Source organism: Mesorhizobium sp. CNPSo 4688, from assembly GCF_057784295.1.
In genome coordinates, this window is sequence record NZ_JBWLUY010000001.1 from 1 (window position 1) to 222,053 (window position 222,053).

Below are 222,053 nucleotides of genomic sequence, written 5' to 3' on the forward strand. Positions count from 1 at the left end.
CCGGAAGGCACCGAGATGGTGATGCCCGGCGACAACATCACGGTCGATGTCGAGCTGATCGTGCCGATCGCCATGGAAGAGAAGCTGCGCTTCGCCATCCGTGAAGGCGGCCGCACCGTCGGTGCCGGCATCGTCGTCACCATCAAAGAGTAATTAGACTTAAACCGATCTGTCGCGGGCGCGGAGTTGCCCGCGCCGCGCCAGAACAAGGAAGTGACGCATGAACGGACAGAATATCCGCATCCGCCTGAAGGCGTTTGATCACCGGGTGCTCGACGCCTCGACGAAAGAAATCGTGTCGACGGCCAAGCGCACCGGAGCAAACGTCCGCGGCCCCATTCCGCTGCCGACGCGGATCGAAAAGTTCACGGTCAACCGGTCGCCTCACGTCGACAAGAAGAGCCGCGAGCAGTTCGAGATGCGCACGCACAAGCGTCTGCTCGACATCGTCGATCCGACCCCGCAGACGGTCGATGCTTTGATGAAGCTCGATCTGGCCGCCGGTGTCGACGTCGAGATCAAGCTCTAAGGGAATGAGAGCGCGGTAAGGGGCGGTGCCCCTGGCCCGGAACTCTAAAGGAATTGAACCGATGCGTTCAGGTGTGATTGCAAAGAAGGTGGGAATGACCCGCATCTATAATGATGCCGGGGAACATGTTCCCGTCACGGTTCTCCAGATGGAGAACTGCCAGGTCGTGGCTCAGCGCACGCAGGAGAAGAACGGCTATACGGCCGTCCAGCTCGGCGTTGGCCTTGCCAAGGTGAAGAACACGTCGAAGGCGATGCGCGGCCATTTCGCGACCGCTTCCGTCGAGCCGAAGGCGAAGGTCGCCGAGTTCCGCGTCTCCGCCGACAACATGATCGATGTCGGCGCCGAGATCACCGTCGAGCATTTCGTCGCCGGCCAGAAGGTCGATGTGACGGGCACGACGATCGGTAAGGGTTTCCAGGGCGTCATCAAGCGCCACCACATGGGTGGTGGCCGCGCGACGCACGGTAACTCGGTTTCGCACCGTACGCACGGCTCGACCGGCCAGCGTCAGGACCCGGGCAAGGTGTTCAAGGGTAAGCATATGGCTGGCCACATGGGCGACACCCGCGTCACCACACAGAATGTCGAGATCGTTTCGACCGACGCCGATCGCGGCCTGATCCTGATCCGCGGTGCGGTTCCCGGATCTAAGGGCGCCTGGATCCTGGTCCGCGATGCGGCCAAGGTGGCACTGCCGGCCAATGCGCCGAAGCCTGCCGCGATCCGCGCTGTCGCGAAGAACGAGGCTCCGGCCGCAGAGGGAGCAGAATAATGGATCTCAAGATCACAACGCTTGGCGGCAAGGACGCCGGCAAGGTGAAACTCTCCGAGGAGATTTTCGGCCTTGATCCGCGCGAGGACATCCTGCAGCGCGTCGTGCGCTGGCAGCTGGCCAAGCGCCAGCAGGGCACGCACAAGGCCAAGGGCCGCGCCGAAATCGCGCGCACCGGCGCCAAGATGTACAAGCAGAAGGGTACGGGCCGCGCCCGCCACCATTCGGCACGCGCTCCGCAGTTCCGCGGCGGCGGCAAGGCCCACGGCCCGGTCGTTCGCAGCCACGAGCACGATCTGCCGAAGAAGGTGCGCGCCCTGGGCTTGCGCCATGCTCTCTCGGCCAAGGCCAAGAGCGCGTCGATCATCATCATCGACGAGCTGAAGCTGACCGAGGCCAAGACGAAGGCGCTGATCGCGAATTTCGCGACGCTGGGCCTGACCAACGCTTTGGTGATCGGCGGTGCCGAGCTTGACCAGAACTTCAAGCTGGCGGCGACCAACATCCCGAACATCGACGTGCTGCCCATCCAGGGCATCAACGTCTACGACATTCTTCGCCGCGGCACGCTGGTCCTTTCGAAGGCCGCCGTCGAGGCTCTCGAGGAGCGCTTTAAATGACCGACCTTCGTCATTACGACGTGATCGTCTCGCCGGCGATCACCGAAAAGTCGACCATGGCTTCCGAGAACAACCAGGTCGTCTTCAACGTCGCCAAGAAGGCGTCGAAGCCGGAAATCAAGGCCGCTGTCGAAGCGCTGTTTGGCGTCAAGGTTACGGCCGTGAACACGCTTGTCCGTAAGGGCAAGATCAAGCGCTTCCGCGGCACGATCGGCCGCCAGAGCGACGTCAAGAAGGCGATCGTGACGCTGGCCGACGGCCAGTCGATCGACGTCGCGACGGGTCTCTGAGCTAGGCCGCGAGGACAAGACAATGGCACTTAAAAAATTCAACCCGGTAACGCCGAGCACCCGCCAGCTGGTCATCGTCGACCGCTCGGGCCTCTACAAGGGCAAGCCCGTCAAGGGCCTGACCGAAGGCCTGACCAAGTCGGGCGGCCGCAACAATCACGGCCGCATCACGGCCCGCTTCATCGGCGGCGGTCACAAGCGTTCGTACCGCATCATCGACTTCAAGCGCCGCAAGTTCGACGTCGTCGGCACGGTCGAGCGCATTGAATACGATCCGAACCGCACCGCCTTCATCGCGCTGATCAAGTATGACGATGGCGAGCTGTCCTACATCATCGCCCCGCAGCGCCTTGCCGCCGGCGACAAGATCGTGGCCGGTGAATCGGTCGACGTGAAGCCGGGCAATGCGATGCCGCTGGCCTCGATGCCGGTCGGCACGATCGTCCACAACATCGAGCTGAAGCCGGGCAAGGGCGCCCAGGTTGCCCGTTCGGCCGGCGGCTACGGCCAGCTGGTCGGTCGCGACCAGGGCATGGCGATCCTGCGCCTCAACTCGGGCGAGCAGCGTGTCGTTCACGGCTCCTGCATGGCCACCGTCGGCGCCGTGTCGAACCCCGACCACGGCAACATCAACGACGGCAAGGCCGGCCGCACGGTCTGGCGCGGCAAGCGCCCGCACAATCGCGGCGTGACCATGAACCCGGTCGACCACCCGCATGGCGGTGGTGAAGGCCGCACCTCCGGTGGCCGTCATCCGGTCAGCCCGTGGGGCAAGCCGACCAAGGGCAAGAAGACGCGGTCCAACAAGGCGACCGACAAGTTCATCCTGCGCTCGCGCCATCAGCGCAAGAGCTAAGAAGAGGTAACGCCAAGTGACTCGTTCTATTTGGAAAGGCCCTTTCATCGACGGCTACCTTCTCAAGAAGGTGGACAAGGTTCGTGAAGGTGGTCGCAATGAGGTGATCAAGATGTGGAGCCGTCGCTCCACCATCCTGCCGCAGTTCGTCGGCTTCACCTTCGGTGTCTACAACGGCCAGAAGCATGTTCCTGTCTCGGTGAACGAGGACATGGTCGGTCACAAGTTCGGTGAATTCGCTCCGACCCGGACCTATTACGGTCACGGCGCGGATAAGAAGGCGAAGAGGAAATAATCATGGGCAAGGCCAAAGCTCCGCGCAGGCTTGCTGACAACGAAGCGCGCGCCGTTCTGCGCACGATCCGTATCAGCCCGCAGAAGCTGAACCTGGTTGCCGCGCTGATCCGCGGCAAGAAGGTCGCGACAGCGCTTTCCGACCTCGAATTCTCGGCCAAGCGGATTTCCGGCACGGTCAAGAAGACGCTGGAATCGGCGATCGCCAACGCGGAAAACAACCACGACCTCGACGTCGATGCGCTGATCGTGGCGGAAGCCTATGTCGGCAAGTCGATCGTCATGAAGCGTTTCCACGCTCGTGGCCGCGGTCGCGCCAGCCGTATCGAGAAGCCGTTCTCGCACCTCACGATCGTCGTTCGTGAAGTCGAAGAAAAAGGGGAGGCCGCATAATGGGCCAGAAAGTCAATCCGATCGGTCTGCGGCTCGGCATCAACCGCACCTGGGATTCGCGCTGGTTCGCGAACACCGGCGAGTACGGGAAGCTGCTGCATGAGGACATCAAGATCCGCAAGTATCTTGAGAAGGAACTCAAGCAGGCTGCGATCTCCAAGGTCGTGATCGAGCGTCCGCACAAGAAGTGCCGCGTCACCATCCATGCGGCGCGTCCGGGTCTGATCATCGGCAAGAAGGGCGCCGACATCGAGAAGCTTCGCAAGAAGCTGATGGAGATGACGAAGTCCGAGACGCACCTCAACATCGTTGAAGTGCGCAAGCCGGAAATCGACGCGACCCTGGTCGCCCAGTCGATCGCCCAGCAGCTCGAGCGCCGTATCGCGTTCCGCCGCGCCATGAAGCGCGCCGTTCAGTCGGCGATGCGCCTTGGTGCCGAAGGCATCCGCATCAACTGCGCCGGCCGTCTCGGCGGCGCCGAGATCGCGCGCATGGAATGGTACCGCGAAGGTCGCGTGCCGCTGCATACGCTGCGCGCAGATGTCGATTACGGCACGGCCGAAGCGAACACGGCTTACGGCATCTGCGGCGTCAAGGTCTGGGTGTTCAAGGGCGAAATCCTCGAGCACGATCCGATGGCTTCGGAGCGTCGCGCGACCGAGGGTGATGCTGCGCATGGCGGTGGTGGTGATCGCGAACGCGGTCGTCGTCGCGAAAACGCCTGATTATTTAGGAATTTGGAGTTAGAACGATGCTGCAGCCAAAGCGCACAAAGTTCCGCAAGCAGTTCAAGGGCCGTATCCATGGTACCGCAAAGGGCGGCACCAACCTGGATTTCGGTGGTTTCGGGCTGAAGGCGCTTGAGCCGAACCGCGTTACCGCGCGTGAGATCGAGGCGGCCCGCCGCGCGATCACTCGTGAGATGAAGCGTGCCGGCCGCGTGTGGATCCGTATTTTCCCAGACGTGCCGGTGACGTCGAAGCCGACCGAAGTGCGCATGGGCAAGGGCAAGGGCGCTGTCGACTACTGGGCGGCGCGCGTCAAGCCGGGCCGCATCATGTTCGAGATCGACGGCGTCAACGAAGAAACCGCCCGTGAGGCGCTGCGTCTCGGCGCGGCCAAGCTCTCGGTCAGGACGCGCTTCGTACAGCGCATCGCAGAATAAGGACGGGCTGATCATGAAAGCCGAAGACATCCGGACCAAGACCCAGGACCAGCTGACCGACGATCTGGCCAGCCTGAAGAAGGAGCAGTTCAACCTGCGCTTCCAGAAGGCCACCGGCCAGCTCGAGAAGACCGCGCGCGTGAGGCAGGTCCGCAAGGACATTGCGCGTATCAAGACCATCGCTGCGGAAAAGTCCGCGGCCAAGAAGGCTTAAGGACGAAAACCATGCCAAAGCGCATTCTGCAGGGCACCGTCGTCAGCGACAAGAACGAGAAGACGGTAGTCGTCAAGGTCGAACGGCGCTTCACGCATCCCGTGATGAAGAAGACCGTGCGCATGACCAAGAAGTACAAGGCGCACGACGAGAACAATGCCCACAAGGTTGGCGATCAGGTGTTCATCCAGGAATCGAAGCCGATTTCCAAGGACAAGCGCTGGATCGTCGTATCTTCGGATCAGGCGTAAACAACGAATTTTGGACAGACCGGGGAGGGGCTTCGAGCCCGTCCCGTTAGAAAAGAAGAAGGCGGCCAGTCATGATTCAGATGCAAACAAACCTCGACGTCGCGGATAATTCCGGCGCGCGTCGTGTCATGTGCATCAAGGTGCTGGGCGGCTCGAAGCGGAAATACGCTTCCGTGGGCGACATCATCGTGGTGTCGATCAAGGAAGCCATTCCGCGCGGCCGCGTTAAGAAGGGCGATGTGATGAAGGCGGTCGTGGTTCGCACGGCTAAGGACATCCGCCGCCCGGACGGCAGCGTGATCCGTTTCGACAAGAACGCGGCCGTTCTCGTCGACAACAAGAAAGAGCCGATCGGCACGCGTATCTTCGGACCGGTTCCGCGCGAACTCCGCGCCAAGAACCACATGAAGATCATCTCGCTCGCGCCTGAAGTGCTGTAAGGAGCCGGACCAATGCAAAAGATTAGAAAAGGCGACAAGGTCGTCGTGCTGGCCGGCAAGGACAAGGGCCGTTCGGGCGAAGTCCTCTCGGTTCAGCCGAAGGAAGACACCGCGCTGGTGCGCGGCGTCAACATGATCCGCCGTCACCAGAAGCAGTCCCAGTCCCAAGAGGGCGGGATCATCACCAAGGAAGCGCCGATCCAGCTGTCGAACATCGCGCTGGCCGACCCCAAGGATGGTAAGCCGACCCGCGTCGGTTTCATCTTCCAGAAGGACGGCAAGAAGGTGCGCGTCGCCAAGCGCTCGGGAGAAGTCATCAATGGCTAAGGCTCAAACCACGAAGCCCAAGGCTGAAAGCAAACAGTCCAAGGCCCAGAACACGCCGCGCCTCAAGCAGGTCTACAACGAGACCATTCGCAAGGCGCTGCAGGAGCAGTTCGGCTACGACAACGAGATGCAGGTTCCACGCATCGACAAGATCGTGCTGAACATGGGCGTCGGCGAAGCGACCGCGGATTCGAAGAAGCCTTCGATCGCGGCCGAAGACCTGGCGATGATCGCCGGCCAGAAGGCCGTCGTTACCCGCGCCCGCAACTCCATCGCCGGCTTCAAGGTCCGCGAGAAGATGCCGATCGGCGCCAAGGTCACGCTGCGCAAGGAACGCATGTACGAGTTCCTCGACCGCCTCGTGAACATCGCACTGCCGCGCGTTCGCGACTTTCGCGGACTGAATCCGAAGAGCTTCGATGGCCGTGGCAACTATGCCATGGGCATCAAGGAACACATCGTGTTCCCGGAGATCAACTACGACAAGGTTGATCAGATCTGGGGCATGGACGTCATCGTTTGTACGACTGCGAAGACGGACGACGAAGCCAGGGCATTGCTCAAGGCCTTCAACTTCCCCTTCCGCCAGTAACGGCAGCGAGAAAAGGAAAAATCTGAAATGGCAAAGACCAGCTCAGTCGAGAAGAACAACAGGCGCCGCAAGCTTGCCGACCAGTACGGTCCCAAGCGCGCTGCGCTGAAGGCGATCATCATGGACCAGTCCAAGCCGATGGAAGAGCGCTTCCGCGCTCAGCTGAAGCTGGCTGCCCTGCCGCGCAACTCGGCCAAGATCCGCATCCGCAACCGCTGCGAAGTGACGGGGCGCCCGCGCGCCTACTATCGCAAGCTCAAAGTATCGCGCATCGCGCTTCGTGATCTCGGCAATAACGGCCAGATCCCGGGCCTGGTCAAGTCGAGCTGGTAAGGAGGACATAACATGTCATTGAGCGATCCTCTCGGCGATATGCTGACCCGCATCCGCAACGCGTACGGCCGCAAGAAGTCGAGCGTTTCGACGCCGGCCTCGCGCCTGCGTACCCGCGTCCTCGACGTGCTGAAGGCTGAAGGCTATATCCGCGACTACAGCCAGACCGACTTCGACAACGGCAAGTCCGAGATCGAAATCGAGCTGAAGTATTTCGACGGTGCTCCGGTCGTGCGCGAAATCGCCCGCGTCTCGAAGCCTGGTCGCCGCGTTTACGTTTCGGCCAAGTCGATTCCGCACGTCGCCAACGGCCTCGGCATCGCCATTCTTTCGACGCCGAAGGGCGTGATGGCCGATCACGAAGCACGCGAACAGAATGTCGGCGGCGAAATCCTCTGCCAGATTTTCTAATTCGGCAGACCTGAAACAAGAGAAGTGACGAGGACAACCAAATGTCTCGTATTGGAAAGAAACCCGTTTCGCTGCCGCAGGGCGTGACCGCGACCGTCAACGGCCAGACCGTGACGGCGAAGGGCCCCAAGGGCGAGCTGAAGTTCGTGGTGAACGACGAAGTGCTGGTCAAGATGGAAGGCAGCGAGATCGCTGTCCAGCCGCGCGACCAGACCAAGACCGCCCGCTCCAAGTGGGGCATGTCGCGCACGCAGATCGTCAACATCCTGCAGGGCGTCAAGGACGGTTTCGAGAAGAAGCTCGAGATCACCGGCGTCGGCTATCGCGCCGCCCTTCAGGGCAAGAACCTGCAGCTGGCTCTTGGCTTCAGCCATGACGTCGTCTACGAGACGCCGGCAGGCATCACCATCACTGTGCCGAAGCCGACGGAAATCACCGTGACCGGCATCGACAAGCAGCAGGTCGGCCAGGTTGCCGCCGAGATCCGCGAGTATCGCGGTCCCGAGCCCTACAAGGGCAAGGGTGTCCGCTATGCCGGCGAGAAGATCGTTCGCAAGGAAGGCAAGAAGAAGTAAGTTTAACGCCGCGGGGAGCGGTCGCGGGAGGCGCTTTCGCCTACCGCACAAGGCGGCCCCCGTTTTTTGAAGGCAAGGAAGACCATCATGGGTACCAAGGAATCCACGCAGCGCCGTGCGCAGCGCGTTCGCCGCCAGATCAAGAAGGTCGCCGGCGAGCGTCCGCGTCTGTCGGTCCACCGCACGTCGAAGAACATCTACGTGCAGGTTATCGACGACGCCAAGGGCCACACCATTGTCGCCGCTTCGACGCTTGAGAAGGACCTCAAGGGTTCGCTCAAGACCGGCGCCGACACCGCGGCTGCGGCCGCGATCGGCAAGCTGATCGCCGAGCGCGCCGCCAAGGCTGGCGTCAAGGAAGTCGTCTTCGACCGCGGCGCCTACATCTATCACGGCCGCGTCAAGGCGCTGGCCGAGGCTGCCCGCGAAGGTGGCCTGAGCTTCTAAACAATTTTCGCCCCCGGTGACCCACAGAGGCACCGGATCTTATCAGCAACCGTGCTTCCGGAAAAAAACAAGGAACAGGATATGGCACAGGAACGTAGGGATGGCGGCCGCGGCCGCGATCGTGAAGAGCGCGATGACGGCATGGTGGACAAGCTCGTCCACATCAACCGCGTCGCCAAGGTCGTCAAGGGCGGCCGTCGCTTCGGTTTTGCAGCACTCGTCGTCGTCGGCGACCAGAAGGGCCGCGTCGGCTTTGGTCACGGCAAGGCGCGCGAAGTGCCGGAAGCCATCCGCAAGGCAACCGAATCGGCAAAGCGCGACATGATTTTCGTGCCGCTGCGCTCGGGCCGCACGCTGCACCACGACGTCGAGGGACGTTGGGGCGCTGGCCGCGTGCTGCTGCGCGCTGCCAAGCAGGGTACCGGCATCATCGCCGGCGGCCCGATGCGCGCTGTCTTCGAGACGCTCGGCATGCATGACGTGGTTGCCAAGTCGATGGGTTCGTCGAACCCCTACAACATGGTTCGCGCCACGTTCGACGCGCTGAAGAGCCAGATGCATCCCAAGGATGTGGCTGCTGCGCGCGGCATCAAGTATTCGACCCTTCAGGCCCGCCGCGGCACCGCCGTTGCGGCTGAAGAATAGTCGATCTGACCAGGGATTTTGACCATGGCCAAGAAAGCAACCAAGACCATCACCGTTGAGCAGATCGGTTCGCCGATCCGCCGCCCGAAGGAACAGCGCGCAACGCTGGTCGGCCTCGGCCTCAACAAGATGCACAAGCAGCGCACGCTGGAGGACACTCCCTCGGTGCGCGGCATGATCGCTGCCGTCCAGCATCTCGTCCGCGTCGTGGACGAGGGCTGAGCAAAAGCGCAGGAGAACCCAGATGAAACTCAACGATCTGCGTGACAAGGACGGCGCGACGCACTCCAAGAAGCGTCTCGGCCGTGGCATCGGCTCCGGCTCGGGCAAGACCGGCGGTCGCGGCGTCAAGGGCCAGAAGGCGCGCTCCGGCGTCGCCATCAACGGCTTCGAGGGTGGCCAGATGCCGCTCTACCGGCGCCTGCCGAAGCGTGGCTTCAACAACATCTTCGCCAAGAGCTTTGTCGTCGTGTCACTGGCCCGTATCCAGACGGCGCTCGATGCCAAGAAGCTCGACGCCAAGGCGACCGTGACGGCTGAGGCACTCGTTGCCGCCGGCGTCATCCGCCGCGTCAAGGACGGCGTGCGCATCCTTTCGGATGGCGAGCTCAAGGCAAAGCTTGCCTTCGACGTCGCCGGCGCCTCAAAGGCTGCGATCGAGAAGATCGAAAAGGCCGGTGGTTCGGTCAAGCTGCCGGAGCAGGCTGCTGCCGAGTAACGGCAATTTGAAGCGCGCTTGGCAGGGACGGCCTCCGTTTTTGCTCACGATTGCGCTTTGATCCGATCAATTAAGCGGCCGCGTCAACGCGGCCGCTTGCATGTTGAGAGCCCGGAGCTTATCTCGTGAGCTTCGGTGAAACGCGCCGCCTGAGCTGCGGGCATCGAGCGTGACCAAGCGGAGAATCAGGCATGGCTTCGGCTGCTGAACAACTAGCCTCGAATCTGAATTTTGCGGCCTTCGCCAAGGCGGAGGACCTGAAGAAGCGAATCTGGTTCACCGTCGGCGCGCTGCTCGTTTATCGCCTCGGCACCTATATCCCGCTGCCCGGCATCAACCCGGACGCCTTCGCCCAGGCCTTCTCTTCGCAGGCCAAGGGCGTGCTCGGCATGTTCAACATGTTTGCCGGCGGCGCCGTGCAGCGCATGGCGATCTTCGCGCTCGGCATCATGCCTTACATCTCGGCCTCCATCATCATGCAGCTGATGACCTCGGTCATTCCGTCGCTGGAAGCGCTGAAGAAGGAAGGCGAGCAGGGCCGCAAGGTCATCAACCAGTACACGCGCTACGGCACGGTGCTTTTGGCGCTGGTGCAGGCCTACGGCATTTCGGTGGGCCTCGAAGGCGGTAACGGCATCGTCAACGATCCCGGCATGTTCTTCCGCATCTCGACCGTGGTCACCCTGGTCGGCGGTACCATGTTCCTGATGTGGCTTGGCGAGCAGATCACCGCGCGCGGCATCGGCAACGGCATTTCGCTGATCATCTTCTCCGGCATCGTCGCCGGCCTGCCGCGCGCCATCTCCGGCACGCTGGAGCTCGGTCGCACCGGTGCGTTATCGACTGGCCTCATTCTCGCGATCATCGTGCTGGCCATCATCGTCATTGCGCTGATCGTCTTCTTCGAGCGCGCCCAGCGCCGCCTGCTGATCCAGTATCCGAAGCGCCAAGTCGGCAACCGCATGTTCCAGGGTGACACGTCGCATCTGCCGCTGAAGCTCAACACGTCGGGCGTCATTCCGCCGATCTTCGCGTCGTCGCTGCTGCTTTTGCCGGCAACGGTCGCCGGCTTCTCGCAGACGACGAACCTGCCGGCCTGGGCAAGCACCGTGCTCGCCTCGCTCGGCCACGGCCAGCCGCTCTACATGCTGTTTTATGCCGGCATGATCGTGTTCTTCGCCTTCTTCTATACGGCCATCGTGTTCAACCCGAAGGACACCGCCGACCAGCTCAAGAAGCATTCCGGCTTCATCCCGGGCTACCGTCCGGGTGAGCGCACCGCCGATTACATCGACTATGTCCTGACGCGCATCACCGTCGTCGGCGCCATCTATCTGGTGGTGGTGTGCCTGCTGCCCGAATTCCTGATTTCGGCGACTGGCGTACCTTTCTACCTCGGTGGCACATCGCTTCTGATCGTGGTCAGTGTAACCCTCGATACGGTGGCGCAGATTCAGGGTCACCTGATCGCGCACCAGTATGAGGGCCTGATCAAGAAGTCGAAGTTGCGCGGGGGGAAGAAGGCCAGATGAGATTGATATTGCTTGGGCCGCCAGGAGCGGGCAAGGGGACGCAAGCACAAAGACTGGTAGAGAAATACGGCATACCCCAGTTGTCGACGGGCGACATGCTGCGGGCCGCCGTGCAGGCCGGCACCGAAGTCGGCAAGCGCGCCAAAGCGGTGATGGACGCCGGCGAGCTGGTTTCCGACGCCATCGTCAACGCCATCGTGGCCGAGCGCATCGATCAGCCCGATTGCGCCAACGGTTTCATCCTCGACGGCTATCCCCGCACGCTGGTGCAGGCCGATGCGGTTGAATCGATGCTTGCCGAGCGCGGCATCGGCCTCGATGCCGTGATCGAGTTCGTCGTCGACGACAAGGCGCTGGTCGGCCGCATCGTCAAGCGCGCCGAAGACGCCAAGGTCGCCGGCCAGCCGGTGCGCAAGGACGACAACCCGGTGGTGTTCGAAGAGCGTCTGCGGGAATATTACAAGAAGACCGCCCCGCTGATTGGCTATTACTACGCCAAACGCACGCTGAAGAGCGTCGATGGCATGGCCGGCATCGACACTGTGACAGCCGAGATCGAAGCGCTGCTCAAGGCAGTGACGCGGGAGACCGTTACGGCAAAGTAAAGATTGCGCTTGACTGGAACGGTTCGCTGGGTTATGGCGGCCCGTCTTCCTATCAGGCATGAGGCTTGCTTGTCCGCAAGGGCAAGGCAGCCGCATTGAAACTAGGAAACTCCCGCATGGGCCGGCCTCCACCGGACGCGGGGTAATTTTGAACAGCGCCGGGCCCTGCCTTTTGAAGGTTGGCCGGCCCACATGGAGAAGAGAAGAATATGGCTCGTATAGCCGGCGTCAACATTCCGACCAACAAGCGCGTCGTCATTGCGCTTCAGTACATTCACGGCATTGGCAAGAAGTTCGCCCAGGAGATCGTCGACAAGGTCGGCATCCCGGCCGAGCGCCGCGTCAACCAGCTGACCGACGCGGAAGTGCTGCAGATCCGCGAGACCATCGACCGCGACTACCAGGTCGAAGGCGACCTGCGCCGCGAAGTGTCGATGAACATCAAGCGTCTGATGGACCTCGGCTGCTACCGCGGCCTGCGTCACCGCCGCTCGCTGCCGGTTCGCGGCCAGCGCACGCACACCAATGCACGCACCCGCAAGGGCCCGGCCAAGTCGATCGCCGGCAAGAAGAAGTAATTTAGGGCAGTAAGGGAGTAGGGCAGTAAGGCAATAGGACCGGCAGACATTCTGCCCTACTGCCATATTCCCCTACTGCCTTTCTCCTAGGTGGAGCCGCTGGCATTACGGCGGTGTAGAGATCAACTGAAAGGACTATCATGGCCAAGGAAGCCGCTCGTGTTCGCCGTCGCGAACGCAAGAACATCTCGTCGGGCGTTGCCCACGTCAATTCGACCTTCAACAACACGATGATCACCATCACCGACGCGCAGGGCAATTCGATTGCCTGGTCGTCGGCCGGTGCCCAGGGCTTCAAGGGTTCGCGCAAGTCGACCCCGTTCGCCGCCCAGATGGCCGCCGAAGACGTCGCCAAGAAGGCCCAGGAACACGGCATGCGCATGCTCGAAGTCGAGGTCTGCGGACCTGGCTCCGGTCGTGAATCGGCGCTTCGCGCCCTGCAGGCGGCCGGCTTCACCATCACCTCGATCCGTGATGTGACGCCGATCCCGCACAATGGCTGCCGCCCGCGCAAGAAGCGCCGCGTCTAAGACATTACCGACCGCCGCGCGAGCGCCTCTGGCGCTCCTCCACGGCACTCCAGGTCGCCCGCCACGATTGGATGGTGGCGGGTCAACGGAAGGAAAGCATCATGATCCAGAAAAATTGGCAGGAACTGATCAAGCCGAACAAGATCGAGTTCTCGTCGAAGAAGAAGACGCTGACCACGCTGGTCGCCGAGCCGCTCGAACGCGGCTTCGGCCTGACGCTCGGCAACGCGCTGCGCCGCGTGCTTCTGTCTTCGCTGCGCGGTGCGGCTGTGACCGCCGTGCAGATCGACGGCGTTCTGCATGAATTCTCGTCGATCGCCGGTGTGCGTGAAGACGTGACCGACATCGTGCTCAACATCAAGGAAATCGCCATCCGCATGGAAGGCGATGGCCCCAAGCGCATGGTCGTTCGCAAGCAGGGCCCGGGTGCGGTTCTGGCCGGCGACATCCAGACGGTTGGCGACGTCGAGATCCTCAACCCCGACCACGTCATCTGCACGCTGGACGAAGGCGCTGAAATCCGCATGGAATTCACCGTCGACACCGGCAAGGGCTACGTGCCTGCAGAGCGCAACCGCGCCGAAGACGCGCCGATCGGCCTGATCCCGGTCGACAGCCTGTATTCGCCGGTCAAGAAGGTCTCCTACAAGGTCGAAAACACCCGCGAGGGCCAGGTTCTCGACTATGACAAGCTGACCATGACCATCGAGACCGACGGTTCGATCTCGGGCGAAGACGCAGTGGCTTTCGCCGCCCGCATCCTGCAGGACCAGCTCGGCCTGTTCGTCAACTTCGACGAGCCGCAGAAGGAAGTCGCCACCGAAGCTGTCACCGAGCTCGCCTTCAACCCGGCGCTGCTCAAGAAGGTCGACGAACTCGAGCTTTCGGTGCGTTCGGCCAACTGCCTGAAGAACGACAACATCGTCTACATCGGCGATCTCATCCAGAAGACCGAAGCCGAGATGCTGCGCACCCCGAACTTCGGCCGCAAGTCGCTGAACGAGATCAAGGAAGTGCTCGCGGCGATGGGCCTGCACCTCGGCATGGAAGTGCCGGACTGGCCGCCGGAAAACATCGAAGACCTCGCCAAGCGTTACGAAGACCAATATTGAGCATGAAGTTCCAAGGATCGGCGGCTTAGGCCGCCCGATCCGACGGTCATGCGGAAAACCATCAGAGGCCGTGGCCTCTTGAACAACTGAAGAAGGAAAAGAGCCATGCGCCACGGTTTCAAAGGCCGTCGCTTCGCCAGAAGCATTAGCCATCGCAAGTCGATGTTCGCCAACCTCGCCGTGTCGCTGCTCGAGCACGAGCAGATCGTCACCACCTTGCCGAAGGCGAAGGACCTGCGTCCGATCGTCGAGAAGCTGGTGACGCTCGGCAAGCGCGGCGACCTGCACGCCCGCCGCCAGGTCATCGCCCAGATCGGCAATGAAGGCGTCGTCAAGCGTCTGTTCGACACGATCGCGCCGCGCTACGCCGACCGCAATGGTGGCTATCTGCGCATCATGAAGGCGGGCTTCCGCCACGGCGACAATGCCGCCATGGCGGTCATCGAGTTCGTCGATCGCGACACCGACGCCAAGGGCGCCGGCGACCGCGCTCGCCTCGAGGCCGAAGGCGCCAATGAGGAAACCGCTGCCGCATAAGGCTCGGTTTTCCAGCAATGACTTCAAGGGGCCTTCGGGCCCCTTTTGTTTTGCCTTTCTGTGACCGGCTATCGAAGCAGATTCAGATAGTCCTGACCGGTCAACGAGCGCCAGCTGAATGCCCCAGGCATCTCTTCCCTGACGGTCTGCGGGTATGAATAAATGCTGTCGACCTTGGTTCGAGAGTCGATTGCCCGAACAAGCTGGGACAGCGTCGATTCGTTCAGATATTCAATCGCTTCTCGATCGCCAATGAACGCAGTGGCGACCTGGAAGTGAATCTGGATGCAGCCAGCGCAGATGTTCAGCAGGATAGCGTCGCTCAGCGCTGCATAGTAGACGGTCGTTTGTTGGGTTCCCCACAGACCTGCCGCAAGGAATTCCGAGGGTTTCGTTGAACCGCTAAACCCATCCAAGGACAACTTCAGCTGTTCTGTCAGAGACTCAGACTTGCCCCTGAGTTGCGTCGCGCCTTCGATCTGAAACCAGTTCATCTGGTATGGAGCGATGCTGTCGAAAGAAATCTCCAGCGGGCCGAAACACCAATAAAGCGGAACAAGGTCGCCATCGTCGATATTCCAGCCGTCAGGTGAACCGAGTGTCTCGGCGACCTCAATCAGTTTCATGCCCGGCCTCACCGGTCCCAAGTTGCCGGTGACCAGAAAATCACGGAAATGAAGCGAGCTGTTTTTTCATGCGATCGACAACGGTACCGGTTGCAGACAGAGCTTTAGCCGATTACTGGGCTGAAAATAATTCGATTTCATCGCCTTAGCCTTTCATTCTGCACAATCGTCGGGACAATGACGCCCGATCTGGAGGATTCGGAATGCACTTCAAACGGCTGTTTCTTGTTGCCCTTTGCGCGCTGGCCGCCTTTGCCGCGGCACCGGCCGTGAGGCAGGCGCTGGCCGAGGATGCCGCCAAGCCAGCCGATCCGGGGCTCTCCGATGTGCTGACCGATCTGTTGCATGGCGTCGAGGGCGAGAACGGCACCTCCGGTCCCGACAAGCGCGTGCCGTTCGGCCGCGAAGAGGTGCAGCTTTCGTTTGCGCCACTGGTCAAGCAGACGGCGCCGGCGGTGGTCAATGTTTATGCCTCGCAGACGGCCAAGGTCACGTCGCCCTTCGACGGTGATCCTTTCTTCGAGGAATTCTTCGGTCGCGCGCAGCCGCGCGCGCAATCTTCGCTCGGCTCGGGCGTGCTGGTTGACCCGAGTGGCGTGGTCGTCACCAATTTCCACGTCATCAAGGACGCCGACGAGGTCAAGGTCGCGACCGCGGACGGGCGCGAATTCACCTCGAAGGTCATGCTCAAGGACGAGACGCTCGACCTTGCCGTGCTCAAGATCACCTCCGACAAGCCGTTTCCGGTGATCGCCATCGGCGATTCCGACGCGCTCGAGGTCGGCGACCTGGTGCTGGCGATCGGCAATCCGTTCGGCGTCGGCCAGACCACCACCAGCGGCATCGTTTCGGCACTTGCCCGCAGCCATATCGGCGTTTCGGATTCGGGCTATTTCATCCAGACCGACGCCGCCATCAATCCCGGCAATTCCGGCGGCGCGCTGATCAACATGGGCGGCCAGCTGGTCGGCATCAACACCGCCATTTACAGCCGCAGCGGCGGCTCGATCGGCATCGGCTTTGCCATCCCAGCCAACATGGTGCGCGCCTTCGCCGACGCGGCCAAGGCCGGGCTCGATTTCTTCGAGCGACCCTATATCGGCGCCGAGTTCGAGGCGGTCACACCGCAGATCGCCGAATCGCTCGGCATGGAGAAGCCGACGGGCGCGCTGGTGTCGTCGGTCGAGGAAGCTGGACCGGCAGCCAAGGCAGGGCTGAAGCCCGGCGATGTCGTACTGCAGCTTAACGGCACGACCGTCGAAGGCATCGAGGCGCTGGATTACCGCATGGCAACGCTGTCGATCGGCACCAAGGCGACCTTCGCCGTCCTGAGCAAGGGCCAGCAGGCGACGATGGAGATTGCGCTGGAGCGCGCGCCGGAGGGCGCCAAGGCCTCGGAAGTGACGCTGCATGGCCGCAGCCCGTTCTCGGGCGCCAAGGTCGCGGAGCTGTCGCCCAGGCTTGCCCAGCGGCTTGGCCTGCGCACCGACCTCAAGGGCGTCACCGTAGTCGACATCAACCGCGATTCGCCGGCTGCCGATTTCGGCTTCCAACCCGGCGACATCGTGCGCGAGGTGAACGGCACGACTGTCGATACGGCTGCCACACTGGCGCAGCTCTCGCAGCAGGACACGCGCTGGTGGCGCTTTACCGTCGAGCGCGGCGGGCAGATACTGCGCCAGGTGTTGCGTTACTGAGGCGATCTTCCCATCTTCAGAGCATGATCCCGAAAAGTGGGAACCGGTTTTCGGATAAGATCATGCTCCAAAAGAGTGGGATCGCTCCAACAAAAAGACTTGCATGGCCGATCTGTTCAGCGTCGATGAACCGGAAAGAGCGCCACCCGGCCGGCCGCTCGCCGACCGGCTGCGCCCGAAGAACCTTGGCGAGGTTGTCGGCCAAGAGCATCTGACCGGGCCCGATGGCGCGCTGACGCGGCTGATCAATTCCGGCTCGCTCGGCTCGATGATTTTTTGGGGGCCGCCGGGGACCGGCAAGACGACCGTTGCGCGGCTGCTGGCCGGCGAGACCAGCCTTGCCTTCGAGCAGATATCGGCGGTGTTTTCCGGCGTTGCCGACCTGAAGAAGGTGTTCGAGGCGGCGAAGCTGCGCCGCGCCAATGGCCGCCAGACGCTGCTGTTCGTCGACGAGATCCATCGCTTCAACCGCGCCCAGCAGGATTCTTTCCTGCCGGTCATGGAGGACGGCACGGTCGTGCTCGTCGGCGCCACGACGGAGAATCCCTCTTTCGAGCTCAATGCCGCGCTTCTGTCGCGCGCGCGGGTGCTGGTGTTCCATTCGCTGGGCGAGGAGAGCATCGCCAAACTGATGACGCGGGCGGAGGAGGCCGAGGGTAGGGCGCTGCCGCTCGACGACGAGGCGCTGGCGATGCTCATCCGCATGAGCGATGGCGACGGTCGTGCCTCGCTGACCTTGGCCGAAGAGGTCTGGCGCGCCGCCAAACCTGGCGAAGTTTTCGATCCCGAAGGGCTGCAGCGCATCGTCCAGCGCCGTGCGCCGATCTACGACAAGGGCCAGGACGGCCACTACAATCTGATCTCGGCGCTGCACAAATCGGTGCGCGGGTCCGATCCAGACGCGGCCCTCTATTATCTCGCCCGCATGTTCGATGCCGGCGAGGATCCGCTCTATCTCGGCCGCCGGCTGGTGCGCATGGCGATGGAGGATATCGGGCTGGCCGACCCGCAGGCGCTGATCGTCGCCAATGCCGCCAAGGACGCCTATGACTATCTGGGCTCGCCCGAAGGCGAACTCGCCTTCGCCGAGGCGACCGTCTATCTCGCCACCGCGCCCAAATCCAACGCCGTCTACACCGCCTTCAAGGCGGCCACGCGGGCGGCGAAGGAGTTCGGCTCGCTGCTGCCGCCCAAGCACATCCTCAACGCGCCGACCAAGCTGATGAAAGAGGAGGATTACGGCGCCGGCTACCGCTACGACCATGACCAGCCCGATGCCTTTTCCGGCCAGGACTATTTTCCGGAAAAGATGGGCCGGCAGACCTTTTACGATCCGCCCGAACGCGGCTTCGAGCGCGATATCCGGAAACGGCTGGACTATTGGGCGAAGCTGCGCAGCGAGCGGGAAAAATAGGCTTGCGCGCGCCTGTGGTTTTGTCGGCGCCGGACGAAATCCCGCCATGGGGCATTCCCACCTCCGTCCTTCTCCTGTGCACTGAACTAAAGTGGAGTACGCAACTCCAGACATTTTGCTTGGCGGCCACCGAGAGCACCCGGGCGCCGCGCGATGGCATTGTGCGTGGGGACAAAAGACCCTATCAAGGCGCACGGCCTCGGGGGTGGCCGTCGCCAAGATGCTTGGCGATTGTCGTCGCAACAGGAATCGCGCCCGACGGCGCGAGAAAAAAATGAAAAAATCCGTTCGTAAATCCCTTCGCCAGGCTGTGATTGCGCTACCGCTTCTCGCACTAGGCTTCTATTTCATCCCGATCCTGACGACGATCTGGATCGTCTGCGGCCTGATCGATGTGCTGCGCAACGCCAACAAGGACCTGTCGCTGTTTCGCGGCTATTTCCTCGGCAACGGCATTTTCACCTGGCTCTTGTCGCCCTTCAACCTTCTGGTCGATCTGCTTAGCTACCGGAACCCGGGCGTGTGGAAGCTGGAGCAGTTTCCCGCTGACTATCAGCGCGAGGTCAATGAGGTTCTCGACGTCTTCAAGGCGCGCAAGGACGAGATCATCGCCGATATCGACGCCAATTTCGGCACCGGCCGTCGCGGCATGTATGTCTATCAATGGTACGGCAAGCACAAGATCGACAACGTCGCCGAATTCAACAAGGATTTCAAATACATCAAGACCATTGCCGTCTCGGTCTTCAGGGGCAAGGAATCGACCTCCTGGCATTTCGGACCGCTGCGGCTCAGCCTGCGCATCCTCTACAATCTCCTGCCGGTGAAGGCAGAGGTTTTCGTCGAGTGCAACGGCGCCAGGAACTACTGGCACGACAACCCGCTCTATATTTTCGACGACACGCTGCTGCACCGCTCGGTCAACGAGTATGACGGGCGCCGCTACTGCGTGTTCATGGACATCATCCGTCCGTCGCCATTCCCCGGCTTCATCGCCGGCCTTCTCGCCATCGTTTCGGTCACCGTCGAGCGCATCAATTCCATGTTCTACAAGAACTGGAAGATGATCGGCTCGAGCAAGGCAAAGAAGGTCGAGACAACCTGACGCGTAGTCTTGACCGGCAAGAGGGAACGCGATGTATCACCTGTTGCTTGTCTGCCTTGGCGGCGCGATCGGCGCGATGGCCCGCTTCTTCCTGTCCGGCTTCATCGCCCGCCGAGTCGGCGAGACCTTTCCCTGGGGTACGATGGTCGTCAACGTCTCGGGGGCGTTTGCGATCGGCGTCGTCGCGCATGCGGTGGCGCGCGACGGAATGCCCGCCTTCTGGGCCTTTGCAGTCACCGGCTGCCTCGGCTGCTATACCACGGTCTCTTCCTTCAGCCTGCAGACGCTGGCGCTGGCGCGCGAGGGTGAATGGTTGCGCGCCGGCGGCAATGTGCTGCTTTCGGTTGTTCTGAGCCTTGGCGGCGTGGCGCTGGGCTTTGCCGCCGGAAATCTCCTGATCGGCAACGGGGCGCCATGAGCAGTCCGCGGAAGCTTCGCTCCGGCGGAACGGACGCTGCCGCGGCAGGGCACGCGGCGCGCCTCGTTGGCTGGCCTAAAACGAGTGAAACGGTTCGGATCTATGCTACCGTGGCAGCCGGCAGCATGATCGGCGGCGTGCTGCGGGCGCTTGTCTCATTGGCGAGCAATGCCTTGTGGGGCAGTGGATTCCCCCTCGGCACGCTCCTCGTGAACATTGTCGGCTCGTTCCTCATCGGCTTCTATGCGACATTGACGGGGCCGGAAGGCCGGGTCTTCGCCAGCCCGTTGCAGCGCCAGTTCTTCATGGCCGGCTTCTGCGGCGGCCTGACGACCTTCTCCGCGTTCAGCCTTGAAACGCTCATCCTCGCGCAAGGCGGGAAGCTTGTGGCGGCGGGGCTCAATATCGCGATCTCCGTGGTGGCGTGGCTTGCCGCCGTCTGGCTTGGCCACATCTTTGCAATGCGCCTCAACCGACTGAGAGGATCCGGGTAATGAAAATACCGACGCAGGCGCAATTGCTGCGCATATTCATCGGCGAGAACGACAGGGCAGAGGGCCGTCCGCTGTATGAGGCGATCGTGCTCAAGGCCCGCGAAATGCAGATTGCCGGCGCGACCGTCCTGCGCGGAGCGATGGGGTTCGGCCATTCCAGCCGGCTTCATACCACGAAGATCCTCCGTTTGTCGGAGGATCTGCCCCTTGTGATCGAGATCGTCGATGGCGAGGAAAAGATAGCCGCTTTCCTGCCAATACTTGAGACAATCATGACAAGCGGTCTGATCACGCTGGAGAAAGTTCAGGTTCTGCAATATGGAACCGACAACGAATGACCGAGTATGAGGTTGCGGGTGCCGGCGAATGCCGTCGCATGCCGCGGAACGGCGATTGGAATTATGGCAGGCGTTGAACAGATCACAGTAGAGGCCGGCGAGGCGGGCATGCGCCTCGATCGCTGGTTCAAGACCCATTTCCCCGGCCTCGGTTTCGGCCATCTGCAGAAGCTGCTGCGCTCCGGCCAGATCCGCGTCGACGGCGGCCGGGTCAAGGCCGACAGCCGTGTCGAGCCGGGTCAGGTAGTGCGCGTGCCGCCGCTCGAGGTCGACAAGAAGGGCGAGAGTGCGCTTACCGGTCACTCGATCCGCAACCAGGGCGACGCCGATGTGCTGGCCAAGATGCTGATCCACGAAGACCCGAAGGTCTTCGTCTTCAACAAGCCGGCTGGCCTGGCCGTGCAAGGCGGCTCGGGTGTCACCCGCAATGTCGACGACATGCTGGAGGCATGGCGCAGCCAGAAGGGCGAGAAGCCGCGCCTGGTGCACCGGCTCGACCGCGACACGTCGGGCGTGCTGGTGGTTGCCCGTACCAGGCTTGCGGCGATGAAGCTCTCCGAGTCATTTCGCGCACGCGAGACCAAGAAGACCTACTGGGCGCTGGTCAAGGGCGTGCCGCCCAAGCGCGAGGACAAGATCTCGACCTGGCTGATCAAGGAGCCGACCGAGGACGGTGACCGCGTGCGTGTGGCCGCGCATGGTGAAAAAGGCGCCGATCATGCCGTGTCCTACTACCGGATCATCGAGCAGGCGGCGCAGACGATGACCTGGCTGGAAATGGAGCCCTACACCGGCCGCACCCACCAGCTTCGCGTTCATGCCGCCTATATCGGCTGCCCGATCATCGGCGACCCCAAATATTTCGAGGCCGACACCAATTGGGATTTCCCGGGCGGCATTCAAAACCGCCTGCATCTGCATGCGCGCCGCATCGTCATTCCGCACCCGGACAAGGGCGTCATCGACGTCACCGCGCCGATGCCGCCGCATATGCGCCAGAGCTGGAACCTGATCGGCTTTGACGACGCCAGCGCGGAGGACTGACATTGGCCGTTGCCTCGGCATCGGATCGCCGTGACGCGGTCGATCTGGCGGCTGCTTCCATCATGGTCGGGCTGACCTTTTCCTGGGGGCTCAACTATGTCGCCGCCAAGATCTCCTATGCTGGCTTCGATCCTGTTTTCGTCTCGATCGTACGCTCGATCATCGGCGGGCTCTGCGTGCTCGGCTGGTGCTGGCTGCGCGGCATCAGGCTGTTCGAGGCCGACGGGTCGCTTGTAGCCGGCATCATTGTCGGCGTGCTGTTCGGCGTCGAGTTCCTGTGCCTCTATATCGGGCTGGAATACACGACCGTTGCCCGCAACACGCTGCTGGTCAACACCATGCCGTTCTGGGTCCTGATCGGCGGCCATTTCCTGCTCGGCGAGCGCATCAATGCAAGGAAGCTTGGCGGGCTTGTTCTCGCCTTTTGCGGCCTGGTGGCGGTGTTTTCCGACGGGATTGTCGGCGGCAACAAAGTGACTCTGATGGGCGATCTGCTCAGCCTCGGCTCCGGCATTCTGTGGGCGGCGACCAGCATCGTCATCAAGCGCTCGAAACTGGTCGAGACCAGCGCCGAAAAACTGCTGCTCTACCAACTGGCGGGCGCCGCCGTCGTTGGCTTCCTGGTGATGCCGTTCGCCGGCCCGCCGATCCGCGCAGTTGCCGCCTTGCCGACATTGGCACTGCTGTTCCAGTCGCTCTATATTGTTGCCTTCACCTATGTGCTGTGGTTCTGGTTGCTCAGGCGCTATCCGGCATCGGGTCTGTCGAGCTTCGCCTTCCTGTCGCCGGTGTTCGGTGTGCTGTGCGGCGCTGTCATTCTGGGTGAGGCGCCGACGCTCAGGATATTCGTGGCGCTTGGGCTGATCGCGGTTGGCCTCATCATCGTCAACCGGCCGGCTCGCAAGCAGGTACCCGTATAGAAAGTTCCGCCATGCGCGATATCCTCAACGACCTCGAAGCAGGCAAGCAGCTCTCCGATCCGGATCCGGTGCGCCGCGCGCAGATCCAGATGAAGACGCATCTGCCGAAGCGTTTCTACAAGGACGTTTCCGTCGTGCCGGTGGACGACGGCTTTGCCGTGCATCTCGACGACAAGCCGGTGCGCACGCCGGGCAAAGCGGTGCTGGCGCTGCCGACCGAGACGGCGGCACAGTTGGTAGCCAGCGAATTCGCAGCGCAAGGCGAGACCATCGATCCCGTCACGATGCCGGTGCTGCGTCTGGTCAACACCGCCATTGACGGCGTCGCCAGCGACCCGCAGGCGGTGCTGGAGGACGTGTTGCGTTTCGCGTCGTCCGATCTCACCTGCTACCGCGCCGACGCGCCGCAGGGACTGGTCGAGCGCCAGAATCAGCATTGGGACCCGGTGATCGACTGGGCGCGCAGCGCGCTTGGCGCCCGCTTCAATCTTGCCGAGGGGGTGATCCATGTCGAGCAACCGCGCGAGAGCATCGCCGTGCTCGGCGCCCATCTTGCCCAGCGCGCCGAGCCGCTGCGGCTCGCTGCCATCCATGTCATGACCTCGCTGACCGGGTCGGCGCTGCTGGCGCTTGCAGTCGACTACGGCACGCTTGACGGCGAGGCGGCTTGGGCCGCCGGCCATGTCGATGAGGACTGGCAGGCCGAGCATTGGGGCCAGGACGCCGAGGCCGTGGCCCGTCGCTCGGCCCGCAAGCGCGACATGATGGGCGCCGTCAGCCTGCTGGAAGCGCTCAAGGCCTGATCTCCGGTCTTTGCCGCACTGCACCTAATACCAAAGTCATAATCCCAAAGGCGCTCTGCCTCCGGACGCCGCTTTCTGTCATTTTTTGTGCCCGATGGCTGAGCTGAGTCCGCATTCAGAGGGAACGTGGACGATGATGCACAGCATCGAGGCAGACGGGATCTCACGGGAGGACATTTCCATGGCAATGGCATCGACCGCCGGCGGAAGCAGCCGCGGCATGACGCGAGAGGAGAAGAAAGTCATCTTCGCTTCCTCGCTCGGCACGATTTTCGAATGGTACGATTTCTATCTCTACGGTGCGTTGGCGGCCGCGATCGGCGCCACGTTCTTCGCTTCATATCCAGAGGCGACCCGCAACATCTTCACGCTGCTGGTTTTTGCCGCCGGTTTCCTGGTGCGTCCGTTCGGCGCGCTGGTATTCGGTCGCATCGGCGATCTCGTCGGCCGCAAATACACATTCCTTGTCACCATCACGATCATGGGCCTGTCGACCTTCCTGGTCGGCCTGCTTCCCGGCTCGGCGAGCTGGGGCATTGCGGCGCCCATCATCCTGGTTGGGCTGCGCATGCTGCAGGGCCTGGCACTCGGTGGTGAATATGGCGGTGCGGCGACCTATGTCGCCGAACATGCTCCCGACGACCGCCGTGGCTTCTACACGTCGTGGATCCAGACAACGGCGACGCTTGGCCTGTTCTTGTCGCTGATCATCATCCTGATCGTGCAGAATTCGCTGAGCAAGGAGGACTTCGCGGCCTGGGGTTGGCGCATTCCATTCCTGGTCTCGGCCATCCTGCTCGCTATATCGGTCTGGATTCGCCTGTCGCTTGCCGAATCCCCGACCTTCCAGCGCATGAAGGACGAGGGCAAGGGCTCCAAGGCGCCGCTCACGGAAGCCTTCGGACAGTGGAAGAACGCCAAGATCGCCCTGTTGGCATTGTTCGGCCTCACCGCCGGCCAGGCCGTGGTCTGGTACAATGGCCAGTTCTACGCGCTGTTCTTCCTGGGCAATGTGCTCAAGGTCGATCCGCAGTCGGTCAACATCATGATCGCGATCGCGCTGGCGCTCGGCTCGATCTTCTTCGTCGTGTTCGGCTGGCTCTCCGACAAGGTCGGCCGCAAGCCGATCATCATGGCCGGTCTCGCGCTGGCGATCGTCACCACCTTCCCGCTGTTCAAGGCGCTGACCTGGGCCGCCAACCCGGCGCTCGCCACCGCGCAGCAGAACACGCGTGCCACGGTGACCGCTGCACCGGGAGACTGCAAGTTCCAGTTCAATCCGACCGGAACACGCAAGCCTCTCACTTCGTGCGATATTGCGACCGACTTCCTTGCCAAGAGCTCCGTACCCTACGACATCATTACGACGGCGGCACCGGGAACCGCGGCCACTGTGAAGATTGGCACCGAAACGGTGGCGTCCTATGATGCCGTGGCAGCCGCGGACAAGGCGGCTTCAAACGATGCTGCCTTCAAGAAGGCGGTCAACCTCGCGCTTCAGGACGGCGGCTATCCGCTGAAACGTGCTGCCGCCAAGGTTGCCGACCAAAAGCTCGACGCCTTTGTCGCGGCCAATCCCGAACTGAAACTCGACGCGGCAGCCATTCGCGCCGGTGAAAAAGCCACTGTCCCGCTCGCCCAGGCGGTCAAGGACAAGCTGCTGACAGCAGATGACGCCGCCGGCGCCACCGACGTGACGGTCTACAGTGTTCCGGCGGCCGGTGCGTTCTCGATGTTTGCCGACCCGGCAGCAGTCAACTGGGCCAAGGTCATCGGCATCCTGTTCATCCTGGTCGTCTACGTGACCATGGTCTACGGGCCGATCGCGGCGATCCTGGTCGAGATGTTCCCGACCCGCATCCGCTACACCGGCATGTCGCTGCCCTATCACATCGGCAATGGCTGGTTCGGCGGCCTGCTGCCGGCGATCGTGTTCGCGCTCAGCGCCTCCAAGGGCGATATCTATTACGGCCTCTGGTACCCGGTGGTGATCGCGGCGATGTCGCTGATCATCGGCATGATCTTCGTCAGGGATACGCTGGGAACCGACCTGCACACCAAGCAATAGGCGCTGTTCCTGCGTTCAACAAAAAACCCGGCGCGAGCGATCGCGCCGGGTTTTTCAATTGCCTGCGAGGGAAGAGCCTAGCTCTTGCGAGGCTGCCCGGCTTCCGCGATAGCGGCCTCATGATACCAAGCCTCGCCATGGTCGCGCGGATGATCGCGCAATGAGGCAAGCTCTGCCGCGAACTTGGCCTTTACGCCTAAATTTGAGGCAGCGGCTCGCGCTGCCGCCGGGAACATCAGGATTTTTGCCGACGGACGGGCTGACGTGATTTCCATGGTCGGTCTCCTTTCTTCTGGAGAGGCTTATCGATTCATCTTTCCATGAAAGTAGGTCTTGCAACACAGTTAGGCAAGATGCCTAAAGAAAGATCAGCATTTGCCTGTTATTTAAGCAGATTCTGCCTTTGATCGATCCCGGCGCATTGCTTAGGCGGCTTCGCCGGATCGCCGGGATGAACGGACATTTTTGACGCACCCCGCGCAGCGGAAATGGCACATGACTTGCATTTTATCGACCGGCAGCCGGTCTGCCGGATGGCTCGGCGCGCGCCGGCGTCATCCAGCTTCGGTGATTTAGCAACGAGAGGCTCTAGAATGACGAAATACAAGCTCGAGTACATCTGGCTCGATGGATACACCCCGGTCCCCAATCTGCGCGGCAAGACCCAGATCAAGGAGTATGCCGAGTTCCCGACGCTCGAGCAGCTGCCGCTGTGGGGCTTCGACGGCTCCTCGACGCAGCAGGCCGAAGGCCACAGCTCCGACTGCGTGCTGAAGCCGGTTGCCGTGTTCCCCGATCCGGCCCGCACCAATGGCGTGCTGGTGATGTGCGAAGTGATGATGCCCGATGGCGTGACGCCGCATGCCTCCAACAAGCGCGCCACCATCCTCGATGACGAGGGCGCCTGGTTCGGTTTCGAGCAGGAATATTTCTTCTACAAGGACGGCCGTCCGCTCGGCTTCCCTGAGAGCGGCTATCCGGCGCCGCAGGGCCCGTACTACACCGGCGTCGGCTACTCCAATGTCGGCCCGGTTGCGCGCCAGATCGTCGAGGAGCATCTCGACCAGTGTCTCGCCGCCGGCATCAACCATGAAGGCATCAACGCCGAAGTGGCCAAGGGCCAGTGGGAATTCCAGATCTTCGGCAAGGGCTCGAAAAAAGCCGCCGACCAGATGTGGATGGCCCGCTATCTCCTGCAGCGCCTGACCGAGAAATACGAGATCGACATCGAGTATCACTGCAAGCCGCTCGGCGACACCGACTGGAACGGCTCGGGCATGCATGCCAACTTCTCGACCGCCTATATGCGCGAAGTCGGCGGCAAGGCCTATTTCGAGGCGCTGATGGCTGCCTTCGACAAGAACCTGATGGACCACATCGCCGTCTACGGCCCGGACAATGACAAGCGCCTGACCGGCAAGCACGAGACCGCGCCGTGGAACCGGTTCAGCTACGGCATCGCCGACCGCGGCGCCTCGATTCGCGTGCCGCATTCCTTCGTCAACAACGACTACAAGGGCTATCTGGAAGACCGCCGCCCGAACTCGCAGGGCGACCCCTACCAGATCGCTTCGCAGATCCTGAAGACGATCGCGGAGGTTTCGACCAGCGCCCAGGTTTCGGCGGCGGCTTGAGCATTCGTTGAGGCGGAGACTTGGTCTCCGCCTCGATCTGCTCTGGCGGCATCCGACGCCAGTCGTCTGAACAAACAAAAACCCCGGCGTCTGAACTGACGCCGGGGTTTTTCTTTGTCGCTGAACCGATCATTCAGACCGAATAGTACATGTCGTATTCGACCGGATGCGGGGTCATTTCGAAGCGCATCACTTCGGCCATCTTCAGCTCGATGTAGCTGTCGATCTGGTCGTCGTCGAACACGCCGCCGGCCTTGAGGAAGCCGCGGTCCTTGTCGAGGCTCTGCAGCGCTTCGCGCAGCGAGCCGCAGACGGTCGGGATCTTCTTCAGCTCCTTCGGCGGCAGGTCGTAGAGGTCCTTGTCCATCGGCTGGCCCGGGTGGATCTTGTTCTTGATGCCGTCGAGACCGGCCATCAGCATGGCGGCGAAGGCGAGGTAGGGGTTCGCGCCCGGGTCGGGGAAGCGGACCTCGACGCGCTTGGCCTTCGGCGACGAGCCGAACGGAATGCGGCAGGAGGCCGAACGGTTGCGCGCGGAGTAGGCGAGCAGCACGGGGGCTTCATAGCCGGGCACCAGGCGCTTGTAAGAGTTGGTCAGCGGGTTGGTGAAGGCGTTGATCGCCTTGGCGTGCTTGATGATGCCGCCGATATAGAACAGGCAGCTTTCCGACAGGCCGGCATATTCATTGCCGGCGAAGGTCGGCTTGCCGTTCTTCCAGATCGACTGGTGGACGTGCATGCCCGAGCCGTTGTCGCCGAAGACCGGCTTCGGCATGAAGGTGGCCGTCTTGCCGTAGGCGTTGGCGACCTGGTGCACGACGTATTTGTAGATCAGCATCTTGTCAGCGTTGCGGACCAGCGTGTCGAACTTGATGCCGAGTTCGTGCTGGGCGGCCGCCACTTCGTGGTGGTGCTTTTCGACGCGTACGCCCATTTCGGCGAGTACGGTCAGCATTTCGGAGCGCATGTCCTGCGCGCTGTCGATCGGCGGCACCGGGAAGTAGCCGCCCTTGATACGCGGGCGGTGACCGAGATTGCCGGTCTCGTAATCGGTGTCGTCGTTGGACGGCAGTTCGGTGGAGTCCAGCTTGAAGCCGGTGTTGTAGGGGTCGGCCTTGTACTTGACGTCGTCGAAGACGAAGAACTCGGCTTCCGGGCCGACAAAGATCTGATCGCCGATGCCTTCGGCCTTCATGTAGGCCTCGGCCTTCTTGGCGGTGCCGCGCGGGTCGCGGTTGTAGGATTCCCCGGAGACCGGATCGAGGATGTCGCACAGGATGACCATGGTCGACTGGGCGAAGAACGGGTCCATGTGGACGGTGTCGGGATCGGGCATCAGCACCATGTCGGACTCGTTGATCGCCTTCCAGCCGGCGATAGAGGAGCCGTCGAACATGACGCCATCGGCGAACATGTCTTCCTCGACCTCGATGACATCCATCGTCACGTGCTGCAGCTTGCCCTTCGGATCGGTGAAGCGCAGGTCGACGAATTTCACGTCGTTATCCTTGATCTGCTTCATGATGTCTTTGGCTGTCGTCATGTCATTTCTTCCCTGTGTGATGACGTTTCGAGGAGACGCTAATCTGAAATCAGAAAGCTCAGACGGCGTCCATCCCTGTTTCACCGGTACGGATACGAACGACTTCCTCGATGTTGGAGACGAAGATCTTGCCGTCGCCGATGCGCCCGGTCTGGGCGGCCTTGCGGATGGCTTCGATCGCGCCTTCAACCGCATCGTCGCCAAGCACGACTTCGATCTTCACCTTGGGCAGGAAGTCGACGACATATTCAGCGCCGCGATAGAGTTCGGTATGGCCTTTCTGGCGGCCGAAGCCCTTGGCTTCGGTGACGGTGATGCCTTGCAGCCCGGCCTCCTGAAGCGCTTCCTTCACTTCGTCTAGCTTGAACGGCTTGATGATCGCTTCGATCTTTTTCATGTAAAAAGTGGCCTCCACTGCCAAAAAAGACGGGTTGTGTGCCCCGCTTGCGCCTCCATCAAGCACGAAATGTGCCAATTTCAGCCCACGAGAAGCGGTTTCGCGCAATTCCAATGCCGCGCCGGGACGGGATGCACATTCGCGTCATCCACTGCTTCGGAAGCGGCGCGGGTGTTCGGAGCCTACACATTGCCGCTCCTGACGTCTGCACGATTATTAGGCAGGTCGCGTATTTTGCGGGCGCGCGCGGATCCGTGGCGCCAGTCTGCGAAAGGATTGGCCGCACGCCAACTCAGCACCTGGCCGTTTGCTTCGAACACGAAACTGGACAATGCTCGACCAGGACAAGGAGGCCTTGGGCGAAATGCGGATCGGCAATTCATGAGCAACGAAGTGCTGTCGCCAGCCGAGATGGGCGAAGCCGACCGGCTGGCAATCGCGGCCGGTCCGCTCGACGGTTATGGCCTGATGCAGCGTGCCGGCGAGGCGGTCGCGGCGGTGGTGCTGGCGCGCTATCCTTCAGCCACAGGGGTGCACGTGCTGTGCGGCCCCGGCAACAATGGCGGCGACGGTTATGTCGTGGCGCGATTGCTTGGGGAAAGTGGTGTCGATATCACGCTGTGGGTGTCCGGTGAACCGAGGGCAGGCAGCGATGCGGCGATTGCCGCGGCCGAATGCTCGCTGGAGCGCCGGCCCCTGGCGACTTTCGTCGCTGAGCCGGGCTCGTTGATTATCGATGCTCTCTATGGCGCGGGGCTGTCCAAGGACCTCTCGGGTGATGCGGCGCGTGCCGTAGACATTGCCGCCGGCCTGTCTATCGTTGCCGTCGATTTGCCTTCAGGTGTTTCCGGTGACAGCGGCCACATTCTCGGCACGGCGTTTCGTGCCGACATCACCGTCACCTTCGCGCGCAAGAAACCGGGGCATCTGCTGTTGCCTGGGCGCGAGCGATGCGGCGAGATCGTCGTCGCCGATATCGGCATTGGCGACGACATCATCGCACAGGTCGCGCCGCGCACATTCGAAAACAAGCCGGCGTTCTGGCTCGAGACGTTGCCGGTGCCGGCGGTCGATGCGCACAAATACAAGCGCGGCCATGTCGGCGTCTTCTCCGGCGGACCGTGGGCGACGGGCGCGGCGCGGTTGGCCGCACTTGCCGCTGCTAGAAGTGGGGCAGGGGCGGTGACCGTGCTGTCGCCTGCAAATGCCATGCAGGTCAATGCCGCGCATCTGACCTCGATCATGCTGCGCAAGACCGATGCTATCGAGGACGTGCACGACTTTCTCGGTGATCGCCGGTCGTCGAGCTTCGTCCTTGGCCCGGGCTTCGGAGTCGGTGACAAGGCGCGCGATTTCGCCCTCGCCGTGCTCGCCAGAAAACGGCAAGAGGGTGGTGTCGAGGGGCTGGTGCTCGATGCCGACGGCATCACGTCCTTCCGCAGCGCGGCCTCAACGCTGTTCGAGGCGGCCAGCAGGCCGGATGCGCCAGCACTGGTCATGACGCCGCATGAGGGCGAGTTCGGCCGACTGTTTCCCCACATCGCTGATGACAAAAGCCTCTCAAAGCTCGCCAAGGCGCGTGCGGCCGCAGCCCGCGCCAATGCCATTGTCATCTACAAAGGCGCCGACACCGTCATCGCAGCCCCCGACGGCCGCGCCGCGATCAACGCCAACGGCGCGCCTTGGCTTGCCACCGCCGGTTCCGGTGATGTGCTGGCAGGCATCATTGCCGCGCTGCTGGCGCAAGGCATGCCGCCTTTCGAGGCCGCGTGCGCCGCGGTCTGGATCCACGCCGAAGCCGGCAGGCGCTTTGGGCCGGGACTGATCGCCGAGGATTTGCCGCTGGCGCTGGTGCCGGTGCTACGTGAATTGGTCGAAAGCCAGCCGGACCTTCTATGAGACGCCTGGCTGTCCTTTTCACCTCGCTCATCATGGCCGCATTGGCATCACACGGCGTGCGCGCCGAGCCAGTGACCATCATCGACGATCCGGCGGTGCTCGCCGCTCTCGATGCCAAGGGTTTTGGTTTCGCCGGCATTTTCGCCGTCGACGGCGAGGACGATCTGAAATCGCTCTACAGCGAGGCGCCGGCCTATCATGCAATTGTAGACATGGTGGCGGCTGACATTGCGGCCCTGCGCGCCGAGATGAAGGCCGGCGGGCGCACGCTCTATGAGGTGACCGACGGCAATGTCGGCCGCATCATGGACATGCGCTGGCTGCAGACCGAAGCCGCACGCTTCCGCTTGGTCGGTGTCGTCAACCGGCTCGACCGGCGCGATTTCGCTGCGCTGCAAGGCGACAAGAGCTGTGGCGAGGTGCGGTTCATCTATCGCCTGGCCTATAGTTTTCGCAAGAACGGCAAGGTCCTGGCCTCGCGGCTGCCGTTCAATTTCAACGCCGTCTACAGCGTGGCGCCCGATGCCGATGGCGGCTGTGTCGGCGTTGCCGGGCGCTGGACGCCGCAGCTCGATGAAAACGTCGATGCCGGCTGGCTGGCCGGCGGGCCGCTGGAACCGGAGGAACTGACTTTCAAGCAGCTTGAACTCAACGCGCAAGTGGTGCGCTTTCCCTCGGGCCAGGAGACCGAGTTCGGCGGGCAGGCTGCCTATCTCATGCGCATCTTCGCCATCGATGGCGCTGCAATCAGTGAGAAGCCGCTGGAAAACACGCCTGACACCGCGCGGCTTTCGCAAGACGCGGCACTGAGGAAAAGGCTCGCCGATTATGTCAGAGCCAATGTCGCGGCGGTCGATCTCGGCGTCTACGAAATCCCAGACGAATTCCTGGCGACGAAGATCATCTCGTGGTCGACCTTCGGCAGCGCCAGGCAGGCCAATCATCCGTTCACGCCGTTGTTTCAGCCAGCGGATTTCGCCGGCCTCGACTATGCGGGGCTGAAACTGGTGCGCACACCGGAGGCGCTGGTCGAACGGCTGGACAATGGCGCCTGCCAGGGCTGCCACCAGGCGGGCTCCACCGCCGGCTTTCATTTCATCGGCCTCGACGACAAGACGACGTCACCGCTCAACCGCATCGAGGTCGGCATCTCGCCGCATCTCCATGCCGAGATCCCGCGGCGTGAGGCCTGGTTGCGCGCAACGCAGGAGGGAAAGGAGCCGAACCGCTACCGGCCACTATCCTTTGCTCCGCCGGCCACCTGGACCGATGCCGGCGAGGTCGATTACGCGCCGGCCGAGATGGCGATGCCGTGCCTGATGCCGGACGACGAAAAACGCTTCGGCGCGACCTGGCAATGCGGCGGCGGGTCCGTCTGCACGCCGCTGGCGACCGCATCAGGCGTGCGCACCGCGCTGGCGCAGTGTCTGCTGCCCAAGGACAGCCCAAAGATGTTTTCCGGCCATCCCTGCCTGACCGGGTCGATCGCCAGCAACCCGTCGCAGCCCTTCAACGATCGCTACAAGATCACCGGCCAGTTCGCCGCCTTCGTACCGAGCTTTTCGCGGACCGCCTACACCTGCCGGCCGCCGAAGATCGGCGTGCCGGCAGGCATCGCCTACCGCGCCTGCGACGACAAGGACCGCAGCTTTGCCGCCTTCAAGGCGGGCAAGCCGATGCCGTCGGAAATCTGCGGGCTGGTTGGTGGCAAAAAGTTCGACACCTGCGTGGCGACCAACAATTTCGACCAGTGTCTTGGCGGCGCGGTCAATCGCGGCAACCGTCCGGCATGCTCGGCCGATCATTTCTGCCGCGAGGATTACATGTGCCAGTCACTGCCGTCGGATACGCCGGGCGCCGCCAAGGTGAAGGGCATCGGCTTCTGCTCGCCGACCTATTTCATCTTCCAGATGCGCATCGACAACCACGCGACACCCTGGGCGAGCGCCACCGCCGCCACCCGGGACGCAGGATTCGGCGCGGCGGAAGAGGAGTAGCTCATCATTCTTCCTCCGGATCAGCCGGATTAGCGAAGTGCACTGCAGCGGCATGGATGCCGCCAAGGTCTTCGTCAGAGCTGATCTTTCACCGCTTGGGTGACCGAACGAGGCAACAAAGTCTCGGGCACTTCGAGCGTCTTGCTTCCCGTCTCGCTTTCGTGGGTAACAGTGAATGTATACCTGTCTGCTCCGGGATCCTTGGGCAATGGCTTCTTGCGGTCGAACAATTCCTTGAGTGCGGCCTTGTCCTTGTCGTCGAGCGTCGCCGCATCGACGGTTCCTCTTCCCTTCAGCCCGGCCAAACCGCCATGTCTTTCGATAATAAACCGTTCGGCCATAACCAACTCCTATGTCTGCCTCGTCTGCCGATACCGAAGCGAAATCAGCGTCGGTATCAGCAGATGTCAAAAGCGACCGGACCAATGGGCCTGCCTTGCCCGACCAGGTCTAGTGCACACCCACACTGGTCCAAGCACCATCCACCGCAGCATATACGGCGGGATTGGCGGCAAACAAGGTCTTGGCTGCGGAACGTGTGAGTTTGGCAAAGGATTTGAAGGTCATGTTTTTTGTCGCCTTATTGCTGGTCAAGGCTGCATACCAGACTTTTCCGACCTCGTTCCATGACTGGCCGCCAAGGCTTTTGGCCGCCAGATAGAAAGCATGGTTCGGAATGCCGCTGTTATGATGCGGATCACCTCCAGGCTGATAGTTCTTATAATTGTCCGGCTGCGGCGAAAGGCAATGCGCTGCGCCCGGATTCGATAAGTCGCGCAGGCAGGTATAGTTCTTCGCCTTTGCGGCCGGTCCCATGATTTCAGCACCGATGAGCCAGTCCGCTTTGGCGAAGGATTGTTGGGCCCGCCATTGGCGGAACATCGAGCCGAACACGTCCGACACGCTTTCGTTGAGCGCGCCGGCCTCGTTGGTATAGACAAGGCCTGCGGTGTATTGCGTGATGCCGTGCGTGAGTTCATGGGCGATGACGTCATTCGACTTCGTGAAATCGACGAATATCTGGCCATCGCCATCGCCATAGGTCATCTGGGTGCCATTCCAGAAGGCGTTGTTGTAATTCATGTCGTAGTGGAGCGACGACATGAGCGTCATTCCGAGGCCGTCGACCGAGTTGCGGCCAAAGCATGTCTGATAGAAATCAGCCACTGCAGTCGTCTCGTCGAAGGCTCGTTTTACAATCTGGCTGGTCGATGTCCCCGGGCCGGCGACAGGGGTTCCAGGCAAAGAGGTCGTATTCTGGCAATCATAGACCGTAACCTTAGGCGCTGCCGCAAGTGTCATGGTTCTTGGCTGGGCAACAAGACCCGCCTGGATTGCCTGGTTTTGCGCGACGCGGAGCTTGCGCCAGATCGGCTCAAGATCGGCAGTGGCTTGAAATGCGTCTCGGGATTTCTGTGGCAGCGACTGGTCTTTGGCAAAACGTTCGAGAACATCTTTTGGGATAATAAAGCAACCACAATGTGCAAGCATGACCGATCCCCCTCGCGCTGATATCATTCGTCAAAATTGACCGTTATATCGTATTCTATTTGCCAAACGTCTTCAATATTAAATATAATCCAGCAAGCGTGAAATTGATCACAGACAAATACAAATATGATGGTCGCATTTACAGTTTTATTGGCAAATAGATTATAGGTAATAATCTCAATACAGAAGTGAGCAAATTACAAGGGCGTACCTTTGATAAAATAGAATAGTTAAGCAACAGGTGACAACCACTGGCCGAAGAACGGCTCACCCGAGAGGCAGACTTCGGGAGCAACTCTCACAGCGGGATGTTGTCGTGCTTCTTCCAGGGGTTCTGCATGTCCTTGTTGCGCAGCATCCTGAGCGCGCGGGCAATGCGGCGGCGAGTCGAGTGCGGCATGATCACCTCGTCGACATAGCCGCGCTCGGCGGCGACGAATGGCGACAGGAAGCGATCCTCGTAAGCCTTTGTATGCGCTGCGATCTTCTCCGCATCGCCGATATCCTTGCGATAGATGATCTCGACCGCGCCTCGGGCGCCCATGACCGCGATCTGCGCCGTCGGCCAGGCATAGTTCATGTCGCCGCGCAGATGTTTTGAGGCCATGACGTCATAGGCGCCGCCATAGGCCTTACGGGTGATGACGGTGATTTTCGGCACGGTCGCTTCGGCATAAGCGAACAGCAGCTTGGCGCCATGCTTGATCAGCCCGCCATATTCCTGCGCGGTGCCGGGCAGGAAGCCGGGGACATCGACAAAGGTGACGATCGGAATGGAAAAACAGTCGCAGAAGCGCACGAAGCGCGCCGCCTTGCGGCTGGCGTCGGAATCGAGCACGCCGGCCAGCACCATCGGCTGGTTGGCGACGAAGCCGACCGTTCGGCCCTCGATGCGGCCGAAGCCGGTGACGATGTTCCTGGCAAAGTTCTGCTGGATCTCGAAGAAATCGCCTTCATCGGCAACTTTGAGGATCAGCTCCTTGATATCATAGGGTTTGTTGGCGTTGTCGGGGATCAGCCGGTCGAGCGACAGATCATGATCGGTGACCGACTGGTAGCATTCGATCTCGGGAAGCTCCGACGTGTTGGAGGCCGGCAGCAGATCGACCAGCCGGCGCATCTGCAAGAGCGCCTCGACGTCATTGTCATAGGCGCCGTCGGCGATCGAGGACTTTGTCGTGTGGACGGAGGCGCCGCCCAGGCTTTCGGCCGTGACCGTCTCGTTGGTGACGGTCTTCACCACATCCGGTCCGGTGACGAACATGTAGGAGGTGTCGCGGACCATGAAGATGAAGTCGGTCATGGCGGGCGAATAGACGTCGCCGCCGGCGCATGGGCCCATGATGACGGAAATCTGCGGAATGACGCCGGAGGCCAGCACATTGCGCTGGAAGATCTCGGCATAGCCGCCAAGGGCTGCCACGCCTTCCTGGATGCGGGCGCCGCCGGCGTCATAAAGGCCGATGATCGGCGCTCGGTTGCGCAGCGCCATCTCCTGCACCTTGATGACCTTCTCGGCATGCGCTTCTGACAGCGAACCGCCGAACACGGTAAAGTCCTTGGCGAAGAGATAGACCGGGCGACCGTTGACGGTGCCCCAGCCGGTGACGACGCCGTCGCCGGCGATCTTGGTCTTCTCCATGCCGAAATCGGTCGAGCGATGCTCGACATACATGTCGAACTCCTCGAACGAGCCTTCGTCGAGAAACACCTCCATGCGTTCGCGGGCGGTGAGCTTGCCCTTCTTGTGCTGGGCATCGATGCGGGCCTGGCCGCCGCCCAAGCGGGCGATGTCGCGGCGGCGCTCGAGTTCCTTCAGCACGTCCTTCATCCCTCGGTCCCCAGAAATGGAAGCTGTCTTTGTGGTAATGGTGCCTGCAGGCGGGCGCAAGCGCCCCTTTCGCCCTCGATTTTGCTGCACTGCAACATGACGCCCCTTGCATTCCTGGACGAACTCAGCCATATGCAGCCCATAGGCGCTTGGGCCGGGAGATTCCGGCCTTCTCGACAAATGAGACTGGTTGCGTCTGTTTTCCCTCTTTCCGGTTGAACGGCAAGGTGGCGGAAAAGCCCCGTGGCATGATGCCTGCGGGCACGACAGCGCAGCCGAGTGGACGTTACCGTCCGCCCGCCTTGTCGTTTCATATCAAATTTTTCGACGGCAGGTTGCGCCCTGCCGCCATCGATGTTTGCGGCTAAGGCCGCGTGAAAGAAGACTATTTTGACCAACGAAAACACATCAGCCGGTAGCAACACTGTGGCCGGTAACACTGCGGAACTCACCGGTTTCGCAGCCCTTGGAATCACCGGTGCGTTGCTCAAGGCGACGCATGGCGCCGGCTTCACCGAGCCGAAGCCGATCCAGACGCAGGCGATCCCGCCGCAGATGGAAGGCCGTGACATCTTCGGCATCGCCCAGACCGGCTCCGGCAAGACCGCGGCCTTCGCGCTGCCGATCCTGTCGAAGATCATCGCGCTCGGCACCAAGCGCCGGGCGAAGACCACCCGGGCGCTCATCCTGGCGCCGACGCGCGAGCTCGCCGTACAGATCGAGGACACCATCAAGATCCTCGCCAAGGGCGCGCATGTCTCGACCGCGCTTGTGCTTGGCGGCGTTTCGCGCTTCAGCCAGGTGAAGAAGGTTGCGCCCGGCGTCGACATCCTGATCGCCACGCCCGGCCGTCTGACCGACCTGGTGCGCGAGGGTGACCTCATTCTCTCCGACACCAAATGGCTGGTGCTGGACGAGGGCGACCGCATGCTCGACATGGGCTTCATCAACGACGTCAAGCGCATCGCCAAGGCGACCGCGCCCGACCGTCAGACCGTCCTGTTCTCGGCCACCATGCCCAATGAAATCGCCGAGCTGGCGAAGGGCCTGTTGAAGAACCCGATCCGCGTCGAAGTCGCGCCGCAGAGCACCGCGGCCGCCGAAATCGTGCAAGGCGTCGTCTTTGCCCGCACCAAGCAAAAGCGCCAGGTTCTGTCGACCATGCTCGCCGACGAAGCGATGAAGTCCGTCATCATCTTCTCGCGCACCAAGCATGGTGCCGACCGGGTGACCAAGGACCTCGAGCGCGACGGCTTCAAGGCCGCCGTCATCCATGGCAACAAGTCGCAGAACGCCCGCCAGAAGGCGCTCAACGATTTCCGCGAGGGCTCGGTGCGCATTCTCGTGGCGACCGACATCGCGGCGCGCGGCATCGACGTTCCCGGTATCAGCCATGTTGTGAATTTCGACCTGCCGGATGAGGCGGAAAGCTATGTCCACCGCATCGGCCGCACCGGCCGCAACGGCATGGACGGCATTGCAATCACGCTTTGCGATCCTTCCGAAAACAGCAAGCTGCGCCAGGTCGAGCGCATCATCCGCAGCAAGCTGCCGATCGTTGCCGACCATCTCGGCAGCCCGGATCCGGTGCGCAATCCGGCTGAAAAGAACGAGCGCTTCGAGCCGGCCAACGATCGCAACGACCGCAATGGCCGTCGCGACGGCAGGCGCCCAGGTGGCCAGAACAACGGCTTCGGCAAGAAGCGTTTTGGTGACAAGCCGGCCTTTGCCGGTGCAGGTGAGCGCAAGCCGGAAGGCGCCAAGCCCTTCAAGGGTAACAACAAGCGTCGCTTCGGCGGCAAGCGGCCCGCGGCGCGGGCTGCCTGATCGACAATCGGCCAGGCGCGTCGCGCCTGTCTTGATTGCTGACTGTTGAAATGAGGACGGCCCGAGCAATGCTCCGGCCGTCCTTTTCGTTTTGCGGCTACTGGGTAATTGCTTTCACCCAGACTACAATCCGCTGCGCCAGGAATGCTGTGGTCGACGGCGACAGCGCGTCGCCGGCAATGACGTGGTTGTCGGGATCGCCATTGTCGTCGACCGGCACCAGTTCGTGCGCGGCGCCCCAGCGGCCGGCGATCTCGCGGGTGCGGTCTTCCCGCACCACGCTGTCTGAATCCGAGAAGATGAACAGGGCCGGTATATCAGCTTTCTCCACCGGTGCTGCGTAGGCAAGCTCGGTCAATGCTGCCATCGGCAGTACGGCCGCCATCGGATAGGTGTGCGTCCAGAGTTTCTCGTGCAGCGCATTGCGGGTCGGAAAGCTGCGCTCCTTGCCGCCGACAAGCTCGGCGATCTGCCTGCCCCAGGGCATGGTCAGCAGTTCGGCGCCTGAAGCCCTGACGCCGAAATTCGGCGAGATGAACGCGATTGCGGCGACGCCGTCAGATGCGCCAGGCTCAGTCGCCGCCCATGCCGCCAGTGAGCCGCCGGTCGAGGTGCCGATGACGATCACCTCGTCGCCGATGGCCCGGCCGATGGCGAGCGCCTCCTCATAGTCGTTGATCCAGGCATTGACGCTGCCTTGCGCCATAGCGGCGCCGTCCTGCCCATGGCCGGTGAGGCGGGTGTAAAAGAGGTTGGCGTCGAGCTGGTCGGCGACCTCGTCGGCCAGCGGGCGAACTTCGCCCTTCGATGCCGAAAACCCGTGGATATAGACGATCGCCAGCGGCGTCCTGGCGTGAACCATCGGGTCGGCCCAGATGATTTCTTTCTCAAGCCCGTCGCGGATGTTGGGCACGGCAGCCTCTTCACGCGCCAGATAGGCCTGCGGATCATCGCCGATCACTTTGGGATCGAAATGGATCGTGGTCTCGACGGGAACGCGCGGACCAAGCAGGACGGCCAGGATGAGGATGACGATGACGCCCAGCACCGCAAGCACGATCCGTCGCCCCATCGCAGACTCCACGCAACAATCTCAACCTATGGCGGCCGCTGCACCCAAGCAACAGCCGGCCTGTGGACAGCTAGAGCGGTTCACCGTTTTACGGAAACGGTGAACCGCTCTAGCTCTTTGTTTTTACGCAATTCCGGACGGAAAACCGCTCACACTTTTCCTGGAATTGCTCTAGTCGTTCGGCGGCTTGCGATCGAAATTCAGTGGCCGCCCCTGCCAGCGGGTCGCGGTGCTGATGAACCAGCGGCAGACCGGCCTCGGCAGCAGCGCCAGCAGCTTCAGCCCCCAACTCAGCCGGCGCGGGAAGGTGACCTCGAAGCCGCCCTTTTCGATGCCGCGCAGCATGCGCCGCGAGGCACGGTTGACCGGCATCAGTCCCGGCATCGGCAGCATGTTCTTTTCGGTCAGCGGTGTGTCGATGAATCCCGGATTCATCACCTGGACGCGGACATTCATCTTGTCGAAATCGTATTTCAGCGACTCGGCCAGGATGTTGATCGCCGCCTTCGAACCGCCATAGGCCGCCGTGGTCGGCCAGCCGAAATAGGCGGTCACCGAGCCGACAAGCACGATATGGCCGCGCGCGCGGATACGCATGCGCTCCATCAGCGGGACGAGACCATTGATGATGCCGAAATAGTTGACCTCGAAGGATTGGCGAAAGTCGCGGACCCTGAGGTCTTCGCCGGGCGTGGCGATGTAGTTGCCGGCGTTGAAGACCGCGAGCACGATCGGACCGAGATCCTTCTCGATCGCCGCCACCGTGCTTGCCATGCGCGGCTCGTCGGTGACGTCGCAGGGATAGGCAACCACGCGTCCCGGCATCTGTGCCGTCTCGACGATGAGCGTGTCGATCGGATGCTCGTCAAGCGCGCTCACCGCGACGACGAAGCCCTTCGCCGCAAGGTCCTTGGCCAGAGCACGGCCGATGCCGCTGCTGCCGCCGGTGATCCAGGCGACGCCGTGCTTCGGGTTGGCCCGATAAAGTGTCATTCTGCGCCCTGCCGATCTGTCATTAGTGCTCTAGCGGTGAAAAAATCGAATGAAAAGAGTGCTTTTCCGCACAAGGTTGAAATGATCGTCATCGCGCGCCATCCGGCGGCAGGAGATTGCAGTACCCGAAATGCGACTGGACCAGGCGAATTCTTGCCTTGAAACGCAAGCTTCGGGTTTCTAGGGTCTCGCCGCAGCTACATGAAGGAATCCCGAATGCCCCGTTCTGTGATCGAAGCGATCGGCAACACGCCCCTGATCCGCCTCAACAAGGCTTCGGAGCTGACCGGCTGCGAGATTCTGGGCAAGGCCGAGTTCATGAACCCGGGCCAATCGGTCAAGGATCGCGCTGGCCTGTTCATCATCCGCGACGCCGAACAGCGCGGGCTGTTGAAGCCTGGCGGCGTCATCGTCGAAGGTACGGCCGGCAATACCGGCATCGGCCTGACGCTCGTCGCAAAGGCGCTGGGCTATCGCACCGTGATCGTCATTCCCGACACGCAGAGCCAGGAGAAGAAAGACACGATCAAGCTGCTTGGCGCGGAATTGATCGAGGTGCCGGCGGTGCCTTACAAGAACCCCAACAACTATGTGAAACTGTCGGGGCGGCTGGCCGAGCAGATGGCGCGTTCCGAGCCGAACGGCGCGATCTGGGCCAACCAGTTCGACAATGTCGCCAATCGCGACGGCCATATCCGCACCACCGCGGAAGAAATCTGGACGCAGACCGGCGGCAAGGTCGACGGCTTCGTCTCGGCTGTGGGTTCGGGCGGCACGCTGGCTGGCGTCGCCTTCGGGCTGAAGGCCAAAAGCAAGAACGTCAAGATCGCGCTCGCCGATCCGCTCGGCGCCGCGCTCTACTCCTACTACACCAGCGGCGAATTGAAGTCCGTCGGCAGTTCGATCACCGAAGGCATAGGGCAGGGGCGCATCACCGCCAATCTCGAAGGGTTCACGCCGGACTTCTCGTTCCAGGTTCCGGATGAGGAAGCGCTGCCGATCGTCTTCGACCTGATCCAGGAAGAGGGCCTTTGCGTTGGCGGCTCGACCGGTATTAATATCGCTGGCGCGATCCGGCTGGCGCGCGAGCTTGGCCCCGGCCACACCATCGTGACCATCCTTGCCGACTATGGCACGCGTTATCAGTCGAAGCTGTTCAACCCGGAATTCCTGCGCGAGAAGAACCTGCCTGTGCCGGGCTGGATGGATGAGCGCAGCACAATTTCGGTGCCCTACGAGAAGGTCGCCTGATGGCGCACAGGACCGAAGCGCTGTTTCGCGACGACGCCCATTTGAAGACGGCCGAAGCCATGGTGGTCGCGATCAACGAGCGTGGCGGCATCATTCTCGACCGGACGATCTTCTACGCCACATCGGGTGGCCAGCCCGGCGATACCGGCACATTAGAGCGCGCCGACGGCAGCCGCATCGCTATTGCCGCCACCATCACCGGCGAGACCAAGGACGAGATCATCCATGTGCCGGCGCCGGAGCAGCCGGTGCCGGAGGTTGGCGAACGGATAAAACTCGCCATCGACTGGGAGCGGCGGCATCTGCTTATGCGCATGCATGCCGCCTGCCACCTGCTCACCGTCGTCTGTCCGTTCCCGATCACCGGTGCTTCGGTTTCCGAGGATGACAGCCGTGTCGACTTCGACGCTCCCGATGCCGGCTTCACCAAAGAGGATGTCACCGCCGGGTTGATGGAGCTGGTGCGGGCCGATCATCCGATCTTCATCAGGCTGATCACCGACGAGGAACTGGCGGCCAATCCGGGCCTGGTGAAGTCGAAGAATGTCCGCCCGCCGGTCGGCACTGGCAAAATCCGCCTGGTCTGCATCGGCGACAACGCTTCGGTCGACAGCCAGCCCTGCGGTGGCACCCACGTCAAAAGCACCGGCGAGATCGGCGAGATCCACATCGGCAAGATCGAAAAGAAGGGCCGCGAGAACCGGCGTTTTCGCATTCGCTTCGGCCCGCTGCCGGCAGCTTGAACCAGAAAATGCCTCGCAAAGGCGCGGCGGGAGAACAACAATGGCCGATGACAGCCCCTTCACCGTCGATGCGGACTGGTTGCAGAGCCGTCTTGGTGAGCCAGGCCTGACGATTGTCGATGCGTCCTGGTATCTGCCGGCGCAAAAGCGCGATGCGCGCGCCGAGTATGAGGCGGCGCATATTCCGGGCGCGCGCTTCTTCGATCACGATGCAGCCTCGGACCCGGATGCCAAGCTGCCGCACACGCTGCCGTCGCCGGAGCATTTCGCGCAGTATGTCGGCACGATGGGCATTTCGGCCGACGACACCATCGTTGTTTATGACGGTCCAGGTTTCTTCTCGGCGCCGCGCGCCTGGTGGATGTTCCGCGTCATGGGCGTGTTCCAGATCTATGTGCTGGACGGCGGCTTCGACCGCTGGAAGGCGGCGGGCCGGCCGGTGACGGCGGAACCGACGAAGATCGCGCCGAATGTGTTTCATGCCGATTTCGATGCCGCCCGGGTCGCCAGCCTCGCCGACATGCGCCGCATCGTCGAAACGAAAGAAAGCCAGATTGCGGACGCCCGTGGCGCCGGCCGCTTCACCGGCACGGAGCCAGAGCCCCGCGCCGGTGTCCGCTCCGGACACATGCCTGGCGCACGCAACCTGCCTTATTCGGCGCTGTCGCAAGACGGTGAGCTGTTGTCGAAGAATAGGCTGCGCAAGGCGGTTGAGGATGCCGGCATCGATCTGTCGAAGCCTGTCGTCACCTCATGCGGCTCCGGCATCACGGCGGCTGTCGTGACACTGGCGCTGGAGACGCTTGGCCACACCGACAACAGGCTCTATGACGGCTCATGGACCGAATGGGGCGGGTTGGCCGATACGCCCGTGGTGACGGGCAAGGAATGATGGTGATGGAAAACGGGGTGCTGGACGACATCGAGGTTACGGTGACGTTTCTGGAAATGCATGTGCCGCCGGCCTATTCGCCGCCTGTGCCCTACAACAAGCAGATCGCGCTGCTGAGGACCAAGGACATTCCGCTGCATTTCTATCGCTATCTGATGGATCGGGTGGGGCGCAAATGGCATTGGGTCAATGTGCTGCGGCTGGATGATGATGAGCTTGCGGCCGGCATTCACCGCGAGGACCGCGACATCAGGGTGCTTTATCTCGACGGCGCGCCGGCGGGGTTCTTCGACCTCAAGCCGCATCTGCCGGAAGAGGTCGAGCTCGCTTATTTCGGCATGATGGAGCATGCGACCGGGCAAGGTATCGGCCGCTGGTTCCTGGGCGCGGCGATCGCCGCCGCCTGGTCCTACGGGCCGAAACGGGTGACGGTGCAGACCTGTACGCTCGACCATCCGGCCGCCTTGCCGCTCTACCAGAAGCTCGGCTTTGCGCCGGTGGCGCAAAAAAAGGAGACCGTGCATCCGCTGCCTTTTGCCGAGCGCTCGGCCAGCGTCATGCGTCCCTAATCTCTCCGAAGCTGAACCAGCCGTTCATCGGCGCTTCAGACTGCCTTTGCCATGGTGGCGTCAACACTGACGCGACCATTGCCGAGGAGAAAGATATGCTGAGCCGACGTACATTTGCCGCGGCGCTGATTGCTGCATTTGCACTGCCGACCCTTGGGCCGACCTTGGCCGCCGCACAGGCAACCACGCCGTCGGCGGCAACGATCGAGCGACAGCTCGACGCGGCGCCCCGGGTGAAACTGCGCCCCAACCAGCGCGTCACCATCCGCGAATTCAAGCGGCGGCCGGATCTAAGGCGCCAAGCGCGCTCGATCGACATCCAGTCGATCAATTTCGCCTTTGGCTCGGCGGCCATTTCCAGTTCGCAATACGGCAAGATCGAGAACATCGCCGACGCGCTGGAGCGCATCCTGCGCCGCGATCCCCGCGCCCGCGTGCTGATCGAAGGCCACACCGATGCGGTTGGCTCCTTCCAGTCGAACCAGGTCCTGTCGGAGCAACGCGCTGCCTCGCTGAAGCGCACGCTGGTGCGCGAATTCGGCGTGCCGGGCTATGCGCTGGAAACCGTCGGCTATGGCGAGGAATTCCTGCTGGTGCAGACCCAGGACGAAAACTGGCGCAACCGCCGCGTGACGCTGCGCCGCTTCGACGATTTCATCCGCTGACCAGGACAGGTTTCTGGAGCAATGTTTTCTGTAGTCCGGCCTGAAATGGCCGGGCTGCTGGCGGCTTCACAGACTTGGCAGGAATCGGGTGGGAGGCACCTGCGTGGCGGCATATTCTCAGGCCAAAGACACCGGAGATTAAGCCATGACCGTTCAGTTCAAAGCCTTGCCGACAGAAGACGTCAGAGCGCTGCAGCGCGGCGGTCCGGACGCCTATGGGCAGACGCCCGAACGCAGGATTTCCGATGGCGACGGCGTGCCTTGCCGGCATTGCCTGAGAAATGTGGCCGAAGGCGATGGCTATCTGATCCTGGCCTACCGGCCGTTTCCTGCGTTGCAGCCCTACGCCGAGACCGGACCGATCTTCCTGCATGCGCAGGAATGCGCACGTGCAGCTGAAACCGAAGCGCTTCCGGACATGCTCGAGAGCAGCGACTATATCGTGCGCAGCTATGGAGCCGATGACCGCATCGTCTATGGCAGTGGCGGCGTCATCCCGACGGGCGCCATAGCGGCGCGGGCCGAGACATTGTTCGAGCGCGACGACATCGCCTATGTCCATGTCCGCTCTGCGCGCAACAATTGCTATCAGTGCCGCATCGAGCGCGCGTGACGGCGACGCAAAAAAATGCCCGCCGGTCGTCTGGCGGGCAGTTGGGAGCCGTGTGACGGATGCTGCCGCCGAAGAGGCCTGCATAGGAGACATCAGGCGTTCGGGAGGCGGCTGGGGCCGTCAAGTTGGCGATATCTGTCTGCGCAGGTTTTTCGATTGCCTGATGTGAAGCACTTCACACAGCGCCCAGCGATCGTCGGAACATGGCGGCACCGGTTGAGAGTTGTCGCACTCCCGTCGTATTCATACGCTAATAGGGAGATGTCGATGGATTTGCCGACCGCGGATGAACCGGCGGGAATCTCGACGACTGAGGAAGCGGGGCTTTGGCTCCGCTTTTTTGTTGTCTGCTTTGTTCGATGCAAAAAAAGCCCACCGAAATTGACCGACGGGCTTTTGACCGTTGCCGATGCTGCTTTTTAGTTGAACTTATACTTCATACCGATGCGAACGGTCTGGAATGAAGGTTCGTCGGTGATGAGGCCGTCCGAACCGAGATCCTCTTTCTCATACTGCAAATAGCGGTATTCGAGACCTAGCGTCATGTTGCTGGAAACGGCCGTTTCGAGGCCGCCACCGATCGAGAAGCCGATCGAACCCCAGTCGACAATGTCTCCAACCGGCGAGGAGGCATGCAGGTCGAAATGCTGCCAGCTGTAACCGCCGATGACATAGGCCAGGGTCGATTCGTTGACCTTGGCGCCGACGCGGGCCAGGGCATCGAAACCATAGTCGGCATCGCCTTTGACCGATCCACCAGGAATGTCCAGCTTGGAACGGATGCCGGAGTAACGGGCGTCCAATTCAACGCCGGCAACCCAGCTGCCGAAATCATGATCGTAGCCGACGCTTGCTTCGCCGAACACGCCTTCGCCGCCAATGCCGTCCACCTCGAGGGTATCAAACAGCGTTATGTCATGCACAACCGTGCCAGCGCCAAGCGCGCCGCCGACATAGAAGCCGGTCCAGTTGTAGGTCGGAGCAGCAAACGAGGCGCCACCGCCATTCTCCATCGGATAGAACTGCTTGAATTGCCAAGAAAAAACCCGCCGGAGCGAACCGGCGGGCGAGGCAGGAGGAACTCTTTTTTGGTGAAATCAGGCGGCCAGAACCGCCTTCGGTTCGACCAGCTCGTAGCCGAGCGCATCGGCGACGGCGCGATTGGTGATCTTGCCCTTGTGGACATTGAGCCCGTTGCGCAAATGATGATCGTCGACCAGCGCCTTCAGGCCCTTGTCGGCGAGCTGCAGGCCGTAATGCAACGTCGCGTTGTTGAGCGCATGCGCTGAGGTGACCGGCACAGCGCCGGGCATGTTGGCGACGCAGTAGTGGATGACACCGTCGACTTCATAGGTCGGCTCGGCATGGGTGGTGGCGTGCGAGGTCTCGAAGCAGCCGCCCTGGTCGATGGCGACGTCGACCAGCACCGAGCCCTTCTTCATACCCGATAGCATTTCGCGGGTCACCAGCTTGGGTGCCGCCGCGCCCGGGATGAGCACGGCGCCGATGACGATGTCGGCGGAGAAGCATTCTTCTTCCAGCGCCTCGACGGTGGAGTAGCGGGTGTGGACGCGGCCGGCAAAGAGGTCGTCGAGTTGGCGCAGGCGCGGGATCGAGCGGTCGATGATGGTGACGTCGGCGCCAAGGCCGGCGGCCATGCGGGCCGCATGCAGGCCGACGACGCCGCCGCCGAGCACAGTGACTTTGCCGGGCAGCACGCCGGGCACGCCGCCGAGCAGCACGCCGCGGCCGCCATTGGCTTTCTGCAGCGCTGTGGCGCCGGCCTGGATCGACAGGCGGCCGGCGACTTCCGACATCGGCGCCAAGAGCGGCAGGCCGCCGCGGTCGTCGGTCACGGTCTCATAGGCGATTGCCGTGACGCCGGAGGCGAGCAGGCCCTTGGTCTGCTCCGGATCCGGAGCCAGGTGCAGATAGGTGTAGAGGATCTGGCCATCGCGCAGCTGCACCCATTCATTGGGCTGCGGCTCCTTGACCTTGACGATCATGTCCGACTTGGCGAACACATCTGCGGCGGTCTTGGCAATGGTGGCGCCGGCGGTGCGATAGGCATTGTCATCGGCGCCGATGCCGGCACCGGCGCCGGTTTCGACCAGCACCTCATGGCCATGCGCGACATATTCGCGGACCGAGCCCGGCGTCAGGCCGACGCGGTATTCGTGGTTCTTGATTTCCTTGGGGCAACCGACGCGCATTGTCTTCTCCTGACCCGGCCCTTTTGGGCTCGTTCCCTGTATGAACACAGTGAACCACGAATCGTTGCGCAGATGTTTGCGAATGCGCTTGCGTCAGATCGCATGCTTCGATAATCGTTGCGCCAAATTGCAGAATTTTCGCAGGAATCACGAAAAATGCCGCTCGACAGGATCGATATCGCCATTCTTGAGACTTTGCAGAAGGATGGGCGCATACCCAATGCGGCACTCGCCGAGAGGGTTGGCCTGTCGCAGTCGGCCTGCTCGCGGCGCCTGGATAATCTGGAGAAATCCGGGACCATCCGCGGCTATCACGCCCGGCTTTCGAATGCAGCGCTCGGGCACCAGATGACGGCGATCGTGCACATCTCGTTGTCGGGGCAATTCGAAAAGACGCTGTCGGATTTCGAGGCGGCGATCAAGCGCTGCCCGAATGTGCTGTCCTGCCACCTGATGTCAGGCGAATACGACTATATCCTGCGCATCGCGGCCAAGGATCTCGTCGACTATGAGCGCATCCACAAGGAATGGCTGTCGGCCATGCCCCATGTGACGAAGATCAATTCGTCGTTTGCCTTGCGCGAGATCGTCGATCGGACCGCCATGGGCATGAAGCCGGAACTAGCTTAACGCCAAAGGCAGATCCGGACGTCCTTCCCGATATAGCACGCGCCTTCGCGGCGAAGTTCTTCCCAGCGTTCATCACCGTGCGTTGCGCGAATGTCGGAGTTCCCATAGCCCTCCCAGACATCACCGTCCTTGTTTACAACTGCCCAGTAATCTTCGGACATTTCACCAGCGCCACTATGCGGATCGGGATAGTCGATACCTGCAAAAACCTGCCGAGGCCCCTGGATATTAAAATCGCCGCCCTTCTCGATTTGATAGGAGCACTTTCCGGATATGCGGGTCTGGCCGTCAACAACAAGCAGGCAGCGGCCCCATTTATAGCCGCTCGGCAAACGATGCCGTGGTTGCGCATGCGCAGGCGAAAAGGAAAACGCAATTGCGAGGGCAGTTGCTATGGTTCGTCCGATCATCTTGTCATCCGTTGTGACGCAGCCAATTCAAGAGCGGCTGGACACTGTTGGATTCGCCCAGTGCGCCTGTCGAAACGGTGCTCCGTTGTCTCCTCGACGATCATGTTATTGGTCGACCAAGTCGGATTTTTGTCACAGCGAAACAGTGGCTCAGCTAGGTCTCGGTCACCAGCCGATCCATCGGGATGTCGTGCGGCTGCGGGTAGATAGTGGGAATCCGCTGCAACTCGTAGCCGACGCCGATGACCAATGGCTTGAACGGCATTGCCGCCAGTGTGCGGTCGAAGAAGCCGCCGCCATAGCCCAGGCGATAATTTTGCGGATCGATGCCGACGATCGGCGAAATGACGATGTCGGGCAGCACCGGATCGCCTTCGGCGGGGATCGGGATGTTCCAGACGCCTTTCTCCAGCCGATCGCCGGGAACGTAGGCGCGGAAGATCAGCGGCTGGCCCTTCTCGACGACGACGGGCAGCGCCGTGCGGCCACCGCGTTCGTTGAGCGACGCCATCCATGGCCGCAGGTCCGGCTCGCCGCGAAACGGCCAGCAGAGGCTGACCATGCGGCCGGCAATGTCGCCGATCACCGCGTCGAGACCGTCGGCGATACGCTGCGACATGGCTGCGCGCGCATCGGCTGAAACAGCAAGACGCGCCGCGATCAACCGCTCGCGCTCGGCCTTGCGCCAACGTCGTACGTCGGTCCAGTCGGTTAGTGGTGCGTGAAATTCCGGATCGAGTTCGTGCATGAAGCAAGGCGGCGAAGAATAGTGCGCCGGGCCGTCGTGATCTTTGGCGTCGTCATGATCGTTGGCCATGCCTCACTCCTGTGGTTCCTTCCCTGCGAGGCTATACCCGTCTGAGCCTGATGACATAGGCATTCGCGACATTGGAAGGCGAGTCCGGGGCAGCCTCGATGCATGGCAGTCTTGCGCTCCGCGGCATTGTTGCGGTGCACAAAAATCACTAGATAAAGACGGTGAAAACGAGGTGAGTGCGATGAATGAAACCAGCCATCATGTCGTTGTCGTCGGTGCGGGATTCGGTGGTCTTGAACTGACCCGAGCACTGGCCGGTGCACCGGTGCGCATCACCATGATCGACAAGCGCAACCACCACCTTTTTCAACCGCTGCTCTACCAGGTGGCAACCACATTGCTGGCCACATCGGAAGTTGCCTGGCCGATCCGTCATTTGTTGCGCAAGCGCAAGGATGTGACCACCTTTTTGGGCAACGTCACCGGGGTCGATCGCCAGGCCAAGCGCGTGCTGCTCGAGGGCGGCAGTTCGGTTGCCTACGACACGCTGGTGCTCGCCACCGGCGCGCGCCACGCCTATTTCGGCCATGACGAATGGGAGCCGTTCGCGCCCGGGCTAAAGACACTCGAGGACGCAACCACCATTCGCCGCCGCATCCTGCTCGCCTTCGAGCAGGCAGAGCGCGAGACCGATCCGGCCACGCGCCAGGCGCTGCTGACGCTGGTTATCGTCGGCGGCGGCCCGACCGGCGTCGAGCTTGCCGGCACCATTGTCGAACTCGCGCATGAGACGCTGCGCGGCGAATTCCGTAACATCGACACAAGGCAGGCGCGCGTGGTGCTGGTCGAGGCCGGCGACCGCATCCTGGCCAATTTCGCAACAGAACTGTCCGACTATGCCCGCGAGGCGCTGGAACGACTGGGCGTCACGGTGGAGCTTGGCCGCGCCGTCTCGCGCCTCGATGCCGAAGGTGTCGTCTTTGGCGATAAACATCTGCCGGCAAGGACCATCCTGTGGGCCGCGGGCGTTGCGGCTTCGCCAGCAGGCGAGTGGCTGGGAGCGCCGGTCGACCGGGCGGGCAGGGTGATGGTCGAGCCAGATCTGACCGTTCCGACTAGCCCGGAGATATTCGTCATCGGCGACACCGCACATGTGCTGCGGCCGGATGGCAAGCCGGTGCCAGGCGTGGCGCCGTCCGCCAAGCAGGAAGGCAAACATGTCGCCGCGACGATCAAGGCGCGGCTGGCAGGCGATAGCGCGCCGCGTCCTTTCCGCTACAAACATGCCGGCGATCTGGCGACGATCGGCAAGTGGGCAGCCGCGATCGATTTCGGCTGGATCAAGCTTACCGGCTGGCTCGCTTGGTGGCTGTGGGGTGTGGCGCACATCTACTTCCTGATCGGCTTCCGCAACCGGCTGTCGGTATCGCTTAGCTGGCTATGGATATATTTCACCGGCCAGCGCAGCGCGCGGCTGATCACCCAGGGCGACGACGACAAGGGCTGACGTCCTCCCGGCAATTCATTCAGCCGTCACCTTTTGCTGATCGATTGACTTCCCGATGGACATGGCCGGCTTTCGGGGCGAAGCTTTCGCTAGGGGCTGGGATGTTCACGTCGCTGGGAAGGAAAACCAATGTCGCCTTTGCTCCACCCCGTCTCCCGTCGCGGTTTTCTTGCCGGCGCCGCTGCCAGCGGGGCGCTGATCATGCTGCATCCGTTTTCCGCCCGCGCTGCGGCCAATCAGGCGCATCTGAGGATCATGGAGACCACCGACATCCATGTGAATGTCCTGCCTTACGATTACTACGCCGACAAAGCGAACGACACGATGGGCCTGTCGCGGACGGCCTCGCTGATCGCTGCGGTGCGCCAGGAAGCCACCAATGCGATGCTGATCGACAATGGCGACCTTTTGCAGGGCAATCCGATGGGCGACTACATCGCCTACGAGAAGGGACTGAAGGACGGCGACCTGCATCCGATCATGAAGGGCATGAACCTGCTCGGCTATGAATGTTCGACGCTCGGCAACCACGAGTTCAATTACGGCCTGTCGTTCCTCGACAAGGTTCTGGCCGGGGCCAATTTTCCGTTCGTCTGCGCCAATCTGATCCGCGGCACCGAGCTCGCCGCCAGCCCGCGCGACGACAAGCTCTATCTCAAGCCGTACGTCATCCTGGACAAGAAGATCAAGGACGGGTCGGGCGCCGAGCAGCCGATCAAGATCGGTATCATCGGTTTCGTGCCGCCGCAGATCATGGTCTGGGACCTGAAGAACCTGGAAGGAAATGTCCGGACGCGCGACATTGTCGAGGCGGCCAAGGCCTGGGTGCCTGAGATCAAGGAGGAGGGCGCCGACATCGTGATTGCGCTCTCGCATTCCGGCATCGACGTCAAGCAGGGCGACGGCATGGAGAACGCCTCGTTCTTCGTTGCCGGCGTCGAGGGCATCGATGCGGTGTTCACCGGCCATCAGCATCTCGTCTTCCCCGGCAAGAAGGATTTTCAGGCGCTTGATGGGGTCGACACGGAGAAAGGCACGCTGCAAGGCAAACCGGCGGTGATGGGCGGCTTCTGGGGTTCGCATATGGGCCTGATCGACCTGCTTCTGGAACGCGATGGATCGAAATGGCGCGTGGTCTCGGCGACCTCGGAGGCACGGCCGATCTACGAACGCGTCGACAAGGCGAACAAGCCGACGGTAGCGGACGACCAGCGCATCGTCGATGCGCTGAAGGCGGACCATGAGGCGACACTTGCCTATGTTCGCCGTCCGGTCGGCAAGACCTCGGCGCCGCTCTATTCCTATTTCGCGCTGGTGGCCGACGATCCGTCGGTGCAGATCGTCAATCAGGCGCAGAGCTGGTATCTCAAGGACATTCTGAAGAGCACGCAGTGGAAGGATGTGCCGCTGCTGTCGGCGGCAGCGCCCTTCAAGGCCGGCGGGCGCAATGGGGCCGACTACTACACCGACGTGCCGGTTGGCGACATCGCCATCAAGAACGTCGCCGATCTCTATCTCTATCCGAATACGGTACGGGCGGTTGAGATCACCGGGGCGCAGGTCAAGGAATGGCTGGAAATGTCGGCCGGCATTTTCAAGAAGATCGAGGCCGGGAAAGCCGACCAGGCGCTGATCGACACCGAATTCCCGTCCTACAATTTCGATGTGATCGACGGCGTCAGCTATAAGATAGACCTGTCGCAGCCGCCGAAATACGATGCCAAGGGTGGCGTCGCCAATGCCGGCTCCAGCCGCATCGTCGACCTCAGCTTCGATGGCAAGCCCATTGATCCAGCAGCGAAATTCGTCGTCGCCACGAACAATTACCGCGCCGGCGGTGGCGGCAATTTCCCTGACATCAACGCCTCGAAGATCATCTACGAAGCGCCGGACACCAACCGCGATGTGATCGTGCGCTATGTCGTCAGCGAGGGCACGATCAATCCCTCGGCCGACGACAACTGGTCGTTCACGCCGCTGCCCGGAACCAGTGTCGTGTTCGAGACCGGTCCCAAAGCGAAGGATTTTATTTCAGGGGTGAAATCGCTCAAGATCGAGCCGGTCGGCGAGGGCGAAGCCGGGTTTGCAAAGTATCGTATCCTGCTTTGAGGAGACGGGCGGGCAAATACCCGCTCGCACTACGCCTTGTAGATCACCTGGCGCACGTCGATGTAGCTGGCGCGGAAGCCGGCTTCGCAATAGTGGAGATAGAACTCCCAGAGCTTCTTGAAGCGGTCGTCGAAGCCAAGTGGGACGATCTTTTCCCACGACTGCCAGAAGCGATTGCGCCATTCGGCCAGCGTGCGGGCATAGTCGTCCGGAAAAACGCGCTCGCGCAGATGGGCGAGACCGTGGTCCCTGCCCAGCGACTTCAGGATCGACGGCGTCGGCAGCATGCCGCCCGGGAAAACATAGCGCTGGATGAAATCCGGCCGCGCGCGATAGGTGTCGTAGGCGGCTTCGTTGATGGTGATGATCTGCAGGCCGGCGGTGCCGCCGGGTCTCAGGCAGGCCTTCATCTTGCCGAAGAACACCGGCCAGTATTTCTCACCGACCGCCTCGAACATCTCGATTGAGGCGATGCGGTCGTAAGTGCCTGTTTCGTCGCGGTAATCCTGGAGCTTGATGTCGACCTTATCAGACAGTCCGGCCTTCTGGATGCGCTCCTTGGCAAAGTCGTGCTGTTCGCGGCTGATGGTCAGTCCGGTGACGCGGCAGCCGATCTCGCGCGCGGCAAATTCGGCAAAACCGCCCCAGCCGCAGCCGATCTCCAGCACATGGTCCTTCTTACCGATGCCGGTGTCCTTGGCCAAGGCGCGATATTTGGCGGCCTGCGCGCTTTCCAGATCGTTGGCGCCGGTGGCATAGAGCGCCGACGAATAGGTCATGCTGGGATCGAGCCATTGTTTGTAGAAGACATTGCCGAGATCGTAATGCGCCGAAATGTTGCGCTTCGAGCCGGTGCGGGTGTTTTCGTTGAACCAGTGGCGGATGCGCTGGACGGTATTAATGAGCCAGTTGGCGCCGCCGGCGACGCGTTCGCCGATGGCCGAGTTGACGACGAACAGTTCGAGAAAGCTGGTCACGTCAGGGCTTTCCCAGTCGCCGTCCATGTAGGATTCGGCAACGCCGATGGTGCCGCCGGAAAAGGCGCGGCCGGGCAGGCGCCAGTTCTTCAGCACCAGTTCGGCGTCGGGACCGGGCGCATTGCCACCTACAAGAACGGCGCGGCCGTCCGGCATCCTTACCTTGAGCGAGCCGCGCGGCAGTTTCATCGCCGCCGACAGCACCATGCGCGCCTTGGCCGGCAAGCCTTTGACGATCTCGGCGAAGTTGAGCTCGTCCAGCCTGATGGCGTCGCCGACGCCCTTGTGTTCCCTAGCAGCCATCCCACATCCCCCTGGACTTCCGCGGGGACGGCGCAAGATCTGCCGGCCTCCACATCCTCCACATTTCATTCGCAGGCGCGAACGCCGCTGCCTGCGTGAATTTTCGTCACAATCTTCCATGGCATTGGCCGAAACTTCAAGAGGCAAGCTTTGCGCGGCAATGACCCAGCCTGAGGCCAGAATCCGCGGGAGAGCGTGGCCCTCGGCGAAATCACTATGGTTCCGAACAGCCACATACGTTAGCTTCAGTCATGCGTTACGTCGTCGTCATCATGGCCATCGCCTTTTTCCTGATCTGGGACGGCCTCTATAATCAGGGCCGCTATCTCGACACGACGGTCAGGGAGATGTCGCGCATCGTGCGCTACGTCACTGGCGGGGGCTAGCTTTTTGCGCCTCTGCAAAGTCGCCTCCCGGGGTCGCCGGGCGCGACATCGTGGCGGTTGACGCGACGGTTCCGCTCACACAAAACATGCCGGCAAATCGATCGAGGAGGCAGGCGTGATCCGGCATATCGTTTTCTTCAGCGCGCGGCGCAAGGACGATGTCGAGGCTGTGCGCACGGGCTTGCTCAACCTGAGCAATATCCCGCATTCAAACCTGTTCGAGGTGACGCTCAACACCAAGGTCGACCCGCTGTCGGACGCGATCGACGTGGTCGTCTATGCCGAGTTCGAGGACGAGGCGGCCTTGGCCGCCTACAAGGCGCACCCGCTCTATGCCGAGACGACCAGGCGGGTCAAACCATTACGCGAATTGCGCTATTCGGCCGATGTCGTGGCGGTGGCCTGATCAGCCAGGCAAGAGGCCTTGAACCAATTTCCGGAATGATGCACACCGCGCCGGCATGACCAGCACAACCCATCCGCTTGACCATCTGGTGCTGCCGACGGCGAGCCTCGCCGTGGCGCGGGCGCGGCTGACGTCGCTTGGCTTCATCGTCGCGCCAACCGGCATACACCCCTTCGGCACCGAAAATTGCTGCGTCTTCTTCGCCGACGGCACCTATCTCGAACCGCTGGCGATCGGCGACGGACAGACGGCAGCGCGCGCGATTGCCGACGGCAATGTCTTTGTCGCGCGCGACCGGCTCTATCGCGCCAGCCTGGGCAATGAGGGCTTTTCCGCCGTAGTGCTGGGCACCGGGGACGCCGATGCCGACCATGCACGCTATGTCTCGGCCGGCCTGTCGGCCGGAAACGTGTTGAGTTTTTCCCGCGCCTTCACGGATGCGGCTGGAAAGAGCGATATGGCGTCGTTCAAGCTGGCTTTCGCCTCCGGCTCTGGGGCAACAGACGCGTTCCTGTTCGCCTGCGAGCGGATCAACGCGCCGAAAATCGACCGAACGGCGCTGCAGGCCCATGCCAATGGCGTGACCGGCATCGTCGAAATCGTTGCGGTCAGCGATGCGCCTTCCGCACAGGCCCACCTGATCGAAACAGCGACGGGTTTAGAGCAAGGGAGCGGCACGGCGTTCGGCCTGCCGAATGCTGTTATATCTGTGCTCGATCCCGGAGCCTTTACCGCGCGCTTCAGCCTTGCGGCCGGTGAGCCGAGCGATCTTCGCTTTGCTGCGGTCATCTTTTCGGTCCGCAGTGTCGATGTCACCGCCAGGCTGCTTGCAGCCAGCGCGATCCAGCACGATATAGCGGGCAACGAAATTGTCGTGCAGCCGGCATCCGGGCAGGGCGCGGCTTTCATCTTCCGGGAGATCCCATGAGCAAGCCCCTGGCGCCCAATTCGGCGGTAACCGTCGGCAACGTCGTCTTCGACAACAATGCGGCTCTGGCGCTGATTGCCGGCCCATGCCAATTCGAATCGCGCCAGCACGCCTTCGACATGGCCGGCGCGCTGAAGGAACTGACCGGCAAGCTCGGCATCGGCCTCGTCTACAAGACCAGTTACGACAAGGCCAACCGTACTTCGCTGTCGGCAACGCGCGGCGCCGGGATGGATGCCGCACTTCCGGTCTTCGACGAGTTGCGCAAGGAATTTTCGCTTCCCGTCCTGACCGACGTCCATACCGAGGAGCAGTGCGCGATCGTCGCGCCGCATGTCGATGTGCTGCAGATCCCGGCCTTCCTGTCGCGCCAGACCGACATGCTGGTCGCTGCCGCCAAGACCGGCAAGGTGATCAACGTCAAGAAGGGCCAGTTCCTGGCGCCCTGGGACATGAAGAACGTCGTCGCCAAGATCACCGGCTCCGGCAACGCCAATGTGCTCACCACCGAGCGTGGCGCTTCCTTCGGCTACAACACGCTGGTGTCGGACATGCGGGCTTTGCCTGTGATGGCCGAGATCGGCGCGCCGGTGATTTTCGACGCCACGCATTCGGTGCAGCAACCGGGCGGGCAGGGCGGTTCTTCCGGCGGTGAGCGCCGCTTCGTCGAAACACTTGCCCGCGCTGCCGTTGCCGTCGGCGTCGCCGGCGTGTTCATCGAAACCCACCAGGATCCGGACAATTCGACCTCCTCAGACGGTCCGAACATGCTGCCGCTGAAGGACATGCCGGCCTTGCTCGAAAGACTGATGGCCTTCGACCGCATCGCCAAGAACGCTGCCTGACTGGCCACCGTGATGGTCAGCTTGTAGTCGCCAAAGGCCGGCTGTAGGCTCCTCCTTGCAAATGAGCGCCTTGGCAGGAGGAAGCCATGTCTGTTGCCCGCGTCACCGAAATCACATCGTCTTCGAAAAAGAGCTTTCAGGATGCCATCGAGAAGGGAATTGCGCGCGCCGCAAAGACCCTGAAGAACGTCGAAGGCGCCTGGATTCAGGACCAGAAGATCGTCGTCGAGGACGGCAAGATCACGGCCTATCGCGTCAACATGAAGGTCACGTTCATCCTCGCGGAGTGACCGTCCAACGTTTCAAAAAAGTCGGGAACTTTCGCCCGCGCCCCTCATTGTCAAAGTACGACCAACGACAAAGAGGAGCATCAGACATGACCACTCAGACAGGCCACACCGAAGCCATCGCCGCTTCGCGCGTCATCGGCACGTCGGTCTACAACACCGAAGGCAAGAGCATTGGCAGCATCGAGGACGTCATGCTCGACAAGACGTCGAACGGCATCATGTTCGCGGTGATCGGATTCGGCGGTTTTCTTGGTATTGGCGAGAAATATCACGCCATTCCGTGGGCAAGCCTCGACTATGACGAGGATAAGGGCGGCTATGTCGTGCCGTTTTCCAAGGACCAGCTGAAAGCGGCTCCGTCCTATTCGATCAATGAACTGGCCGGCGCCGATGGCGAGGCCGCACGTGACGCTTCCTATGACTACTACAAGGTCACGCCCTATTGGCATTGATCCGGCGCGCCGACGCCTGACGTGAAAAGGCCCCCGAAGCCGGGGGCCTTTTCAATGGGACGGGATGGTCCCTATTCGGCGGCGTAAAGCGTCGACAACTGCGTTGCGGCCTTCGGCGGCTGCTGGTTGTCGCATGACGTCAGGAACGCCGCCGCGATCAAGAACAAACTCACGATACCGCTCAACTCAGACATGGCGAAACTCCTCCTGTTTCGCCCCGCGCGGGTGTAACCATAAACCAGAAACCGCCACGCCACGCATGAATTATGATGACAGAAATTTGCGCTTCGTGAATCGCTGACGCGGCACTATTTGCAAGCGCCCCGATTGCCTTTTGCGGCGCTTTGGCTAAGAGGGGCGCGACGCTTTATCGATCAATCGGGGACATCGCAATGACCGCCATCATCGACATTATCGGGCGTGAAATCCTGGATAGCCGTGGAAATCCGACCGTCGAGGTCGACGTCGTTCTCGAAGACGGCTCGATGGGCCGCGCCGCAGTGCCGTCCGGCGCCTCGACTGGCGCGCATGAAGCCGTCGAACTGCGCGACGGCGGCGCCCGCTATCTCGGCAAGGGCGTGCTCAAGGCAGTCGAGGCCGTCAATGGCGAGCTGTTCGAGGCGATCGGCGGCATGGAAGCCGAAAACCAGATCCATATCGACCAGACCATGATCGAGCTCGACGGCACGCCCAACAAGAGCCGGCTCGGCGCCAACGCCATCCTCGGCGTGTCGCTGGCGGTGGCCAAGGCGGCCGCGGAAGCCGCCGGCCTGCCGCTCTACCGTTATGTCGGCGGCACCAAGGCGCATGTGCTGCCAGTGCCGATGATGAACATCATCAATGGCGGCGCGCACGCCGACAATCCGATCGACTTCCAGGAATTCATGATCCTGCCGGTCGGTGCGCCGACGCTGCGCGAAGGCGTGCGCTGGGGTTCGGAAATCTTCCACACGCTGCGCAAGAAGCTCAAGGACGCCGGCCACAACACCAATGTTGGCGACGAGGGCGGTTTTGCCCCGAACCTGAAAAGCGCGCCGGTGGCGCTTGATTTCATCATGGAATCGATCGAGAAGGCCGGCTTCAAACCGGGCGAGGAGATCGCGCTCGGCCTCGATTGCGCGGCGACCGAATTCTTCAAGGACGGCAATTACGTCTATGAAGGCGAAAAGAAGACCCGCGATCCCAAGGCGCAGGCCAAGTACCTGGCCAAGCTTGCCGCCGACTATCCGATCATCTCGATCGAGGACGGCCTGGCCGAAGACGACTGGGAAGGCTGGAAGTATCTGACCGATCTGATCGGCAAGAAGACGCAGCTGGTCGGCGACGATCTGTTCGTCACCAACACGGCGCGGCTGCGCGACGGTATTCGAATGGGCGTGGCCAATTCGATCCTGGTCAAGGTCAACCAGATCGGCTCGCTGACCGAGACGCTCGACGCCGTCGAGACCGCGCACAAGGCCGGCTATACCGCTGTGATGTCGCACCGCTCGGGTGAGACAGAGGATTCGACCATCGCCGATCTCGCCGTCGCTACCAATTGCGGGCAGATCAAGACCGGTTCGCTGTCGCGCTCAGACCGCATGGCCAAGTACAACCAGCTGATCCGTATCGAGGAAGAGCTCGGCAAGCAGGCGCGTTACGCCGGCAAGTCGGTGGTGAAAAGCTGATCTGCGCGTCCTCGGTCAGGCCCTTGGGCAAGATTTGGGCGACATGCACCAGCGAGCTTGAATCGGAACGCTTTCTGCTGCGGCGGAAAGCGCTCAAGCGTTTCCCGTGCGATGTACGCCTAGCGCCACCGAGAGATTTGCAGTGATTTTCTGCATTACATCCGGCAAGTTTCGGTCGACACCGTAGACGAAGCCTGGGAAATCGAGCGGTTTCTGGTGAGACCAGATGGTCTCATGCTGGTCCGGAGGCAGGAGCTGAGCCGGATCGCCCACGGCAATCCAGCCGATCGGTACGACCGTGCCAGGTTCGAGGCGGGTGCGCAGGTGAACGATGCCATTGATGCGGACTTCCGATCCGCGCCCTATGTGCGCACCATGGAAAACCGCCGCACCTGTAGCGATAAAAACTTCATCGCCGACCTCTGCGCCAACCATGTGGCTGTTGGGGCCTACGAGGCAATAATTCCCGATAGTACAAGGATGACTTGCTGTGGCCCGGATCACCGCATTTTCCAACACGATACAGTTGCGGCCAATGCGGATCGATCCGCCAGACTCCGCCACAAGGCGGGCGCCATGCATGACCCGGCTGCCGGCGCCAATGACGACATCGCCGGATATTGTGGCATCCGGAGCGGCCCAAGCATCGGGATCGATGGCAGGCGAATGCCCCGCATAGGAAATGATCATCGGTCGCTTTCCTTTCTCTCGATCTCAGCCGCTCGGCAGCCGATCGGGCAAATTTCGGGTCCGCAAAGATCATGCTCGCAGAGGCGACAGGTTGTTCTCGCGAAAGGACGGGAAGTAGTCGCACCCGCAAGAATCTCGTCCAGCATGGAAACAAAGCGCCGCCGCTCATCCGGTTGCAGCACGGACAGCAATCCGTCGAGCGCGGCGAGCCGGAGAGCTTGCATTTCCCTTACCTGCGCGTGGCCAGTCTCCGTCAGCATCAGCGGAGTGACACGACCCTCCGGTTTGCCGCGCCCTATCAGCGCCTGCCGTTCCAGCCCGTCGATCAAACGCACGGTAGTCGGTTGACTGACGCCGACGATCTCGGCGAGCTCCGTCGTCGTCAACCCCGGTTTGAAGTGCAGCATCGACAGCACCGCCGCCGCGCTCGGTGAAAGCTGTCTCAAGGACGCTTCCGTCCTGTCGCGAATCATGGCGCCGAGCGCGCCGAGTTTGTTGGCGTCTAACAATTGCATAGCGTATGCATATATTACTTCAGGAGAACGTCAATTGCTTTTCGCGCATGCAAGCTGCGACCGCAAAGGGTGGAGAAGAAGAATCGACGAGGTGGACGCAACATGCCGGGTGGGTGATTTCCCGCTCGCAAAATCCCAGGGTCCGTAACCGTCCATTAAGCACAATCGGGCGAGAAAGGGAGTGCAGAGGATTGCGACCATGTGGACACGCCAGCACAAGCAGAGAAACACCGGCCGGTTGATCATCCCGTCGCTTTGCGTGGCGTTCCTGGCGTATTTCGGCTTCCATGCCTATCATGGCGAGTTCGGCATCTATTCCAAATACCAGCTCGAAGCGCAGACCGTCGAATTGCAGGCCAAATACGATGCCATCAAAGCGCGCCGGGTCGATCTCGAGCGGCGCGTCCAGCTGATGCATGAGGGCACGCTTGAGAAGGATATGCTCGACGAGCAGGCGCGCCGGGCGCTCAATCTGTCCCAGGCGGATGAAATTACCATCATGCTGCCGGCTAACTCGAAATAACCTGAATTCAGTTAATCACTGTTATTTCCAATGATTTTAATCCCTTAGACGCATGACAGCCATGCATTTTTCAGCATGGCGAAACGCATTCTCGCGTGTTAGCCTCTTTCAAATCGGTGGGGAGAGCTGATCTCCCTCGGAGCAGATTTTCGTGCTGCTCTTGTGTCCGCAAAGAGACGCCAACAGGGAGTGATGCATGGCCACCGCCGCCAAAAAAGCGCCTGCCAAATCCGTCAAATCGACATCCGCCAAATCCACGGGGCTTTCCGCCCCCAAACCAGCCGAATTCACGAAGGACGAGGAGCTTGCCGCCTACCGGCACATGCTGCTCATCCGCCGCTTCGAGGAAAAGGCTGGCCAACTCTACGGCATGGGCTTCATCGGCGGCTTCTGTCACCTCTATATCGGGCAGGAAGCGGTCGTCACCGGCATGAAGATGGCGCTGATCGACGGCGACCAGATGATCACCGCCTATCGCGACCACGGCCACATGCTGGCGATGGAGCTTTCGCCGCGCGGCGTCATGGCCGAACTGACCGGTCGCCGCGGCGGCCTGTCGAGGGGCAAGGGCGGCTCCATGCACATGTTCTCCAAGGAGAAGCATTTTTACGGCGGCCACGGCATTGTCGGCGCGCAGGTGTCGCTCGGCACGGGCCTCGCCTTCGCCAACCGCTACCGCGACAACAACAATGTCTCGCTGACCTATTTCGGCGACGGCGCGGCCAATCAGGGCCAGGTCTATGAAAGCTTCAACATGGCCTCGCTGTGGAAGCTGCCGGTGATCTACATCATCGAGAACAACCGCTACGCCATGGGCACTTCGGTGTCGCGCTCGTCGGCCGAAACCAATTTTTCGCATCGCGGCGCCTCGTTTAAGATCCCTGGCATCCAGGTCGACGGCATGGATGTGCGTGCGGTCAAATCCGCTGGCGATCAGGCGACCGAATGGTGCCGTGCCGGCAACGGGCCGATTATTTTGGAAATGCAGACCTATCGCTATCGCGGCCACTCGATGTCGGATCCGGCGAAATACCGCTCCAAGGAAGAAGTGCAGAAGATGCGCTCGGATCATGATCCGATCGAGCAGGTCAAGGCGCGGCTGACGGCCAAGAAGTGGGCCAGCGAGGACGAGCTCAAAAATATCGACAAGGAAGTCCGCGACATTGTCGCCGACGCCGCCGAATTCGCCCAGCACGACGCCGAGCCGGATCCGTCCGAGCTCTGGACCGACATCGTATTGTAACGGGAGGGCAAGGACATGCCGATCGAAATTCTCATGCCCGCTCTCTCGCCGACCATGGAAGAGGGCAATCTTTCCAAGTGGTTGAAGAACGAGGGTGACAAGGTTGTCGCCGGCGACGTGATCGCCGAGATCGAAACCGACAAGGCGACGATGGAAGTCGAGGCCGTCGATGAAGGCACGCTGGCCAAGATCGTGGTTCCCGCCGGCACCGAAGGCGTCAAGGTCAACGCGGTGATCGCCGTCCTGGCGGTCGACGGCGAAGACGTCGACAAGGCCGGCGAAGGCATCGGCGAGGAGCCCCCCAAGGCTGAAGCACCCGCACCCGCGCCGGCGCCTGCGGCGGCCAAGAGCGAGGCCGCGGCACCTGTGGCGGCCGCGCCGAAAACGGAAGTCGCCGCCGATCCGGATATTCCCGCGGGCACCGAGATGGTTTCAACCACGGTGCGCGAAGCCTTGCGCGATGCCATGGCCGAAGAAATGCGCCGCGACGGTGATGTCTTCGTCATGGGCGAGGAGGTCGCCGAATACCAGGGTGCCTATAAGATCACGCAAGGCCTGCTGCAGGAATTCGGGCCGCGCCGCGTCGTCGACACGCCGATCACCGAGCACGGTTTCGCCGGCGTCGGCGTCGGTGCGGCAATGGCCGGCCTGAAGCCGATCGTAGAGTTCATGACCTTCAACTTCGCCATGCAGGCGATCGACCAGATCATCAACTCGGCCGCCAAGACGCTCTATATGTCGGGCGGCCAGATGGGCGCGCCGATTGTCTTCCGTGGACCAAACGGGGCCGCCGCCCGGGTCGGCGCCCAGCATTCGCAGTGCTACGCCGCCTGGTACAGCCATATCCCCGGCCTGAAAGTGGTGATGCCGTATACGGCGGCGGACGCAAAGGGCCTGCTCAAGGCGGCGGTCCGCGACCCGAACCCGGTCATCTTCCTTGAAAACGAAATCCTCTACGGCCAGTCCTTCGACGTGCCGAAGCTGGATGATTTCGTGCTGCCGATCGGCAAGGCGCGCATCCACAAGCAGGGCAAGGACGTCACCATCGTGTCTTTCGGCATCGGCATGACCTACGCGATCAAGGCGGAGGCCGAGCTGCGCGGCATGGGCATCGACGCCGAGATCATCGATCTCAGGTCCATCCGTCCGCTCGACCTCGACACCGTCATTGCCTCGGTGAAGAAGACCAACCGCCTGATCGTGGTGGAGGAAGGTTTCCCGCAGAGCTCGGTCGGCGACCACATCGCCAACCAGGTGTCGCAGCGCGCCTTCGATTTCCTCGACGCGCCGGTTATCACCATTGCCGGCAAGGACGTGCCGATGCCCTATGCGGCGAACCTCGAAAAGCTGGCCCTGCCCAATGTCGGCGAGGTCATCGAGGCAGTGAAGGCTGTGACGTACCGGGGTTAACGAAATGGCTCGCGAACTCGAAGTTCCCGCAGCGGTCGTCGAGGATAGCGAATTCGATGAAATACTCCGCGTCTGGATTGGTTCGGACGCGGTGGTCGCGATGCAAGACCTCTTTGGACCAGACGCTCACAACTGGGGCATGGTGCTCGCTGATGTCGGCATGCACATAGCCAGGATGAGACTGGAACGAGACGACATCCCTGTAATCGAGACGCTTCAGGCATTGGAAGAAGGCTATCGCGGCAGAATGTCGGAGCAGTTCAATATCCAGCACCGTTCGCTAACCGGGCGGAACTGAGGAGGAAAAATGCCAATCAACATCACCATGCCGGCGCTCTCGCCCACGATGGAAGAGGGCAATCTTTCCAAGTGGTTGGTCAAGGAAGGCGACAAGGTTTCGCCGGGTGACGTGATCGCCGAGATCGAGACCGACAAGGCGACGATGGAAGTCGAAGCGGTCGATGAGGGCACGGTCGCCAAGCTGGTCGTTCCGGCCGGCACCGAAGGCGTCAAGGTCAATGCGCTGATCGCCATTCTGGCCGGCGAAGGCGAGGATGCCGGGGCTGCGGCGAAGGGTGGCGGCGATGCCGCGCCCAAGGCTGAGGCTCCGAAAGCCGAAGCACCAAAGGCCGAAGTGCCGAAGCCGGCAACCGCTGCCGCGGCGCCTGCGCCGACGCAAGCAGAAGCCGCGCCAGTTGCTAACGGTCACGCCGCAGGCGAGCGTACTTTCGCCTCGCCGCTGGCTCGGCGCATCGCCAAGGATGCCGGTGTCGATGTGTCCGCCGTGACCGGCACGGGCCCGCATGGCCGCGTCGTCAAGGCCGATGTCGAGGCAGCGATTGCCGGTGGCGGCGCCAAGGCGGTACCGGCCGCGAAAGCAGCACCTGCCGGCGCTCCGGCGCCTGCCGCTCCTGCTGCCGCACCCAAGGCGATGTCGGACGAGCAGGTGCTGAAGCTGTTCGCGGAAGGCTCATACGAGCTCGTCCCGCACGACAATATGCGCAAGACCATCGCGCGCCGGCTGGTCGAGGCGAAGTCCACTATCCCACATTTCTACCTGACGCTGGACTGCGAGCTCGATGCGCTGCTGGCGCTGCGCACGCAATTGAATGCTGCCGCCCCGACGAAGAAGACCGACAAGGGCGAGGCTCCCGTCTACAAGCTCTCGGTCAACGACATGGTCATCAAGGCGATGGCGATGGCGCTGATGGCGGTGCCGGATGCCAATGCGTCGTGGACCGACAGCGCCATGGTCAAGCACAAGCATGCCGATGTCGGCGTTGCCGTGTCGATCCCCGGCGGCCTGATCACGCCGATCATCCGCCACGCCGATGAAAAGACGCTGTCCACCATCTCCAACGAGATGAAGGATCTGGCGAGCCGCGCCCGCAGCCGCAAGCTGAAGCCCGAGGAATATCAGGGCGGCACCACGGCGGTGTCCAATCTCGGCATGTTCGGCATCAAGGACTTTGCTGCCGTCATCAACCCGCCGCATGCGACGATCCTGGCGGTGGGCGCCGGCGAGCAGCGCGCGGTGGTCAAGAATGGCGAGATCAAAGTCGCCAACGTCATGTCGGTAACGCTGTCGACCGATCATCGCGCCGTCGACGGTGCGCTCGGCGCCGAACTTCTGGTCGCCTTCAAGCGCATGATCGAAAACCCGATGGGCATGCTGGTCTAGGGAAGGAAAAGGGCGGTGCGGACATTCTTCACCTCCTTCATGGCCTTCTTCCTGTCCTTGCTTGTTGGCGCCATCGTTGCGGTGGGACTGGCGATAAACACAGACGCGCACGAGGAATACATTCTCGTTTTCTTCGCGTGCGGGTTGGTCACCACTGTCGTGACGATATTTTTTTTCATTGCACAGTTTTTTCCCAATCCGCTCAAGGCCATCAATTGGGTGGGGATCGGCACATTCGCCTTGTTCGTGCTGATCGGTTTCGGCTTGATCGGCCGGACTTTTTCCCAACCGCCCGAGGGACGCGATTGGGGAGGGAACCTGCCAATCATCGCGGGTTTGGTTCTGCCGAGCCTGGTTACGATTGTGGTGCATTGGCTGTTCGTACGCTCGCGGGTCATGCGCGGGCAGCCGGGTTTTGGCAGAGGCGAGGCAAGGGCGTGAAGACAATTCTCTGCTACGGCGATTCCCTGACCTGGGGCTATGACGCGGCGAGCCTCGGCCGCCACGCCCTGGAAAACCGCTGGCCGAGCGTGCTCAAGGCGGCGCTGAACGACGATGGCATCGAAGTCATCGCCGAGGGCCTCAACGGCCGCACCACGGCCTTCGACGACCACCTGGCCGGTGCCGACCGTAACGGCGCCAGGCTTTTGCCGACGGTTCTGACGACGCATGCGCCGCTCGACCTGATTGTCATCATGCTCGGCGCCAACGACATGAAACCGTGGATCCACGGCAATCCGGTGGCGGCCAAGCAAGGCATGCAGCGCTTGATCGATATCGTGCGCGGCCATGACTACCCGTTCGACTGGGCCGCACCGCAGATCCTGCTCGTGGCGCCGCCCGCGGTCAGCCGCACCGACAATGCCGAATTCAAGGAAATGTTTGCCGGCGGCGACGAGGCCTCGAAGCGGCTGGCGCCGCAATATTCCGCGCTTGCCGACGAGGCCGGCTGCGGCTTTTTCGATGCCGGAACCGTGGCCACGACCACACCGCTGGATGGTGTCCATCTCGATGCGGAAAACACGCGCAATATAGGTGAGGCATTGGCGCCATTGGTGCGCGTGATGCTGGAACTCTAGACAAAGACAATCAGGGAGAAACCCCGTGGCAGAATCCTACGACGTCATCATCATCGGCTCCGGCCCCGGCGGCTATGTCACGGCGGTGCGCTCCGCCCAGCTCGGCTTCAAGACGGCGATTGTCGAGCGCGAGCATCTCGGCGGCATCTGCCTCAACTGGGGCTGCATCCCGACCAAGGCACTGCTGCGCTCGGCCGAGATCATGCACTATTCGGACCATCTCAAGGACTACGGCCTGAAACTCGAAGGCGGCAAGGTCAGCGCCGATACGGCAGCTGTCGTCGACCGCTCGCGCAAAGTGTCGCTGAGGCTGAATGGCGGCGTCGCCTTCCTGATGAAGAAGAACAAGGTCGACGTCATCTGGGGCGAGGCCAAGTTGTCCAAGCCAGGCGAGATCGTCGTCTCCAAGACGGCCAAGAAGCCGATGGAGCCGCAGCCGCCGGTGCCGAAGGGCGTCAAAGGCGAGGGCACCTACACCGCCAAGCACATCATCCTCGCCACTGGTGCTAGGCCGCGCGCGCTGCCCGGCATAGAGCCAGACGGCAAACTGATCTGGACCTATTTCGAAGCGATGGTGCCGAAGGAAATGCCGAAGTCGCTGCTGGTGATGGGCTCCGGCGCCATCGGCATCGAGTTCGCCTCCTTCTATCGCACCATGGGCGCCGAGGTGACGGTGGTCGAGCTGTTGCCGGCGGTGATGCCGGTCGAAGATGCCGAGGTCTCGAAATTCGCCCAGAAGCAGTTCGAGAAGCAAGGCATGAAGATCATCCTCGAAGCCAAGGTGACCAAGGTCGAGAAAGGTGCCAACTCCGTCACCGCACATGTCGAGATGAAGGACGGCAAGGTCGAGAAGATCACCGCCGACCGCATGATCTCGGCCGTCGGCGTGCAGGGCAATATCGAGAATCTCGGGCTCGAGACGCTCGGCGTGAAGACTGATCGCGGCTGTGTCATCGTCGACGGTTACGGCAAGACCAATGTGCCTGGGATTTACGCCATCGGCGATGTCGCCGGACCGCCGATGCTTGCCCACAAGGCCGAGCATGAAGGCGTGGTCTGCGTCGAAAAGATCGCCAACTTCCCTGGCGTGCATGCGACAGACAAGCTGAAGATCCCGGGCTGCACCTACTGCAACCCGCAGGTCGCCTCGGTCGGTCTGACCGAAGCCAAGGCCAAGGCCGAAGGCAAGGACATCCGTGTCGGCCGCTTCCAGTTCGGCGCCAACGGCAAGGCGATCGCGCTTGGCGAGGACCAGGGTTTCATCAAGACCATCTTCGACAAGAAGACTGGCCAGTTGCTCGGTGCGCATATGGTGGGCGCCGAAGTGACCGAACTGATCCAGGGTTTTGTCGTGGCGATGAACCTGGAAACGACGGAAGAAGAGCTGATGCACACCATCTTCCCGCATCCGACGCTGTCGGAGATGATGAAGGAAAGCGTGCTCGACGCCTATGGGCGTGCGCTCAACGCATGATAAATTGCTGCCGCGAGACTCAGACGCATGCGCCGGAGGAACCTTGCGGCAAGGCAGTTCGTTTCCGGATGCATTTTCACCTGACACTGGAGGAGTTGGCATATGGACGTGAATGGCGTGGGCTGGGTTGCAGCCATCATCATCGGCGGCCTGGCCGGGTGGCTGGCCGAGATGGTCATGAAGAGCAACACCGGCATCTTGATGAACATCATTATGGGCATTGTCGGCGCGGTGGTGCTCAACGCCATTCTCAGGGCTCTCAACATCGAGCCCTTCGGCGTCGGCTGGCTCGCCTATCTGATCACCGGCTTCATCGGCGCATGCCTGCTGATCTTTGCCGGGCGGCTCATTCGCCGATAAAACGGCTCGAAGTTTTATCTCCTTCTTCAGACACAATTCCGGACGGAAAACCGTGTCACACTTTTCCTGGAATTGCTCTGGATCCCCGCTATGCGAAAAAGGCTGTGGCGGCATGCGCCGCCGCGGCCTTTTTCTTTGCCCCGAAAAGTCTTAAGTGACGTTCTAACGGCGAACACCGACGGGCGGACGCCAACAAGTCAGGTTTGAGATGGTCACTGTTCTCGACACGATCGCCAACGCGCCGCGCTTGCGGCACCCCGAAAAGGCGCACAAGCCCGATCAGGACGTGCTGCGCAAGCCCGACTGGATCCGCGTCAAGGCGCCGGTGTCCAAGGGCTATGCCGAGACGCGCGAGATCGTGAAGTCGCACAAGCTGGTGACGGTGTGCGAAGAGGCCGGCTGCCCCAATATCGGCGAGTGCTGGGAAAAGAAGCACGCCACCTTCATGATCATGGGCGAGATCTGCACGCGCGCCTGCGCCTTCTGCAATGTCGCCACTGGTATCCCGACCGCGCTCGATGCCGATGAGCCGGCGCGCGTCGCGCATGCCGTCAAGCAGATGGGGCTGACCCATGTCGTCATCACTTCGGTCGACCGCGACGATCTCGCCGATGGCGGCGCGCAGCACTTCGCCGAGGTCATCCGCGCCATCCGGGCGGCAACGCCTTTGACCACGATCGAAATACTGACGCCCGATTTCCTGCGCAAGGACGGCGCGCTGGAGATCGTCGTGGCGGCCAAGCCCGACGTCTTCAACCACAATCTCGAAACGGTGCCGTCGAACTATCTGACGGTGCGGCCGGGTGCGCGCTATTTCCACTCGATCCGGCTGTTGCAGCGGGTCAAGGAGCTCGATCCCTCGATCTTCACCAAGTCCGGAATCATGGTTGGCCTCGGCGAAGAACGGAACGAGATCCTGCAGCTGATGGACGATCTTCGCTCGGCAAATGTCGACTTCATGACCATCGGCCAGTATCTGCAGCCGTCGAAGAAGCACCATCCGGTGATCCGCTTCGTGACGCCGGAGGAATTCAGCTCCTTCGCGACGATCGGCAAGACCAAGGGTTTCCTGCTGGTGGCGTCGAGCCCGCTGACGCGTTCCTCGCATCACGCCGGCGACGATTTCGCCAGGTTGCGGGCGGCGCGCGAGGCGCAGCTCAAAAAAGCCAGCTAATCCTGCTCTAAGTGATGCATGTCGTTTTCTCAAAACCGGGGCCACTTTTGAGCGACATGCATTAATGCCCAAATTCGAAGCCACTCGCCGCGTTGCCCACACGCCGGAGCAGATGTTTGCGCTGGTCGCCAATATCGAGACCTATCCTGAATTTCTGCCGCTGTGCGAGGCGCTGACGGTGCGCTCGCGCAAGGAGCGTGACGGCCGCACCATTCTCGTTGCCGATATGAGCATCGGCTACAAGGCGATCCGCGAGACCTTTACGACGCAGGTGCTGTTGAAGCCGGACGAGAACACCATCGACGTCAAATACATCGATGGGCCGTTCAAATATCTCAGCAATATCTGGCGCTTCGATCCGGCTGACGGCGGCTGCGAAGTTCATTTCTTCATCGACTACGAGTTCAAGAGCCGCATTCTTGGCGCACTGATGGGCACCATGTTCGATCGCGCCTTCCGCATGTTTTCCGAAGCTTTCGAGAAACGCGCCGACGTCATCTACGGAACGACGCCCATCTCGTGAGTGTCGCCGAGCGCACGCAGGCCGATCTCCAGCGCATGCCTGACCGTCTCGCGGCGGATGAAGTCACGGCCATTGTCGGCAAACATATTGAGCTCTGCTGCCACCGGCCCACCCCTGAGCGCCACACCGAACCAGACCAGGCCGACCGGTTTTTCCGGCGAACCGCCGCCCGGGCCGGCAATGCCGGTGACGGCAAGCGCCAGCCCGGCGCGCGAGTTGGCCAGCGCGCCGGCCGCCATCTCCAGAACCGTTTCGCGCGAGACGGCGCCGTGCGCTTGAAGCGTGGCCGCCGAGACGCCGAGCATCTCCATCTTGGCTTCGTTGGAATAGGTGATGAGGCCGCGATCGACCACGGCTGACGAGCCGGCAATGTCGGTGAGGGCGGCAATGATCATGCCGCCGGTGCAGCTTTCGGCGGTCGCCAGCATGATGCCGCGCTGCTGGCAGGCCTGGAGCAGGGCGTTGGCGAGATCGCTATTGCTCATGCCGGGACGTCTCCGGGAAAGACGACGCTCGCGGTGGCGATGGCGGCAATGCCTTCCTCGCGGCCGACAAAGCCGAGTTTTTCGTTGGTGGTCGCCTTGATCGAGATGCGATCGCCGGAAATGCCCAGCATTGCCGACAGCGCTTTCGTCATGGCCTCGCGATGCGGACCGACGCGCGGCGCTTCGCAGATCAGCGTGATGTCGGCATTGGCGATGCGTCCGCCGCGCGCCCGCACCATCTTTGCCGCATGTTCGACGAAAATCTTTGAAGCCGCTCCCTTCCATTGCGGATCGGAGGGCGGGAAATGCGTGCCGATGTCGCCGGCGCCGCAGGTGGCAAGCAGCGCATCAGTCAGCGCGTGCAGGCCGACATCGGCGTCCGAATGTCCCGACAGCTTTTTGCCGTGCGGAATGGCGACGCCGCACAAGGTGACATGGTCGCCGGGTTCGAAGGCATGCACGTCATAGCCATTGCCGGTGCGGATGTCGGGAAAACGTTCGCCGGTAAGCCGCTGATCGGCCATCGCAATATCCCTTGCCCAGGTGAGTTTGACATTGTCCGGCGACCCCTGGACGATTTTGACCGGAATATGCGCCCATTCGGCGATCGCGGCATCGTCGGTGAAATCCGTCTTGCCGAGATGATGGGCCTTTTCGTGCGCCGCGAGCAGCGGCCAGAACGGAAAGCCTTGCGGTGTCTGCGCAGCATGAAGACCGGCCCTCGGGACCGTCTCCTCGATCATGCCGGTGGCCGATTCGCGCTTCAGTGTGTCTGCGACGGGCAGCGCCGGCAGCGCACCCTGGCGCTCGCCAATGGCCGCGATGGTGCGGTCGATAAGGGCCGCATCGACAAACGGCCGCACCGCATCGTGCACCAGGACACGGCTGGGCGCCTGGCCCCTCAGTTCGAGCAGTCCCAGCCGAACCGAACTTTGGCGCGACTCGCCGCCGACTACGGCGATGACCCGCTCGCCATGCACGCCGGCTGCCTTGTCGAAAAGCGCGCGGTCATCGGCATGGATGGCGACGACGATTGGGCCAATCTCAGGGTGCGCCAGGAATGTCTCCAGCGTGCGCGCAATAACGGCGCGGCCGCCGATGCGCTGATATTGTTTCGGCCCGTCGGCCTGTCCGGCGCGCGCGCCGCGGCCGGCGGCGACGATGACCACGCCGACCTTGTCGGTCGCCGGCCCGGCCAGTTTTTCGCTTGCTTCTGTCATGCCGAGAGGCTTAGTCGCGGCTCATGGCTAAGGCCAGCATTTTCCCAAATGCGCCGCAATGTGACGTCATTGCGCGTTGCACAATGCCTTTCTTATGGCTAGAGAATGTGCAGCAATCCGATATGCTTGGTTTTTGTGCATGCCTGAAGTGACAAAATTGGCTTTGCCGCTCGATGTCGGCGGCGTGACGATCCGCAACCGCGTGTTCCTTGCGCCGATGTCTGGAATAACGGACGAGCCGTTCCGACAGCGCGCCTACGCGCATGGCGCGGGCATGGTCGTGTCGGAAATGGTGGCGAGCGGCGAGCTTGCCAAGGGCAGGGCCGGCTGCGACCTCCGCATTCGTCATTCCGGGCTGCCCGTCCACATGGTCCAGCTTGCCGGCCGTGAGGCCTCGCATATGGCCGAGGGCGCGCGCATCGCTGCCGGCGAGGGCGCCGACATCATCGACATCAATATGGGCTGCCCGGCCAAGAAGGTGACCGGCGGCTATGCCGGCTCGGCGCTTATGCGCGATCTCGACCACGCGCTGTCGCTGATCGAAGCGGTGGTCGGCGCGGTGCAGGTGCCGGTCACGGTCAAGATGCGGCTCGGCTGGGACGAGAATGCCCTCAACGCGCCGGCTCTGGCGCGCCGTGCTGAAGAGGCCGGCGTCAAAATGGTGACGGTGCATGGCCGCACGCGCTGCCAGTTCTATCAAGGCAAGGCCGATTGGGGCGCGATCGCCCGAATCAAGGACGCCGTCTCAATTCCTGTCGTCGCCAATGGCGATGTCGGATCGCCGGCGGAGGCTGCCGAAATCCTGGAGCAGTCGGGCGCCGACGCGGTGATGATCGGCCGGGCGCATTACGGCGCGCCGTGGACGGCGGGTCGCATCGCGGCGACGGCTGCGGGCGAGGCGACCTCCGGCGTGCCGGACAGCCCGAAAGCCATGGCCGACTACATTGCCGCCCATTACGAGGACATGCTGACGCTCTACGGCGTTGAAAGCGGCCTGCGCCAGGCGCGCAAGCATCTCGGCTGGTATCTTGAACGCCACGCCGCCAGCGTCACTGACGACCGGCGCAAAGCCATCCTCACCTCGTTCGAGCCCGCCCGCGTCATTGCCCTGTTGCGCGAGGTGTTTTCCGGCGAAGGCGACGCCGCACCGTTGCGGAGTGCCGCATGAACGCGCCTGCTGCACCGGGCACCGAGATGGCGGATGCCGCCCATATCGTGCTCAACACCATCCGCCGACCGGTGATCATGGTCGATCCCGACGGGTTCATCACCTACGCCAATGCCGATGCGGAAGATTTCTTCCGCTCAAGCGCCAATATGCTTGCCCGCAACACGCTGTCCAAGCTGATCCCGTTCGGCAGCCCGCTGTTACAGCTGGTCGACCAGGTGCGCGAGCGCCGCGCGCCGGTCAATGAATACCGTGTCGACGTGTCGTCGCCGCGTCTCGGCATAGAGAAGGTCGTCGACCTCTACGTTGCCCCGGTGCCGGAATTCCCGGGCTCGATCGTGGTGATGTTCCAGGAACGCTCGATGGCCGACAAGATCGACCGGCAGATGACGCATCGGGGTGCTGCACGTTCGGTCACCGGCCTTGCCGCCATGCTGGCGCATGAGATCAAGAACCCGCTGTCGGGTATACGCGGTGCGGCGCAACTGCTCGAACTCTCGGCGTCCGACGAGGATCGTGCGCTGACCCGGCTTATCACCGACGAGACCGACCGCATCGTGTCGCTGGTCGACCGCATGGAGGTGTTTTCCGACGAGCGGCCGATCGACCGTTACCCCGTCAACATCCATGTTGTGTTGGATCACGTCAAGGCGATCGCCAAGAACGGTTTTGCCAAGAGAATCAGGATATTGGAGGACTATGATCCATCATTGCCTCCGGTTTTCGCCAACCGCGACCAGCTGATCCAGGTGTTTCTCAACTTGGTCAAGAACGCCGCCGAGGCCATCGGCGGCGACCCGCAAGGCGAGATCGTGCTGTCGACCGCGTTCAGGCCGGGCATCCGCGTTTCCGTCCCGGGAACGCAGGACCGTGTGTCACTACCGCTGGAATTCTGCGTGCGCGACAATGGGTCGGGTGTTTCGGAAGACATCCTGCCGATCCTGTTCGACCCGTTCATCACCACCAAGCCGAACGGCTCGGGGCTCGGGCTGGCGCTGGTGGCGAAAATCGTCGGCGAGCATGGCGGCATCATCGAATGCGATTCGACGCCGCGCGGCACCACCTTCCGCATCCTGATGCCGGCCTGGAAAGAAGCACCGAACGACACTGCAGATGAAGGCGAAGGAGACCGCAAATGACGGTTCGCGGCAATATTCTCGTCGCCGATGACGATGCGGCCATCCGCACCGTGCTCAACCAGGCGCTGTCGCGTGTCGGCCATGAGGTGCGGGTGACCTCCAACGCCTCGACGTTGTGGCGCTGGGTGGCTGCCGGCGAGGGCGATCTCGTCATCACGGACGTGGTCATGCCGGATGAAAACGCCTTCGACATGCTCCCCCGCATCAAGAAGGCGCGGCCCGAGCTGCCGGTCATCGTGATGAGCGCGCAGAACACCTTCATGACCGCGATTCGTGCTTCTGAAACAGGTGCTTACGAGTATTTGCCGAAGCCGTTCGACCTGACCGAACTGCTCAGCATCGTCAACCGCGCGCTGTCCGAGCCGCGGCGGCCGAAAATCGATACGCGGCCCGACGAACAGCCTGATGCCATGCCGTTGGTCGGCCGCTCGGCCGCCATGCAGGACATCTACCGCATGCTGGCGCGCATGATGCAGACCGATTTGACGGTGATGATCTCGGGCGAGTCCGGCACCGGCAAGGAACTGGTGGCGCGCGCGCTGCACGAATATGGCCGCCGCCGCGGCGGCCCGTTCGTCGCCATCAACATGGCGGCGATCCCGCGTGATTTGATCGAATCGGAACTGTTCGGCCACGAGAAGGGCGCCTTCACCGGCGCGCAGAACCGCTCGACCGGCCGCTTCGAGCAGGCCGAGGGCGGCACACTGTTCCTCGACGAGATCGGCGACATGCCGATGGAGGCGCAGACGCGGCTGTTGCGCGTGCTGCAGCAGGGCGAATACACCACGGTCGGCGGGCGTACGCCGATCAAGACGGACGTGCGCATCGTCGCCGCCACCAACAAGGACCTGCGCACGCTGATCAACCAGGGGCTTTTCCGCGAGGATCTGTTCTATCGCCTGAACGTCGTGCCGTTGCGGCTGCCTGGCTTGCGTGAGAGGTCGGAAGACATTCCCGATCTGGTGCGGCATTTCTTCAAGATCGGCGCCAGCGAAGGCTTGCAGACCAAGCGCATTTCGACCGGCGGCATCGAACTGATGAAGCGCTATCCCTGGCCGGGAAACGTGCGCGAACTGGAAAACCTGGTGCGCCGGCTTGCTGCGCTCTACTCGCAGGACGAAATATCCGCCGAGATCATCGAAGCCGAGCTGAAGACAGGCGAAAGGCCGGTCGTTCCCGGCGGCGGCAACCTGATCCCGGACGATCTGTCCATCGGCCAGGCGGTGGAGCACTTCCTGCAGCGCTATTTTGCCTCTTTCGCCGGCGAATTGCCGCCGGCCGGCCTCTATCAACGCATCCTGTCCGAGGTCGAATATCCGTTGGTGCTGGCTTCGATGACGGCAACGCGCGGCAACCAGATCAAGGCGGCCGAATTGCTGGGTTTGAACCGCAACACGCTGCGCAAGAAGATTCGCGAACTCGGGGTCAACGTCTACAAATCGTCGAGATCGTGAGCGCGTACCGCCTGAACTGACGCCGGGTTATCCCCTTTTCAGGGGATCGGCGGCCGAAAGTTTCCCTCGCGGCCACAGTTGTTGCATAATCGCCACAATGCGTTGCATACATCCGACGCAATCACTGGCTCTTAGACGGCGACATGGCTTCGCAGGCTCTTACATCAAACGAACCGCTTTTCAGCAGACCCGGCGGAAGGGATGGACGCCGGTTGCTTGCGCTGCCCGGTGTCGTCGCAATCGCTGGTGCGCTGGTTACGGCGGCAATCTCATTTGCGATCCTCGTCGGCGCGACGCCGATCACGCCCGACGCCGCCACGACGCTGACGCTGATCGCGGTCAACGCGGCGTTCGTGCTTGCGCTGATCGCCCTGGTCGGCCGCGAGGTGCATCGCATCGTCATGGCGCGCCGGCACGGCAAGGCGGCATCGCGGCTGCATGTGCGCATCGTGGCGATGTTTGCGCTGGTTGCCGCCATTCCGGCCATCATGGTGGCCATCATTGCCTCAATCACGCTCGATATCGGCCTCGACCGCTGGTTCGAGATCCGCACCAAGACAATCGTCAATTCGTCGCTGTCGATCGCCGATGCCTATGTGCAGGAAAATGCTCGCAATCTTCAGGGCACGACGCTGTCGATGGCCTATGATCTCGACGCTTCACGCACGCTTTACGGCCTCGATCGAACCGGCTTTCTCGACCTGATGAACAAGGAAGCCGTGGGCAGGACCCTGGCGCATGCGGCGCTGATCAAGCCGGATGGCTCCTTCGTCATGAGCGCCAAGACCGATACGAATTTCGCCATGCCGGAGCCGCCGGAAGGGGCCGTGGCAAGTGCAGCCGACGGCAAACCGGTGCTGATCGAGCCGAAGACGCGCAACATCATGGGCGCCATCGTCAAATTGCGGGAGATCGAAGGCCTCTACCTCTACACCATTCGCCTCGTCGATCCCGAGGTGATCAAGGCGCGGCAGATCGTCCAGTCCAACACTGCGGAATATCGGGGCCTGGAAGCGAACAGGCGGACCTCGCAGGTGGCGTTCGCGCTGCCCTATCTGTCGCTGACGCTGATCATCATCCTGTCGGCCATCTGGACCGGCATAGCGGTGGCTGACCGCCTGGTGCGGCCCATCCGCCAGCTCATCGGCGCCGCGGACGAGGTTGCCACCGGCAATCTCGACGTCGCCGTGCCAGTGCGGCCTTCCGACGGTGATGTCGCCTCGCTTGGCGATACGTTCAACAAGATGCTGCTGGAGCTAAAATCGCAGCGCAACGAGATTCTGTCGGCCAAGGATTTGATCGACGAGCGACGGCGCTTCTCGGAAGCGGTGCTGGCCGGCGTCACCGCCGGCGTCATCGGCGTCGATCCCTACGGTATCGTCACCATCGTCAACAAGTCGGCCGAAACGATGTTGGCCATATCGGCGACGGCAGCGCTCGGCCAGAACCTGTCGGCCGTGCTGCCGCATGTCGGCCGCGTCTTCGAGATCGGCCGCAAATCCGGCAAGCCGGTCTATCGCGAGCAGGTCACCTTCTACCGTGCTGGCGCCGAGCGCACCTTCAACGTGCAGATCACCATCGAGGCCGGCGATGACGGCTCGGAGGAGAAATCCTATGTCGTGACGGTCGACGACATCACCGATCTGGTCCAGGCGCAGCGCTCCTCGGCCTGGGCGGACGTGGCACGGCGCATTGCGCATGAAATCAAGAACCCGTTGACGCCAATCCAGCTCTCGGCCGAGCGCATCAAACGCCGTTTCGGCAAGGTCATCACCGAGGATCGCGAGATTTTCGATCAGTGCACCGACACCATCATCCGCCAGGTCGAGGACATCGGCCGCATGGTCGACGAATTCTCCGCTTTCGCCCGCATGCCGAAGCCCGAGATGAAGGCCATCGATCTGCGCGAATCATTGCGCGAGGCGTCGTTCCTGGTCGAGGTCAGCCGTGCAGACATCGCTTTCGAACGCGTCTTCGGCAACGAGCCGCTGAAGGGCACTTTCGACAGCCGGCTGATGGCGCAAGCTTTCGGCAACGTCATCAAGAACGCCGCCGAAGCGATTGACGGACTGGAACAAAAGGACGGTTCGCACGGCATAATCCGGATTCAAGCTGCCCGGCAGAATGGCGCGATCAGAATCGACGTCATCGACAATGGCAAAGGCTTGCCGCGCGAGAATCGCCAAAGGCTGCTCGAGCCCTATATGACGACGCGCGAGAAGGGCACCGGGCTCGGCCTCGCAATCGTCAAGAAGATCGTGGAGGACCATGGCGGGCGGCTCGAACTGCACGATGCGCCTGCGGACTTCCACGGTGGACGCGGCGCGATGATCTCGATCATCCTGCCACCCGCTGCCGCTACCGCGCCGCCACGCGGTCAAGGCGAAACTGAACTCGAAAGAGAAACTGAAAAGGTCGGTAATGGCGTCTGATATTCTCATCGTCGATGACGAGGAAGACATCCGTGAACTCGTCGCGGGCATATTGAGTGACGAAGGGCATGAAACCCGCACGGCATTCGATGCCGACAGTGCGCTGGCGGCAATCGCCGATCGGGCGCCGCGGTTGATTTTCCTCGACATCTGGCTGCAGGGCTCGCGCCTGGACGGGCTGGCGCTGCTCGACGAGATCAAGACGATGCATCCGAGCCTGCCGGTGGTGATGATCTCCGGTCACGGCAATATCGAGACGGCGGTGTCGGCCATCCGCCGCGGCGCCTATGATTTCATCGAGAAGCCATTCAAGGCCGACCGGCTGATCCTGATTGCCGAGCGGGCGCTCGAAACCTCGAAATTGCGGCGCGAGGTCTCAGACCTCAAGCAGCGCAGCGGCGAAACCTTCGACCTGATCGGCATGTCGTCGGCGATGAGCCAGCTGCGCCAGACCATCGAGCGCGTCGCGCCGACCAACAGCCGCGTTATGATTATCGGTCCGTCCGGCTCGGGCAAGGAACTCGCCGCGCGAGCCATCCATACGCTGTCGGCGCGCAAGGGCGCGCCGTTCGTGACACTGAGCGCCGCCAACATCACGCCCGAGCGCATGGAGATCGAGCTGTTCGGCACCGAATCCAACGGCACCGAGCGCAAGGTCGGCGCGCTGGAGGAGGCGCACCGCGGCATCCTCTACATCGACGAAGTCGCCGACATGCCGCGCGAGACGCAAAACAAGATCCTGCGCGTGCTGGTCGAGCAGCAGTTCGAGCGGGTCGGCGGCACCAAGCGGGTCAAGGTCGATGTGCGCATCATTTCCTCGACCTCGCAGAACCTGGAGGCAATGATCGCCGACGGTCGTTTTCGCGAGGACCTCTATCACCGCCTGGCAGTGGTTCCGGTCATGGTGCCGGGCCTGGCCGAGCGGCGCGAGGACATTCCGTACCTCGTCGACAATTTCATGAAGCAGATTGCCCGCCAGGCCGGCATCAAGCCGCGCCGCATCGGCGACGACGCGCTTGCCGTGCTGCAGGCGCACAACTGGCCGGGCAATGTCCGCCAGCTGCGCAACAATGTCGAACGGCTGATGATCCTGGCGCGCGGCGACGATGTCGATTCACCAATCACCGCCGATCTGTTGCCATCCGAGATCGGCGATGTCATGCCGCGTACGCCGAACCAGTCCGACCAGCACATCATGGCGCTGCCGCTGCGCGAAGCCCGCGAACAGTTCGAGAAGGATTATCTGATCGCCCAGATCAACCGGTTCGGCGGCAACATCTCGAAGACGGCGGAATTCATCGGCATGGAGCGCTCCGCGCTGCATCGCAAGCTGAAGTCGCTGGGGGTCTGATCCCCATTCTGGGGGTCTGATCCCCATTGTTGTTGGGCCAGCGAGCTGTGGCCCAGCAATTGCCGGTTACGGCAGCGGCGGAATCGCCTAAAAATACCGGGACTTTTCTGAGGGATCACTGAATGCCGCGCATTGCCTATGTGAACGGGCGCTATGTCGCTCATGCCGACGCTGCCGTGCATATCGAGGATCGCGGCTATCAGTTCGCCGATGGCGTCTACGAGGTCTGCGAGGTGGCGCAAGGCTTTATCGTCGACATGCCGCGCCATCTTGCCCGGCTGAACCGCTCGCTCAGCGAACTGTCGATCGACTGGCCGGTCACCAAGGGCGTGCTGCCGCTTCTCCTGCGCGAAGTCGTGCGGCGCAATCAGGTCGTTAACGGTCTGGTCTATGTCCAGGTGACGCGCGGCGTCGCCAGCCGAGACTTCGTTTTCCCGGCCGATACACTGTCGTCGCTGGTCATTACGGCCAGAAAGGCCGACCCGGCGGCGGCCGCAAAGCGGGCCGAGACCGGCATCAAGGTCATCACTGTGCCGGAAAACCGCTGGGACCGGGTCGATATCAAGAGCACGGGCCTGCTGCCCAATGTGCTGGCCAAGCAGAAGGCCAAGGAGGCCGGCGCGCAGGAAGCCTGGTTCGTCGATACCGACGGCAACGTCAAGGAAGGCGGCTCGTCGAATGCCTGGATCGTGACCCGGGACGGCGTTCTGGTGACACGGCCGGCCGAGCACGGCATCCTGCGCGGCATCACCCGCACCACCATGTTCGAGGTGGCGGCCAAGCTCGGTTTGAAGATCGAGGAGCGCGGGTTTTCGGTCGCCGAGGCCAAGGCAGCGCGCGAAGCTTTCATCAGTTCGGCAACGACAATCGCCATGCCGGTGGTGGCAATCGACGGCGCCGCGGTCGCCAATGGCCATCCCGGCTCAATAACACTTTCCTTGCGGCAAGCCTTTTTTGACGTTGCGGAAAAAAGTCCAGCCTGATAACCGCACAGATGGACTGCACATCAATATATCTCGTTCTGGTTGTCGTTACTGACGGCAAGGGGGTGTTTGCAAGCTTGACATGTGCCCGCTAATTTGGCGCATTGGCCTGCAAACCGAAGGGGATCGGCGAAAGACAAGAACAATGGCGGAACGATCGCAAAACCTTCAGGACCTGTTCCTGAATTCTGTTCGCAAGAGCAAAAATCCACTCACCATCTTTCTCATCAACGGCGTCAAACTGACCGGCGTGGTCACTTCCTTCGATAATTTCTGTGTTCTGCTGCGCCGCGACGGCCACTCCCAGCTCGTCTACAAGCATGCCATTTCCACGATCATGCCGAGCCAGCCGGTTCAGATGTTCGATGGCGAGGAAAGCCAGGGCGCCTGATTGGCACGTGAGAAAGACGCGGACCGCAGCGTCCGCGGGAAACCAGCGCATCACCCCGGGACGGAAGCCAAAGGTCCGACCCGGGCGGTTGTCATTGTGCCGGTGCTTACCCGGCATCAGCGCAACGATGACGAAACAAATCGTCCACGGCTGACGCGTTCTGCCGACGCCCGCCACGACGAGGCGGTCGGCCTTGCCCGCGCCATCAACCTCGATCTGATCCACACGGCGGTGGTGACCGTCAACGATCCACGCCCGGCAACCTTGCTCGGCAGCGGCAAGGTCGCGGAGTTCGCCGAGATCGTCAATCAAGGTCACGCCGAGGTGGTCATCGTCGACCATCCGCTGACGCCTGTGCAGCAGCGCAATCTTGAGAAGGAATTCAACGCCAAGGTGCTCGACCGCACCGGGCTGATTCTGGAAATCTTCGGCGAGCGTGCGCGGACCAAGGAAGGCACGCTGCAGGTCGAGCTTGCCCATCTCAACTACCAGAAGGGCCGCCTGGTGCGCAGCTGGACCCACCTTGAACGCCAGCGCGGCGGTGCCGGCTTCCTCGGCGGCCCCGGCGAAACCCAGATCGAGTCGGACCGGCGGCAGTTGCAGGAAAAGATCATCAAGCTCAAGCATGAGCTGGAAACGGTGCGCCGCACCCGCGACCTGCATCGCGCCAAGCGCAAGAAGGTGCCGTTCCCGGTGGTGGCGATCGTCGGCTACACCAATGCTGGCAAGTCGACGCTGTTCAACCGGCTGACCGGAGCCGACGTGCTGGCCGAAGACATGCTGTTTGCCACCCTCGATCCGACGTTGCGCCGCGTACGCCTGCCGCACGGCACGCCGATCATCCTGTCGGATACGGTCGGCTTCATTTCGGACCTGCCGACGCATCTGGTCGCCGCCTTCCGTGCCACGCTGGAAGAGGTGGTCGAGGCCGACTTGGTCATCCATCTGCGCGATATTTCGGATCCGGACACCGCCGCGCAGGCCGAGGACGTTGAACGCATCCTGGCCGATCTCGGCGTCGATGCCGGCGATGCCAAGCGCGTCATCGAGGTGTGGAACAAGGTCGACCTGCTCGACGACGGCAACCGGGAGCGCCTGCTTGCCGATGGCGCCGATGCCAACAAGGCGCCGCCGATCGCCATCTCAGCCATCACCGGCGAAGGCATCGATGCGCTGAAGGCGCTGATCGAGACCAGGATGTCGGGCGAACTGGAGGAACTGACGGTGACGGTCGAGCCGGCCCAGTTCGGCCTTGTCGACTGGCTCTACCGCAATGGCGACATCGTTTCGCGCACCGACAATGAGGATGGCAGCGCGACCATAGCGCTCAAGGCCACGCACACCGCCCGGCAAGAGATCGAAAGCCGATTGCACCGTAAAAGCAGGGCGTAGGCCTGCTACGTCTTGCTCTTGGCCTGCTGCCAGAGCGCTTCCATCTCATCCAGTGTGGCTTTTTCCAGCGTGATTCCCGACGCTTCCAGCGCGCGCTCGACATAGTGGAAGCGCGAGCGGAATTTTTCATTGGTGCCGCTGAGTGCGGCTTCGGAATCGAGCTTGAGGTGGCGTCCCAGATTGACGACGGCAAACAGCATGTCGCCGAATTCGTCCTTGATCTCGGCCGTTTCGCCCTTGGCCAGCGCCTCGCGCAACTCGCCGATCTCTTCCTCGATCTTGTCGAGGATCGGGGCCGCCTCGCTCCAGTCGAAGCCGACCCGGGCTGCCTTCTCCTGCAGTTTCAGGGCCCGGGTCAGGGCGGGCAGGGCGACCGGCACGCTGTCCAGAAACCCCTTGCCATTGTCTTCCGGGTCGAGGCCGCGGGCGAGCCGGGCGCTTCGCTTTTCAGCCTTCTCCTCAGCCTTGATCTTTTCCCACATGCCCTTGGCCATGCCGGCGCTGCGCGCCTCCTCGTCGCCGAAGACATGCGGATGGCGGCGGATCATCTTGGTGGTGATGGCCTCAACCACATCGCCGAAGGCGAAGTCACCCGTCTCCTGCGCCATCTGCGCGTGGTAGACGACCTGCAGCAGGAGATCGCCGAGTTCATCGCGCAGATCGTCGAGGTCGCCGCGCGCAATGGCGTCGGCGACTTCGTAGGCCTCCTCGATCGTATAGGGCGCGATGGTCGAGAAATCCTGCTCGATGTCCCAGGGACAGCCGGTCTTCGGCGCCCGGAGCGCGGCCATGATTTCGATCAGCCGGGAGATGTCTTTGGATGGCGTCATGCGGCGAATGCTATCCCGCTCCCCGTCGCTCGGCCAACGCTGTCATCCGGTAGCCTAGCCTTGTCCACAGCCGAGCCGTATCAGTCGAGCACCGAGACAACCGCCTTGGCGAGATCGTCCATGCCGTCCTCGGGCAGGCCGGCGACGTTGATGCGGCTGTCGCCGACCATGTAGACGCCATACTCGGCCCGCAGCCGTTCGACCTGCGCCTCGGTGAGGCCGAGCCTTGAAAACATGCCGCGGTGGCTGGCGATGAAATCGAAGCGGTCGGAATTGGATTGCCGGCGCAATGCGTCGGCGAACTGGACCCGCAGTCTCAGCATGCGCAGCCGCATTTCCTCGAGTTCCGCCTCCCAGTCGGCGCGAAGGCCATCGTCTTCCAGCACTATGCGCACTGCCGCCGCGCCATGGTCCGGCGGCATCGAATACATGGCGCGTGCCGCCGCCAGCATCTGGCTCATCGCCACATCGGCTTGCGCGCTATCCTTGGCCAGGATCATCGCCGCACCGACGCGATCACGGTAGACGGCAAAGTTCTTCGAGCAGCTCGAGGCAACAACCATTTCCGGCACCTTCGAGGCCAGCAGGCGCAGACCGGCGGCATCGGCATCGAGGCCCTCGCCAAAGCCCTGATAGGCAATGTCGACAAAGGGCAACAGCCCGCGCTCGACGACAAGGTCGGTGACCTTGGCCCATTGCGCGGCGTCGAGATTGGCGCCGGTCGGGTTGTGACAGCAGCCATGCAGCAGCACGATGTCGCCGGCCTCGGCTGTACCCAGCGCCCCCAGCATGTCGTCGAAACGCACCGCGCCGGACGCCGCATCGAAATAGGGATAGTCGCGTACCTTGAGGCCGGCGCCGCGCATCACCGGCGGATGGTTTGGCCAGGTCGGGTCCGACAGCCAGACGGTCGCGTCGGAGCGGGTCCGCTTCAAAAGCTCGGCCACCAGCCGTAGCGCGCCGGAGCCGCCCGGCGCCTGCGCCGCGCGAATGCGCGTCATGTCGGCTGCGGGGCCGAAGGCCAGCTTGACCATCGCCGTGTTGAAGCCGGTGTCGCCGGGAAGACCGAGATAGGTCTTGGTGTCCTGGCCCTGCAACAGCCGCTTCTCGGCCTCGCGCAAAGCGCGCATGACCGGCGTCTTGCCGTCGCGGTCCTTGTAGACGCCGACGCCGAGGTCGATCTTGCCGGGGCGCGGATCAGCGCGATAGAGGCCGATCAGGGCGATGATCTTGTCGGCGGGAGCGGGCTGCAGTGTTTCGAACATGGAGAGCGTTTCCGGTGGCGGCGGATTGATACGCAAATCGGCCGGGCTTCGCCAGCGCTTTCATGTGCACCAGACGGAAAGCCTCGCCAGGCCCATCGTTGCCGCCGAAATCGCGCCTACACGTTCCTGTCACATGGTCGTAGTTTGAATAGCTTAGCCGGGACGGACAAAGCATTGCGGCGAAAGGACAATGATGAGCCAGCAAGACAAATTCGATCTCGCCATTGTCGGAGCCGGCATTGTCGGTCTTGCGCATGCGCTCGCTGCCGTCCGTCGCGGCCTTTCTGTCGTCGTTATCGACCGTGATGCGCAGGCCAACGGCGCCTCGGTGCGCAATTTCGGCTTCATCACGGTGAGCGGCCAGGAACGCGGCCAGGTGTGGCGACGCGCCATGCGCTCGCGCGACATTTGGCAGGAAGTGGCCGGGCCGGCCGGCATCGACATCCTCCAGCGCGGCACGGTCGTCGTCGCGCGTCGTCCCGAGGCGCGCAGCGTCGTCGAAGCGTTCCTGCAAACCGAAATGGGGGAGGGGTGTTCGCTGCTCGAACCGGATGATTTGCGCCGCCAATACCCACAGCTTGCCGGGCAGGATTTTGCCGGCGCCCTGTGGAGCCCGCACGAGGTGCGTGTCGAGTCGCGCAAGGCGATCCCCCAGCTTGCCGCCTTCCTTGCCGAACGGCACGGCGTCCATTTTCGCCGCGAAACGGCAGTGCGCGCCATCGAGCCGCCAGCCGTCGAGACCAGCCGCGGCACAGTTCGCGCCGACAAGGTGATTGTCTGCCCCGGCGACGATCTGGCGACGCTCTATCCCGAGCGTATTGCGTTCTACGGCGTCCGGCGCTGCAAATTGCAGATGATGCGCCTTGCCGATCCCGGCTTCCGGCTTCCATCTCCGGTGATGTCGGATCTCGGGCTTGCGCGCTATTCCGGCTTCGGCGGCCTGCCTGAAGCCACAGCCTTGCGGCGCCGGCTCGAGAGCGATCAGCGCCACGCGCTGGACAATGGCGTGCATCTGATCGTCGTGCAGAGCGCCGACGGCACTTTGGTGGTTGGCGATTCGCATCACTACGCAGCGACGCCCGACCCGTTCGCCTCGGAGCGGGTCGACGAAATCATCCTGGAGGAGTTCAGCGCTGTCTTTGGCGGCACGCCGCCGCGGGTGCTGGAGCGCTGGACCGGCATCTATGCCTCGGCTGCCGACCACACGATGTTTGCCGACGCTCCACAAGAGAATGTGCGCATGGTGATGATCACCAGCGGCACCGGCGCCTCGACGTCGTTCGCCATCGCCGAAGAGGTAATCGACGAACTCTTCGGTTCAACCACTGCAGACGCCAGAAAGATCGCCTGATGACCCCCCAGCACCTGCTTCGCGCCGTCGTTTTCGACTGGGCCGGAACCGTTGTCGATCATGGCTCGCTGGCGCCGATGGGCGTCTTCGTCGAAGCGTTCCAGGAATTCGGCGTTGCCATCAGCATCGAGGAGGCGCGCGGACCGATGGGAATGGCCAAGCGCCCGCACATTGCCACGCTTATGGCGCTGCCGAGGATCTCGGCCGCCTGGGCCAAACAGCATGGACATGCGCCGACCGAGGCCGACATCGACGCCGTCTACGACGTCTTCGTGCCGAAAAACCGGGCGGTCGCGGCTCGCTTTTCCGATGTCATTCCCGGCGTCGCCGACGTGGTCGCCACGCTGCGCGCGCACGGCCTCAAGATCGGCTCGACCACCGGCTACACGCGCGACATCATGGCCGAGATCCTGCCGGGAGCGGCAGCGCATGGTTTTGCACCGGATTGCCTGGTCTGCACCGGCGACACGCCGGACGGCAGGCCGACGCCGTTCATGCTGTGGAAGGCGCTGACCGAACTCGGCGTCTATCCCCCGCGGCTCAGCGTCAAGGTCGACGACACCGAGGTCGGTATTTCGGAAGGCATCAACGCCGGCGCCTGGACGGTCGGGGTGTCGGTGACCGGCAATGTCTTCGGCCACACACTGGCGGAAACGCAGGCAATGGCGCCCGAAGTTTTCCGCACCAAGCGCGCCGAAGCCTCGGCCAGGCTCAGTGCCGCAGGCGCACACTATGTCGTAAACGGGGTTGCCGATCTGCTTCCGGTGATTGCGGTGATCGAGGGCAGGCTTCGGCGCGGCGAGCGGCCCTAGGACGCCGCCGATCGATCAATGCGTTGCCAGCAGTTTGATGCGGATCCCATTTCCCGCGGCTCCGCCTCGCAAGGGCGGGCGCGCACCTGCTGTGCGGGGATGTGGTGCGCCGACTGGCAGCGAAAAGCTATGGCCTTGAATTGGTGGTGACCCGCCGCATAAGGCTCCGCCCAAGCACGGTGAGCACGATGCCAATTAGCAGGAAGAAGCCGCCGAGCAGGCCGGCCAACCCGGCAAGGAACCAGCGTCCGGCGAAGCTGTCGACGGAGGCATTTTGCGGATCGGTTGGATCGTAGGCGACATGGACGCTGTCGCCATCGCCCCAGGACGAGCTGTGGACGGCATTGTTGAAGCGGATCACGGTGCCGTCGGCGGTCGAGAACTCGATGAGGGGATTGTATTCGGCGGCGACGATCCTGCCGGTCACCGAGGCGGTGCGAGGGCCTTGCATTTCGACGATGGCGAGCACGCCGGAAGCGATCAGTCCGACAATGCCAAGGACTATGAACACCCTGCCGACGATCGGAAGCGCCGCGGCACCCGTCACCCGATCCCCACCGACCATCTTTTGCTCCTTGGAAAGACGGGAAGGCTAAGCCATCAGCATAGAGCAAACATCTGCCGTACGGGAGATGGGCGTTGCGAGCCCGGATTTTGGCGCCTATGCGACCACCAAAAGTTTTTGCGGCAATGGATTAAAGTTCGCGACTGTTCCGTAAACAGGGCATGAAACGATCGATGCCACGCTTCGATATAGTTGGACAGCTGGGTTCGCTGCGGCGCTACGCACGTTCGCTGACGCGCGACAGCACTGACGCCGAGGATTTGGTGCATGACGCGCTGGTGCGCGCCTACGAGCGGCGCGGCACGTTCCGTTCCGGCGGCAATCTGCGGGCATGGCTGCTGTCGATCGTCCACAACGCCTTCATCGACAAGATACGCTCGCGCCGTTCGGAAGCGGCGCGCGTCGAGCAGGCCGGCTATCTCACCGATGCCAGCACGCCGGCGCCGCAGGAACATTCCGTGCGCCTGGCGCAGGTGCGCGAGGCCTTTTTCAGCCTGCCGGAAGAGCAACGTTCGGCGCTGCACCTGGTCGCCATCGAGGGCCTATCCTACCAGGAGGCCGCCGACGCCAGCGGGGTGCCGCTGGGCACGCTGATGTCGCGCATTGGCAGGGCGCGCGCCGCACTGCGCTCGATGGAAAGCGCTGTCGCTTCGCCGGCCAAGAACCATCTGAGGATCGTGGGAGACCCGTCATGACCGAACTGTTGCGGGACCCGGTGACCGATACCGACCTCGACGCCTATGTCGACGACCAGCTGGATGTCGCGCGCCGCATCGAGGTCGAAGCGTTTCTGTCGGCTCGTCCGGAGGCAGCGGCGCGGGTGATGTCCGATTTGAGGACGCGCGACGAGTTGCGCCTGGCGCTGGCTGCTTCCACCGGGATGGCGCGGCCGGCGACGACTGAAGTCGCGCGCCGGCTGGGCAGGGGGCTGGCCAGTCGCCGCGTCTTCGCCGTGCTGCAGCGGGCGGCCGCGGTCGCTATCTTCGTCGCCGCCGGTTGGTTGGCGAACGGGCTGTTCGGGCCGCTGCTGGTGACCAAGGTGGTGGCTTCGCCGACGCCGCCCGCCTATGTCGAAGAAGCGATCCGGGCGCACAGGACGACACTCATGCGCGAGGCGATGCCCTCGCAGCTCGAGGCGCCCAACTACAATGCCGATGAAATTCGCGCTGTGACCGCGATCGTCATGCCGTCGCTGCCGAAAGACTGGAAGATCCGCGACGTGCAGATCTATCCCTCGCGCTTCGGGCCGAGCGTCGAGGTGGCGCTGGAGACGAAGGATATGGGGCTGGTCTCGTTGTTTGCGATCCGTCCCGGAACCTTCGACGTGGTCAACCCTGCCATCGCGCCCTCGGGTGACATTTCCTCGGCCTATTTCCAGATCGGCGAGGTCGCCTATGCGGTCGTCGCGCGCAGCGATGTCCACGACCTCGACCGTGCCGCCGAGACGCTCGCCAAAACGCTTTATTGATTAGACTTCACAAGGAGAACCCGCATGAACACCCCTGACCTCGGATACCGCATGGGCACTGACGCCCGCGCCGGCGCCGTCTATGACGAGGGCCTGCGCAGCCACATGCTGCGCGTCTACAATTATATGGGGATCGGCCTGGTCGTCACCGGCCTCGTCGCCTTCATGGTCGCCTCGACGCCAGCTCTCTACGTGCCTATCTTTTCCAGTCCATTGAAATGGGTGGTGATGCTGGCGCCGCTCGGCTTCGTGCTGTTGTTCTCGTTCAAGATGCAGACGATGTCGGCGGCCAGCGCCCAGGCGATGTTCTGGGCCTTCTGCGCGGTGATGGGCCTGTCGCTGGCTTCGGTGTTCCTGGTCTTCACCGGCACCAGCATCGCGCGCACCTTCTTCATCACCGCCACCATGTTCGGCGCCACCAGCCTTTACGGCTACACCACCAAGCGCGACCTGACCCAGTTCTCGTCCTTCCTGATCATGGGCCTGATCGGCGTGGTGATCGCCAGCGTCGTCAATATCTTCCTCGGCTCGACCGCGCTGCAGTTCGCCATCTCGCTGATCGGCATCGCCGTGTTCGTCGGCCTGACCGCCTGGGACACGCAGACGATCAAGGAACAGTATGCCGAGAATTTCGACGCGGAATCGCAGCAGAAGCTCGCCGTGTTCGGCGCGCTGTCGCTCTATTTGAACTTCGTCAACATCTTCCAGCTGCTGCTGAATTTCACCGGCGAACGCGAGTAGGCCGGACCGTAGCAGGCAACATTTTCAAACTGTGGCCGGAGGAAACCTCCGGCCATTTTTGTCTCTGGCGGTGTATGGCTTAGCCATCGCGGCACAAGAGCTACCTGCCTGCTCTTGAGTTCACATGCGGCCCTTTGCTAGCCTGCTGCCAGATCAGCCAGCCGCGAGAAATTTATGGAACAGGTGACCCTTCACGGCGACGGCATCTCGGCGACCATTGTCGGGCAGGGGGCCGAACTGGTTTCCTTGCGGAACGCCGAGGGTCTGGAGTTTTTGTGGCAGGCCGGGCCGGAATGGCGGCGGCATTCGCCGGTGCTGTTTCCGATCGTCGGCCGGCTGAAGGGCGACCAATTGCGCCATCGCGGCCAGGTCTATCCGCTGACCCAGCACGGCTTTGCTCGCGACAAACCGTTTGTGTGGGCTGAGACGAGCCCCCGATCCTGCACCCTGGTGCTGACCGACGATGCCGACACTCGTGCGCGCTATCCCTTCGCGTTTCGCCTGGTGGTCACCTACACGCTGGAACGCCGGCGGCTCGATATTTCCTTCGCCGTCACCAACACCGGCGACGAGATACTACCGGCATCGGTCGGGGCACACCCGGCCTTCAACTGGCCGCTGCTGCCGGGGCTCGCCAAGACCGACTACCGCCTGACCTTTGCAGCGGACGAGCCCGCGCCGATCCGCCGGCTGAAGGACGGGCTGGTGCTGGCGGCACCGCAGGCGACGCCCATTGAGGGCAGAACGCTGGCGCTCTCCGAACGGCTGTTCGACGCAGACGCCGTGATCCTCGACCGGCCGGCCAGCACCAGCGTGCGCTATGCCGCCGCGCACGGTCCGGCGATCGAGGTGGCGTGGCAAGGCTTTAAGGAACTGGGGATCTGGTCCAAGCCCGGCGGCGCGCCGTTCCTGTGCATCGAACCCTGGCACGGCCTTGCCAGCCCCGTCGATCTTGACGGCGAGTTCGCGGACAAACCAGGCGTGATGCTGATCGCGCCCGGTGAGCAGCGCGTGCTGAGCTACCAGGTAAAGCTGACATCCCCTTAACTGACGCTAGCCTCCAGGCGCCTTGAAATTCCCTGAATGATCGGGAGTATGGCTCCGACGGATGTTCCGGACCGTCTGGGAGGGGTCGGCGGATGCCTGGATGCTTGAAGTTGGTGACAGCGACGCTGGCCGTGCTGATTGTCTTTCCTGTCGCCGCCGCCGATATCGACCGGGCCAGCCTCTATCGCGCGCAATCGGTGACCAACGGCACTGGCGAGGAGAACCGGGCCTGGGGCCTGGCGCCGTGCCTTGAAGAAGTGCTGGTCAAGGTTTCCGGCGACCCGCGGCTGACTAGCGATCCGCGCGTTAAGGAGATGAGCCGGCACGCAGCCGACTACGCCACCGATATCGGCTACCGCGACCTGCTCAACAACCGCCCGCCGCATGACGAGCAGGGCACGCACGACCGGCCGCAATACATCACCGCCGATTTCGCTCCGGACAAGATCGATGCCTTGCTGGCGTCACTCGGGCGCAAACCGTGGCCGCTGCCGCGGCCCGCAATTGTCGCATTGCTCGACGTAAAGCCGATGAAAGGCGACGGCTTCACCTTGGTGCGCGATGGCGGTGGCGAGCTGGCCCAGGATATGCGCGGCGCGCTGGTTGCCGCCGCGCAGCGGGCCGGCTTGCCACTGGAACTTCCCAAACCGCAGGACGTCGTGCTTGCCGACGTGACGCAAACACGGGGCGGCGATGCTGTGCTTGCCGGCACTTTGGCATGGCGCCAGGAAGCGCTGGGCTGGGTCGGCGACTGGCGGCTTGGCTTTAAAGGCAAGGAGTATCGCTGGCAGGTGCGTGGCGTCAGCTTCGACGATGCGTTCCGGAACGCTGCGCGCGGGACGCTGCAGATCCTGTCGGGCAACGGGCAGCCGGAAGCCGTCACGCCGCACTGACGAGAGCCGCGCCACGAGATGGCATTTGCTGCTCGGAGCGGGCGGCACAGACGCTTGTGTCACTGATCGCCATCCCACCCGAAAGTCGCATAAGATAGATTATGGAACTTATGCGTTAGGCTTCTGCCGGGAATTGCTGCTGATTTTCATAGGCTTGGCACGATCGAAGCGTGTTGCCTTGAGCAGACGGCCAACGCTACGCTGTGTCGATGACGACAGCAAAGCGAGAGATCGAAGCGGCGATCGAAGTGTTCGTGCACGGCTTCAGCACCGACAAGAGCGGCACATTTCCCTATGAGGCCAGCCGTGTCGGACCGTTGTGGCTGATGCGCGATGCCGAGCGCAAGAATCCTCGCGACTATCGCGGCGAAGAATGGGTCGTCCATGATGTCGCTGCCGAGGAAGCCGATGGGATCGTGCGGCAGCACGCGCGGTCAAGCTTTGCTGTTTCGGTCGTGATCGCCAGCGACGAACCGGATCAGCCGGTGCGAACCGCCTACAAGGCTCTCGGCTACCGGCTGCTGCGCACGGAAGGTTTCTTCGTCCAGCCATTGCGCCAGATCCCGGATGCGCCAGCCACAGTCTCGATCGAGCACGTGCAGACAGTCGAACGGGCGGCGCAGCTGGCAAAGATCGTGCGCAGGCGGCCGATCGCGGCCGATCTGCTCGGCGACAGCGCGCCGTTCCGCCAGTATGTGGCGCTCGACGGCGACGCCATCGTCGGGCGTGTGCGCAGCATAGACGCCGTCGGCGCTACCTGGTGCTCGGCCATGTATGTCGAGCCTTCGCACCGGCGTCGCGGCATCGGCCAGGCGCTGATGTCCAGAATGCTGACGGATGACCGGGCGCGTGGGTCGCGGTGCTCGATGTTGTTGGCGACGCATGCCGGAGCGCTGCTTTATCCCCGCATGGGCTATGAGCGGATTGGAACGCTGCTGATCTTCGCGCCGAAGAGCTGAACGGCGTTATGAAAGGCCGTTCGCATCACGCTGATTCATAAGGAATTTCGATCACCATGCCATCATAGGCCGGCACCACAGTGTCAGGCGTCTCGGCCATCACCGTGGCATAGTCGAGCGGCACATGCATATGCGTCAGCACGGCCTGTTTCGGGGTCAGTTTTTCAATCCAGCCGATCGCCTGACCGAGCGACAAATGGCTGGGATGGGTGTTGTGCTGCAAGGCGTCGATGACCAGCATTTCCAGGCCGCGCAGCTGCACGGCGGTGGCGTCGGGGAAGTCGCTGATATCGGGACAATAGGCCAGCCCGCCGATGCGGAAACCGAGCGAAATAATGTCGCCATGGATCTGCGGCAGCGGCTCAAGGGTGAGGGCACCGCCCTCGCCTTCAATGGTCACCGGCCTTGCATGATCAATGATGTGCGGCCTGACTATCGGCGGATAGGAACTGCCCAGTGGCGTCTCGAAGCAATAGCCGAACGCCTCGCGCAGCCTAAGCATCGTCTGCTGGTCGGCGTGGATGTCGATCAAACGGCGCTGTTCGAGCACGTAGCCGCGCAGATCGTCGATGCCGTGAATGTGGTCGGCGTGCGGATGCGTGTAGACAACGGCGTCGATGCGCTTGACCGCCGCCATCAGCATCTGCTCGCGAAAATCAGGCCCGGTATCGATGACGACGGTGGTTTTGGATCCATTTGCTGCAATTCGCTCGACGAGTGCCGCCGAGCGCGTGCGCCGGTTCTTCGGATTGGCCGGGTCGCAATTGCCCCAGTCGCCGGTGATGCGCGGCGTGCCGGGCGACGAGCCACAGCCGAGAATGGTGAGGCGCAGCCGGTCGCTCATGCGTCAGAGGCCGGCAGGCCGCGGCATCTTGCCGAACAGCCGGAAGAAATTCGCCGTCGTCAGCGTCGCGATCTCGGCCTCGTCAACGCCGATCGTCTCGGCCAGCACTTTGGCTGTGTGCGCGACATAGGCCGGCTCGTTGCGCCTGCCGCGAAACGGCACCGGCGCGAGATAGGGCGCGTCGGTTTCGACCAGCAGCCGGTCGTGCGGCACATCGGCCGCGATGGCGCGCAATTCGGCCGAGTTCTTGAAGGTCAGGATGCCCGAGAAGGAGACATAACCGCCAAGCGCCACGCCCACTTCGGCCAGCCGGCGTCCGGAGGAAAAACAGTGCAGGATGAAGGGGAAGGCGCCCTTCCCTGTTTCGTCTTCGAGTATGGCTGCCATGTCTTCATCGGCATCGCGCGAATGGATGACCAGCGGCAGGCCGGTTTCGCGCGCGGCTGATATGTGGGTGCGAAAGCCCTGCGCCTGCGCATCGCGCGGCGCCTTGTCGTAGAAATAGTCGAGCCCGGCCTCACCGATCGCCACCACTTTGGGATGCGCGGACAGGCGCACAAGCTCCTCGGCCGTCACATCCAGCTCTTCGCCGGCATTGTGCGGATGGGTGCCGACCGAGCAGTAGACTTCTTCGAAACTCTCCGCGATCTCAAGCACTTGCTGAAACCGCTTCACACGTGTCGAGATCGTCACCATGCGACCGATCCCGGCGGCCTTGGCGCGGGCGACGATGGCCGCCCGCTCCTCGGCGAAATCCGGAAAGTCGAGATGGCAATGGCTATCGACGAGCATCAGGCGCCCGCCTCCGGCTTTTCGACGTAACGTGGAAACACCCCTTCCGGCACAGGCAATGCCGTGCCGGGCACCAGCGCATAATCAGCATGGACATGCGCAAACTGGCGCACGTCGGCCGGCACCGCCAGCAGATCGAGCAGCTTGCCGGCCGACCCCGGAATGTAGGGCTGGCACAGCAACGCCACGCGCCGCACCAACTCGGCGGTCGTCCACAGCACCGTTTCCATGCGCGCAGGATCGGTCTTCTTCAACGCCCATGGCGCCTGCGAGGCGAAATAACGATCGGCCTCCGCCACCACGTTGAAGATCGCCGCCAGCGCCAGATGGATGCCTTGCTCCGCCATCGCCTTGCGGGCCGTGCCCAGCGCTTCCACCGCCTGGTCGAGGATGGCGCTGTCGGCTTCCGTGAGTTCGCCGCGTTGCGGCACCACGCCGCCGCAGTTCTTGGCGATCATCGACAGCGAGCGCTGCGCCAGATTGCCGAGGCCGTTGGCAAGATCGGCATTGGTGCGGTTGACGATCGCGTCATGGCTGTAGCTGCCGTCCTGGCCGAACGGCACCTCGCGCAGGAAGAAATAGCGCACCTGGTCGAGGCCGTAATGCTCGACCATGGTGAAGGGGTCGACGACATTACCGACCGACTTCGACATTTTCTCGCCACGGTTGAACAAGAAGCCGTGCGCGAAGACGCGCTTTGGCAGTTCGATGCCCGCCGACATCAGGAAAGCCGGCCAGTAGACGGCATGGAAGCGGACGATGTCCTTGCCGATGATGTGCGTGGCCGGCCAGTATCGCCATTGCTCGGCCTTGGTGTCGGGATAGCCGGCGGCGGTGATGTAGTTGGTCAAGGCGTCGACCCAGACATACATCACATGCTTGTCGTCGCCCGGCACCGGCACGCCCCAATTGAAGGTCGTGCGCGAGACCGAGATATCGTTGAGGCCGGACCTGACGAAGCTCGCCACCTCATTTCGGCGCTCGGCCGGGCCGATGAAATCGGGCTGGTTTTCGTACAACGCAAGCAATTTGTCCTGATAGGCGGAAAGCCGGAAGAAATAACTCTCCTCCTCGTTCCACTCGACGGGAGAGCCAAGCGGCTCGCGCCGCACACCGTCGTCGCCGAGCGTGGTTTCGCTCTCTTCGAAATAGGCTTCCTGGCGGACCGAATACCAGCCGCTGTAGCGGTCGAGATAGATGTCGCCATTGGCGGCCATCGCCTTCCAGATCGCCTGGCAGGACGCGTAGTGGCGTGGTTCCGTCGTGCGGATGTAGTCATCATTCGAGCCGCCCATCGCTTCGGTCATCGAACGGAAGATCGCTGAATTGCGGTCGGCCAGCGCCATCGGCGTGATGCCTTCCGTCTCAGCTGTCTGCTGCATCTTGAGGCCGTGTTCGTCGGTGCCGGTCAGGAAGAACACGTCCTTGCCGTCGAGCCGCTGGAAGCGGGCCAGCGAGTCGGTTGCAATGACCGTGTAGGCATGGCCGATATGCGGCTTGCCGTTCGGATAGAAAATCGGCGTCGTGATGTAGAATGTGTCGCGTGACATGAATGAACCGTCATGAATGTCCGAATTGAATGTGAGGCGGTGGATATCGCATCGAGACGGCGATTGCCATCCCGACCCGAAGCCGGATCCGGTCACATTCGCATTGCGGAATTCAGGCGGTCGATCATGGTCAAGGCGTGCTGCTTCTTGTCGAGATTGTAGGTGTCGGTCTCAGATATAGCGTTCAACGCCTCGTGCCAAGTGTCCGACAAGGTTTTCGCCCGCTTGAGGTCGCCGGCGAGCGCTGCTTCGCTGGCGCCCGCCGAGAGCAGATCCAGCGCGCGGCGGTTGAAGATGTCGAACTGGATTGCCTGGTCGCGGCCTGCGACCGCCTCGGCAAGGCGATAGGCGCCGGCGACGTCGGTCTTGCCTGCGGTCACCAGGGCGTCGAGCGTGCTTGCAATCTCAAGCCCGCCATATTGCGTCAGGAGGATCGCGTCGCGGGCGCTGCCCCCTGCCCGTTCGGCCAGTGCCGCGCGCGCCGCCGGATCGGCTGGCGGCGGCGGCTCGACAGTTTCCAGAACGCTCATCAGGCTGCCGGCATCGAGCGGAGCCAACCGCACCATCTGGCAGCGCGAGCGGATCGTCGGCAACAGGCTGCCCGGCGCATGGACGATGAGGATGAACAGCGTACGGGTCGGCGGCTCCTCGAGGTTCTTCAGCAAGGCATTGGCGGCGTTGGTGTTCATGTCGTCGGCCGGATCGACGATCACCACCCGGTAGCTGCCGTCATGCGAGGTCAGCGACAGGAAGCGGTTGACCTTGCGGATTTCATCGACGGTGACGACCGTCTTGAAGCTCTTGGTCTTGTCGTTCAGCGGTCGCGTCAGATGCAGCACGCCGGGATGCGCCCCGGTGGCGATCTGGCGAAACAACGATGAGGCCGGGTCGGGAACGGCAAATATTTCCGGCGCCGTTTCGAAGGCCGGATGCTTCAACAGATGATGCGCAAGGTGAAAGGCAAGCGTTGCCTTGCCGATGCCGACCGGTCCGGCAAGGATCAGCGCATGTGGCAGTTTTCCCGAGCGATAGGCAGCGGCGAGCATCGCGGCCGCCTGCTCATGGCCGACCAGGCGCAACGTCTCGGATGGCTCCGGCACGCCGTCCAGCGTGTCGTGCTGTTCGGGAGCAATGCGTTCGAAGATCATGCGGGCGCTGCCTGTCTGTTGCGCGTGGGCGCCCTCGCCTCAAGTGCGGCGAACACGGCCGCGGTGATGACATCCTCCACCGTATCGGGAGGCGCCGACGCGTCGATGACGATGCAGCGGTCCGGCTCGGCGGCGGCAATCGCCAGGAAGGCATCGCGGCGGCGCTGGTGGATGTCCAGCGTCTCCTTTTCGAAGCGGTCCGGACCGTCGCCGGCGCCACGCCGCGCGGTGGCGCGCCGCAGGCCCTCAGTGGGATCGATGTCGAGGATCAGCGTCATATCAGGCATCATGCCGTTGATGGCGACCTCTTCCAGCGCTTCCATGAAGGCCGGATCGAGGCCCCCGGTGACGCCCTGGTAGACGCGCGACGAATCCAGGAAACGGTCGCACAGCACGATAGAGCCGCGCTCCACCGCCGGCCGGATGACCTGCTCGACATGGTCGGAACGCGCGGCGGCGAACAGCAGCGCCTCCATCTTCGGCCCGAATGGCTCGGCGGCGCCGGACAACAGGACATGCCTGACTGCCTCGGCGCCAGGTGACCCCCCGGGTTCGCGGGTGACGAGAACATCATATTTCTTGGCGCGCATCTTCCTGGCCAGCCGCTCGATCTGCGTCGACTTGCCTGCGCCCTCGCCGCCTTCGAAGGTGATGAAAAATCCGCGCGCCAACCGAAAGGCCTTTGTCCTGTTTTGCGCTGACGTCATAGTCCGGACCTTATCAAAGGTCCACGATTCTAACGCTGCTTTAACGCAACCAGCCGACGGCCAGTTCCTTGGCGGCATCGAACGCGCGTTGCGGCAGCGTGCCGACGCCGACCGATTCGGCGGCGAACAGTGGCGTCTCCTGGCTCAGCGTGTCGCCGATCCAGACGCGCAGCGTACCGACGGGCTGGCCCTCCTCCACCGGCGCCGACACCGGCCCCTGATAGACAATCTTTGCAGTCAGTTTGTCGCGGTTGGCGATCGGCAGCAGCACGTTGATCGGCGCCTTTGCCTTCAGCGCCACGCCGGATTTGGCGCCGCCGAACACCTGGGCCTCGCCGACCACTTCATCGCTGGCGAAAATCTCGGTCTTCTCGAAGGAACGGACACCCCATTCGAGCAGCTTTCGCGCTTCCTCGGCGCGCTCGCGATCGTTCGCCAATCCGCTCATCGCAGCGATCACCCGCGTTCCATCATGGCTGACCGAGCCGACGATGCCGAAACCGCCCGCCTCGCTTGACCCGACCGCCAGCCCGTCGGCGCCGATGCCCATGGCCAGCAACGGGTTGCGGTTCCTTTGCGAGATCTTGTTCCAGGTGAAATCGGCCCGGCCAAAGTAGAGGTAGAGCTCGGGGTATTCGCGCCACAGATGCAGGCCGAGCTGCGCCAGCTCGTGCACCGTCGTCTGCTGTCCGTCGGCCGGCAGGCCGGTCGAATTGACGAATGTCGATTTCGCCAGCCCGATCTGGCGGGCGCGATCGTTCATCTGCGCGGCGAAATTCTCTTCGGAGCCCGCCATGCCCTCGGCCAGCACCATGCAGCCGTCGTTGGCGGCCTGTATGGTGACGCCCTGGATCAGGTCCTCGACCCGGACCGCCGATTTGAGCTTGGCGAACATGGTCGACGTTCCCGACGGGGCGCCGCCCTTGCGCCAGGCATTCTCCGAGACCACGAAGGTGTCGTCGAGGGTCATGCGCTTCGACTTGATGGCGTTGAAGACCATCTCCATGGTCATCAGCTTGGCCATCGAGGCCGGCGGGATGGGTTGGTCGGCATCCTTGGAAAACAGCACCGTGCCGGTTTCGGCATCGATCATGAAAGCCTGCGTGGCCTTGGTCTCAAAAAGCTGCGCGTTGGCCGGAACCAGCGCGGCGAACAAAAGGCCAAGACCCAAAAGCCCGGCAAAAGGGTGGACAAGGCGAAATCGCATGAGAGGCTCGACCCATTGGCCTGCAGGAAACGTGCCGCAAAGCTATCAGGCTTCTTCCCGGCGGATCAACCGCGCAATGGCAAAGCTTGTTGATCAGTCGCGCACAGCCAGCGCATCCGGCGCGCCATGCGACCATGCCGCGCGCAGGAGGTCGTCGACATTGCCGTGGCCATCCGGATAGACATTGACCGCGTACCAGTCATTGCCGTCGAGTTCGGTGCTCTGGATTTCGGTCCTGCCGAAGGGTTTGAGAGCTTCAGCCACCCGCTTGGCCTCGGCGGCATCGTCGAAGGAGCCGGCAGCGACATAATCGGACGTTGCCGGGGCGGCCTGTGGATTGGATTTTTTCCACGATTGCAGGATGTCGGCCGGCGACATGCCCTGATAGTCCAGCGCTGCAAAGATGTCGGCGCGCTGCACCCGTTCATCCGCGTAGGACAGCGAGGCCACGGCAAACGGTGACTCGGGCCGCTGAGGCACGATCGGCCCGAATTCGGGCAGCGTGATGTCGCCAAAAGCCGGCGCCTGCACCGACATTACGGGCTGCGCCTCGGTGCCGGAATTGGTCAGCTGGCCGGGGAACGGCACGGCGGCGGCGCCGACCGGCAGGCTTGGCGAAGGTCCGTTCATGGCAACCATGACGCCGGTCGGCAAACCATCCGACGGGTCCGGTATGCGGTTGCCAGGATGGTAGGAAGCCATCAGATACTGGTCATCGTCGCCGTCGAGCGGCGCGCGGCCGACATATTCGACCTTGACCTTGGCGGTGCCGACCTTGGCGTAGTCGAGCATCTGCGCGGCACGCTCCGAGACGTCGATGATGCGGCCCTCATGGTACGGGCCGCGGTCGTTCACGCGCACGATAACCGAGCTGCCGGTTTCGAGGTTGGTGACGCGGGCATAGCTCGGCAGCGGCATGGTCGGATGCGCCGCCGTCAGATGCGTCATGTCATAGACTTCGCCATTGGCGGTGAGACGACCGTGGAAGGCGTCGCCGTACCAGGAGGCCAGCCCGACCTTGGCGTAGCGCTTGTCTTCCTTGGGGTAATACCACTTGCCGCGCACCTGATAGGGCTTGCCCAGCTGGTCGCGACCGCCGCCGCGCCGCATATATTGGACGCGCGGGCTGGCCTTCACGCCATACTCGGTCTCGGCAAAATATTCCTTCGAGCGAGGCTTCTTGTAGACCATCGCTTTCGACTCGGACTGCGGCGACGCGCAGGCGGCCAGCAACGCAGCCGAAAGAGCGCACAAGACCAAAGCAGGAGCGCGACGAAGACGCCGATGCGTCGTGGTCTGCATGTTTTCAGATGTCCCCTACCGTATCGACACAGGCACCGTTTTTAGAATCTCGGCGGAGCCAGAGCAGCAATGCCTGCGACGCGCCAATCCCCATCCCCTTGTGCGCAGGAATTGTTTATCAGCGTATTAACCGATTGTGTCCGGAACCGGGCGAGATTGTGGCGGCGGCTGCACCGCTGCCGACGTCAGCCGTATCCGTCATTGCGGCTCGACGGAGGGGATTTCCTGCGCTGTCACATGCGACAGCCTCTGGCGCTTTACCAGGATCGGCTTCTCGTAGGTCTTTTTCATGATTTCCCCACTTGCTCCTGCATTTAGCAAGCACAGATTGGCCGGTGTTTCGGCGCATTGTCAATGTTCGGGACAGAACAAGCGGCTCACTGTCATGTTTCGGCAGATATTTGATGCCGACGATCTTGCTCTGTTGACAGGCCTTTGCAGCGCGCACTAGAGCAATGAAACGCGCATGATCTTCTTTCACTGCTGCTTCTGGCAGCTAGAACGGCGATCAGGACGAGCGCGCAAGTGATTGAAAAATCACGACGGAGGGATGGCCGAGCGGTTTAAGGCACCGGTCTTGAAAACCGGCGTGGGTGCAAGCCCACCGTGGGTTCGAATCCCACTCCCTCCGCCAACCACCTTGCCGGCGAGAGCTTCGAGCCGCGCTTGCCGAGAAAGTTCCCGCTGGCAACTTCCAAGGAGGCAAACCATGTGGATGCCACTCCGGATTAAAGAGGCTGTCGAAATTGCCAGAAACCGGCGAGCTATCAGGCGCATCGATCGCGCTTACGATGTCGAATTGGCAAAGGCCAAAACTGCAAACGACCGCGAGAATGCTGAAAACGGTCGTCACTGGGAAACTTCGCTACACGTTGACGCGATCGAGGCGATCAAAACGCGGAGGCTCCTGCGCAAAGCGAATAGCCTTGACGTTCCTTATGAATACCCGAGCGAGGCCAGCTCCATTTGGGAACGGTCGCACCAGCTGCATACCTGGCACCTGACGACGATCGGTTATTCCGAAGTTCGAAAAGCGATCCGGCTGGAGCGCAGAGACCGGCGTGAATCCGCCATTACGTGGGCTGGCGTGATCATCGGGATCATCGGCTCGCTCACCGGACTGCTGTCTGTCTGGCTGTCTGCGCGAGGGCCGTAACGCGATGCCGTTTTGTCTTGGTTCTCGCAACTCCAGCCGGAAGATTACGCCTTCAACGTCGCACTGTTGCGCGCCGTTTCTGGTTTCAATTGCCAGTCCGGGTGGACGCAGCCGGGTCGGCACTCCGGTTGATTTTTGAACCGAAATATGCTGGTTCTCCCGCCCATGAAAAAACTATTCCTTGCGGCCCTGGCGTCCCTGACGCTGGCCTGGCCCGCCTACGCGATGGACGCCGCCTTGCGCGCCGGCCTGCTGAAACTCGATCCGCAGACCCGGCTGGAACAGCGATGCGACGCAGAGGTTCTCGACCGCATCAGCCATGACGATCACAAGTACAAGGCCGACCGCGTCGTCGCCTACGCCTTCGCGACGCCGGAAATGAAAGCCGATGCCATCCGCAGCCCGGGCGCTGCCTTCCGCAGCAAGGGGCAATGGTACCGGTTGAAGTTCAAATGCGAGACGGCGCCGGACCATATGGAGGTCCTGCAATTCCGTTACCGCATCGGTGACGAGATCCCGGAAGCCGACTGGGCGAAGTACAATCTCTACGACTGAATTTTCCAAAACCAGAATTCTCTCTGGCAGAACGAGCTTTCGCTATCCCTGTGGTTTTTTGGCCTTGCCCGTAGCGTTCTCTTGACGCGCGGGAAGCATACACGTTAGGGCGTCGGCATATCCGACGACGAACACGCGGCGAACAAAAAGGGGCCTCCGGTCGATGGACATTTTTAGCGCCGCAAGCATGACAGCCCTCCTCCAGGTCATCGCCATCGATCTGGTGCTTGCCGGCGACAACGCCATCGTCATTGGCCTTGCCGCAGCCGGCCTGCCGGTCGAGCAGCGCAAGAAGGCCATCCTCATCGGCGTCTTGGCTGCAACAGTGCTACGCATCCTGTTTGCCGCCGTCACCGTCAAGCTGTTGGCAATCGTCGGCCTGCTGCTGGCCGGCGGCATCCTTTTGTTGTGGGTGTGCTGGAAGATGTGGCGCGAGCTGCGGACGTCCTATGCCGACGAGCAGGAGGCGACCGAGGCGCTGGCCGATGCCGATCTCGACGGCGACAAGACGATTGCGACCGGCAAGGCGCGCAAGACGCTCGGCCAGGCAGCGCTCCAAATCGTCGTCGCCGATGTCTCGATGTCGCTCGACAATGTGCTGGCGGTCGCCGGTGCGGCGCGCGATCATTTCCCGGTGCTGGTCATCGGCCTCGTGCTGTCGATCGCCCTGATGGGCCTCGCCGCGAGCTTCATTGCCAGGCTGCTGCACCGCTACCGCTGGATCGCCTATATCGGCCTCTTGATCATCCTCTATGTCGCGCTCGACATGGTCTATCGCGGCGTGGTCGAGGTCTGGCCGCATGTAAGTCCCGTGGTGAGCTGACGCTGCCGGTCCCATAGCGCTTTTGTAACAGTACGGCGCCTGCTTGAAGCTGCGGTCGCGTTCGCCGCAGCCGCTGCCCATACCAATGCCGCAATAAGTGTGGTACTGGGCCGCCTATCCCGAAAAACCCGGAAGTTGCTTTATGTCTGCCCCTCGCGTCAGTTTCGTCAGCCTTGGATGCCCGAAGGCCCTTGTGGATTCCGAGCGCATCATCACGCGCCTGCGCGCCGAGGGCTATGAGATCGCGCGCAAGCATGACGGCGCCGACCTCGTCGTCGTCAACACCTGCGGTTTCCTCGATTCGGCGCGCGACGAGTCGCTCAATGCCATCGGTTCGGCGCTTTCAGAGAATGGCAGGGTCATCGTCACCGGCTGCCTTGGCGCCGAGCCCGACGTGATCCGCGAAAAGCACCCCAACGTGCTCGCCATCACCGGCCCGCAGGCCTATGAGAGCGTGATGGCGGCCGTGCATGAAGCGGCACCGCCGAGCCATGACCCCTATATCGACTTGCTGCCGCCGCAGGGCGTGAAGCTGACGCCGCGCCACTACGCCTATCTCAAGATTTCGGAAGGCTGCAACAACCGCTGCACCTTCTGCATCATTCCCGCACTGCGCGGCGACCTCGTCTCACGGCCGGCGGCCGATGTGCTGCGCGAGGCCGAGAAACTGGCGAAGGCCGGCGTCAAGGAGTTGCTGGTCATCTCGCAGGATACAAGCGCCTACGGCATCGACATCAAGTACCAGACCTCGATGTTCGGCGACCGCGAAGTGCGGGCGAAATTCCTCGACCTGTCGGAGGAACTGGGCAAGCTCGGCATCTGGGTGCGCATGCACTATGTCTACCCCTACCCGCATGTCGCCGACGTCATCCCGCTGATGGCGGATGGAAAGATCCTTCCCTATCTCGACATCCCGTTCCAGCACGCCTCGCCGCAGGTCTTGAAGAACATGCGCCGGCCCGCGCATGGCGAAAAGACGCTGGAGCGCATTCGCGGCTGGCGGGAAGTGTGCCCGGACCTCGCGATACGCTCTACCTTCATCGTCGGTTTTCCCGGCGAGACCGACGAGGATTTCGAGATGCTGCTCGACTGGCTGGATGAGGCCAAGATCGACCGCGCCGGCTGTTTCAAATACGAGCCGGTCCGGGGCGCCCGCTCCAACGATCTCGGCCTCGAACAGGTGCCGCAGGAGACCAAGGAAGCGCGCTGGCATCGCTTCATGCAGCGCCAGCAGAAAATCTCGGCAACGCAGCTGGCCAAGAAGGTCGGCAAGCGCTTGCCGGTGTTGATCGACGAGGCGCATGGCACCTCGGCCAAGGGCCGCACAAAATACGACGCGCCCGAGATCGACGGTTCGGTGCACATCCAGTCGCGCCGTCCGCTGCGCCAAGGCGACATCGTCACCGTCAAGATCGACCGCGCCGATGCCTACGATCTTTACGGTTCAGCGGTTTAGAAAACCGCCAAAAGGGCGCCTCTCGGCGCCCTCGGCTTTTGGCACACCCCTGGTAAGGCGGTGTTGCGTTTTCTTCAGAGCTTGACCGATTCCATTGCAGCCAAGGACCGATCGATCGCCTGATTGAGGGTTTTGTCCAGCCGCGTGCCCGCCGAGCCAGCCGCGACCACGGACAGCCGTGCAGCAAATCCCAGATGATAGTCTACGAACCATTCGGGATGCGGCTCGGGTTCCGGAATCGGCGGCCACCACGGAGGAAGCTTCGGAATCTTCGGTCGCGTGGGGCACCAATCGTCGAGGTCGCTCATCAACGCCTTGCTATCTAGCCCGCCTCGCTCGGCGGACCAGGCGGAGCGGACGAATTCGTCCGCGATCGCGGCGCCCAGTTCGTGAGGCGGGAGCGGCTGAGGATTGAGTGCGATTTGCGCAAGTCGCCACTGTGGTCCGTGCGGGATGACGTCGTAAATGGCTGGAATGCGTTTACCGATAATGGCTAAGAGTTTTTTGCTCAATTGCATAAGACATTCTCCTGCTCAAATTAGTAACGTCGGCCGATTTCGTCAGGCCGCAAGATGAGCATGCAAGTAAAAAGCAGCTTCGTCTGTGAAGGGGGTCACGGAACCGTGTCACAGACAATTGTGTCCGGTCGGATGCTTCCGCCGCCATTTACCAAATTTCGCGATATTTGCCGCTGTTTACCCTGTTTCGTCGAGATCTGCGTTATGGTTTCCGGGCCGTAAACGCCGAGACTTCGCATGGATGCCAGACCTGCCCGACAGGATCATATCGCGACGCTAGACCTGTTGAGGCTGGCGGCGGCGTTGGCTGTGGTGTTCTTCCATTACTTCTTTCGCGGCGCGGCTGCCGAGGGCGCGCTGGCCGAGGGCTATCCGAGCGTGGCGCCGTTCGCGCTCTACGGCTATCTCGGCGTCAACCTGTTCTTCCTGATCAGCGGTTTCGTCATTGCCTGGTCGGCGGAAGGCCGCTTCTGGCAAGAGTTTGCGATCGCGCGTTTCGTGCGCCTCTACCCCGGGTACCTCCTGTGCATGACCATCACCTTCGTCATCGTCATGGCTTTTGGTGCACCGCTGTTTTCAACCTCGCTCGGTCAATATGCAGCCAATCTGTCGATGTTTGCGCCGGCGCTCGGCCAGCCATTCATGGACGGCGTCTACTGGTCGATCCTGCTTGAGCTGGTCTTCTACGGATGGGTGACGCTGGCGCTCCTCGGCGGCGTCTTCCAGAAATGGAAGCTTGGGCTGATCTTCGTCTGGTTGGCGATCTCGGCGTCGAACGAGTTCTTCATCGAAAGCCGTGCGGCAAGGCTGCTGTTCATCACCGAATTCGGTCCGTTCTTCGCCGCCGGCGTACTCCTCCACCACATCCATGCGCATGGCCGCTCCCTGGCAGCCTTGCTGCTGCTTGGTGCGGCCTTCCTTCTGTCCTGCAGCACGTTGTCCGTGACGCAGCAGTGGATGCTGAACGAATACGGCATTGCCGTTTCGCAGCCGCATCTGGTGGTTGCCAACATCGTCTTGCATTCCCTGCTGATCGGCGCGATCCTGCTGCGCAGCCATGTCGTGCCGTCCGCACTGACGCTGGCGCTGGGCGGGCTGACCTACCCGCTTTATCTCCTGCACCAGAAAATCGGCTATATCGCCATCAACGCCGTCACACCTTTTGCCGGCAAATGGGGGGCGGCCCTGGGCTGCGTCGCGCTCATGGTTCTGATGTCCTGGGCGATCTGGCAGTATTTCGAAAGGCCGGCCCAGCGCAGGGTGAAGGCCTGGATCGGCGGCGCGCTCGATACCGTGCTGGCTCGGTTTCGCGGCAGGAGCGCACAGCCCGCGAAATGAAAAAGGGCGCCAGAGGGCGCCCTTTTTGCTTTGCGTTTCCTGGGCTTACTGCGGCAGTTTGTCGTCGACGCCCTTCACATAGAAATTCATGCCGAGCAGCGTGCCGTCATCGGCGACTTCGCCGTCCTTCAGCCACGGCGTGCCATCCTGCTTGGCGACCGGTCCGGTGAAGGGGTTCCATCCCTCGGCGATCTTCTTGGTGGTTGCCTCGGCCATCGCCTTCACATCATCCGGCATGTTGGTGAAGGGTGCCAGCTTGACGGCGCCGTCCTTGATGCCCAGCCAGACATTGTCCGGCTTCCAGGTGCCGTCGAGTGCTGCCTGCACCCGGCTGATGTAGTACGGGCCCCATTCGTCCGTGAGTGAGGTCAGCTGCGCGTTCGGCGCGAACTTGATCATGTCGGAGGACTGGCCGAAGCCGTGCAGTTTACGCTCCTCGGCCACCTGCAAGGCAGCGGTGGAATCGGTGTGCTGGACGATGATGTCGGCGCCCTGGTCAAACAGCGCCTTGGCGGCGTCAGCTTCCTTGCCCGGATCGAACCAGGAGTTCACCCAGACGATCTTGGCCTTGAAGTTCGGGTTGATCGACTGAGCGCCGAGCATGAAGGAGTTGATGCCCATCACCACTTCGGGGATCGGAAAGGAAACAATGTAGCCGGCGACACCAGCCTTCGATTCCTTGGCAGCGATCTGGCCGAGCACATAGCGGCCTTCGTAGAAGCGGGCATTGTAGATGCCGAGATTGTCACCGGTCTTGTAGCCGGTGGCGTGCTCGAACATCACCTTCGGGAATTTCTTGGCGACCTTCACTTCCGGGTCCATGAAGCCGAAGGAGGTGCCGAAGATGATCTTGCAGCCCTCGCGCGCCAGACGCTCGAAAGCGCGGTCGGCGTCGGGGCCTTCCGAGACATTTTCGAGGTAAGCGGTTTCGACCTTGTCGCCGAGAGCCTTCTCCACCTCGAGGCGGCCCTGGTCGTGCTGGTAGGAATAGCCGAAATCGCCGATCGGGCCGGTGTAGACCCAGCACGCCTTGAGCTTGTCGGCGGCCTGCGCCGATACTGCCAGCGACATGGCGGCGGTCGTGGTCATAAGAGCAATAAGCAGTTTTTTCATTGTGTTACCTCTCTGAGTTTAGCCTTGGAGCTTCCCGTTTGTTTTTGTTGTCAACGATCCGGAACGAATGGCTGCCCCAAGGAAGCCGGCGTGTTCATCATCGTCAGACGCTTGTTGCGCGAGATTAGAACGAGAACCACGACGGTTGCCAGATAGGGCAGAGAAGAAAGCAGCTGCGAAGGCACCGGAATGCCAAAAGCCTGTGCATGAAGCTGACCGATCCAGACCGCGCCGAAAATGTAGGCGCCGGCCAGCACCCGCCACGGCCGCCAGGAGGCGAAGACGACCAGCGCCAGCGCGATCCAGCCGCGGCCGGCGGTCATGTTTTCCACCCATTGCGGGGTATAGACCAGCGACAGATGTCCGCCGGCAAGGCCGGCGCAGGCGCCGCCGAAGATGACGGCGAGATAACGGTAGCGGATAACCTTGATGCCAAGCGCGTGCGCCGATGTGTGGCTGTCGCCGATCGAGCGCAGCGTCAGCCCGGTGCGGGTCTTGAACAGGAACCACATGACCGCTGCCGTCAGCGCGATCGAAATGTAGAAGACAGGGTCTTGGCCGAACAGCAACCTGCCTACCACAGGAATGTCGGTCAGGACGGGAATATACAGATTGGGCAGTCTTTCGCCGGGCTGGCCGACAAAACTGGTGCCCATCATGCCGGACAGGCCGAGGCCAAGCAGCGTCAGCGACAGGCCGGTCGCCACCTGGTTGGTGGCGAGCGACAGCGTCATGACCGCAAACAGCAGCGAGAACACCGCACCCATGGCGATTGCCGCCAACAGGCCGAGCCAGGGCGATCCCGTGACATAGCCGGCGCCGAAGCCGCCGACGGCGCCCATGATCATCATGCCTTCGACGCCGAGGTTGAGCACGCCGGAGCGCTCGACCACCAGCTCGCCGATGGCCGCGATCAACAACGGCGTCGCCGCCGTGGCGATGGTCAAAAGGATGTTGACGGTGATGTCCATCAGCGGGCTTCCTTCAACTTCGGCGCAGCATCGAGTTTTGCAGCGCCCTTCGCCAGCGCCATGCCGACGAGGCGAATGCGGTAGTGGATGAGGGTGTCGCAACCGAGCACGAAGAACAAAAGCATGCCCTGGAACACCCGAGCCACCTTGTCGGAGATGCCGAGCGCACTTTGCACCGCCTCGCCGCCGAGATAGGTCAGCGCCAGCACCAGGCCGGCGGCAACGATGCCGAGCGGGTTGAGCCGGCCAAGGAAGGCGACGATGATGGCGGTGAAGCCGTAGCCGGGCGAAATCACCGGTTGCAGCTGGCCGATGGCGCCGGAGACTTCCGAGATGCCGGCAAGCCCGGCCAGCGCCCCCGACAGCAGGAAGGCGAAGAAGACCATGCGGTTGAGCCCGAAGCCGGCGAAGCGCCCTGCCCGCGGGCTGGAGCCGAGCACGCGGACCTCAAAACCCTTGAGCAGGCGGCTCATCAGCACCCAGATCAGCACGGCGGCGACAAGCGCGAAGACAAAACCCCAATTTGCGCGGCCGGCATCCGGCATCAGCTCCGGCAAAACGGCCGAGTCGTTGAACTGGATCGTCTGCGGGAAACCGTGGCCCTGCGGATCGCGCCAGGGACCGCGCACCAACCAGTCGAGGAACAGCTGGGCGACATAGACCAGCATCAGGCTGGTCAGGATCTCGTTGGTGCCGAAGCGCGTCTTCAGCAGAGCCGGGATAGCTGCATAGGCGGCGCCACCGACCATGCCGAACAACAGCATCAGCGGCAGCACGAGCGGGCCTTCGAAACCAGGAAACAACACCGGGATGGCCGAGCCCAAAATGCCGCCGAGGATGAACTGGCCTTCGGCGCCGATGTTCCAGATGTTGGCCTTGTAGCAGACCGACAGGCCGACCGCGATCAGGATCAAAGGGGCGGCCTTGATCGCCAGCTCATGCAGCTGCCAGACCTGGCTGATCGGCTCGATGAAGTAGATTTCGAATGCATTCAACGGGTTGACGCCGAGCAACGCGAACAGAATCGCGCCGGCAATCATCGTCAGGCCGAAGGCGATGAAGGGCGACAGCGCCGAAAACAGCATCGAGCGCTGCGGGCGTTTGACGAGTTCGAGGCGCATCATGCCGTCTCCAGCGTGTGTTCGGCGTGGCCGGGCTCGGCGCCGCCCATCAAAAGACCGATCTTTTCGAACGTGGCCTCGGCAATCGGCAGCGGTTTCGACAGCTCGCCATTGTGCATGACGGCGATCGCATCCGAAATCTCGAACAGCTCGTCGAGGTCCTGGCTGATGACCAGCACCGCCGAGCCGCTGCGCGCCAGTTCGATCAGCGCCTGGCGGATATGGGCGGCAGCACCGGCGTCGACGCCCCATGTCGGCTGGTTGACCACCATGACAGCCGGGCTGCGGTCGAGCTCGCGGCCGACGATGAATTTCTGCAGATTGCCGCCGGAAAGGGCCGCGGCTTCCGGATCGGGCGCGCTCTTGCGCACATCCATCGCCACGATGATGCGCTGGGCGGCAGCGTAGACCGCACCACTTTTGACTGCGCCGCCGGTGCCGACAAAAACCTTGCCGTCGGTGGCATGGCGCGACAAAAGCAGGTTTTCCGAAAGCTTCATGCGCGGCGCCGCTCCATGGCCGAGCCGTTCTTCCGGCACGAAGGCGGCACCCATCAGGCGCCGGCCGGTGATCGAGAGCGCGCCGGCGTCCTTGCCGCGAATGCGCACGGACGCGGCATCCTGCTGCAGCACCTCGCCGGAGACGGATTCGAAGAACTCGCCCTGGCCGTTGCCGGCGACGCCGGCAATGCCGATGACCTCGCCGGCACGCACGTTGAGGTTGATGTTCTTCAGCGGGATCGAGAACGGCGTCGCCGGCTTGCGGCTGAGCGCGCGGATCTCGAGTAGTGGCGCGGCGGTCTCGATGCCTTCGGCCGGCGCGCGCACCACGGCTTTCACCTCGTTGCCGACCATCATGCGGGCCAGCGACGACGCGGTTTCCTCGCGCGGGTTGCAGTGGCCGACGACCTTGCCGTGACGCAGTACGGTCGCGCGGTCGCAGATGCGTTTGACCTCTTCCAGCCGGTGCGAAATGTAGAGAATGGATTTGCCCTCCGAGCGCAGGCGCTCCAGCGTCTCGAACAATTTGTCGGCTTCCTGCGGCGTCAGCACCGAGGTCGGTTCGTCGAGAATGATGAGCTGCGGCGTCTGCAAGAGGCAGCGGATGATCTCGATGCGCTGGCGTTCGCCGACCGAGAGATCGCCGACCAGCGAGTCCGGATCGAGCGGCAGGCCGTAGCTGAAGGAAAGCGCCCTCGCCTTGGCGGCGATCGAGCTGATCGGCGAGCCGTCATCCAGCGACAGCGCGATGTTCTCGGCCGCGGTCAGCGCCTCGAACAGCGAGAAATGCTGGAACACCATGCCGATGCCGAGTTTCTTCGCCATGCCCGGGCTGGTGATGCGAACCGCCTCGCCGTTCCAGAAGATCTCGCCGGAATTGGGCTCCAGCGAACCGAACAGCATCTTGACCAGCGTCGACTTGCCGGCGCCGTTTTCGCCGAGCAGCGCGTGGATCTCGCCTTTGGCGATGTTGAGGTCGATATGATCGCACGCAGTCAACGTGCCGAATATCTTGGTCAGGCCACGAACCTCAAGCAGGTTCGCTCCATCATGATCTGCACTCACAGTGCCTCCCATCCGGTTTCCGGATATGTTCTGTGTTCCCGAAAGCATGGTATGCGCTGGCTGCTCTCGTGCGAAAGCAGCACCCACCTTGAAAGAGCTTCAAGAATTTCAGCGGAAACTCAAGGGGTAAAAATAAGCCTGCTTCGCACAACAACTGACCGACCGGTTTTCGTGCAAACAGCGCCCCGCACCTCGGCAAAGCGCTGAAAAGCTGGGCAAATTCCCGTTAGGGAACCAGAATGGTGGTTCCCGTCGTCTTGCGAGCCTCGAGATCGGCCTGCGCCCTGCCGGCATCCTTCAGGGCATAGCGCTGGTTGATCTGGATCTTGACCGCGCCGCTCAGCACCACGTCGAAGAGTGCTGCAGCCGAAACTTCGAGGTCCTCGCGCTTTGCATTGTAGACGAACAGCGTCGGCCTGGTGACGAACAGCGATCCCTTCTGCGCCAGGAGCGACATTGAAAATGGCGGGATCGGCCCCGAGGACTGGCCGAACGCGACGAACATGCCGAGCGGCCGCAAACAATCGAGCGAAGCGGGGAATGTGTCGTTGCCGACCGAATCGTAGACGACGTCGCATTTTTTCCCGCCGGTGATGGCGGCGACGCCGGCGACGAAATCCTGCTCCTTGTAGTTGATGACGTGGTCGAAGCCATGCGCCTTGGCGATCTCGATCTTGTCAGTCGAGCTTGCCGTGCCGATGACGGTCGCGCCGAGATGTTTCGCCCATTGTCCCAGGATCAGGCCGACGCCGCCGGCGGCGGCGTGGAACAGGATGGTGTCTCCCGCTTTCACCTTGAAGGTGCGACGCAGGAGATACTCCGCCGTCATACCTTTCAGCATCATGCCGGCGGCCTGCTCGTCGCTGATGCCGTCCGGCACCTTGACCACGCGGTCGGCAGCGACAACGCGCTGCTCGGCATAGGCGCCGACATTGACGGCATAGGCGATGCGATCGCCCGGCTTCAGCCAGTCGACGCCAGTGCCAACCGCCAGCACGACGCCGGCCGCTTCGCCGCCCGGGATCAGGGGGAAGCCGCCTGGCGGCGGATAAAGGCCGGTGCGATGATAGACATCGATGAAATTGAGGCCAATCGCCGTGTGCCTGACCAGGATCTGCCCTGCGCCGGGCTGCCCCGGATCGGCATCCTCATAGGTCAGGACTTCCGGACCGCCATGGGCGTGGATACGGATCGCTTTGGACATTTTCGGGCTTTCCTGCGGGTCAGGTTTTCTTGCTGTCAGTCGCTTTTGTTGGCGGCTTGGCGCCGAGCTTTGGGAAGAACTGCATGATACCGCCGATGCAGGCGAGGTAAAGTCCGGTGACGGTAATGCCGACCTTGGTGAAGATACTGACCTGTTCGCCCAGAACACCGATCTGGTCGTAGAAGGCGGCAAGGGCTGCCTGCGCCAGCGCCAGCGCGCCGAAAGCGCACCACAGTAGCGTCATGCCGAGATTGATGGGCCGCAGCCGCACCACCCGCACCGGATGGATGAAATTGATCGGCACGAAGGTCAGGATGCCGGCCGCCACGACGACGCCAAAGGACACCCATTGCCCTGGCTCGATGACGAACAGCGTGAACACCACCATGTTCCAGACTACCGGAAACCCTTTGAAGAAGTTCTCCTTCGTCTTCATGCCGGTGTCGGCATAATAGATGGCGCTGGACACGACGATGATGGCCGCCGACAGGAACGACAGTTTTTCACCCATGAAGCCGCGTTGGTAGAGCGCGAAGGCGGGGATCAGCACGTAGGTGACATAGTCGATGATGTTGTCGAGGAGTTCGCCCGACCAGGTCGGCAGGATCTCCTTGACCTCGAGCTTTCGCGCGATCGGCCCGTCAATGCCGTCGACGAACAGCGCCAGGCCCAGCCACCAGAACATTGCCGTCCAGCGTTCCTCGCTCGCCGCCACCAGCGACAGGAAGGCCAGGAACGAGCCCGATGCGGTCAACAGATGCACCGAGAATGCCCGCGCCTGCGGCCAGGTTACCTTCTTCTTCGGCCTCGGAATCCGATCGGCGATCTTTTTGGCGGCGTTCCTGGCGGTTGTGTTCTTGCTCACGGGCCCCGCCAATCCAGTCTGCAGATTTCGGCCGAACGGCCGGCAAAGTTCCAGTTGCGGCCGAAGGCCCGCATCTTGCTCTTGTCGGACCTGGCCACGATGATCTCCGGCGCGATCCAGTATTCCGAGTTGCTGATCACGGTATCCTTCTCGCGATCCTTGCCGGGAATCGGTGTCACCGCCCCGTCGATGATCTTCGGTATCTGGAAAATACGCGTCTTGTCACGCGTCTCGTAGGTGATCGGCACCTGCTCGACGCCGAGGAACTTGCCGACGAGGATGGACAGCAACGACGTGGTTCCACCCGCCTTGCCGGTGAAGATCTTGGTCAAAGCCTTCACCGCGTAGACCGAGGCGCGCTTGTCGATGAACAGGCCCGCGGTCCAGTTGCCGCGGCTCATATAGCCCGGGATTTCCATGACCAGTCCGAGATTGAGGCCGGACAGGTCGACTTCGCCGAAATGACCGGCATCGATGCGGAACCCTGCCCATGTCTGGCAATAGCCCTCGGTCGGCGGATGGCTGCCAAGCGACAGCACGCAAGGGCAAAAAACCGTGCAATTGCAGGAGAGTACGAGCTCTCCTTTCATTGCCCAGCCTTGCTCTGCCATTGAATTTTCCCCCGTCATGCCGAGACTACTAGCAGGGCGACTGACCAGACAAGCAGTATCGCACCGGCCACCCGGGTAGGAACCCTGCCGGCGGTCTGTTTTTCGATCAAAGTGAACAGGCCGATCAGCGCCATCCAGAACACGTTCATGGTGCCGACGGCAAACATCACCAGCATCAGCGCCCAGCAACAGCCGAGGCACCACAGGCCCTGCTCCAGCCCGAGCCGGAAAATGCGACTGGGCTCAGCGCTCCAGTTGGAAAACAGGATCGAGAACGGGTTCCGGCATTTTGTCAGGCAGGCCTGCTTGAGGCTGCTGAACTGGTAGAGGCCGGCCACCAGCAAAGCGGCAGCAGCGGCAATGCCGCTCACCGGATCGAGCAATCGTCCGGACGAGGCGAATGTATGGACGATCAACGTCAGCACCGCAAAGCCGGCCGAGGCGACCAGCCATGTGCAGAGGTATCCTGTCGCCAGGATGAGCGGATGCGCCACCGGTTCGCCTTTGATGCGGGCGGTATCGGCGATTTCGCAATAGGTACGGATCATCGGCGCTGCCGACGGCAGCATCGCCGCCACGGCCATCAGGAACCACATGGCGATCAGTGCCAGAAATTGTGCGCCGCTGCCGGCATCGAGCGGTGCGGGCGTCAGGCACAGGCCGAAGAAGCGGTCGAGAAAATCCGGCAGCGGCAGCTGCGGCAGATAGCGCAACACCACATCACCCGGTGCGCCGGCGCCGGGAAGCCGGCCTTCGGCGCCGCGGATCGCCATGGCGCCGAGAATGAACCATGCGAGCAGAATGCCGCCGCCGATGGCGATGTTGACCGTCAGCCGGGGATGGCGGGCAAGGCCTGCCGTGGCGCGGCCGGCGCGGTCGAGATGGCTGAAATCGTCCTGCTGGCCGGTCATGGCAATCGAATGAGCCTAATCGCCGCGTTGATCAAGCCGCATGGTCTGACCTATATCCATGGACAGACAGGATGGACCTGCATCGCAAACTGGAAGTCCAATTTGGATCATCGCGAGACAGCACGGATACTGGTTGCCGGCAGCGGCCCTGCAGGGCTGATCGCGGCGCTCGGTTTTGCCGAGGCGGGATTTCCCGTGACTCTCATCGGACCCGAGGCGGGCGGCCCCGATGGCCGGACGACGGCGCTGATGAACCCTGCCCTCAAGACCCTCGATCGTCTGGGCGTGCTTGCCGAATTGACGCCGAAGGCAGCACCTCTGAAGGTGATGCGCATCGTCGATGCTACAAGCCGGCTGATCCGCAGCCCGGTGGTCACCTTTCGCGCCACGGAGATCGGCGAGGAGCAGTTCGGGCTCAACCTGCCCAACGCCGTGCTCAACCCGGCATTGGCCAGGGCCGTCGCCGCGCATCCCGGTATCGAATGGCTGAAGTCGATGGTCGAGAGCTGGCGTCTCGATGCCGATGAGGCGCATGCCGTCCTGGCGGATGGAAGCGAAGTGTCCGCTTCGCTGGCGGTTGCCGCCGATGGGCGCTTGTCACCGGCGCGCGAGGCGGCGGGCATAGCGGCCTCGGTGCGGTCCTATCCGCAGGCGGCGCTGGTGCTGAATTTCGGCCATCGCAGCGAACACGGCTTCACCTCGACAGAATTCCACACCGAGACCGGGCCGTTCACCCAGGTGCCATTGCCCGGCAACCGCTCCAGCCTTGTCTGGGTGGTGAAACCGGAAACGGCAAAGGACCTTGCCGCGCTCGATGACGTGACACTTTCCGAACGTGTCGAACAGCAGATGCAGTCGATGCTGGGCCGAGTGTCGGTCGAGCCCGGCCGGCAGATCTACCCGCTGTCGGCGGCGTCGCCCGGGCGTTTCGCCCAGAACCGTGTGGCGCTGGTCGGCGAAGCCGCGCATGTGTTTCCGCCGATTGGCGCCCAAGGCCTCAACCTCGGTATCAGGGACATCGACGATCTGATTGGAATCGCTGGTGAAAATCGCAGCGATCCTGGCGCTGCAAGGGCCCTCGCAGCCTATGATTCCAGGCGCCGTCCCGACATTCTGGCGCGCAGCGGGGCAGTCAACCTGCTCAACATGTCGCTGCTGTCGGACATGCTGCCGGCGCAGATGGCGCGCAGCGCCGGGCTCAATGTGCTCGGCAGTTTCGCGCCGCTGCGCGCCTTCTTCATGCGCGAGGGCTTGAGGCCGGGCAGCGGTTTTGCAGCACTTACTGGCCTAGGGAAACAGGTCCGGCGGTAATATGCCGTGCCGGATCATGTAGAGCAGCCCGGTCAGACATTTTTGCCCTGGCCCGAAAATCCTGGACCGGGCTAGCCCGCAGCTTCACAAGGCGTCAAGCGCTTCGGCATTGAACTGACACACCGTCTGCGCCAGATAGGGTCGGATACCAGCCCTAAAGTCGGGCTCGATTTTTGCTGACGGCGTGTGTAAATTCAAAGCCTTAGAGCGCGTGCCGTGCATTCCAAGGGACGCCGGGCGCTTCAGGGCTTAGTGGTGAGTATGATGAAAACAGCCAAATTCTCGATCGGACAGGTAGTTCGCCACCGGCTGTTTCCATTTCGCGGCATCATTTTCGATGTCGATCCGCAATTTGCTAACACCGACGAATGGTACGAGGCGATCCCGGCCGATGTGCGGCCGCGCAAGGACCAGCCGTTCTATCATCTGCTCGCCGAGAATTCGGAAACCGAATACATCGCCTATGTGTCCGAACAGAACCTGCTTGAGGACCAGTCGGGCGAGCCGGTTCGCCATCCGCAGATCGGCGAGATGTTCGACAAGCGGCCAGACGGACGCTACGAGCCGAAACGCCAGTCCCGGCATTGACCTCAAGACGCTGCGACCATGGCGGCGTCTCCGATTGATTTGCGAGCATAGTCCAGATCCATAGTGCCAGGCTTTCGTTGCCGAAGGTTTGCAACAAATCCGACAGAGCAGCCACGTATCGACCTATATTCGCATGATGCCCAATTTGTAGAGGCGATGATAGAGAACCTGCTTCTTCATATAGCTGGCCATCGCTGCATTGATATCTCCCCATCGGGACACGGAGCCGTGACTGCGTAGGAGTAGGCGGTCCTGCTCTTCTCGCCCGACGTCGTGCATGGCAAACGTCTTTTGACTGGGATGAACGCGAAAGCAGCCGAGGAAGCGTGGAAGCCGCTTGAAACGGAATCCTGCCGCCTGCGCCCGCAGGATGAAATCCCAATCCATCGCATACTGAAACGTTGTGTCGAATGCACCGAGTCTTTCCCAAACGCTGCGGCGCCAGAACATGGTCTCCTGGGGGATGTAGTCGACCCATTTGATGACCTCGCTGTCGTGCGGCGGCAGGACCACGCGTGCGGTATCCCTACCCGCTTCGTCGATCACGATTCGATTGCCATAGACGAAATCGACCTTGGGATACTTCTCGAACGCGTGTGCCACATAATGCAGTGTTCCGGGCAACAGGACGTCGTCGCTGTTGAGATAGGCCATGATGTCGCCGGATACGACCGCAAAGCCCTTGTTGATGGCGTCTGTCTGCCCGCCGTCCGCGGCGCTGTTCCAGGCAATCCGTTGTCCGTAGGACTCGAGTACCTCGCGTGTCCCGTCTTGCGAGCCGCCATCTTGAACGATGTATTCGAGATTGGGATAGTTCTGGGAGAGGACGCTATCGATCGTAGCTCGCAGAAAATGCGCATGCCGGTAGGACGGCGTGACAATGGCAATCCGAAGCACGCCGGTGTTAGGCGTTGGAACGCTGTAGTTGGGTGGGGGCTGCAAATTCCGTGGCTGGTACTGATGAAAATCGAAAACCTTCGGCTGAAATTTATATCGCCAGCTGTTGCGCCGACGCAGGTAATAGTCACCCTCCAGCGTCTGGATTCGCCGCGTGAGTGACGAAATCTCTTTCACCAGATCAGCGATTGTGACTTCCTGCCCGCCGTCCATCACTTGGTTCCTCAACAATTGCGCTGCCACACGTCACACAACATGTGGTCCGTTTCAATAGCGCCCAGTGCTACAATTGGTCTGCTACAAGTTTCCTGCGGCATGGACGACGGCTATGTTGCAAACTCTGGATTTGGCCGTGAAGGTGCGGAGACCCCCGATGCGTTCAGACTGCGGTGGCGCCCTTTGAACACGTAGACGCTCCAGAAAACGAAGGCATCTCATGCGCCGCTCTTTGTCACGGAAAAGTTCGCAACAGAATCCGTCCGATTCGAATGTGCTGATTTCCGTTCTGATGCCTCTTGAGTTCCATCGCGACCAGGCAACCATCGCGATCCGTAAATGGCGGCAGGACCAGACCCTGAGGGGTTCGGCCTTCGAACTCATACTCGTTGCCTCCCACGATGCCAATGCTGCGGATATGGACGAGATTCGCCAGCTGCTTGCACCGCAGGACCGCCTTGTTCAGACGTCAGCCAAGCATGACATCGCACAAGTTGCGGAAGCAGCGCGGCATGCCCGGGCGGACTTGCTGTTCTTCACCGAAAGTCATGTCTGGCCGACGCCCACCGTCCTTGAACAATGCCTCGATGTCTTCTCAAGGCGCCCCGAATGGGCGGGATTCTCGTGTCTAACCCATGCCAGCGCACCCAACAAACTGGCACGTTCGGAAGCGCGGATGTACGAGGCTGATATCCAGCACGGCATGACGGAGAGTTCGTGGTGCAAGATCCTCGACCAGTGCTTCGCAACACGCCGCAAGGCCTACGAAGAAGCCGCGGGGTTTGACTTTGTCTTCGGGCATTTTTCGGAATGGCTGTTGGCTGCCCGCTACCACAAGTTGGGGCTGTCCATCGGCTACGTTCCAGAAATCGAACTTGTGCATCACTACATTGGGCAATGGCCGGAACTGCGTCACTTCACGGAGGATTTCGTCGCAGGCGAGGCACTCTGGCTGGCGCGCGGCGGGCCGCGTCAGGAACCGGTGATCGAAATTCCATTCGAATGGAGCAGTCGAGGCGAACGCCGCAAAGATCTGGCGCAGCATATTCTGCAAATCGCCTGGCACCAGAAGAGACGGAAATTGCGTCCGCGGTTGCACGGTGGAGGCATGATGCAGGTACTCCGGCGCCATTGGGTCGCGGCCTTGCTGGGAGACCGTCTGGACACCTGCAGCGCGCGCGCAACGCTTCTCTGGCGGCATGTCGCGCTTATGCTGGCACGGGCATTCGGTTCGGATGCGCAACTCGACAGAGTGTTTCGGCAAACGATCGCCGCACTGGTGCACGAGAAACGGCTGCGTACCTCACCTGAAGTGCAAAAGGTTGTTGGCGATGGCTCGCTGTGGACGCCAGATGAAGTCGATGCCGGGCGCGCCGCCGGGATCTATGCGGCAGAACTCTACAATGGCGTACCCTTTCGATGGTCGAGCGATGTTGCGTCGGTCGAACTGGTATTACCTGCGGGTGAACATCTGGTGCAGGTCCAGACGCTGGCGCACATATTGACGACGCGCGTTGACCCGCTTTTTTATCTGAACGGGCAAATGTTGCCCATTGAAGCCGCCAATGTCAGAGACGGGACTTTCGTCCTGAAAGTGGCGCGGGACAGCCACAATCCCGCGATCCTCGGGTGGGTCGGCACACGTCAGCAAGCACCGGACGATAGCCGCATACTGAGCCTGCCGATCACACGGATTTCCAGGCTAGGGAGCAACGATACCTGACAGGCCGAACAGAGGGCAGACCTATCTATCCGTGTGGCCGACGCGAACGCCATCCGTCGATCAGTTGGCGGCCTTGGCCTTGTCCTGCTCGTCCTTGAGCTTCTTGGCAAAATCCTGGTTGTTCTTGGCAACGAAGTCCTGAAGCTTTTTCTGCCGGTCTTCGATATCGGACTGCTGCAGCGGCGGGCCGTCATAGGCGCCGCTGAAGCCGGTCAAGGCAACCTTGATCGGGTTCGGCTGGTTCTGGAAGTTGACCGAGGTGAGCGTGATCGCCTGGCCCTTCTTGAAGGAAGCGACGAGCGTGTCGGTCAGCGGCACTTCGGCCACGCAACGGTCGGGGAAGCAGATGACATAATCGAGCTTCTGCGCCTTGCCGGTGTCGATCTGCAGGCCGATGCCGGGAGGCACCAGGCGTCCGGTCGGGACCGTTACCTGGAACACCTTGCGGTTCACCTTGCCCTTCAGCTCGATCAGGCTGACGCCGGTGACCAGCTGGCCGTTGCCGGCGGTGACGATGTTCTGGACATTGCAGATGTCGACGTCTTCCTGCTTGGTGCAGGCCTTGAACCAGCCCTGCGGAATCTGCTGCTGCTGTGCGGAAGCAGCGGGAAGCCCGGCGACCAGAAAGCCGACCACGCCTGCGGCCATGACCGAAAGGCGGTATGCGTTGCTGTTCAGGCTCGTCATGTCGTGCATTTCCTCTCAAATGATCCCGGAACCGGCTTCTTCGCGCCGCGTGGTCCAGCTACCTGTTGCCGAATTGAGGCAACAGGATGACTTCGGAGCGCGTGTTACACTGCATGGGCAGCCGAATCCAGCCCGGCGCCTGCGATTCTTGGCCGTGCCATTGGTCGTGCGATTTGGGCTGACGTATCTGGCCGGAGCGCAGCGGCGCCATGCTAGGGTGCACTCCGAATCATCAAGCCGCCCAGTAAGGAGACGGTCATGGGCCGCGTTCTTGTTTGGCTGATCGCAGCGATCTCGTTTCTCGCCTTTTCGCTTCAGCCCGCGATGTCGGAGCCGAAACATGCCATCGCCATGCAGGGCGAGCCGGCGCTGCCGGCCGACTACGCCCATTTCGACTACGTCAATCCCGATGCGCCGAAGGGCGGCAACATCACCTATTGCGTCGTCGGCAGTTTCGACAATCTGAACCCGTTCATTCTGAAGAGCCTGCGCACCACGGCGCGCGGCATGATGGATCTCAACTACGGCAACCTGGTTTTCGAGCCGTTGATGACGCGCAATTACGATGAGGCGTTCAGCCTCTATGGCCTGCTCGCCGACACGGCCGATATGGATCCCGAGCGCAAGTCGATCGAATTCCACCTTAATCCAAATGCGAAGTGGTCCGACGGTGAGCCGGTGACGCCGGAGGACGTGCTGTTCACCTACGATGTCTTCACCGACAAGGGCCGCCCGCCCTACAGGGATCGCATGAGCCTGATCGCCAAGCTCGAAAAGACCGGCGATCACAGCGTGCGCTTTACCTTCAACGACAAGGCCAATCGCGAGACCCCCTTGATCATCGCGCTAACGCCGATCATCCCGAAGCACGCTTTCAACAAGGACACCTTCGACAAGACGACGCTGAAGCCGGTGATCGGCAGCGGTCCCTACAGAGTCGACAAGGTGCAGCCGGGACAGCGTATCGTCTTCAAGCGCAACCCGAATTACTGGGGCAAGGACATCCCTTCCAAGCGCGGCTTCGACAATTACGACCAGATCACCATAGAGTATTTCCTCAACGCCAATGCCAAGACGGAAGCGTTCAAGAAAGGCATCTGCGCCATCTACGATGAGGGCGATCCGGTCAAACGCGAGCGCGACATGGATTTTCCCGCGTTCCACCGAGGCGAGGTGATTGCCGAGACCTTCGACACCGGCATACCGCCAGTGGTGACCGGATTCCTGTTCAACACCAGGCTGGAGAAGTTTTCCAATCCGGTGGTGCGGCGCGCGCTCGGCATGCTCTACGACTTCGAATGGGCCAACAAGAACCTGTTCGGCGGCAAATACACACGCACGATGAGCTATTGGCAGAATTCCGAACTGTCCGCGCTCGGCCATCCCGCCTCCGACAGGGAGAAGGCGCTGCTGGCGCCCTACCCCGGACGCGTGCCGGCCGATGTCATGGACGGCACCTGGCGACCGCCGGTGAATGACGGCACGGGCCAGGACCGGAAGGTGCTGAAGGTGGCTTTCGACCTTCTGAAGAGCCAGGGCTATGCCGTCAAGGACGGCGTCCTGCTGGATCCCAAAGGAAGCCCCTTCGGTTTCGAAATCCTGACCGCCTCGCAGGACGAGGAACGCTTTGCCGCCATCTATCAGCGCACGCTGGAGAAGATCGGCATAACCGTGAGCATCCGCAGCCTCGAAGCCGACCAGATCCAGTCGCGCAAGCAGCGTTTCGATTTCGAGGTGCTGATAGGGTCGAGCGGTTTCAGCAACTCGCTGTCGCCCGGCATCGAGCAGAGTTTTCGCTGGGGTTCTTCAGAAGCCAAGAGGGAAGGTTCGTTCAACCTGGCCGGCGTCGCCGATCCGGCGGTGGATGCTGCGATCGATGCGATGCTGAGAGCGCGAACCAAGGAGGATTACGTCGCCGCGGTGCGCGTCCTCGACCGCTTGCTCATCTCCGGCAACTACATGGTGCCGATGCAGTACAATGCGCAGCAATGGCTCGCCTACTGGAATTATCTGGATCATCCGAAAAAGACGCCCATATTCGGTTATCAATGGCCTACCTGGTGGCGCAAAGCGAACTAAGCATGATCCCGAAAAGTGGTTACCGGGTTTTCGGACGAGATCATGCTCAAAGATGTGTTCGCGGCAGGAGATCGAGATGAGCGAAGACAATTCCATCACCGTCGACGTGGTTTCCGACGCTGTTTGCCCCTGGTGCTTCATCGGCCAGAAGCGGCTCGACAAGGCGATCGCCGCTGCTGGCGACATTGAGGTGCATGTGCGCTGGCGGCCGTTCCAGCTCGACCCGACCATTCCGCCCGGAGGCAAAGACCGGCGCGCATACATGCTGGCCAAGTTCGGCAGCGAGGAGCGTATCCGCCAGATGCATGCCCGCATCGAGCCGCTCGGCGAAGCCGAGGGGATCAACTTCGCCTTCGACGCCATCAAGGTCGCCGCCAACACGCTGGACGCGCATCGCGTCATCCGCTGGGCCGGGGCAGCCGGCGAAGCCGTGCAGAACCGCTTGGTGCGCCGGCTGTTCCAATTGTATTTCGAGGAAGGCGCCAATATCGGCGATCACGCGGTGCTGATCGAAGCCGCCCGCGAGGCCGGCATGGACGCTGCCGTGGTCGAAACGCTGTTGCCGACCGACGCTGACGTCGAGGCGGTGCGCACGGAAATCGCCACGGCATCGCGGATGGGCATCACCGGCGTGCCGTGCTTCCTGCTTGAAGGCAAGTACGCGGTCATGGGCGCGCAGGACGCCGACACGCTGGCCGACGCCATCCGCCAGGTCGCCGCTGCCAAGGCCAAGGGCGAGCTGGAAAAGGTGGGCTGAGCCTACTTCACGTTTGCCTTGGCCTTGCTGACGAAGAACCCATGGCCGTTGCTGCCCGTGCAGGTCAGCCCCTTGGTTGACGACTGGCAGGTAAACGGCCCTTTGCTCCAGCTGTTGCCATAGGCCAGCTTGGCGACATCGCTGCAGCAGCCCTGCTCACCCGGATTCTTGATCAATGTCGCCGGCCCGTTCGGCCCGAGGATCACCGTGACGTAGCTGGGCTCGACGCGCGAACAGCTCAGTTCCGGACCGCCATCCTGCGGCTGGTAGGTGCTGGTGCCGCCCTTGGGCGTGTAAATGCAGCCGATGTTGCCGGAGGGCGTGTTGAACTCGATTTGGCCCTCGGCGCTCGCGGGAATGGTCTGGTTGCCGGCATGAGCCACAGACAGAAAGGCAAAGAGCGACAGGATTGCTGGGGCGGCTGCGCGTGCAAGCATTGGGAGATTCCTTGTTGGAGAACCGGGTATGCGTGGGTGCCGACAGTGCCGCGCAAGGTTCAACCGGCGGCGTATGAATTGTCAAATCTTGTTGACCGGCAGCTAAAAAGCGCGCCTGGCCGAGCATGTCCGCTTCACCAGCGGCGAAACGGTGATCGACAGCTGTGACGCCGCCGCCAAGACCATTTCCGGGCACTTCTCGGCTTCGGGAAAGGATGATTCGGGCAAGCCCGAAGTGATCACAGACGGCAAATTTCCGGTGTTCCCGTCAGCCCGCGGTAGGAAAACCGGCCAATCTGCAAGGTCGATTGGTTCACGAAACCGTGAATCCTGCTTCCCCAGGGGAAGCTTTTCGCACATCTCAGCGTTCTCACAAAACATTGAAACAAAACGGGATATTTGGCCTGGAGACGGCTGCCTCCACGCACCACCTGTTGCCTCAAGGCAACGCCACGTGGGCTGCCTCACATTCGCCGCGATAAAATTAATAGAAAATGATCAATTGGTGTTACTATCCGTAACAAAACTAAAAAAGGTTTGGGCGGGATTGTGATTCAGGTCGACAGACCGCGACGTTCAATATCGGCACTTTGGAACCGCGACGCCGCCGCTGGCCCGTCGCCCCTGACGCCGGTATCGTCGATGCGGACCTTCTGGGGACTTATGCGGGCCTACTGGTTCTCGGACCGGTGGAAGGAAGCCTGGACCCTCACCATCGTCATCGCAGCCCTCACAACACTCCTCAGCAAAGCCGGGGTCTGGTTGGCCCTGATGATCGGGGAATTGACCTACTCGATCAATTACTATCATGACGCCGCCAACACCGCGCCACTCAGGACGCTGCTGACTGATGCGGGGCTCGTCGTGGTCCTGTTTGTGCTCAAGGATGCCGGCCTCGTTGGTGCGAGAAGCCTGGTGTCAAAGACTTTGCACCGCAAATGGCGCGGTTGGTTGAACAGCCAGTTCAATCAAGCGCTGCTCGACGGCAATCATAGCCATTTCCACGCCCAGCATGGTTCGGCCGGCAGCGGGGGCCCCGCGCCGGACAATATCGACCAACGTATCCAGGAATCGATCAAAGGCATGACAGGCGGCGCGATCGGCCTCGCCATGGGCGTGCTTGGCGTTGCCACGTCACTCTATTTTATCGGCGAGAATCTCATCGAGACCTCCGTGGAGGTGGCGGGGCTGGAGTTCCTCGGAAGCTATGGCAGCGCTGTCCTCGCGCTGCTCGCCATCGCCACCTACGTGCCGTTCAACACCTGGATCGCGGTAAGGCTTGGAAGAGTACTGGAGCGGCTGAATGTGCGGCTACAGCAGGCCGAGGGCAGCTATCGCGGCGAATTGACGACCTTTCTTCGCCGCAGTTTCCACGTCGCCGCGTCAGGCGCAGAAGACGTGCAGAAGACGGTGAACAACCGGCTCTATGGCGACATCGATCGGACCTGGGCACGGTTGAATATCGTCAACGTCTCTTACGACGCATTCGAGGCGGTCCACAATTTCATGGGCTTTCGCATCGTCGCATATGCGCCCGGTCTGGTTTCCTTTATTCACAACAAACTTGACCTCAAAGGCTACGTGACCGGCGCCGAGATGATCAATCAGCTGATCGGCCAGTGTTCCTGGCTCATCCGCGTGATGCCCGACATCGCGACCTTGCGCGCCAACAGCCAGCGCGTCACCGAATTGGCGAACGCCATCGAGAACGTCCAGCAGCCACAGGAGTTCTACAGCCAGACCGGCCGCTCCGACTTCCACTATGCCAGCCAGAACCCGGTCTTCGGCCTGACCATCCAGAAGCTCGAACTGGCGCATCAGGGCGAAGATGCCACGCCGTTCCTGAGCGCTGCCAATCTGCGCTTCCGGCGTGGCGAGTGGACGTTCCTCAAGGGCGAGTCCGGCTGCGGCAAGACTTCGCTGGTCAAGGCGATCAACGGCCTGTGGCCCTATGGCCGTGGCACCATCGTCTTCCCCGACGGCGTGAAGAGTTTCTATGCCGCCCAGGAGGTCAAGCTGCAGCAGGTGTCACTGAAGCAGCTGGTGTGTCTGCCCGGCTCCGAGCAGGACTATGGCGATGCGCAGGTGGCGTCTGCCCTACACAAGGCCGGCCTTGGCGATTTCATCGAACACATGGCCGACGAAAGCCGCGAGGGAAAGATCTGGGATCAGATGCTTTCCGGCGGCCAGAAGCAGAAGCTGGTGGTGGCCCGCATCGTGCTGCAGCAGCCTGGGCTTCTGTTCCTCGACGAAGCCACCGGCGCGCTCGATCCGGATGGCAAGATCGCCTTCCACCAGGCGATCAAGGACAACTGTCCCGATGTCACGGTGATCAGCATCATGCACGAGGCGATTGCGCCACGATCAGCCACCGGCGAGGAATTCTACCACAGCGTGGTTGCGATCGCCGACGGTGTCGCCACCAAGAAGCCGCTTGCTCCGAACCTGCCGCGCGAACTCACCACCATCCTTACGCAGCCGCGACCGGTCGAAGACAAATGGCTGCGCTTCTCGCGCCGGCTGAAGCAAAAATAGCAACCACACCAAGCTCTTGCCGAGCCGCAACAGGGCGGCAACGACGGCGGTCGATCACAGTCTCGCGATTGGGACTGTTCCCGGCAGCTTTCGGCCGTTCCTGCGATTGACTCGCCGAAATGCGCTCCTATGTTGCGCCCGGCTTGCAGCATTCCAACCTACAGCGCCGCGCGTCACTTCGGACGCGCAAAGGACGCTGTAGCACTTTGAGTTTGCGCATGATCCTTTTCCGAAAATCGAAAACCGATTTTCGGGATCATGCGCTAGCCCGCAAGCAGAAAGGTCACCGCGCCATGCCTGGCGACAGTCACAGTCGAACGCAACCGCCGTCCGCCTAGACGTGACCTGATGGCTCACGTCCTGCCGGACGGCAAGGAGTGAGCCATGAACGAATTTTCCCCCGTCGTAGCGGGCGACGATGCCGTCGCGATCGCCCGTATCCTTGCCAATGATCACGTCGCCGATGTCGTCGAGGCCCTGAACCGGGAACCTCGCGAGACCGCGATCGAACTGCTTTGCGAAGTGCCGTTCGAGCGGCTGGTCGAGATCTTCGACCAACCGGAACTCGACGGCGCGTCGGAACTGGCCGAGGCGCTGCCGCGCGCCAAGGCGTGCAAGCTCCTCACCGCCATGTCGGTCGACCGCACCGCCGATATCCTGCGCGAGCTGGACGAGCCGGCGCGTTCCGAGCTGCTCGGCGGGCTGGTGCCGCCGCTGCGGGCAACGCTGCTTTCCATTCTCGGCTACCCCGAAGGCAGCGCCGCCTCGATCATGACGACCGAGTTCGTCAGCGTGCCTTCGGATTGGACCGTCGGCCGCACGCTGGACTACATCCGCAAGGTCGAGCGGACGCGCGAGACCGTCTACGCCATCTACATCGTCGATCCGCAGACGCATGTGCTGGTCCGGTCGACCGGCCTACGCCGGCTGATCACCGGCGAGCCGGACGATCCGATCCTGTCGGTGGCGCCGGACCGCGTGCCGGTGACGGTGAAGCCACTGACCGATCGCGAGACCCTGGCGCAGACGATCTCCAAATACGATCTGCTCGCGGTTCCCGTCGTCGACCATGGCAAGATCCTCGGCATTGTCACCATCGACGACATCATCGACACCATGATCGAGGAGACGACCGAGGACGTGCACCGTTTCGGCGGCATGGAGGCGCTGGACGAGCCCTACATGAAGATGAGTTTTCTTGCCATGATCAAGAAGCGCGGCGGCTGGCTGTGCGCGCTGTTCATCTCAGAGATGCTGACCGCCAATGCCATGCAAAGCTATGAGGGCGAGCTGGAGAAGGCGATCGTGCTCACTTTGTTCATCCCGCTGATCATGAGCTCGGGTGGCAATTCCGGCTCGCAGGCAACGTCGCTCGTCATCCGGGCGCTGGCGCTGCGCGAAATCGGTCTTCGCGACTGGTGGCGTGTTGCCTTGCGCGAATTGCCTACCGGCCTCGTGCTCGGCGCAATGCTTGGCGTGGTCGGCATCTGCCGCATCGCGCTCTGGCAATATATGGGCTTCTACGACTATGGGCCGCATTGGCCGCTGATCGCCACGACGGTCGGAGCAGCACTCGTCGGCATCGTCACCTTCGGCTCGCTGTCGGGATCGATGCTTCCCTTCGCGCTGAAAAGGATCGGCTTCGATCCGGCGAGCGCCTCGGCGCCGTTCGTCGCCACGCTGGTCGATGTCACCGGCCTGGTGATCTATTTCTCGGTGGCGCTGGTGATCCTGCGCGGCACGCTACTGTAGGGTGTGTGCTGATATTCAGGTGATGCCGGCGTTTTAGATCAATCGACCCGCACGCCGTCCTTCACGCGGTAAGTCGGCTTGTACATGGTGACCAGTTCTTCCGCCGCCGTCGGGTGGACTGCCATGGTGCGGTCGAAATCGTCCTTGGTGACGCCGGCCTTCAGCGGAATGCCGAGCAGCTGCGCCATCTCGCCGGCGTCCGGTCCGAGAATGTGGGCGCCGAGCACTTTTCGCGTGGCCCCGTCGACCACCAGCTTTGTCAGCATCTTTTCGTCGCGACCCGACAGCGTGTGCCGCATCGGCCGGAACGTGGCGCGGTAGATTTCGACGTCGGAGTAGCGCTTGACAGCATCGTCCTCGGACAGGCCGACAGTGCCGATCTCCGGTTGTGAAAACACGGCGGTCGGGATCGTGTCGTGGTCGGGCGCGGTCGGGTTTCCCTTGAAGGCGGTCTCGATGAAGCACATCGCCTCGTGGATCGCCACCGGCGTCAACTGCACACGGTTCGTGACGTCGCCGATCGCCCAGATGTTGTCGATGTTGGTGCGGGAATACTGGTCGACAACGATGGCGCCGGTCTTGCCGAGCTCGATGCCGACGCCTTCCAGGCCCATATTCTCGGTGTTGGGGATGCGGCCGATGGCGAGCATGACCTGGTCGACCGTCAACACCTTGCCGCCGGTGACCAGCGCGTCCAGCCGCCCATCCGGCCGCTTGCGCACCCATTCCGACACGGCGTGGCAGAGGATCTTTATCCCCTTCTTTTCCATGGTTTCGTGCAGCATGCGCCGCAGGTCCATGTCGAAGCGCGACAGGATCTCCTTGCCGCGGTAGACCAGCGTGGTGTCGACGCCCAAGCCATGGAAGATGTTGGCGAATTCGACGGCGATGTAGCCGCCGCCCTCGATCATGATCGCCTTCGGCAGCCGCTTGAGGTCGAAGACTTCGTTGGAGAAGATGCAATGCTCATGGCCGGGAAGTGCTGGATGCGGCGCCGGCCGACCGCCGGTGGCGATCAGGATCTGGTCGGCGGTGACGGTGCGGTCGTCGCCCAGGAGATGCACGACATGCGGGTCGACCAGCATGGCACGCGAGTGGAACGTCTCGCCGCCGGCGCCTTTCACGTTCTTCTCGTAAATAGCCTCCAGCCGGGCGATCTCGCGATCCTTGTTGGCGACCAGCGTCGGCCAGTCGAAGCTCGCTTCGGGCACCGTCCAGCCATAGCCGGCGGCATCGGCGAAATGTTCGGGAAATTGCGAGGCGTAGACGTAGAGTTTTTTCGGCACGCAGCCACGGATAACGCACGTGCCGCCATAGCGGTATTCCTCGGCGATGCCGACGCGCTTGCCGAGTGCGGCCGCCACACGCGCCGCCCTCACCCCGCCGGAGCCGCCGCCGATGACGAAGAGGTCGTAGTCGTAACCGGCCATGCTGACGCTCCTTGCCTCAAGAAATGTTTGAGACAGGTAGGCTGCATGAGGCCAAAAGAAAAGCCCGGTTTGCACCGGGCTTTCTTGGTCCAGCGGCGAGGACGCCGGTGGCGAAATCGATGACTTAGTTCTTCGGCGCTTCCGGCTGGTCACCGTCAGCGGGTGCCGCGCCATCAGCCGGGGCGGCACCATCGGCCGGGGCAGCGCCATCGGCGGGTGCCGCGGGAGCCTTGGCCTTCGCGGCCGCTGCCAGCGTCTCGCCGACCTGCTGGGCGAGATCGCGCGCCAGGCCGTTCTGCCAGATGTCGGCTGCCTTGACCAAATCGCGCGTCACCGTCGGGCCACTGTCGAGCAGCTTCTTGCCGGCCTCGGAATTGTAGAAGGCAGCGATGTCGGTGAGGTCCTTTTCGGAGAACACCTTGGCATAGGCCAGTGCTGCCTCCTTCTCCAGGTCGGCACGGCGTGAGGCCAGCGCCAGCGCCTTCTCGCTGATGGTCTTGCCGATCAGCTCCTGCATGTCGGGGTTCTTCTGGATAAGCTGCTGCTCTAGCGCGGCGGCGGCCTGCGGCAGGATGTTGTCGAACGGGTCGGTCGCATGGATGGCGGCGACCGCGGCGCGCGCCGCCTTCAGATGCGATTCGGTGACATCCTGCGCAAACGCCGGCGCGGAAAACGCCAAGACAGCCGAAGCCGCCACGATGGCGGAGAATTGGCGAACCCGTTTATGCAACATCATGATCGGTAGAACTCCCTGGTTTTCGGGCGGCATGGACGGTTTGGATGCCGTCGCCACCGGCGATGATGGCCGCTGACGCCAGCCCGATGAAAAGACCATGCTCGACCACGCCGGGGATGGCATGGAGAGCATTCGAAAGCGCTCTTGTATCCGGAATGCGGCCAAAAGATGCATCGAGGATAAAATGGCCGCCGTCTGTAACAAAAGGCTGGCCCCCCGTCATCCTCAATGTAATAGGGCCGGAAAGGCCGAGACTTTTGGCCGCTGCCGCAACCGCGATTTCAGTGGCGCGCAGGCCGAACTGGTTGACTTCGATGGGCAGCGGGAAGCGGCCGAGCGTCTCGACCATTTTCGACTTGTCGGCAATGACGATCATGCGCCCGGAGGCCGCCGCGACGATCTTCTCGCGCAGCAGCGCGCCGCCGCCGCCTTTGATCAGGGTCAGCGCCGGGTCGACCTCGTCGGCGCCGTCGACAGTGAGGTCGAGCTCGGGCGTTTCCTCCAGCGTCGACAGCGGCACGCCGAGCTCGCGGCAGAGGGCCGCGGTGCGCTCCGAGGTCGGTACGCCGATGATGGTCATGCCCGTGGCGACCTTCTCGGCCAAAAGCCGCACGAACTCTTCCGCCGTGGTGCCGGTGCCGATGCCGAGCCGCATGCCGTCGCTGACATGGGCAAGTGCTGCCCGCGCGGCCTCGACCTTCAACTGCCTCGCATCCATGTGTGCCCCGGAGGTTTTGGCTTGATTGTGATTTTTCTGATTGCGCGCTCGTAGCACTTTTGCCCGCTGGGTCAAAGACTTTGGCTGTCCGACTGCTTGCCTGAATGAGGCACAGACGCTATCGCCTGCCTGCAATGCATCAGCCACAGGACAGGCCATGACCAGACCAATCATCGTGTTCGACCTCGACGGGACGCTGGTCGACACGGCGCCGGACCTGCTCGACAGCCTCAATCACAGTCTCGCCGCCAGCGAGCTCGCCGCTGTCGACGAGGCCGGCTTCCGGCGCTTTGTCGGCCACGGCGGACGGGTGATGATCGAGCGCGCGCATACCGCGCAGCAGAAGTCGCTGGCGGTCGAAGAGCATGACCGGCTGCTAAAACTGTTTCTCGATCACTACACGCTCAACATCCCCGGCAAGTCGCGCCCCTACCCCGGTGTGGTCGAAGCGATCGCCCGCTTCGAGAAGGCCGGCTACCTGCTCGCCATCTGCACCAACAAATATGAGGGCAATTCGAAAGCGCTGATCGAGGCACTCGGCCTGTCAAAGCATTTCGCCGCGATTGCCGGCCAGGACACGTTCGCCTTCCGCAAACCCGATCCGCGCCATCTCACCGAAACCATCAAGCTCGCCGGTGGCGACCCGGACTGCGCGCTGATGATCGGCGATTCGCAGACCGACATCGACACGGCCAAGGCCGCCGGCATTCCCGTGGTCGCCGTCGATTTCGGCTATACAGACCGCCATGTCAGAGAATTCGAGCCATCGGCCGTCATTTCGCATTTCGACGCGCTGACGCTCGACCTGGCGGAACGGCTGATTGCGGCAGCGGCCGGCTGAGCGAAACGGGCGATTGCGCGGCAGCGCCTGCCCTGGCCTATTTCGGGCGTCGAAGGCCAGCGCATCGCCTTGACTTCAACGGCCTGCCTCCCTTATATCGCGGCTCGCTTGGCCTTCGGGCAACGAGCGGGCGATTAGCTCAGCGGGAGAGCACACCCTTCACACGGGTGGGGTCGCAGGTTCAATCCCTGCATCGCCCACCATTTTTCGTGGAATTCCCATCATATTTTCATTCGGCGAGGTTGTCGGCTTCGGCCACTCGGACGGATACTCAATACCGGGGCCTTTTGTCGGAGACCACGACCAGCCTCCCTCCAACATTCTGGCAGCGTCTGCAGACAAGCTTCGATGCTAACCGCTTTTCGGTAATGAAATCATAGTGAGTTCCGTAGGTCTCGATTAGACCGTCGAGATCGAGCGGGCGGAGATGGCCGCATCGGGGATTGCCGCAATATGCGCTAAGACCCATGCCCTGATCGCGAAGCTCGCCAAGTTTTGCGGACTGGGCGATCGGCAGGACAATAGCTGCCGGATCCGCCGGATTTGCCACCGCCACGAGGATAGGTCTTCGAACCGCTGCCCGATCAATGGCGCCTATTGCCTTGACCACCTTATCTTGGGCGACGCCGATGAGGGAATCGATCTCTTCCATTGCCGCGGTATGCCCGCGGACAAACAAAGCCCTTCGCAGCACGTGCAGCGCATCTCTCGTTTCGCAAAGTGTCGTCCGCAGTGTGAGAGGCATTTCGCGCTCAATTCTTCATGTAGCTGTCGGGAAGACATTCGGCTTCAATGGCCGCCGCGATGAAGGCCCGGTGAACTTCCCTTGTGCTGCAACATCCCACCCGTTCCCCCACCAAGGCAGCAAGCGCGGCTAGAAACATTGGGCCATCGGACGGCCAGTCGTTCGCCAAGGCGTCGGCCATTTGAGGCAGCGTAGAAAGGACTGAGACCGTTCCGTCCCTGCTCGCGATCGGGATCCCCGAAAACATGTTTGGCTGGCTGATTGTCACCGCATAGCTCCCGCTGGGGCGGGAGAATGTTATGCTCTCTCAAGCACCAGCGCCCGTACAATGGCTGATGACAGAACTGTTTGAGCACTTAAATAAGCTCGCGTCCATTAACTATGACGTACAAGACGAGCGATATTCGAAAATTAATATCACGTCGTCATTTACTTGATATGGCGCTGCTGTGTTTCGTAACGGCCAGCAATCAGAACTTCTCGCGGGCCCAGCGGCTTCGGTTCAACGTATCAAGCTGACAATCGACCCTTGTCCATCCGCAGAGTGATGATGGCGCCTTCGTCCGACCAGTTGTGATGGACCGAGCCCTTGAGTTGAGAGGTTATGCTGAGCCTCAGGAGCTTGCTGCCGAAACCGCCAAGCTCCGCGGGCACCACGACGGCTGGGCCACCTCTTTCGGTCCACACGACTATGACTTCATCTTCCTCGACGATGCTGGAAACGTCGAGTGTTCCGGTCGCGGACGACAAGGGGCCGTATTTCATGGAATTGGTGGCAAGCTCATGGACGATCATTGCCAAGGTGGTCGCACCAGTTTCTCCGACCGACATTCGCGGCACCGACACCCGAACGCGGCCGCTGAAGGCTCCAATGTCGTCGTACGGGGCCAGAAGGATCGTCAGTAAATCCCCAAGCAGTGCACCGTTTTCCTTGCGGCCTGGCACCGGGCGCACCAGATCGTGAGCCCTGCCCAACGCCGCGAGCCTGCTGGATAGCTCGTGCGCCATCTCTTCCGTGGAAGATGCAGAACGCGACGTTAGCGCGGTCGCGATACTCAACAGGTTCTTGACCCTGTGGCTCATCTCTCCGGCAAGCAGTTCGTTGGCTTCTTCAGCTTGCTTGCGACCGGTAACGTCGAGGAAAACGCCGAACATTGTCCGGCCCTCGATGTCGGCGTCATCTCCTTGGCCTCGGGCAGAAATCCACCTCACGGTGTCTCCGACCATGATCCGGAAATCGATCTCGTATGGACCAACTATCGCCCGAGTGGCCGCAAAGGCAGCACGGACCCTGTCGCGATCTGCGGGATGAATTTTGGCAGACAGATCCTCGAAAATCACGAAGGCGCTGAACGGCAAATCCCAGAGGCCATAGCCGTGCTGGTCCATCGTGAAATGATCCGTGTCGACGTTCCACGACCACAGCGCCACCCCCGCCGCGTCAATAGCGAGCCGGAGGTGTCTAGCATTCCACCTTATGGATGGATGAGCGTCGGAAGCCAATTAGCAGCGGTCCCTTCGCGCCCTTACTAGCACGTTCACCGGCCTAGAGTCGGTAAATGCGTGGAGTGGCATAGCAGGGCGCTCCAGCTTCTGAGAAACCCGCGCAAGCCTCAGGCTCGAGTCAGGATCGCTCTAGCAACTGCAGTCCGCCCCTTCCCCACCAAAATTCTTCTGCGCAAAATTCAGGGCGCCTGAGTAGCTCGTATAGCTCTGGAACTGGCAGACATTGGAGCCGCGGCGCACCTTCATCTGCTCGAGATCCCAGAACGAGACCTCGATGCGGTCGTCGGCGCAGTAGACCGTGTATTTTTCAGGCTCCACCGCGCGCGCCCTCTCAAGCGGGATGGAGACGGCAGGAATGGAAAGCGCGGAAAGTGCAAGCATAACGGCGTGACGCGTGCGCATGGACCCCCCTAGAGTGAAACAGCCCGTAGTGTCGCCGCTGTTTTGAAGCGGTGCATCACGGCTTTTTGACGAACGGCCTTTTTCCAGCGACCCGACCGGCCGCCGCCTAGATGCTGATCCAGATCTCTAAAGTATTGGCGCCGATAACCGGGACCGCCCTTGCGGTCACCGGCTGGCCGGCGGCGGTGAGGTCGGCAGCCAGCAGTTCGGCGGCGCTGCGGTCGGCGTCGTTGCCGGGATTGTAGCGAACCTCGTTCTTGCCGGCGGCAGCAGCGACCCGTTCTTCGCCAGGCTTTGGAATGCCCCAGCCCAAAGCGCGCATTTTGGCGGAAAGCGCCTGGGCGTCCTCGCGCGCCATCCCTGTGAACCGGACAAAGACCGTTTGCGTGCTTTGCTGGATATGCAGCCGGTCCTTCAAAATGTTGAGCACGTCGCGATCCTTGTCGCCAATGATCGTCTGACCGTCGGCTGCCGACATGACGAGATCGCCGATCGCCCGGCGCGCGCCGGCGAACAACGGCAGCCAGTCCGGGCGGCTCCACAAGTCAGCCGGAACCCCGAGCAAGGTCTCAAGCACGTTGAGGCGCCCGGCAGGCGTCAGTTTGCCGATGCTTTGGAGACCCGCCATCTGGACCAGAGCAGCCGCGATCTTGCGCCGTTCGGGCACCGGCAGGTCCGGATTGCCGAGGGCGGAGGTCAATTCGCTGTGCACCAACAGTGCATCATTTGCGCTGTCGAGCAACTTGACGCGCCGCGCCAAATCGTCGGCCGCCGTTCCATTCGGACCGGGATTCCTCAGCGAATCCGTCCATTCTATCAGCGTGCCAAAGTTGAGGCTGGTGCGTTTTTCGAGCTCGGCAACCGGAAGCCGGTACTGCTCGGGATCGAACTGGCCCGTCGCGTCGCGCGGAATGAAAAACGCATCGACGACAAATTCCGGCTCCCCAACCCTCACGGCGGCCGGCACGGACGACACTGCGAGCTTCCAATAGGCGTAGGGCACCGGCACGCCGTCGACCGGCCGGTCGGCGGGCCGGAAGACGGGGCCGCTGAAGATCGTCACCCGATTAGCCAGTGGATTGTGCAAGGTGCGCACCCAAGCTTCGAGTGGCGCCCACATGTTGTCATAGAAACCACGCGGCTGCGGCATCGTATTGGGCAGCACATAGGTATACTGCGCCAGTTTGAGCGCAGCCGTCGCCGGATCGCCTGTGAATTCGGGGCCCCAGGAGATGTCGCTCGCGTTCGCCAGTCGCGCCGGCAACAAGCTTTGGTAATACCAACTGCGATCCGGTTGTGCGTCGCGCGGCAGGCGGACATCGTACCTCAGTCCGCCACTGGTGACCTGCAGTGTCAGCCTTTGCGACCGATCCAGATTGACCGCCGAATAGATGGCCATGCGGTGACTCCGGCCCACGATCAGCGAATAGTTGATGTAGTCCAGCGGCGTGGCCGTGAGATCGCCTACCAAATCGCCGGTTAAGCTGGGCAAGCTAACTCTGGCCTGTAAAAAATCGACCTTGTATCCGGTAAGATTACTGGGCTGCTTGTCGGTATCCTTGCCGAGCAGCGGCTGAAGTGCGCTCTGCAGCGGCGCCGGCAAGGCGCCGAGCCCGATTTCCCCGTTCTTGACCTGACCGGCCAATTCGACGAGTACCGCCTGCCGTAAATCGGGCGTCAATTCGTCCAGCGACATGCGGCCGAGTTTGAGTTGGTCGACCACAAGCACGATGGCAGACCGCAAGGTGGCCTGCGTGACTTGCTGCTCTGCGAGCATTTTGGCGGCGTCGTCTGCTTTCTTCAGGGCAACATCAAGCGCAGCTTCGGCCTGCCTGCGTGCATTCCCTGTTTCTTCAAGGGCTGTGCCAAGATCCTTGTTAAGCGCCGCCAACTTGTTCGCCGTCTCCTCGGCATTGAGCGCCGCCTGCTCGGCCTGCGCCCGCGCAATGAGAGCTTCGTTTTTCTGGATAAAAGCGAAATAGGTCACTGCCGCGAGGATTGCCCCCATCACGGCGAACACCAGGATCAGCCTGTTCCTAAGGCGATCGCGCGATTTTCTCTCCGTCTCAGCCTTGATTCCGGCCTTGATGAACTCGGCAATGTCGGGACCCTGCGGAAGCTCCGACGCCTCCTTCAGCGCTTCGCCACGCAAGAGATAGCCGGCGTAGCCGGTGTTCTTCCATTGCCGGGCCTGGGCTGCCACGCGGATGCGAAAGCGCTCGGTCAGCTCGTCCGAACTCAGCTCCTCGTCCGATGCGAGGCCGTCGCCGGATACGACACCGTCTTTGGTCGCGACCGGTTCAGGAGCGACGATTGCAATCGCTCCAGCATCGGTGATGTCACGCGATGCGGCCTCTTCCCCGACCGCAACGGCGATTGGCTCGGCGGTTTCGAGGCTGCCGCCGCCTGCGAAGGGCGCGAGACGCGCCGGACTGACATCGGCGGAGGTGATGCCGGCTCGCGTGACCAGCTCGGCGGACCAGTAGTCAAGGATGCGCTGCGCCGCGCGACGGTCTGATACCCCCGCAATGGTGCTGCCTGCGCGCCTCGCTTTGGCAAGAAATTCACGGATCGTTTGCGCATCGGGAACCGTGTTGTCGGCATTGGCGTCCGTCGTCCCGGCGCCGGCCTGATCGCTGCGGCTCATCTGGGGATCGACGGCTTGGTTGCTGCTGGCGATCCGCATCAGTTCGAGATGTGCGATCCGGATGTCGCTCAGCGTGACAAAATCGGCCGAGGCTGCGATCTCAGCGCCTGTCGCCGGTTCATCGCTCATGGCCCTAAATCCTCAATGATCTTGTGCAATGGCGTGCTGACGCGGACGATCGAGGCGCATTCCGTTTTCAGCGCCAGATCGACCTGGACGAAGCGTTGCTGGGCCTCGTCCCGGTAGGCCTCGAAGGCAAGGATGAAGTTGGTGTCGACCGTCTCGCGCGACAACTGGTCGTTGACGTCGGTGGAGTAGTCGACGAGCGTCGTCCGCCACGCTGCAGTGGGGTCGAGATCGGCAAGAACCTGGACCTTCGTCTCCAGATTTCGCCACAGCGGCGAAAACTGGAATGGCAACGACTTGTCCGCCGCCGCACCGCCTTCTATCGGTTCGATCATATCGGTGAGACTGGCCAGCTTGTTGTCGATATCCTGCCAGAGCTTGTGCTCGACGACGCGCGCATAGATGGTCGACGACAGCACCATGATCGCATCATGCGCCGCCTTTATCAGAGGAACGGACGGCTCTTCGGCAGGAAGTTTGCCGGCTATCGTATCGAGACCGCTGGCCAGAAGCCCAAAGGGCAGGTTCTTGGCGGTGACGAAAATCTGCTGGTTGAGCCGTGAGGGTACGACGCGCAGCACGGTGCGCACATCGAACAACGCGTCGTAGGCGTCAGGGGACTTGTCGTCGATTGCAGCCTGCAATTTGATCGCAGCCGCTTTCAGATCGTCGAGCCACGCCTGCTCGATATCGTGAAGCGCCGGCCCCGCGGGCAGTTCCATGACCGACTCGCCGATCGAGACGCAGAAGAGTTTCAATATTTTGAGGAAATTGCGCAGCACGCGGACCTGCTCCAGGTCGGCGCCCATGTCGCGGGCGGCGACCAGCAGGGTCTGGAAGCTGCCGATGCCATATTGAAAACTCTGCAAATGGTCGTGCAGGTCCTTGTAGGTCTTCAGAACATCGATCTGGCTGGTGACATTGGTGAGGCCGTTATCGGCGGCGAGTGTGGCCTGGATGTCCCTGGACTGCTGGTTGACGGCGTTGAAGCCCGCCAGCGCGGTGTTGACGCGATCGTCGGTCGTCAGGCCAGGCAGTTCCAGTGTTGGTTTCTCGCCCGTGGCGAGTTCATCCAGATAGGCTTTGCATAGGGCCGCGCATTGCGGATTTTGCTGGACGACCGTGTTCATCAGCGGCTGCGTCAGCTTCTTGGTCAAGGCATAGTCGAGGATGTTGAACCAGACGGTGAGTGCCGCCCCCTGCAGGTTGATCGCGCCTGCCACGATCCCAGCCTGCTTGGTTACCTGCAACCAATCGGGAGGCAATGGGTAGAGATCAGCCAGTTGAAGCCTGAGGTCGAAATAAGCGCGGATCGTTCAAACTCCCCTGGCTTTCGGTGTTGCCCTGAAATCCGCTACATCCGAAAGAATTCACGCGATTGCATTTCTCAAACCAATGCGCATTGCGATGCAAGCCCGCGACGCGCCGCCAGCCCGAGGCACCCCTAAACAGGCTTGGCCGCGAGGTCCTGGATGATGGTGTCGATCGCGATGCCCTCGTTGCGATAGTATGTGCTCTTGGTAACCGCGTTGGGCTCGGTGAGCCAGCCTCCGCTGTGATGCAGCGCAATCAGGTTCCAGTCGGTGTCGAAAACTGGCGAGCCCGACGAGCCCGGCAGCGTGTCGGTGAGATATTGAACGCGGCCGCCGCCGACGAAGGCCACGACATTGGCGACGAATGAAATCTGTTTTTGCGCGCCGCCGGGGTGCTGGATGATGTTGACACGGTCGCCGACCTTGACGGTCATGGGTTTCATGTCCAGCTCGCCCCATTTGGAGGCGTCGCCCTTGATGCGGACGGCCGACCAGTCATTATCCTTGGAGGTGCGAAGAGGCACGGCGGTGTCGATGCTGAATTCCTCGAATGGCGCGTCGAGCCCGGCGACAGTCCGCTGATAATTGAACTGGACCACGGCGCCCACCATGGAAGCATCGTCGGGCAACACGTGGTTGTTGGTGATCAGGATCCCGCCGGCGGTCATGAAGCCGGTGCCGGAACTGCCATCGGCACGCTTGATGCGCACCACCGATTTCGCCCTGATAACGCCGAGTTCAAGATAGCTGATCGGCACCAGCGTGCTTTTGTCACCGAGGATCTTTTCGAGCTGGCCCGGCGCGCCGCTCCACTTGGTGGTGGCAGGCCCTTCGACCGGTGGTGGCGGGGCATGCTGCTTTGCCTGCAGCAATGCCTCGTCGCCGGGATTCTCATCCAGCGCGAAGGCGATGAGAGTGTCGACTTTGGTCTCCTGCTTTGCGCGCTGGACAATCGCGAACCAGTTGTTGATCGCCTTGTTGTCAAAGGCGATCTGGGCCGTCGCCAGCCCGACACCTTTGGCGACACGCACGCCGTCGCCGATCATCGGATAGAGATTGGCGAGGATCCGGTTGAGGCTGGTCAGCTCGGTCTGCGTCCATTCGGTCATTGAACGCCCTAGTCCTTCTTCTTCCGCTTCCGTGACCCGGCCCGCAGGGCGATCTCCCTGCCGCGCACGGTGTCGTACTGGTCGGCGTCGATCAGCGACTGGTCGAAGCTGACGCCGGTCATTTCGGAGATTTCGGTCAGCGGGTACATGGCGCCGATGAATTCTTCGGCGACCGTGAACTCCAGTTCCGTGTCGGTGAGGTCCTGTTCGAGGACGAAACCATAGCTGGCAAGGCCGTCATTGACCCGGGCCACGACCACTTTCCAAAAGCGGCGCGGCACGAGCGCGCGAAGATTGGTGCCCTTGGGACCCTTGCCGGCGAATGTCCGGTCGTCATCGGCCAGGACCGGCCCGGCGAAGACGCAAAGCCGCTCGCTCGCCGCCTCGGACAGGACATGGTTCTCGAGATCGCCCCAGTTCTTCTCGCCGCTGTCGGAGCGGTTGTAGCCTTCGACCTGAGGCGAGCAGTTGGTGACATGGAACGAGCAGACATTGCCCCTCAGCAGACGTTCGAAGGTGCTGCCCCAGGCCACGTCATCGCGCCTGACGATGTGGCCCTTGTCGAAAGCGCCTTGATCCTTGACGTAGAAGACATCGGGGATCTGGAACTTGTCGTCGAGCCGCAGATCCGGGAACCAGCGCTCGCTGAACAGGCCGCCACGCGAATAGTCGCGGCCCTTTTCCGGCTCGCGCAGATCGCCTTCCTCGGTGACGTTGGAGGCGGTGAACAGGGCCAGCCGCCGCTTGGCGTGCATCTTGAGCGAGAAGTTCTGGTAGTCGAGCCGCGTGCCGCCGGCCTTGAGCGGCGCCAGAACGGAAGGGTCGGTGGCCTCCGGCATCGGTACCACGACCGGCGCGAGCTTGGTGCCGCCGGACAGGAATTTTTCGTCGTAGCCCTCATAGGCGGCATAGTCGGCGACCGATTTGGGAACGAACGCGCCGCCGGGGGGCGTCGGTTTGGCCGCTTCGAGTTCGACCGATTCCGTAACCGCCTCATGGGCAGGCGTTGCGCCGAGCGACACGGTGATGCGCAATGGCACTTCGAAGGTGACGCTGCCGCCGGGCGAAACGACGACACCTCCGGATGAAGGCGTCTGGGTGGCAACGCCCGGGATCCGCTTTACCCCGCCGACCTCGACCAGGTTTACGCCCTCGGCCGGCGAGGCGCCGTCGGCCTTGTTCCACCAGGCGCCCCAATCGTTGGGGCCGCCGCTGGCGGCGCTGGCGAAGTTGAGGCCGAGGTCGACGACACGCTGGTCTTTGGCCAGCGCGCCGGTGGGCACGGCGTAGTTGCGCTCGAGATAGCGGCCGGCAAAATGCAGCGCCACGACCTCGCCGGTGGCGAGGTTGATCATGGCGGTACCGGAGTTGCCGCCAGTCGTCGAACAATCATGTGTGGCCGCGTTGACGATCTTGCCGAAACTCTCGGTGCCGAAGCCGCCCTGCAGCATGCCCGGCTGCAGGCGCTTGACCTGAAAGCGGTTGCGCATGAGGTCGTTCTGGACATCGACCGCGTTGCGGTTGTCGAACGCCGGATAGCCGATGGCGACAACTTCCTGACGCAGCATGTCGCGCGCGTCGGCGACGGCGAGCGACAGCGGCTTGATGGTGTCGGGCAGGCCCTCGACTTCTAGGATCGCCATGTCCCAATAGGGATGGATCATCCGGACATTGTGGATCTTGAAGACGTTTCCTGCGGCCGAATCGCGCTTGAAGTCGATGCCGGCGGCGCGGCCATTGATGAACTGCAGATTGCGGTCACCGAGGCCTGCGGCGAAGATCTGCGCAACATGACGGTTGGTCATCAAGAGGTTGCGCCCGACGACAAAGCCGGTGCCGCCATAGGGGATGTTGGTGTTCCACAACAGTTCGATGCGCCCGATCGCCGGCAGGGTGGCTTCGATGCGCTGCTTCAATGCGGCCTCGCTGGTCAGCTTCGTCCACAGCGAGTGACCCGGTGTCGGAGCGCCGTCGAAAGTCAGCGTCGTGAAGGTCCCATCCTTGATGTCGTAGACCGGCCGTAGCTCCGGGATGATTATGGCTTCCAGATCGGCAAGCTGGTCGGGCGCGACTTCGGCCCCTCGCGCCAGATTCTCCGCACCCGCGCGCGCCGATTCAAACGCCGCTTCCGTCTTGCCGCCGTCCGTGGGCGCAAGGGATTCCAAGGCGCCACCGGCCATCGTCTCCATGTTGGCGAGGACCGATTCAGTCCCCTCGCCCCCGGTGACGAGATCGAGATATTGGCGGATACGCTGCTCTCTGCTGACCGGCATGGTCGCCCCTCCCCCAAAGGTTCTGCCAAGTAAAGAACTGTATTGCCCCATTTTAGACTGGCGCAATTCTGGCTGGCGCGCAAGGAAACAAATCAACGCGCGTCTATATGACTGAGGCGTGACGTTGGCATGTCTCTTCGCCCGCAGTCGCTCGCGCGATGTATGACGCTCGCATTATTTTAGCCCCGCCGTATGTGATCTCGATCACAGACGCTCACGCTGCTTGCGCCCACCAATTGCAACGGCGGAAACAGGCATTGCGGCTCATGCCGCCTTTTCGCGATTTCGACAGTTCTGCAAGGATTAGCAGGCACCAGAAATTTTCATCACCTAACTCTTTTCATCAGTTGCCGTCTGCACGCCTCCGGCTCCTCCCGCCGGGCGTGCAGACGGCTTTCCGCCTGGCGCAAGCCGCCACTGGGCGCAACCGCCGCTCCACGCCTTTAGAAGGCGTAATGGCAAAGGGATGAACACCGGGCTTTGATGCGGTGCACTCTTGCCGTAAACTTTGCTGATTGCGGCAATTGGGAAGTTCAACATGGCTTTTGGCGGCGCGAACGACAGAAACGATCTGCCGCGCCTGGCGCGCATCGATCCAAAGCTGTTCGATATTCTTTTCAGCGGTTGCAAGGTCGAGCGCTACGCTGCGGGCCAGCATCTGTTCGTCCAGGAAGATGCCGCCGACCGCATCTACGGGGTGATGAGCGGCACGGTGGAAATCTCGATTTATTCGCCCGGCGGCCAGAAGCTGGTGGCCAATATCGAGCTGTCGCGAAGCCTGGTCGGAGAGATCGGCGCCCTTGACGGACGGCCACGCACCGCCACTGCCATCTGTCTTACCGCGTGCGAGCTGGTGTCGCTCAGCAGGACACAACTCTTTGATCGAATTGAAAGAAATCCGCCACTGGCGCGCGCGATGATCGAACTTCTGTGCGCCAGGCTGCGCTGGGTCAGCGGCGAACTCGGCGATCAGGCCTTTTTCGGCATCGAGGCAAGGCTGGCCAAGCGCCTGGTCTTCCTGGCCGAGGTGATGGCCGATAGCGCCGGCTGGATACCGATCTCGCAATCGGAGCTCGGAGAGTTCCTCGGCGCCACGCGCGAGTCCGTCAACAAGACCCTCAATGACTGGCGCGCCCGTTCGTTCATCGCCATCAAGCGCGGCGGTCTGCGTATAACCGATGCTGGCGCATTGCGTCACATCGCCGAGTCGCAGGACGACGACTGAGGTTCCTTGCCCACGGAAGACCAGCCGAATCAGAGCCGCGAAATCAGGTAGCGCAACGCCGAGCGGCTGGGCATGAAGAAATAACCGCCACCTCGTGTGGTGACGAACTGCGGCATGTCGCGGAGCGTCGTGACCTTTTCCCATGACGGAATGGTGAACCTGCCATCACCGTCGCGCGCACCAATCGTCGGGTCCTTTTCAGCGACGAGGCCCTGGAATGTGGCCGACGAAACCCACGTTTGCTGGATGAATTCATACTGGCGCTCGATGTCGGCGTTAAGGCACATGAAGAGCAGCCCCTTTTCGACCTTGCCATTCTTGCCGTCCGGCTTCTCATAGGTGCGGCCGACCCGCAGGATACGATGGCGCTTGCCGATATTGATCTGCGTATCGCGGTCCTCACCCAGCGAATCGCGTGGGTTGGAACGGCGTATGTGCGCACCAAGTGGGCAACGATGTCCTTGCGGGTCCTCGGCGCCAGTGGCGAAGTTGTTGTCGACAACGCGTCCCGGATGATCGGGGTTGCGCACCAGTGAGCTGCCGTTCTGCCAGCGGCCGAGCATCTTGGCAGCAATCCAATCTTGCGTGACGGCTTGGTTGCCGAGTTGGCTCGCGACCAAGGCTGCAGCCTTTTTGCAGTAGTCGTTGAAGACGTCGACATGCTGCTCGAACTGGCGAACAACGAGGAATGAGCCGTTGCGGCCGAAATCGCGCGGCGGTGTCGGCAGGCCCGGAATAAGCCGGCTACGGCGCACCTGCGAAAGGATTCCGGCTCGATCGCGTGATGCGCTTACCGAGGGCGAGGCTGGATAGAACCCATGCTCGTCACGATAACCGAACAGGAACTCGCCGGGCGCGACCAGATGCATAGGCGCGGCGCCCCTGCTGGCGCGGGTTGTGCCTCGGACAATCGGCTGCGAAATCCCGTCCGCGAAACCGAAATGCTCGTAGGCTGGCCCGCGTTCCGACCTACCGTCACGCTTTGCCCCATCGGACGATTTCGCATTCGTGTCGGTCGGACCACGATTTACGACGAGCGGCAGTTCGGCGACGACCTTCATGCCGGCACCGGTCGTCTTTCGTTTCACGGTGGCAATCTCGGTCTTCAACCTTCCCGGGTCTTCAGCATAGCAGACGATGACCACGTCCACGGGGTTCGCCAGTGACCCCCACTCCCATTCGTCCGGGCCGTCGCGGCCTCGGTCGTCCAGAATGCGGCCACGCTCGGGATTGCCCATGCCATGGCGAAAGGCGATCGGAAATGTTTCCAGTGGATCGCCTTCCACCCCCTCGTCGAGCCCAAACTGCCGCAGGCCACCGGGACCAAAGGCTACTATCATAGCGCGCCCGGCGGGCCTGCCTTCGCCGAAACTCGTCTGCTCAACAACGAAATCGAGCCAGGCTCTGCGCTTGGGCGCCGGCAACTTGTCCGGCACGCGGATCGCAAGCATATGCGAATAACCGAGCGGGCCGAGCGGGCCGAAAAAGATGGACTGGATCTCGCCGGTTTCCAGCTGCTGCTCGAGAGGTGCCGGAAAAGCAGAACTGATATTGGCCAGCAGCGAGGTGGTCTTTTGAACGGTGGTCGTTTCGCTCGCCGGGCGCCGTAGCGAACCAAACAAGCTCAGCCAGTCGCGCGCCTCGTTGCCGACGGCGGAAGCAATGCCGCGCCTGATCCGGGAATTGATCCGGATGCGCGTTGTGTTGATTTGGGGATAGGCGGAGTACCAGAACAGTGTCGGCACCTGCTGGCGCCGCGCCCAGCGCTTGAAGCGATCGCCGTCACGCGCGCCGTCAAGGAACAGCCATCGTGTACGTGGATAGCCCACAGTGTTGCTCCACACGCCGGTCAGGCCAGCGGATGCCTTGGCGATGAAGTCCTCAAGATAACTTTCCCAGCTGCCACCGTAGTTGGAGAAGAACATCAATCTGTTGGAGCCCGGCAGGAGTATCCAGCGGGCAAAATGGATGGTGTTGATGGTGTTGAGGAAGCCTGGCTTGAACACCTTCTGGGCAGCTATCGAGATCAGGTAGAAGGAAAACCTGAGCGCCAGCCGCCGCAAGATGCCAGCCTTCATCGTCGAAATCGCGGTCAGATGGTTCTGCGCCGCGTGGTCCTCCTTGACGAGTATCGCGTTCAATTCAGATATGCCGATCGATGTGCTTTCCGGCTGATCTCTGTCCTCGCGGCGTCGCAGCGCCAGCAAGCACGCAAACACCAGCAGCGCCGCTGCCACCAACACTCCAAGTCCCGACAACAGAAGTGAAGTGATTGCTACGGCTATGGCGGTGAGGGAGATTTCGTGGGAACTGATGTCGATGGATCTGCCGAACACCACACTATAGGTCATGTACCAGCAAGCAGCCCAGATGATCGCCACCGTGACGAAGACCGGCGGTACCAGCAAGGTCGTCATCAGGGCACGGCCCCAATGGCCCGGCGGCTTTTCCAGCAGGCTTTCGGCCGGCTCGAACGCCCAGGCAAACGTCCCCAATGACCGAAGATGCTGGCGAGCTTCCGCGAGCACGGCGGGAGCGTTGCCGGTGCCTTGGCGTGGCCGCTCCACGATGCCGCGCACAGCTTCGAAAAGCTCTGCCTCGGCCATGATGCGCTGGACCGAATGACCGGGCGTGCCTGAAAACACCAGTCCGGCATTGCTGCCGAAGGACGGCGAGATGTCGACATTGTGCTTGCGCAGGAAATCGTTCAAGGCGCCGCTGTCACGCAGGTCGCAGACGTCCTTGAAGATCGGCCGCAGCCGGTGCCCGATGGCGTGCGTCACCGCATTGATGACATCGTCGATGCTGCCGTCGCCGGAAATCTCGAGAACCAGAGCTCCCTTTTGCTGACCGGAATCAGCGTCGATCTCGCCCGTGCCGACAACCGCCAGGCTGGTGAAATGGATAGTGCCGACAATGTCGAGCGCGGTGCGGATCTCTTTGCCGGCCGGATTGCCGAGGCTGGCAACCTTGTCGCGCACAGTGTCCAGCGATCCGGACCGGGTGACCGGGCAGACCACCGTCACCATCGACTGGGTGACCGTGCGGCAGAGTGCTGCCGGTTCGAAATCGACCTTGAGGGTTTCGGGATAAGCGCCGATGCGCGTCATCCGCCCAGCCTTGCCCGACATGCGGCGCAGGTTCTGCTTCTGGAACAGAGCGCGCAGGCTTTCGCCGATCTGGATCCTGGCGATCTCGGCGCCGATGCACTGATGGATGCCGTGGCCGAAGACCATGTAGTCGCGATGCGGGCGCGATGTATCGAACTGGTCCGGGTTCTGCACGGCGTCCGCATCGAACATCGCCGACAGCGTGGCCGGCATCACCACGGTGCCCGCCTTGACGAGGCGCTCGCGTCGCGTGCCCTTGCCGATGATCGCGTCGCGTGCGGTGTAGCGCCAAGGGCCGATCCAGATCGGCTTGAAGCGCATGGCTTCAAGGACGGCCTTGTCCAGCTTGCCGGTGTCGTTTGCAGCAAGTGCCGCGTCGATCGCCTGCCGTGCATCTGGCCGCGACAGGATCACGTCGAGGCAATTGCCGCTGGCCAGAACATTGGTCGGGACGAAGCCGGCGATCATGCCCAGCATGATCGCGTTGAGGTCGTCCCGCGACAAGCGGCCCTGGTCCATCTGGACAACCAGCCTCGCCAGCGGCTGCTCGGTCTTCAAGCCCTGGTCCCTGACCGACTGGATGGAGCGGTCGATGACTTTGAGAAGACGATCGCCCGCCACCACTGCGAGCTCGCGCATGACGGGGCTCGCCCCTGGGTCCGAAAAGAACAGCGCGCTGAGCGCGATCGACCAATCGGCGAATTCCGATTCGTCGTCGATCTCGATCCCGAAATAATCGCGGCAGATGTGCACTGGAACGAGCTTCAGCAATCCGGAGATCGCATCGAAACCGGGGCTGGCGCGCATCATGATCTCTTGCGAATGACGCGCTGCGATCGGCCTGACGACGGCTTCGACTTCGGCTGGCGGAAAGGCGCTCAGCACCGACGATTTCATGCGGCGATAGTCGGCGCCGTCCTGCATACCGAGGATGAAATTGGAGCCTCGCGCGAACTCGGTCATTTCCGGGCCGTACGGGGTTTGGAATTCGTCGCCGCGCTCCAATATGTCGCGGACATCGGCGTTCTTGGTGACGAGCAGAACCCCGAATAGTTTGCCAGTCGGGCGGAAGCGCCGCAAGAACGCCAACCACACGCGCGGATGATCTTCGACGACAAATTCGGCGATGCGCGCCAAAAGGCCCGTTTTGCGGATCCGGCCGAGATCGAAAGGTGGCATTTCCGATAGCGGTCGCTGGTTTTTCTGGGCCTCACGAATGCCGTCGAAATACTTCAGTTTGGTCATGCGCGTTCAAGCCCCCCGGCTGTCCACGTTATTGCGATGCCGGCCCTTCAACGCCTAGGTTTGCATCGGTTGTACGTATGTGAATTTTTTCACAGTTAATCGGTGTTCGGCCAGCATTGAACGCCATGCTCATTTGGCCAGTTGGAAATTGGCCACGAGGAACTCGTTCGCGGCCTTGTCGGTGAACGGTATCCAGCGCACACGCTGTTCGGAAAAATCGGGATGCCGGGTGGCGAAAATGGCCATCTCGCGCCGCGCCTGTTCCGGCCGGCCGCTGCGCATCAGGGCGCCTATTTTGAGGAACCTGGCATAGAAATAGCCCGGAGACAGGTTGAGCGAGCGGTCGGCGGCGGCGATCGCCGCTGGCCAGTTCTCGACGAAACTGTAGGCCGCAGCCAGTTCCCCCAGATTGTGGAAGCGGTAGAGGTCGAACGGGCTCAGTCGCTCGGTGTCGAGAAAGAACGGTATCGCTGACGCGGCATTGCCGAGCAGCAGCTGGGCGCTGCCCATGGCGGAACGCGCGAAGGCAAAGCTCGGATTGATGTGGATCGCTTCCTCGAGATGGTCGACCGCCGATCGCGGTTCGCCTCGCATGATGTCGACGGCGCCAAGATGGGCGTGCGGACGCGCATCCAGGCTGTCCATCAGCAAGGCCTTGCGGGCGAACTGCTCGACCTTGTTCAAATCGTCGCTGTCGCCGAACCGCAGCCATGCCCGCCAGAAATACCACCACGCCAGTTCGTTGAGCACAGCGCTCGAATTGGGGTCCTCGCGGTAGGCCTTCTGGAAGAACTCCAGCGCCGTTTCGGTGTCGCCGCGGGTGCGCCGGTTCATGTGCCAGCGTCCGCGCCGCACCAGCTGCCAGGTCTCCAGGCTTTCCCAGGGCACCTGGAAAGTGCGCGCCTGCTCCGCCCGGTCGACCTCCTTGTCGAGGATCGAAACGATCTCGGCGCCGATCTGGTCGCGCAGGTTGAAGATGTCGCCCAGGTCGCGATCGAAGCGCTGCGACCAGACCAGCCGCCCGTTGGACGCGTCCGCCAGTGAGGTGTTGAGGCGGATCTGGCCACCATTGCGCATCAGCGTGCCGCTGACGATGTAGCGCGCGCCGAGCGCGTTGCCGATCACCCGCGTGCCCAGCGTATCGTCGCGAAACTGGAAGCTGGAGCCCTTGGCGATGACCGAGAGCCACTTGGTGTTGGAAAGACCGTAGATAATGTCCTCGGCAATGCCATCGGCCATATAGCCGATGTCATGCTCGCCGCCATTGCCCTGAAAGGGCAGCACGGCGATCGCCGGCGGCCCTTTGGACGACAGCTTCTGCGGGGCGTTGACCTGAGGGATGGCCGCGAACGACGCCGCCGGCGAGGCCCCGTTGCCGCCGCGCCCGGCGATGAGGACGCGCACCGGCAGGGCAATGTTCTTCAGCATGAATTCGCCGAGATCGGTGAATTCGGCCGCCGTCGTGTCCTTCACATGGTGCCAGGTCGTCTCCGAAACGGCGAGACCGCCGCCCGGTGCGAACTCCTGGATGCGAGCGGCGATGTTGACGTCGTCGCCGTACAGTTGGCCGCCCCGCACGATGACGTCGCCGGTGTTGATGCCGGCACGAAACGGCATGCGCATGTCGTCGGCGACCGAAGCGTTGAGCGCGACGATGCGGCCCTGGAAATCGAAGGCCGCGCGCAAAGCCTCGATCGGGTTGCCGAATTCGGCCATGATGCTGTCACCGGCGTCGCCGAACGTGCGGCCGCCAAACGTGGCACAGCTGTCGGCGATGATGTCTCGCCGCTCCTCAAATGCCGCGACAGCAGACTCATCGTCGATGCCCATCAGCCGTGAAAACCCGACGGCATCGATAGAAATGATTGTCGCCAGCTGACGGGTGTAGTTCCGTACAGCCATGTTCGAGCCCCGGTCCCTTCTGGTTCTGGTCCAGCACAGGCGACGACCCGTTCCTGAAACATTCCGCCGCGCACTGAGAGAAGAAATCCCGGCGGGTTTGGCGCGCCATGCCACCCCGCCAAGACCAGAACTCTAGCAGGGTCTTGGGCAAAGCTCTACCACCATCGGGTTGTCCAGCGCAGGTCACGGCAGCGGCCATGGTTAGCCGCCGGTTACCGCAAATGCGTGGGGGGTATTCGCCCCCTCTGGGTTGCGGTTCCGGAGCGTTGCGGAAGCCACGCCTCGTTTGCCGTGGGCGGGAACAAATTGGGCTGCGAACGAGTTTCCGGTGCGATCCATGCCAACATGAAATGAGGGCAATCATGCGAAATCTTGTTTTGGCGACCGGCCTTGCACTGCTTCTCGCCGGCGCAACGGCCTTTGCCGCGGATGATGACAGGCCATTGCCGCCGCAGAATGCCCAGAAACTGTCGGCAATCATCGCCAAGGTCGAACAGCGCGACGGCTTCCGCTATGTCAAGGAAGTCGACTGGGACAAGGACGGCTACACCGTCACCTATTACACGGCCGACAAGGCGAAAGTCGAAATCACCTTCGATCCGGTGACCGCCGAACCGAAATAGCGCTGCCGCCCCTTCGGCAATTCCTTACAGCGGACTTTTTGCCTAGAGTGATGGGCAAACTGGTGCGTGAAAGTGGGGGCGGTCATGCTTTCTTCCAGCCGGGGTTCCAACTGGCTCGTGCCCGGCATTGCCTTGGCCTGCGCGATAATCTGCGGGACTGCGGCACGTGCCGAGGGACCGTCCTTCAATTGCCGCAAAGCCAGCCTGCCGGTGGAAAAGGCGATCTGTGCCGACCCGCAACTGTCGGCAATCGATGTGCTGGTCGCCAAGGCTTTTGTCGGCTTCGAACCGGCCTTTGGCGGCGACAAGCGCAAGATCGCCCGCGCGCTGATCGCCGACAGGAATGCCTGCGGGCAGGATGCCGCCTGCATCGTCAGCGCCCAGAACAACGCCCTGCAGACCTACGGCAATGCGCCGTCCTGGGTGCAGGACTACAACGTCGCCCTGATCGGCAAGAAGGCGCTCGACACCGCCGCACGCCATCCCAAAAGTCCCGACCAGCTCCTGCCCTCGTCGATCGGGCAATGCGCCTTCACCCACATCACGGCGCTAACGACGCGGCTCGGCGACGACCCGCTGGAAACCGCCAGTCCTGAAGCCGGCAGTCTGGCGCGATTCAGCAATGGCGGCGCCGGGGTTTCCTATGACCGGGAGCCCGGCCTCGCCAGTTCGAAAGTCGGCGACCCCGTCGTGATGTGCCTGATCTCGGTCCCGCGGGACTGCCCGGAGGGCGATGAACGCGGCCGTGTCTACTACGGCGTCGACCTCACGATAAAGGGCACGTGGGTGCTGCCCGATTCGCAACATATGTGCGGCGGCGCCTGAAGAGCGCCGCAAAGCACCGCTGGGTGCACTCTTGCGCCATTACGCCTTTGATGGCTCAGTGCGCGCGACAATTGCAGGGCACGGGGGTGCATTGGCGATGGTAAAGCACGTTTTGAAGCGCATCCTGATGATGTTAGCCGGCTATCTAGTGGCCGTGCTGGTCGGCCTGATCGCCGTAGTGACAATCTATGCCGCGTTGAGTGCCCTGCCCAACGCGCCTCAGTATTTCGGTTTTGCCATCGTCACCCCGCTCGCGGCGCTAGTGGTGCCACCGCTGGGCATGTTCGTCTATTTCCTGACGATCATACTGACCGGTCTGCAGACGCTGATCTTCGCGCTGATCGCCGAATTCTTCGCGCTGCGCAATTTCCTTGTGCACATGCTGTTTGGCGCTGCCGCTGCCGCGGCCGGCTTCTTCTTGATCTGGCCGGGCGCAGAAGAAGACACCCAACGCTGGGCCGATATCGGCATCATCGCCGGCGCCGGCCTGGTCGCGGGTCTCGTCTATTGGCTGATCGCCGGCCGTGACGCCGGCTTCCGGCGTCCGCTCATCCAGCGCTGATCGCACGAATCGTGCGAACGCCTATCGACTAAAATCTAAAAGAAAACAAAGAGATAGGAATGGTTCCTCGTTTCGATGAACGAGGAACCATGTGGGATCAGCTCGTCGGCGAACGCACCGCCTCGGTCGCGTCCAGCGCCTGCATCAGCCGCGTGTCGCGGTCGTACACGTCGTTGAAATACTCGACGTTGCCGGACAGGTCCGGCCAGGCGGTGAAGTATGCGACGTAGACGGGAATCTTGCGCGTCACGTCTTCGGTCGCATGGCCGTGCTTCAGCTTCTCGGCGATGTCGTCGACCGAGGTGCCGAGCACCGCCGCCGCCATGCCGCGCGGGTCTTGCAGGCGAATACAGCCGTGGCTCAGCGCGCGCATGTCGCGCTGGAAGAAGGACTTCTGCGGCGTGTCGTGCATGTAGATGGCGTGCTTGTTGGGAAAGAGGATCTTCAACTCACCGAGCGCATTGGCTTCGCTCGGCTGCTGGCGCACGCTGTAGGGAATGTTGGCGCCGTAGGCGCCCCAATTGACGGATGACGAGGGAACCCGCCTGCCGCGCGAATCGGTTACCTCGTAGCCGGCACGGTCGAGATAGCCCGGATCGCCGCGCAGCCTGGGCAGCATCTCATTGACGATGATCGACTGCGGCACGCCCCAATAGGGATGGAAATCGACCTGCTTGATCTCCTTGAAGAAGAAGGCGGTCTGGTTGGTGGTCCGGCCGATGACGACACGCGTCTTCAGCTTCTCCTCGCCATTGTCGATATAGCTGGCGGTGAAGGCGGGCTGGTTGATGAACACGCGCGGGCTGCCGAGATCGGACGGCATCCAGCGCAGTTCTTCAAGTGCTACCTGCACTTTCTGGAGCCGGTCGGCCTTGGAGGCGCCGGCGAGCGAGGCGACGGTGCGCGGGCCGATGACGCCATCGCCCTTCATGCCGGCCTTCACCTGCACGGCCTTGATGACCGGTACCAGTTCGGGAACATAGACATCGCTGGTACCGAGCCGGGCCAGGATCTCGCCATAGGCGCCGCCCATCTCGTCGTCGAGATTGCGCGCGATCAGCGTCAGCAGCTTCGGCAGTTCGGCGCTGGTCTCGCCGGGCTTCAGCAACAGCTTGGGATCGACGACGATTTCGTTTTCGGCGCTGGCCTGCAATGATTCGAGTTCGACGCGCAGCGCCTGGTATTCGGCGTTCTGCGGATGGCGCGATTCGAGATAGGTGCGCACCTGCTGGGTGCGGGCGAGCGTCTTCAGCACGCCTTCCATGTCGACCGGCTTCGGCGGAAATTCATAGTAGCCGGTGATGCGGTTGGGATCGACGCGGCCGCTCTGGGCATCATGGGCATAGCGCAGGACACGCGCCGACAGCGCCATCTCGAAGCGCACGAGCTCCTTCAGATGCGCGTCGGCATCGACCGCCGATGCATTGGCTGCCGGCACCTCGACCGTGTAGTCGGCCGGCGAGAGGCCATAGCTTGCCGCTTCGCCGAGTACCCGCACCGCATCCAGGGCGCGGGCATTGGGGTTGCCGTCGTTCACCCAGATGAAGTCGGGATTGGCCGAGTAATAGGCAATCAGCGCCTTGGCGATATCGGGCTCGGCATAGAGTTCGTAATCGCTGAGGCCTGCAACGGCTTCACGAAAGGCGGTGCTCGTCACCGACGGCACAAAGGCGGCATCCTCGGCTGTTGCCACCTGAGGGGGTGCTGCCACCAATGCCGTGAAGTCGACGCGCACCAGCCGGTCGGCCTTGTAGGTGTAGTAGCTCGGGCTGCTGATTTTGGTACCACCGCCGCCCGATACGGCGGGCGGCTTGCGCTTTGGCGGCGGTGGGAATTCGCCTTGCGGATTGTGTCTGACGCCGCCGCCGAACAGCATGTCGAACAGCCCTTGCGCGCTTGCCTGCGGCATGCCGAAGGCCAGCGTTGCCGCAACCGCAAGCGGCATCACAGTGGCTTTATTTCCCAGAAATTTCATGGATCACCCGCTCCGGCTGCAAGCCGGCTCCCGTTCCGCGCCGCTAGACGATCTTGCCAACCGCATGGCGGATGTAAGGCGCTACTATACTGATTCATACTGATTTCGTTAAGCTTCCATAAATTTCGGCGGGTCTGTTGCAGAACGGTTTCACGACATCGTGACGCCAGGAGCGGCGTCGCCGCCGCCCCGGTCGTCAAAGCCGGCTGTTGCTTCAGGCGTTGGCGCCGCCGTCGATGGTCAGCGCCGCGCCGGTGACGAATCGCCCTTCCGGACCGGCGAGCCAGGCAACCATGCCGGCGATCTCGTCGGCCTTGCCGAAGCGGGGCGTCGCCATCTTCTGCCGCTGGTGTTCGGCATGCGGGCCTTCGGCCGGGTTCATGTCGGTGTCGGTCGAACCGGGGTGAACGACATTGGCGGTGATGCCGCGCGAACCGAGGTCGCGCGCCAGCGCCTTGGTCAGGCCGACCAGAGCCGCCTTGCTGGTGGAATAGGCGCTGAGGCTGGTATCGGTAACGCGCTCCGCCAGATTGCTGCCGATCGAAATGATGCGGCCGCCCTCGCCCATGTGAGCCGCAGCCGCTTTCGAGGCGACGAACGGGGCTCTGAGATTAACCTCCATGGTTTCATCGAAGTCGGCCAACGACATTTGCTCGATGGGCGCAGCGCGCCAGATGCCGGCGCTGTTGACCAGGATGTCGAGCCGGCCGAAGGCATTCACCGCCTCGGAGACCGAACCTTCGATTGCCGCGGCGTCGCGATTGTCGGCCTGGATGGCGATGGCGCGGCCGCCTGCCGCGACGATCTCGGCAACGACCGCGTGCGCTGGCGCCTCGCTGTTGACATAGGTGATGGCGACATCGGCGCCATCGGCCGCAAGCCGCTTGGCAATCGCAGCACCTATGCCGCGGCTGCCGCCGGTGACGAGTGCTGCCTTGCCGTTCAATCCGTTCGCTGACATGCTATTCTCCTTTATGTAACGATCGATACATAAATGTCTGGCAGCCTTGCTCGCGCAGGTCAACTGAATTATGTATCGATCAACACAGAAATGAGAGCCATGCCGGAAAGAGGCCGTCCCCGCACCTTCGATCGAACCGCCGCCTTGCGGCAGGCGATGGAGCTGTTCTGGGCCAAAGGCTATGAAGGCACCTCGATGGCTGACCTGACCGCGGCGATGGGGATCAGCTCACCCAGCCTCTATGCCGCCTTCGGCAGCAAGGAGGCGCTGTTTCTCGAAGCGACCGACTATTACACCCGCACCGAAGGCACCGAGATCTGGACCGCGCTGGACGAAGCACCGACGGCATGCCAGGCGATCGAGAACTTCCTGCGCCAGACAGCCAGGGCCTATTCGCAGAACGACCGACCGCAGGGCTGTCTGATCGCGCTTGGCGCGTTGCACAAGGACTCAAGCAGCGGCGCGATCTGCGATGATCTGCGCCGCCGGCGCGCCGAAAACCATACCCTCTTGCTGAGACGACTGGAACGCGGCGTGGCGGAAGGCGAATTGCCGAAGGGCTTCGACAGCGACGCGGCTGCGACCTTCTATGCGACGGTGCAGCATGGCATGTCGATCCAGGCGCGCGACGGCGCCTCGTGCGACGCGCTGATGGCTACCGTGGCCGGAGCAATGGCGGCGTGGCAGGGGCTTGCCGGAACGGCGTGACAAAAAGCTGGCATTGTGCTGGAAATCCGGTCAGCGGCGACAACACGCGGCCGGGAGGGATTGTCCATGAAAAAAGGCTATCGCGAGCTGCTCGACGAGGCCAATGCCGAGATCGAGGTGGTGTCGCCTGAGGAAGCTGCCGGGCTACTCGACGACGAGGACACTATCTTCGTCGACCTGCGCGACCCCAGGGAGGTGGAACGGGACGGCCAGATCCCCGGCGCCAAGCATGTCACTCGCGGCATGCTGGAATTCTGGATCGATCCCGAAAGCCCCTACCACAAGCCGTTCTTCGCCTCGGGCAAGAGCTTTGTCTTCTTTTGCGCCGGCGGCTGGCGCTCGGCGCTGGCCACCAAGACGGCGCAGGACATGGGGCTGTCGCCGGTCAAGCACATACTCGGCGGCTACACCGCCTGGAAGGCGGCCGGGCTGCCGGTCGAACCGGGCGGCAAGAAGAAATAACCAGTCAGGTCAGTGCAACGATACTGCGTCCTGGTGACCGGTCACAAAGCCGACTGCGCGCGCGACAACGCCCTTGTCGGCAAGAATGCGGCGGTGGCCGAGCCCGTCGGCCCAGTGCAGCCGCACATGACTGCCGGCGCCGGCGTAGCGCCTGGCATGGTCGGCAGGAACCTCGCGGTCATCCGGCGCGTGGATGACCAGCGTTGGCACCGGCGCTTCGGCCAGTTGGCGGTCGCCGGTGAATTCGTTGAGCGGCCGGCCCGACAGTCGTTTCACCTGATCGGCCATGGAAACCTGCGAACGCGGGCCGACATTGAGCATGCGGCTGAAGTCGGCAAAGATCGCCGGCAGGGAACTCGGTGCTGCGATCAGCACCAGCTGTTCGGCCGCCACCGGCTGGATCCCTTTGATGGAACCGGCAATGGCGTTGGCGGCAACGGCGCCGCCGAACGAATGGCCGATGATCGCCTTGAACGGTCCGAACCAGTCAGCCGCCACCCTGGTTGCCTCGACCGCATTGACCATGTTGAGACGACGGCCCAGCGACTGGCCGTGGCCCGGCAGGTCGAGCGACGCGACCCGGTAGCCGGCATTGCGAAACCCTTCGATCAGCGCACGCATATATTCGGTGCGCGAGCGCCAGCCATGGATGACCAGCACAGTGCCGGCGGACGCCCTGCCCGGCTCCGGCCGGAATTCGTGCACCATGACGCAGCCGTTCTTGGTCTTCAGCCGGTGATGACGCGCCTCGGCCATGAAGCCGGCGGCGCGGTCGACCGCGCGCCGTTCGCCGTCGCTCAGCGCCTTCACGCTCGGCGTGCGGCAGAACAGTTCAAAGGCGGCGCGGCCGCTCAGGCGCGGCGCCACATGCTCGGCGGCGCCGAACACGCCCCGGATGACCTTCAGTCCAAATGATGCCATAGTGGCGATCCATCCATTCCGTTCAAGCATGAACATAATAGTTCAAACATGAACATTAAACAAGAGCTGCCCTGGGACAACCCGCGCTTTCGCAACTGGGTCGCGGTGGCGCGCGCCTGCCATGTGCTTGAGCGTACGCTGGCGGTGAAGCTGGCGCCGCTGGACCTGAAGCCGGCGCAACTCGACGTGCTGATGAACCTCTATCGCCATCCCGGCATGTCGCAGCACGATCTCGCCCGCAAACTGCTGGTCGGCCGCTCCAACATCACCATGCTGTTGCCGCAACTCGAGGCGCGCGGCCTGCTCGTCCGTGAAGGCGACGAGAAGGACAAGCGCGTGCTGCGGCTGACGCTTACCGAGGCCGGCACGGAGCTGCTTATGAAAGCGCTTAAGGTGCATATGGCGCTGATCGAGAAGGCGATGAGCCAGTCGACACCGGAACAATGCGACATGATCGGCGAACAGATGCGCAAGATCTACGATGTGCTGAAGGATATCTGAGCAGTCAGGGCATGATCTCCGGGAAAGATCATGCTCTTGCGTGTCGTCTGAGGGGCCGACCTACCCTGCGCAATTTTTCCGCGGCTTTGCTTGGCATCGTTGTGCCTCTGTGCGGGCCGCCGCCGCACAGGATTACGCTTGATATTGCGCAGGCAAGCAAAGGATGGGTAGGAGACGTTGCGACATTGGACCCAGATTCTTCACGGCCATAGGGTTTCCCTCCTGCAGGAAGGGCGCCGTCGACCAGACCTATCCCCGATTGTCGCGGCCATGAGAACAAGGACCGCTACCTTTTCGGGGTGGCGGTCCCGTTCATGCTCGCTGATTTGCCCTTGATCGAGGTCGGTTCAATTGGCATCGCGCAACTGGCGACGGTACGGTTCGTCAAGTTGGGGATAGCGGCGCAGCTCGGCCTCCGCCTCTAGAAGCGACCAACTCACCACATCGTCTTCTTCGCCCGCTCCGGCCATTCCTTGTCGTAGGTTTCCGCGTCGATATTTTTGCGGCTGGTGACTTCCAGTATTTTTCCCGGCGTCGGCAGTGATTTCGGATCGACGTGTTTCGCCGGGTTCCACAGCTCGGAGCGGACGATGGCGCGGGCGCACTGGAAATAGACCGAATCGACGTCGACCACGGTGACTGAGCGCGCCGACTTGCCTTCGACGGTGAAGGAGGCGCAAAGCGCGGCGTCAGTGGTGATGCGGGCGCGGCCATTGACACGCAAAGTCGTGCCCGAGCCCGGCACCAGGAACAGCAGCCCGACGCGCGGATCCCGGATGATGTTCTTCAGCGAATCGGCGCGGTTATTGCCGCGCCGGTCCGGCATCATCAGGGTCTTCGGATCATGGATGCGCACGAAGCCGGCGAGATCGCCACGCGGCGAGCAGTCCAGCCCTTCCGGCCCGCTGGTTGCCAAAGCGACGAAGGGCGAGGCCTCGATGAAGGCGGCATATTCGGGGATGACATGATCGAGTTCCTTGACCGTCGACGCTTCGCCGGGCAGGCCATAGAGCGCTTCGAGCTGTTCGACCGTGGTGATGTCAGACATTTTCCCGTCTCCGAAACGTTGTCGGCGTTACCCCAATTCTATGACGTCCTTGCGACGTGCCACAGCGTGACAATCCGGAAACGGGTGTCGACGCAATGATTTCAGGCGCAAACCGTGTTGACCGTACAAAACGGACACGGAGATCGAAATGGACAAAGCACTCAAACTCCGAAGCACCGCCATGGAACTTCTCGAAAACATGTTCGACGTCGAAATGCGATTCCTGCAATCGGGGTCGGGCAACATCGAGATGCTGACCAGCGCCTTCCACAGGGATGTCGTCGTGCATGAACCGAACTCACTCCCCTATGCTGGCGACTGGAACGGCCTTGAAGGCATCGCAGCCCTTTTCCACAAGATGCAGGAAAGCTGGAGCAATGTGGCGGTGGAGAACCTTCAGGCAGCGCAAAACGATGACATTGTCTTCATGAGCTGCACGCTTTCGCTGACGGCGCGAGCCAATGGCGTGACGATCAGGCAGCCGTTTGCCGAAGTCCTGCGCTTCAGGGATGGTCGGCTGATTGAAGGCACACCCTTCTACTACGACACCAGCGAGATCCTGGCGGCCCTGGCCAAGCCGAAAGATGCGGACAGGACGACCTAGCGGTCGCGGCTCAGCCCCTTCTCCTGGAGCTCCGCGAGATATGCGTTCCAGCGCGCCTCCTTCTCATGGCCGAGCGTGTGCAGGTAGTTCCAGGTGAAGATCCCGGTGTCGTGGAAATCGTCGAAGGTGATGCGCACGGCATAATTGCCGACCGGCTCGATCTTGAGGATGGCGACGTTGCGCTTGCCGGGCACCGTCACCCGCTGGTCCGGCGAATGGCCCTGCACTTCGGCCGAGGGCGAGGCGACGCGCAGCAACTCGGCCGGCAGTTCGAACGGTTGGTGATCGGGAAAGGTGACGGACAGCAGTTTTCTGTCCTTCGAGACCCTGAGTTCCTTCGGCGCCGTCATTGTCGTCCACCCTGCATCATCCACCCTTCCCTACGCTGCTTCGCTCAGCCGGAAAAGGTCATTTAGACCCTGCCGACATCGGATGTCGGCCAGGGAATGTTACCAAAGATCAAGAACGGCTATCTTGAATGGCGGGTTGGATCGTATCACATAGCTGTATATAACGGCGCCACTAGCAGCCATTGGAAACGCTTGACGCATGGACATGATCGATCCTTTCGGTCGCACGATCAGCTACTTGCGCGTGTCGGTCACCGACCGCTGCGATTTCCGCTGCACCTATTGCATGGCCGAGGACATGGCTTTCCTCCCCAAGAAGGACCTGCTGTCGCTCGAGGAACTTGACCGGCTCTGCACCGTCTTCATCGAAAAGGGTGTGCGCAAACTGCGCCTCACCGGCGGCGAACCGTTGGTGCGCAAGAACATCATGCATCTGGTGCGCCAGCAGTCGCGGCATTTGAAGAGCGGCGCGCTGGAAGAACTGACGCTGACCACCAATGGTTCGCAGCTGTCGCGCTTTGCCGCCGAGCTCGCCGATTGCGGCGTCGAGCGCATCAATGTCTCGCTGGACACACTCGACGCCGACAAGTTCCAGGCCATCACCCGCTGGGGCCATCTCGACAAGGTCATGCAAGGCATCGACGCCGCGCAGGCGGCGGGTCTGAAGGTCAAGCTCAACGCGGTGGCGCTGAAGGATTTCAACGACGCCGAGATTCCTGAGATGCTGCGGTGGGCGCATGGCCGCGGCATGGACCTCACCGTCATCGAAACCATGCCGATGGGCGAGATCGACGCCGACCGCACCGACCAGTATCTGCCGCTGTCGCTGCTGCGCGCCTCGCTGGAGCGGCAGTTCACGCTGAGCGACATCCCCTACAAGACCGGCGGCCCGGCCCGCTATGTCCATGTCGCCGAGACCGGCGGCCGGCTCGGCTTCATCACGCCGATGACGCATAATTTCTGCGAAAGCTGCAACCGGGTGCGGCTGACCTGCACCGGCACGCTCTATATGTGCCTGGGCCAGGAGGATGCAGCCGACCTGCGCGCGCCGTTGCGTGCGTCCGAAGGCAACGAACTGGTCGCCACCGCAATCGACGAAGCGATCGGCCGCAAGCCCAAGGGTCATGATTTCATCATCGACCGCCGCACCAGCCGCCCCTCGGTATCGAGGCATATGAGCGTCACCGGCGGCTGATTTTTCCGCGTTCTCGTGCAATGGATGACTCCACTTTTTGATCGGAGGCATGGCATGAAGCGTTTTTTCTCAGGTTTGGTGTCGGCAGCATTGATCGCGGCAAGCAGCGCCGCTGCCGCGCCGTTCACCTACACCAATGCGCGCTTCGGCACCGTCTGCACCTTTCCCGACGAAATCTTCACAGACCGCCAGCCCGAGCCGGACAATGGTGACGGACAGCAATGGCTCAGCGCCGACGGCGCCAGCCTGATCTGTTCTGGCATCCTCAACGTCAGTAATGACACGCCCAAAAGCTTTGTCACTGATGAGAAAGCAAGCAAGGAGGCGGGCTACGAGATTACCTACAGCAAGACCGGCAAGAACTGGGCGGTGCTGTCGGGGCTCAAGGATGGAAAGATCTTTTACGAGCGGCGCCTGTTCGGCAAGGACGGCGTCATTCACACCATATGGATCGACTATCCGCCGGCGGTGAAAGCGAAATACGACCCGCTGGTCGGCGCCATCGCCGGCAGCCTCAAAGCCCGTTGAGCATTTTCGGACACATCCCAGAAAAGTCTTCTGCGCAAAACGGCCGGCGGATTTACCGCAAGCGCGATCAGGCCTAGCTTCCGCCCTGTAGCGGTTCTTTGGTCACTGGGGGAATACGACATGCGCAAACTCTTACTTTCACTTGCAGTGGTTGGGCTTGCAGCCGCGCCGGCAGCAGCACAATCGATCGGCGGCAAGTACACCGTCGCCGGCACCAATTTCGACGGCTCGAAATATGGCGGCGAAGCAACCATCACGCTGACCAGCGAGACCACCTGCACCATCCACTGGGAAACCGGCGGCTCGTCCTCGGACGGCATCTGCATGCGCAACGACAATGCCTTCTCCGCGGGCTATGTCATGGGCGAAGAGATCGGCCTCGTCGTCTACAAGGTGGAGGATGATGGCTCGCTGCACGGCCTGTGGACGATCGCCGGCAAGAACGGCAGCGGCACCGAGGTGCTGACGCCGAAATGAGGCTCCCGATCATCTGATCGGCCCTCGCTGGGATTTTACAGGCCACGGGTGAAAGTCCTTGGACTATTTCTTTGACGTTGCTGTCTTGCCGCCGACTGCTACAGGCTTGATTTAGTGCAAAACCGGTAACGCCCTTGCCTCTTTCCCCAAATCTTCGCGGTGCGCTGTTCATGATGGTGGCCATGATCGGCTTCACCCTCAATGACGCCATCACCAAGTTCTCGTCGGAATCGATGAACATGGCGCAGGTCATGCTGGTGCGAGGCGCCTTTGCGTCGGTGCTCGTCGGCCTGCTCGCCTGGCAGCAAGGCGCGCTCGCACGTCCGGGCTCGATGCTACAGCCGCTGGTGGCGTTGCGCGTCGTCGGCGAGGCCGGCGCTACCGTCGCCTTCCTCGTTGCGCTTGCGCATTTGCCGATCGCCAATGTGTCGGCGGTGCTGCAGGCACTGCCGCTGGCGGTGACGATGGGCGCGGCCCTTGTGTTTGGCGAAGGCGTCGGCTGGCGGCGTTGGCTGGCGATCGCCGTCGGTTTCGGCGGCGTGCTGATCATCGTGCGGCCAGGTTTTGAAGGATTCAGCGTCTATTCGCTATACGCACTCGTCTGCGTCGCCTGTTGCGCGGTGCGTGATCTCGCCACCAAACGTATCCCGCAGGCTATTCCGACATTGCTGGTGTCGACAGCAACCGCGATCGCCATGACCATTGTCGGCGCCGTCCTGCTGTCGCCGATGGGCGGCTGGACGCCGATGTCGGGCAAGGGAACCGGGCTGCTGGCGCTGGCGGCTGTGCTGGTGCTGATCGGCTACCAGTTCATCATCATGGCGATGCGGGCCGGCGACATCTCCTTCATCGCGCCGTTCCGATACACCGCGCTGTTATGGTCGATGCTGCTTGGCCTCAGCATCTTCGGCGATGTCCCAGACCTGCCGATGATCGCCGGCTCCGCCATCATCATCGGCTCCGGCCTCTACGCGCTCTATCGCGAGCGGGTCGTCGGCCGGCAGAAGCCCGCGGCCGAAAGCGCTGGACCCGACATGGCGCCGGACGGCATATAGAGCCATGAGCCGAGACATTGCAGGGATCATCCTGGCCGGAGGCCTGTCGCGGCGCATGGGCGGCGGCGACAAGACCTTGCTCGCCCTTGGCGGGCGGCCGCTGCTCGACCATGTCGTTACCCGTTTGGCGCCACAGGTCGGATCGCTGGTGCTGAGCGCCAATGGCGATCCGGCACGTTTTGCGGCGTCCGGACTTTCGGTTCTCGCCGATACGGTCGAAGGCCATGCCGGACCCCTGGCCGGGATCCTCACCGGCCTCGAATGGGCGGCGGCAAACACCGCCTGCAAATCCTTGGTGACCGCCGCCGGCGACACGCCGTTCCTGCCGGCCGATCTGGTCGCAACGCTGGCCTCCGCCGCAGCCGGTCGGCCAGGCTCGATCGCTGTCGCCAGTTCCAGCGGCAGGCGGCATCCGACCTTCGCGCTATGGCCGCTCGGGCTGCGTCAGGCCTTGCGCTATTTCCTGGTCGACGAGGACAACAGGCGCGTCTCGGCCTTCGTCGAGCACCATGATTTTGTCGAGGTGGAGTTCCCCTTGTTCGCTCTTGGCGGCAGTGAGATCGACCCGTTCTTCAACATCAACACGCCAGACGACCTTGCGGTGGCCGAGCGTCTGTTGCAGAGCATCGCGCCATGAACATCTTCGGCGTCACTGGCTGGAAGAATTCCGGCAAGACCACACTGACCGAGAAGCTGGTCACCGAGCTCGTCCTGCGCGGCTGGACGGTGTCGACGGTCAAACACGCCCATCATGAGTTCGACATCGACAAGCCGGGAGCCGACTCCTTCCGTCACCGCCAGGCGGGCGCCACCGAGGTCGCGGTGGTGTCGGGCACACGCTGGGCGCTGATGCACGAATTGCGCGGCGAGGACGAGCCGACGCTGGAGACGATCCTGTCGCGGCTGGCACCGTGCGACATCGTGCTGGTCGAAGGCTACAAGCGCGAGGCGCACAAAAAGATCGAGACCAGGCGACTGGAGGCCAAGGATCGCTCGCCGCTCTCGGCAAATGACGCGCATATCGTGGCGATCGCCGCCGACTTCGCGGTCACCGGCGAAAGCCTGCCGGTGTTCGACCTCGACGACACCGGATCGATAGCCGACTTCATCGAGCGCGCCACTGGTCTCAAACCCTGAGGCCCCTGCCCGAGCCCGGTTCAGCCGCTCTCTTCAGCTGTTTCATTGTCTGACCCGGCGTCAGCATTGGCTGGACGCGCAAATCCCGCAAGCAACGGTTTTACAGTTGCTTTTCTCCCGAAAACAGTGGGAGTATCCCGCCAGCGGGCGGTCAAAAGCACCGCCCCACAGAGCCGTTCCGGAACGACGGCCGGGAGCAATAAAGAGAGGACTATCATGCGTATTGCACTGCGTATCGCGCTCGCCGCATCGGCTGCGCTGCTGACGCTCGGCGTCGCCCAGGCTCAGGAAACCCTGAGGATCGGCACCGAAGGCGCCTACCCACCCTTCAACAATTTGACCTCCGATGGCCAGCTCGTCGGCTTCGACATCGACATCGCCAAGGCGCTCTGCGACGAGATGAAGGTCAAGTGCACCTTCGTCGCCCAGGATTGGGACGGCATCATCCCGGCGCTGCAGGCCGGCAAGTTCGACGCCATCGTGGCCTCGATGTCGATCACGCCGGAGCGTCTGGAAAAGGTCGACTTCACCCACAAATACTACAACACCCCCTCGGCGATCGCCGTGCCGAAGGACTCGACCCTCAAGGGCGTGACCAAGGAAGATTTGGCCGGCAAGACCATCGGCGTGGCAACGACGACGACGCATTTCAACTATGCCTCGAAGACTTATACGGACAGCACCATCAAGGGTTATCCGAGCAGCCCCGAAGAGCAGGCCGATCTCGCCAATGGCCGTCTCGACGCGATCGAGGATGACATCGTCGTATTGCAGCAATTCCTGGATTCGCCTGATGGCGCCTGCTGCAAGATTCTCGGCCAGCCCTCGCCGCAGCCAGTCGAGATCTTTGGGCCGGGCGCCGGCATCGCCGTGCGCAAGGGCGAGACGGATCTGGTCAACAAGTTGAACAGCGCCATCGACGCCATCCGCGCCAACGGAAAGTACAAGGAAATCAACGACAAGTACTTCAAGTTCGACGTCTTCGGCGCCGAGTCCTGATTATCTGAAACAAGGCGGCAGGGGAAATTTCTCCTGCCGCCTTGGCCTGACAGAAGTGGAGACAAGATCCGTCAATGCCAAGCCAGAACATATGGATACTTCTCACTTGGGGACCCGATGGCTGGATTGACGATATTGCCTATGGCGCACTGGTCACCATCGCGCTTGCGCTGGCGACACTGCCCATCGGCCTGACGATCGGCTTTTTCGTCGCCTGGGCCAAACAATCCGAAGAACCGTCGCTGCGGCTGGCAGCCAACATCTACACCACCGTCTTCCGCGGCTTGCCGGAACTGGTGACGCTGTTTCTGTTTTTCTTCGGCGTACCAATCCTGTTGCAGCACCTCGTGCGATATTTCCGACCAGACGCGACCATCGACGTCAACAGCTTCGTCGCCGGCATGATCGTGCTGTCGCTGATCTTTTCATCCTATGCCAGCGAGGTGTTTCTTTCAGCCTTTCGAGCCATACCGAAAGGTCAGTATGAGGGCGGCTATGCCATCGGCCTGTCGAACTGGCTGACCATGCGCAAGGTGATCTTGCCGCAACTCCTTCGCATCGCGTTTCCCGGACTTGAGAACTGCTGGCTTAGCCTGCTCAAGGATACGTCGCTCGTATCGGTCGTCGGCCTCGCCGAGACGCTGCGCAATGCCTACACGGCTGCCCGCGTTACCAAGCACGCTTTCCTGTTTTATGGCGTTGCGGCCATGGTGTTCCTTGGTCTGGCCGTCGTTTCATCTTTTGCCACCAGCGCGATCCTGCGCTCGCTCGGCCGGCGGGAGGCGCAACGATGAGCGTCACAGCCGCCTTGGTCGAACGACCGCCACCCCGGGCGCGCGGCTGGCCGCGCAGCCGTGTCATCGGCTATGCGATGGTCGGTTTCTGGATCCTGTTCGGCCTTGGCATCGTCAGTTATCTGATCTTTGCCTGGAACGCCGATTTCTTCGCCAAATATGCCCCGGCCTATCTGAAGGGCCTGCAAACCACGCTGTTACTGGTCTGCATATCGATGGTGCTCGGAGCGATCCTGTCGGTGCCGGTCGCTTATGGGCGCATGTCCGCCAACCGGCTCCTGTCCGGCCTCGCCTATTGCTATGTCTATTTCTTCCGCGGCACGCCGCTGCTGGTCCAGACCTATCTGGTCTACTACGGACTGGGATCGTTCAGGGCTGAGCTTCAAACGGTCGGCCTCTGGGATTTTTTCAAGGACGCTTTCAATTGCGGTGTGTTTGCCTTCGCACTCAACACCGCCGCCTATCAGGCCGAGATCCTGCGCGGCGCCATCGAAAGCGTGCCAAGAGGCCAGTGGGAGGGTGCTGCTTCGCTTGGGCTGCACAAGCTGCAGACGCTCCGCAAGATCATCCTGCCGCAAGCGCTGATCGTCGCCTTGCGTCCCTATGGCAATGAGTTGATCCTGATGGTCAAGGCCTCGGCCATCGTCGCCATCATCACCGTCTACGATTTGATGGGTCAGGCCAAGCTTGCCTTTGCCAATTCGTTCGACATCCAGGCCTATATCTGGGTCGCCCTCGTCTATCTGGTGATGGTCGAGATCTTGCGCCATGGCGTTGAATGGATCGAACGCCGGATCACCATACATCTGAAGCGTTGACTGGTTCCATGTGCCTGTGCCAGTCGATCGGCCCACGCGCGTCTTGACGAATTGAGTGCAGGGCCTAGAGAGCTTTCCCAACAATTCCGTTTCCATCTGAAGGGCAAACCTATGGCATCTGTGGCATTTCTCGGTCTTGGCGTGATGGGGTATCCCATGGCCGGGCACCTCAGGAACAAAGGCGGCCACGAGGTCACCGTCTACAACCGCACCGCGGCGAAGGCCGAGCAATGGGTGGCCCAGCATGGCGGCAAGCTTGCCCTGACGCCGGCCGAGGCAGCCGAGGGCCAGGATTTCGTCTTCTCCTGCGTCGGCAATGACGACGATCTGCGCTCGGTGACGACCGGAGCCAACGGCGCCTTCGCCGCGATGAAGAAAGGTTCGGTGTTCATCGACAACACCACCGCATCTGCAGAGGTGGCGCGAGAACTGGCCGACGCCGCGAAAAAGGCCGGCTTTTCCTTCCTCGACGCGCCGGTTTCCGGCGGCCAGGCGGGCGCGGAAAACGGCGTGCTGACCGTCATGGTCGGCGGTGAGCAGGACGCCTACGACAAGGCCAAACCGGTCATCGACGCTTTTGCCCGCATGGTCGGGCTGATGGGGTCGTCGGGCGCCGGCCAGCTCACCAAGATGATCAACCAGATCTGCATCGCCGGGCTGGTTCAGGGCCTGTCCGAAGGCATTCATTTCGGCAAGAAGGCCGGGCTCGACATCGAGAAGGTGATCGAGGTGCTCTCCAAGGGTGCTGCCGGTTCCTGGCAGATGGAGAACCGCCACAAGACGATGAATGCCGGCAAATATGATTTCGGCTTTGCCGTCGACTGGATGCGCAAGGACCTCGGCATCTGCCTCGACGAAGCCGACCGCAATGGCGCCAAACTGCCGGTGACGGCGCTTGTCGACCAGTTCTACAAGGATGTGCAGGCGATGGGCGGCAAGCGCTGGGATACGTCTTCGCTGCTGGCACGCCTGGAAAAATAGGCGGGATGGTCGACCTTTCGCCCCAATCCAGCGCCGACGAGATCGTCGCGCATTTGCGGTCGATCGGCTCGGAGGACAATCGCCGCGGCATGCTGCGCTATGGCATCAAGATCGAACGGGCGCTCGGCATTTCGCATGGCATGCAGCGGCAGATTGCCAAAAAGATCAAGCGCAACCACGAACGCGCCTTCGAGCTTTGGCAGACCGGCATCATGGAGGCGCAGTTCATCGCCTCCGTCACGGCCGACCCGAAGCGGTTTTCCGCTGCGGATGCAAGGCAATGGGCGGCGTCCTTCGATTCCTGGGATATCGTTGACGGCGTCTCCGATCTCTTCGTCGACACGGACGCTTGGAAGGAACTGATCGAGGAGTTCGCGGCGGACGAGCGGGAATTCGTTCGACGCACGGCTTTTGCCATGATGGCCTGGTCTGTCGTGCACCGGAAGCAAGAGCCAGCAGCGACGTTCCTCGGCTTCCTGCCGATCATTGAAGCGCATGCCACCGACAGCCGCAATTTCGTGAAGAAGGCTGTAAACTGGGCGCTTCGTTCGATCGGCAAGCGATCGGTGGAGATGCACGGCGCTGCCCTTGCCGTGGCCGAACGCCTGGCGCAGTCGACGGACAAGACGGCACGCTGGAATGGCAAGGACGCAGTCAGGGAGCTGACCAATGCCAAGACGCTCGAGCGGATCGCCGCCAGAAAAGCCTGACCTGGGCAAACTCCGGTTCACTGAGGTGACGCGGAAAACCCGCGCCGATTTCGAAAACCTGTTCGAGGCGCTGGGCGGACCCAAATATTGCTGGTGCATGGCCTGGCGCCATTCCAGCCGCGAGCATGTCGAGAACGATGAGAAGAAACGCATGATGATGGCATCTATCGAGGCCGGCACGCCGGTCGGTATTCTGGCCGAGCTCGATGGCAAGACCGTCGGCTGGTGCTCGGTCGCGCCGCGCCAGACCTACGGCAAGCTGTCGCCGCAACAGGACGATGCCGAGACGGATATCTGGTCGATCGTCTGCTTCTATGTGCCGAGAGCGCTGCGCGGCGGCGGGCTGGCGGCTGCCCTGCTCGACGCTGCCGTCGACCATGCCTTTGCCAAGGGTGCGCGCACCGTCGAGGGCTATCCGGTCGACCAGGCATCGCCGAGCTATACCTTCATGGGTTTTTGCGACATGTTCGCCGCTCGCGGGTTCCACGAGATCGGCATGGCCGGCTCTCGCAGACATGTGATGCGGCTCGAGCGTTGACGCAATCGGCCACGGCGTCTTTACTCCCAACACAAAGGAAGCGGCCGATGAGCAGACATCTCAAACCGACCATGGCGCTTGCAGCCGCGTTGCTGGCATCCCCTACCCTTGATGCCTCGGCACAGACCGCGCACATCTTCTGGAAGGATCTGCGCCCGGCGACACAAGCAGTGGCTGAAGATGCCGGCCTGCCGATGATCGCGGCAAAACTGCCCGATCATGGCGAGACGCTGTCGCTCAACCTCCAGGACAAGACCGTTCAATTAGCCGGCTATGCATTGCCTGTCGACCGCGATGGCGACCTCGTCTATCAGTTCCTGCTGGTGCCGTGGACAGGCGCCTGCAGCCACATGCCAACGCCGCCGCCGAACCAGATCGTGCTGGTCACGCCGGCCCATCCCTACAAGATGTCGAAGGCCTATGAGTCGGTTGCCGTCACCGGCGCTTTGCAGCCCGGCATGGAGAAGAGCCAGCTGTTCATTCTCGACGGCGTCAGCATCATCCAGTCGGGTTACACCGTGCGCAAAGCCGATGTGGTGGCTGTCGACAACGTGCCGGATACGATCACGCTGCCGGTCAACTCGCCCTGGACTTTTCTCAACAAAAAGAAGAACTAGCGGGTTTAGCCTTAAGCCGCGTTGGCCCCGGATTCCTTGTCCAGCACCATGTAGTCGAGGGGCATTTCGGTCGTGTACTTGATCTGCTCCATGGCGAAGGACGACGACACGTCACGGATCTCGATCTTGGCGATCAGCCGCTTGTAGAAGGCATCATAGGCGGCGATGTCGGGCACAACCACGCGCAGGAGATAATCGACGTCGCCGCTCATGCGGTAGAATTCGACCACTTCGGGAAATTCCTGGATGACTTCGGAGAAGCGTCGCAGCCATTCATGGCTGTGCGAATTGGTGCGGATCGACACGAAGACGGTGACGCGCACATTGACCTTTTCGTGGTCGAGAATGGCGACGCGCCGCTTGATGACGCCCTCTTCCTCGAGCTTCTGGATGCGGCGCCAGCACGGCGTCGTCGACAGGCCGACCTTCTTGGCGACATCGGCAACCGCGAGCGTCGCGTCCTCCTGCAGGAGGCGGAGAATTTTTCTGTCGAGGCGATCCATTGAGATGCTCCCTGGTGCAGGCCGCGTTCCCTGGGGCGCGACGCGCTTTGGGAATAGATTGGCTATACTCCCTCTTATTTCGGCCTTTCACAAGAAAGAAATTCTGCCGAATGGCATAAAAGCGAGTGATATCTTGCTTAAAGCTTAAGCAATGCGATAGCGGATTTCCGATCTCAGGAAGGGCAGCAAATCCATTTCAAACCATGGATTCTGCTTCAGCCAGCCGGAGTTGCGCCAGGATGGATGCGGCAGCGGCAGCACTTTCGGGCTGGCCGGCGTATTCCAGATGGCGCGCCAGTCCCTCACGGTTTCGGTCAGCGAAGGCCGCCTTGCTTCACCCATATGCCAGGATTGCGCGTAGGAGCCGATGGTCAGAACCAGATCGATCTGCGGCATCAACGCCATCAGCGGCGCGCGCCAGGCCGGCGCGCATTCGCGGCGCGGCGGCAGGTCGCTGCCCTTGGCGTCCTGGCCGGGAAAACAGAAGCCCATCGGCACGATGGCGAATTTCTCCGTATCGTAGAATTCCTCCGCGCTGACACCCAACCAACTTCGCAAGCGGTCGCCGGACGCGTCGGTGAACGGCATGCCGGACAAATGCACCTTGGTGCCCGGCGCCTGGCCGGCGAGCAGGATGCGGGCGCGGGATGACGGCAGCAGCACCGGGCGCGGCTCATGCGGCAGCGGCCGGCCAAGCGGATTGTCGACGCAGATGCGGCAGGCGCGGACCTTTGCCGTCAGGCGTTCGAGGTCTGCCTCCATCTCAGGCGGAGGCGCTCGGCCGGCTCGAGACGGCGCTGTACCAGCGCAGCACGTTGGCGCACTCGTCCGGTACCTTGATGCGCGCCGGTTTCATGAAATCGATGGCGATCATCCCGGTGATGTCGGCGATCGAATAGACATCGCCGGCGGCGAATTCCCGCTTCGCCAGTTCGGCGTCGAGCAGGTGCAGGAATTCGAGCGCTTTCGCCTTGTTGGCCTCGCCCCATTCGGGGATCTGCGGAATTTCCCATTCCTTCATCGCCGGATGGATGTGGCGAAAGGCCTGTGCGACGCAGCTGAGCAGATTGAACTCCATGCGCCTTTGCCACATCTCGACCTTTGCCTTGCCGAGCGCGCCTTGCCCGAACAGCGCCGGCTCTGGCTGCAATTCCTCGAAATATCGGCAGATGGCGACGGATTCGGTGAGGATGGTGCCGTCGTCGAGCTCAAGCACCGGCAGCCGCTGCAGCGGGTTGCGCGACCTGACCGGCTCCTGCTTGTGACCCATTGCGCCCATGTCGACCGGCACCAGCGGCACCTCGATGCCTTTCTCGGCGAGGAAGACCCGGACACGCCGCGGATTGGGGGCACGGCCACCGTCGAACAGTTTCATGTCAATCCTCCCGATCTTGCTGACAGACTATAGGACACGGCGCGCTTCTCATCGGAAGCGAAAGATTTCGCGCAAGGCGTCACCGAGCGAAGCCAGCGTGCCGTGCCGTCTTTCGACCGGGCCTTCGTGGTGGCTTTCGCGCCAGTCCTGCGGCTGGTCGAACGTGCCGGCCCAGATGCCGGCCCTGCCGGCGCGGGCAACGGCCTGCTCGGTTTCGTAGTCGTCATAGGCGATGGCCCAGCCGGCCTCGACCTGGGCGCGGTTCAAATGCTTGCCGCCGGCCTTGCAGTCGCCGAGCAGGCGGCCGTAACGGTCGCGCTGCCAGCCGCTGCAGGTCACCGGATTGCCTGATATCAGCCGCACCAGCGCCTCCCGCGCCAGCCTGCCGCAGGCATAGTCGGCGCCGTCCTTGCGGCAGATCTGCTGGTATTCCGGAGCATCGATGCCGCGCATGCGGATGCGTTCAGTGCCAAGGGTCAGCGAATCGCCGTCATTGACGATCGCGGCGCCCTGCGCCTTGCGCGTCTCGAAGCGGTCGAGGCGCGCGGCGAGCAGGATCAGCAGGCCGAGCACGAGAACGGTCAGCGCGTAATCCAGCAATCTGCGCCACAGGCTTCGCGGCTGCGGCGGATAGTATCGCCGGCGCGGCCTTGGCGACCACGAACGGCTCATATGGCAAACAGTCTCTTAATCATTCGAACGTAGCTTAACGAATTGAGATCGCTGCGCGCATAAATTGAAGTTTCCATGCCTCTGCTACGCTCGAACACAGCGGATAAATTCATTGTGGACCGCAGGAAACCGCACCGCAACAGCGATGTCGCGCGCGCGGTGCGCAGAACGCGCGACCGTCTTTCGCAACAGGTCGGCAATCTCGACTTCGATCGCGAGCTCCTGAAGCTACATGCCCGCGCCATGGTGGGGGGGGCGACCGTTATTCCGCTGTTGGTGCTGGCGATCGCGGCGACCGGGCTTCTGGCGGGCATGGACAAGCAGATCAGCATCTGGGCGCTGTTCACGCTGATCTGCTATTCGATCGTCGCCTTCATGGCACGGCGCGTCGAGCGCACCGAAGCCGCCGAACTCGACCCTTTTCGGGCACGCCGGGATTTCCTGATCGGCCATTCGCTATGCGGCCTCGGCTGGGCCTGGTTCGCCTGGCTCGGCTGCGCCTCCTGCCAGATCGATTATTTCCCGGTGATCAAGGCGATGGTGCTGCTGCTGGCGATGGCAGCGACCGCCATTACCGCGTCGTCCTTGCGCAGCGCGCTGCTCGCCACCTTCGTCATTCCGGTGGCGGTCTATGCCTATGCCGAATCAAAACTGTGGATGTCGGTCGAGACGATGATGGCCGCACTGCTGGTCGCGGCTCTGCCGTTCTTCGCCTACTTCGCACGTCATCTCAACCAATCGTCGCTGATGCTTCTATCGTTCCGCTCCGAAAAGGATGCGTTGCTCGCCGAAGTAGAGACGGCAAAATCGATGTCGGACGAAGCCCGTCGGCGGGCCGAAGACGCCAACCTGGCGAAGTCGCGCTTTCTCGCCTCGATGAGCCATGAGCTGAGAACACCGCTCAACGCCATTCTCGGTTTTTCCGAAGTGATGGCCAATGAGGTGCTGGGGCCGATGAGCAACCCCACCTATCGCGACTACGCCCGCGACGTGCACGATTCCGGCCAGCACCTGCTCGACCTGATCAACGAAATCCTCGACCTGTCGCGCATCGAGGCCGGCCGCTACCAGCTCAACGAGGAGCCGGTGATGCTGCTCAACATCGCTGAGGATTGCTGCCACATGATGGAGTTGAAGGCGCGCAACAAGGACATTCGCATCGTCCAGGATTTCGAAAGCGCGCTTCCGCGCCTGTTCGCCGACGAGCGCGCGGTGCGGCAGATCATCCTCAACCTTTTGTCCAACGCCATAAAATTCACCGCCACCGGCGGCGAAGTTCGTGTGCGCGTCGGCTGGACGGCGGGCGGCGGCCAATACATCTCGGTCAAGGACAACGGGCCGGGCATTCCGGAGGACGAAATCCCGATCGTGCTGTCCGCCTTCGGTCAGGGCTCGATCGCCATCAAGAGCGCCGAACAGGGCACGGGGCTCGGGCTGCCGATCGTGCAGGGTCTGCTCGCCATGCATGGCGGCGAATTCGAACTTCTTTCCAAATTGCGCGAAGGCACCGAGGCGATCGCCATCTTCCCGCTGAGCCGGGTGATGGAAGAATTGCCGGCGCTGCCGACCAAGGCGGTCGCGGCGCGGCGGCGCTAGCGGCCTGTTTCTAGGCTTTGACCGCGGCGGCCATGCCCGAACTGGTGAGCGCGGCGGCCTTGACCAGGCCGGCGGCAAGGGCTGCCCCTACCCCCTCGCCGTGACTGACACTGAGGTCAAGCAGCGGCCTGAGGCCGAGCCGCTCGGCGGCAAGCCTTTGGCCGGGCTCCGGCGACAGGCTGGCCAGCAAGCAATGGTCGAGTGCCGCGGGATTGGCGGCGTGCAGGATAGCAGCGCTGGCGGTCGCGGCAAAGCCGTCGATCAGCACCGGGATCTTCTGCATCCGCGCAGCGATGATGGCGCCGGCAATGGCAGCGAATTCGCGGCCACCGACCCGGCGCAGTGCCTCCAGCGGATCCCTGAGAGCAGCACCATGGAAGGCAAGGGCGGCGTCGACCACGTCAGCCTTGCGCGCCTGCATGGCCGCGTCTGCACCCGATCCCGGACCGACCCAGTCGGCGCCGCTGCCGCCGAACAAGGCCGCGCACAAGGCGGCCGCAACGGTGGAATTGCCGACGCCGAGATCGCCGAGGCAAATCAGATCGGCGCCGCCGGCAATCGCCTCCATTCCGAAGGCCATGGTGGCGGCGCAGCCGCGCTCGTCGAGGGCTGCGTCCTCGGTGATATCGTCGGTCGCAATGTGCAGCGCCAGGTCGAACACCTTGAGGCCGAGATCGTTGGCGATGCAGACCTGGTTGATCGCAGCACCGCCGGCAGCGCAAAGCTCGACGGCGTTGGCGGTCGCCACCACGGCGCGCGGCGAAATGCCGTGACGGGTGACGCCATGGTTGCCGGCGAAAATCGCCACCAGGGGCCGGTTCACCGCCGGCGGCGCGCGGCCGCTCCAGGCGGCAAGCCAGGCCGCGATGTCCTCGATGCGGCCGAGCGAACCTGCCGGCTTGTCGGCCCTGGCAAACAGCGTGCGCACGCGCGCCTCGGCCGCCTCGTCGGCCGGCGGCAGGTTCGCCAGCAGATCGCGGAAATCGTCGAAAGGCAGTGCGCTGGTCATGACGTCGGTGCTCATCTCCAAGATTCCCAAGCGGCATAGCCGCCTTGTCCGGCCGGCACAACCGTCAAGCCGCAACACTGGGCCGTGCCGCAAAAGCGGCTGCCGGCGGCGAAATCCGGAGGGCTTGCATTGGCTTTGCCGTTGCACCATGTGGAAGCGGGACAAGGGATTCCGCGAACGGGATCCTCAAGAGAACATCATGACGGCCATCGAATCTCCGTGCATCCTGGTCTGTTCGATCGACATGAAAACCGGCTTCTGCTTCGGTTGCGGCCGCACGCGCGATGAAATTGGCGCATGGATGGGCATGACGCCGGAAAACCGCCGCAGCGTCATGGCCGAATTGCCGGCCCGGCTGGAGACGGTCGAGCGTCGGCCGCGCCGGGAAACACGCCGCAGCCGCATGGCGCGCGAGCGCGACGTCCTCTCGTGAAACGGCAAAGCCCATGAACCGACTGTTCTGGATCGTGATGGCGGCAATCGGCGTCGGGCTGGTGCTGCTGATGATCAACAACGATGCCGGCAGCACGTTCGGCATCGAGAATTACGATTTCAGCCGGCTGGTCTGGCTGGGCGCGATCGGCTTGCTGGTCAGCGCCGGCCTGATTCGATCCGGCAGGCCGCTCGGCGCCATGGCCCGCAATCTCGGCACCTGGGCCCTGATCGTGCTGGCGCTCGTCGCCGGCTACCAGTATCGCTACGAGTTGCAGGATTTCGCCAGCCGGGTGACGGCGGGCCTCGTTCCCGGCAGCCCGCTGGCGCTGGGCGTCGAAGACGGCCATGCCACGGTGACCCTGGACAAGGCCGACAGCGGCCATTTCGAAGCCCGCATCACGATCAACGGCGCGCCCATCCGCACCGTGGTCGATACCGGCGCGACCAGCACGGTGCTCACCGCCGAAGACGCGCAGGCGGCAGGCTTCAATCCGGCGGCACTGAGCTTCACCATCGCGGTCTCGACTGCCAACGGCATGGCGCGCGCTGCTTCGGTGCGAACCGACGAACTGGCGATCGGCGGCATCGTGCGCAAGAACATGCAGGTGATGGTTGCCGCACCGGGCGCGCTCAGCCAGAGCCTGCTCGGCATGAATTTTATTGGCTCGCTGTCGGGGTTCGACGTGCGCGGCGACAGGATGATTTTGCGCGACTAAACCGCTTAAGCGGCCTTTTCAACACGGTCGAAATCGACGGCAGCGAACGCTGTCTTCAGCACATCCGGTCCCGCACCGGATTTCGTCGCGTCGGTCGACAGAATCTGCCGGAAGCGGCGCGCGCCAGGCAGGCCGTGGAACAGCCCGACCATGTGGCGGGTGACGTGACCGAGCCGGCCACCCTGCTCGATATGGCGCGCGGCGTATTCCGCCATCGTGTCGATCAGCGAGGCAAAATCGAAAGCGCCGGGTTCATCCCCATAAAACGCAGCATCGACGCCGGCCAGAATGCCCGGCGTGTGGTAGGCGGCGCGGCCAAGCATCGCGCCATCGACATGGTCGAGGTGCCGAGCAGCCTCGTCGAGCGATTGAATGCCGCCGTTGATGCCAATGAATTTGTTGGATTTTCCGACCTTCAGGCGATTGACCCTGTCATAGTCGAGCGGCGGGATGTCGCGATTTTCCTTCGGGCTCAACCCCTCCAGCCAGGCTTTGCGCGCATGCACCCAAAGCGCATCGGCGCCGGCCGTGAAGACGCCGTCGGCCAGCGCGTTGAGCGCAGGCTCGGGGTCCTGCTCGTCGACACCGATGCGGCATTTTACAGTAACCGGGATTTTAACCGCGCCCTTCATTGCCGCCACGCAATCGGCGACAAGGTCAGGCACCTTCATCAGGCAAGCGCCGAATGTGCCCGACTGGACGCGGTCCGACGGGCAGCCGACATTGAGATTGATCTCGTCATAGCCGAATGCCTCGCCGATGCGCGCCGCCTCAGCCAGCTTCTGCGGATCGGAGCCGCCGAGCTGCAGCGCCACCGGATGTTCGGCGTCCTCGAAGCCAAGCAGCCTTTCGCGCGCACCATGGATGACGGCATCCGCTACCACCATTTCGGTATAGAGCAGTGCACGGCGCGTCAGCTGGCGATGGAAGAACCGGCAATGCCGGTCGGTCCAGTCCATCATCGGGGCGACCGAAATCCGGACGCCGTTGTAGTTGTTATCTTGCATTCCTGGTGGCTTTGCCGCTGCAAACGGTTTTAGACGTGCCGCTCACATAGGCGATTTCGTGGTGTTTTCCTACCCTCAACGCCGCGTCCGCCTCAGGCAGGTTAAGGCCCGGACTAGCTCGAGCTTTGTCGAGGTAGCTGTAGACGCCGACGGCGACCGCGCACCACGCAACGGTTAGATAGGCGACCGCGGTAGGTCCGCAGGGGTCAAGCTTGTGTAGAAACACCGTGCCTCGCTCCAATCAGACCCGTGGATGGTGTACTGTGACGAGACGTCGGGACCGAGGATCAGCAGATATGGACAAGGAGGGCTTGGCCGAGATCTCAGCTCGATATGTTCACTTCGCCGATACGGAAGCTCGCGGCCGCTCGCCGCTCTACGAAGCGTTGGCTCGTGCGGTCGCTGAGGACTGGGAGACGCTCGACTTCCTGTCGACCCTCCCGGACCTAAAGCGGCAACCGAACCTTCTGCTTGCCGCGGTGCGTCACCTGTTCGGCACTCCGACAGGGTGGGCCGAATTTCGCCAGGCGCTCCTGGCGCATCTCCACGCTGTCCGCTCTCTCATGCTGGAGCGCTCGACCCAGACCAATGAGCCGGGAAGGTGCGCCACGCTGCTCCCCGTCCTGTCGCGTTTGCCGCAGCCGCTGGCTCTCATCGAGGTCGGGACCTCCGCAGGGCTCTGCCTCATGCCCGACCTCTATGGCTATGACTACGGACGCAAGGCGATCCGCGCACCCACGATGGCCTCGGAGCCACCTGTCTTCCGATGCTTGGCCAGCGAGACGACGCCATTGCCGGCGGCCTTGCCGCAAGTCGTTTGGCGAGCGGGATTGGACCTGAACCCGATTGATGCTTCGGACGATATGCAAGTCGCATGGCTTGAGACACTGGTCTGGCCGGAACAGACGGCACGGCTCGCCAATCTGCGGGCGGCGCTAAAGATTGCCGCCACAGTCAAACCTCGAGTGGTGAAGGGCGACCTGCGCGGGAGCGACCTCGTGCAACTCTGCAGCGAAGCGCCAAAGGACGCTACGCTCGTCATCTTTCACACAGCCGTCCTCGACTATGTCTCCGACCCTGGTGACAGAGAAGCTTTCGCCGAGCAGGCGATGCGTCTCGCTCCTTATTGGGTATCGAACGAGTTCCCACGCGTATTCCCGTCCATCGCCACACGCGCCGGTACAAGCCGGCCACCAGGCCGCTTTCTCCTATCTGCGAACGGCTCCCCTGTAGCTTGGACCGATCCGCATGGCGCCTCGCTCGAGTGGATCACGGACGAGGCGTAGGCGGCTGATCGGGACCGGCTGCTACAAGCGGCCGGCAGCTGATGGTCACGTTCTTGCCGACAACGCCTTCGACAGCATAGCAATCAAAAGACCGAATGTTTCGCGCTCATCGGGCGCGTGATCGGGATTGACTTCGGTCACCGTCAGCGCGCGCCAGTTCGGAGCCGCGACCAACGGTGCAAGCGCCGTTGAAAGCGCGTCGAAGCTCAAGCCGTCGCAGCGCCGAACATTCTCCGCGATCGGCAAATCGGTGAAGCTCAACACATCGACGTCGAGATGAATGAGAAGCCGGTCGTAGCGCGCGCCCCAAGCCACTGCGTCTCGGGCTGCTCCGATCGGATCTTCCTTGACCTTCGCGAGAGAGATCCTCGCCAGATCGAGCGAGCGCATAGTCTCCGCCTCGGCGGCTGTGATGTTGTCGACGGCAAAGTATAGGATATCGGCCGGAGCGAGCATCGGCCGGCGTGGGCCGAGGCCGCTCAGCTCCGCCTCCGTGCCTGGCAGGTCGAGCAGATGCGCGACGCCGGTCCAATCGAGCGCGCCGTCGCTCGTCTCCGGGGTGTTCAGATCGACGTCGTGATCAAATGTAGATGAGCCCGACCGAGCCTTCATCTCGCAGCGCCCCAGCCACAGTTCCAAGCTCGACTGTGCAGTCTCCGCCGAGCACGAGCGACGCGTCGCCGCCAGCCAATGCTTCTTCCACCACGTCGGCCACGGCGGCTGCCACCCGACGGACAGCGTCGACATTCATGGCCTTGGGCCGTTGCGGGTCCAGTCCCCAGCGGAAGCCTGGTATGTCTCCACGGTCATCCACGCGCCGGCCTGACTGCGTCAATGCCGGGACCAGCCCATGCCGCCGGAAGGTAGCCGGGGCCTTCTCCTGCCCCAGGCGCGTAGGCGCCGGCGCTTGAAGGTGCGCCAATGAGGCAGAGGTTGCGGACCATCATCACAACTCCTGTGTTCAATGACGGTGTGCCTTATTCTACGAGATATGGCGCAACCAGTTCTCGGGACAAGCTTGCTCATCAGCCCGGCTCCGAGCCTGCGTGCAAGAGCAAATGGGCGCCTGCTATTCGAGAACGCCTCGACGGCAGCCCCACGGATTCGCTGCGTCGCAGCGAAATTCATGAACGTCCGGTTACGCCGTGGGACAGACTTGATCGTGGAGGCGTCCGCTCACGATCGGGGGTTCGAGTCGGAAGAGGGATACCGCCAATCCGACAGACGGGAACGGATCAATTCGAGCGTCTGTCGACGTAGGTGTAGACGCCGGCCCCTATGGCGACCGCACCGACCGTGATCACGATCGATGGTGCGCCCATCAAACTGGCGAGGACCGCCCAGACAAGGGCGATGACGATAGCGCCGAGTGTTCCCAGGATCAGTCTCGGCAACGTCTGCCCTCCACGTGCGGACCCTCCGTGGATTGGACATCAACCACCGTCACGCGCAGCATGAAAGCACAGTATAACCCGTGAAGTGAAGGGCCGGGGCGGGAATAGGCTGGTGCGAGAAACGGCGGCCCGAGCCACTACGGCGCAGGCGTTCAATCACAAAATGACCGGACCCTAACGTCTCAGCGCGTGGACTTCGGCCATGCTTTCGCCGCCCATTGGCAGCGCCATGTCGTCGTCGAGCAGGCGGGTGATACGGGCAAAACCGGTGAAGGCCTTCCTTGCCTCCTCAGGTGACATCTGGCCCGACAGGGCAGCGGAGCAGCAATTCAGGGCACATTGATACACAGGCCCACGCCGACCCGCCGGCCATTTCTGCAGAAAGACCATCGCTTCGGCAACGCTATCGACTTCCTCGACGGGGTGTCCCTGCCCGCGCGCAATGCGCACCGGCGTAAAGAAATGCAAGCGGTCCATTTTTTGTTCTCTCCCTGGTCGGCCGCAGTGCGAACCAACCCTATTAAATTCGCGAACAGCGAGTTGGTTCCCGCTTCTTGCAAAAAAATTTGCGCGGAATGACTTGGGATTGTCGGCGGCCGGATTTTATCCGGAACGTTACGCCCGCTGGCGCATTTCGCTCTCGTGTTCGCCTTTGAGGGACAGTCCAAATCATGCGCATAGCCCACGTCGCCCCCCTGCACGAATCCGTGCCGCCCAGGCTCTATGGCGGCACCGAGCGGATCGTTTCCTATCTCACCGAAGGGCTGGTCGAACTCGGCCATGAGGTGACCTTGTTCGCCAGCGGCGACAGCCACACATCCGCCAGGCTGGTCCCGGGCCGCGAACGCGCGCTGCGCCTCGATCCGCGCCCGCTCAAGTCGGACACCGCGGCGCATCTCGCGATGCTGGCAGATGTGAGGAACCGAGCTCAGGACTTTGATATCATTCATTTTCACCTTAGCCACTTCCTGCATTTTTCGTTCTTCGAGCATATGCCGGACAAAACGGTGACGACGCCACATGGCCGGCTCGACTATGTCGATCTGGCGCCGGCCTATGAGCGCTTTCCACGCTTTCCCCTGATTTCGATCTCGCGCAGCCAGAGAAGCGGGCTTGCCAACGCCAATTGGCTGGCGACCATCCATCACGGGCTGCCGATCGGCCTCTACCAGCCGACCTTCGAGCCGGCGGCCGACGAACCATATCTTGCCTTTCTCGGCCGGCTGTCACGCGACAAGCGGCCGGACCGTGCCGTCGAAATCGCCTTGCGCTCGGGCATGAAGCTCAAGCTGGCGGCCAAGATCGGCGATGACGACCGCGCCTATTTCCACGAGACGATCGAACCGCTGATCGACGGCGACCGCATCGATTATGTCGGTGAGATCGCCGAGGACGAAAAGGCTGAATTCCTCGGCAATGCCGCCGGGCTCCTGTTTCCGATCGACTGGCCCGAGCCGTTCGGCCTTGCCGCGATCGAGGCGATGGCCTGCGGTACGCCAACCATCGGTTGGAACTGCGGTGCATTGCCGGAAGTCATCGACCATGGCGTTACCGGCTTTATCGTTGATTCACTCGACGGCGCGGTCGCCGCGGTGCCGGCCTTGCTGCAGCTCGATCGGCGAAAGGTGCGCGCCGTTTTCGAAAAGCGGTTCTCCGCCAACAGGATGGCCCGTGACTATCTCTCTGCCTATGCGCGCCTGATCGGCAATTCAGCGGAAAAGAAAGCGTCTTGAACGACGGCGGACGCTCCGAGCCCGAAAACAGAGATCTGTGACTGATGACTGAACTTGACGAGCGCAAGCTCGACCCTGCCGTGGCCCTCGCCTCCCTCGACGAAACCGCGCCGCGCGAGCCGCACCGGCTGTTCGCCCTCAAACAAGGCGACTGTTTTGTGGTGGCCGATGCCTATGGCGACATCCGGGGCGCCGGCGACGGCTTCTTTCGCGACGACACGCGTGTGCTGTCGGAGTTTCGGCTGACCGTCGGCGGCCGGCAGACATCGCTCCTCGGCGCCTCGCTCAGTCAGGACAATGTGCTGTTCTCCAGCAATTTGACCAACCTGCCGATGCAAAGCGTCGGCGGCCGCGACATCCCGCAAGGCGCGATCCACATCGAACGCGTCAGATTGCTTTGGCAGGACCGGCTGTTCGAACGCATCACCCTGTCCAACTACAGCCAGGAGCATTCGGCAATCCGCATCTCGCTGCACTTTGCTGCCGATTTCCGCGACATGTTCGAGGTGCGCGGGTCGACCAGGCCAAAGCGCGGCACGGCGCATGCGGCCGAAATCGACGCGACGTCCGTGCTCTTGCGTTACGACGGACTGGACGGTCTGGCGCGGCAGTCAGCGATCTCGTTTTCGCAGGCGCCGGACCATCTCAGCGCCGAGCGTGCGGATTTCCTGATCGCGGTGACCAAGCGCAGCAGCAAGGTGTTCTATGTCGAGGTCGGTCCGGAACTGGCCGAGCCACCCGACCGCGACCGGTTTCGCGCCGCGGCCGCTCGTGCCCGCTTCGGCATGCGGGCCAAGCGCCGCCATGGCGCGACGGTGCACAGTTCAGGCCGCGTCTTCAACGACTGGGTCGAACGCGCCCGCGCCGATGTGGCCTTGCTGACCACCGAGCTTTCGACCGGCCCCTACCCTTATGCAGGCATTCCCTGGTTCTCGACTGCATTCGGCCGCGACGGGGTGATCTCTGCGCTGCAGATGCTGTGGCTCAACCCCGGCCTAGCGCGCGGCGTGCTTTCCTTCCTCGCTCAGCATCAGGCGACCGAGACCTCGCCGTTCAGCGACTCGCAGCCCGGCAAGATCATGCACGAGACCCGCAAGGGCGAGATGGTGGCGTTGCAGGAGCTTCCCTTCGGCCGCTACTATGGCGGCGTCGACACGACGCCGCTCTACATCCACCTCGCCTGCGCTTATGCCGAGCGCACCGGCGACATGGACTTCATCGCCAGCCTGTGGCCGTCGCTTACCGCTGCCGCCGAATGGGTTGAGGAAGCGAGCCGTGCGACAGGCTTCGTCACCTATCAGCGCGCCGCCGAATCCGGCCTGGCCAACCAGGGCTGGAAGGACAGTTTCGACTCTGTGTTCCACGCCGACGGGCGCATCCCCAAGGGACCGATCGCGCTGGTCGAGGTGCAGGGCTATGTTTTTGCCGCCTTCAGGGGGCTGGCGGCCCTCGCACGTCGACGCGGCGAGTTCGCGCAAGCCGAGCACTGGGAAAACCGCGCCGAAGAGATGCGGATCGCCGTCGAGCGCGATTTCTGGCTCGACGATCTGGGTTTCTATGCGCTCGCCATCGACGGCGCCGGCGAACCCTGCAAGGTGCGCACGTCGAATGCCGGTCACCTGCTGTATGTCGGGCTGCCCGAGCCGGCGCGGGCGCAGATGGTCGCCGACCAGCTGCTATCGGCGTCCTTCCAGTCGGGTTGGGGGGTGAGGACGCTTGCCGACGATGCGGTGTTGTTCAATCCGATGTCATACCACAACGGTTCGATCTGGCCACACGACACGGCGATTTGCGGCGCCGGCCTGGCGCGGTTTGGCGAGCGCGACAATGTGGTGCGGCTGATGAGCGGCACGTTCGAATCCGCCGTGCATTTCAACATGCGGCTGCCGGAATTGTTCTGCGGTTTTACTCGCTCGGTCGGCGAAGCGCCGATCGCCTATCCCGTCGCCTGCCTGCCGCAGGCATGGTCGGCGGGTTCGGCCTTCATGCTGATGCAGGCTTGCCTCGGCCTGGAAATCGATGGCTGGAATGGCGAAATCCACGTCACACGGCCGAGGTTGCCGATCGGCATCGACACGCTGACGCTCAGGCATCTCGGCGTCGGCGAAAAGAAAGTCGATCTCACCTTCCAGCGCGTCGGCGACCGTGTCGTCGCCTTTCTTGCCGACCGCCATGAAGGATTGGTTCCGCTGATCGTGCGAAGTTGATCTGGGTCATTTTTGCGGGAACCGATCGCAGTTTTGTGCGTTGCAAAATGACAGCTGCCGGCGACCAGGCTGCCAGCGATGGGTTCAAATTCGAAACAAGAAGAATGACCGCCGAAGGCGGAGATTGGCACTTCAATGACAAATTATGGCGTCGAGATGCTCTGGATCGTGATCCTGGCAAGCCTCGGCCTATCCGCCCTCGCCGTCCTGTTTTCGATATCCCGGCGCCGCGACAGCCACGCACCGGCCGTTGCCCGCGTGGCTGGCGAGGATGTGGCGGCGGAAGCGGCGCGCAAGGTCATGCGGGAGTTTGAAAAGAACGGCCAGTCCGCCGATGCCGCACTGGTGACATGGTCACCAGAAACCTTGCGCAAGATCCTCGCCGACGACCTCCCGGACGCCCAGGTCATCGTCGTCTCCAACCGCGAACCTTACATCCACAACGTCAAGGACAATGGCGTCGAGCTTGTCGTGCCTGCCAGCGGGCTGGTGTCGGCGCTGGAGCCGATCACGCGCGCCTGCGGCGGCACCTGGATCGCCTATGGCGGCGGTAGCGCGGACCGCCTCACTGTGGACAACAACGATCGGGTGCCGGTGCCGCCGGACAAGCCGTCCTACACGCTGCGCCGCGTATGGCTGAGCGAGGAGGAATATCAAGGTTATTATCTCGGCTTTGCGAATGAAGGCCTGTGGCCGCTCTGCCATATCGCCTTTACCCGGCCGATCTTCCGCGCCTCGGACTGGGAAGCCTACGAAGCCGTCAACCGCAAATTCGCGGATACGGTTGTGGCAGAGGCGCGCAACGAGCGGCCGATCGTGCTGGTCCAGGACTACCATTTCGCGCTGCTGCCACGCATGATCCGCGAACGCCTGCCGGAGGCGATCGTCATCGCCTTCTGGCATATCCCCTGGCCGAATTCGGAAGTCTTCAGCATCTGCCCGTGGCGGGAGCGCATCCTGGAGGGACTGCTCGGCAGCTCGATCATCGGCTTCCACACCCAGTTCCATGCCAACAATTTTACCGAAAGCGTCGACCGCTTCCTGGAAAGTCGTATCGAGCGCGCCGATGCGGCTATCTCCTATGGTGGCCAGACGACGCTGGTGCACGCCTATCCCATCTCCATCGAATGGCCGGCCGAGTTGCTGGAAAAGCTGCCCACTGTCGAGGAATGCCGGACCCGCCTGCGCGACAGGTTCGGCCTCAAGGCCGACGTCAAGCTCTGCATCGGCGTCGAGCGACTGGACTACACCAAGGGCATTCTCGACCGCTTTCAGGCTTTGGACGAGCTGTTCACGCGCCACCCCGAATGGATCGGCAGACTGGTCTTCCTGCAGATCGCGGCGCCCAGCCGCGGCACGCTGCCGGCATATCAGCAACTGCATGACGAATGCATGCGCTATGCTGACGAGCTCAATCAGCGCTATGGCAGCAGCGACGGCTACAAGCCGGTCGTCATGGTGGCCGAACATCACTCGCAGGAACAGGTCTACGAGATCTATCGCGCTGCCGATATCTGCATGGTCACCAGCCTGCATGACGGCATGAACCTCGTCGCCAAGGAATTCGTCGCCGCGCGCGACGACGAACAGGGCGTGCTGTTGCTCAGCACATTTGCCGGTGCGTCGCGCGAACTGCTCGAGGCGCTGATAGTCAATCCCTACGATGCTGCGATGATGAGCGATGCGCTGCTGCAGGCGCTGACCATGTCGCCGGACGAACAGCGCGAGCGCATGCGTCCGATGCGCGAAATGGTGCGAGACAACAATGTCTATCGCTGGGCCGGCAGCATGCTGCTGGACGCGGCGCGGCTGCGCAAACGCAGCGACCTCGACCGGGCGACGGGTGTCACCGAGCGGCCTGCAAACACCGACAGCAACATCGTCTCGCTTTTCGATCGCATGCGGAGGGTGGCGTCATGAATAGTCTGCCGAAGGGATTGGGCCTGCCAGCCGCACCCGACCTGCCGGAAGGGCAATGGGCGCTCTTTCTCGACATTGACGGCACCTTGCTCGAACACGCCGCACACCCTGACGCGGTGTCCGTCAGTGACGAGTTGCGCAGTCTGCTCGGCGCCATCGAACAACGGCTGGGCGGCGCAGTCGCCTTCATCACCGGCCGCTCGGTGGAGGTCGCCGACCGCCTGTTTCATCCGCTGAAGCTGCGCGTTGCTGGTCTCTATGGGCTTGAACACCGGCTGACGCCGGACGGCCCGGTCGTTGCCGCGGACGCTCCCGCCGATATGGCTGCCCTCGCCGACGCCATCGAAGCCGAACTGGATGACGGTAATGTTCATATCGAGCGCAAGGGTCCGATCCTCGCCATCCATACGCGTGCGGCGCCGCATCTGCTGGCCAGAGCAACGCAGCTTGTCGAGCAGGCATTGGCCCAGCTCCCCAAGGGCTACCGCGTCATTCCGGGAAATGCCGGCGTTGAACTCATGCCGCTCGAGGCGGCCAAGGGCGCTGCCGTGCGGCGCTTCATGGCGATCTCGCCCTTTGCCGGAAGGCGGCCGGTTTTCCTCGGCGACGACACCGCTGATGAAAACGGTTTCGAGGCGATCAACGAAGCCGGCGGCATCTCGATCCGGGTCAGGCCGCGCGGGCCTACCGTGGCTCAATACGGGCTTGATGACGTCACCCGTGCGATAGCCTGGCTTGCCGCCAATTTCGAAGCGTCGGCGGCCCTCGCCCGCAAAGCATCCTGATCGCTGGCGCCAGCGGATCGAATCAAGACCGCCGGAATTGCGGCCCGTCTCCGACAAACGCCGATCGATAAGCGCGATTCTCGTTGAATATCTTTAAGGCCAAAGCCGGCAAATGGATTGCTTGCCGGTTCCCCTGCGTCAGGCCTAACCTGCGCAGCCAACGCATGGAGGTGCGTTCGGTAAAAGGGGAGGATTACACCGTGACAATACAAGGCGCATCGCCTGGCCTTTACAATGAGGACCTCGCTCCTGCAACGGTGCGGAACTGGGGGCCATTCTCGATCTTCAACGTCTGGACGTCGGACGTTCACAGCCTTTGGGGCTACTATCTCGCTGCCAGCCTGTTCCTGTTTTGCGGCGGCTTCGTCAATTTCATCATCGCCATCGGCATCGGTTCGCTGATCATCTACGCACTGATGAACATGGTCGGCTATGCCGGCGTGAAGACCGGCGTGCCCTACCCCGTGCTGGCGCGCGCCTCCTTCGGCATCTGGGGCGCCAACATCCCGGCGCTGGTGCGCGCCATCGTCGCCTGCTTCTGGTACGGCGCGCAGACGGCCGCCGCTTCCGGCGCCATCGTGGCGCTTCTGATCCGCTCGCAATGGTTCGCCGATTTCAACGCCAACACGCATTTCCTCGGTCATAGCGGCCTGGAGGTGATCTGCTTCGTCGTCATCTGGGCGCTGCAGCTCTTGATCATCCAGCGCGGCATGGACACGGTGCGCCGCTTCCAGGATTGGGCTGGCCCGGCCGTGTGGGTGATGATGTTGATCCTGGCGATCTATCTCTGCGTCAAAGCCGGGACCTTCGCCTTCACCAGCGACATCCCGATGGACGTGCTGCTCGAAAAGACCAAGGACGCCGGCGTGCCGGGCACGCCCGGCTCGTGGACGGCGCTGTTTGCTGTGGCGGCGATCTGGGTCACCTACTTCTCGGCGCTCTATCTCAACTTCTGCGATTTCGCCCGTTACGCGCCGGACCAGGCGTCGCTGCGCAAGGGCAACATCTGGGGCCTGCCGGTCAATTTGATCCTGTTCTCTCTGGTTGCCGGCGTCACCACCATTGCCGCCTATGACGTCTATCACGAAGTCCTGCTGCACCCCGACCAGATCTCGGCCAAGTTCGACAGCTGGTTCCTGGCCGCACTTGCCGCACTGACCTTCGCGGTGGCGACGCTCGGCATCAATGTGGTGGCGAACTTCGTCTCTCCAGCCTTCGACTTCTCCAACGTCTTTCCGCGGCACATCGACTTCAAGAAGGGCGGCTACATCGCAGCCTTGATCGCGCTGGTGCTCTACCCCTTCGCGCCGTGGGAAGGCAGTGCCGCCTCCTTCGTCAACATCATCGGCGCGACGATGGGACCGATCTTCGGGGTGATGATGGTCGACTATTACCTGATCCGCAAAGGCGAGGTCGACGTCGAAGCGCTCTACCGCGAGGACGGCGAGTTCCGCTTCCAGGGCGGCTGGCATGTCAATGCCTTCATCGCTGCCGGCATCGGCGCCATCTTCTCGTCGATCCTGCCCAATTTCACCAACTGGCTACCGGCCTGGTGGGGCGTCTATGGCTGGTTCTTCGGCGTGGCGATTGCCGGCGCCATCTACTACGTGCTGCGCTCAGCGGCACTGGGTGCTGGAGCGAAGACGGCAAAGGCATGAAATGGAGGGAATAAGGCAGTAGGGCAGCAAGGGAGCAGGGAAATAGGAGCCTACTGCCCTACTGCCCTACTGCCCTACTGCCCTACTGCCCTACTGCCCTACTGCCCTACTGCCCTAACATTTCTGCGAGCCGACGCACCGTGTTCCAGTTGCGCGACGTGCCGATGCCCATGCGCTTGTGGTTCATCGCCGCAAGCAGGCGCGAGCTTGGCCGCTCGCGCGAAAAGACGACCCAGATGTCGCCGTCGACCGAAGCCACCTTCTCATCCTCGGCGGCATAGGCCTGGAGCGCTGCGACGCCATCGGCGGGCGCAGGCTTGCGCATCACCCGCACCGCTACCTGATCGCCAGTTTCGGCCGACTCGGCCGGAAACGGATTGCCGGCGGCGAGCTTCAGCCAGTTCTCGGCAGTGCGCACGATGATGACGACATGACGGCCGAAGGTTTTTTCAAAGGCCGTTTCCAGCCGCTTTTCCAGCCTGGCGATATCCGCCGCCCGCGCCTCGAAGACCAGGTTGCCGGTAGCGACCAGCGTGCGGGGATTCTTCAGCCCGAGGCCTTCGGCCATTGCCTTGAGGTCGGACATGACGACCCGGCGACCTTCGCCGAGGATGATGCTGTAGAGCAGCGCGACATAGGTTTGCATCAGCCGCCAAATCCGCAGGCAACTAGACCAGCCGCGACTGGTCCACCGCGGCCGAGATGAAGCTGGCGAACAGCGGATGCGGCTCGAGCGGCCGGCTCTTCAGTTCCGGGTGATATTGCACGCCGATGAACCAGGGATGGTCGGGGTATTCGACCGTTTCCGGCAGCACGCCGTCGGGCGACATGCCGGCAAACACCAGGCCGCAATCTTCCAGCCGCTCCTTGTAGTCGACATTGACCTCGTAGCGGTGGCGGTGGCGCTCGGAAATCTGGGTATCACCGTAGATCTCGGCGATCTTCGAACCCTTGGTGAGCTCGGCCTGATAGGCGCCGAGCCGCATGGTGCCGCCGAGATCGCCGGTCTCCCGGCGCTTCTCCAACATGTTGCCTTTCAGCCATTCGGTCATCAGGCCGACCACCGGTTCGTCGGTCGGGCCGAATTCGGTCGACGAGGCATGTTCGACGCCGGCCAGCGACCGCGCCGCCTCGATGCAGGCCATCTGCATGCCAAAGCAGATGCCGAAATACGGCACCTTGCGCTCGCGGGCGAATTTCGCCGCCAGGATCTTGCCTTCGGAACCGCGCTCGCCGAAGCCGCCGGGGACCAGGATGCCATGCACCTTTTCCAGCCACGGCGTCGGGTCTTCCTTCTCGAAGATCTCGCTTTCGATCCAGTCGAGCTTGACCTTGACGCGGTTGGCCATGCCGCCATGCGACAGCGCCTCGATCAGCGATTTGTAGGCGTCCTTGAGGCCGGTATATTTGCCGACGACGGCAATGGTGACCTCGCCTTCCGGATTGTGGATGCGGTTGGACACCGCCTGCCAGGGCTCCATGCGCGGCTTGGGCGCCGGGTCGATGCCGAAGGCGGCCAGCACTTCCGAATCGAGCCCTTCCTTGTGATAGGCCATCGGCACGTCGTAAATGTGCGGCACGTCGAGCGCCTGGATGACGGCGCTTTCCCTGACGTTGCAGAACAGCGACAGCTTTCTGCGCTCTTCCTTGGGGATGGCGCGGTCGGCTCGGACCAGCAGGATGTCGGGCGCAATGCCGATGCCGCGCAGTTCCTTGACCGAATGCTGGGTCGGCTTGGTTTTCAGTTCGCCGGCCGTCGGGATGTAGGGCATCAAGGTCAGATGGACATAGACGGCGTTGTTGCGCGGCAGGTCGTTGCCGAGCTGGCGGATCGCCTCCAGGAAAGGCATTGCCTCGATATCGCCGACCGTGCCGCCGATCTCGCACAGCACGAAATCATAGTCGTCATTGCCGTCGAGGACGAAATGCTTGATCTCGTCGGTGACGTGCGGAATGACCTGCACAGTCGCGCCGAGATAGTCGCCGCGCCGCTCGCGCTCGATGATGTTCTTGTAGATGCGGCCGGTGGTGATGTTGTCCTGCTGGTTGGCCGAGCGGCCGGTGAAGCGCTCGTAATGGCCAAGATCGAGGTCGGTCTCGGCGCCGTCATCGGTGACGAAGACCTCGCCATGCTGGTAAGGCGACATCGTGCCGGGATCGACATTGAGATAGGGATCGAGCTTTTTGATGCGTGCGCGATAGCCTCGCGCCTGCAAGAGAGCCCCAAGGGCCGCTGCGGCAATGCCTTTTCCAAGTGAGGAAACCACGCCGCCTGTGATGAATACATATCGCGCCATGGGAGTCATCGCTTAACGCGGCCGAATTGATTCCGCCAGAGAAAAAACCGCCGCTGAGGCTTTTTCCAGAGAAGGCGCGATAGTCCCGAGGTTCGAGACTGTAGTTCTTGGTCAAAACAAAAGGGCCGGCAGAAGCCGGCCCTTTCGGCAGAACTGGAAGAACGTTAGATGATGACGACCTTGGTGCCGACCCGGACGCGGCTGTAGAGGTCCATGACGTGCTCGTTGATCATGCGGAAGCAGCCATTGGAGGCGCTGGTTCCGATCGACTGCGGCGCGATGGTGCCGTGGATGCGCAGATGCGTGTCCTTCTTGCCGTCATAGAGATAGATGGCGCGGGCGCCGAGCGGGTTCTGACCGCCGCCGGGCATGCCGTCCTTGTACTGGCCATAGTGCTTGGGCTCGCGCTTCTGCATGTCCAGTGTCGGGATCCAGCGCGGCCATTCCTGCTTGTCGCCAACCGCAACCGTACCCTTGAACTGCAGGCCCTCGCGGCCGACCGCAATGGCATAGCGGCGGGCGGTGAAAGCCGATTCGACGAGGTAGAGGCGGCGGGCGCTGGTATCGATGACGATGGTGCCCGGCTCATAACCGGCGAATTCGACGTCCTGCGGCACGAATTCCGGCTTCACCTTGAACTGCTTCTTGGCCTCGCGCTTGGCGAGAGCCTGGTCGAGAGCGCGCGTCTCGGGAAGATAGGCAATCGAGGAGGCAGACGATGTGCCGCCGAACAGGCCGGCGAAGAGCCCACCGCTCCTCGGCTTCTGGCCCGGGGCCTCGCTACGCAATTCGCCATTGTTGCCGGTCAGCGCGACGTTCATCGCCTCGGCCGGAAGCGGCTCGGCCGACTGGATTGGCTCGATCGGCGCAATCGGGTCAACTGGCGTAATGATCTTGGTGATCTTCTTGCCCGGCTTGGCGTCGGCGACCACGACCGGCTTGCCCTTGCTGGCCAGGAAGGCCTGGCGCTGGGCGTCGGCCTTGGCTTTCGCCGCCTCGCGCATGGCCAGCTTGCGGGCCTCGAGCGCCTTGGCTCCGGCTGCCGCCTTGTCGGCCGCGATCTTGTCTTCGAGCTTGCTGATCTGAGCCAGATCATCCGAGCTCGGGTTTTTCTTCTTCTTGAGAAGCTTCAGCTGCGCCGCATCGCTTTTGGCGGCGACGTTGATGACAGCGGTGTTGCCAACCGCCTGCGGTGAGGTCATTGCCGGAGTGCCGGCGAAGGCCGCGGAGCTCATGCCGAATACGGCACAAAACCCCATGAAAATGAAGCTGCGAAGCTGCATAGCGAAGATCCGATCGTTCAGTGCTTGTTGCCCACGGCGTCGCCCGGCGCCCCCCAAGGGCGCAGAAAGTGCCGCGCGCAATCTATAATCGAAGTGCCGGAGCGGCCTCAAGCGGAACGCATGGTCGAATCTTCGTGATCAAGTGCATTTGCCGCGACTGTGTTGAAACAACAACAGATCGCGGCACTTGACCCCATCCAACTACTGGTTTGGAACCTGCGGCGTGACCGGCAAGGTGACGCCGTTGGCAGCCGGCGGCGTGGCCGAATCGGTCACAGGCGATGTCGCCGGAGCTGGGGCCGGAGCCGTCGCCGGGGCTGTGCCAGGAGCCGTCGCCGGAGGCGTCGTGGCGGCGCCATTGCCCGAAGGCGCAGCCGGTGCGGTGGTCCCGGCAGGTGGCGTCGGCGCCGTCGTGCCGGGCAACTGGTTGAGCACGCCGTTGCCGCTGTCGGCCGGCACGCGGTCGAGAATGTCGATCGGCTTTTCGCCGTAGCGGGCAACGATCGAGAGTGTCAGCGACGTCACGAAGAAAGCCGCGGCCAGGATCGCCGTCGCCCGCGTCAGTGCATTGGCCGCACCGCGCGCGGTCATGAAACCGGAACCGCCGCCAATGCCGAGACCACCGCCTTCGGAGCGCTGCAGCAGCACCACGCCGACAAGGGCGAGCACGACCATGAGGTGGATGACGATCAGTACGGTTTCCATATTTTATCCTGGCAAGCCCTGCCGCTCCCTGGCGATCAGGGCCGGTGATTTGGAGGCGGCTCCATACAATGCTTTAACGGCATTTCCAAGCCCGTGGCCGGAATATGGGAAGCAATGCGCCCTTTGCAACGATTTCGGCCGCGGCGCGGCGTTTCATAAGTCGGCGACGGAACTGGTCTGCAACGAAATTTCGGGGCCTACGCGATATTCTGGTAGGCTTCGGCGATGGCGAGAAAATCCGCCGCCTTCAGGCTTGCGCCGCCGACGAGCGCGCCGTCGACGTTTTTGACGCCGAGCAGCTCGACCGCATTGGACGGCTTGACCGAGCCGCCATAGAGGATGCGGATCTTGCCGGCCGCTGAGGCGCCGAGTCCCTCCGACAGTTTTTCGCGGATATGCGCATGCGCCTCGGCCACGTCGTCGGCGGTCGGCGTCAGGCCGGTGCCGATCGCCCATACCGGTTCGTAGGCGATGACGGTGTTGGCCGGCGTTGCGCTAGGCGGCACCGAGCCGGCGACCTGGCGCGACAAGACGTCGAGCGCGGCCCCCGCTTCGCGCTCGGCCTTGGTCTCGCCGATGCAGATGATGGCCACAAGCCCGGCGCGCCATGCGGCAGACGCCTTCGCCTGCACAGTCGCATCGTCCTCGCCGCGCTGTTGGCGGCATTCGGAATGGCCGACAATGACGTGGCTGGCGCCGGCATCCTTCAGCATCTCGGCCGAGACACAGCCGGTGAAAGCGCCGCTCTCCTTGATGTGGCAATCCTCGCCTCCGGCCCGCATCGGCGTGCGCGACAGGATTTCGGCCGCGCGCGACAGCAAGGTCGCCGGCACGCAGACCAATGCTTCGGTCTCGGCATCGAGCCCGCTCATGAAGCCGTTGCCGATCATCCTGAGCTCGTTCAGCGAGGCGCTGGTGCCGTTCATTTTCCAGTTGCCGGCAACAAGCGGTCGAATTCCTGGCGTCATGGGATCTGGTTCTCCGGGCGACATTGGGGTCTCGCCCTCCCTACCAAAATCAGGCCACAAAGCAATCGACAGTGAGCCGGAAGGGCGCTATTGCGCTTGTTTCAGACTCGGGCGCACGCAAAACTGCGCAAAAATCGGAAGTAACAATGCTTGGTATATTGAGAAGCGCGGCAGGGACCTGGGTCGCGAAAGCGCTGCTGTCACTGCTGGTGCTGAGTTTCCTTGCCTGGGGTGTCACCACCCGCATGGCGGGCGGCTTCCTGGCCGGACATCACGCTGTCATTACCGCCGGCAGCACCACCGTGTCGATCACCGAATACCGCCTCGCCTACGATCGCCAGATCAACATGCTGCAACAGCAGATCGGCCAGCGCATCAGCCGCGAGCAGGCCAGGGCCTATGGCATCGACAACCAGGTGCTGGCGCAGCTGGTGTCGGGCGCCGTCCTCGACGAACAGGCGCGCAAGCTCGGACTTGGCTTCTCCAAGGACAGGCTGGCCGAACTGACGCGCCAGGAACCTGCCTTCCAGGGCCCGAATGGCCAGTTCGACCGCCGGCTGTTCGAATCCCGGCTGCGCGAACTCGGCATGCGGCCGGAGGACTATCTGAAGAACCGGGCTCAGGTGGCGGTGCGCCAGCAGATCGTCGAGGCGGTTTCGGACGGCCTCAAGGCGCCGGACACCTTCTTCAAGGCGGTCGCGCTCTATCGCGGCGAAGACCGCACCATCGACTATTTGACCTTGCCGAAGGCGCTGGTCGAGCCGATCCAGGCTCCATCCGACAGCGTGCTTCAGGCCTATTTCGAGACCAACAAGAAAACCTACGCGGCGCCGGAATACCGCAAATTCTCCTACGTCCGGCTCGAGCCTGAAGACATCATGGATATCAGCGCCGTGACCGACCAGCAGGTCAGCGACGACTACAACAAGAACAAGGGGCGCTACACCACGCCGGAAATGCGCACCATCGAACAGCTGGTGTTTCCGACGCTGGACGCCGCCAAGGCCGCGTCCGATTCGCTGAAGACGGGCGCCACCTTCGACAAGATCGTCACCGCGCAAGGAAAGACCCAGGCCGATACGCTGCTTGGCACGCTCTCCAAGGACAAGATCAGCGACAAGGCGGTCGCCGATGCCGCATTCGCGCTTGCCGTCAACGAAGTCAGCCCGGTCGTCCAGGGCACGTTCGGTCCGGTGCTTTTGCGCGTCACCGAGATCAAGCCGGAAGTGGTGAAGCCGCTGGCCGAAGTGTCTGACCAGATCCGCAAGGATCTGGCGCTGGGCGAAGCAAGCCGCATCCTGCTCGACGTGCACGACAATTACGAAGACACCCGCGCCGCCGGCAGCACGCTCGCCGAAGCCGCCGCCAAACTGAAGCTCAAGGACGTCACCGTCGAGGCCATCGACCGCACCGGCCTCAAGCCGGACGGGACCATCATCAAGGACCTGCCGGCATCGCCTGACCTGATCAAGGCGGTGTTCGAGGCTGAGCCCAACACCGAGAATGAAGCCCTGACCACGACCAACAATGGCTTCGTGTTCTACGAGCTGACATCGATTACGCCGGCTCGCGACCGCACGCTCGACGAGGTTCGCCAGAGGGTGGTGGCCGACTGGACGACCGAGGAAACGACCAAGCGGCTGACCGCGAAGGCAGACGAACTCGACAAACGCCTCAAGGCCGGCACCACGCTCGACGTCATCGCCGGCGAACTGAAGCTCGAAAAGCAGACCAAGCGCGGCGTGAAGCGCGAGGCCGACGACGTCGATTTCGGCAAGGACGGCGCTGCAGCGATGTTCGGCGTCGGCGAAGGCGGCACCGGGCTGATCCCCTCGCCCACCGGCGAAGGCCAGATTCTGTTCAAGGTGGCCGAAGTGTTCGAGCCGGCCGGAGCCGACGCCAGTTCGGTGCCCGACGACGCCCAGAAATCCTTCACGCAAGGCATGTCCGACGATCTGCTCGACCAGTTGGTGGCGCAATTGCAGACGCAATACGCCGTCAGCATCGACCAGGCCGCCGTTGCCCAAGCCGTAGCCCAATGAACGTTTTGGCCCGATGAGCGCCCTCAAGATCCATATCGCCAAGGTCGCTAGCGGGACCGCGCTTACCTTCGACGAAGCGCGCGAAGCCTTCGACATCATCATGTCGGGCGACGCGACGCCGGGCCAGATCGGCGGCTTCCTGATGGCGCTGCGCGTGCGTGGCGAGACGGTGAGCGAGATCTCCGGCGCCGTTGCCACCATGCGCGCCAAGATGCTGCGCGTCGAAGCGCCTGAAGGCGCCATCGACATCGTCGGTACCGGCGGCGACAACTCCCATTCGGTCAACATCTCGACGGCTTCGGCCTTCGTCGTCGCCGGTTGCGGCGTGCCGGTGGCCAAGCATGGCAATCGCGGCCTGTCGTCGCTGACGGGCGCCGCCGACGTGCTGGTCGCCCTCGGCGTCAAGATCGATATCCCGCCGGAGACGATCGGCCGCTGCATCCATGAGGCGGGCGTCGGCTTCATGTTCGCGCCAGCGCATCATCCGGCAATGAAGCATGTCGGCCCGACGCGCGTCGAGCTCGGCACCCGCACAATCTTCAACCTGCTCGGACCGCTGTCCAATCCGGCCGGCGTAAGCCGCCAGATGGTCGGCGTGTTCCTGCCGGAATGGATCGTGCCGGTGGCCGAGACATTGAAGGCGCTGGGTACAGAGCATGCCTGGGTCGTCCACGGCGACGGCTATGACGAGATCACCACCACCGGCGAAACGCAGGTTGCCGAACTGGCCGGCGGCGAGATCCGCCACTTTACGCTCACCCCGGAAGCAGTCGGCTTGCAGCGCCACACCAAGGACGAGTTGCGCGGCGGAGACGCCGCCTACAACGCCCAGGCATTGCGCGACATGCTGGGCGGCGCTGCCGGCGCCTATCGCGACACGGTGCTGATGAATGCCGGCGCCGGCATGGTGGTGGCGGGCAAGGCAACAACGCTTGCCGACGGCATGGCGGCGGCGGCACAAGCCATCGACAGCGGCCGGGCGCTAGGCGTGCTCGACAGGCTGGTCGAGATTTCGAACGGATAGGCCCGTGGCTGACATTCTGCGCAAGATCGAGGCCTACAAGCGCGACGAGATCGCGGCGGCAAAGGCGCTGATACCGCTGGCCGAGATCAAGGCACGGGCCAAGGACGCCGACGCGCCGCGCGGCTTTCTCGCGGCGCTCGAGGCGAAGCGCCGATCCGGCAACTTTGCCCTGATCGCCGAAATCAAGAAGGCGAGCCCTTCCAAAGGGTTGATCCGTGCCGATTTCGACCCGCCAGCGCTGGCGCAGGCCTATGAGAAAGGCGGCGCTGCCTGTCTTTCGGTGCTGACCGATGCGCCGTCTTTCCAGGGCGCGCCGGAATTTCTAACCAACGCCCGCAAGGCGGTGTCGCTGCCCGCGCTGCGCAAGGATTTCCTGTTTGACCCCTACCAGGTCTACGAGGCCCGCGCCTGGGGCGCCGACGCCATCCTGATCATCATAGCCAGCGTCGACGATGCCTTGGCGAGCGAATTGGAAGCGACCGCATTCGAACTCGGCATGGATGCGCTGATCGAGGTGCATGACGAAGCCGAGACCGAGCGCGCGGTAAAACTCTCGTCGCGGCTGATCGGCATCAATAACCGCAATCTTAGAACGTTCGAAACCAGCCTGGAAACCTCCGAGCGGCTGGCGTCGATGGTGCCGGGCGACCGCTTGCTGGTCAGCGAGAGCGGTATTTTCACCCATGACGACTGCCTCAGGATGCAAAAGGCCGGCATCGAAACCTTCCTTGTCGGCGAAAGCCTGATGCGGCAAGAGGATGTGGCGGCGGCAACGCGCCTGCTTCTGACGGGCAAGACGCCGGCAGAGGCCGTCTGAGGATGCCAGCCGCCCTCACCCATCTCGGCGCCAAGGGCGAGGCCAACATGGTCGATGTCGGCGACAAGGCGGAGACGACGCGCACGGCGATTGCCGAGGGTTTTGTCTCGATGCAGCCGGAAACCCTGAAAATGATCCTCGACGGCGACGCCAAGAAGGGCGATGTGCTGGGCACAGCGCGCATCGCCGGCATCATGGCAGCCAAGAAGACGCATGAGCTGATCCCGCTCTGCCATCCGCTGCTGTTGACCAAGGTGTCGGTCGACATCGAGCCGGACGCGGCGCTGCCCGGCCTCAGGGTCACCGCGCTCGCCCGCGTCACCGGCAAGACCGGGGTCGAAATGGAAGCGCTGACCGCAGCCTCGGTGGCATGCCTGACTATTTACGACATGGCTAAGGCGGCCGATCGCGCCATGGTGATTTCCGGCATAAGGCTTGTGGAAAAGACCGGCGGTAAGTCCGGCGACTACAAGGCGGGCGCCTGATGGCGCTTGTCCCGGTCGCCGAGGCGCTGGAGCGCCTGCTGGACGGCGCTGCGGCGCTGCCGGCCGAGAGCGTCGCGCTGGCGGATGCGGCCGACCGGGTGCTGGCGGAGCCTGTCGTGGCGCTACGCACCCAGCCGCCTTTCAACGCGTCCGCCATGGACGGCTATGCCGCGCGGGCGCAGGATGTGGCATCCGCCCCGGCGCGGCTTTCGGTGATCGGCATGGCCCCGGCCGGACGCGGCTTTGACGGCTCTGTCGGCAGGGCGGAGGCTGTCCGCATTTTCACCGGCGCGCCGGTGCCCGAAGGTGCCGACACGATCGTCATCCAGGAGAATGTCCGCGACCTTGGCAATGGCCATATCGAGGTCACCGAGCCGACCGCGAAAGACCGTAACATCCGCCGCCGTGGACTGGATTTCTCGCAAGGCGACCTGCTCCTGCAAAAAGGTCGCGTGCTCGATCCGGCCGCATTGTCGCTTGCGGCGTCGGCCAATCATCCGAGGCTCAACGTCGTGCGCCGGCCTCTGGTCGCGATCATCGCCACCGGCGACGAATTGCTGCCGCCGGGGCGTGACCCCGGTCCGGATCAGATTATCTCCTCCAACGCTTACGGTGTTGTGGCCGCCGCGCAGTCTGTCGGCGCCAAAGCGCTTGATCTCGGCATCGCGGCAGATCGCAAGGCCGACATAGCGGCGCTGGTGCGCAAGGCTGTCGCGGCAAAGGCCGACGTTATCGTGACGCTCGGCGGCGCCTCGGTCGGCGACCACGACCTCGTGCACGACGTGTTGACCGGCGAAGGCATGAAGCTCGATTTCTGGAAGCTCGCCATGCGCCCGGGCAAGCCGCTGATGTTCGGGCGTCTCGGCGATATCAGGTGCATCGGCCTGCCCGGCAATCCGGTGGCGAGCCTGGTCTGTTCGCAGCTGTTCCTGAAGCCGCTGTTGGCGCAGCTCGGCGGCCGCGTCCATCGGCAGGACATTCGCCCGGCGCAACTTGGCGCCGCGATGCCGGCCAACGATCTCAGGCAAGACTATGTGCGCGCCGTGGTCCGGGATGAAGCCGGCGCACTGGTGGCAACGCCATTCGGCATCCAGGATTCCTCGATGCTGAGAATGCTGGCCGACGCCAACGGCTTGATCGTGCGCGAGCCCTTCGCTCCGGCCTCAGCCGCGGGTGCGGCCTGCAGCGTGCTGATGTTACGCTGAACAAAACGTCAACACATTCATTAAACTTTAAAAGGTTGCGGAACACAACTGGAACAGATAGTGTTTGTTCTGGGTTTGTTTTTTCCGATTCTGGTTTCAGAACCCGTGGGGGCCGCGATGCTGACGCGCAAACAACATGAACTCCTGATGTTCATCCATGAACGCCTGAAGGAGAGCGGAATCCCGCCGTCTTTCGACGAGATGAAGGAGGCGCTCGACCTTGCCTCGAAGTCCGGTATCCATCGCCTGATCACGGCGCTGGAGGAGCGCGGCTTCATTCGCCGGCTGCCGAACCGGGCTCGAGCACTGGAAGTGCTGCGGCTGCCCGACTCGATCGCGCCCGGCCTCAACGCGGCGAAGAAGTTTTCGCCGAGCGTCATCCAGGGCAGTCTCGGTCAAGGCGGTCAGGGGCAAGGCGGTCTCGGCCGCCAGATCAAGCCGGCCTCCTCTTCTCGTTCGATGTCGGCCGGCAATGACGACGCGGTTTCCGCGGTGTCGATCCCGGTGATGGGCCGCATCGCCGCCGGTGTGCCGATCGACGCCATCCAGCACCAGACCCATTCGATCTCGGTGCCGCCGGACATGATTATGGGCGGCGAACACTACGCGCTCGAGGTCAAGGGTGACTCGATGATCGAGGCCGGCATTTTCGACGGCGACACGGTGATCATCCGCAATGCCGATACGGCGAGCCCCGGCGAGATCGTGGTGGCGCTGGTCGATGAAGAGGAAGCGACGCTGAAGCGCTTCCGCCGCAAGGGCGCCTCGATCGCGCTGGAAGCCGCCAACCCGGCCTACGAAACCCGCATCTTCGGGCCGGACAGGGTCAAGGTGCAGGGCAAGCTGGTTGGGCTGATCAGGCGCTACTGAGCCGGTTTAGGTTTGTACTTCTCGGGCTGCTTATAAGGCGGCATTCCACGCGCTTCGCGTGAGAAGCGGCGTTGCTCGTGCCAGGGACGATAGGGCTTGTCGACGGCGAAGCGGATGGTTGGCGCTGTCGCGGCCGATTGTGGGTCGAAGAAGACGGCGGCACTACCATCGCGGGCAAGTTGCTTCTTGGTCACGACCAGCACCAGCGGGTCGCGGCACGGATTGTAGGCGGTGGCGTCGTCGATGACGATCAGGCTCGCGAAAGCGCAGGCTGGCCGCGCTGTGTTGCGGTCTTTTGCCAGCGCGATGATGGCTCCGGCGGGGTGCCGGGCAATGCAGAGATTGCCTGTGCAATAGAAGGGCGAGCCTGGCGGCAAGTCGAGTGGCTCTAGATCGAACCGCGTGTCCGTTGCCTCGAAAATCTCAGGCGGGATAATGGTTTCGGCTCTCAATGCCCGTTTCCAATTATCGGTGGTGAATTCGTTCGAGCGTTCCCGGTTGAGCGCGAGTTCGCCGCCGCCGATTGGCAATGCCACCAGATGCGCATCCTCCGAGATAAGCACATCGGGCGTGCGCACCTGCGGCACAGTCAACAGGCCGGCCAGCGCGAAAGGCACGGCCGCCAGCCTCAGCCAGGTGGTGGCCATGGTGGCGATGACGAGGGCGACCGCTACCAGCAGCACCGAGCGGATTGAGATCAGCCCGACGGCATCGACCGGCGAACGCTGAGAAATCCAGGCGGAGATGGCGATCATCGCCGTCAGCCCCTTGCCCATGACATAGAGGAACGGCCCATCGGCGCCGAACGGCATGGCCAGCGCGCTGAGCACCGCAAACGGCATGACGACCAGCGAGACGATCGGCATCACCGCCAGATTGGCGAGCAGGCTGAGTGGCGACACGCGCTGAAAATGCCAGATGGCAAACAGCAAAGTGGCGCTGCCTGCGATGATCGATGTCATGGCGAGACCGCCCATGGCCAGCACGAATTTTCGCGACAGGAAGCCGACGAACGAGCGCCTTGCGGGCGGCGTTCTCACCTTGTCGGCGCGGTAGTCAGCCCAGCCGGCATAGGCGCCGACAAGGGCGGCAGTAGCCGCAAACGACATCTGGAAGCTCGGGCCGACGACCTCGTGCGGCGACATCAGGATGACGGCGATGGCCGAGATCGCCAGATTGCGCATGGTCAGCGCTGCGCGATCAAACAGCACCGCGACAAGCATGACCGCCAGCATGATGAAGCTGCGCTCGGCGGCAACCACGATGCCTGAAATGACGAGATAGGCGGCGATGGAAACAAGCGCCGCGGCGGCGGCATATTTCTTGACCGGCTGGCGCGAGGAGAAATCCGGAAATAGCGCAAAGGCGCCACGCAGCAATGCCATGATGGTGCCGGCGACCAGCGCCATGTGCAGGCCGGAAATGGAGATGATGTGGTAGATGCCGGTGCGCCGCATCGCCTCGTTGACCTCGTCCGGAATGCCGGCGCGCACACCGACAATGAGCGCCGCGGCAATCTCGCCTTCGGCGCCGCCGATCTTGCCCCTGATATGGTCGGCAATGTTTTCGCGCGCATTCTCGATTGCCGAAGAGAGCCGTGCGGTCAGCGGCGGCGGGCCCTGCGAAGCAATGGTTTTCGGATTACCGAGAAAGAAGCCGCTGCCGCCGATGCCGGTGAAATAGCTGTCGAAGGAGAAATCGTAGCTCTCCGGCCGCACCGGACCGGTCGGCGGCAACAGCCTGGCATAGCCGGTGATCAGGGAGCCGGCGGTCATATCGGCGGGAACGGCGCGCGCCGAGAGCCTGACCCGCTCCGGCGCGTAGCGCAGCCTGGGGCGAGCGGTCGAAATCACGTCGAGCGTCAGCCTTACGCGGCCGTTCTCCATCTGCTCGAGACTGACGACGCGTCCGGTCAGTCGTGTCTGGATCTCGGAGCCAAGCATTTGCGTTCCGGCGTGCCAGGTCTCGACCTTGGCGGCGACGACGCCAAGCGCGCACAGCATGGCAGCCATGCAGAGCAGATGCGTCTTCGGCCAGGACCGCGCGACGGCTGCGCAACAGGCCGTGAGCAGCACAATCGCGATTGGCTGGGCAAAGCCTGGCTCGCTGGCCAGCGAGAAATAAATGATGACGCCGGCCGCCAGGAAAACCGGCACCAGCAGAAAGGCAACGCCACGGTCGAGTTCGGTGACGGCGGCCATGGCAACGCTGCGGCGGATTGCTGGCCATGTCGATCGGCGCAGCAGCCTGCGCAGACGAATGGCGGATCCGGGCACGGCGTCGACCGACGCCGACGCAGTGTCATCCGGAGACAAAGGCCGGAGACCAGGTCGCGTCTCGGGCAGCGCGACGGGCATCGGCTCGGCATAGGGACTGTCGGCAAACAGGGAGCGTTCGTTGACGCTTGTCGCAGCGCCCTCGCCTTGATCCTCGCCCCGGCCACGTCCAGCCATCGGGTCTGCCCCTTGCGCCCCAGACCCCCTATGCTACATGAACGCGCAAAGTGCGAAAGTCCGCGCGATCACGCACCCCGTTTTCTAGCCTTGCCCCGAGAATTGCCATGTCCAACAAAATTGCCATGTCCAACAGGGTGGTCACCCGTTTTGCCCCCTCGCCCACCGGCTACCTGCATATCGGTGGCGCGCGCACCGCGCTGTTCAACTGGCTCTACGCCAAGCACACTGACGGCACGATGCTGCTGCGCATCGAGGACACCGACCGCGAACGCTCCACCGCTGCGGCAACCCAGGCCATTCTCGATGGGCTGACCTGGCTCGGCCTGTCCTGGGACGGTGAGGCCGTCTCGCAGTTCGAGCGTGCGCCGCGCCACCGCGAGGTGGCCGAGGAGCTGGTGCGCCTGGGCAAGGCCTACTACGCCTACGAGACTCCCGCCGAGCTCGAGGCGATGCGCGAGGCGGCACGCGCCAAGAGCCTGCCGCCGCGCTACAATGGTGCTTGGCGCGACCGCGACCCCTCCGAGGCGCCAGCCGGCGTCAAGGGCGCCATTCGCATCAAAGCACCGACCGAGGGCGAGACCGTGGTGCATGACCGCGTGCAGGGCGAGGTGCGCTTCCCCAACAAGGATCTCGACGATTTCATCATCCTGCGTTCGGATGGTGTCCCGACCTACATGCATGCCGTCGTCGTCGACGACCACGACATGGGCGTCACCCACATCATTCGTGGCGACGACCATCTGACCAATGCCGCGCGCCAGACAGTGATTTACAACGCCATGGGCTGGGAGGTGCCGTCCATGTCGCACATCCCGCTGATCCACGGCGCCGACGGCGCCAAGCTGTCAAAGCGGCATGGCGCGCTCGGCGTCGAGGCCTACCGCGCCATGGGTTATCTGCCCGAGGCGCTGCTCAATTATCTCGCCCGCCTCGGCTGGAGCCATGGCGACGACGAGGTGATGTCGATCAAGGACATGATCTCATGGTTCGACATCGGCGACGTCAACAAGGGTGCGGCGCGCTTCGACTTCGCCAAGCTCGACGCGCTGAACGGCGTGCATATGCGCAAGATGGATGATCAGGCACTTATCGACATCTTCGTCGCCACTCTTCCCTATCTCGAAGGCGGCCCGGCGCTGGCCGCCCGCCTCGATGACACCAGGAAGGCGCAACTGCTGGCCGCCCTGCCCGGCCTGAAGGAGCGCGCCAAGACACTGGTCGAGCTGGCCGATGGCGCCGGCTTCCTGTTCGTCGAGCGGCCGCTGCCGATCGACGAGAAGGCGGCCGCACTGCTCAATGCCGACGCGCGGGCGATCCTGCGTGGCGCACACGCGGCTTTGCAGACGGTTTCGGGCGAATGGACGGCCGCTGCTGCGGAATCCGCGGTGCGCGAGTTCGCGACGGCTGGCGGCCACAAGCTTGGCGCCGTGGCCCAGCCACTGAGAGCAGCCCTTACCGGCCGCAGCACCTCGCCCGGCGTTTTCGACGTGCTTGCCGTGCTCGGCCGCGGGGAAAGCCTGGCGCGGATTGGCGATCAAATCGATTAGGAGCGAACTGGCCCAAGAAGATTGGCATTGAAAGGCGCGTTTCGCAGTGCAACATTAGGCCCTGGCCCAATCTGGCACGCACCTCCCAAAATGCGGTGGCGAGTTCGCGCATTCCGGTGATTTCGACGTGTCGTTAGCAGGAATTGCCTTGCCGGCATGAGGAACATGAAGGAGTTTGAGAATGAGCGAAGCTGCGACAAAACTGGAAACCGGCAGCAAGACGACGCACCCGTCGACTGCCACGCTCGAACTGGCCGGCAAGACGTACGAACTCAAGGTGCGAAGCGGCTCGGTCGGGCCTGACGTCATCGACATCGGTGCGCTCTACAACACCACCGGCGCCTTTACCTACGACCCCGGCTTCACCTCGACGGCGAGCTGCGAGTCGGCGATAACCTTCATCGACGGCGATGCCGGCATCCTGCTGCACCGCGGCTATCCGATCGACCAGCTGGCCGAGCATGGCGACTTCCTCGAAGTCTGCTACCTGCTGCTCTACGGTGAACTGCCGACCAAGGCGCAGAAGGACGACTTCGACTACCGGGTGACGCGCCACACCATGGTGCATGAGCAGATGTCGCGCTTCTTCACCGGCTTCCGCCGCGACGCGCACCCAATGGCTGTGATGTGCGGCGTGGTCGGCGCGCTGTCGGCCTTCTATCACGACTCCACCGACATTTCGGACCCGTATCAGCGCATGGTCGCCTCGATGCGGCTGATCGCCAAGATGCCGACGATCGCGGCCATGGCCTACAAATACCATATCGGCCAGCCCTTCATTTACCCGAAGAACGAGCTGAACTTCGCCGCCAACTTCCTGCACATGTGCTTTGCCGTGCCGTGCGAGGAATACAAGATCAACCCGGTGCTGGCGCGCGCCATGGAGCGTATCTTCATCCTGCATGCCGACCACGAGCAGAACGCCTCGACCTCGACGGTGCGTCTTGCCGGCTCGTCGGGCGCCAACCCGTTCGCCTGCATCGCCGCCGGCATCGCCTGCCTGTGGGGCCCTGCGCATGGCGGCGCCAACGAGGCCGCGCTCAACATGCTGGGCGAGATCGGCCATGTCGACCACATCCCGGAATTCATCGCCCGCGCCAAGGACAAGAACGATCCGTTCCGGCTGATGGGCTTTGGCCACCGCGTCTACAAGAACTACGATCCTCGCGCGAAAATCATGCAGAAGACCGCGCATGAGGTGCTGGGCGAACTTGGCATCAAGGACGATCCGCTGCTCGACATCGCCATGGAGCTGGAAAAGATCGCGCTGACCGATTCCTACTTCATCGAGAAGAAGCTCTATCCGAACGTCGACTTCTATTCCGGCATCACGCTGAAGGCGCTGGGCTTCCCCACCACCATGTTCACCGTGCTGTTCGCGGTCGCCCGCACCGTCGGCTGGATCGCGCAGTGGAAGGAAATGATCGAGGATCCGCACCAGAAGATCGGCCGCCCGCGCCAGCTCTATACCGGCGCGCCGGAACGCGACTACGTGCCGATCGCAAAGCGGTAATCGAAGCCGCATGCGGCTTCGCCGTGACACTGCAAAAAGCGCCCGCAAGGGCGCTTTTTAGTTGGAGTGACGAAGCTTGACGTGGCGAAGAACGACTTCCGCCGCGATATCGCCGGAGGGCTTGTCAGTGGCCATGCGCCTGGCAACCTCGGCAAAACCGTCCTTTTGCCAAGTGCGATAGGCTGTGTCTGAAAACAGAGCCTCGAGCTGCCGCGCCAGATAGCGCGGTCGCACATATTGGTTGTAGTGCTCCGGCACGATCGCCTGGTCGGCGATCAGATTGGGCAAGGTGGCGCTCCACACCGTGACCAGCCCCTGGACCATGCGCATCACCGGATCGAGCCGGTAGCATGAGATCATCGGCACACCAGACAGCGCCAGTTCGAGCGATACCGTTCCCGAAGCAATCAGCGCCGCATCGGCCTTGCCGAAGGCCTGCCATTTGCGCTCGGCATCGAGGATGATCTCAGGCTTTTCATCCCAGCGCGCGACCGATGTTTTGACCAGGTCGGCGACATGCGGCACCGTGGGCAACAGCAGGCGCAGGCGGTGTCCACGCGCGCGCAGCGCCGAGATCGTCTGGCCGAAGGGATCGATAAGCCGGCTTACCTCGCCGCGCCGCGAGCCGGGCAGCACAAGCAATGTCTTGACGCGGTCCGCTGAGAGATCGCGCGGCTGGCCTTGCGCCCTTGCCGCGCTGAGCACACCCGGATCATGCGTGAGGCGGTGTCCGACATAGGTTCCGGGCGGGCCGCCGAGCCGGCTGAGCTCCTTCACCTCGAAAGGCAGGATGCACAGTATGTGGTCGACATAGGGCTTCATCGCTACCGCCCTGCCCGGCCGCCATGCCCAGACACTCGGGCAGACATAATGGACGATCGGGATGGAAGGATCGGCAGCGCGGACCTTTTTGGCCACGCGCAAAGAAAAGTCAGGGCTGTCGATGGTGATCAGACAGTCGGGTTTCTCAGCAGCGACCGCACCAGCCGTCTGGCCGATGCGCCGCATCAGGCGCGGCAGATCGCGTAGAATGGCGCTGAGCCCCATCAGCGCGATCTCGGCCCCGTCGAACAGCGGCATCAGCCCGAGCGCCTGCAGATGCCGCCCGCCAATGCCGACCAGCCTGACATCGCGCCCGGTCATGCGTTTCAGTGACTGGACGATGTCGGCGCCCAACAAGTCACCGGACTCTTCGCCGGCAACGATGGCGATTTTCAGCGGCTTCTCACCTGCCATGGCCAGGCTCCACGGCCGGCAGGCCATACACAAACAGCCCAAGCGCATTGGCGCGCGCGAGAGCGACGGGACCTTCGAGGATCAGCGAACGGCCGGCCTCGACGGCAATGCCGGCAAGCCCAGCGGCGTGTGCTGCCTCGACCGTCTGCGGGCCAATGGACGGGAGATCGGCGCGCAGTTCCTGGCCGGGCTTTGCACATTTGACCAGGACACCGCGCGTCTTGCCGGCGAGCCTGCCATGGCCTCGCAGCTGCTGCGTCCGCTCGAGCAGTCCGTGAGTGCCTTCGACGCCTTCCAGGGCAATAGTGCGGCCACCGATGGCGATGGCCGCCTGACCAATGTCGAGCGCACCGATAGCCTTTGCCGCCGCATGTGCCGCCTCGATATCTCGCCAGTCAGATTTTCGCGGCACGGCCTTGGTCAGCGGCCCTTCGGTCGCGACAAGCCGGGGCACGACCTCATGCGCGCCGACAACTTTGATGCCGCGCGCCTCCAGGCCGCGGGTCAATATCTTCAACAGGCCGTCATCGCCACGCGCAAGCGCCATGGCGACGGAGGGTATGAGCGCCAGCAGCCCAAGGCTCGGCCACATGTCGACCAGCCGCGGCCTGCGCCTGATCTCGCCGGCAAGCACAAGATGGGTGATCCGTCGCCGCCTCAGCAACGTAACCAGCGAGCCGATATCTTCCAGGGCGAGGCTTTCATGCTCATAGACGGTGAGCTCGGACTGACGGTCGGCCTGACCCTCGACCAGGATGATGACGGGCGGATGTCCGGCCTCTGCCAGGCCGGCGGCAACTTCGACCGGCAGGCTGCCGCCGCCGGCAATGATGCCGACCCTGGCGTCCGGCGCGAGATCGAGGCCCGTTGAGCTGGCCTCAGTCTTCGTCATCGGCATCGTCGCCGGCGCCACCTTTAAGCGACGGGACGGCATAGTGCCGCTTGCCGCGACTGGTGATGAAATCGATGATTTTCATGGCGGTCGGCGACGAGGCGAACTCGGCCTTGGCGAATTCGATGTTTTCACCGACGGTGCGGGAGCGGTCGAAGATCGTCTTGTAAGTCTTGCGCAGCACCTGGATTTCGGTGCGCGACAGGCCTGAGCGCTTCAGGCCGATGATGTTGAGGCCGCGCAGGCTGGCGCGGTTGCCGACGGCAATGGCGTAGGGGATGACATCGCCGACGATTGCCGAGCAGCCGCCGAGAAAGGCGTTGTCGCCGATACGGACAAACTGGTGAACGGCCGTCAGGCCGCCGATATAGACATTGTTGCCGACCTCGCAATGGCCGCCCAGCGTAGCGCCATTGGCGAAGGTAGCGTTGTTGCCGACGACGCAGTCATGAGCGATGTGGGCATAGGCAAGGAAATTGCCGTTGTCCCCCACGGTCGTCTCGCCGCGGCTGGAATCGGTGCCGAGATGCATGGTCGCGCCTTCGCGGATCGTGCAGTTCTGGCCGATAACCAATGTGGTGCGGCCGCCCTTGTGCTTGGTGTTTTGTGGCGGCCCGCCCAGTGTCGCCATCGGATAAACCTTGGTCCCGGCGCCGATGGTGGTCGCACCCAGCACCGAGACATGGCTGACCAGTTCGACGCGGTCACCGATCACGGCGTCGGTGCCGACATAGCAGAAAGGCCCGATGGAGGCGCCTTCGCCGATTTGGGCACCGGCCTCGATAACGGCCGAGGGATGGATTGAAGTCTGTATTTTCATAAGCATGTCGAACCGTCAGCCGGTAACCATCATTGCCGAGATCTCGGCTTCGGCGGCCTTTGCGCCTTCCACCATGGCCTCGCAGGCGAATTTGAGCAGGTTGCCGCGCATTTTGATTTTCTTGACGTGGATCTTCAGCTGGTCGCCCGGAACGACCGGTTTGCGGAATTTCGCGTTGTCGATGGTCAGGAAATAGACCAGTGACGGCTTTTCCGTGTTGAGGCTGCGAATGCAGATCGCGCCGGCCGTCTGTGCCATGGCCTCGATGATCAGCACGCCTGGCATCACCGGCTGGTCCGGGAAATGGCCCTGGAAATGCGGCTCATTGATGGTCACGTTTTTGATGCCGATAGCCGAATCATTGCCATCGATCTCGACGATTCGATCGATCATCAGGAAGGGATAGCGATGCGGCAAAAGCTTCATCAACCCCAATATATCGACCGCTTCGAGCATCGCCGGCACCATCTCAGCTACTTCCCCCCTCGCCCTGCTTGCGCGTCCTGGCGAGCTTGCGCAGCATGGCGATCTCGCGCATGGCTTCCGCCATCGGCTGCGCCGGATAGCCTCCCCAGATCTCGCCCGCCGGCACGTTGCTCATGAACCCGCTTCTCGCCGCAAGCTTGGCCCCCGATCCTATGGTCAAATGGTCGGCAAGGCCAACGCCGCCGCCCATGGTGACACCATCGCCGACGACGACGGAGCCGGAGATACCCGAAAGCCCGGCTATAATGCAATTGCGACCGATGCGAACGTTATGGGCGATCTGCACCAGATTGTCGATCTTGGTGCCCTGGCCGATGATTGTATCCGACATGGCGCCGCGATCGACTGTCGTGTTCGAGCCGATCTCGACATCGTCCTGGATGATGACGCGGCCGATCTGCGGCACACGCTCGGGCCCTTTGGCACCGCCGACGAAGCCAAACCCGTCCTGGCCAATGCGGGCGCCACCGTGGATGATGACGCGGTTGCCGATCAGGGCATACTGGACGCTCACGCCTGGACCAATATAGCCATCGCGGCCGATCTGGCAGGAGGGGCCGATAACGGCGTGGGGCGCAACGACCGTTCCGCTGCCGATGGAAGCGCGCGGGCCGATGACCGCTCCGGCTTCGATGATCGCGCCGGCCTCGATATGCGCCGAGGCATCGACATGAGCCTGCGGCGAAACCCCGGTTTCGCTGGTCATCGGTCCCGGAGTGGCCGCCGTCGGGAACAGCAGCCGGCCGATCATGGCGAAAGCCTGTTGCGGTCGAGGATGGACCAGAACCGCAATGCCGGCCGGCGCCTTGGCGGCGAATTCGGTGGGACAAAGCACCGCCGCCGCCTTCAGCGACTGCATCAGCGCGAAATTTCGCTTGCCGTCGACGAAGACGAGCGCACCCTCGCCGCCTTCACTGGCTGGCGCCAAGGCGTCGATCGATATGTGGGCAAGGTCGGAATCGACTAGCGCCGCGCCGGTCAGATTCGCGACTTCGCCGGCCGTATACCGGCGTGATGGCGCGAAGAACACCGGATCGGTCATTCCAGAAGCAATATCCAGCTAGGTCGGATCAGTTTCTTCCGGACCCCAACGGCCCGGAAGCATCGTTACCCGAACGTCAGAAGCGGCTCGACATGCCGAAGTTGAATTCCTGCACGTCGTCGGTCGACTCTTTCTTGACCGGGATCGCATAGTCGATGCGGATCGGGCCGAAAGGCGACGACCACAACAAGCCGACACCAACCGAGGCACGCAGCTTCATGTCAGTTGAGACTTGGGTGACACCAGCGGTTTCAATGCTGCTGCCATATAGCGTTGCGGCATCAGCAAACACAGCGCCGCGCAAGCCGAAGCTTTCCGGAATGACCGGCACTGGGAATTGGGCTTCCGCCGACGCATTGAAATAGGTGGTGCCGCCCAGGTGGTCATGCGTAACGGCGTCGGCAGGGCCAATACCGCCGTACTGGAAGCCGCGGATCATGCGGTCGTTGCTCTGGAATTGATCGAAGATACGCAGGCCGTTGTCGCCATAGCCCGCGATATGGCCGGCGCCGCCTGAGATCAGGGCGACCAGATCCAGCTGTTCGGACAGGGTCTGGTAGACAGTGCCACGACCGGTAACCTTGACGAACTTGGCATCACCACCAAGGCCCGCCACTTCCACCGCGCTGGTGGCGTAGATGCCTTCATGCGGGCTCTTCATGTCGTCGATGGTGTTGTAGACCAAGCCGAGGCTGACAGACGATTTGATCCACGGGCTTTCTGCGATCCCTTCCTGAATAGCAGCAGAAACGTCGCATTTCGTGTCGTCATAGACGCCGTTGGTCAAGCAGCCATCATCGTATTTATACTTTTCCTGCGCGATGTTGTACGCCAGCTGCGTCGAGATATTGTCGGTGATCGGCAGACCGAACCGAACAGTCGCGCCGAGCGTCTCGCTGTCGTAGTGCGAGTAGTTGCGGGTCTGCTGGTAGATATCGAAGCCCGCTGCGATGCGTCGTCCGAGGAAATAGGGCTCGGTGAAGGAGAGCGCATAGTCGCGCGAATTCTTGCCGCCGCCGGCCGAGACCTTGATGTACTGGCCGCGACCGAGGAAGTTGCGCTCAGCGATCGATGCTTCGACGGACGGACCTGCGGTCTCGCCACCGGTCGAGTAGCCGGCGCCGATCGAGAACTCGCCGGTCGACTTCTCAACCACGTCAACCACCAGCACGACCTGATCAGGCTCGGAGCCCGGAACAGTCGAAATATCGACTTTATCAAAGTAATCCAATGCTTCCAGGCGCTTCTTCGCGCGCTGGATCAAAACCTGATTGAAGGCGTCGCCTTCGCTGACGTCGAATTCGCGGCGAATGACATAGTCGCGCGTGCGATCATTGCCGCGGATTTCGATGCGCTCGATATAGGCCTTGGTGCCCTGGTCGATCGTATAGACGACCGAAATGGTGTGGTTCTCGAAGTTGCGATCGCCGCGCGGCGTGACCTGGGCGAAGGCATAACCCGAACCCGCGACCTTCTCGGTCAGCGCGATGATCGTGTCCTCGACATCCTTGGCGTTGTAGACGTCGCCCTTGTGGGTCTGAACCACCGATTCCAGCGACTTCGAATCGACTTCCGGAATGGTGCTCTCGACGCTGACATCGCCGAATGTGTAGCGATCGCCTTCCTGCACGGTGATGGTAACAGTGTACTGGTTGGTGGTGTCGTCGAGCTCACCGACAGCGGAAACCACCTGGAAGTCAGCGTAGCCGTGATTGTAGTAGAAGCGACGCAGCGTCTCCTGGTCGGCGCGCAGCTTATCCTCGTCATAGACATCGTCGCGTAGGACAAAAGACAGGAAGCTTGAGCGCTTGGTGGCAATGACGTCGGACAGACGACGGCTCGAATAGGCGCTGTTGCCGACGAAATTGACTGCGGCGATCTTAGTGCGGCCGCCTTCGTTGATGTTGAAGACCACATTCACGCGGTTGTCGCCGAGATCCATGATCTGCGTCGTCACGGCGGCATCGTCACGACCGATGCGCCTGTAGGCGGCCTTCACCGCCTCGACGTCGGAATCCAACGTTGCCTGCGAGAACGTGCCGCGCGGCTTCAACTGCACCGCAATTGCCAGCGCATTGTCCTTGAGCTTCTTGTTGCCCTGAAACAGGACCTGGTTGACCACCTGATATTCAGAAACCTTGACCACCAAGGTCGAGCCGACCTGGTTGATCTGGACGTCCGAGAACAAACCGGTGCCGAACAGCGCCTTGACCGCATCGTCGATATCGGCGCTGGAAAACGCCTTGCCCGGCTTGATGGCGATGTAATTGCGGATGGTGTCGGCCTCGACACGCTGGTTGCCGCTGACCTCGACTCTCGAGACAACGGCCGCCTGCGCAGCAGATGTGGCAACGAACTGCACGGCGAGAGCGCCTGGCACAACCAGAGCGGCGGACATAGCCACCGCGGACGCGGCGCTCAAAAACTTGGATGCTGCCTTCATCGGGCTTTTGTACCTTTTCTCGAAGTCCCCACGGCGAGAAAACCGGACGTGCGGTAATTTCCCCTACCGTATTAACCGGATTTTCCCTACACGCAAGGCTTCTGGTTAATTTGTAATTACTTAACCCTGATGCGTGGCTTTCGCGTCACGCATACCCCCGTGCATGGTAAACGGCGTCTCAACATTGCCGGTGCCGAAGCCGAATTTCTTCATGATTTCAGCACCCAAACAGATCGTTCCAGAAAACGAAGCCCATAAATCCCAGCACCAGAAAGAGGCCGGCCCGGTACCCCATTTCCATCATCCGCTCCGATACCGGACGTCGGAAAACGGCTTCGATGGCGTAGAACAGGAGATGGCCGCCGTCGAGGGGGGGAATCGGCAAAAGGTTCAGAATTCCGATCCCGACTGACAGCAATGCAACAAGTTGCACCAGCCATTCGAAGCCGAGTTTGGCCGCCTGGCCCGACATCTTGGCGATCTTGATCGGACCGCCCAGCTGGCATTTGTCCTCGCGGCCGACAACGAAACGTTGCAGGAAGTGGCCAGTGCCCTGAATGGCCTGCCCCGTCTGCTCAACCGCCGCTCCGAGCGCGCCAATCGGACTGTAGGTGATCACTCTCGGCTGGCCGAGCTCCTTGTTGTTGACGACTCCGATGACGGCCACCTTGGTTTTGTTGCCCAGCGCGTCCTGCTGTTCCATCAACTCCGGCGTCGCGGTGACGGTGATCTCCTTGCCATCGCGCAGCATGGTGAAGGTAAGCGAGTCGCCGGCGCGGCCCTGCACAAGGCGCTGGACGTCGGCGAAGGTCTCAACCTTGCTGCCGTTGACGGCGACGAACCGATCGCCGGGCAAAATGCCGGCCCTTTCCGCCGGGCTACCGGCGGTGACTTGAGCCACCATCGGCTCCAGCACCGGGCGGCCATAGAGAGAAAACATCACGGTGAAGACGGCAATGGTCAAAAGGAAGTTGAACAGCGGCCCGGCAACCACCGTGGCCGCGCGCTTCCAGATCGGCCGTGTGTGGAAGGCAACTTCGCGTTCGGCATCGGTCAGCTTCTCCAGCTCTTCCGTGCCGGGCTGGCTCGACGTGGCGCTCATGTCACCGACGAATTTGACATAGCCGCCAAGCGGTATGGCGCAAAGCTTCCAGCGCGTGCCGTGGCTGTCGTTGAAGCCGAAAAGCTCGGGGCCGAAGCCGATCGAGAAGGCTTTTACGCCGATGCCGCACCAGCGGCCGACGAGGTAGTGGCCCATTTCGTGAACGAAGACGACGACGGTCAGCACGAACAGAAACGGCACCAGCGTGCCGAGGACAAAGCCTTGCGTGCTGAAAAACGCGTGAAGTATCTCGTTCAAGTCGTGCCCTCAAATTCACCCACGGCGAAAAGGTGACGCCGCGACTGTGACATCAATCCAGGCGAATCCGTGGCACGCGCCATTTCTTCGCCGTCAAATGCCGCTCAAGCCGGAAAAAGCCCCTGCGCCGGATGATCGGCGCCCGCCGAAATCCAACCGATGACGTATAGGGCAAAAGCCGCCGCGACAAGCCCATCCACCCTGTCCATGACGCCGCCGTGCCCTGGTATCAACGCGCTGGAATCCTTGCGGCCGTGCCGGCGCTTGACCCAGGATTCGAAGAGGTCGCCAGCCTGGGCGACAATAGACAACACCAACGCGACCAAAGCGAGGACGCCAAGATTGCCGGCCCCGGCGGCGGCAGCCAGAAGCACGCCGGCGACCACGCCGCCGACAGCACCGCCAAGCGCACCGCTCTGCGTCTTGCCGGGTGAAATCGATGGCGCAAGCTTAGGCCCGCCGACGGCGCGGCCAACGAAATACGCAAAGATGTCGGTCGCCCAGACCACGGCGAACAAAAACAGGATCGCGACCAGGCCGGAACGGTCGCCGTCGCGCAATAGCGCCAGCGACAGGCCGGACAGCGCTGCGTAGGCAAGGCCGGCGGCATCCCATTGCGCGGTTCCGCGCATGCGTGCGCCGACCGCCGCAACGACAACCATGGCCAGGACAAGAGACAGCAGCCACGACGCCGGCACGCCGGCGATCAGGGCGCCGACGAAAACCAGAAGCAACGCCTCTGGAACGAATCCGAGGGCCGCACCGGCCGCAGGGCGCGACATGCGCGCCCATTCATAGAAGATGACCGCCGCCATGCCGGCGCAAAGCAAGCGGAACCACAGCCCGCCCAACCAGGTCAGGCCAAGTGCTATTGCAGCCAGCACCAGCGCCGAGACGATGCGAAGCTGAAGATTGTTCATCCCGCCGCCGGTCACGAGGCGGCGACATCTTGGGCGGCGAGCCCGCCGAAGCGGCGCTCGCGACCGGCGAAGTCGCGCAGTGCGTCGGCCAGGTGTTCGCGGCTGAAATCGGGCCAGTAGCAAGGCAGGAAGACCAGTTCGCTGTAGGCTGCCTGCCACAAAAGGAAGTTCGACAGCCGAAGCTCGCCGCTGGTGCGGATGACCAGCTCTGGGTCGGGAATGCCCGCGGTATCGAGGGCGCCGGCAAAAGATTCCGCCGTGATCGCCTCTGCGTCGATCTCGCCGCGCGCTACAGCGGCTGCGAGCTTGCGCGCCGTGCGCACGATCTCGTCGCGCCCGCCATAGTTGAAGGCGATGATAAGCGTCAGCGCTTCATTGCGGGCGGTCAGCGATTCGGCCTCTTCGAGCAGGCCTCTGATGTCCGGCTGCAGCCCTGCCCTGTCGCCGATGATTCTGACGCGCACGCCGCTCTGGTGCAGTTCGGCCAGATCGCGGCGGATGAACAGCTTCAACAGCCCCATCAGGTCGCTGACTTCGGATTTGGGCCGCGACCAGTTTTCCGACGAAAAGGCATAGACGGTCAGGAAGGAAATGCCGAGACCGGGCGCAGCGCGCACTGTCTTGCGCAGCGCCTCGACGCCGGCGCGATGGCCAGCAAGCCGCGGCAAGCCGCGCGCCTTGGCCCAGCGTCCGTTTCCATCCATGATGATCGCGACATGCGCGGGCGTTGCCATGGTCTCGCTTTCGGGCCGGTGTGGGCCGACCCTAAACCTGCATAATTTCAGCTTCCTTATCGGAAAGCAGGTGATCGATCGTGCTGATCGTTTCGTCGGTCAGCTTCTGGACCTGATCGGAGCGCTTGCGCTGATCGTCCTCGCTGATGTCGCCGTCCTTTTCCGCCTTCTTCAAGAAGTCCATGCCGTCGCGGCGGACATGGCGCGCCGCAACGCGGGCGTTCTCGGCGTAGCCGTGCGAAATCTTGACCAGTTCCTTGCGGCGCTGCTCGTTGAGCTCGGGCAGCGGAATCCTGAGATTGGTGCCATCGACGATCGGATTGAAGCCGAGATTGGATTCTCTGATAGCGCGGTCGACGGCGCCGACCATCGACTTATCCCAGACTGAGACCGAAATCATGCGCGGCTCCGGCACCGACACGTTCGCCACCTGGTTGATCGGCATGGTGGTGCCATAGGCCTGGACCTGGATGGCGTCGAGCAGATTGCTGGAGGCGCGGCCGGTGCGCAGCGAAGCCAGGTCGTGCTTGAAGGCTGCGATCGCGCCATCCATGCGCCGCTTGAGGTCGTCGAACTCACCACTCATCTTAGTCTCCTCGACCCGTTTGACCCGGGTTCACTGCTTAGGGCCCGAACAGCCCGCTTTCGAAAAACTGATCCCTTTTCCGGAGAGTATACTCCGGATCACTCGTCGGCGACGATCGTGCAACGGCCGCCGCCCCTCAGAATATCGCCGAAACCACCTTTTTCGTGGATCGAATAGACGATTATCGGGATGTTGTTTTCGCGCGCAAGTGCAATTGCGGCGGTATCCATGATCGAAAGGCCCTTGTTGATGACTTCGGCGTGGCTGATGCGCTCGAAGCGGGTCGCATTAGGATCCTTCTTGGGATCGGCGGAATAAACACCGTCGACCTGGGTGCCCTTGAACAGAGCGTCGGCGCCGATCTCGGCGGCGCGCAAGGCTGCGGCCGAATCGGTGGTGAAAAACGGATTGCCGGTACCGCCGGCGAAAATAACGACCTTGCCCTGGTTCATATAGGCGGTGGCCTGGCGCTGGGAAAAACTCTCGCACAGTTCGGGCATGGCGATCGCCGACAGCACGACGGCATCGACGCCGATCTTGTTCAGCGAGGTGCGCAGCGCCAGCGAGTTGATGACCGTGGCAAGCATGCCCATATGGTCGCCGGTAACGCGGTCGCCACCCTTGGACGCCACCGCCACGCCGCGAAAGATGTTGCCGCCGCCGATGACGACACCAACCTCGATGCCGAGCGCGCGGGCTTCGGCGATATCGGCGGCGATGCGGTCGACGACCGAGACGTCGATGCCGAAATGCTGCTCGCCCATCAACGCTTCGCCCGACGCTTTCAGCAAGACACGTCGATAGAGGGGCTTTGCCGTCATCTGGACCTCGTCATTATTGCGTGTGGCGCGCCTGGACAGGCCACCCTCGCGCGGGCGCCGCCGCTGGCGCGATGCCGAGTTCCGATACACGAAGGGCGCCGCGATGTCACGCGGTGCCCCTCGCCCAATTCGCGTCCTCCGTCGCAGCCTGTCAGTTGCTGGTGATGCTGACGGCGTCGCCTTCGACCAGCAACGGCGGCGCATAGGAAGGCGGCTTGTCGCCGGTCACGGCGCCGCCGGTAACCCGGGCCTGTATTTCGGAGCCGAAATAGGAATACGGGAACGGTGGCGGCGTCTTGCTGACCGTGTCCAGCCGGACGCGAAACTCGGCGGGGATCGTGAAATCCAGCGCCGCCAGATTGTCCTGCAGCTGCGCCAGTTTGGTGGCGCCAAGGATCACCGTAGCGATGCCCGGCTGCGTTGCCACCCAGTTGAGCGCGACCTGGGGCATGCTGCGCCCGAGCTCGGCGGCGACCTTTTCGAGTTCCGCCACGATCGCCCAGTTGCGGTCGGTGAATTTCTGGAACCCCGGATGGGTGGTGTTGCGAAAGCCGTCGAGCCGGCCGGCATTGCCATCGTGCGTCGGTCGATATTTGCCGCTGAGCAGGCCGCTGGCCAGCGGGCTCCACACCATGATGCCGGCGCCATGGCGAGTGCCGAAGGGCACAAACTCATGCTCGATCGAACGCTCGGCCAGCGAATATTCGAGCTGCAGGGCCGACACCTGCTCGTAGCCGCGCCATTCGGCGATCGTTTGCGCGCGGGCAGCATACCAGGCAGGCACGTCGGACAGGCCGACATGGCGAATTTTGCCGGCGCGCACGAGATCATCCATCGTGCGCATGACCTCTTCGGCTGGCGTCAGGCCGTCCCAAACGTGCATGAGATAAAGGTCGATATAGTCGGTGCCTAACCGCTTCAGCGAAGCATCGACGGCGCGCAAGATGTTCTTGCGCCCATTGCCGCCGGCGTTGGGATTGCCAGGGTCCGCGTTGAAGGTGAATTTGGTGGCGATCACCGCCTTGTCGCGCAAGCCGCGCTCGGCGATGAATTCGCCGAGCCAGGTCTCGCTCGTGCCGCCGGTGTAGAGATCGGCAGTGTCGAAGAAATTGCCGCCAGCCTCGACATAGGCGTCGACCATTGTGCGCGCCGTTTCCCTGTCCGCCCCCCAGCCCCATTCGGTGCCGAAGGTCATGGTGCCCAGCGCCAGCCGGCTGACGCGGAGGCCGCTGTTGCCGAGCGTGTAATAGGTCATGGTCATGATGTTTCTTCCGATGCTGATCTGAATGACACCGACTTACTGGCCGGGGGTCGCCTTGACCCAGGGATTGCCGCGCTCATGCGTGGCGCGGAAAATGAAGCCGTCGACTTTCCAGCCGGCGCCGGAGCGGACCAGATGATGCTCATAGGTGCCCCAGACTTCCCACAGCGGTTCGCCATTGCCTTCCATCCGGTTCCAGGCATAGCCGTTGGAAGAGACAGTGGCCGCATCCGCCTCGAGAACCACCTGGTGGTTGGTGCGCAGATGCAGGCTGGTCTTGCTGCCGCGGAGGTTGCCGGCCCAGGTACCGATCAGATCGTCGGAGGGGATGTTGGCCGCGGGCTGTCCCGACAGGCTGCTGAAGTCGACAGTGACACGGTCGGCGAAATAGGAACGGGCAAGCTTCCAGTCCTGCGCATCGACGGCACGGTCAATGGCGTCGGCAATGCGGATGACGGCACGTTCGTCGGCGAGCGCGCGCCAGCCGGACGGCTCGGCGCCGCCCGCATCAGCCGGCGCTAGGGCAAGGCCTGCTGCGAAGGTAACGTGTTTCAAGGCGTTCATGTTTCTTCTCCTCGGTGCATCCGCCCGCCGCCGATGTGTTGGCGACAATATGGCCCACCACGCTGGCCCCGATAAGGTTGCATGATCTGCATGTACTATGCGATATCGTGCATGAATGGATCGGGATCTGCTCAGCCATCTGCCTGTGATCATTGCCGTTGCCCGGCGAGGCGGCTTCGCGCTTGCCGCGGCTGAACTCGGCATGAGTCCATCCGCGGTCAGCCATGCCGTGCGCCTCGTGGAGGAGCGCATCGGTCAGCCGTTGTTTGCACGCACGACGCGCAGCGTTTCATTGACGGAGGCCGGCAAGGCGCTGGTGGAGACGGCGGCCCCTGCCCTTCAGGACATTGCCGAACGGATGGACCGCATCCGCGCCATCAAGGGCCGACCCTCGGGTCTGCTCAGGCTCAACGTCCCCAACATCGCTATTCCGCTTGCCGTCACGCCTGTGGTCGCTGCGATGGCGGAGCGCTATCCGGATGTGACTGTTGAATTGCTCACCGACCAGGGACTCATCGACATTGTCGGCGAAGGTTTCGATGCCGGCATCCGGCTGGGCGAGATGATCGCGCAGGACATGGTCACGGTCCGGCTGACACCACCGTTCAAGGTCGTCATCGTCGCCTCTCCCGCCTATGTCGGCCGGCATGGCCGCCCGCGCAGCGTGGCCGATCTCGCCAATCACAACTGCATCGGCTACCGGCTCGTCCGCTCCGGCGCGCTCTACCGCTGGGACCTGATTGAAGACGGCAAGGATGTCGTGGTTGAGACGAAGGGCAATGTCATCGTTACGGATTCGCTCGCCGCGATCGACCTTGCGCTTGCCGGCGTCGGGCTGACCTATGTGTTCGAGCCGCTGGTGCGCGCGGATCTTGCCGCCGGCCGCCTGGTGCAGATTCTGCCACAGACGGCAATCGAAGAGCCAGGCCTCTTCCTTTACTTCCCGCGCCGGGCGTCGATGGCGCCGAAGCTCAGGGCCTTCATCGATACCGCACAAGAAATCGGCCGGGCATCCTTGCGGACACCCGACCGAGTTGCCTGAGCTGAGAAGCCCCTTTGCAGGGGCTATTTCCAAGGATTATTTCTTCACCGCAGCCGCGACTTCCGCCGCGAAATCGGTCTCTTCCTTTTCGATGCCTTCGCCCAGCGCAAAGCGCAGATAGGCGGAGATCTTGGCCGGAGCGCCGATTTCCTTCTCGGCCTCCTTCAGCGCCTTCTCGACAGTGATGTCGGGATTGAGCACAAAGGCCTGCTTCAGCAGCACGACTTCCTCGTAGAACTTGCGCAGGCGGCCCTCGACCATCTTTTCGATGATCGCTTCCGGCTTGCCGGACTGGCGTGCCTGGTCCGAGAAGATCGCCTTTTCGCGTTCCACCGCAGCCGGATCGATCTGCTCGGCCGTCAGCGCCATTGGGTTGGTGGCGGCGACATGCATGGCGACCTGGCGGCCAAAGGCGTTGGCGGCATGCTCATTGCCCGTGGTTTCGATCGCAACCAGCACGCCGAGCTTGCCAAGGCCGTCGGCGACCGCGTTGTGGACATAGGTCGCGACAGCGCCGTGCGGAACGGTCAGCTTGGCCGAGCGGCGGAAGCCCATGTTCTCGCCGATCGTGCCGACAGCGTCCTTAATGGTGTCAGCAACGGACTTGTCCGAACCCGGGTACTTTGCGGCAGCCACGGCTTCGGTCGTGCCATAGGCGAGTGCAACCTTGGCAACGTTGGCGACGATTTCCTGGAAAGCAGCGTTGCGGGCGACGAAGTCGGTTTCGGAATTGACTTCGACGACAGCAGCCTCGCGCACGCCATTGTCGACACCGATCAGGCCCTCTGCCGCAGTGCGGCCGGCCTTCTTGTCGGCCTTGGAGATGCCCTTCTTGCGCAGCCAGTCGACGGCCTCTTCCATGTTGCCGTTGGTCTCGGTCAACGCCGCCTTGCAGTCCATCATGCCCGCGCCCGTCAAGTCGCGGAGTTCTTTGACCTGTGCAGCCGAAATGCTCATTGTCGCCTCTTTGTTTTAAATGCACCGACGCACCACCGGTACTCGGTGATGCGTCCGTTTAGCGTGCCAAAATATTAGAAAGATGAAGGCCGGACCGGCCTCCGCTATCAGGCTTCCGGGGTCTCGGCCGCCGGGGTCGGATCCAGCGCCGGTTCGACCGGAGCTTCGACCGAGGCACCGATGTCGACGCCGAGCGCGCCCTGCTGGCGAGCGATCCCGTCGATGGCAGCCTTGGCGATCAGGTCGCAATAGAGCTGGATGGCGCGCGCCGCGTCGTCATTGCCGGGGATCGGGAAGTCGATCTTGTCCGGATCGCAGTTCGAATCGATGATGGCGACGACCGGGATGCCTAGGCGCTTGGCCTCGAGGATGGCAATCGCTTCCTTGTTGGTGTCAATGACGAACATCAGGTCGGGCGTCGAGCCCATGTCCTTGATGCCGCCGAGCGCCTTGTCGAGCTTCTCGCGCTCGCGGTCGAGGTTCAGGCGTTCCTTCTTGGTCAGGCCCTGGGCCTCACCAGCCAGCATCTCGTCGAGCTTGCGCAGGCGCTGGATCGAATTCGAGATCGTCTTCCAGTTGGTCAGCATGCCGCCGAGCCAACGCGAGTTGACGTAGTACTGAGCCGAACGCTGCGCCGCGTCAGCGACGATGTCCGACGCCTGGCGCTTGGTGCCGACGAACAGCACGCGGCCGCCCTTGGCGACGGTGTCCGAAACCTGCTTCAGCGCCTGGTGCAGCAAAGGCACCGTCTGCGAGAGGTCGATGATGTGGATGTTGTTGCGGGCGCCGTAGATGTAGGGCGCCATCTTCGGGTTCCAGCGGTGGGTCTGGTGGCCGAAGTGAATGCCAGCTTCCAAAAGCTGGCGCATGCTGAAATCAGGCAGTGCCATTCTTAGTTCCTTTCCGGTTAGCCTCCACGGACACAGGCATTTTTGGACTTTGTCCTCGAACGCCACCGGAGGTTTCAGCCGGATTTCTCCCGGGCAGACACCAAAGTCCGTGTGTGGAATGAGCGCGCATATAGAGGGGAAGTGCTACAAACGCAAGCGGTGAGGCGCTTTACCGCTCAGCGTGCGGCAATCAGTGCTCCGGTGCCGATCATGGCGCTACCGGCGAACCGGTTCATCAGCCGCATGCGTTTGGGCGTCCTGAACCAGCCGGATGCCCTGCCCGCCAGCGCGGCGTAGGTGCCCATGGTGAGGATGTTGACGCTGACGACGACGGCCACCACCAGCAGGCCATCGGCAAATGTCATGGTGTCGAGGTTGAGGATCAGCGGCATGATCGAAGCATGGAACAAAATCGCCTTCGGGTTGCCGAGCGCAACGGAGGCGCCAAGCAGGAACGACCGCGACAATCTGGTTTGAGGCAGGCCCTGCGCGGTCGATTGCGCGGCCGCGGCCCGCCACATCTTGAGGCCGAGAAAGATCAGGTAGGCCGCACCGGCATATTTCAAGGCTAGAAACACCCATTCGAAAGTCTGGGCCAGCGCCATCAGTCCGAGCAGGGCCAGGGTGACCAACACCGCGTCCCCGGCAGCGATGCCAACGCCGGCGACGACGGCTCGCAGGAAGCCACGCGACACGCCATTGGTGATAACCGTGAACATCGCCGGACCCGGCGTCGCAGCGGCAAGCGTGATGGCAAGGCAGTAGGCCAGGAATGCCGTTAAAGTCACGATCGGCCCTTTCCGTTGGGTACCCGCACGCGCCGGAAGATCGCGACGATCTCCTCGCGGCTGCATTCGATGGCGCCGAGCCGCACCGCGCGGTCGCGCTCGAAGCCGGTTATGTCATAGTGCGGCGCCGATGTCTTGGGCGGACCCTGGTAGGACGAACGCTTGACGCCAAGCACGGCGGCGAAACGATGCAGCTCGTCGGTATCGTCGGCCATCAGGTGGCACCAGCGATGACCGGCCCACTTCCAGATCGCCGCATCGACATAGACTGCCATTGGCACCGCCATCAAGCCTGCCGTTGCCAACTCCGCATTGTTGTTATTTCGAGACCGGGCAAGGCTTTGTCTGGGAGAACAGCGACAGGTTGACCAGCTTGCCGGTCATCGAGAACTCGCCATAGTCCATGGTGAGGTCGCGGGTGATGCCGTTCTCATGCAGCTTGAAGCTGATGCGGTATTCCGGCACCTCTTCGCCGGATTTGTCGGTCTCGTCGAAATAGGCGATGTCGACCGGCCAGTATTTGTCGCCGGCAAGCTTGGCCAGCGCCGGCGCTTCGGGATCGGCCTTGTCGCCCTCGGTCTTCTTGCCGACGATGACGGTGGTGGTCATCACCTTGTTGGCGTCCTCCGAACCGTCGAACAGGCTGGTTTCGTAGAAATTCTCGCCCTTCTCGGCCTTGCCGATCAGTTCGACAAGATGCTGGGTCGGGAACTGGGTGGCGGCGAGTTCGAGGCTGTCCTTCTCGGGCTTGTCGATGTCAACCTTGAGGCCCTTGGTCTCTTTCGTGGCGGTGCCCTTGACCTCCTTGTCGAGATTCTGGTCGACGAAGGATTTGGTCACGAACGAGAAGGTCTTGCCTTCCGCATCCTCGAACGTGGTCGTCTGCTGGTCGGTCAGCCTGGTGTTATCGCCGGTGACGATCTGGGTGACGAAACGGAATTTTACCGTATAGCCCTCGCAGGGCGAGCCATTGAACTCATAGACCATGCGGCCGGAGATGCCGGTGATCCCCGAACGGTCCGACGCCTTGCTGAGCGTAAGATCGTAGACGGCGCGATGCGCCTGCAATGCCGGCACGGCAAAGGCGGGAGCCATCGAGAACAGCGCCGGGACAAGAACGGCGTGGAAGGCAAGGCGCGTTGCGCGCATAGGGGGCTCCGATCGTCGCGGCTGGTGGCAGGCCGCAGGGAAAGATGGTCCAGCTTAAAAAAAGTCGTGGCGGAAGCGAGGCAAAAATAGCAATTTCGGCCCGGCCAACGCGGCGTCTCCAAGCAATAGGGAAATACGATGAGTGAAACAATCGAAAAGCGGCTAAGTGATCTCGGCGTGACGTTACCGGCCGCCGCAGCACCCGCCGCGAACTATGTGCCCTATTGCAGGTCTGGCAATCTCTTGTTCACCGCCGGGCAGTTGCCACTCAAGGACGGCAAGCTGCAGGCAAGCGGCCTGCTCGGCCGCGACGTCGACACGGCAGCCGGCAAGGAAGGCGCAAAGTACTGCGCAATCAATATTTTGGCGCAGGCCAAAGCGGCGCTTGGCGATCTCGAAAAGATCCAGCGTCTGGTCAAGATCACCGTCTTCGTCGCATCAATGCCGGATTTCGTCGAGCAGCATCTGGTCGCCAACGGCGCGTCCGATTTCCTGGTCGCCGTCCTTGGCGAACGCGGCAAGCATGCCCGCTCTGCCGTCGGCACCGCCTCGCTGCCGCTTAATGCCGCAGTGGAAATCGAAGCCGTCTTCGAAGTCGCATGAGCAGAGCCACGACCATGACCGACCTTTCCTGGCTGACCGCCCGCCCCGTGGCGCATCGCGGCTTTCACGACATGAACAAGACGCGCTGGGAGAACACGCTGTCGGCCTTCGCTGCGGCCGCCGAGCGCGGTTATGCGATCGAATGCGACGTGCATTTGTCGTCCGACCGTGTTCCGGTCATCATGCATGACGGCGACCTCAAGCGGCTGACCGGCCAGGACGGCTTCGTCTGGCAACGCTCGGCGGCGGAACTGGCGGCGCTCAGGATCGGCGGCACCAAGGACCATGTGCCGACGTTGCAGGAAGTGCTCGACCTTATCGACGGCCGCGTGCCGCTGGTCGTCGAACTGAAGGGCGTTCCCGGCTATGACGAGGGGCTGGTGGCCAGCGTCGGCAAGATGCTCAAACGCTACAAGGGCAAGGCGGCAATCATGTCGTTCGATCATTGGCTGGTCCGCGACTTCCCCAAAGATGCGCCTGGCATTCCGGGTGGGCTTACGGCCTATGGAAGGGACAACCAGCTGATCGAGGCGCATTTCGCCATGCTAGCGCACGACCTCGCCTTCACCTCCTATGCCGCGGGCGATTTGCCGAACCCGTTCGTCAGCTTCGTGCGTGAAAAGCTGAAAATGCCTGTCATCACCTGGACGGTGCATGACCAGCCGGCAGTCGATCTCACCTTCAAATACGCCGACCAGATGACGTTCGAAGGGTTCGAACCCGATCTGGTCAAAGTCGCTTGAGCCAAGTGCCTCAAACGTGACTTGTAGCGGCCCGCACAGAGCTTAAATAAGTCTCATGGATCAGGGTGACGAAGGCGATGGACAAACGGCGAATGCGGAGTTTTCCATCCGCATCGCCGCCGGAATTAATGCCTTCACCTG

At 62.5% G+C, this 222,053-nt stretch carries 236 protein-coding genes and 2 tRNA genes (1 of these 238 running past the window's edge); 144 read left to right on the top strand and 94 right to left on the bottom strand.

The genetic code is table 11. The features are described from left to right. The 28 genes from AC04SH_RS00005 to rplQ form a co-directional block, all read left to right on the top strand. Positions 1-153 (top strand): EF-Tu C-terminal domain-related protein (locus AC04SH_RS00005; protein WP_477278374.1); only part of this gene is annotated, 153 nt, incomplete at its 5' end. Between the two features lie 67 nt (positions 154-220). Continuing rightward, a complete protein-coding gene (rpsJ, locus tag AC04SH_RS00010) occupies positions 221-529 on the top strand; it encodes a 30S ribosomal protein S10 (RefSeq protein ID WP_010909272.1) in 309 nt (102 codons plus the stop codon). A gap of 61 nt (positions 530-590) precedes the next feature. Continuing rightward, positions 591-1,304 (top strand): 50S ribosomal protein L3, encoded by a 714-nt coding sequence (gene rplC, locus AC04SH_RS00015; protein WP_112395064.1) that lies wholly within the window; start codon positions 591-593, stop codon positions 1,302-1,304. After that, the gene (rplD, locus tag AC04SH_RS00020) at positions 1,304-1,924 is read left to right on the top strand and encodes a 50S ribosomal protein L4 (protein ID WP_023672750.1); all 621 of its coding nucleotides are present in this window, start codon (positions 1,304-1,306) and stop codon (positions 1,922-1,924) included. The genes rplC and rplD overlap by 1 nt, the downstream gene beginning before the upstream one ends. Beyond that, positions 1,921-2,214, top strand: coding sequence for a 50S ribosomal protein L23 (locus tag AC04SH_RS00025; protein ID WP_023672751.1), 294 nt, complete (start codon positions 1,921-1,923; stop codon positions 2,212-2,214). Before rplD ends, AC04SH_RS00025 begins: the two co-directional genes overlap by 4 nt. Positions 2,215-2,236: 22 nt before the next feature. Beyond that, positions 2,237-3,070: a 50S ribosomal protein L2 gene (rplB, locus tag AC04SH_RS00030; protein WP_023706515.1), complete on the top strand. Its 834-nt coding sequence runs from the start codon at positions 2,237-2,239 to the stop codon at positions 3,068-3,070. Between the two features lie 16 nt (positions 3,071-3,086). Continuing rightward, entirely contained in the window at positions 3,087-3,365 is a 279-nt protein-coding gene (rpsS, locus tag AC04SH_RS00035) for a 30S ribosomal protein S19 (protein ID WP_006205463.1), read from the top strand. Between the two features lie 2 nt (positions 3,366-3,367). Further along, positions 3,368-3,757: a 50S ribosomal protein L22 gene (gene rplV, locus AC04SH_RS00040; RefSeq protein ID WP_006205462.1), complete on the top strand. Its 390-nt coding sequence runs from the start codon at positions 3,368-3,370 to the stop codon at positions 3,755-3,757. After that, positions 3,757-4,482: a 30S ribosomal protein S3 gene (gene rpsC, locus AC04SH_RS00045; RefSeq protein ID WP_013895697.1), complete on the top strand. Its 726-nt coding sequence runs from the start codon at positions 3,757-3,759 to the stop codon at positions 4,480-4,482. The genes rplV and rpsC overlap by 1 nt, the downstream gene beginning before the upstream one ends. A 26-nt stretch (positions 4,483-4,508) precedes the next feature. Next, complete coding sequence (rplP, locus tag AC04SH_RS00050) at positions 4,509-4,922, top strand: 50S ribosomal protein L16 (RefSeq protein ID WP_006205460.1); 414 nt, start codon at positions 4,509-4,511, stop codon at positions 4,920-4,922. Positions 4,923-4,935: 13 nt separating this feature from the next. Beyond that, positions 4,936-5,136: a 50S ribosomal protein L29 gene (gene rpmC / locus AC04SH_RS00055; RefSeq protein ID WP_006205459.1), complete on the top strand. Its 201-nt coding sequence runs from the start codon at positions 4,936-4,938 to the stop codon at positions 5,134-5,136. Between the two features lie 11 nt (positions 5,137-5,147). Beyond that, the gene (gene rpsQ / locus AC04SH_RS00060) at positions 5,148-5,387 is read left to right on the top strand and encodes a 30S ribosomal protein S17 (RefSeq protein WP_010909280.1); all 240 of its coding nucleotides are present in this window, start codon (positions 5,148-5,150) and stop codon (positions 5,385-5,387) included. A 71-nt stretch (positions 5,388-5,458) separates the two neighbouring features. Next, positions 5,459-5,827: a 50S ribosomal protein L14 gene (rplN, locus tag AC04SH_RS00065; RefSeq protein WP_006205457.1), complete on the top strand. Its 369-nt coding sequence runs from the start codon at positions 5,459-5,461 to the stop codon at positions 5,825-5,827. A gap of 12 nt (positions 5,828-5,839) precedes the next feature. Next, a complete protein-coding gene (gene rplX / locus AC04SH_RS00070) occupies positions 5,840-6,154 on the top strand; it encodes a 50S ribosomal protein L24 (RefSeq protein ID WP_013531428.1) in 315 nt (104 codons plus the stop codon). Next, positions 6,147-6,746, top strand: coding sequence for a 50S ribosomal protein L5 (rplE, locus tag AC04SH_RS00075; RefSeq protein WP_013531429.1), 600 nt, complete (start codon positions 6,147-6,149; stop codon positions 6,744-6,746). Before rplX ends, rplE begins: the two co-directional genes overlap by 8 nt. A gap of 27 nt (positions 6,747-6,773) precedes the next feature. Further along, entirely contained in the window at positions 6,774-7,079 is a 306-nt protein-coding gene (rpsN, locus tag AC04SH_RS00080) for a 30S ribosomal protein S14 (protein WP_010909282.1), read from the top strand. A gap of 12 nt (positions 7,080-7,091) precedes the next feature. After that, positions 7,092-7,490, top strand: coding sequence for a 30S ribosomal protein S8 (gene rpsH / locus AC04SH_RS00085; protein ID WP_006205453.1), 399 nt, complete (start codon positions 7,092-7,094; stop codon positions 7,488-7,490). 41 nt (positions 7,491-7,531) lie between these two features. Continuing rightward, positions 7,532-8,065 (top strand): 50S ribosomal protein L6, encoded by a 534-nt coding sequence (gene rplF, locus AC04SH_RS00090; protein ID WP_023682603.1) that lies wholly within the window; start codon positions 7,532-7,534, stop codon positions 8,063-8,065. 87 nt (positions 8,066-8,152) lie between these two features. Further along, positions 8,153-8,512 (top strand): 50S ribosomal protein L18, encoded by a 360-nt coding sequence (gene rplR / locus AC04SH_RS00095; protein WP_112562358.1) that lies wholly within the window; start codon positions 8,153-8,155, stop codon positions 8,510-8,512. Positions 8,513-8,593: 81 nt separating this feature from the next. Beyond that, complete coding sequence (rpsE, locus tag AC04SH_RS00100) at positions 8,594-9,157, top strand: 30S ribosomal protein S5 (protein ID WP_006333394.1); 564 nt, start codon at positions 8,594-8,596, stop codon at positions 9,155-9,157. A gap of 24 nt (positions 9,158-9,181) precedes the next feature. Continuing rightward, entirely contained in the window at positions 9,182-9,379 is a 198-nt protein-coding gene (gene rpmD / locus AC04SH_RS00105; protein ID WP_006205449.1) for a 50S ribosomal protein L30, read from the top strand. A 22-nt stretch (positions 9,380-9,401) separates the two neighbouring features. Next, a complete protein-coding gene (gene rplO, locus AC04SH_RS00110) occupies positions 9,402-9,875 on the top strand; it encodes a 50S ribosomal protein L15 (RefSeq protein WP_112395071.1) in 474 nt (157 codons plus the stop codon). Positions 9,876-10,066: 191 nt separating this feature from the next. Continuing rightward, complete coding sequence (gene secY, locus AC04SH_RS00115; RefSeq protein ID WP_488573474.1) at positions 10,067-11,407, top strand: preprotein translocase subunit SecY; 1,341 nt, start codon at positions 10,067-10,069, stop codon at positions 11,405-11,407. Further along, positions 11,404-12,012, top strand: a complete 609-nt coding sequence (locus tag AC04SH_RS00120; RefSeq protein ID WP_477238192.1) for an adenylate kinase — start codon at positions 11,404-11,406, stop codon at positions 12,010-12,012. The genes secY and AC04SH_RS00120 overlap by 4 nt, the downstream gene beginning before the upstream one ends. Before the next feature lie 209 nt (positions 12,013-12,221). Next, positions 12,222-12,590, top strand: coding sequence for a 30S ribosomal protein S13 (rpsM, locus tag AC04SH_RS00125; protein ID WP_006205445.1), 369 nt, complete (start codon positions 12,222-12,224; stop codon positions 12,588-12,590). 140 nt (positions 12,591-12,730) lie between these two features. After that, a complete protein-coding gene (gene rpsK, locus AC04SH_RS00130) occupies positions 12,731-13,120 on the top strand; it encodes a 30S ribosomal protein S11 (protein WP_006205444.1) in 390 nt (129 codons plus the stop codon). A gap of 101 nt (positions 13,121-13,221) precedes the next feature. Beyond that, positions 13,222-14,232 (top strand): DNA-directed RNA polymerase subunit alpha, encoded by a 1,011-nt coding sequence (locus tag AC04SH_RS00135; protein ID WP_032933403.1) that lies wholly within the window; start codon positions 13,222-13,224, stop codon positions 14,230-14,232. Between the two features lie 105 nt (positions 14,233-14,337). Beyond that, positions 14,338-14,769: a 50S ribosomal protein L17 gene (gene rplQ / locus AC04SH_RS00140; protein WP_477267127.1), complete on the top strand. Its 432-nt coding sequence runs from the start codon at positions 14,338-14,340 to the stop codon at positions 14,767-14,769. A gap of 68 nt (positions 14,770-14,837) precedes the next feature. Here the strand turns inward: rplQ and AC04SH_RS00145 are convergent, their stop codons facing one another. Further along, on the bottom strand, positions 14,838-15,395 hold the full coding sequence (locus AC04SH_RS00145; RefSeq protein ID WP_488573475.1) for a hypothetical protein: 558 nt from the start codon (positions 15,393-15,395) through the stop codon (positions 14,838-14,840). A 203-nt stretch (positions 15,396-15,598) separates the two neighbouring features. Between AC04SH_RS00145 and AC04SH_RS00150 the strand changes: the two genes are divergently transcribed. The 10 genes from AC04SH_RS00150 to AC04SH_RS00195 all read left to right on the top strand — a co-directional run bounded on the left by AC04SH_RS00150 (position 15,599) and on the right by AC04SH_RS00195 (position 25,696). After that, positions 15,599-17,092, top strand: a complete 1,494-nt coding sequence (locus AC04SH_RS00150; protein ID WP_488573476.1) for a DegQ family serine endoprotease — start codon at positions 15,599-15,601, stop codon at positions 17,090-17,092. 103 nt (positions 17,093-17,195) lie between these two features. After that, positions 17,196-18,506 (top strand): replication-associated recombination protein A, encoded by a 1,311-nt coding sequence (locus AC04SH_RS00155; protein ID WP_488573477.1) that lies wholly within the window; start codon positions 17,196-17,198, stop codon positions 18,504-18,506. 274 nt (positions 18,507-18,780) lie between these two features. Further along, positions 18,781-19,611 (top strand): aspartyl/asparaginyl beta-hydroxylase domain-containing protein, encoded by an 831-nt coding sequence (locus AC04SH_RS00160; RefSeq protein WP_488573478.1) that lies wholly within the window; start codon positions 18,781-18,783, stop codon positions 19,609-19,611. A 31-nt stretch (positions 19,612-19,642) separates the two neighbouring features. Next, entirely contained in the window at positions 19,643-20,029 is a 387-nt protein-coding gene (gene crcB, locus AC04SH_RS00165) for a fluoride efflux transporter CrcB (RefSeq protein ID WP_488573479.1), read from the top strand. A 110-nt stretch (positions 20,030-20,139) separates the two neighbouring features. Then, positions 20,140-20,523, top strand: coding sequence for a fluoride efflux transporter CrcB (gene crcB, locus AC04SH_RS00170; protein ID WP_488573480.1), 384 nt, complete (start codon positions 20,140-20,142; stop codon positions 20,521-20,523). After that, a complete protein-coding gene (locus AC04SH_RS00175) occupies positions 20,523-20,861 on the top strand; it encodes a DUF190 domain-containing protein (RefSeq protein WP_488573481.1) in 339 nt (112 codons plus the stop codon). Before crcB (AC04SH_RS00170) ends, AC04SH_RS00175 begins: the two co-directional genes overlap by 1 nt. A 63-nt stretch (positions 20,862-20,924) precedes the next feature. Further along, the gene (locus AC04SH_RS00180) at positions 20,925-21,905 is read left to right on the top strand and encodes an RluA family pseudouridine synthase (RefSeq protein WP_142865539.1); all 981 of its coding nucleotides are present in this window, start codon (positions 20,925-20,927) and stop codon (positions 21,903-21,905) included. Between the two features lie 62 nt (positions 21,906-21,967). Next, positions 21,968-22,825 carry a DMT family transporter gene (locus AC04SH_RS00185; RefSeq protein ID WP_488573882.1) on the top strand — a complete coding sequence of 286 codons (858 nt, stop codon included), beginning with the start codon at positions 21,968-21,970 and terminating at the stop codon, positions 22,823-22,825. An 11-nt stretch (positions 22,826-22,836) separates the two neighbouring features. After that, complete coding sequence (locus AC04SH_RS00190) at positions 22,837-23,628, top strand: ATP12 family chaperone protein (protein ID WP_488573482.1); 792 nt, start codon at positions 22,837-22,839, stop codon at positions 23,626-23,628. Between the two features lie 181 nt (positions 23,629-23,809). After that, positions 23,810-25,696, top strand: a complete 1,887-nt coding sequence (locus AC04SH_RS00195) for an MFS transporter (protein WP_488573483.1) — start codon at positions 23,810-23,812, stop codon at positions 25,694-25,696. A 77-nt stretch (positions 25,697-25,773) separates the two neighbouring features. Here the strand turns inward: AC04SH_RS00195 and AC04SH_RS00200 are convergent, their stop codons facing one another. After that, positions 25,774-25,971 carry a DUF2735 domain-containing protein gene (locus tag AC04SH_RS00200; RefSeq protein WP_488573484.1) on the bottom strand — a complete coding sequence of 66 codons (198 nt, stop codon included), beginning with the start codon at positions 25,969-25,971 and terminating at the stop codon, positions 25,774-25,776. Positions 25,972-26,289: 318 nt separating this feature from the next. On the opposite strand from AC04SH_RS00200, the gene AC04SH_RS00205 reads away from it, so the two are divergent. Continuing rightward, positions 26,290-27,330 (top strand): glutamine synthetase beta-grasp domain-containing protein, encoded by a 1,041-nt coding sequence (locus tag AC04SH_RS00205; protein ID WP_192254256.1) that lies wholly within the window; start codon positions 26,290-26,292, stop codon positions 27,328-27,330. A 133-nt stretch (positions 27,331-27,463) separates the two neighbouring features. Here AC04SH_RS00205 and glnA read toward each other — a convergent pair whose 3' ends face one another. Both glnA and AC04SH_RS00215 read right to left on the bottom strand, forming a co-directional pair. Next, entirely contained in the window at positions 27,464-28,873 is a 1,410-nt protein-coding gene (gene glnA, locus AC04SH_RS00210) for a type I glutamate--ammonia ligase (RefSeq protein ID WP_488573485.1), read from the bottom strand. Positions 28,874-28,931: 58 nt separating this feature from the next. Continuing rightward, positions 28,932-29,270: a P-II family nitrogen regulator gene (locus AC04SH_RS00215; RefSeq protein ID WP_006205430.1), complete on the bottom strand. Its 339-nt coding sequence runs from the start codon at positions 29,268-29,270 to the stop codon at positions 28,932-28,934. Between the two features lie 381 nt (positions 29,271-29,651). Here AC04SH_RS00215 and AC04SH_RS00220 point away from each other — a divergent pair, with 381 nt between their 5' ends. Together AC04SH_RS00220 and AC04SH_RS00225 are read left to right on the top strand one after the other, a co-directional pair. Beyond that, positions 29,652-31,169: an NAD(P)H-hydrate dehydratase gene (locus tag AC04SH_RS00220; protein WP_488573486.1), complete on the top strand. Its 1,518-nt coding sequence runs from the start codon at positions 29,652-29,654 to the stop codon at positions 31,167-31,169. Beyond that, entirely contained in the window at positions 31,166-33,166 is a 2,001-nt protein-coding gene (locus AC04SH_RS00225; RefSeq protein WP_488573487.1) for a hypothetical protein, read from the top strand. Before AC04SH_RS00220 ends, AC04SH_RS00225 begins: the two co-directional genes overlap by 4 nt. A gap of 74 nt (positions 33,167-33,240) precedes the next feature. Here AC04SH_RS00225 and AC04SH_RS00230 read toward each other — a convergent pair whose 3' ends face one another. The 3 genes from AC04SH_RS00230 to AC04SH_RS00240 all read right to left on the bottom strand — a co-directional run bounded on the left by AC04SH_RS00230 (position 33,241) and on the right by AC04SH_RS00240 (position 36,488). Further along, positions 33,241-33,507, bottom strand: coding sequence for a protealysin inhibitor emfourin (locus AC04SH_RS00230; RefSeq protein ID WP_488573488.1), 267 nt, complete (start codon positions 33,505-33,507; stop codon positions 33,241-33,243). Positions 33,508-33,616: 109 nt separating this feature from the next. Beyond that, on the bottom strand, positions 33,617-34,657 hold the full coding sequence (locus AC04SH_RS00235; RefSeq protein ID WP_488573489.1) for a M4 family metallopeptidase: 1,041 nt from the start codon (positions 34,655-34,657) through the stop codon (positions 33,617-33,619). A gap of 298 nt (positions 34,658-34,955) precedes the next feature. After that, positions 34,956-36,488 carry an acyl-CoA carboxylase subunit beta gene (locus tag AC04SH_RS00240; protein WP_488573490.1) on the bottom strand — a complete coding sequence of 511 codons (1,533 nt, stop codon included), beginning with the start codon at positions 36,486-36,488 and terminating at the stop codon, positions 34,956-34,958. A 390-nt stretch (positions 36,489-36,878) separates the two neighbouring features. On the opposite strand from AC04SH_RS00240, the gene AC04SH_RS00245 reads away from it, so the two are divergent. Then, positions 36,879-38,315, top strand: a complete 1,437-nt coding sequence (locus AC04SH_RS00245; protein ID WP_488573491.1) for a DEAD/DEAH box helicase — start codon at positions 36,879-36,881, stop codon at positions 38,313-38,315. Positions 38,316-38,412: 97 nt separating this feature from the next. On the opposite strand, the gene AC04SH_RS00250 is transcribed toward AC04SH_RS00245, so the two are convergent. Next, a complete protein-coding gene (locus AC04SH_RS00250) occupies positions 38,413-39,387 on the bottom strand; it encodes an alpha/beta hydrolase (RefSeq protein WP_488573492.1) in 975 nt (324 codons plus the stop codon). Between the two features lie 171 nt (positions 39,388-39,558). Further along, entirely contained in the window at positions 39,559-40,380 is an 822-nt protein-coding gene (locus AC04SH_RS00255; RefSeq protein WP_488573493.1) for an SDR family oxidoreductase, read from the bottom strand. A gap of 216 nt (positions 40,381-40,596) precedes the next feature. Here AC04SH_RS00255 and AC04SH_RS00260 point away from each other — a divergent pair, with 216 nt between their 5' ends. From AC04SH_RS00260 to AC04SH_RS00290, 7 genes are all read left to right on the top strand, one after another. Beyond that, positions 40,597-41,631, top strand: coding sequence for a cysteine synthase A (locus AC04SH_RS00260; protein ID WP_488573494.1), 1,035 nt, complete (start codon positions 40,597-40,599; stop codon positions 41,629-41,631). After that, on the top strand, positions 41,631-42,374 hold the full coding sequence (locus AC04SH_RS00265) for an alanyl-tRNA editing protein (protein ID WP_488573495.1): 744 nt from the start codon (positions 41,631-41,633) through the stop codon (positions 42,372-42,374). Before AC04SH_RS00260 ends, AC04SH_RS00265 begins: the two co-directional genes overlap by 1 nt. Positions 42,375-42,414: 40 nt before the next feature. After that, complete coding sequence (gene sseA / locus AC04SH_RS00270; RefSeq protein ID WP_488573496.1) at positions 42,415-43,266, top strand: 3-mercaptopyruvate sulfurtransferase; 852 nt, start codon at positions 42,415-42,417, stop codon at positions 43,264-43,266. 5 nt (positions 43,267-43,271) lie between these two features. Then, positions 43,272-43,835 (top strand): GNAT family N-acetyltransferase, encoded by a 564-nt coding sequence (locus AC04SH_RS00275; protein WP_488573497.1) that lies wholly within the window; start codon positions 43,272-43,274, stop codon positions 43,833-43,835. A 95-nt stretch (positions 43,836-43,930) separates the two neighbouring features. Beyond that, on the top strand, positions 43,931-44,500 hold the full coding sequence (locus tag AC04SH_RS00280; protein WP_477238145.1) for an OmpA family protein: 570 nt from the start codon (positions 43,931-43,933) through the stop codon (positions 44,498-44,500). Positions 44,501-44,645: 145 nt separating this feature from the next. Then, positions 44,646-45,113 (top strand): DUF1203 domain-containing protein, encoded by a 468-nt coding sequence (locus AC04SH_RS00285; protein ID WP_488573498.1) that lies wholly within the window; start codon positions 44,646-44,648, stop codon positions 45,111-45,113. A 267-nt stretch (positions 45,114-45,380) separates the two neighbouring features. Then, positions 45,381-45,536: a hypothetical protein gene (locus AC04SH_RS00290; protein ID WP_488573499.1), complete on the top strand. Its 156-nt coding sequence runs from the start codon at positions 45,381-45,383 to the stop codon at positions 45,534-45,536. Here AC04SH_RS00290 and AC04SH_RS00295 read toward each other — a convergent pair. Both AC04SH_RS00295 and ald read right to left on the bottom strand, forming a co-directional pair. Then, the gene (locus AC04SH_RS00295) at positions 45,533-46,126 is read right to left on the bottom strand and encodes an outer membrane protein (protein WP_488573500.1); all 594 of its coding nucleotides are present in this window, start codon (positions 46,124-46,126) and stop codon (positions 45,533-45,535) included. The two genes, AC04SH_RS00290 and AC04SH_RS00295, sit on opposite strands and share 4 nt — an antisense overlap. An 84-nt stretch (positions 46,127-46,210) precedes the next feature. Further along, positions 46,211-47,326 carry an alanine dehydrogenase gene (ald, locus tag AC04SH_RS00300; protein ID WP_488573501.1) on the bottom strand — a complete coding sequence of 372 codons (1,116 nt, stop codon included), beginning with the start codon at positions 47,324-47,326 and terminating at the stop codon, positions 46,211-46,213. Between the two features lie 156 nt (positions 47,327-47,482). On the opposite strand from ald, the gene AC04SH_RS00305 reads away from it, so the two are divergent. Next, the gene (locus tag AC04SH_RS00305) at positions 47,483-47,956 is read left to right on the top strand and encodes an Lrp/AsnC family transcriptional regulator (protein WP_112395099.1); all 474 of its coding nucleotides are present in this window, start codon (positions 47,483-47,485) and stop codon (positions 47,954-47,956) included. On the opposite strand, the gene AC04SH_RS00310 is transcribed toward AC04SH_RS00305, so the two are convergent. Beyond that, entirely contained in the window at positions 47,953-48,366 is a 414-nt protein-coding gene (locus AC04SH_RS00310) for a hypothetical protein (protein WP_477238137.1), read from the bottom strand. The two genes, AC04SH_RS00305 and AC04SH_RS00310, sit on opposite strands and share 4 nt — an antisense overlap. Positions 48,367-48,520: 154 nt before the next feature. After that, positions 48,521-49,183 (bottom strand): 5-formyltetrahydrofolate cyclo-ligase, encoded by a 663-nt coding sequence (locus AC04SH_RS00315; RefSeq protein WP_477238135.1) that lies wholly within the window; start codon positions 49,181-49,183, stop codon positions 48,521-48,523. A 181-nt stretch (positions 49,184-49,364) separates the two neighbouring features. On the opposite strand from AC04SH_RS00315, the gene AC04SH_RS00320 reads away from it, so the two are divergent. Then, the gene (locus AC04SH_RS00320; protein WP_488573502.1) at positions 49,365-50,630 is read left to right on the top strand and encodes an NAD(P)/FAD-dependent oxidoreductase; all 1,266 of its coding nucleotides are present in this window, start codon (positions 49,365-49,367) and stop codon (positions 50,628-50,630) included. Between the two features lie 129 nt (positions 50,631-50,759). Then, positions 50,760-52,739 (top strand): bifunctional 2',3'-cyclic-nucleotide 2'-phosphodiesterase/3'-nucleotidase, encoded by a 1,980-nt coding sequence (locus AC04SH_RS00325; RefSeq protein ID WP_488573503.1) that lies wholly within the window; start codon positions 50,760-50,762, stop codon positions 52,737-52,739. Between the two features lie 29 nt (positions 52,740-52,768). On the opposite strand, the gene AC04SH_RS00330 is transcribed toward AC04SH_RS00325, so the two are convergent. Beyond that, positions 52,769-54,019 carry a class I SAM-dependent methyltransferase gene (locus AC04SH_RS00330; RefSeq protein ID WP_488573504.1) on the bottom strand — a complete coding sequence of 417 codons (1,251 nt, stop codon included), beginning with the start codon at positions 54,017-54,019 and terminating at the stop codon, positions 52,769-52,771. Positions 54,020-54,270: 251 nt separating this feature from the next. On the opposite strand from AC04SH_RS00330, the gene AC04SH_RS00335 reads away from it, so the two are divergent. The 6 genes from AC04SH_RS00335 to AC04SH_RS00360 all read left to right on the top strand — a co-directional run bounded on the left by AC04SH_RS00335 (position 54,271) and on the right by AC04SH_RS00360 (position 57,326). Then, the gene (locus AC04SH_RS00335) at positions 54,271-54,405 is read left to right on the top strand and encodes a hypothetical protein (RefSeq protein WP_281401903.1); all 135 of its coding nucleotides are present in this window, start codon (positions 54,271-54,273) and stop codon (positions 54,403-54,405) included. 115 nt (positions 54,406-54,520) lie between these two features. After that, the gene (locus AC04SH_RS00340) at positions 54,521-54,811 is read left to right on the top strand and encodes a Dabb family protein (protein WP_488573505.1); all 291 of its coding nucleotides are present in this window, start codon (positions 54,521-54,523) and stop codon (positions 54,809-54,811) included. A gap of 55 nt (positions 54,812-54,866) precedes the next feature. Next, positions 54,867-55,739 carry a VOC family protein gene (locus AC04SH_RS00345; RefSeq protein ID WP_477238125.1) on the top strand — a complete coding sequence of 291 codons (873 nt, stop codon included), beginning with the start codon at positions 54,867-54,869 and terminating at the stop codon, positions 55,737-55,739. Next, complete coding sequence (kdsA, locus tag AC04SH_RS00350; protein ID WP_488573506.1) at positions 55,736-56,584, top strand: 3-deoxy-8-phosphooctulonate synthase; 849 nt, start codon at positions 55,736-55,738, stop codon at positions 56,582-56,584. Before AC04SH_RS00345 ends, kdsA begins: the two co-directional genes overlap by 4 nt. An 86-nt stretch (positions 56,585-56,670) precedes the next feature. Beyond that, complete coding sequence (locus AC04SH_RS00355; protein WP_477238121.1) at positions 56,671-56,874, top strand: dodecin family protein; 204 nt, start codon at positions 56,671-56,673, stop codon at positions 56,872-56,874. Positions 56,875-56,960: 86 nt separating this feature from the next. Next, a complete protein-coding gene (locus tag AC04SH_RS00360; RefSeq protein ID WP_477238119.1) occupies positions 56,961-57,326 on the top strand; it encodes a PRC-barrel domain-containing protein in 366 nt (121 codons plus the stop codon). A 71-nt stretch (positions 57,327-57,397) separates the two neighbouring features. Here the strand turns inward: AC04SH_RS00360 and AC04SH_RS00365 are convergent, their stop codons facing one another. Beyond that, positions 57,398-57,520, bottom strand: coding sequence for a hypothetical protein (locus tag AC04SH_RS00365; RefSeq protein ID WP_112561787.1), 123 nt, complete (start codon positions 57,518-57,520; stop codon positions 57,398-57,400). 198 nt (positions 57,521-57,718) lie between these two features. Here AC04SH_RS00365 and eno point away from each other — a divergent pair, with 198 nt between their 5' ends. Next, on the top strand, positions 57,719-58,993 hold the full coding sequence (gene eno / locus AC04SH_RS00370; protein ID WP_488573507.1) for a phosphopyruvate hydratase: 1,275 nt from the start codon (positions 57,719-57,721) through the stop codon (positions 58,991-58,993). A gap of 93 nt (positions 58,994-59,086) precedes the next feature. On the opposite strand, the gene AC04SH_RS00375 is transcribed toward eno, so the two are convergent. Together AC04SH_RS00375 and AC04SH_RS00380 are read right to left on the bottom strand one after the other, a co-directional pair. Next, positions 59,087-59,683, bottom strand: coding sequence for a gamma carbonic anhydrase family protein (locus AC04SH_RS00375; protein ID WP_488573508.1), 597 nt, complete (start codon positions 59,681-59,683; stop codon positions 59,087-59,089). Next, entirely contained in the window at positions 59,680-60,198 is a 519-nt protein-coding gene (locus AC04SH_RS00380; protein ID WP_488573509.1) for a MarR family winged helix-turn-helix transcriptional regulator, read from the bottom strand. Before AC04SH_RS00380 ends, AC04SH_RS00375 begins: the two co-directional genes overlap by 4 nt. Positions 60,199-60,397: 199 nt before the next feature. Between AC04SH_RS00380 and AC04SH_RS00385 the strand changes: the two genes are divergently transcribed. The 11 genes from AC04SH_RS00385 (at position 60,398) to AC04SH_RS00435 (ending at position 69,665) form a co-directional block, all read left to right on the top strand. Beyond that, a complete protein-coding gene (locus AC04SH_RS00385; RefSeq protein ID WP_352558862.1) occupies positions 60,398-60,721 on the top strand; it encodes an FtsB family cell division protein in 324 nt (107 codons plus the stop codon). A gap of 196 nt (positions 60,722-60,917) precedes the next feature. Next, on the top strand, positions 60,918-61,964 hold the full coding sequence (pdhA, locus tag AC04SH_RS00390; protein WP_112561782.1) for a pyruvate dehydrogenase (acetyl-transferring) E1 component subunit alpha: 1,047 nt from the start codon (positions 60,918-60,920) through the stop codon (positions 61,962-61,964). Between the two features lie 15 nt (positions 61,965-61,979). After that, entirely contained in the window at positions 61,980-63,374 is a 1,395-nt protein-coding gene (locus AC04SH_RS00395; protein WP_488573510.1) for a pyruvate dehydrogenase complex E1 component subunit beta, read from the top strand. Between the two features lie 4 nt (positions 63,375-63,378). Next, positions 63,379-63,672, top strand: a complete 294-nt coding sequence (locus tag AC04SH_RS00400) for a DUF5076 domain-containing protein (RefSeq protein ID WP_488573511.1) — start codon at positions 63,379-63,381, stop codon at positions 63,670-63,672. Between the two features lie 9 nt (positions 63,673-63,681). Continuing rightward, positions 63,682-65,055 carry a pyruvate dehydrogenase complex dihydrolipoamide acetyltransferase gene (locus AC04SH_RS00405; protein ID WP_488573512.1) on the top strand — a complete coding sequence of 458 codons (1,374 nt, stop codon included), beginning with the start codon at positions 63,682-63,684 and terminating at the stop codon, positions 65,053-65,055. A gap of 15 nt (positions 65,056-65,070) precedes the next feature. Continuing rightward, complete coding sequence (locus tag AC04SH_RS00410; RefSeq protein ID WP_488573513.1) at positions 65,071-65,496, top strand: hypothetical protein; 426 nt, start codon at positions 65,071-65,073, stop codon at positions 65,494-65,496. Then, a complete protein-coding gene (locus AC04SH_RS00415) occupies positions 65,493-66,134 on the top strand; it encodes an SGNH/GDSL hydrolase family protein (RefSeq protein ID WP_488573514.1) in 642 nt (213 codons plus the stop codon). Before AC04SH_RS00410 ends, AC04SH_RS00415 begins: the two co-directional genes overlap by 4 nt. Positions 66,135-66,159: 25 nt before the next feature. Further along, entirely contained in the window at positions 66,160-67,608 is a 1,449-nt protein-coding gene (lpdA, locus tag AC04SH_RS00420) for a dihydrolipoyl dehydrogenase (RefSeq protein WP_488573515.1), read from the top strand. 102 nt (positions 67,609-67,710) lie between these two features. Beyond that, positions 67,711-67,968 carry a GlsB/YeaQ/YmgE family stress response membrane protein gene (locus AC04SH_RS00425; protein ID WP_192254179.1) on the top strand — a complete coding sequence of 86 codons (258 nt, stop codon included), beginning with the start codon at positions 67,711-67,713 and terminating at the stop codon, positions 67,966-67,968. Positions 67,969-68,176: 208 nt separating this feature from the next. Beyond that, entirely contained in the window at positions 68,177-69,142 is a 966-nt protein-coding gene (lipA, locus tag AC04SH_RS00430; RefSeq protein WP_477238098.1) for a lipoyl synthase, read from the top strand. A 64-nt stretch (positions 69,143-69,206) separates the two neighbouring features. Beyond that, positions 69,207-69,665, top strand: a complete 459-nt coding sequence (locus AC04SH_RS00435) for a type II toxin-antitoxin system RatA family toxin (protein WP_488573516.1) — start codon at positions 69,207-69,209, stop codon at positions 69,663-69,665. On the opposite strand, the gene AC04SH_RS00440 is transcribed toward AC04SH_RS00435, so the two are convergent. Beyond that, on the bottom strand, positions 69,641-70,150 hold the full coding sequence (locus tag AC04SH_RS00440) for a CinA family protein (RefSeq protein WP_488573517.1): 510 nt from the start codon (positions 70,148-70,150) through the stop codon (positions 69,641-69,643). The genes AC04SH_RS00435 and AC04SH_RS00440 overlap by 25 nt on opposite strands. Next, positions 70,147-71,370: a bifunctional 2-C-methyl-D-erythritol 4-phosphate cytidylyltransferase/2-C-methyl-D-erythritol 2,4-cyclodiphosphate synthase gene (locus tag AC04SH_RS00445; RefSeq protein ID WP_488573518.1), complete on the bottom strand. Its 1,224-nt coding sequence runs from the start codon at positions 71,368-71,370 to the stop codon at positions 70,147-70,149. The genes AC04SH_RS00440 and AC04SH_RS00445 overlap by 4 nt, the downstream gene beginning before the upstream one ends. Before the next feature lie 139 nt (positions 71,371-71,509). Between AC04SH_RS00445 and dusB the strand changes: the two genes are divergently transcribed. From dusB to hflX, 8 genes are all read left to right on the top strand, one after another. Continuing rightward, the gene (gene dusB / locus AC04SH_RS00450; RefSeq protein WP_488573519.1) at positions 71,510-72,538 is read left to right on the top strand and encodes a tRNA dihydrouridine synthase DusB; all 1,029 of its coding nucleotides are present in this window, start codon (positions 71,510-71,512) and stop codon (positions 72,536-72,538) included. Continuing rightward, complete coding sequence (locus tag AC04SH_RS00455; RefSeq protein ID WP_477238088.1) at positions 72,535-73,677, top strand: two-component system sensor histidine kinase NtrB; 1,143 nt, start codon at positions 72,535-72,537, stop codon at positions 73,675-73,677. Before dusB ends, AC04SH_RS00455 begins: the two co-directional genes overlap by 4 nt. Continuing rightward, positions 73,674-75,131: a nitrogen regulation protein NR(I) gene (ntrC, locus tag AC04SH_RS00460; RefSeq protein ID WP_112561769.1), complete on the top strand. Its 1,458-nt coding sequence runs from the start codon at positions 73,674-73,676 to the stop codon at positions 75,129-75,131. Before AC04SH_RS00455 ends, ntrC begins: the two co-directional genes overlap by 4 nt. 143 nt (positions 75,132-75,274) lie before the next feature. Next, a complete protein-coding gene (locus AC04SH_RS00465) occupies positions 75,275-77,563 on the top strand; it encodes a sensor histidine kinase NtrY-like (RefSeq protein WP_488573520.1) in 2,289 nt (762 codons plus the stop codon). Then, entirely contained in the window at positions 77,553-78,914 is a 1,362-nt protein-coding gene (ntrX, locus tag AC04SH_RS00470; RefSeq protein WP_112561767.1) for a nitrogen assimilation response regulator NtrX, read from the top strand. The genes AC04SH_RS00465 and ntrX overlap by 11 nt, the downstream gene beginning before the upstream one ends. 122 nt (positions 78,915-79,036) lie before the next feature. Beyond that, positions 79,037-79,897 carry a D-amino-acid transaminase gene (locus AC04SH_RS00475; RefSeq protein WP_488573521.1) on the top strand — a complete coding sequence of 287 codons (861 nt, stop codon included), beginning with the start codon at positions 79,037-79,039 and terminating at the stop codon, positions 79,895-79,897. 145 nt (positions 79,898-80,042) lie between these two features. Further along, on the top strand, positions 80,043-80,288 hold the full coding sequence (hfq, locus tag AC04SH_RS00480) for an RNA chaperone Hfq (RefSeq protein ID WP_006202172.1): 246 nt from the start codon (positions 80,043-80,045) through the stop codon (positions 80,286-80,288). Beyond that, positions 80,289-81,680 carry a GTPase HflX gene (gene hflX, locus AC04SH_RS00485; RefSeq protein ID WP_488573522.1) on the top strand — a complete coding sequence of 464 codons (1,392 nt, stop codon included), beginning with the start codon at positions 80,289-80,291 and terminating at the stop codon, positions 81,678-81,680. Positions 81,681-81,685: 5 nt separating this feature from the next. Here the strand turns inward: hflX and mazG are convergent, their stop codons facing one another. Together mazG and AC04SH_RS00495 are read right to left on the bottom strand one after the other, a co-directional pair. Further along, positions 81,686-82,510: a nucleoside triphosphate pyrophosphohydrolase gene (mazG, locus tag AC04SH_RS00490; protein WP_488573523.1), complete on the bottom strand. Its 825-nt coding sequence runs from the start codon at positions 82,508-82,510 to the stop codon at positions 81,686-81,688. Between the two features lie 80 nt (positions 82,511-82,590). Continuing rightward, positions 82,591-83,775: an amino acid aminotransferase gene (locus AC04SH_RS00495; protein ID WP_488573524.1), complete on the bottom strand. Its 1,185-nt coding sequence runs from the start codon at positions 83,773-83,775 to the stop codon at positions 82,591-82,593. 190 nt (positions 83,776-83,965) lie between these two features. Here AC04SH_RS00495 and AC04SH_RS00500 point away from each other — a divergent pair, with 190 nt between their 5' ends. Then, entirely contained in the window at positions 83,966-85,126 is a 1,161-nt protein-coding gene (locus AC04SH_RS00500; RefSeq protein WP_488573525.1) for a TIGR03364 family FAD-dependent oxidoreductase, read from the top strand. Beyond that, positions 85,126-85,938 (top strand): phosphonoacetaldehyde hydrolase, encoded by an 813-nt coding sequence (gene phnX, locus AC04SH_RS00505; RefSeq protein ID WP_488573526.1) that lies wholly within the window; start codon positions 85,126-85,128, stop codon positions 85,936-85,938. Before AC04SH_RS00500 ends, phnX begins: the two co-directional genes overlap by 1 nt. Before the next feature lie 127 nt (positions 85,939-86,065). Here the strand turns inward: phnX and AC04SH_RS00510 are convergent, their stop codons facing one another. Next, positions 86,066-86,503 carry a DUF3592 domain-containing protein gene (locus tag AC04SH_RS00510; protein ID WP_488573527.1) on the bottom strand — a complete coding sequence of 146 codons (438 nt, stop codon included), beginning with the start codon at positions 86,501-86,503 and terminating at the stop codon, positions 86,066-86,068. Positions 86,504-86,664: 161 nt separating this feature from the next. Between AC04SH_RS00510 and AC04SH_RS00515 the strand changes: the two genes are divergently transcribed. The 6 genes from AC04SH_RS00515 to AC04SH_RS00540 all read left to right on the top strand — a co-directional run bounded on the left by AC04SH_RS00515 (position 86,665) and on the right by AC04SH_RS00540 (position 91,611). Further along, positions 86,665-87,198 (top strand): sigma-70 family RNA polymerase sigma factor, encoded by a 534-nt coding sequence (locus AC04SH_RS00515; protein WP_488573528.1) that lies wholly within the window; start codon positions 86,665-86,667, stop codon positions 87,196-87,198. Continuing rightward, complete coding sequence (locus AC04SH_RS00520) at positions 87,195-87,971, top strand: anti-sigma factor family protein (RefSeq protein ID WP_488573529.1); 777 nt, start codon at positions 87,195-87,197, stop codon at positions 87,969-87,971. Before AC04SH_RS00515 ends, AC04SH_RS00520 begins: the two co-directional genes overlap by 4 nt. Before the next feature lie 24 nt (positions 87,972-87,995). Further along, the gene (locus AC04SH_RS00525; protein WP_488573530.1) at positions 87,996-88,712 is read left to right on the top strand and encodes a Bax inhibitor-1/YccA family protein; all 717 of its coding nucleotides are present in this window, start codon (positions 87,996-87,998) and stop codon (positions 88,710-88,712) included. A gap of 174 nt (positions 88,713-88,886) precedes the next feature. Beyond that, positions 88,887-89,759 (top strand): aldose 1-epimerase family protein, encoded by an 873-nt coding sequence (locus AC04SH_RS00530; RefSeq protein ID WP_488573531.1) that lies wholly within the window; start codon positions 88,887-88,889, stop codon positions 89,757-89,759. Between the two features lie 113 nt (positions 89,760-89,872). Beyond that, positions 89,873-90,652: a DUF2066 domain-containing protein gene (locus AC04SH_RS00535; protein WP_488573883.1), complete on the top strand. Its 780-nt coding sequence runs from the start codon at positions 89,873-89,875 to the stop codon at positions 90,650-90,652. Positions 90,653-90,861: 209 nt separating this feature from the next. Then, entirely contained in the window at positions 90,862-91,611 is a 750-nt protein-coding gene (locus AC04SH_RS00540; protein ID WP_488573532.1) for a GNAT family N-acetyltransferase, read from the top strand. A gap of 25 nt (positions 91,612-91,636) precedes the next feature. Here AC04SH_RS00540 and AC04SH_RS00545 read toward each other — a convergent pair whose 3' ends face one another. The 8 genes from AC04SH_RS00545 to AC04SH_RS00580 all read right to left on the bottom strand — a co-directional run bounded on the left by AC04SH_RS00545 (position 91,637) and on the right by AC04SH_RS00580 (position 99,452). Then, positions 91,637-92,455 carry an MBL fold metallo-hydrolase gene (locus tag AC04SH_RS00545; protein WP_488573533.1) on the bottom strand — a complete coding sequence of 273 codons (819 nt, stop codon included), beginning with the start codon at positions 92,453-92,455 and terminating at the stop codon, positions 91,637-91,639. Between the two features lie 3 nt (positions 92,456-92,458). Continuing rightward, the gene (locus AC04SH_RS00550) at positions 92,459-93,247 is read right to left on the bottom strand and encodes a TatD family hydrolase (protein WP_488573534.1); all 789 of its coding nucleotides are present in this window, start codon (positions 93,245-93,247) and stop codon (positions 92,459-92,461) included. Then, complete coding sequence (gene metG / locus AC04SH_RS00555; RefSeq protein ID WP_488573535.1) at positions 93,247-94,797, bottom strand: methionine--tRNA ligase; 1,551 nt, start codon at positions 94,795-94,797, stop codon at positions 93,247-93,249. Before metG ends, AC04SH_RS00550 begins: the two co-directional genes overlap by 1 nt. Positions 94,798-94,889: 92 nt before the next feature. Further along, a complete protein-coding gene (locus tag AC04SH_RS00560; protein WP_488573536.1) occupies positions 94,890-95,945 on the bottom strand; it encodes a DNA polymerase III subunit delta' in 1,056 nt (351 codons plus the stop codon). Further along, positions 95,942-96,616, bottom strand: coding sequence for a dTMP kinase (gene tmk / locus AC04SH_RS00565; protein WP_192254122.1), 675 nt, complete (start codon positions 96,614-96,616; stop codon positions 95,942-95,944). The genes AC04SH_RS00560 and tmk overlap by 4 nt, the downstream gene beginning before the upstream one ends. A 76-nt stretch (positions 96,617-96,692) precedes the next feature. Beyond that, the gene (locus tag AC04SH_RS00570) at positions 96,693-97,859 is read right to left on the bottom strand and encodes a D-alanyl-D-alanine carboxypeptidase family protein (protein WP_488573537.1); all 1,167 of its coding nucleotides are present in this window, start codon (positions 97,857-97,859) and stop codon (positions 96,693-96,695) included. Positions 97,860-97,952: 93 nt separating this feature from the next. Then, entirely contained in the window at positions 97,953-99,161 is a 1,209-nt protein-coding gene (locus AC04SH_RS00575) for a septal ring lytic transglycosylase RlpA family protein (protein ID WP_488573538.1), read from the bottom strand. Between the two features lie 198 nt (positions 99,162-99,359). After that, entirely contained in the window at positions 99,360-99,452 is a 93-nt protein-coding gene (locus tag AC04SH_RS00580) for a putative RiPP precursor (RefSeq protein ID WP_477238047.1), read from the bottom strand. A gap of 253 nt (positions 99,453-99,705) precedes the next feature. Here AC04SH_RS00580 and AC04SH_RS00585 point away from each other — a divergent pair. The 5 genes from AC04SH_RS00585 to rimO all read left to right on the top strand — a co-directional run bounded on the left by AC04SH_RS00585 (position 99,706) and on the right by rimO (position 103,151). After that, positions 99,706-99,795, top strand: a tRNA-Ser gene (locus AC04SH_RS00585). Positions 99,796-99,870: 75 nt separating this feature from the next. Further along, complete coding sequence (locus AC04SH_RS00590) at positions 99,871-100,317, top strand: hypothetical protein (RefSeq protein WP_488573539.1); 447 nt, start codon at positions 99,871-99,873, stop codon at positions 100,315-100,317. Positions 100,318-100,464: 147 nt separating this feature from the next. After that, complete coding sequence (locus AC04SH_RS00595) at positions 100,465-100,872, top strand: DUF930 domain-containing protein (protein WP_488573540.1); 408 nt, start codon at positions 100,465-100,467, stop codon at positions 100,870-100,872. Positions 100,873-101,035: 163 nt separating this feature from the next. Next, on the top strand, positions 101,036-101,695 hold the full coding sequence (locus AC04SH_RS00600; RefSeq protein ID WP_488573541.1) for a TerC family protein: 660 nt from the start codon (positions 101,036-101,038) through the stop codon (positions 101,693-101,695). A gap of 142 nt (positions 101,696-101,837) precedes the next feature. Then, on the top strand, positions 101,838-103,151 hold the full coding sequence (gene rimO, locus AC04SH_RS00605; protein ID WP_488573542.1) for a 30S ribosomal protein S12 methylthiotransferase RimO: 1,314 nt from the start codon (positions 101,838-101,840) through the stop codon (positions 103,149-103,151). A 74-nt stretch (positions 103,152-103,225) separates the two neighbouring features. On the opposite strand, the gene AC04SH_RS00610 is transcribed toward rimO, so the two are convergent. After that, positions 103,226-103,669 carry a hypothetical protein gene (locus AC04SH_RS00610; protein WP_477232521.1) on the bottom strand — a complete coding sequence of 148 codons (444 nt, stop codon included), beginning with the start codon at positions 103,667-103,669 and terminating at the stop codon, positions 103,226-103,228. A gap of 237 nt (positions 103,670-103,906) precedes the next feature. Between AC04SH_RS00610 and AC04SH_RS00615 the strand changes: the two genes are divergently transcribed. Then, positions 103,907-105,007 carry an acyltransferase family protein gene (locus AC04SH_RS00615; RefSeq protein ID WP_488573543.1) on the top strand — a complete coding sequence of 367 codons (1,101 nt, stop codon included), beginning with the start codon at positions 103,907-103,909 and terminating at the stop codon, positions 105,005-105,007. 45 nt (positions 105,008-105,052) lie between these two features. Here AC04SH_RS00615 and AC04SH_RS00620 read toward each other — a convergent pair whose 3' ends face one another. The 8 genes from AC04SH_RS00620 to AC04SH_RS00655 all read right to left on the bottom strand — a co-directional run bounded on the left by AC04SH_RS00620 (position 105,053) and on the right by AC04SH_RS00655 (position 113,368). Beyond that, complete coding sequence (locus AC04SH_RS00620; protein ID WP_488573544.1) at positions 105,053-106,120, bottom strand: BMP family ABC transporter substrate-binding protein; 1,068 nt, start codon at positions 106,118-106,120, stop codon at positions 105,053-105,055. A gap of 50 nt (positions 106,121-106,170) precedes the next feature. Beyond that, on the bottom strand, positions 106,171-107,091 hold the full coding sequence (locus AC04SH_RS00625; RefSeq protein WP_488573545.1) for an ABC transporter permease: 921 nt from the start codon (positions 107,089-107,091) through the stop codon (positions 106,171-106,173). Then, on the bottom strand, positions 107,091-108,215 hold the full coding sequence (locus AC04SH_RS00630; protein WP_488573546.1) for an ABC transporter permease: 1,125 nt from the start codon (positions 108,213-108,215) through the stop codon (positions 107,091-107,093). Before AC04SH_RS00630 ends, AC04SH_RS00625 begins: the two co-directional genes overlap by 1 nt. Beyond that, positions 108,212-109,789: an ABC transporter ATP-binding protein gene (locus AC04SH_RS00635; RefSeq protein ID WP_488573547.1), complete on the bottom strand. Its 1,578-nt coding sequence runs from the start codon at positions 109,787-109,789 to the stop codon at positions 108,212-108,214. The genes AC04SH_RS00630 and AC04SH_RS00635 overlap by 4 nt, the downstream gene beginning before the upstream one ends. A 214-nt stretch (positions 109,790-110,003) precedes the next feature. Continuing rightward, the gene (locus AC04SH_RS00640; protein WP_488573548.1) at positions 110,004-110,981 is read right to left on the bottom strand and encodes a quinone oxidoreductase family protein; all 978 of its coding nucleotides are present in this window, start codon (positions 110,979-110,981) and stop codon (positions 110,004-110,006) included. 19 nt (positions 110,982-111,000) lie between these two features. Beyond that, a complete protein-coding gene (gene pcsA / locus AC04SH_RS00645) occupies positions 111,001-111,846 on the bottom strand; it encodes a phosphatidylcholine synthase (RefSeq protein ID WP_477232528.1) in 846 nt (281 codons plus the stop codon). Next, the gene (locus AC04SH_RS00650; RefSeq protein WP_477232529.1) at positions 111,843-112,457 is read right to left on the bottom strand and encodes a DUF1326 domain-containing protein; all 615 of its coding nucleotides are present in this window, start codon (positions 112,455-112,457) and stop codon (positions 111,843-111,845) included. The genes pcsA and AC04SH_RS00650 overlap by 4 nt, the downstream gene beginning before the upstream one ends. Before the next feature lie 14 nt (positions 112,458-112,471). Then, complete coding sequence (locus tag AC04SH_RS00655; protein ID WP_477232530.1) at positions 112,472-113,368, bottom strand: DUF2182 domain-containing protein; 897 nt, start codon at positions 113,366-113,368, stop codon at positions 112,472-112,474. Positions 113,369-113,470: 102 nt separating this feature from the next. Between AC04SH_RS00655 and AC04SH_RS00660 the strand changes: the two genes are divergently transcribed. Together AC04SH_RS00660 and hspQ are read left to right on the top strand one after the other, a co-directional pair. Continuing rightward, positions 113,471-114,679, top strand: coding sequence for a UbiH/UbiF family hydroxylase (locus AC04SH_RS00660; protein WP_488573884.1), 1,209 nt, complete (start codon positions 113,471-113,473; stop codon positions 114,677-114,679). A gap of 264 nt (positions 114,680-114,943) precedes the next feature. Beyond that, complete coding sequence (gene hspQ, locus AC04SH_RS00665; protein ID WP_023668971.1) at positions 114,944-115,267, top strand: heat shock protein HspQ; 324 nt, start codon at positions 114,944-114,946, stop codon at positions 115,265-115,267. Between the two features lie 123 nt (positions 115,268-115,390). On the opposite strand, the gene AC04SH_RS00670 is transcribed toward hspQ, so the two are convergent. Next, positions 115,391-116,377, bottom strand: coding sequence for a glycosyltransferase family 2 protein (locus AC04SH_RS00670; RefSeq protein WP_488573549.1), 987 nt, complete (start codon positions 116,375-116,377; stop codon positions 115,391-115,393). A gap of 223 nt (positions 116,378-116,600) precedes the next feature. Between AC04SH_RS00670 and AC04SH_RS00675 the strand changes: the two genes are divergently transcribed. Then, positions 116,601-118,103 (top strand): glycosyltransferase family 2 protein, encoded by a 1,503-nt coding sequence (locus AC04SH_RS00675; RefSeq protein WP_488573550.1) that lies wholly within the window; start codon positions 116,601-116,603, stop codon positions 118,101-118,103. 60 nt (positions 118,104-118,163) lie between these two features. Here the strand turns inward: AC04SH_RS00675 and AC04SH_RS00680 are convergent, their stop codons facing one another. Next, entirely contained in the window at positions 118,164-118,790 is a 627-nt protein-coding gene (locus AC04SH_RS00680) for an invasion associated locus B family protein (protein WP_477232531.1), read from the bottom strand. A 258-nt stretch (positions 118,791-119,048) separates the two neighbouring features. Here AC04SH_RS00680 and AC04SH_RS00685 point away from each other — a divergent pair, with 258 nt between their 5' ends. Beyond that, positions 119,049-120,869: an extracellular solute-binding protein gene (locus AC04SH_RS00685; RefSeq protein ID WP_488573551.1), complete on the top strand. Its 1,821-nt coding sequence runs from the start codon at positions 119,049-119,051 to the stop codon at positions 120,867-120,869. 76 nt (positions 120,870-120,945) lie between these two features. Continuing rightward, a complete protein-coding gene (locus AC04SH_RS00690; RefSeq protein ID WP_488573552.1) occupies positions 120,946-121,626 on the top strand; it encodes a DsbA family oxidoreductase in 681 nt (226 codons plus the stop codon). A gap of 2 nt (positions 121,627-121,628) precedes the next feature. Here the strand turns inward: AC04SH_RS00690 and AC04SH_RS00695 are convergent, their stop codons facing one another. Next, positions 121,629-122,063 carry a hypothetical protein gene (locus AC04SH_RS00695; RefSeq protein WP_488573553.1) on the bottom strand — a complete coding sequence of 145 codons (435 nt, stop codon included), beginning with the start codon at positions 122,061-122,063 and terminating at the stop codon, positions 121,629-121,631. A gap of 151 nt (positions 122,064-122,214) precedes the next feature. Here AC04SH_RS00695 and AC04SH_RS00700 point away from each other — a divergent pair, with 151 nt between their 5' ends. The 3 genes from AC04SH_RS00700 (at position 122,215) to mgtE (ending at position 126,350) form a co-directional block, all read left to right on the top strand. Further along, a complete protein-coding gene (locus AC04SH_RS00700; RefSeq protein ID WP_488573554.1) occupies positions 122,215-122,616 on the top strand; it encodes a hypothetical protein in 402 nt (133 codons plus the stop codon). Between the two features lie 89 nt (positions 122,617-122,705). Then, a complete protein-coding gene (locus tag AC04SH_RS00705) occupies positions 122,706-124,598 on the top strand; it encodes an ABC transporter ATP-binding protein/permease (protein ID WP_488573555.1) in 1,893 nt (630 codons plus the stop codon). A gap of 384 nt (positions 124,599-124,982) precedes the next feature. Continuing rightward, positions 124,983-126,350 (top strand): magnesium transporter, encoded by a 1,368-nt coding sequence (mgtE, locus tag AC04SH_RS00710; RefSeq protein WP_488573556.1) that lies wholly within the window; start codon positions 124,983-124,985, stop codon positions 126,348-126,350. A gap of 38 nt (positions 126,351-126,388) precedes the next feature. Here mgtE and gor read toward each other — a convergent pair whose 3' ends face one another. The 3 genes from gor to rpiA form a co-directional block, all read right to left on the bottom strand. Further along, positions 126,389-127,780, bottom strand: coding sequence for a glutathione-disulfide reductase (gene gor, locus AC04SH_RS00715; protein WP_488573557.1), 1,392 nt, complete (start codon positions 127,778-127,780; stop codon positions 126,389-126,391). Between the two features lie 124 nt (positions 127,781-127,904). Then, on the bottom strand, positions 127,905-128,516 hold the full coding sequence (locus AC04SH_RS00720; protein ID WP_488573558.1) for a DUF2059 domain-containing protein: 612 nt from the start codon (positions 128,514-128,516) through the stop codon (positions 127,905-127,907). After that, positions 128,503-129,234: a ribose-5-phosphate isomerase RpiA gene (gene rpiA / locus AC04SH_RS00725; RefSeq protein WP_488573559.1), complete on the bottom strand. Its 732-nt coding sequence runs from the start codon at positions 129,232-129,234 to the stop codon at positions 128,503-128,505. The genes AC04SH_RS00720 and rpiA overlap by 14 nt, the downstream gene beginning before the upstream one ends. 157 nt (positions 129,235-129,391) lie before the next feature. Here rpiA and AC04SH_RS00730 point away from each other — a divergent pair, with 157 nt between their 5' ends. Then, the gene (locus tag AC04SH_RS00730) at positions 129,392-130,075 is read left to right on the top strand and encodes a phosphoglycolate phosphatase (RefSeq protein WP_488573560.1); all 684 of its coding nucleotides are present in this window, start codon (positions 129,392-129,394) and stop codon (positions 130,073-130,075) included. A gap of 128 nt (positions 130,076-130,203) precedes the next feature. Next, a tRNA-Val gene (locus AC04SH_RS00735) sits at positions 130,204-130,278 on the top strand. Positions 130,279-130,346: 68 nt separating this feature from the next. Here AC04SH_RS00735 and AC04SH_RS00740 read toward each other — a convergent pair. The 8 genes from AC04SH_RS00740 to AC04SH_RS00775 form a co-directional block, all read right to left on the bottom strand. Next, the gene (locus tag AC04SH_RS00740) at positions 130,347-130,727 is read right to left on the bottom strand and encodes a hypothetical protein (RefSeq protein WP_488573561.1); all 381 of its coding nucleotides are present in this window, start codon (positions 130,725-130,727) and stop codon (positions 130,347-130,349) included. A gap of 100 nt (positions 130,728-130,827) precedes the next feature. Further along, positions 130,828-131,067 (bottom strand): DUF982 domain-containing protein, encoded by a 240-nt coding sequence (locus AC04SH_RS00745; RefSeq protein WP_488573885.1) that lies wholly within the window; start codon positions 131,065-131,067, stop codon positions 130,828-130,830. Between the two features lie 263 nt (positions 131,068-131,330). Further along, the gene (locus AC04SH_RS00750) at positions 131,331-132,323 is read right to left on the bottom strand and encodes a sensor histidine kinase (RefSeq protein ID WP_488573562.1); all 993 of its coding nucleotides are present in this window, start codon (positions 132,321-132,323) and stop codon (positions 131,331-131,333) included. A 132-nt stretch (positions 132,324-132,455) separates the two neighbouring features. After that, positions 132,456-132,728 carry a hypothetical protein gene (locus AC04SH_RS00755; RefSeq protein WP_488573563.1) on the bottom strand — a complete coding sequence of 91 codons (273 nt, stop codon included), beginning with the start codon at positions 132,726-132,728 and terminating at the stop codon, positions 132,456-132,458. Positions 132,729-132,834: 106 nt separating this feature from the next. After that, on the bottom strand, positions 132,835-135,414 hold the full coding sequence (locus AC04SH_RS00760; RefSeq protein WP_488573564.1) for a DNA/RNA non-specific endonuclease: 2,580 nt from the start codon (positions 135,412-135,414) through the stop codon (positions 132,835-132,837). Positions 135,415-135,500: 86 nt separating this feature from the next. Continuing rightward, complete coding sequence (locus tag AC04SH_RS00765; protein WP_488573565.1) at positions 135,501-136,724, bottom strand: hypothetical protein; 1,224 nt, start codon at positions 136,722-136,724, stop codon at positions 135,501-135,503. Positions 136,725-136,945: 221 nt separating this feature from the next. Further along, a complete protein-coding gene (locus AC04SH_RS00770; protein ID WP_488573566.1) occupies positions 136,946-137,923 on the bottom strand; it encodes a trypsin-like peptidase domain-containing protein in 978 nt (325 codons plus the stop codon). Between the two features lie 8 nt (positions 137,924-137,931). Next, entirely contained in the window at positions 137,932-140,196 is a 2,265-nt protein-coding gene (locus AC04SH_RS00775; protein ID WP_488573567.1) for a DNA/RNA non-specific endonuclease, read from the bottom strand. A gap of 538 nt (positions 140,197-140,734) precedes the next feature. On the opposite strand from AC04SH_RS00775, the gene AC04SH_RS00780 reads away from it, so the two are divergent. Continuing rightward, positions 140,735-141,421, top strand: a complete 687-nt coding sequence (locus tag AC04SH_RS00780; protein ID WP_477232549.1) for a Crp/Fnr family transcriptional regulator — start codon at positions 140,735-140,737, stop codon at positions 141,419-141,421. A 29-nt stretch (positions 141,422-141,450) separates the two neighbouring features. On the opposite strand, the gene AC04SH_RS00785 is transcribed toward AC04SH_RS00780, so the two are convergent. Then, the gene (locus AC04SH_RS00785) at positions 141,451-145,776 is read right to left on the bottom strand and encodes a cytochrome P450 (protein ID WP_488573568.1); all 4,326 of its coding nucleotides are present in this window, start codon (positions 145,774-145,776) and stop codon (positions 141,451-141,453) included. A gap of 129 nt (positions 145,777-145,905) precedes the next feature. After that, positions 145,906-147,678, bottom strand: coding sequence for an adenylate/guanylate cyclase domain-containing protein (locus AC04SH_RS00790; RefSeq protein ID WP_477232551.1), 1,773 nt, complete (start codon positions 147,676-147,678; stop codon positions 145,906-145,908). Positions 147,679-148,040: 362 nt separating this feature from the next. Between AC04SH_RS00790 and AC04SH_RS00795 the strand changes: the two genes are divergently transcribed. The 3 genes from AC04SH_RS00795 (at position 148,041) to AC04SH_RS00805 (ending at position 149,688) form a co-directional block, all read left to right on the top strand. After that, positions 148,041-148,301 (top strand): PepSY domain-containing protein, encoded by a 261-nt coding sequence (locus AC04SH_RS00795; protein ID WP_192254054.1) that lies wholly within the window; start codon positions 148,041-148,043, stop codon positions 148,299-148,301. Between the two features lie 84 nt (positions 148,302-148,385). Continuing rightward, positions 148,386-149,126, top strand: coding sequence for a lysozyme inhibitor LprI family protein (locus tag AC04SH_RS00800; protein WP_488573569.1), 741 nt, complete (start codon positions 148,386-148,388; stop codon positions 149,124-149,126). A 97-nt stretch (positions 149,127-149,223) separates the two neighbouring features. Further along, positions 149,224-149,688, top strand: a complete 465-nt coding sequence (locus AC04SH_RS00805; RefSeq protein WP_488573570.1) for a hypothetical protein — start codon at positions 149,224-149,226, stop codon at positions 149,686-149,688. Positions 149,689-149,785: 97 nt separating this feature from the next. Here the strand turns inward: AC04SH_RS00805 and AC04SH_RS00810 are convergent, their stop codons facing one another. Continuing rightward, complete coding sequence (locus tag AC04SH_RS00810; protein WP_488573571.1) at positions 149,786-151,663, bottom strand: L,D-transpeptidase family protein; 1,878 nt, start codon at positions 151,661-151,663, stop codon at positions 149,786-149,788. Between the two features lie 214 nt (positions 151,664-151,877). Then, positions 151,878-152,624: a 3-oxoacyl-ACP reductase family protein gene (locus tag AC04SH_RS00815; protein ID WP_477232555.1), complete on the bottom strand. Its 747-nt coding sequence runs from the start codon at positions 152,622-152,624 to the stop codon at positions 151,878-151,880. Positions 152,625-152,723: 99 nt separating this feature from the next. Here AC04SH_RS00815 and AC04SH_RS00820 point away from each other — a divergent pair, with 99 nt between their 5' ends. Further along, complete coding sequence (locus AC04SH_RS00820; RefSeq protein ID WP_477232556.1) at positions 152,724-153,332, top strand: TetR/AcrR family transcriptional regulator; 609 nt, start codon at positions 152,724-152,726, stop codon at positions 153,330-153,332. A gap of 66 nt (positions 153,333-153,398) precedes the next feature. Beyond that, on the top strand, positions 153,399-153,794 hold the full coding sequence (locus AC04SH_RS00825; RefSeq protein ID WP_192254046.1) for a rhodanese-like domain-containing protein: 396 nt from the start codon (positions 153,399-153,401) through the stop codon (positions 153,792-153,794). 9 nt (positions 153,795-153,803) lie between these two features. Here AC04SH_RS00825 and AC04SH_RS00830 read toward each other — a convergent pair whose 3' ends face one another. Further along, on the bottom strand, positions 153,804-154,715 hold the full coding sequence (locus AC04SH_RS00830; RefSeq protein WP_488573572.1) for an alpha/beta hydrolase: 912 nt from the start codon (positions 154,713-154,715) through the stop codon (positions 153,804-153,806). A 48-nt stretch (positions 154,716-154,763) separates the two neighbouring features. Here AC04SH_RS00830 and AC04SH_RS00835 point away from each other — a divergent pair, with 48 nt between their 5' ends. Beyond that, positions 154,764-155,216 carry a MarR family winged helix-turn-helix transcriptional regulator gene (locus AC04SH_RS00835; protein WP_477232558.1) on the top strand — a complete coding sequence of 151 codons (453 nt, stop codon included), beginning with the start codon at positions 154,764-154,766 and terminating at the stop codon, positions 155,214-155,216. A 436-nt stretch (positions 155,217-155,652) separates the two neighbouring features. Here AC04SH_RS00835 and AC04SH_RS00840 read toward each other — a convergent pair whose 3' ends face one another. Then, the gene (locus tag AC04SH_RS00840; protein WP_488573573.1) at positions 155,653-156,264 is read right to left on the bottom strand and encodes a pyridoxamine 5'-phosphate oxidase family protein; all 612 of its coding nucleotides are present in this window, start codon (positions 156,262-156,264) and stop codon (positions 155,653-155,655) included. Between the two features lie 148 nt (positions 156,265-156,412). Here AC04SH_RS00840 and AC04SH_RS00845 point away from each other — a divergent pair, with 148 nt between their 5' ends. Then, positions 156,413-156,868 (top strand): nuclear transport factor 2 family protein, encoded by a 456-nt coding sequence (locus tag AC04SH_RS00845; protein WP_488573574.1) that lies wholly within the window; start codon positions 156,413-156,415, stop codon positions 156,866-156,868. On the opposite strand, the gene AC04SH_RS00850 is transcribed toward AC04SH_RS00845, so the two are convergent. Next, positions 156,865-157,218 (bottom strand): gamma-butyrobetaine hydroxylase family protein, encoded by a 354-nt coding sequence (locus tag AC04SH_RS00850; protein WP_488573575.1) that lies wholly within the window; start codon positions 157,216-157,218, stop codon positions 156,865-156,867. The two genes, AC04SH_RS00845 and AC04SH_RS00850, sit on opposite strands and share 4 nt — an antisense overlap. 199 nt (positions 157,219-157,417) lie before the next feature. Here AC04SH_RS00850 and moaA point away from each other — a divergent pair, with 199 nt between their 5' ends. The 13 genes from moaA (at position 157,418) to AC04SH_RS00915 (ending at position 167,067) form a co-directional block, all read left to right on the top strand. Next, complete coding sequence (moaA, locus tag AC04SH_RS00855) at positions 157,418-158,413, top strand: GTP 3',8-cyclase MoaA (RefSeq protein WP_488573576.1); 996 nt, start codon at positions 157,418-157,420, stop codon at positions 158,411-158,413. A 54-nt stretch (positions 158,414-158,467) separates the two neighbouring features. Continuing rightward, the gene (locus AC04SH_RS00860; RefSeq protein WP_488573577.1) at positions 158,468-158,941 is read left to right on the top strand and encodes a hypothetical protein; all 474 of its coding nucleotides are present in this window, start codon (positions 158,468-158,470) and stop codon (positions 158,939-158,941) included. 120 nt (positions 158,942-159,061) lie between these two features. Further along, complete coding sequence (locus tag AC04SH_RS00865; RefSeq protein WP_112561697.1) at positions 159,062-159,418, top strand: hypothetical protein; 357 nt, start codon at positions 159,062-159,064, stop codon at positions 159,416-159,418. Between the two features lie 134 nt (positions 159,419-159,552). After that, positions 159,553-160,473 (top strand): DMT family transporter, encoded by a 921-nt coding sequence (locus AC04SH_RS00870; protein WP_488573578.1) that lies wholly within the window; start codon positions 159,553-159,555, stop codon positions 160,471-160,473. 4 nt (positions 160,474-160,477) lie between these two features. Continuing rightward, a complete protein-coding gene (gene mobA / locus AC04SH_RS00875) occupies positions 160,478-161,110 on the top strand; it encodes a molybdenum cofactor guanylyltransferase MobA (RefSeq protein WP_488573579.1) in 633 nt (210 codons plus the stop codon). Next, positions 161,107-161,610 (top strand): molybdopterin-guanine dinucleotide biosynthesis protein B, encoded by a 504-nt coding sequence (mobB, locus tag AC04SH_RS00880; protein ID WP_488573580.1) that lies wholly within the window; start codon positions 161,107-161,109, stop codon positions 161,608-161,610. The genes mobA and mobB overlap by 4 nt, the downstream gene beginning before the upstream one ends. Before the next feature lie 216 nt (positions 161,611-161,826). Next, positions 161,827-162,609: an ABC transporter substrate-binding protein gene (locus tag AC04SH_RS00885; RefSeq protein WP_477232567.1), complete on the top strand. Its 783-nt coding sequence runs from the start codon at positions 161,827-161,829 to the stop codon at positions 162,607-162,609. Between the two features lie 74 nt (positions 162,610-162,683). Beyond that, positions 162,684-163,403, top strand: coding sequence for an ABC transporter permease (locus AC04SH_RS00890; RefSeq protein WP_477232568.1), 720 nt, complete (start codon positions 162,684-162,686; stop codon positions 163,401-163,403). Beyond that, positions 163,400-164,221 (top strand): ABC transporter permease, encoded by an 822-nt coding sequence (locus AC04SH_RS00895; RefSeq protein WP_477232569.1) that lies wholly within the window; start codon positions 163,400-163,402, stop codon positions 164,219-164,221. Before AC04SH_RS00890 ends, AC04SH_RS00895 begins: the two co-directional genes overlap by 4 nt. 111 nt (positions 164,222-164,332) lie before the next feature. Next, positions 164,333-165,202 carry an NAD(P)-dependent oxidoreductase gene (locus AC04SH_RS00900; protein WP_477232570.1) on the top strand — a complete coding sequence of 290 codons (870 nt, stop codon included), beginning with the start codon at positions 164,333-164,335 and terminating at the stop codon, positions 165,200-165,202. A gap of 5 nt (positions 165,203-165,207) precedes the next feature. After that, positions 165,208-165,912, top strand: a complete 705-nt coding sequence (locus tag AC04SH_RS00905) for a DNA alkylation repair protein (protein WP_488573581.1) — start codon at positions 165,208-165,210, stop codon at positions 165,910-165,912. A gap of 25 nt (positions 165,913-165,937) precedes the next feature. Next, a complete protein-coding gene (locus tag AC04SH_RS00910; protein WP_488573582.1) occupies positions 165,938-166,450 on the top strand; it encodes a GNAT family N-acetyltransferase in 513 nt (170 codons plus the stop codon). A 47-nt stretch (positions 166,451-166,497) separates the two neighbouring features. After that, entirely contained in the window at positions 166,498-167,067 is a 570-nt protein-coding gene (locus AC04SH_RS00915) for a DUF3299 domain-containing protein (protein ID WP_488573583.1), read from the top strand. An 11-nt stretch (positions 167,068-167,078) separates the two neighbouring features. On the opposite strand, the gene AC04SH_RS00920 is transcribed toward AC04SH_RS00915, so the two are convergent. The 4 genes from AC04SH_RS00920 to AC04SH_RS00935 form a co-directional block, all read right to left on the bottom strand. Continuing rightward, complete coding sequence (locus AC04SH_RS00920; protein WP_006333679.1) at positions 167,079-167,570, bottom strand: Lrp/AsnC family transcriptional regulator; 492 nt, start codon at positions 167,568-167,570, stop codon at positions 167,079-167,081. A 144-nt stretch (positions 167,571-167,714) separates the two neighbouring features. Continuing rightward, on the bottom strand, positions 167,715-168,332 hold the full coding sequence (locus tag AC04SH_RS00925) for a uracil-DNA glycosylase family protein (RefSeq protein WP_488573584.1): 618 nt from the start codon (positions 168,330-168,332) through the stop codon (positions 167,715-167,717). A gap of 1 nt (position 168,333) precedes the next feature. Then, positions 168,334-168,945, bottom strand: a complete 612-nt coding sequence (locus AC04SH_RS00930) for a glutathione S-transferase (protein WP_488573585.1) — start codon at positions 168,943-168,945, stop codon at positions 168,334-168,336. Between the two features lie 48 nt (positions 168,946-168,993). After that, positions 168,994-169,617: a thermonuclease family protein gene (locus AC04SH_RS00935; protein ID WP_488573586.1), complete on the bottom strand. Its 624-nt coding sequence runs from the start codon at positions 169,615-169,617 to the stop codon at positions 168,994-168,996. A gap of 75 nt (positions 169,618-169,692) precedes the next feature. Between AC04SH_RS00935 and AC04SH_RS00940 the strand changes: the two genes are divergently transcribed. Further along, a complete protein-coding gene (locus AC04SH_RS00940; protein WP_488573587.1) occupies positions 169,693-171,213 on the top strand; it encodes a sensor histidine kinase in 1,521 nt (506 codons plus the stop codon). A 10-nt stretch (positions 171,214-171,223) separates the two neighbouring features. Here AC04SH_RS00940 and AC04SH_RS00945 read toward each other — a convergent pair whose 3' ends face one another. Continuing rightward, on the bottom strand, positions 171,224-172,222 hold the full coding sequence (locus tag AC04SH_RS00945; RefSeq protein WP_488573886.1) for a nicotinate-nucleotide--dimethylbenzimidazole phosphoribosyltransferase: 999 nt from the start codon (positions 172,220-172,222) through the stop codon (positions 171,224-171,226). Between the two features lie 199 nt (positions 172,223-172,421). Between AC04SH_RS00945 and AC04SH_RS00950 the strand changes: the two genes are divergently transcribed. Together AC04SH_RS00950 and AC04SH_RS00955 are read left to right on the top strand one after the other, a co-directional pair. Further along, entirely contained in the window at positions 172,422-172,655 is a 234-nt protein-coding gene (locus AC04SH_RS00950) for a DUF1289 domain-containing protein (protein WP_112561682.1), read from the top strand. A gap of 13 nt (positions 172,656-172,668) precedes the next feature. After that, positions 172,669-173,373 (top strand): TIGR02281 family clan AA aspartic protease, encoded by a 705-nt coding sequence (locus AC04SH_RS00955; RefSeq protein ID WP_488573588.1) that lies wholly within the window; start codon positions 172,669-172,671, stop codon positions 173,371-173,373. 5 nt (positions 173,374-173,378) lie between these two features. On the opposite strand, the gene dusA is transcribed toward AC04SH_RS00955, so the two are convergent. Then, positions 173,379-174,380 (bottom strand): tRNA dihydrouridine(20/20a) synthase DusA, encoded by a 1,002-nt coding sequence (gene dusA / locus AC04SH_RS00960; RefSeq protein WP_488573589.1) that lies wholly within the window; start codon positions 174,378-174,380, stop codon positions 173,379-173,381. Positions 174,381-174,676: 296 nt separating this feature from the next. On the opposite strand from dusA, the gene AC04SH_RS00965 reads away from it, so the two are divergent. Further along, on the top strand, positions 174,677-175,666 hold the full coding sequence (locus AC04SH_RS00965) for a DUF2332 domain-containing protein (protein ID WP_488573590.1): 990 nt from the start codon (positions 174,677-174,679) through the stop codon (positions 175,664-175,666). Between the two features lie 45 nt (positions 175,667-175,711). Here AC04SH_RS00965 and AC04SH_RS00970 read toward each other — a convergent pair whose 3' ends face one another. The 4 genes from AC04SH_RS00970 to AC04SH_RS00985 form a co-directional block, all read right to left on the bottom strand. After that, positions 175,712-176,305, bottom strand: a complete 594-nt coding sequence (locus AC04SH_RS00970) for an arginase family protein (RefSeq protein WP_488573591.1) — start codon at positions 176,303-176,305, stop codon at positions 175,712-175,714. Further along, entirely contained in the window at positions 176,247-176,588 is a 342-nt protein-coding gene (locus AC04SH_RS00975; protein WP_488573592.1) for an arginase family protein, read from the bottom strand. The genes AC04SH_RS00970 and AC04SH_RS00975 overlap by 59 nt, the downstream gene beginning before the upstream one ends. A gap of 313 nt (positions 176,589-176,901) precedes the next feature. Further along, positions 176,902-177,060 carry a hypothetical protein gene (locus AC04SH_RS00980; RefSeq protein WP_162712116.1) on the bottom strand — a complete coding sequence of 53 codons (159 nt, stop codon included), beginning with the start codon at positions 177,058-177,060 and terminating at the stop codon, positions 176,902-176,904. Positions 177,061-177,234: 174 nt separating this feature from the next. After that, complete coding sequence (locus AC04SH_RS00985; protein ID WP_488573593.1) at positions 177,235-177,537, bottom strand: DUF982 domain-containing protein; 303 nt, start codon at positions 177,535-177,537, stop codon at positions 177,235-177,237. 194 nt (positions 177,538-177,731) lie between these two features. Here AC04SH_RS00985 and AC04SH_RS00990 point away from each other — a divergent pair, with 194 nt between their 5' ends. The 5 genes from AC04SH_RS00990 (at position 177,732) to AC04SH_RS01010 (ending at position 185,363) form a co-directional block, all read left to right on the top strand. Continuing rightward, positions 177,732-178,793, top strand: coding sequence for a glycosyltransferase family 4 protein (locus tag AC04SH_RS00990; RefSeq protein ID WP_488573594.1), 1,062 nt, complete (start codon positions 177,732-177,734; stop codon positions 178,791-178,793). Between the two features lie 44 nt (positions 178,794-178,837). Beyond that, a complete protein-coding gene (locus AC04SH_RS00995) occupies positions 178,838-181,000 on the top strand; it encodes an amylo-alpha-1,6-glucosidase (RefSeq protein WP_488573595.1) in 2,163 nt (720 codons plus the stop codon). A 135-nt stretch (positions 181,001-181,135) separates the two neighbouring features. Continuing rightward, positions 181,136-182,920 (top strand): alpha,alpha-trehalose-phosphate synthase (UDP-forming), encoded by a 1,785-nt coding sequence (locus tag AC04SH_RS01000; RefSeq protein WP_488573596.1) that lies wholly within the window; start codon positions 181,136-181,138, stop codon positions 182,918-182,920. Further along, the gene (gene otsB, locus AC04SH_RS01005) at positions 182,917-183,705 is read left to right on the top strand and encodes a trehalose-phosphatase (protein ID WP_488573597.1); all 789 of its coding nucleotides are present in this window, start codon (positions 182,917-182,919) and stop codon (positions 183,703-183,705) included. The genes AC04SH_RS01000 and otsB overlap by 4 nt, the downstream gene beginning before the upstream one ends. A 200-nt stretch (positions 183,706-183,905) precedes the next feature. Then, positions 183,906-185,363 carry an NCS1 family nucleobase:cation symporter-1 gene (locus tag AC04SH_RS01010; RefSeq protein WP_488573598.1) on the top strand — a complete coding sequence of 486 codons (1,458 nt, stop codon included), beginning with the start codon at positions 183,906-183,908 and terminating at the stop codon, positions 185,361-185,363. 106 nt (positions 185,364-185,469) lie between these two features. On the opposite strand, the gene AC04SH_RS01015 is transcribed toward AC04SH_RS01010, so the two are convergent. The 5 genes from AC04SH_RS01015 to tpiA form a co-directional block, all read right to left on the bottom strand. Further along, a complete protein-coding gene (locus AC04SH_RS01015) occupies positions 185,470-186,009 on the bottom strand; it encodes a DUF1697 domain-containing protein (protein ID WP_488573599.1) in 540 nt (179 codons plus the stop codon). Between the two features lie 22 nt (positions 186,010-186,031). Next, positions 186,032-187,669, bottom strand: a complete 1,638-nt coding sequence (gene pyrG / locus AC04SH_RS01020) for a CTP synthase (RefSeq protein WP_112561656.1) — start codon at positions 187,667-187,669, stop codon at positions 186,032-186,034. 155 nt (positions 187,670-187,824) lie between these two features. Then, complete coding sequence (locus AC04SH_RS01025; RefSeq protein WP_488573600.1) at positions 187,825-188,943, bottom strand: L,D-transpeptidase; 1,119 nt, start codon at positions 188,941-188,943, stop codon at positions 187,825-187,827. Between the two features lie 201 nt (positions 188,944-189,144). Next, positions 189,145-189,648, bottom strand: a complete 504-nt coding sequence (gene secG, locus AC04SH_RS01030) for a preprotein translocase subunit SecG (protein ID WP_488573601.1) — start codon at positions 189,646-189,648, stop codon at positions 189,145-189,147. 197 nt (positions 189,649-189,845) lie between these two features. After that, positions 189,846-190,616, bottom strand: coding sequence for a triose-phosphate isomerase (tpiA, locus tag AC04SH_RS01035; protein ID WP_488573602.1), 771 nt, complete (start codon positions 190,614-190,616; stop codon positions 189,846-189,848). A 146-nt stretch (positions 190,617-190,762) separates the two neighbouring features. On the opposite strand from tpiA, the gene AC04SH_RS01040 reads away from it, so the two are divergent. The 6 genes from AC04SH_RS01040 to lexA all read left to right on the top strand — a co-directional run bounded on the left by AC04SH_RS01040 (position 190,763) and on the right by lexA (position 197,059). Next, a complete protein-coding gene (locus tag AC04SH_RS01040; protein ID WP_477232593.1) occupies positions 190,763-192,658 on the top strand; it encodes a peptidyl-prolyl cis-trans isomerase in 1,896 nt (631 codons plus the stop codon). 13 nt (positions 192,659-192,671) lie between these two features. After that, positions 192,672-193,682 carry an anthranilate phosphoribosyltransferase gene (trpD, locus tag AC04SH_RS01045; RefSeq protein WP_477232594.1) on the top strand — a complete coding sequence of 337 codons (1,011 nt, stop codon included), beginning with the start codon at positions 192,672-192,674 and terminating at the stop codon, positions 193,680-193,682. Positions 193,683-193,686: 4 nt separating this feature from the next. Next, positions 193,687-194,499 (top strand): indole-3-glycerol phosphate synthase TrpC, encoded by an 813-nt coding sequence (trpC, locus tag AC04SH_RS01050; RefSeq protein ID WP_488573603.1) that lies wholly within the window; start codon positions 193,687-193,689, stop codon positions 194,497-194,499. Positions 194,500-194,501: 2 nt separating this feature from the next. Beyond that, positions 194,502-194,984, top strand: coding sequence for a cyclic pyranopterin monophosphate synthase MoaC (gene moaC, locus AC04SH_RS01055; RefSeq protein WP_488573604.1), 483 nt, complete (start codon positions 194,502-194,504; stop codon positions 194,982-194,984). After that, the gene (locus tag AC04SH_RS01060; protein WP_488573605.1) at positions 194,984-196,189 is read left to right on the top strand and encodes a molybdopterin molybdotransferase MoeA; all 1,206 of its coding nucleotides are present in this window, start codon (positions 194,984-194,986) and stop codon (positions 196,187-196,189) included. The genes moaC and AC04SH_RS01060 overlap by 1 nt, the downstream gene beginning before the upstream one ends. A gap of 117 nt (positions 196,190-196,306) precedes the next feature. Continuing rightward, positions 196,307-197,059 (top strand): transcriptional repressor LexA, encoded by a 753-nt coding sequence (gene lexA, locus AC04SH_RS01065; RefSeq protein ID WP_142865730.1) that lies wholly within the window; start codon positions 196,307-196,309, stop codon positions 197,057-197,059. On the opposite strand, the gene AC04SH_RS01070 is transcribed toward lexA, so the two are convergent. Beyond that, positions 197,053-199,512, bottom strand: coding sequence for a ComEC/Rec2 family competence protein (locus AC04SH_RS01070; RefSeq protein WP_488573606.1), 2,460 nt, complete (start codon positions 199,510-199,512; stop codon positions 197,053-197,055). The two genes, lexA and AC04SH_RS01070, sit on opposite strands and share 7 nt — an antisense overlap. 125 nt (positions 199,513-199,637) lie before the next feature. Between AC04SH_RS01070 and gltX the strand changes: the two genes are divergently transcribed. Together gltX and gltA are read left to right on the top strand one after the other, a co-directional pair. Then, positions 199,638-201,062, top strand: coding sequence for a glutamate--tRNA ligase (gene gltX / locus AC04SH_RS01075; RefSeq protein ID WP_488573887.1), 1,425 nt, complete (start codon positions 199,638-199,640; stop codon positions 201,060-201,062). A gap of 181 nt (positions 201,063-201,243) precedes the next feature. Further along, positions 201,244-202,575 carry a citrate synthase gene (gene gltA / locus AC04SH_RS01080; RefSeq protein ID WP_488573607.1) on the top strand — a complete coding sequence of 444 codons (1,332 nt, stop codon included), beginning with the start codon at positions 201,244-201,246 and terminating at the stop codon, positions 202,573-202,575. A gap of 57 nt (positions 202,576-202,632) precedes the next feature. Here gltA and lpxB read toward each other — a convergent pair whose 3' ends face one another. From lpxB to AC04SH_RS01145, 13 genes are all read right to left on the bottom strand, one after another. Next, the gene (gene lpxB, locus AC04SH_RS01085; RefSeq protein ID WP_488573608.1) at positions 202,633-203,811 is read right to left on the bottom strand and encodes a lipid-A-disaccharide synthase; all 1,179 of its coding nucleotides are present in this window, start codon (positions 203,809-203,811) and stop codon (positions 202,633-202,635) included. Next, positions 203,801-204,703: an LpxI family protein gene (locus AC04SH_RS01090; protein WP_488573609.1), complete on the bottom strand. Its 903-nt coding sequence runs from the start codon at positions 204,701-204,703 to the stop codon at positions 203,801-203,803. The genes lpxB and AC04SH_RS01090 overlap by 11 nt, the downstream gene beginning before the upstream one ends. Further along, positions 204,690-205,523: an acyl-ACP--UDP-N-acetylglucosamine O-acyltransferase gene (gene lpxA / locus AC04SH_RS01095; RefSeq protein WP_488573610.1), complete on the bottom strand. Its 834-nt coding sequence runs from the start codon at positions 205,521-205,523 to the stop codon at positions 204,690-204,692. The genes AC04SH_RS01090 and lpxA overlap by 14 nt, the downstream gene beginning before the upstream one ends. Before the next feature lie 15 nt (positions 205,524-205,538). Then, positions 205,539-205,991 (bottom strand): 3-hydroxyacyl-ACP dehydratase FabZ, encoded by a 453-nt coding sequence (gene fabZ, locus AC04SH_RS01100; RefSeq protein WP_488573611.1) that lies wholly within the window; start codon positions 205,989-205,991, stop codon positions 205,539-205,541. A 1-nt stretch (position 205,992) separates the two neighbouring features. After that, positions 205,993-207,051, bottom strand: a complete 1,059-nt coding sequence (gene lpxD, locus AC04SH_RS01105) for a UDP-3-O-(3-hydroxymyristoyl)glucosamine N-acyltransferase (protein ID WP_488573612.1) — start codon at positions 207,049-207,051, stop codon at positions 205,993-205,995. 76 nt (positions 207,052-207,127) lie between these two features. Continuing rightward, complete coding sequence (gene bamA / locus AC04SH_RS01110) at positions 207,128-209,494, bottom strand: outer membrane protein assembly factor BamA (protein ID WP_488573613.1); 2,367 nt, start codon at positions 209,492-209,494, stop codon at positions 207,128-207,130. 217 nt (positions 209,495-209,711) lie between these two features. After that, positions 209,712-210,854: an RIP metalloprotease RseP gene (rseP, locus tag AC04SH_RS01115; RefSeq protein ID WP_488573614.1), complete on the bottom strand. Its 1,143-nt coding sequence runs from the start codon at positions 210,852-210,854 to the stop codon at positions 209,712-209,714. Between the two features lie 104 nt (positions 210,855-210,958). Next, positions 210,959-211,774 (bottom strand): phosphatidate cytidylyltransferase, encoded by an 816-nt coding sequence (locus AC04SH_RS01120; protein ID WP_488573615.1) that lies wholly within the window; start codon positions 211,772-211,774, stop codon positions 210,959-210,961. A gap of 11 nt (positions 211,775-211,785) precedes the next feature. Further along, complete coding sequence (locus AC04SH_RS01125) at positions 211,786-212,559, bottom strand: isoprenyl transferase (protein ID WP_488573888.1); 774 nt, start codon at positions 212,557-212,559, stop codon at positions 211,786-211,788. After that, positions 212,540-213,094 carry a ribosome recycling factor gene (gene frr, locus AC04SH_RS01130; protein WP_112561637.1) on the bottom strand — a complete coding sequence of 185 codons (555 nt, stop codon included), beginning with the start codon at positions 213,092-213,094 and terminating at the stop codon, positions 212,540-212,542. The genes AC04SH_RS01125 and frr overlap by 20 nt, the downstream gene beginning before the upstream one ends. Positions 213,095-213,192: 98 nt before the next feature. Continuing rightward, positions 213,193-213,915 carry a UMP kinase gene (pyrH, locus tag AC04SH_RS01135; RefSeq protein ID WP_023671026.1) on the bottom strand — a complete coding sequence of 241 codons (723 nt, stop codon included), beginning with the start codon at positions 213,913-213,915 and terminating at the stop codon, positions 213,193-213,195. A gap of 151 nt (positions 213,916-214,066) precedes the next feature. Continuing rightward, positions 214,067-215,176, bottom strand: a complete 1,110-nt coding sequence (locus AC04SH_RS01140; RefSeq protein ID WP_488573616.1) for an aldo/keto reductase — start codon at positions 215,174-215,176, stop codon at positions 214,067-214,069. Between the two features lie 36 nt (positions 215,177-215,212). Beyond that, complete coding sequence (locus AC04SH_RS01145) at positions 215,213-215,740, bottom strand: nuclear transport factor 2 family protein (protein ID WP_488573617.1); 528 nt, start codon at positions 215,738-215,740, stop codon at positions 215,213-215,215. Positions 215,741-215,855: 115 nt separating this feature from the next. Between AC04SH_RS01145 and AC04SH_RS01150 the strand changes: the two genes are divergently transcribed. Then, positions 215,856-216,782: a LysR family transcriptional regulator gene (locus AC04SH_RS01150; RefSeq protein WP_488573618.1), complete on the top strand. Its 927-nt coding sequence runs from the start codon at positions 215,856-215,858 to the stop codon at positions 216,780-216,782. Between the two features lie 36 nt (positions 216,783-216,818). Here the strand turns inward: AC04SH_RS01150 and tsf are convergent, their stop codons facing one another. The 5 genes from tsf to AC04SH_RS01175 form a co-directional block, all read right to left on the bottom strand. Continuing rightward, complete coding sequence (gene tsf / locus AC04SH_RS01155; RefSeq protein ID WP_488573619.1) at positions 216,819-217,739, bottom strand: translation elongation factor Ts; 921 nt, start codon at positions 217,737-217,739, stop codon at positions 216,819-216,821. A gap of 107 nt (positions 217,740-217,846) precedes the next feature. After that, positions 217,847-218,629: a 30S ribosomal protein S2 gene (gene rpsB, locus AC04SH_RS01160; RefSeq protein WP_142865747.1), complete on the bottom strand. Its 783-nt coding sequence runs from the start codon at positions 218,627-218,629 to the stop codon at positions 217,847-217,849. 176 nt (positions 218,630-218,805) lie between these two features. Then, positions 218,806-219,417 (bottom strand): LysE family translocator, encoded by a 612-nt coding sequence (locus AC04SH_RS01165; RefSeq protein ID WP_488573620.1) that lies wholly within the window; start codon positions 219,415-219,417, stop codon positions 218,806-218,808. Further along, positions 219,414-219,692: a DUF4031 domain-containing protein gene (locus AC04SH_RS01170; RefSeq protein WP_112561631.1), complete on the bottom strand. Its 279-nt coding sequence runs from the start codon at positions 219,690-219,692 to the stop codon at positions 219,414-219,416. The genes AC04SH_RS01165 and AC04SH_RS01170 overlap by 4 nt, the downstream gene beginning before the upstream one ends. 43 nt (positions 219,693-219,735) lie before the next feature. Beyond that, positions 219,736-220,566, bottom strand: coding sequence for a cell envelope integrity EipB family protein (locus AC04SH_RS01175; RefSeq protein WP_488573621.1), 831 nt, complete (start codon positions 220,564-220,566; stop codon positions 219,736-219,738). Positions 220,567-220,704: 138 nt separating this feature from the next. On the opposite strand from AC04SH_RS01175, the gene AC04SH_RS01180 reads away from it, so the two are divergent. The 3 genes in view from AC04SH_RS01180 to AC04SH_RS01190 are tightly spaced (at most 55 nt apart) and all read left to right on the top strand, a layout consistent with a single transcriptional unit that may run on beyond the window. Then, the gene (locus AC04SH_RS01180; RefSeq protein WP_488573622.1) at positions 220,705-221,169 is read left to right on the top strand and encodes a RidA family protein; all 465 of its coding nucleotides are present in this window, start codon (positions 220,705-220,707) and stop codon (positions 221,167-221,169) included. A 14-nt stretch (positions 221,170-221,183) separates the two neighbouring features. After that, positions 221,184-221,912 (top strand): glycerophosphodiester phosphodiesterase, encoded by a 729-nt coding sequence (locus AC04SH_RS01185; RefSeq protein ID WP_488573889.1) that lies wholly within the window; start codon positions 221,184-221,186, stop codon positions 221,910-221,912. Positions 221,913-221,967: 55 nt separating this feature from the next. Further along, on the top strand, positions 221,968-222,053 hold the beginning of the coding sequence (locus AC04SH_RS01190; protein WP_488573623.1) for a GNAT family N-acetyltransferase. It continues 1,129 nt past the right edge of the window; only the first 86 of its 1,215 coding nucleotides appear in the window; its start codon is at positions 221,968-221,970; its stop codon lies beyond the right edge, outside the window.

Excerpts from the sequence above, each read along its gene's own strand:
- rpsJ (WP_010909272.1), top strand. The coding sequence starts at position 221 with ATGAACGGACAGAATATCCGCATCCGCCTGAAGGCGTTTGATCACCGG.
- rplC (WP_112395064.1), top strand. The coding sequence starts at position 591 with ATGCGTTCAGGTGTGATTGCAAAGAAGGTGGGAATGACCCGCATCTAT.
- rplD (WP_023672750.1), top strand. The coding sequence starts at position 1,304 with ATGGATCTCAAGATCACAACGCTTGGCGGCAAGGACGCCGGCAAGGTG.
- AC04SH_RS00025 (WP_023672751.1), top strand. The coding sequence starts at position 1,921 with ATGACCGACCTTCGTCATTACGACGTGATCGTCTCGCCGGCGATCACC.
- rplB (WP_023706515.1), top strand. The coding sequence starts at position 2,237 with ATGGCACTTAAAAAATTCAACCCGGTAACGCCGAGCACCCGCCAGCTG.
- rplV (WP_006205462.1), top strand. The coding sequence starts at position 3,368 with ATGGGCAAGGCCAAAGCTCCGCGCAGGCTTGCTGACAACGAAGCGCGC.
- rpsC (WP_013895697.1), top strand. The coding sequence starts at position 3,757 with ATGGGCCAGAAAGTCAATCCGATCGGTCTGCGGCTCGGCATCAACCGC.
- rplP (WP_006205460.1), top strand. The coding sequence starts at position 4,509 with ATGCTGCAGCCAAAGCGCACAAAGTTCCGCAAGCAGTTCAAGGGCCGT.
- rpmC (WP_006205459.1), top strand. The coding sequence starts at position 4,936 with ATGAAAGCCGAAGACATCCGGACCAAGACCCAGGACCAGCTGACCGAC.
- rpsQ (WP_010909280.1), top strand. The coding sequence starts at position 5,148 with ATGCCAAAGCGCATTCTGCAGGGCACCGTCGTCAGCGACAAGAACGAG.
- rplN (WP_006205457.1), top strand. The coding sequence starts at position 5,459 with ATGATTCAGATGCAAACAAACCTCGACGTCGCGGATAATTCCGGCGCG.
- rplX (WP_013531428.1), top strand. The coding sequence starts at position 5,840 with ATGCAAAAGATTAGAAAAGGCGACAAGGTCGTCGTGCTGGCCGGCAAG.
- rplE (WP_013531429.1), top strand. The coding sequence starts at position 6,147 with ATGGCTAAGGCTCAAACCACGAAGCCCAAGGCTGAAAGCAAACAGTCC.
- rpsN (WP_010909282.1), top strand. The coding sequence starts at position 6,774 with ATGGCAAAGACCAGCTCAGTCGAGAAGAACAACAGGCGCCGCAAGCTT.
- rpsH (WP_006205453.1), top strand. The coding sequence starts at position 7,092 with ATGTCATTGAGCGATCCTCTCGGCGATATGCTGACCCGCATCCGCAAC.
- rplF (WP_023682603.1), top strand. The coding sequence starts at position 7,532 with ATGTCTCGTATTGGAAAGAAACCCGTTTCGCTGCCGCAGGGCGTGACC.
- rplR (WP_112562358.1), top strand. The coding sequence starts at position 8,153 with ATGGGTACCAAGGAATCCACGCAGCGCCGTGCGCAGCGCGTTCGCCGC.
- rpsE (WP_006333394.1), top strand. The coding sequence starts at position 8,594 with ATGGCACAGGAACGTAGGGATGGCGGCCGCGGCCGCGATCGTGAAGAG.
- rpmD (WP_006205449.1), top strand. The coding sequence starts at position 9,182 with ATGGCCAAGAAAGCAACCAAGACCATCACCGTTGAGCAGATCGGTTCG.
- rplO (WP_112395071.1), top strand. The coding sequence starts at position 9,402 with ATGAAACTCAACGATCTGCGTGACAAGGACGGCGCGACGCACTCCAAG.
- secY (WP_488573474.1), top strand. The coding sequence starts at position 10,067 with ATGGCTTCGGCTGCTGAACAACTAGCCTCGAATCTGAATTTTGCGGCC.
- AC04SH_RS00120 (WP_477238192.1), top strand. The coding sequence starts at position 11,404 with ATGAGATTGATATTGCTTGGGCCGCCAGGAGCGGGCAAGGGGACGCAA.
- rpsM (WP_006205445.1), top strand. The coding sequence starts at position 12,222 with ATGGCTCGTATAGCCGGCGTCAACATTCCGACCAACAAGCGCGTCGTC.
- rpsK (WP_006205444.1), top strand. The coding sequence starts at position 12,731 with ATGGCCAAGGAAGCCGCTCGTGTTCGCCGTCGCGAACGCAAGAACATC.
- AC04SH_RS00135 (WP_032933403.1), top strand. The coding sequence starts at position 13,222 with ATGATCCAGAAAAATTGGCAGGAACTGATCAAGCCGAACAAGATCGAG.
- rplQ (WP_477267127.1), top strand. The coding sequence starts at position 14,338 with ATGCGCCACGGTTTCAAAGGCCGTCGCTTCGCCAGAAGCATTAGCCAT.
- AC04SH_RS00145 (WP_488573475.1), bottom strand. The coding sequence starts at position 15,395 with ATGAAACTGATTGAGGTCGCCGAGACACTCGGTTCACCTGACGGCTGG.
- AC04SH_RS00150 (WP_488573476.1), top strand. The coding sequence starts at position 15,599 with ATGCACTTCAAACGGCTGTTTCTTGTTGCCCTTTGCGCGCTGGCCGCC.
- AC04SH_RS00155 (WP_488573477.1), top strand. The coding sequence starts at position 17,196 with ATGGCCGATCTGTTCAGCGTCGATGAACCGGAAAGAGCGCCACCCGGC.
- AC04SH_RS00160 (WP_488573478.1), top strand. The coding sequence starts at position 18,781 with ATGAAAAAATCCGTTCGTAAATCCCTTCGCCAGGCTGTGATTGCGCTA.
- crcB (WP_488573479.1), top strand. The coding sequence starts at position 19,643 with ATGTATCACCTGTTGCTTGTCTGCCTTGGCGGCGCGATCGGCGCGATG.
- AC04SH_RS00175 (WP_488573481.1), top strand. The coding sequence starts at position 20,523 with ATGAAAATACCGACGCAGGCGCAATTGCTGCGCATATTCATCGGCGAG.
- AC04SH_RS00180 (WP_142865539.1), top strand. The coding sequence starts at position 20,925 with ATGGCAGGCGTTGAACAGATCACAGTAGAGGCCGGCGAGGCGGGCATG.
- AC04SH_RS00185 (WP_488573882.1), top strand. The coding sequence starts at position 21,968 with ATGGTCGGGCTGACCTTTTCCTGGGGGCTCAACTATGTCGCCGCCAAG.
- AC04SH_RS00190 (WP_488573482.1), top strand. The coding sequence starts at position 22,837 with ATGCGCGATATCCTCAACGACCTCGAAGCAGGCAAGCAGCTCTCCGAT.
- AC04SH_RS00195 (WP_488573483.1), top strand. The coding sequence starts at position 23,810 with ATGGCAATGGCATCGACCGCCGGCGGAAGCAGCCGCGGCATGACGCGA.
- AC04SH_RS00200 (WP_488573484.1), bottom strand. The coding sequence starts at position 25,971 with ATGGAAATCACGTCAGCCCGTCCGTCGGCAAAAATCCTGATGTTCCCG.
- AC04SH_RS00205 (WP_192254256.1), top strand. The coding sequence starts at position 26,290 with ATGACGAAATACAAGCTCGAGTACATCTGGCTCGATGGATACACCCCG.
- glnA (WP_488573485.1), bottom strand. The coding sequence starts at position 28,873 with ATGACGACAGCCAAAGACATCATGAAGCAGATCAAGGATAACGACGTG.
- AC04SH_RS00215 (WP_006205430.1), bottom strand. The coding sequence starts at position 29,270 with ATGAAAAAGATCGAAGCGATCATCAAGCCGTTCAAGCTAGACGAAGTG.
- AC04SH_RS00220 (WP_488573486.1), top strand. The coding sequence starts at position 29,652 with ATGAGCAACGAAGTGCTGTCGCCAGCCGAGATGGGCGAAGCCGACCGG.
- AC04SH_RS00225 (WP_488573487.1), top strand. The coding sequence starts at position 31,166 with ATGAGACGCCTGGCTGTCCTTTTCACCTCGCTCATCATGGCCGCATTG.
- AC04SH_RS00230 (WP_488573488.1), bottom strand. The coding sequence starts at position 33,507 with ATGGCCGAACGGTTTATTATCGAAAGACATGGCGGTTTGGCCGGGCTG.
- AC04SH_RS00235 (WP_488573489.1), bottom strand. The coding sequence starts at position 34,657 with ATGCTTGCACATTGTGGTTGCTTTATTATCCCAAAAGATGTTCTCGAA.
- AC04SH_RS00240 (WP_488573490.1), bottom strand. The coding sequence starts at position 36,488 with ATGAAGGACGTGCTGAAGGAACTCGAGCGCCGCCGCGACATCGCCCGC.
- AC04SH_RS00250 (WP_488573492.1), bottom strand. The coding sequence starts at position 39,387 with ATGGGGCGACGGATCGTGCTTGCGGTGCTGGGCGTCATCGTCATCCTC.
- AC04SH_RS00255 (WP_488573493.1), bottom strand. The coding sequence starts at position 40,380 with ATGACACTTTATCGGGCCAACCCGAAGCACGGCGTCGCCTGGATCACC.
- AC04SH_RS00260 (WP_488573494.1), top strand. The coding sequence starts at position 40,597 with ATGCCCCGTTCTGTGATCGAAGCGATCGGCAACACGCCCCTGATCCGC.
- AC04SH_RS00265 (WP_488573495.1), top strand. The coding sequence starts at position 41,631 with ATGGCGCACAGGACCGAAGCGCTGTTTCGCGACGACGCCCATTTGAAG.
- sseA (WP_488573496.1), top strand. The coding sequence starts at position 42,415 with ATGGCCGATGACAGCCCCTTCACCGTCGATGCGGACTGGTTGCAGAGC.
- AC04SH_RS00275 (WP_488573497.1), top strand. The coding sequence starts at position 43,272 with ATGGAAAACGGGGTGCTGGACGACATCGAGGTTACGGTGACGTTTCTG.
- AC04SH_RS00280 (WP_477238145.1), top strand. The coding sequence starts at position 43,931 with ATGCTGAGCCGACGTACATTTGCCGCGGCGCTGATTGCTGCATTTGCA.
- AC04SH_RS00285 (WP_488573498.1), top strand. The coding sequence starts at position 44,646 with ATGACCGTTCAGTTCAAAGCCTTGCCGACAGAAGACGTCAGAGCGCTG.
- AC04SH_RS00290 (WP_488573499.1), top strand. The coding sequence starts at position 45,381 with ATGGATTTGCCGACCGCGGATGAACCGGCGGGAATCTCGACGACTGAG.
- AC04SH_RS00295 (WP_488573500.1), bottom strand. The coding sequence starts at position 46,126 with ATGGAGAATGGCGGTGGCGCCTCGTTTGCTGCTCCGACCTACAACTGG.
- ald (WP_488573501.1), bottom strand. The coding sequence starts at position 47,326 with ATGCGCGTCGGTTGCCCCAAGGAAATCAAGAACCACGAATACCGCGTC.
- AC04SH_RS00305 (WP_112395099.1), top strand. The coding sequence starts at position 47,483 with ATGCCGCTCGACAGGATCGATATCGCCATTCTTGAGACTTTGCAGAAG.
- AC04SH_RS00310 (WP_477238137.1), bottom strand. The coding sequence starts at position 48,366 with ATGATCGGACGAACCATAGCAACTGCCCTCGCAATTGCGTTTTCCTTT.
- AC04SH_RS00315 (WP_477238135.1), bottom strand. The coding sequence starts at position 49,183 with ATGGCCAACGATCATGACGACGCCAAAGATCACGACGGCCCGGCGCAC.
- AC04SH_RS00320 (WP_488573502.1), top strand. The coding sequence starts at position 49,365 with ATGAATGAAACCAGCCATCATGTCGTTGTCGTCGGTGCGGGATTCGGT.
- AC04SH_RS00325 (WP_488573503.1), top strand. The coding sequence starts at position 50,760 with ATGTCGCCTTTGCTCCACCCCGTCTCCCGTCGCGGTTTTCTTGCCGGC.
- AC04SH_RS00330 (WP_488573504.1), bottom strand. The coding sequence starts at position 54,019 with ATGGCTGCTAGGGAACACAAGGGCGTCGGCGACGCCATCAGGCTGGAC.
- AC04SH_RS00335 (WP_281401903.1), top strand. The coding sequence starts at position 54,271 with ATGCGTTACGTCGTCGTCATCATGGCCATCGCCTTTTTCCTGATCTGG.
- AC04SH_RS00345 (WP_477238125.1), top strand. The coding sequence starts at position 54,867 with ATGACCAGCACAACCCATCCGCTTGACCATCTGGTGCTGCCGACGGCG.
- kdsA (WP_488573506.1), top strand. The coding sequence starts at position 55,736 with ATGAGCAAGCCCCTGGCGCCCAATTCGGCGGTAACCGTCGGCAACGTC.
- AC04SH_RS00355 (WP_477238121.1), top strand. The coding sequence starts at position 56,671 with ATGTCTGTTGCCCGCGTCACCGAAATCACATCGTCTTCGAAAAAGAGC.
- AC04SH_RS00360 (WP_477238119.1), top strand. The coding sequence starts at position 56,961 with ATGACCACTCAGACAGGCCACACCGAAGCCATCGCCGCTTCGCGCGTC.
- AC04SH_RS00365 (WP_112561787.1), bottom strand. The coding sequence starts at position 57,520 with ATGTCTGAGTTGAGCGGTATCGTGAGTTTGTTCTTGATCGCGGCGGCG.
- eno (WP_488573507.1), top strand. The coding sequence starts at position 57,719 with ATGACCGCCATCATCGACATTATCGGGCGTGAAATCCTGGATAGCCGT.
- AC04SH_RS00375 (WP_488573508.1), bottom strand. The coding sequence starts at position 59,683 with ATGATCATTTCCTATGCGGGGCATTCGCCTGCCATCGATCCCGATGCT.
- AC04SH_RS00380 (WP_488573509.1), bottom strand. The coding sequence starts at position 60,198 with ATGCAATTGTTAGACGCCAACAAACTCGGCGCGCTCGGCGCCATGATT.
- AC04SH_RS00385 (WP_352558862.1), top strand. The coding sequence starts at position 60,398 with ATGTGGACACGCCAGCACAAGCAGAGAAACACCGGCCGGTTGATCATC.
- pdhA (WP_112561782.1), top strand. The coding sequence starts at position 60,918 with ATGGCCACCGCCGCCAAAAAAGCGCCTGCCAAATCCGTCAAATCGACA.
- AC04SH_RS00395 (WP_488573510.1), top strand. The coding sequence starts at position 61,980 with ATGCCGATCGAAATTCTCATGCCCGCTCTCTCGCCGACCATGGAAGAG.
- AC04SH_RS00400 (WP_488573511.1), top strand. The coding sequence starts at position 63,379 with ATGGCTCGCGAACTCGAAGTTCCCGCAGCGGTCGTCGAGGATAGCGAA.
- AC04SH_RS00405 (WP_488573512.1), top strand. The coding sequence starts at position 63,682 with ATGCCAATCAACATCACCATGCCGGCGCTCTCGCCCACGATGGAAGAG.
- AC04SH_RS00425 (WP_192254179.1), top strand. The coding sequence starts at position 67,711 with ATGGACGTGAATGGCGTGGGCTGGGTTGCAGCCATCATCATCGGCGGC.
- lipA (WP_477238098.1), top strand. The coding sequence starts at position 68,177 with ATGGTCACTGTTCTCGACACGATCGCCAACGCGCCGCGCTTGCGGCAC.
- AC04SH_RS00435 (WP_488573516.1), top strand. The coding sequence starts at position 69,207 with ATGCCCAAATTCGAAGCCACTCGCCGCGTTGCCCACACGCCGGAGCAG.
- AC04SH_RS00440 (WP_488573517.1), bottom strand. The coding sequence starts at position 70,150 with ATGAGCAATAGCGATCTCGCCAACGCCCTGCTCCAGGCCTGCCAGCAG.
- AC04SH_RS00445 (WP_488573518.1), bottom strand. The coding sequence starts at position 71,370 with ATGACAGAAGCAAGCGAAAAACTGGCCGGGCCGGCGACCGACAAGGTC.
- dusB (WP_488573519.1), top strand. The coding sequence starts at position 71,510 with ATGCCTGAAGTGACAAAATTGGCTTTGCCGCTCGATGTCGGCGGCGTG.
- AC04SH_RS00455 (WP_477238088.1), top strand. The coding sequence starts at position 72,535 with ATGAACGCGCCTGCTGCACCGGGCACCGAGATGGCGGATGCCGCCCAT.
- ntrC (WP_112561769.1), top strand. The coding sequence starts at position 73,674 with ATGACGGTTCGCGGCAATATTCTCGTCGCCGATGACGATGCGGCCATC.
- AC04SH_RS00465 (WP_488573520.1), top strand. The coding sequence starts at position 75,275 with ATGGCTTCGCAGGCTCTTACATCAAACGAACCGCTTTTCAGCAGACCC.
- ntrX (WP_112561767.1), top strand. The coding sequence starts at position 77,553 with ATGGCGTCTGATATTCTCATCGTCGATGACGAGGAAGACATCCGTGAA.
- AC04SH_RS00475 (WP_488573521.1), top strand. The coding sequence starts at position 79,037 with ATGCCGCGCATTGCCTATGTGAACGGGCGCTATGTCGCTCATGCCGAC.
- hfq (WP_006202172.1), top strand. The coding sequence starts at position 80,043 with ATGGCGGAACGATCGCAAAACCTTCAGGACCTGTTCCTGAATTCTGTT.
- mazG (WP_488573523.1), bottom strand. The coding sequence starts at position 82,510 with ATGACGCCATCCAAAGACATCTCCCGGCTGATCGAAATCATGGCCGCG.
- AC04SH_RS00495 (WP_488573524.1), bottom strand. The coding sequence starts at position 83,775 with ATGTTCGAAACACTGCAGCCCGCTCCCGCCGACAAGATCATCGCCCTG.
- AC04SH_RS00500 (WP_488573525.1), top strand. The coding sequence starts at position 83,966 with ATGATGAGCCAGCAAGACAAATTCGATCTCGCCATTGTCGGAGCCGGC.
- phnX (WP_488573526.1), top strand. The coding sequence starts at position 85,126 with ATGACCCCCCAGCACCTGCTTCGCGCCGTCGTTTTCGACTGGGCCGGA.
- AC04SH_RS00510 (WP_488573527.1), bottom strand. The coding sequence starts at position 86,503 with ATGGTCGGTGGGGATCGGGTGACGGGTGCCGCGGCGCTTCCGATCGTC.
- AC04SH_RS00515 (WP_488573528.1), top strand. The coding sequence starts at position 86,665 with ATGAAACGATCGATGCCACGCTTCGATATAGTTGGACAGCTGGGTTCG.
- AC04SH_RS00520 (WP_488573529.1), top strand. The coding sequence starts at position 87,195 with ATGACCGAACTGTTGCGGGACCCGGTGACCGATACCGACCTCGACGCC.
- AC04SH_RS00525 (WP_488573530.1), top strand. The coding sequence starts at position 87,996 with ATGAACACCCCTGACCTCGGATACCGCATGGGCACTGACGCCCGCGCC.
- AC04SH_RS00530 (WP_488573531.1), top strand. The coding sequence starts at position 88,887 with ATGGAACAGGTGACCCTTCACGGCGACGGCATCTCGGCGACCATTGTC.
- AC04SH_RS00540 (WP_488573532.1), top strand. The coding sequence starts at position 90,862 with ATGACGACAGCAAAGCGAGAGATCGAAGCGGCGATCGAAGTGTTCGTG.
- AC04SH_RS00545 (WP_488573533.1), bottom strand. The coding sequence starts at position 92,455 with ATGAGCGACCGGCTGCGCCTCACCATTCTCGGCTGTGGCTCGTCGCCC.
- AC04SH_RS00550 (WP_488573534.1), bottom strand. The coding sequence starts at position 93,247 with ATGCTCGTCGATAGCCATTGCCATCTCGACTTTCCGGATTTCGCCGAG.
- metG (WP_488573535.1), bottom strand. The coding sequence starts at position 94,797 with ATGTCACGCGACACATTCTACATCACGACGCCGATTTTCTATCCGAAC.
- AC04SH_RS00560 (WP_488573536.1), bottom strand. The coding sequence starts at position 95,945 with ATGATCTTCGAACGCATTGCTCCCGAACAGCACGACACGCTGGACGGC.
- AC04SH_RS00570 (WP_488573537.1), bottom strand. The coding sequence starts at position 97,859 with ATGCGATTTCGCCTTGTCCACCCTTTTGCCGGGCTTTTGGGTCTTGGC.
- AC04SH_RS00575 (WP_488573538.1), bottom strand. The coding sequence starts at position 99,161 with ATGCAGACCACGACGCATCGGCGTCTTCGTCGCGCTCCTGCTTTGGTC.
- AC04SH_RS00580 (WP_477238047.1), bottom strand. The coding sequence starts at position 99,452 with ATGAAAAAGACCTACGAGAAGCCGATCCTGGTAAAGCGCCAGAGGCTG.
- AC04SH_RS00590 (WP_488573539.1), top strand. The coding sequence starts at position 99,871 with ATGTGGATGCCACTCCGGATTAAAGAGGCTGTCGAAATTGCCAGAAAC.
- AC04SH_RS00595 (WP_488573540.1), top strand. The coding sequence starts at position 100,465 with ATGCTGGTTCTCCCGCCCATGAAAAAACTATTCCTTGCGGCCCTGGCG.
- AC04SH_RS00600 (WP_488573541.1), top strand. The coding sequence starts at position 101,036 with ATGGACATTTTTAGCGCCGCAAGCATGACAGCCCTCCTCCAGGTCATC.
- rimO (WP_488573542.1), top strand. The coding sequence starts at position 101,838 with ATGTCTGCCCCTCGCGTCAGTTTCGTCAGCCTTGGATGCCCGAAGGCC.
- AC04SH_RS00610 (WP_477232521.1), bottom strand. The coding sequence starts at position 103,669 with ATGCAATTGAGCAAAAAACTCTTAGCCATTATCGGTAAACGCATTCCA.
- AC04SH_RS00615 (WP_488573543.1), top strand. The coding sequence starts at position 103,907 with ATGGATGCCAGACCTGCCCGACAGGATCATATCGCGACGCTAGACCTG.
- AC04SH_RS00620 (WP_488573544.1), bottom strand. The coding sequence starts at position 106,120 with ATGAAAAAACTGCTTATTGCTCTTATGACCACGACCGCCGCCATGTCG.
- AC04SH_RS00625 (WP_488573545.1), bottom strand. The coding sequence starts at position 107,091 with ATGGACATCACCGTCAACATCCTTTTGACCATCGCCACGGCGGCGACG.
- AC04SH_RS00630 (WP_488573546.1), bottom strand. The coding sequence starts at position 108,215 with ATGATGCGCCTCGAACTCGTCAAACGCCCGCAGCGCTCGATGCTGTTT.
- AC04SH_RS00635 (WP_488573547.1), bottom strand. The coding sequence starts at position 109,789 with ATGGGAGGCACTGTGAGTGCAGATCATGATGGAGCGAACCTGCTTGAG.
- AC04SH_RS00640 (WP_488573548.1), bottom strand. The coding sequence starts at position 110,981 with ATGTCCAAAGCGATCCGTATCCACGCCCATGGCGGTCCGGAAGTCCTG.
- AC04SH_RS00650 (WP_477232529.1), bottom strand. The coding sequence starts at position 112,457 with ATGGCAGAGCAAGGCTGGGCAATGAAAGGAGAGCTCGTACTCTCCTGC.
- AC04SH_RS00655 (WP_477232530.1), bottom strand. The coding sequence starts at position 113,368 with ATGACCGGCCAGCAGGACGATTTCAGCCATCTCGACCGCGCCGGCCGC.
- hspQ (WP_023668971.1), top strand. The coding sequence starts at position 114,944 with ATGAAAACAGCCAAATTCTCGATCGGACAGGTAGTTCGCCACCGGCTG.
- AC04SH_RS00670 (WP_488573549.1), bottom strand. The coding sequence starts at position 116,377 with ATGGACGGCGGGCAGGAAGTCACAATCGCTGATCTGGTGAAAGAGATT.
- AC04SH_RS00675 (WP_488573550.1), top strand. The coding sequence starts at position 116,601 with ATGCGCCGCTCTTTGTCACGGAAAAGTTCGCAACAGAATCCGTCCGAT.
- AC04SH_RS00680 (WP_477232531.1), bottom strand. The coding sequence starts at position 118,790 with ATGACGAGCCTGAACAGCAACGCATACCGCCTTTCGGTCATGGCCGCA.
- AC04SH_RS00685 (WP_488573551.1), top strand. The coding sequence starts at position 119,049 with ATGGGCCGCGTTCTTGTTTGGCTGATCGCAGCGATCTCGTTTCTCGCC.
- AC04SH_RS00690 (WP_488573552.1), top strand. The coding sequence starts at position 120,946 with ATGAGCGAAGACAATTCCATCACCGTCGACGTGGTTTCCGACGCTGTT.
- AC04SH_RS00695 (WP_488573553.1), bottom strand. The coding sequence starts at position 122,063 with ATGCTTGCACGCGCAGCCGCCCCAGCAATCCTGTCGCTCTTTGCCTTT.
- AC04SH_RS00705 (WP_488573555.1), top strand. The coding sequence starts at position 122,706 with ATGCGGACCTTCTGGGGACTTATGCGGGCCTACTGGTTCTCGGACCGG.
- mgtE (WP_488573556.1), top strand. The coding sequence starts at position 124,983 with ATGAACGAATTTTCCCCCGTCGTAGCGGGCGACGATGCCGTCGCGATC.
- gor (WP_488573557.1), bottom strand. The coding sequence starts at position 127,780 with ATGGCCGGTTACGACTACGACCTCTTCGTCATCGGCGGCGGCTCCGGC.
- AC04SH_RS00720 (WP_488573558.1), bottom strand. The coding sequence starts at position 128,516 with ATGATGTTGCATAAACGGGTTCGCCAATTCTCCGCCATCGTGGCGGCT.
- rpiA (WP_488573559.1), bottom strand. The coding sequence starts at position 129,234 with ATGGATGCGAGGCAGTTGAAGGTCGAGGCCGCGCGGGCAGCACTTGCC.
- AC04SH_RS00730 (WP_488573560.1), top strand. The coding sequence starts at position 129,392 with ATGACCAGACCAATCATCGTGTTCGACCTCGACGGGACGCTGGTCGAC.
- AC04SH_RS00740 (WP_488573561.1), bottom strand. The coding sequence starts at position 130,727 with ATGGAAGAGATCGATTCCCTCATCGGCGTCGCCCAAGATAAGGTGGTC.
- AC04SH_RS00745 (WP_488573885.1), bottom strand. The coding sequence starts at position 131,067 with ATGTTTTCGGGGATCCCGATCGCGAGCAGGGACGGAACGGTCTCAGTC.
- AC04SH_RS00755 (WP_488573563.1), bottom strand. The coding sequence starts at position 132,728 with ATGCGCACGCGTCACGCCGTTATGCTTGCACTTTCCGCGCTTTCCATT.
- AC04SH_RS00760 (WP_488573564.1), bottom strand. The coding sequence starts at position 135,414 with ATGCGGATCGCCAGCAGCAACCAAGCCGTCGATCCCCAGATGAGCCGC.
- AC04SH_RS00770 (WP_488573566.1), bottom strand. The coding sequence starts at position 137,923 with ATGACCGAATGGACGCAGACCGAGCTGACCAGCCTCAACCGGATCCTC.
- AC04SH_RS00775 (WP_488573567.1), bottom strand. The coding sequence starts at position 140,196 with ATGCCGGTCAGCAGAGAGCAGCGTATCCGCCAATATCTCGATCTCGTC.
- AC04SH_RS00780 (WP_477232549.1), top strand. The coding sequence starts at position 140,735 with ATGGCTTTTGGCGGCGCGAACGACAGAAACGATCTGCCGCGCCTGGCG.
- AC04SH_RS00785 (WP_488573568.1), bottom strand. The coding sequence starts at position 145,776 with ATGACCAAACTGAAGTATTTCGACGGCATTCGTGAGGCCCAGAAAAAC.
- AC04SH_RS00790 (WP_477232551.1), bottom strand. The coding sequence starts at position 147,678 with ATGGCTGTACGGAACTACACCCGTCAGCTGGCGACAATCATTTCTATC.
- AC04SH_RS00795 (WP_192254054.1), top strand. The coding sequence starts at position 148,041 with ATGCGAAATCTTGTTTTGGCGACCGGCCTTGCACTGCTTCTCGCCGGC.
- AC04SH_RS00800 (WP_488573569.1), top strand. The coding sequence starts at position 148,386 with ATGCTTTCTTCCAGCCGGGGTTCCAACTGGCTCGTGCCCGGCATTGCC.
- AC04SH_RS00805 (WP_488573570.1), top strand. The coding sequence starts at position 149,224 with ATGGTAAAGCACGTTTTGAAGCGCATCCTGATGATGTTAGCCGGCTAT.
- AC04SH_RS00810 (WP_488573571.1), bottom strand. The coding sequence starts at position 151,663 with ATGAAATTTCTGGGAAATAAAGCCACTGTGATGCCGCTTGCGGTTGCG.
- AC04SH_RS00815 (WP_477232555.1), bottom strand. The coding sequence starts at position 152,624 with ATGTCAGCGAACGGATTGAACGGCAAGGCAGCACTCGTCACCGGCGGC.
- AC04SH_RS00820 (WP_477232556.1), top strand. The coding sequence starts at position 152,724 with ATGCCGGAAAGAGGCCGTCCCCGCACCTTCGATCGAACCGCCGCCTTG.
- AC04SH_RS00825 (WP_192254046.1), top strand. The coding sequence starts at position 153,399 with ATGAAAAAAGGCTATCGCGAGCTGCTCGACGAGGCCAATGCCGAGATC.
- AC04SH_RS00830 (WP_488573572.1), bottom strand. The coding sequence starts at position 154,715 with ATGGCATCATTTGGACTGAAGGTCATCCGGGGCGTGTTCGGCGCCGCC.
- AC04SH_RS00835 (WP_477232558.1), top strand. The coding sequence starts at position 154,764 with ATGAACATTAAACAAGAGCTGCCCTGGGACAACCCGCGCTTTCGCAAC.
- AC04SH_RS00840 (WP_488573573.1), bottom strand. The coding sequence starts at position 156,264 with ATGTCTGACATCACCACGGTCGAACAGCTCGAAGCGCTCTATGGCCTG.
- AC04SH_RS00845 (WP_488573574.1), top strand. The coding sequence starts at position 156,413 with ATGGACAAAGCACTCAAACTCCGAAGCACCGCCATGGAACTTCTCGAA.
- AC04SH_RS00850 (WP_488573575.1), bottom strand. The coding sequence starts at position 157,218 with ATGACGGCGCCGAAGGAACTCAGGGTCTCGAAGGACAGAAAACTGCTG.
- moaA (WP_488573576.1), top strand. The coding sequence starts at position 157,418 with ATGGACATGATCGATCCTTTCGGTCGCACGATCAGCTACTTGCGCGTG.
- AC04SH_RS00860 (WP_488573577.1), top strand. The coding sequence starts at position 158,468 with ATGAAGCGTTTTTTCTCAGGTTTGGTGTCGGCAGCATTGATCGCGGCA.
- AC04SH_RS00865 (WP_112561697.1), top strand. The coding sequence starts at position 159,062 with ATGCGCAAACTCTTACTTTCACTTGCAGTGGTTGGGCTTGCAGCCGCG.
- mobA (WP_488573579.1), top strand. The coding sequence starts at position 160,478 with ATGAGCCGAGACATTGCAGGGATCATCCTGGCCGGAGGCCTGTCGCGG.
- mobB (WP_488573580.1), top strand. The coding sequence starts at position 161,107 with ATGAACATCTTCGGCGTCACTGGCTGGAAGAATTCCGGCAAGACCACA.
- AC04SH_RS00885 (WP_477232567.1), top strand. The coding sequence starts at position 161,827 with ATGCGTATTGCACTGCGTATCGCGCTCGCCGCATCGGCTGCGCTGCTG.
- AC04SH_RS00890 (WP_477232568.1), top strand. The coding sequence starts at position 162,684 with ATGCCAAGCCAGAACATATGGATACTTCTCACTTGGGGACCCGATGGC.
- AC04SH_RS00895 (WP_477232569.1), top strand. The coding sequence starts at position 163,400 with ATGAGCGTCACAGCCGCCTTGGTCGAACGACCGCCACCCCGGGCGCGC.
- AC04SH_RS00900 (WP_477232570.1), top strand. The coding sequence starts at position 164,333 with ATGGCATCTGTGGCATTTCTCGGTCTTGGCGTGATGGGGTATCCCATG.
- AC04SH_RS00905 (WP_488573581.1), top strand. The coding sequence starts at position 165,208 with ATGGTCGACCTTTCGCCCCAATCCAGCGCCGACGAGATCGTCGCGCAT.
- AC04SH_RS00915 (WP_488573583.1), top strand. The coding sequence starts at position 166,498 with ATGAGCAGACATCTCAAACCGACCATGGCGCTTGCAGCCGCGTTGCTG.
- AC04SH_RS00920 (WP_006333679.1), bottom strand. The coding sequence starts at position 167,570 with ATGGATCGCCTCGACAGAAAAATTCTCCGCCTCCTGCAGGAGGACGCG.
- AC04SH_RS00925 (WP_488573584.1), bottom strand. The coding sequence starts at position 168,332 with ATGGAGGCAGACCTCGAACGCCTGACGGCAAAGGTCCGCGCCTGCCGC.
- AC04SH_RS00930 (WP_488573585.1), bottom strand. The coding sequence starts at position 168,945 with ATGAAACTGTTCGACGGTGGCCGTGCCCCCAATCCGCGGCGTGTCCGG.
- AC04SH_RS00935 (WP_488573586.1), bottom strand. The coding sequence starts at position 169,617 with ATGAGCCGTTCGTGGTCGCCAAGGCCGCGCCGGCGATACTATCCGCCG.
- AC04SH_RS00940 (WP_488573587.1), top strand. The coding sequence starts at position 169,693 with ATGCCTCTGCTACGCTCGAACACAGCGGATAAATTCATTGTGGACCGC.
- AC04SH_RS00945 (WP_488573886.1), bottom strand. The coding sequence starts at position 172,222 with ATGACCAGCGCACTGCCTTTCGACGATTTCCGCGATCTGCTGGCGAAC.
- AC04SH_RS00950 (WP_112561682.1), top strand. The coding sequence starts at position 172,422 with ATGACGGCCATCGAATCTCCGTGCATCCTGGTCTGTTCGATCGACATG.
- AC04SH_RS00955 (WP_488573588.1), top strand. The coding sequence starts at position 172,669 with ATGAACCGACTGTTCTGGATCGTGATGGCGGCAATCGGCGTCGGGCTG.
- dusA (WP_488573589.1), bottom strand. The coding sequence starts at position 174,380 with ATGCAAGATAACAACTACAACGGCGTCCGGATTTCGGTCGCCCCGATG.
- AC04SH_RS00965 (WP_488573590.1), top strand. The coding sequence starts at position 174,677 with ATGGACAAGGAGGGCTTGGCCGAGATCTCAGCTCGATATGTTCACTTC.
- AC04SH_RS00985 (WP_488573593.1), bottom strand. The coding sequence starts at position 177,537 with ATGGACCGCTTGCATTTCTTTACGCCGGTGCGCATTGCGCGCGGGCAG.
- AC04SH_RS00990 (WP_488573594.1), top strand. The coding sequence starts at position 177,732 with ATGCGCATAGCCCACGTCGCCCCCCTGCACGAATCCGTGCCGCCCAGG.
- AC04SH_RS00995 (WP_488573595.1), top strand. The coding sequence starts at position 178,838 with ATGACTGAACTTGACGAGCGCAAGCTCGACCCTGCCGTGGCCCTCGCC.
- AC04SH_RS01000 (WP_488573596.1), top strand. The coding sequence starts at position 181,136 with ATGACAAATTATGGCGTCGAGATGCTCTGGATCGTGATCCTGGCAAGC.
- otsB (WP_488573597.1), top strand. The coding sequence starts at position 182,917 with ATGAATAGTCTGCCGAAGGGATTGGGCCTGCCAGCCGCACCCGACCTG.
- AC04SH_RS01015 (WP_488573599.1), bottom strand. The coding sequence starts at position 186,009 with ATGCAAACCTATGTCGCGCTGCTCTACAGCATCATCCTCGGCGAAGGT.
- pyrG (WP_112561656.1), bottom strand. The coding sequence starts at position 187,669 with ATGACTCCCATGGCGCGATATGTATTCATCACAGGCGGCGTGGTTTCC.
- AC04SH_RS01025 (WP_488573600.1), bottom strand. The coding sequence starts at position 188,943 with ATGCAGCTTCGCAGCTTCATTTTCATGGGGTTTTGTGCCGTATTCGGC.
- secG (WP_488573601.1), bottom strand. The coding sequence starts at position 189,648 with ATGGAAACCGTACTGATCGTCATCCACCTCATGGTCGTGCTCGCCCTT.
- tpiA (WP_488573602.1), bottom strand. The coding sequence starts at position 190,616 with ATGACGCCAGGAATTCGACCGCTTGTTGCCGGCAACTGGAAAATGAAC.
- AC04SH_RS01040 (WP_477232593.1), top strand. The coding sequence starts at position 190,763 with ATGCTTGGTATATTGAGAAGCGCGGCAGGGACCTGGGTCGCGAAAGCG.
- trpD (WP_477232594.1), top strand. The coding sequence starts at position 192,672 with ATGAGCGCCCTCAAGATCCATATCGCCAAGGTCGCTAGCGGGACCGCG.
- moaC (WP_488573604.1), top strand. The coding sequence starts at position 194,502 with ATGCCAGCCGCCCTCACCCATCTCGGCGCCAAGGGCGAGGCCAACATG.
- AC04SH_RS01060 (WP_488573605.1), top strand. The coding sequence starts at position 194,984 with ATGGCGCTTGTCCCGGTCGCCGAGGCGCTGGAGCGCCTGCTGGACGGC.
- lexA (WP_142865730.1), top strand. The coding sequence starts at position 196,307 with ATGCTGACGCGCAAACAACATGAACTCCTGATGTTCATCCATGAACGC.
- AC04SH_RS01070 (WP_488573606.1), bottom strand. The coding sequence starts at position 199,512 with ATGGCTGGACGTGGCCGGGGCGAGGATCAAGGCGAGGGCGCTGCGACA.
- gltX (WP_488573887.1), top strand. The coding sequence starts at position 199,638 with ATGTCCAACAGGGTGGTCACCCGTTTTGCCCCCTCGCCCACCGGCTAC.
- gltA (WP_488573607.1), top strand. The coding sequence starts at position 201,244 with ATGAGCGAAGCTGCGACAAAACTGGAAACCGGCAGCAAGACGACGCAC.
- lpxB (WP_488573608.1), bottom strand. The coding sequence starts at position 203,811 with ATGGCAGGTGAGAAGCCGCTGAAAATCGCCATCGTTGCCGGCGAAGAG.
- AC04SH_RS01090 (WP_488573609.1), bottom strand. The coding sequence starts at position 204,703 with ATGACGAAGACTGAGGCCAGCTCAACGGGCCTCGATCTCGCGCCGGAC.
- lpxA (WP_488573610.1), bottom strand. The coding sequence starts at position 205,523 with ATGAAAATACAGACTTCAATCCATCCCTCGGCCGTTATCGAGGCCGGT.
- fabZ (WP_488573611.1), bottom strand. The coding sequence starts at position 205,991 with ATGGTGCCGGCGATGCTCGAAGCGGTCGATATATTGGGGTTGATGAAG.
- lpxD (WP_488573612.1), bottom strand. The coding sequence starts at position 207,051 with ATGACCGATCCGGTGTTCTTCGCGCCATCACGCCGGTATACGGCCGGC.
- bamA (WP_488573613.1), bottom strand. The coding sequence starts at position 209,494 with ATGAAGGCAGCATCCAAGTTTTTGAGCGCCGCGTCCGCGGTGGCTATG.
- AC04SH_RS01120 (WP_488573615.1), bottom strand. The coding sequence starts at position 211,774 with ATGAACAATCTTCAGCTTCGCATCGTCTCGGCGCTGGTGCTGGCTGCA.
- frr (WP_112561637.1), bottom strand. The coding sequence starts at position 213,094 with ATGAGTGGTGAGTTCGACGACCTCAAGCGGCGCATGGATGGCGCGATC.
- pyrH (WP_023671026.1), bottom strand. The coding sequence starts at position 213,915 with ATGACGGCAAAGCCCCTCTATCGACGTGTCTTGCTGAAAGCGTCGGGC.
- AC04SH_RS01140 (WP_488573616.1), bottom strand. The coding sequence starts at position 215,176 with ATGACCATGACCTATTACACGCTCGGCAACAGCGGCCTCCGCGTCAGC.
- AC04SH_RS01145 (WP_488573617.1), bottom strand. The coding sequence starts at position 215,740 with ATGAACGCCTTGAAACACGTTACCTTCGCAGCAGGCCTTGCCCTAGCG.
- AC04SH_RS01150 (WP_488573618.1), top strand. The coding sequence starts at position 215,856 with ATGGATCGGGATCTGCTCAGCCATCTGCCTGTGATCATTGCCGTTGCC.
- tsf (WP_488573619.1), bottom strand. The coding sequence starts at position 217,739 with ATGAGCATTTCGGCTGCACAGGTCAAAGAACTCCGCGACTTGACGGGC.
- rpsB (WP_142865747.1), bottom strand. The coding sequence starts at position 218,629 with ATGGCACTGCCTGATTTCAGCATGCGCCAGCTTTTGGAAGCTGGCATT.
- AC04SH_RS01170 (WP_112561631.1), bottom strand. The coding sequence starts at position 219,692 with ATGGCAGTCTATGTCGATGCGGCGATCTGGAAGTGGGCCGGTCATCGC.
- AC04SH_RS01175 (WP_488573621.1), bottom strand. The coding sequence starts at position 220,566 with ATGCGCGCAACGCGCCTTGCCTTCCACGCCGTTCTTGTCCCGGCGCTG.
- AC04SH_RS01180 (WP_488573622.1), top strand. The coding sequence starts at position 220,705 with ATGAGTGAAACAATCGAAAAGCGGCTAAGTGATCTCGGCGTGACGTTA.
- AC04SH_RS01185 (WP_488573889.1), top strand. The coding sequence starts at position 221,184 with ATGACCGACCTTTCCTGGCTGACCGCCCGCCCCGTGGCGCATCGCGGC.